Annotated in this window: 217 protein-coding genes, 3 tRNA genes and 1 pseudogene (2 of these 221 only partly in view); 102 read left to right on the forward strand and 119 right to left on the reverse strand. The window is 71.9% G+C overall.

Features of this window, described 5'->3' with window-relative positions; translation table 11 throughout:
• Positions 1-167 carry the 3' end of a 3-methyladenine DNA glycosylase gene (locus tag OG990_RS22830; protein ID WP_406077087.1) on the forward strand. The gene continues 700 nt to the left of window position 1, outside the view, so 167 of the gene's 867 nt are visible here — the last part of the coding sequence; its start codon lies beyond the left edge, outside the window; its stop codon occupies positions 165-167.
• Positions 168-182: 15 nt separating this feature from the next.
• On the opposite strand, the gene OG990_RS22835 is transcribed toward OG990_RS22830, so the two are convergent.
• From OG990_RS22835 to OG990_RS22875, 9 genes are all read right to left on the reverse strand, one after another.
• On the reverse strand, positions 183-779 hold the full coding sequence (locus OG990_RS22835) for a TetR family transcriptional regulator (protein WP_328424418.1): 597 nt from the start codon (positions 777-779) through the stop codon (positions 183-185).
• Between the two features lie 73 nt (positions 780-852).
• Complete coding sequence (locus OG990_RS22840) at positions 853-1,851, reverse strand: aldo/keto reductase (RefSeq protein ID WP_406077088.1); 999 nt, start codon at positions 1,849-1,851, stop codon at positions 853-855.
• Between the two features lie 120 nt (positions 1,852-1,971).
• Positions 1,972-2,397, reverse strand: coding sequence for an alternative ribosome rescue aminoacyl-tRNA hydrolase ArfB (arfB, locus tag OG990_RS22845; RefSeq protein WP_328424414.1), 426 nt, complete (start codon positions 2,395-2,397; stop codon positions 1,972-1,974).
• 34 nt (positions 2,398-2,431) lie between these two features.
• A complete protein-coding gene (locus tag OG990_RS22850; RefSeq protein ID WP_355606091.1) occupies positions 2,432-2,728 on the reverse strand; it encodes a hypothetical protein in 297 nt (98 codons plus the stop codon).
• Positions 2,729-2,838: 110 nt separating this feature from the next.
• Positions 2,839-3,696, reverse strand: a complete 858-nt coding sequence (locus tag OG990_RS22855) for a trypsin-like peptidase domain-containing protein (RefSeq protein WP_355606094.1) — start codon at positions 3,694-3,696, stop codon at positions 2,839-2,841.
• A gap of 38 nt (positions 3,697-3,734) precedes the next feature.
• Complete coding sequence (locus OG990_RS22860) at positions 3,735-4,694, reverse strand: VWA domain-containing protein (RefSeq protein ID WP_355606097.1); 960 nt, start codon at positions 4,692-4,694, stop codon at positions 3,735-3,737.
• Positions 4,691-5,704, reverse strand: coding sequence for a DUF58 domain-containing protein (locus OG990_RS22865; protein WP_328426341.1), 1,014 nt, complete (start codon positions 5,702-5,704; stop codon positions 4,691-4,693). The genes OG990_RS22860 and OG990_RS22865 overlap by 4 nt, the downstream gene beginning before the upstream one ends.
• Positions 5,705-5,730: 26 nt before the next feature.
• On the reverse strand, positions 5,731-6,780 hold the full coding sequence (locus OG990_RS22870) for an AAA family ATPase (protein WP_406077089.1): 1,050 nt from the start codon (positions 6,778-6,780) through the stop codon (positions 5,731-5,733).
• 319 nt (positions 6,781-7,099) lie between these two features.
• Positions 7,100-7,603: a hypothetical protein gene (locus OG990_RS22875; protein WP_406077090.1), complete on the reverse strand. Its 504-nt coding sequence runs from the start codon at positions 7,601-7,603 to the stop codon at positions 7,100-7,102.
• 394 nt (positions 7,604-7,997) lie between these two features.
• On the opposite strand from OG990_RS22875, the gene OG990_RS22880 reads away from it, so the two are divergent.
• Positions 7,998-8,936: an endonuclease/exonuclease/phosphatase family protein gene (locus OG990_RS22880; RefSeq protein WP_406081853.1), complete on the forward strand. Its 939-nt coding sequence runs from the start codon at positions 7,998-8,000 to the stop codon at positions 8,934-8,936.
• A gap of 32 nt (positions 8,937-8,968) precedes the next feature.
• Here OG990_RS22880 and cimA read toward each other — a convergent pair whose 3' ends face one another.
• Positions 8,969-10,552: a citramalate synthase gene (cimA, locus tag OG990_RS22885; RefSeq protein WP_406077091.1), complete on the reverse strand. Its 1,584-nt coding sequence runs from the start codon at positions 10,550-10,552 to the stop codon at positions 8,969-8,971.
• Positions 10,553-10,874: 322 nt separating this feature from the next.
• Here cimA and OG990_RS22890 point away from each other — a divergent pair, with 322 nt between their 5' ends.
• On the forward strand, positions 10,875-11,333 hold the full coding sequence (locus OG990_RS22890; RefSeq protein WP_406077092.1) for a PRC-barrel domain containing protein: 459 nt from the start codon (positions 10,875-10,877) through the stop codon (positions 11,331-11,333).
• A gap of 56 nt (positions 11,334-11,389) precedes the next feature.
• A complete protein-coding gene (locus OG990_RS22895) occupies positions 11,390-12,133 on the forward strand; it encodes a tyrosine-protein phosphatase (RefSeq protein ID WP_406077093.1) in 744 nt (247 codons plus the stop codon).
• A 126-nt stretch (positions 12,134-12,259) separates the two neighbouring features.
• Here the strand turns inward: OG990_RS22895 and OG990_RS22900 are convergent, their stop codons facing one another.
• Positions 12,260-13,357, reverse strand: a complete 1,098-nt coding sequence (locus OG990_RS22900; RefSeq protein WP_406077094.1) for a branched-chain amino acid aminotransferase — start codon at positions 13,355-13,357, stop codon at positions 12,260-12,262.
• Positions 13,358-13,529: 172 nt separating this feature from the next.
• On the reverse strand, positions 13,530-14,561 hold the full coding sequence (locus OG990_RS22905; protein WP_386989866.1) for a 3-isopropylmalate dehydrogenase: 1,032 nt from the start codon (positions 14,559-14,561) through the stop codon (positions 13,530-13,532).
• Between the two features lie 227 nt (positions 14,562-14,788).
• Between OG990_RS22905 and OG990_RS22910 the strand changes: the two genes are divergently transcribed.
• Complete coding sequence (locus OG990_RS22910; RefSeq protein ID WP_355606120.1) at positions 14,789-15,631, forward strand: FAD:protein FMN transferase; 843 nt, start codon at positions 14,789-14,791, stop codon at positions 15,629-15,631.
• Positions 15,632-16,000: 369 nt separating this feature from the next.
• On the forward strand, positions 16,001-16,357 hold the full coding sequence (locus OG990_RS22915; RefSeq protein ID WP_355606123.1) for a hypothetical protein: 357 nt from the start codon (positions 16,001-16,003) through the stop codon (positions 16,355-16,357).
• Between the two features lie 78 nt (positions 16,358-16,435).
• On the opposite strand, the gene serA is transcribed toward OG990_RS22915, so the two are convergent.
• A complete protein-coding gene (serA, locus tag OG990_RS22920) occupies positions 16,436-18,034 on the reverse strand; it encodes a phosphoglycerate dehydrogenase (RefSeq protein WP_328424388.1) in 1,599 nt (532 codons plus the stop codon).
• A gap of 265 nt (positions 18,035-18,299) precedes the next feature.
• Between serA and OG990_RS22925 the strand changes: the two genes are divergently transcribed.
• Positions 18,300-19,289, forward strand: coding sequence for a hypothetical protein (locus tag OG990_RS22925; protein ID WP_406077095.1), 990 nt, complete (start codon positions 18,300-18,302; stop codon positions 19,287-19,289).
• 56 nt (positions 19,290-19,345) lie between these two features.
• Here OG990_RS22925 and ilvC read toward each other — a convergent pair whose 3' ends face one another.
• The 4 genes from ilvC to OG990_RS22945 form a co-directional block, all read right to left on the reverse strand.
• Positions 19,346-20,359, reverse strand: a complete 1,014-nt coding sequence (gene ilvC, locus OG990_RS22930) for a ketol-acid reductoisomerase (RefSeq protein WP_328424384.1) — start codon at positions 20,357-20,359, stop codon at positions 19,346-19,348.
• 57 nt (positions 20,360-20,416) lie between these two features.
• The gene (ilvN, locus tag OG990_RS22935) at positions 20,417-20,932 is read right to left on the reverse strand and encodes an acetolactate synthase small subunit (RefSeq protein ID WP_089017348.1); all 516 of its coding nucleotides are present in this window, start codon (positions 20,930-20,932) and stop codon (positions 20,417-20,419) included.
• Between the two features lie 27 nt (positions 20,933-20,959).
• The gene (locus OG990_RS22940; protein WP_386989874.1) at positions 20,960-22,843 is read right to left on the reverse strand and encodes an acetolactate synthase large subunit; all 1,884 of its coding nucleotides are present in this window, start codon (positions 22,841-22,843) and stop codon (positions 20,960-20,962) included.
• A 187-nt stretch (positions 22,844-23,030) separates the two neighbouring features.
• Complete coding sequence (locus OG990_RS22945) at positions 23,031-25,385, reverse strand: putative bifunctional diguanylate cyclase/phosphodiesterase (RefSeq protein ID WP_406081854.1); 2,355 nt, start codon at positions 25,383-25,385, stop codon at positions 23,031-23,033.
• Between the two features lie 128 nt (positions 25,386-25,513).
• On the opposite strand from OG990_RS22945, the gene ilvD reads away from it, so the two are divergent.
• Together ilvD and OG990_RS22955 are read left to right on the forward strand one after the other, a co-directional pair.
• A complete protein-coding gene (gene ilvD, locus OG990_RS22950; protein ID WP_328424375.1) occupies positions 25,514-27,361 on the forward strand; it encodes a dihydroxy-acid dehydratase in 1,848 nt (615 codons plus the stop codon).
• Between the two features lie 140 nt (positions 27,362-27,501).
• On the forward strand, positions 27,502-28,338 hold the full coding sequence (locus OG990_RS22955; protein WP_386989877.1) for a hypothetical protein: 837 nt from the start codon (positions 27,502-27,504) through the stop codon (positions 28,336-28,338).
• A 176-nt stretch (positions 28,339-28,514) separates the two neighbouring features.
• On the opposite strand, the gene OG990_RS22960 is transcribed toward OG990_RS22955, so the two are convergent.
• Positions 28,515-29,705, reverse strand: coding sequence for an ROK family protein (locus tag OG990_RS22960; RefSeq protein ID WP_386989879.1), 1,191 nt, complete (start codon positions 29,703-29,705; stop codon positions 28,515-28,517).
• A gap of 196 nt (positions 29,706-29,901) precedes the next feature.
• Between OG990_RS22960 and OG990_RS22965 the strand changes: the two genes are divergently transcribed.
• Genes OG990_RS22965 through OG990_RS22990 form a run of 6 tightly spaced genes read left to right on the forward strand, consistent with a single transcriptional unit; the run spans position 29,902 to position 34,893 of the window.
• Positions 29,902-30,627, forward strand: coding sequence for an amino acid ABC transporter ATP-binding protein (locus OG990_RS22965; protein ID WP_406077096.1), 726 nt, complete (start codon positions 29,902-29,904; stop codon positions 30,625-30,627).
• Positions 30,628-30,647: 20 nt separating this feature from the next.
• Entirely contained in the window at positions 30,648-31,616 is a 969-nt protein-coding gene (locus tag OG990_RS22970) for a glutamate ABC transporter substrate-binding protein (protein ID WP_355606144.1), read from the forward strand.
• 16 nt (positions 31,617-31,632) lie between these two features.
• Positions 31,633-32,277: an amino acid ABC transporter permease gene (locus tag OG990_RS22975; protein WP_328424365.1), complete on the forward strand. Its 645-nt coding sequence runs from the start codon at positions 31,633-31,635 to the stop codon at positions 32,275-32,277.
• Positions 32,274-33,140: an amino acid ABC transporter permease gene (locus OG990_RS22980; protein WP_406077097.1), complete on the forward strand. Its 867-nt coding sequence runs from the start codon at positions 32,274-32,276 to the stop codon at positions 33,138-33,140. The genes OG990_RS22975 and OG990_RS22980 overlap by 4 nt, the downstream gene beginning before the upstream one ends.
• Complete coding sequence (locus tag OG990_RS22985) at positions 33,137-34,153, forward strand: asparaginase (protein WP_406077098.1); 1,017 nt, start codon at positions 33,137-33,139, stop codon at positions 34,151-34,153. Before OG990_RS22980 ends, OG990_RS22985 begins: the two co-directional genes overlap by 4 nt.
• Entirely contained in the window at positions 34,150-34,893 is a 744-nt protein-coding gene (locus OG990_RS22990; RefSeq protein WP_406077099.1) for a copper homeostasis protein CutC, read from the forward strand. The genes OG990_RS22985 and OG990_RS22990 overlap by 4 nt, the downstream gene beginning before the upstream one ends.
• Before the next feature lie 111 nt (positions 34,894-35,004).
• Here the strand turns inward: OG990_RS22990 and OG990_RS22995 are convergent, their stop codons facing one another.
• From OG990_RS22995 to OG990_RS23015, 5 genes are all read right to left on the reverse strand, one after another.
• On the reverse strand, positions 35,005-35,541 hold the full coding sequence (locus OG990_RS22995; protein WP_406077100.1) for a hypothetical protein: 537 nt from the start codon (positions 35,539-35,541) through the stop codon (positions 35,005-35,007).
• A gap of 254 nt (positions 35,542-35,795) precedes the next feature.
• A complete protein-coding gene (locus OG990_RS23000) occupies positions 35,796-38,246 on the reverse strand; it encodes a glycoside hydrolase family 2 protein (protein ID WP_406077101.1) in 2,451 nt (816 codons plus the stop codon).
• Positions 38,243-39,085 carry a carbohydrate ABC transporter permease gene (locus OG990_RS23005; protein WP_406081855.1) on the reverse strand — a complete coding sequence of 281 codons (843 nt, stop codon included), beginning with the start codon at positions 39,083-39,085 and terminating at the stop codon, positions 38,243-38,245. The genes OG990_RS23000 and OG990_RS23005 overlap by 4 nt, the downstream gene beginning before the upstream one ends.
• Positions 39,086-39,150: 65 nt before the next feature.
• Positions 39,151-40,170, reverse strand: coding sequence for a carbohydrate ABC transporter permease (locus OG990_RS23010; protein WP_386992777.1), 1,020 nt, complete (start codon positions 40,168-40,170; stop codon positions 39,151-39,153).
• Between the two features lie 84 nt (positions 40,171-40,254).
• On the reverse strand, positions 40,255-41,535 hold the full coding sequence (locus tag OG990_RS23015; RefSeq protein ID WP_328424351.1) for an extracellular solute-binding protein: 1,281 nt from the start codon (positions 41,533-41,535) through the stop codon (positions 40,255-40,257).
• A 384-nt stretch (positions 41,536-41,919) separates the two neighbouring features.
• Here OG990_RS23015 and OG990_RS23020 point away from each other — a divergent pair, with 384 nt between their 5' ends.
• Positions 41,920-42,939, forward strand: a complete 1,020-nt coding sequence (locus tag OG990_RS23020; RefSeq protein WP_328424349.1) for a LacI family DNA-binding transcriptional regulator — start codon at positions 41,920-41,922, stop codon at positions 42,937-42,939.
• A 20-nt stretch (positions 42,940-42,959) separates the two neighbouring features.
• Here OG990_RS23020 and OG990_RS23025 read toward each other — a convergent pair whose 3' ends face one another.
• Complete coding sequence (locus tag OG990_RS23025; protein ID WP_406077102.1) at positions 42,960-45,443, reverse strand: EAL domain-containing protein; 2,484 nt, start codon at positions 45,441-45,443, stop codon at positions 42,960-42,962.
• A 216-nt stretch (positions 45,444-45,659) separates the two neighbouring features.
• Here OG990_RS23025 and OG990_RS23030 point away from each other — a divergent pair, with 216 nt between their 5' ends.
• Entirely contained in the window at positions 45,660-46,037 is a 378-nt protein-coding gene (locus OG990_RS23030) for a PH domain-containing protein (protein WP_406077103.1), read from the forward strand.
• Positions 46,038-46,046: 9 nt separating this feature from the next.
• Here the strand turns inward: OG990_RS23030 and OG990_RS23035 are convergent, their stop codons facing one another.
• Positions 46,047-46,973, reverse strand: a complete 927-nt coding sequence (locus OG990_RS23035; RefSeq protein ID WP_328424343.1) for a 2-hydroxyacid dehydrogenase — start codon at positions 46,971-46,973, stop codon at positions 46,047-46,049.
• 185 nt (positions 46,974-47,158) lie between these two features.
• On the opposite strand from OG990_RS23035, the gene OG990_RS23040 reads away from it, so the two are divergent.
• The 3 genes from OG990_RS23040 to OG990_RS23050 all read left to right on the forward strand — a co-directional run bounded on the left by OG990_RS23040 (position 47,159) and on the right by OG990_RS23050 (position 51,879).
• Positions 47,159-48,976, forward strand: coding sequence for a SpoIIE family protein phosphatase (locus OG990_RS23040; protein WP_406077104.1), 1,818 nt, complete (start codon positions 47,159-47,161; stop codon positions 48,974-48,976).
• An 82-nt stretch (positions 48,977-49,058) separates the two neighbouring features.
• Positions 49,059-50,231, forward strand: coding sequence for a PQQ-dependent sugar dehydrogenase (locus OG990_RS23045; RefSeq protein ID WP_406077105.1), 1,173 nt, complete (start codon positions 49,059-49,061; stop codon positions 50,229-50,231).
• Positions 50,232-50,292: 61 nt separating this feature from the next.
• Positions 50,293-51,879, forward strand: coding sequence for a metallophosphoesterase (locus tag OG990_RS23050; protein WP_406077106.1), 1,587 nt, complete (start codon positions 50,293-50,295; stop codon positions 51,877-51,879).
• Between the two features lie 36 nt (positions 51,880-51,915).
• Here the strand turns inward: OG990_RS23050 and OG990_RS23055 are convergent, their stop codons facing one another.
• The 6 genes from OG990_RS23055 to ligA form a co-directional block, all read right to left on the reverse strand.
• The gene (locus OG990_RS23055) at positions 51,916-54,273 is read right to left on the reverse strand and encodes a transketolase-like TK C-terminal-containing protein (protein WP_406077107.1); all 2,358 of its coding nucleotides are present in this window, start codon (positions 54,271-54,273) and stop codon (positions 51,916-51,918) included.
• Positions 54,274-54,415: 142 nt separating this feature from the next.
• Positions 54,416-55,915 (reverse strand): Asp-tRNA(Asn)/Glu-tRNA(Gln) amidotransferase subunit GatB, encoded by a 1,500-nt coding sequence (gene gatB / locus OG990_RS23060; protein ID WP_406077108.1) that lies wholly within the window; start codon positions 55,913-55,915, stop codon positions 54,416-54,418.
• A 13-nt stretch (positions 55,916-55,928) separates the two neighbouring features.
• Positions 55,929-57,404: an Asp-tRNA(Asn)/Glu-tRNA(Gln) amidotransferase subunit GatA gene (gene gatA / locus OG990_RS23065; protein WP_355606200.1), complete on the reverse strand. Its 1,476-nt coding sequence runs from the start codon at positions 57,402-57,404 to the stop codon at positions 55,929-55,931.
• Entirely contained in the window at positions 57,401-57,706 is a 306-nt protein-coding gene (gene gatC / locus OG990_RS23070; RefSeq protein ID WP_328424332.1) for an Asp-tRNA(Asn)/Glu-tRNA(Gln) amidotransferase subunit GatC, read from the reverse strand. The genes gatA and gatC overlap by 4 nt, the downstream gene beginning before the upstream one ends.
• 156 nt (positions 57,707-57,862) lie before the next feature.
• Positions 57,863-60,520, reverse strand: a complete 2,658-nt coding sequence (locus OG990_RS23075; protein ID WP_406077109.1) for an EAL domain-containing protein — start codon at positions 60,518-60,520, stop codon at positions 57,863-57,865.
• Between the two features lie 158 nt (positions 60,521-60,678).
• On the reverse strand, positions 60,679-62,814 hold the full coding sequence (gene ligA / locus OG990_RS23080; RefSeq protein WP_386992799.1) for an NAD-dependent DNA ligase LigA: 2,136 nt from the start codon (positions 62,812-62,814) through the stop codon (positions 60,679-60,681).
• Between the two features lie 187 nt (positions 62,815-63,001).
• Between ligA and OG990_RS23085 the strand changes: the two genes are divergently transcribed.
• Positions 63,002-63,547, forward strand: coding sequence for a type II toxin-antitoxin system PemK/MazF family toxin (locus tag OG990_RS23085; RefSeq protein ID WP_406077110.1), 546 nt, complete (start codon positions 63,002-63,004; stop codon positions 63,545-63,547).
• Between the two features lie 57 nt (positions 63,548-63,604).
• On the opposite strand, the gene OG990_RS23090 is transcribed toward OG990_RS23085, so the two are convergent.
• From OG990_RS23090 to OG990_RS23110, 5 genes are all read right to left on the reverse strand, one after another.
• Entirely contained in the window at positions 63,605-64,615 is a 1,011-nt protein-coding gene (locus OG990_RS23090) for an ADP-ribosylglycohydrolase family protein (protein WP_406077111.1), read from the reverse strand.
• A 30-nt stretch (positions 64,616-64,645) separates the two neighbouring features.
• A complete protein-coding gene (locus OG990_RS23095) occupies positions 64,646-65,011 on the reverse strand; it encodes a VOC family protein (protein WP_406081856.1) in 366 nt (121 codons plus the stop codon).
• Between the two features lie 36 nt (positions 65,012-65,047).
• A complete protein-coding gene (locus tag OG990_RS23100; protein WP_406077112.1) occupies positions 65,048-66,052 on the reverse strand; it encodes a methionine synthase in 1,005 nt (334 codons plus the stop codon).
• A gap of 87 nt (positions 66,053-66,139) precedes the next feature.
• Positions 66,140-67,213 carry a tRNA 2-thiouridine(34) synthase MnmA gene (gene mnmA, locus OG990_RS23105; protein ID WP_406077113.1) on the reverse strand — a complete coding sequence of 358 codons (1,074 nt, stop codon included), beginning with the start codon at positions 67,211-67,213 and terminating at the stop codon, positions 66,140-66,142.
• A gap of 185 nt (positions 67,214-67,398) precedes the next feature.
• A complete protein-coding gene (locus OG990_RS23110) occupies positions 67,399-68,574 on the reverse strand; it encodes a cysteine desulfurase family protein (RefSeq protein ID WP_406077114.1) in 1,176 nt (391 codons plus the stop codon).
• A gap of 254 nt (positions 68,575-68,828) precedes the next feature.
• Between OG990_RS23110 and OG990_RS23115 the strand changes: the two genes are divergently transcribed.
• Entirely contained in the window at positions 68,829-69,041 is a 213-nt protein-coding gene (locus OG990_RS23115) for an anti-sigma factor (protein ID WP_406077115.1), read from the forward strand.
• A 133-nt stretch (positions 69,042-69,174) separates the two neighbouring features.
• Here OG990_RS23115 and OG990_RS23120 read toward each other — a convergent pair whose 3' ends face one another.
• From OG990_RS23120 to OG990_RS23135, 4 genes are all read right to left on the reverse strand, one after another.
• Entirely contained in the window at positions 69,175-70,134 is a 960-nt protein-coding gene (locus OG990_RS23120) for an electron transfer flavoprotein subunit alpha/FixB family protein (protein WP_328424314.1), read from the reverse strand.
• A gap of 14 nt (positions 70,135-70,148) precedes the next feature.
• The gene (locus tag OG990_RS23125) at positions 70,149-70,928 is read right to left on the reverse strand and encodes an electron transfer flavoprotein subunit beta/FixA family protein (RefSeq protein ID WP_328424312.1); all 780 of its coding nucleotides are present in this window, start codon (positions 70,926-70,928) and stop codon (positions 70,149-70,151) included.
• Positions 70,929-71,127: 199 nt separating this feature from the next.
• Entirely contained in the window at positions 71,128-71,535 is a 408-nt protein-coding gene (locus OG990_RS23130) for a hypothetical protein (RefSeq protein ID WP_328424310.1), read from the reverse strand.
• A 2-nt stretch (positions 71,536-71,537) separates the two neighbouring features.
• Complete coding sequence (locus OG990_RS23135) at positions 71,538-72,335, reverse strand: GNAT family N-acetyltransferase (protein WP_406077116.1); 798 nt, start codon at positions 72,333-72,335, stop codon at positions 71,538-71,540.
• 41 nt (positions 72,336-72,376) lie between these two features.
• On the opposite strand from OG990_RS23135, the gene OG990_RS23140 reads away from it, so the two are divergent.
• The 3 genes from OG990_RS23140 to OG990_RS23150 are packed head-to-tail and all read left to right on the forward strand — an operon-like array spanning position 72,377 to position 73,553.
• Complete coding sequence (locus OG990_RS23140) at positions 72,377-72,769, forward strand: YidH family protein (RefSeq protein WP_406077117.1); 393 nt, start codon at positions 72,377-72,379, stop codon at positions 72,767-72,769.
• Between the two features lie 34 nt (positions 72,770-72,803).
• Positions 72,804-73,109 (forward strand): DUF202 domain-containing protein, encoded by a 306-nt coding sequence (locus OG990_RS23145; protein WP_406077118.1) that lies wholly within the window; start codon positions 72,804-72,806, stop codon positions 73,107-73,109.
• A gap of 27 nt (positions 73,110-73,136) precedes the next feature.
• Positions 73,137-73,553 carry a PLD nuclease N-terminal domain-containing protein gene (locus OG990_RS23150; RefSeq protein WP_386992821.1) on the forward strand — a complete coding sequence of 139 codons (417 nt, stop codon included), beginning with the start codon at positions 73,137-73,139 and terminating at the stop codon, positions 73,551-73,553.
• Positions 73,554-73,598: 45 nt separating this feature from the next.
• Here OG990_RS23150 and OG990_RS23155 read toward each other — a convergent pair whose 3' ends face one another.
• The 4 genes from OG990_RS23155 to OG990_RS23170 all read right to left on the reverse strand — a co-directional run bounded on the left by OG990_RS23155 (position 73,599) and on the right by OG990_RS23170 (position 78,056).
• Entirely contained in the window at positions 73,599-74,408 is an 810-nt protein-coding gene (locus tag OG990_RS23155) for an ABC transporter permease (RefSeq protein WP_328424295.1), read from the reverse strand.
• Entirely contained in the window at positions 74,405-75,376 is a 972-nt protein-coding gene (locus tag OG990_RS23160) for an ATP-binding cassette domain-containing protein (RefSeq protein ID WP_406077119.1), read from the reverse strand. Before OG990_RS23160 ends, OG990_RS23155 begins: the two co-directional genes overlap by 4 nt.
• A gap of 167 nt (positions 75,377-75,543) precedes the next feature.
• Entirely contained in the window at positions 75,544-77,166 is a 1,623-nt protein-coding gene (locus OG990_RS23165) for an acetolactate synthase (RefSeq protein WP_355606247.1), read from the reverse strand.
• Positions 77,167-77,282: 116 nt separating this feature from the next.
• Positions 77,283-78,056, reverse strand: coding sequence for an enoyl-CoA hydratase/isomerase family protein (locus OG990_RS23170; RefSeq protein ID WP_406077120.1), 774 nt, complete (start codon positions 78,054-78,056; stop codon positions 77,283-77,285).
• A gap of 98 nt (positions 78,057-78,154) precedes the next feature.
• On the opposite strand from OG990_RS23170, the gene OG990_RS23175 reads away from it, so the two are divergent.
• Both OG990_RS23175 and OG990_RS23180 read left to right on the forward strand, forming a co-directional pair.
• The gene (locus OG990_RS23175) at positions 78,155-78,634 is read left to right on the forward strand and encodes a DUF6232 family protein (RefSeq protein ID WP_386992825.1); all 480 of its coding nucleotides are present in this window, start codon (positions 78,155-78,157) and stop codon (positions 78,632-78,634) included.
• 316 nt (positions 78,635-78,950) lie between these two features.
• Entirely contained in the window at positions 78,951-79,676 is a 726-nt protein-coding gene (locus OG990_RS23180; RefSeq protein ID WP_406077121.1) for a hypothetical protein, read from the forward strand.
• Positions 79,677-79,713: 37 nt separating this feature from the next.
• Here OG990_RS23180 and OG990_RS23185 read toward each other — a convergent pair whose 3' ends face one another.
• Positions 79,714-80,172 carry a rhodanese-like domain-containing protein gene (locus OG990_RS23185; RefSeq protein WP_406077122.1) on the reverse strand — a complete coding sequence of 153 codons (459 nt, stop codon included), beginning with the start codon at positions 80,170-80,172 and terminating at the stop codon, positions 79,714-79,716.
• A 70-nt stretch (positions 80,173-80,242) separates the two neighbouring features.
• Between OG990_RS23185 and ftrA the strand changes: the two genes are divergently transcribed.
• On the forward strand, positions 80,243-81,277 hold the full coding sequence (ftrA, locus tag OG990_RS23190; protein WP_386992838.1) for a transcriptional regulator FtrA: 1,035 nt from the start codon (positions 80,243-80,245) through the stop codon (positions 81,275-81,277).
• A gap of 10 nt (positions 81,278-81,287) precedes the next feature.
• On the opposite strand, the gene OG990_RS23195 is transcribed toward ftrA, so the two are convergent.
• Positions 81,288-82,181 carry a ribokinase gene (locus OG990_RS23195; RefSeq protein WP_406077123.1) on the reverse strand — a complete coding sequence of 298 codons (894 nt, stop codon included), beginning with the start codon at positions 82,179-82,181 and terminating at the stop codon, positions 81,288-81,290.
• A 25-nt stretch (positions 82,182-82,206) separates the two neighbouring features.
• Positions 82,207-83,049, reverse strand: a complete 843-nt coding sequence (locus tag OG990_RS23200; protein WP_328424271.1) for an ABC transporter ATP-binding protein — start codon at positions 83,047-83,049, stop codon at positions 82,207-82,209.
• Positions 83,050-83,180: 131 nt separating this feature from the next.
• Between OG990_RS23200 and OG990_RS23205 the strand changes: the two genes are divergently transcribed.
• Positions 83,181-84,188 (forward strand): ABC transporter ATP-binding protein, encoded by a 1,008-nt coding sequence (locus OG990_RS23205; RefSeq protein WP_328424269.1) that lies wholly within the window; start codon positions 83,181-83,183, stop codon positions 84,186-84,188.
• A complete protein-coding gene (locus OG990_RS23210; protein ID WP_406077124.1) occupies positions 84,185-85,204 on the forward strand; it encodes an ABC transporter permease subunit in 1,020 nt (339 codons plus the stop codon). The genes OG990_RS23205 and OG990_RS23210 overlap by 4 nt, the downstream gene beginning before the upstream one ends.
• A 157-nt stretch (positions 85,205-85,361) precedes the next feature.
• On the opposite strand, the gene OG990_RS23215 is transcribed toward OG990_RS23210, so the two are convergent.
• Positions 85,362-86,537 carry an ROK family transcriptional regulator gene (locus tag OG990_RS23215; protein WP_355606282.1) on the reverse strand — a complete coding sequence of 392 codons (1,176 nt, stop codon included), beginning with the start codon at positions 86,535-86,537 and terminating at the stop codon, positions 85,362-85,364.
• Positions 86,538-86,705: 168 nt separating this feature from the next.
• Here OG990_RS23215 and OG990_RS23220 point away from each other — a divergent pair, with 168 nt between their 5' ends.
• From OG990_RS23220 to OG990_RS23235, 4 genes are all read left to right on the forward strand, one after another.
• A complete protein-coding gene (locus OG990_RS23220) occupies positions 86,706-88,160 on the forward strand; it encodes a glycoside hydrolase family 3 N-terminal domain-containing protein (RefSeq protein ID WP_386992849.1) in 1,455 nt (484 codons plus the stop codon).
• A gap of 89 nt (positions 88,161-88,249) precedes the next feature.
• Positions 88,250-88,720, forward strand: coding sequence for a hypothetical protein (locus OG990_RS23225; RefSeq protein WP_406077125.1), 471 nt, complete (start codon positions 88,250-88,252; stop codon positions 88,718-88,720).
• Entirely contained in the window at positions 88,717-89,211 is a 495-nt protein-coding gene (locus tag OG990_RS23230; protein ID WP_406077126.1) for a thiol-disulfide oxidoreductase DCC family protein, read from the forward strand. The genes OG990_RS23225 and OG990_RS23230 overlap by 4 nt, the downstream gene beginning before the upstream one ends.
• The gene (locus OG990_RS23235) at positions 89,174-89,872 is read left to right on the forward strand and encodes a TetR family transcriptional regulator (RefSeq protein WP_355606288.1); all 699 of its coding nucleotides are present in this window, start codon (positions 89,174-89,176) and stop codon (positions 89,870-89,872) included. Before OG990_RS23230 ends, OG990_RS23235 begins: the two co-directional genes overlap by 38 nt.
• Positions 89,873-90,126: 254 nt before the next feature.
• Here the strand turns inward: OG990_RS23235 and OG990_RS23240 are convergent, their stop codons facing one another.
• Together OG990_RS23240 and OG990_RS23245 are read right to left on the reverse strand one after the other, a co-directional pair.
• On the reverse strand, positions 90,127-90,789 hold the full coding sequence (locus tag OG990_RS23240; protein ID WP_328424255.1) for a GNAT family N-acetyltransferase: 663 nt from the start codon (positions 90,787-90,789) through the stop codon (positions 90,127-90,129).
• Between the two features lie 91 nt (positions 90,790-90,880).
• Entirely contained in the window at positions 90,881-91,360 is a 480-nt protein-coding gene (locus tag OG990_RS23245) for a DUF4396 domain-containing protein (RefSeq protein WP_406077127.1), read from the reverse strand.
• A gap of 210 nt (positions 91,361-91,570) precedes the next feature.
• Between OG990_RS23245 and OG990_RS23250 the strand changes: the two genes are divergently transcribed.
• Together OG990_RS23250 and OG990_RS23255 are read left to right on the forward strand one after the other, a co-directional pair.
• A complete protein-coding gene (locus tag OG990_RS23250; protein ID WP_406077128.1) occupies positions 91,571-91,768 on the forward strand; it encodes a DNA repair protein in 198 nt (65 codons plus the stop codon).
• A 114-nt stretch (positions 91,769-91,882) separates the two neighbouring features.
• Positions 91,883-92,398, forward strand: a complete 516-nt coding sequence (locus tag OG990_RS23255) for a hypothetical protein (RefSeq protein WP_406077129.1) — start codon at positions 91,883-91,885, stop codon at positions 92,396-92,398.
• A gap of 10 nt (positions 92,399-92,408) precedes the next feature.
• Here the strand turns inward: OG990_RS23255 and OG990_RS23260 are convergent, their stop codons facing one another.
• Together OG990_RS23260 and OG990_RS23265 are read right to left on the reverse strand one after the other, a co-directional pair.
• Positions 92,409-93,140, reverse strand: a complete 732-nt coding sequence (locus OG990_RS23260) for a Clp protease N-terminal domain-containing protein (RefSeq protein ID WP_406077130.1) — start codon at positions 93,138-93,140, stop codon at positions 92,409-92,411.
• A 104-nt stretch (positions 93,141-93,244) separates the two neighbouring features.
• A complete protein-coding gene (locus tag OG990_RS23265; RefSeq protein ID WP_355606306.1) occupies positions 93,245-93,709 on the reverse strand; it encodes a carboxymuconolactone decarboxylase family protein in 465 nt (154 codons plus the stop codon).
• Between the two features lie 148 nt (positions 93,710-93,857).
• Here OG990_RS23265 and OG990_RS23270 point away from each other — a divergent pair, with 148 nt between their 5' ends.
• Positions 93,858-94,724 (forward strand): sigma-70 family RNA polymerase sigma factor, encoded by an 867-nt coding sequence (locus OG990_RS23270; protein WP_406077131.1) that lies wholly within the window; start codon positions 93,858-93,860, stop codon positions 94,722-94,724.
• A 2-nt stretch (positions 94,725-94,726) separates the two neighbouring features.
• Here the strand turns inward: OG990_RS23270 and OG990_RS23275 are convergent, their stop codons facing one another.
• Complete coding sequence (locus OG990_RS23275) at positions 94,727-95,743, reverse strand: glycosyltransferase (protein ID WP_406077132.1); 1,017 nt, start codon at positions 95,741-95,743, stop codon at positions 94,727-94,729.
• Between the two features lie 125 nt (positions 95,744-95,868).
• On the opposite strand from OG990_RS23275, the gene OG990_RS23280 reads away from it, so the two are divergent.
• Positions 95,869-96,696: a DUF72 domain-containing protein gene (locus tag OG990_RS23280; RefSeq protein WP_406077133.1), complete on the forward strand. Its 828-nt coding sequence runs from the start codon at positions 95,869-95,871 to the stop codon at positions 96,694-96,696.
• 22 nt (positions 96,697-96,718) lie between these two features.
• Here OG990_RS23280 and OG990_RS23285 read toward each other — a convergent pair whose 3' ends face one another.
• Complete coding sequence (locus tag OG990_RS23285; protein WP_406077134.1) at positions 96,719-98,560, reverse strand: glycoside hydrolase family 15 protein; 1,842 nt, start codon at positions 98,558-98,560, stop codon at positions 96,719-96,721.
• A 187-nt stretch (positions 98,561-98,747) separates the two neighbouring features.
• Here OG990_RS23285 and OG990_RS23290 point away from each other — a divergent pair, with 187 nt between their 5' ends.
• The 3 genes from OG990_RS23290 (at position 98,748) to OG990_RS23300 (ending at position 100,199) form a co-directional block, all read left to right on the forward strand.
• Entirely contained in the window at positions 98,748-99,170 is a 423-nt protein-coding gene (locus tag OG990_RS23290) for a VOC family protein (RefSeq protein WP_406077135.1), read from the forward strand.
• Position 99,171: 1 nt separating this feature from the next.
• Positions 99,172-99,723, forward strand: a complete 552-nt coding sequence (locus OG990_RS23295; RefSeq protein WP_406077136.1) for a YdeI family protein — start codon at positions 99,172-99,174, stop codon at positions 99,721-99,723.
• Between the two features lie 77 nt (positions 99,724-99,800).
• Complete coding sequence (locus OG990_RS23300) at positions 99,801-100,199, forward strand: nuclear transport factor 2 family protein (protein WP_406077137.1); 399 nt, start codon at positions 99,801-99,803, stop codon at positions 100,197-100,199.
• A 14-nt stretch (positions 100,200-100,213) separates the two neighbouring features.
• Here OG990_RS23300 and OG990_RS23305 read toward each other — a convergent pair whose 3' ends face one another.
• From OG990_RS23305 to OG990_RS23315, 3 genes are all read right to left on the reverse strand, one after another.
• Positions 100,214-101,428 (reverse strand): FUSC family protein, encoded by a 1,215-nt coding sequence (locus tag OG990_RS23305; protein WP_406077138.1) that lies wholly within the window; start codon positions 101,426-101,428, stop codon positions 100,214-100,216.
• A gap of 140 nt (positions 101,429-101,568) precedes the next feature.
• Positions 101,569-102,420: a hypothetical protein gene (locus tag OG990_RS23310; RefSeq protein ID WP_406077139.1), complete on the reverse strand. Its 852-nt coding sequence runs from the start codon at positions 102,418-102,420 to the stop codon at positions 101,569-101,571.
• Between the two features lie 65 nt (positions 102,421-102,485).
• Entirely contained in the window at positions 102,486-102,851 is a 366-nt protein-coding gene (locus OG990_RS23315; RefSeq protein WP_406077140.1) for a winged helix-turn-helix transcriptional regulator, read from the reverse strand.
• A 75-nt stretch (positions 102,852-102,926) separates the two neighbouring features.
• Between OG990_RS23315 and OG990_RS23320 the strand changes: the two genes are divergently transcribed.
• Positions 102,927-103,607, forward strand: coding sequence for an NAD(P)-binding domain-containing protein (locus OG990_RS23320; protein WP_328424223.1), 681 nt, complete (start codon positions 102,927-102,929; stop codon positions 103,605-103,607).
• A gap of 83 nt (positions 103,608-103,690) precedes the next feature.
• On the opposite strand, the gene OG990_RS23325 is transcribed toward OG990_RS23320, so the two are convergent.
• Complete coding sequence (locus OG990_RS23325) at positions 103,691-106,351, reverse strand: DUF4132 domain-containing protein (protein ID WP_406077141.1); 2,661 nt, start codon at positions 106,349-106,351, stop codon at positions 103,691-103,693.
• Positions 106,351-106,659, reverse strand: coding sequence for a hypothetical protein (locus tag OG990_RS23330; protein WP_406077142.1), 309 nt, complete (start codon positions 106,657-106,659; stop codon positions 106,351-106,353). The genes OG990_RS23325 and OG990_RS23330 overlap by 1 nt, the downstream gene beginning before the upstream one ends.
• A gap of 259 nt (positions 106,660-106,918) precedes the next feature.
• On the opposite strand from OG990_RS23330, the gene OG990_RS23335 reads away from it, so the two are divergent.
• A complete protein-coding gene (locus OG990_RS23335) occupies positions 106,919-107,521 on the forward strand; it encodes a hypothetical protein (protein WP_406077143.1) in 603 nt (200 codons plus the stop codon).
• Between the two features lie 1,114 nt (positions 107,522-108,635).
• Here OG990_RS23335 and OG990_RS23340 read toward each other — a convergent pair.
• Positions 108,636-109,832: a low temperature requirement protein A gene (locus tag OG990_RS23340; protein WP_406077144.1), complete on the reverse strand. Its 1,197-nt coding sequence runs from the start codon at positions 109,830-109,832 to the stop codon at positions 108,636-108,638.
• A 243-nt stretch (positions 109,833-110,075) separates the two neighbouring features.
• A pseudogene (locus OG990_RS23345) lies at positions 110,076-110,693 on the reverse strand (transposase family protein); the annotation flags it as partial.
• A 156-nt stretch (positions 110,694-110,849) separates the two neighbouring features.
• Between OG990_RS23345 and OG990_RS23350 the strand changes: the two are divergent.
• The 5 genes from OG990_RS23350 to OG990_RS23370 all read left to right on the forward strand — a co-directional run bounded on the left by OG990_RS23350 (position 110,850) and on the right by OG990_RS23370 (position 115,100).
• The gene (locus OG990_RS23350; RefSeq protein WP_406077145.1) at positions 110,850-111,035 is read left to right on the forward strand and encodes a hypothetical protein; all 186 of its coding nucleotides are present in this window, start codon (positions 110,850-110,852) and stop codon (positions 111,033-111,035) included.
• 298 nt (positions 111,036-111,333) lie between these two features.
• Positions 111,334-112,128: an HAD family hydrolase gene (locus tag OG990_RS23355; RefSeq protein WP_406077146.1), complete on the forward strand. Its 795-nt coding sequence runs from the start codon at positions 111,334-111,336 to the stop codon at positions 112,126-112,128.
• Positions 112,129-112,292: 164 nt separating this feature from the next.
• Positions 112,293-113,384 carry an IS630 family transposase gene (locus OG990_RS23360; protein WP_406077147.1) on the forward strand — a complete coding sequence of 364 codons (1,092 nt, stop codon included), beginning with the start codon at positions 112,293-112,295 and terminating at the stop codon, positions 113,382-113,384.
• A 484-nt stretch (positions 113,385-113,868) separates the two neighbouring features.
• A complete protein-coding gene (locus OG990_RS23365) occupies positions 113,869-114,255 on the forward strand; it encodes a VOC family protein (protein ID WP_328424207.1) in 387 nt (128 codons plus the stop codon).
• A gap of 98 nt (positions 114,256-114,353) precedes the next feature.
• On the forward strand, positions 114,354-115,100 hold the full coding sequence (locus tag OG990_RS23370) for a site-specific integrase (RefSeq protein ID WP_406077148.1): 747 nt from the start codon (positions 114,354-114,356) through the stop codon (positions 115,098-115,100).
• An 87-nt stretch (positions 115,101-115,187) separates the two neighbouring features.
• On the opposite strand, the gene OG990_RS23375 is transcribed toward OG990_RS23370, so the two are convergent.
• Positions 115,188-115,263, reverse strand: a tRNA-Lys gene (locus OG990_RS23375).
• Between the two features lie 187 nt (positions 115,264-115,450).
• Between OG990_RS23375 and OG990_RS23380 the strand changes: the two genes are divergently transcribed.
• Together OG990_RS23380 and OG990_RS23385 are read left to right on the forward strand one after the other, a co-directional pair.
• The gene (locus tag OG990_RS23380) at positions 115,451-116,713 is read left to right on the forward strand and encodes an Ig-like domain-containing protein (protein ID WP_406077149.1); all 1,263 of its coding nucleotides are present in this window, start codon (positions 115,451-115,453) and stop codon (positions 116,711-116,713) included.
• 252 nt (positions 116,714-116,965) lie between these two features.
• On the forward strand, positions 116,966-118,261 hold the full coding sequence (locus tag OG990_RS23385) for an Ig-like domain-containing protein (protein ID WP_406077150.1): 1,296 nt from the start codon (positions 116,966-116,968) through the stop codon (positions 118,259-118,261).
• 47 nt (positions 118,262-118,308) lie between these two features.
• On the opposite strand, the gene OG990_RS23390 is transcribed toward OG990_RS23385, so the two are convergent.
• Positions 118,309-118,384: transfer RNA gene (locus tag OG990_RS23390), tRNA-His, on the reverse strand.
• 147 nt (positions 118,385-118,531) lie between these two features.
• Positions 118,532-119,122: an oligoribonuclease gene (gene orn / locus OG990_RS23395; protein ID WP_406077151.1), complete on the reverse strand. Its 591-nt coding sequence runs from the start codon at positions 119,120-119,122 to the stop codon at positions 118,532-118,534.
• A 72-nt stretch (positions 119,123-119,194) separates the two neighbouring features.
• On the opposite strand from orn, the gene OG990_RS23400 reads away from it, so the two are divergent.
• Positions 119,195-120,463, forward strand: coding sequence for a glycosyltransferase 87 family protein (locus OG990_RS23400; RefSeq protein ID WP_406077152.1), 1,269 nt, complete (start codon positions 119,195-119,197; stop codon positions 120,461-120,463).
• 32 nt (positions 120,464-120,495) lie between these two features.
• Here the strand turns inward: OG990_RS23400 and OG990_RS23405 are convergent, their stop codons facing one another.
• The 4 genes from OG990_RS23405 to OG990_RS23420 form a co-directional block, all read right to left on the reverse strand.
• Complete coding sequence (locus tag OG990_RS23405; protein ID WP_406077153.1) at positions 120,496-121,557, reverse strand: hypothetical protein; 1,062 nt, start codon at positions 121,555-121,557, stop codon at positions 120,496-120,498.
• Between the two features lie 150 nt (positions 121,558-121,707).
• On the reverse strand, positions 121,708-122,442 hold the full coding sequence (locus OG990_RS23410) for a YcnI family protein (RefSeq protein ID WP_406077154.1): 735 nt from the start codon (positions 122,440-122,442) through the stop codon (positions 121,708-121,710).
• A 17-nt stretch (positions 122,443-122,459) separates the two neighbouring features.
• A complete protein-coding gene (locus tag OG990_RS23415; RefSeq protein ID WP_328424194.1) occupies positions 122,460-124,124 on the reverse strand; it encodes a copper resistance protein CopC in 1,665 nt (554 codons plus the stop codon).
• Between the two features lie 47 nt (positions 124,125-124,171).
• Positions 124,172-124,807, reverse strand: a complete 636-nt coding sequence (locus tag OG990_RS23420) for a zf-HC2 domain-containing protein (protein ID WP_406077155.1) — start codon at positions 124,805-124,807, stop codon at positions 124,172-124,174.
• Positions 124,808-124,913: 106 nt separating this feature from the next.
• On the opposite strand from OG990_RS23420, the gene OG990_RS23425 reads away from it, so the two are divergent.
• On the forward strand, positions 124,914-125,504 hold the full coding sequence (locus tag OG990_RS23425) for a sigma-70 family RNA polymerase sigma factor (protein WP_386992910.1): 591 nt from the start codon (positions 124,914-124,916) through the stop codon (positions 125,502-125,504).
• A 140-nt stretch (positions 125,505-125,644) separates the two neighbouring features.
• On the opposite strand, the gene OG990_RS23430 is transcribed toward OG990_RS23425, so the two are convergent.
• Positions 125,645-126,757, reverse strand: coding sequence for an RNA-guided endonuclease InsQ/TnpB family protein (locus OG990_RS23430; protein WP_406077156.1), 1,113 nt, complete (start codon positions 126,755-126,757; stop codon positions 125,645-125,647).
• A gap of 101 nt (positions 126,758-126,858) precedes the next feature.
• On the opposite strand from OG990_RS23430, the gene OG990_RS23435 reads away from it, so the two are divergent.
• From OG990_RS23435 to OG990_RS23445, 3 genes are read left to right on the forward strand one after another with little or no spacing between them, the layout of a single operon-like run.
• Complete coding sequence (locus OG990_RS23435) at positions 126,859-127,383, forward strand: MauE/DoxX family redox-associated membrane protein (RefSeq protein ID WP_328424187.1); 525 nt, start codon at positions 126,859-126,861, stop codon at positions 127,381-127,383.
• Positions 127,376-128,089: a DsbA family protein gene (locus OG990_RS23440; RefSeq protein ID WP_406077157.1), complete on the forward strand. Its 714-nt coding sequence runs from the start codon at positions 127,376-127,378 to the stop codon at positions 128,087-128,089. The genes OG990_RS23435 and OG990_RS23440 overlap by 8 nt, the downstream gene beginning before the upstream one ends.
• Positions 128,089-129,165, forward strand: a complete 1,077-nt coding sequence (locus tag OG990_RS23445; RefSeq protein WP_406077158.1) for a hypothetical protein — start codon at positions 128,089-128,091, stop codon at positions 129,163-129,165. Before OG990_RS23440 ends, OG990_RS23445 begins: the two co-directional genes overlap by 1 nt.
• A gap of 23 nt (positions 129,166-129,188) precedes the next feature.
• Here the strand turns inward: OG990_RS23445 and OG990_RS23450 are convergent, their stop codons facing one another.
• From OG990_RS23450 to OG990_RS23465, 4 genes are read right to left on the reverse strand one after another with little or no spacing between them, the layout of a single operon-like run.
• Entirely contained in the window at positions 129,189-129,947 is a 759-nt protein-coding gene (locus OG990_RS23450; protein WP_328424181.1) for an ABC transporter ATP-binding protein, read from the reverse strand.
• Positions 129,944-130,714: a cobalt ECF transporter T component CbiQ gene (cbiQ, locus tag OG990_RS23455; RefSeq protein ID WP_355614482.1), complete on the reverse strand. Its 771-nt coding sequence runs from the start codon at positions 130,712-130,714 to the stop codon at positions 129,944-129,946. The genes OG990_RS23450 and cbiQ overlap by 4 nt, the downstream gene beginning before the upstream one ends.
• A 15-nt stretch (positions 130,715-130,729) precedes the next feature.
• Positions 130,730-131,158, reverse strand: a complete 429-nt coding sequence (locus OG990_RS23460; protein WP_406077159.1) for a PDGLE domain-containing protein — start codon at positions 131,156-131,158, stop codon at positions 130,730-130,732.
• Positions 131,155-131,871: an energy-coupling factor ABC transporter permease gene (locus tag OG990_RS23465; RefSeq protein ID WP_328424175.1), complete on the reverse strand. Its 717-nt coding sequence runs from the start codon at positions 131,869-131,871 to the stop codon at positions 131,155-131,157. Before OG990_RS23465 ends, OG990_RS23460 begins: the two co-directional genes overlap by 4 nt.
• 194 nt (positions 131,872-132,065) lie before the next feature.
• Between OG990_RS23465 and bcp the strand changes: the two genes are divergently transcribed.
• From bcp to OG990_RS23480, 3 genes are all read left to right on the forward strand, one after another.
• Positions 132,066-132,542 (forward strand): thioredoxin-dependent thiol peroxidase, encoded by a 477-nt coding sequence (gene bcp / locus OG990_RS23470; RefSeq protein WP_328424173.1) that lies wholly within the window; start codon positions 132,066-132,068, stop codon positions 132,540-132,542.
• Positions 132,543-132,681: 139 nt separating this feature from the next.
• A tRNA-Leu gene (locus OG990_RS23475) sits at positions 132,682-132,765 on the forward strand.
• Between the two features lie 92 nt (positions 132,766-132,857).
• Positions 132,858-133,385: a GNAT family N-acetyltransferase gene (locus tag OG990_RS23480; protein WP_406077160.1), complete on the forward strand. Its 528-nt coding sequence runs from the start codon at positions 132,858-132,860 to the stop codon at positions 133,383-133,385.
• A gap of 4 nt (positions 133,386-133,389) precedes the next feature.
• On the opposite strand, the gene OG990_RS23485 is transcribed toward OG990_RS23480, so the two are convergent.
• From OG990_RS23485 to OG990_RS23495, 3 genes are all read right to left on the reverse strand, one after another.
• Positions 133,390-134,385: an expansin EXLX1 family cellulose-binding protein gene (locus OG990_RS23485; protein WP_406077161.1), complete on the reverse strand. Its 996-nt coding sequence runs from the start codon at positions 134,383-134,385 to the stop codon at positions 133,390-133,392.
• Positions 134,386-134,492: 107 nt separating this feature from the next.
• Complete coding sequence (locus tag OG990_RS23490; protein WP_406077162.1) at positions 134,493-135,311, reverse strand: MOSC domain-containing protein; 819 nt, start codon at positions 135,309-135,311, stop codon at positions 134,493-134,495.
• A 4-nt stretch (positions 135,312-135,315) separates the two neighbouring features.
• Positions 135,316-136,149, reverse strand: coding sequence for a class I SAM-dependent methyltransferase (locus OG990_RS23495; RefSeq protein ID WP_386992929.1), 834 nt, complete (start codon positions 136,147-136,149; stop codon positions 135,316-135,318).
• A 119-nt stretch (positions 136,150-136,268) separates the two neighbouring features.
• On the opposite strand from OG990_RS23495, the gene OG990_RS23500 reads away from it, so the two are divergent.
• From OG990_RS23500 to OG990_RS23540, 9 genes are all read left to right on the forward strand, one after another.
• A complete protein-coding gene (locus tag OG990_RS23500; RefSeq protein ID WP_386992931.1) occupies positions 136,269-137,336 on the forward strand; it encodes an LCP family protein in 1,068 nt (355 codons plus the stop codon).
• Positions 137,337-137,668: 332 nt separating this feature from the next.
• On the forward strand, positions 137,669-138,973 hold the full coding sequence (locus tag OG990_RS23505) for a sugar transferase (protein WP_406077163.1): 1,305 nt from the start codon (positions 137,669-137,671) through the stop codon (positions 138,971-138,973).
• Positions 138,974-139,198: 225 nt separating this feature from the next.
• Positions 139,199-140,389 (forward strand): hypothetical protein, encoded by a 1,191-nt coding sequence (locus OG990_RS23510; RefSeq protein WP_406077164.1) that lies wholly within the window; start codon positions 139,199-139,201, stop codon positions 140,387-140,389.
• Between the two features lies 1 nt (position 140,390).
• Entirely contained in the window at positions 140,391-141,242 is an 852-nt protein-coding gene (locus OG990_RS23515; protein ID WP_406077165.1) for a glycosyltransferase, read from the forward strand.
• Positions 141,239-142,333 carry a glycosyltransferase family 4 protein gene (locus OG990_RS23520; protein WP_406077166.1) on the forward strand — a complete coding sequence of 365 codons (1,095 nt, stop codon included), beginning with the start codon at positions 141,239-141,241 and terminating at the stop codon, positions 142,331-142,333. Before OG990_RS23515 ends, OG990_RS23520 begins: the two co-directional genes overlap by 4 nt.
• Positions 142,330-143,799, forward strand: a complete 1,470-nt coding sequence (locus OG990_RS23525; RefSeq protein ID WP_406077167.1) for a hypothetical protein — start codon at positions 142,330-142,332, stop codon at positions 143,797-143,799. Before OG990_RS23520 ends, OG990_RS23525 begins: the two co-directional genes overlap by 4 nt.
• Complete coding sequence (locus OG990_RS23530) at positions 143,787-144,698, forward strand: glycosyltransferase family 2 protein (RefSeq protein ID WP_406077168.1); 912 nt, start codon at positions 143,787-143,789, stop codon at positions 144,696-144,698. Before OG990_RS23525 ends, OG990_RS23530 begins: the two co-directional genes overlap by 13 nt.
• On the forward strand, positions 144,698-145,567 hold the full coding sequence (locus OG990_RS23535; RefSeq protein WP_386992946.1) for a glycosyltransferase family 2 protein: 870 nt from the start codon (positions 144,698-144,700) through the stop codon (positions 145,565-145,567). Before OG990_RS23530 ends, OG990_RS23535 begins: the two co-directional genes overlap by 1 nt.
• Before the next feature lie 109 nt (positions 145,568-145,676).
• Entirely contained in the window at positions 145,677-147,710 is a 2,034-nt protein-coding gene (locus OG990_RS23540) for a hypothetical protein (RefSeq protein ID WP_406077169.1), read from the forward strand.
• A 30-nt stretch (positions 147,711-147,740) separates the two neighbouring features.
• Here OG990_RS23540 and OG990_RS23545 read toward each other — a convergent pair whose 3' ends face one another.
• Positions 147,741-149,006, reverse strand: a complete 1,266-nt coding sequence (locus tag OG990_RS23545) for a hypothetical protein (RefSeq protein ID WP_406077170.1) — start codon at positions 149,004-149,006, stop codon at positions 147,741-147,743.
• 146 nt (positions 149,007-149,152) lie between these two features.
• Here OG990_RS23545 and OG990_RS23550 point away from each other — a divergent pair, with 146 nt between their 5' ends.
• The 6 genes from OG990_RS23550 to hutH are packed head-to-tail and all read left to right on the forward strand — an operon-like array spanning position 149,153 to position 156,926.
• Positions 149,153-150,004, forward strand: coding sequence for a MurR/RpiR family transcriptional regulator (locus tag OG990_RS23550; protein WP_406077171.1), 852 nt, complete (start codon positions 149,153-149,155; stop codon positions 150,002-150,004).
• A 17-nt stretch (positions 150,005-150,021) separates the two neighbouring features.
• Positions 150,022-151,677, forward strand: a complete 1,656-nt coding sequence (gene hutU / locus OG990_RS23555; RefSeq protein ID WP_406077172.1) for a urocanate hydratase — start codon at positions 150,022-150,024, stop codon at positions 151,675-151,677.
• Positions 151,674-152,876, forward strand: a complete 1,203-nt coding sequence (locus tag OG990_RS23560; protein WP_406077173.1) for an allantoate amidohydrolase — start codon at positions 151,674-151,676, stop codon at positions 152,874-152,876. Before hutU ends, OG990_RS23560 begins: the two co-directional genes overlap by 4 nt.
• Positions 152,867-154,234, forward strand: a complete 1,368-nt coding sequence (locus OG990_RS23565) for a formimidoylglutamate deiminase (protein WP_406077174.1) — start codon at positions 152,867-152,869, stop codon at positions 154,232-154,234. The genes OG990_RS23560 and OG990_RS23565 overlap by 10 nt, the downstream gene beginning before the upstream one ends.
• Entirely contained in the window at positions 154,231-155,391 is a 1,161-nt protein-coding gene (hutI, locus tag OG990_RS23570; protein WP_406077175.1) for an imidazolonepropionase, read from the forward strand. Before OG990_RS23565 ends, hutI begins: the two co-directional genes overlap by 4 nt.
• Positions 155,388-156,926 carry a histidine ammonia-lyase gene (gene hutH, locus OG990_RS23575; protein WP_406077176.1) on the forward strand — a complete coding sequence of 513 codons (1,539 nt, stop codon included), beginning with the start codon at positions 155,388-155,390 and terminating at the stop codon, positions 156,924-156,926. Before hutI ends, hutH begins: the two co-directional genes overlap by 4 nt.
• Before the next feature lie 31 nt (positions 156,927-156,957).
• On the opposite strand, the gene rdgB is transcribed toward hutH, so the two are convergent.
• From rdgB to OG990_RS23630, 11 genes are all read right to left on the reverse strand, one after another.
• Entirely contained in the window at positions 156,958-157,575 is a 618-nt protein-coding gene (rdgB, locus tag OG990_RS23580) for an RdgB/HAM1 family non-canonical purine NTP pyrophosphatase (RefSeq protein WP_406077177.1), read from the reverse strand.
• A 52-nt stretch (positions 157,576-157,627) separates the two neighbouring features.
• A complete protein-coding gene (gene rph, locus OG990_RS23585; protein WP_328424126.1) occupies positions 157,628-158,356 on the reverse strand; it encodes a ribonuclease PH in 729 nt (242 codons plus the stop codon).
• Positions 158,357-158,365: 9 nt separating this feature from the next.
• Positions 158,366-159,535, reverse strand: coding sequence for a glycosyltransferase (locus tag OG990_RS23590; RefSeq protein ID WP_406077178.1), 1,170 nt, complete (start codon positions 159,533-159,535; stop codon positions 158,366-158,368).
• On the reverse strand, positions 159,532-160,677 hold the full coding sequence (locus OG990_RS23595) for a glycosyltransferase family 4 protein (protein WP_406077179.1): 1,146 nt from the start codon (positions 160,675-160,677) through the stop codon (positions 159,532-159,534). Before OG990_RS23595 ends, OG990_RS23590 begins: the two co-directional genes overlap by 4 nt.
• 110 nt (positions 160,678-160,787) lie before the next feature.
• Positions 160,788-161,531, reverse strand: coding sequence for an MBL fold metallo-hydrolase (locus tag OG990_RS23600; protein WP_328424119.1), 744 nt, complete (start codon positions 161,529-161,531; stop codon positions 160,788-160,790).
• Between the two features lie 224 nt (positions 161,532-161,755).
• Positions 161,756-162,721: a cysteine synthase gene (locus OG990_RS23605; RefSeq protein ID WP_355610192.1), complete on the reverse strand. Its 966-nt coding sequence runs from the start codon at positions 162,719-162,721 to the stop codon at positions 161,756-161,758.
• A gap of 11 nt (positions 162,722-162,732) precedes the next feature.
• A complete protein-coding gene (locus tag OG990_RS23610; protein ID WP_328424115.1) occupies positions 162,733-163,119 on the reverse strand; it encodes a MoaD family protein in 387 nt (128 codons plus the stop codon).
• A gap of 66 nt (positions 163,120-163,185) precedes the next feature.
• Positions 163,186-163,674, reverse strand: a complete 489-nt coding sequence (locus OG990_RS23615; protein ID WP_406077180.1) for a Mov34/MPN/PAD-1 family protein — start codon at positions 163,672-163,674, stop codon at positions 163,186-163,188.
• Between the two features lie 52 nt (positions 163,675-163,726).
• Positions 163,727-164,221, reverse strand: coding sequence for a DUF2017 domain-containing protein (locus OG990_RS23620; RefSeq protein ID WP_172899170.1), 495 nt, complete (start codon positions 164,219-164,221; stop codon positions 163,727-163,729).
• 2 nt (positions 164,222-164,223) lie between these two features.
• A complete protein-coding gene (gene clpS / locus OG990_RS23625; RefSeq protein WP_088946433.1) occupies positions 164,224-164,514 on the reverse strand; it encodes an ATP-dependent Clp protease adapter ClpS in 291 nt (96 codons plus the stop codon).
• Positions 164,515-164,662: 148 nt separating this feature from the next.
• A complete protein-coding gene (locus tag OG990_RS23630) occupies positions 164,663-166,213 on the reverse strand; it encodes a hypothetical protein (RefSeq protein ID WP_406077181.1) in 1,551 nt (516 codons plus the stop codon).
• Between the two features lie 195 nt (positions 166,214-166,408).
• On the opposite strand from OG990_RS23630, the gene OG990_RS23635 reads away from it, so the two are divergent.
• The 4 genes from OG990_RS23635 to OG990_RS23650 are packed head-to-tail and all read left to right on the forward strand — an operon-like array spanning position 166,409 to position 172,313.
• Entirely contained in the window at positions 166,409-169,087 is a 2,679-nt protein-coding gene (locus OG990_RS23635) for a LuxR C-terminal-related transcriptional regulator (RefSeq protein WP_406077182.1), read from the forward strand.
• Positions 169,088-169,103: 16 nt separating this feature from the next.
• Positions 169,104-170,390: a nicotinate phosphoribosyltransferase gene (locus OG990_RS23640; RefSeq protein WP_328424107.1), complete on the forward strand. Its 1,287-nt coding sequence runs from the start codon at positions 169,104-169,106 to the stop codon at positions 170,388-170,390.
• A 50-nt stretch (positions 170,391-170,440) separates the two neighbouring features.
• On the forward strand, positions 170,441-171,022 hold the full coding sequence (locus tag OG990_RS23645) for an isochorismatase family protein (protein ID WP_406077183.1): 582 nt from the start codon (positions 170,441-170,443) through the stop codon (positions 171,020-171,022).
• Between the two features lie 40 nt (positions 171,023-171,062).
• The gene (locus OG990_RS23650; RefSeq protein WP_406077184.1) at positions 171,063-172,313 is read left to right on the forward strand and encodes an MFS transporter; all 1,251 of its coding nucleotides are present in this window, start codon (positions 171,063-171,065) and stop codon (positions 172,311-172,313) included.
• Positions 172,314-172,964: 651 nt separating this feature from the next.
• Here OG990_RS23650 and ctaD read toward each other — a convergent pair.
• Together ctaD and OG990_RS23660 are read right to left on the reverse strand one after the other, a co-directional pair.
• Positions 172,965-174,725 carry a cytochrome c oxidase subunit I gene (ctaD, locus tag OG990_RS23655; protein ID WP_386992983.1) on the reverse strand — a complete coding sequence of 587 codons (1,761 nt, stop codon included), beginning with the start codon at positions 174,723-174,725 and terminating at the stop codon, positions 172,965-172,967.
• A 119-nt stretch (positions 174,726-174,844) separates the two neighbouring features.
• Complete coding sequence (locus OG990_RS23660; RefSeq protein ID WP_406077185.1) at positions 174,845-175,951, reverse strand: FAD-dependent monooxygenase; 1,107 nt, start codon at positions 175,949-175,951, stop codon at positions 174,845-174,847.
• Positions 175,952-176,255: 304 nt separating this feature from the next.
• On the opposite strand from OG990_RS23660, the gene OG990_RS23665 reads away from it, so the two are divergent.
• Positions 176,256-177,398, forward strand: coding sequence for a GH12 family glycosyl hydrolase domain-containing protein (locus tag OG990_RS23665; protein WP_406077186.1), 1,143 nt, complete (start codon positions 176,256-176,258; stop codon positions 177,396-177,398).
• Between the two features lie 201 nt (positions 177,399-177,599).
• Here OG990_RS23665 and OG990_RS23670 read toward each other — a convergent pair whose 3' ends face one another.
• The 3 genes from OG990_RS23670 to OG990_RS23680 form a co-directional block, all read right to left on the reverse strand.
• Positions 177,600-178,568 (reverse strand): N-acetylmuramoyl-L-alanine amidase, encoded by a 969-nt coding sequence (locus OG990_RS23670; protein WP_406077187.1) that lies wholly within the window; start codon positions 178,566-178,568, stop codon positions 177,600-177,602.
• On the reverse strand, positions 178,568-178,720 hold the full coding sequence (locus tag OG990_RS23675; RefSeq protein WP_406077188.1) for a hypothetical protein: 153 nt from the start codon (positions 178,718-178,720) through the stop codon (positions 178,568-178,570). The genes OG990_RS23670 and OG990_RS23675 overlap by 1 nt, the downstream gene beginning before the upstream one ends.
• A 136-nt stretch (positions 178,721-178,856) precedes the next feature.
• Complete coding sequence (locus tag OG990_RS23680; RefSeq protein WP_328424091.1) at positions 178,857-179,642, reverse strand: aldo/keto reductase; 786 nt, start codon at positions 179,640-179,642, stop codon at positions 178,857-178,859.
• A 94-nt stretch (positions 179,643-179,736) separates the two neighbouring features.
• Here OG990_RS23680 and OG990_RS23685 point away from each other — a divergent pair, with 94 nt between their 5' ends.
• Positions 179,737-180,786 (forward strand): DNA polymerase ligase N-terminal domain-containing protein, encoded by a 1,050-nt coding sequence (locus OG990_RS23685; protein WP_406077189.1) that lies wholly within the window; start codon positions 179,737-179,739, stop codon positions 180,784-180,786.
• 14 nt (positions 180,787-180,800) lie between these two features.
• Positions 180,801-181,991, forward strand: a complete 1,191-nt coding sequence (locus tag OG990_RS23690; RefSeq protein ID WP_406077190.1) for a threonine synthase — start codon at positions 180,801-180,803, stop codon at positions 181,989-181,991.
• Positions 181,992-182,044: 53 nt separating this feature from the next.
• Here OG990_RS23690 and OG990_RS23695 read toward each other — a convergent pair whose 3' ends face one another.
• The 4 genes from OG990_RS23695 to OG990_RS23710 all read right to left on the reverse strand — a co-directional run bounded on the left by OG990_RS23695 (position 182,045) and on the right by OG990_RS23710 (position 187,079).
• Positions 182,045-183,406, reverse strand: a complete 1,362-nt coding sequence (locus tag OG990_RS23695; RefSeq protein ID WP_406077191.1) for a pectate lyase — start codon at positions 183,404-183,406, stop codon at positions 182,045-182,047.
• Positions 183,407-183,689: 283 nt separating this feature from the next.
• Complete coding sequence (locus tag OG990_RS23700; RefSeq protein ID WP_406077192.1) at positions 183,690-185,489, reverse strand: glycoside hydrolase family 15 protein; 1,800 nt, start codon at positions 185,487-185,489, stop codon at positions 183,690-183,692.
• Between the two features lie 51 nt (positions 185,490-185,540).
• Positions 185,541-185,933: a cupin domain-containing protein gene (locus tag OG990_RS23705; RefSeq protein WP_355610226.1), complete on the reverse strand. Its 393-nt coding sequence runs from the start codon at positions 185,931-185,933 to the stop codon at positions 185,541-185,543.
• A gap of 252 nt (positions 185,934-186,185) precedes the next feature.
• On the reverse strand, positions 186,186-187,079 hold the full coding sequence (locus OG990_RS23710; RefSeq protein ID WP_406077193.1) for a sulfotransferase domain-containing protein: 894 nt from the start codon (positions 187,077-187,079) through the stop codon (positions 186,186-186,188).
• A 92-nt stretch (positions 187,080-187,171) separates the two neighbouring features.
• Here OG990_RS23710 and OG990_RS23715 point away from each other — a divergent pair, with 92 nt between their 5' ends.
• A complete protein-coding gene (locus tag OG990_RS23715; protein ID WP_406077194.1) occupies positions 187,172-188,272 on the forward strand; it encodes a beta family protein in 1,101 nt (366 codons plus the stop codon).
• Positions 188,273-188,281: 9 nt separating this feature from the next.
• Here OG990_RS23715 and OG990_RS23720 read toward each other — a convergent pair whose 3' ends face one another.
• Positions 188,282-188,560 carry an adhesin gene (locus tag OG990_RS23720; RefSeq protein WP_328424075.1) on the reverse strand — a complete coding sequence of 93 codons (279 nt, stop codon included), beginning with the start codon at positions 188,558-188,560 and terminating at the stop codon, positions 188,282-188,284.
• Positions 188,561-188,755: 195 nt separating this feature from the next.
• Entirely contained in the window at positions 188,756-189,829 is a 1,074-nt protein-coding gene (locus OG990_RS23725) for an NAD(P)-binding domain-containing protein (protein ID WP_406077195.1), read from the reverse strand.
• 109 nt (positions 189,830-189,938) lie between these two features.
• On the opposite strand from OG990_RS23725, the gene OG990_RS23730 reads away from it, so the two are divergent.
• Positions 189,939-190,655 carry an aquaporin gene (locus OG990_RS23730; protein ID WP_328424071.1) on the forward strand — a complete coding sequence of 239 codons (717 nt, stop codon included), beginning with the start codon at positions 189,939-189,941 and terminating at the stop codon, positions 190,653-190,655.
• A 66-nt stretch (positions 190,656-190,721) separates the two neighbouring features.
• The gene (gene dacB, locus OG990_RS23735; protein WP_406077196.1) at positions 190,722-192,305 is read left to right on the forward strand and encodes a D-alanyl-D-alanine carboxypeptidase/D-alanyl-D-alanine-endopeptidase; all 1,584 of its coding nucleotides are present in this window, start codon (positions 190,722-190,724) and stop codon (positions 192,303-192,305) included.
• A gap of 28 nt (positions 192,306-192,333) precedes the next feature.
• On the opposite strand, the gene OG990_RS23740 is transcribed toward dacB, so the two are convergent.
• The 4 genes from OG990_RS23740 to OG990_RS23755 form a co-directional block, all read right to left on the reverse strand.
• A complete protein-coding gene (locus OG990_RS23740) occupies positions 192,334-192,663 on the reverse strand; it encodes a hypothetical protein (RefSeq protein WP_406077197.1) in 330 nt (109 codons plus the stop codon).
• A 114-nt stretch (positions 192,664-192,777) separates the two neighbouring features.
• Positions 192,778-193,215 (reverse strand): nitroreductase family deazaflavin-dependent oxidoreductase, encoded by a 438-nt coding sequence (locus OG990_RS23745; protein ID WP_386984745.1) that lies wholly within the window; start codon positions 193,213-193,215, stop codon positions 192,778-192,780.
• A 90-nt stretch (positions 193,216-193,305) separates the two neighbouring features.
• A complete protein-coding gene (locus tag OG990_RS23750; RefSeq protein ID WP_406077198.1) occupies positions 193,306-194,274 on the reverse strand; it encodes a hypothetical protein in 969 nt (322 codons plus the stop codon).
• 196 nt (positions 194,275-194,470) lie between these two features.
• On the reverse strand, positions 194,471-195,064 hold the full coding sequence (locus OG990_RS23755) for a pentapeptide repeat-containing protein (protein ID WP_406077199.1): 594 nt from the start codon (positions 195,062-195,064) through the stop codon (positions 194,471-194,473).
• Between the two features lie 92 nt (positions 195,065-195,156).
• Between OG990_RS23755 and OG990_RS23760 the strand changes: the two genes are divergently transcribed.
• Positions 195,157-196,389, forward strand: a complete 1,233-nt coding sequence (locus OG990_RS23760; protein WP_406077200.1) for a serine hydrolase domain-containing protein — start codon at positions 195,157-195,159, stop codon at positions 196,387-196,389.
• A gap of 99 nt (positions 196,390-196,488) precedes the next feature.
• On the opposite strand, the gene OG990_RS23765 is transcribed toward OG990_RS23760, so the two are convergent.
• Positions 196,489-197,541 (reverse strand): hypothetical protein, encoded by a 1,053-nt coding sequence (locus OG990_RS23765; RefSeq protein ID WP_406077201.1) that lies wholly within the window; start codon positions 197,539-197,541, stop codon positions 196,489-196,491.
• A 162-nt stretch (positions 197,542-197,703) separates the two neighbouring features.
• Between OG990_RS23765 and OG990_RS23770 the strand changes: the two genes are divergently transcribed.
• Positions 197,704-198,345, forward strand: a complete 642-nt coding sequence (locus OG990_RS23770; RefSeq protein ID WP_355610245.1) for an NAD(P)H-binding protein — start codon at positions 197,704-197,706, stop codon at positions 198,343-198,345.
• A 21-nt stretch (positions 198,346-198,366) separates the two neighbouring features.
• Here OG990_RS23770 and OG990_RS23775 read toward each other — a convergent pair whose 3' ends face one another.
• Positions 198,367-198,831: a PPOX class F420-dependent oxidoreductase gene (locus tag OG990_RS23775; RefSeq protein ID WP_406077202.1), complete on the reverse strand. Its 465-nt coding sequence runs from the start codon at positions 198,829-198,831 to the stop codon at positions 198,367-198,369.
• A 42-nt stretch (positions 198,832-198,873) separates the two neighbouring features.
• On the reverse strand, positions 198,874-199,512 hold the full coding sequence (locus OG990_RS23780; RefSeq protein WP_406077203.1) for a DUF6642 family protein: 639 nt from the start codon (positions 199,510-199,512) through the stop codon (positions 198,874-198,876).
• 305 nt (positions 199,513-199,817) lie between these two features.
• Here OG990_RS23780 and OG990_RS23785 point away from each other — a divergent pair, with 305 nt between their 5' ends.
• Positions 199,818-200,606, forward strand: a complete 789-nt coding sequence (locus tag OG990_RS23785) for a D-Ala-D-Ala carboxypeptidase family metallohydrolase (protein WP_406077204.1) — start codon at positions 199,818-199,820, stop codon at positions 200,604-200,606.
• Positions 200,607-200,708: 102 nt separating this feature from the next.
• Here OG990_RS23785 and OG990_RS23790 read toward each other — a convergent pair whose 3' ends face one another.
• The 3 genes from OG990_RS23790 to OG990_RS23800 form a co-directional block, all read right to left on the reverse strand.
• The gene (locus OG990_RS23790; protein ID WP_386984755.1) at positions 200,709-201,176 is read right to left on the reverse strand and encodes a hypothetical protein; all 468 of its coding nucleotides are present in this window, start codon (positions 201,174-201,176) and stop codon (positions 200,709-200,711) included.
• Positions 201,177-201,305: 129 nt separating this feature from the next.
• The gene (locus OG990_RS23795) at positions 201,306-202,034 is read right to left on the reverse strand and encodes a response regulator (protein ID WP_406081858.1); all 729 of its coding nucleotides are present in this window, start codon (positions 202,032-202,034) and stop codon (positions 201,306-201,308) included.
• Positions 202,013-203,266, reverse strand: coding sequence for a histidine kinase (locus OG990_RS23800; protein WP_328424043.1), 1,254 nt, complete (start codon positions 203,264-203,266; stop codon positions 202,013-202,015). Before OG990_RS23800 ends, OG990_RS23795 begins: the two co-directional genes overlap by 22 nt.
• Before the next feature lie 132 nt (positions 203,267-203,398).
• Between OG990_RS23800 and OG990_RS23805 the strand changes: the two genes are divergently transcribed.
• From OG990_RS23805 to OG990_RS23820, 4 genes are read left to right on the forward strand one after another with little or no spacing between them, the layout of a single operon-like run.
• Entirely contained in the window at positions 203,399-204,295 is an 897-nt protein-coding gene (locus OG990_RS23805; protein ID WP_406077205.1) for an ABC transporter ATP-binding protein, read from the forward strand.
• On the forward strand, positions 204,292-205,092 hold the full coding sequence (locus tag OG990_RS23810) for an ABC transporter permease (protein WP_406077206.1): 801 nt from the start codon (positions 204,292-204,294) through the stop codon (positions 205,090-205,092). Before OG990_RS23805 ends, OG990_RS23810 begins: the two co-directional genes overlap by 4 nt.
• 2 nt (positions 205,093-205,094) lie before the next feature.
• Complete coding sequence (locus OG990_RS23815; RefSeq protein ID WP_406077207.1) at positions 205,095-205,844, forward strand: hypothetical protein; 750 nt, start codon at positions 205,095-205,097, stop codon at positions 205,842-205,844.
• Positions 205,845-205,876: 32 nt separating this feature from the next.
• Positions 205,877-206,440 carry an SOUL family heme-binding protein gene (locus OG990_RS23820; protein WP_406077208.1) on the forward strand — a complete coding sequence of 188 codons (564 nt, stop codon included), beginning with the start codon at positions 205,877-205,879 and terminating at the stop codon, positions 206,438-206,440.
• 1 nt (position 206,441) lies between these two features.
• Here the strand turns inward: OG990_RS23820 and OG990_RS23825 are convergent, their stop codons facing one another.
• Positions 206,442-207,422 (reverse strand): hypothetical protein, encoded by a 981-nt coding sequence (locus OG990_RS23825; protein WP_406077209.1) that lies wholly within the window; start codon positions 207,420-207,422, stop codon positions 206,442-206,444.
• Positions 207,423-207,581: 159 nt separating this feature from the next.
• Here OG990_RS23825 and OG990_RS23830 point away from each other — a divergent pair, with 159 nt between their 5' ends.
• Positions 207,582-208,121: a DUF1697 domain-containing protein gene (locus OG990_RS23830; RefSeq protein ID WP_406077210.1), complete on the forward strand. Its 540-nt coding sequence runs from the start codon at positions 207,582-207,584 to the stop codon at positions 208,119-208,121.
• A 46-nt stretch (positions 208,122-208,167) separates the two neighbouring features.
• On the opposite strand, the gene OG990_RS23835 is transcribed toward OG990_RS23830, so the two are convergent.
• On the reverse strand, positions 208,168-209,145 hold the full coding sequence (locus OG990_RS23835) for an MBL fold metallo-hydrolase (protein WP_406077211.1): 978 nt from the start codon (positions 209,143-209,145) through the stop codon (positions 208,168-208,170).
• A gap of 154 nt (positions 209,146-209,299) precedes the next feature.
• Positions 209,300-210,223 carry a serine hydrolase gene (locus OG990_RS23840; protein WP_406077212.1) on the reverse strand — a complete coding sequence of 308 codons (924 nt, stop codon included), beginning with the start codon at positions 210,221-210,223 and terminating at the stop codon, positions 209,300-209,302.
• A gap of 51 nt (positions 210,224-210,274) precedes the next feature.
• Between OG990_RS23840 and OG990_RS23845 the strand changes: the two genes are divergently transcribed.
• From OG990_RS23845 to OG990_RS23855, 3 genes are all read left to right on the forward strand, one after another.
• Positions 210,275-211,240, forward strand: a complete 966-nt coding sequence (locus OG990_RS23845) for a LysR family transcriptional regulator (RefSeq protein ID WP_406077213.1) — start codon at positions 210,275-210,277, stop codon at positions 211,238-211,240.
• Between the two features lie 172 nt (positions 211,241-211,412).
• Positions 211,413-212,264: an aldo/keto reductase gene (locus OG990_RS23850; RefSeq protein WP_406077214.1), complete on the forward strand. Its 852-nt coding sequence runs from the start codon at positions 211,413-211,415 to the stop codon at positions 212,262-212,264.
• A 78-nt stretch (positions 212,265-212,342) separates the two neighbouring features.
• Positions 212,343-213,038, forward strand: coding sequence for a hypothetical protein (locus OG990_RS23855; RefSeq protein WP_406077215.1), 696 nt, complete (start codon positions 212,343-212,345; stop codon positions 213,036-213,038).
• Positions 213,039-213,105: 67 nt separating this feature from the next.
• Here the strand turns inward: OG990_RS23855 and OG990_RS23860 are convergent, their stop codons facing one another.
• The gene (locus OG990_RS23860; protein ID WP_406077216.1) at positions 213,106-213,636 is read right to left on the reverse strand and encodes a nuclear transport factor 2 family protein; all 531 of its coding nucleotides are present in this window, start codon (positions 213,634-213,636) and stop codon (positions 213,106-213,108) included.
• A gap of 130 nt (positions 213,637-213,766) precedes the next feature.
• Here OG990_RS23860 and OG990_RS23865 point away from each other — a divergent pair, with 130 nt between their 5' ends.
• A complete protein-coding gene (locus tag OG990_RS23865) occupies positions 213,767-214,801 on the forward strand; it encodes a winged helix-turn-helix domain-containing protein (protein ID WP_406081859.1) in 1,035 nt (344 codons plus the stop codon).
• Here the strand turns inward: OG990_RS23865 and OG990_RS23870 are convergent.
• Complete coding sequence (locus tag OG990_RS23870; RefSeq protein ID WP_406077217.1) at positions 214,732-215,574, reverse strand: helix-turn-helix transcriptional regulator; 843 nt, start codon at positions 215,572-215,574, stop codon at positions 214,732-214,734. The genes OG990_RS23865 and OG990_RS23870 overlap by 70 nt on opposite strands.
• A 103-nt stretch (positions 215,575-215,677) precedes the next feature.
• On the opposite strand from OG990_RS23870, the gene OG990_RS23875 reads away from it, so the two are divergent.
• Positions 215,678-216,433, forward strand: a complete 756-nt coding sequence (locus tag OG990_RS23875) for an SDR family oxidoreductase (RefSeq protein ID WP_406077218.1) — start codon at positions 215,678-215,680, stop codon at positions 216,431-216,433.
• 78 nt (positions 216,434-216,511) lie between these two features.
• Complete coding sequence (locus OG990_RS23880; RefSeq protein ID WP_328424004.1) at positions 216,512-217,498, forward strand: aldo/keto reductase; 987 nt, start codon at positions 216,512-216,514, stop codon at positions 217,496-217,498.
• 31 nt (positions 217,499-217,529) lie between these two features.
• On the opposite strand, the gene OG990_RS23885 is transcribed toward OG990_RS23880, so the two are convergent.
• From OG990_RS23885 to OG990_RS23895, 3 genes are read right to left on the reverse strand one after another with little or no spacing between them, the layout of a single operon-like run.
• Positions 217,530-218,045 (reverse strand): GNAT family N-acetyltransferase; N-acetyltransferase, encoded by a 516-nt coding sequence (locus OG990_RS23885; RefSeq protein ID WP_406077219.1) that lies wholly within the window; start codon positions 218,043-218,045, stop codon positions 217,530-217,532.
• Positions 218,046-218,048: 3 nt separating this feature from the next.
• Positions 218,049-218,465 carry a hypothetical protein gene (locus tag OG990_RS23890; RefSeq protein WP_355612002.1) on the reverse strand — a complete coding sequence of 139 codons (417 nt, stop codon included), beginning with the start codon at positions 218,463-218,465 and terminating at the stop codon, positions 218,049-218,051.
• Between the two features lie 20 nt (positions 218,466-218,485).
• Positions 218,486-220,351: a hypothetical protein gene (locus OG990_RS23895; RefSeq protein WP_406077220.1), complete on the reverse strand. Its 1,866-nt coding sequence runs from the start codon at positions 220,349-220,351 to the stop codon at positions 218,486-218,488.
• 496 nt (positions 220,352-220,847) lie between these two features.
• Between OG990_RS23895 and OG990_RS23900 the strand changes: the two genes are divergently transcribed.
• From OG990_RS23900 to OG990_RS23910, 3 genes are read left to right on the forward strand one after another with little or no spacing between them, the layout of a single operon-like run.
• Positions 220,848-221,402, forward strand: a complete 555-nt coding sequence (locus tag OG990_RS23900) for an NADPH-dependent FMN reductase (protein WP_406077221.1) — start codon at positions 220,848-220,850, stop codon at positions 221,400-221,402.
• Between the two features lie 25 nt (positions 221,403-221,427).
• The gene (locus OG990_RS23905) at positions 221,428-222,441 is read left to right on the forward strand and encodes an ATP-binding cassette domain-containing protein (RefSeq protein WP_328423994.1); all 1,014 of its coding nucleotides are present in this window, start codon (positions 221,428-221,430) and stop codon (positions 222,439-222,441) included.
• The gene (locus OG990_RS23910; protein ID WP_328423992.1) at positions 222,438-223,295 is read left to right on the forward strand and encodes an ABC transporter permease; all 858 of its coding nucleotides are present in this window, start codon (positions 222,438-222,440) and stop codon (positions 223,293-223,295) included. Before OG990_RS23905 ends, OG990_RS23910 begins: the two co-directional genes overlap by 4 nt.
• Before the next feature lie 83 nt (positions 223,296-223,378).
• Here the strand turns inward: OG990_RS23910 and OG990_RS23915 are convergent, their stop codons facing one another.
• The gene (locus tag OG990_RS23915) at positions 223,379-224,284 is read right to left on the reverse strand and encodes an AraC family transcriptional regulator N-terminal domain-containing protein (RefSeq protein ID WP_406077222.1); all 906 of its coding nucleotides are present in this window, start codon (positions 224,282-224,284) and stop codon (positions 223,379-223,381) included.
• 157 nt (positions 224,285-224,441) lie between these two features.
• Here OG990_RS23915 and OG990_RS23920 point away from each other — a divergent pair, with 157 nt between their 5' ends.
• Positions 224,442-224,747 (forward strand): putative quinol monooxygenase, encoded by a 306-nt coding sequence (locus OG990_RS23920; protein ID WP_406077223.1) that lies wholly within the window; start codon positions 224,442-224,444, stop codon positions 224,745-224,747.
• Between the two features lie 49 nt (positions 224,748-224,796).
• Positions 224,797-225,762 carry an alpha/beta hydrolase gene (locus OG990_RS23925; protein WP_406077224.1) on the forward strand — a complete coding sequence of 322 codons (966 nt, stop codon included), beginning with the start codon at positions 224,797-224,799 and terminating at the stop codon, positions 225,760-225,762.
• A gap of 105 nt (positions 225,763-225,867) precedes the next feature.
• Here the strand turns inward: OG990_RS23925 and OG990_RS23930 are convergent, their stop codons facing one another.
• On the reverse strand, positions 225,868-227,112 hold the 3' end of the coding sequence (locus OG990_RS23930) for an ATP-binding protein (RefSeq protein ID WP_406077225.1). It continues 2,088 nt past the right edge of the window; the window shows 1,245 of its 3,333 coding nt (coding positions 2,089-3,333); its start codon lies off the right edge, out of view — the gene reads right to left on this strand; the stop codon is at positions 225,868-225,870.

Below are 227,112 nucleotides of genomic sequence, written 5' to 3' on the forward strand. Positions count from 1 at the left end.
GCACGCTGGACATGCGGGCCAGCCCGTACGACCTGGCAGCGCTTGGTTGCCCCCCGGTACGGGTGGAGACGCCGGAGGGCCGGGCGGAGTACGCCGCCGCGCAGCGCGGGTTCGCCGACCGGGCCGCCGTGCTGCGCGACCGGCTGCTCGCGGCCGTTCCCGCCTGACCGGGGTCGGCCAGGTCAGCTCGCCGGGCGGGTACGCAGACCGTCGATGAGCAGCGCGACGACCGCGGCCAGGTCGTCGTCGAGGCCCGGCTCGCTCCACTCGGCGCGGTGGGCGGGATGGTGGAACCGGGCGGTGGCCTGCAACAGCGCCCGGCCGGCCACCGCCGGGTCGGGCACGCTGAACTCGCCGGCCGCCACCCCGTCCGCGACGATCAGGCTGAGCTGACCGGCGAGGACCTCCAAATGGTTGGCGACCACGCCCTCGGAGAGCGTGGCGAGCTGGTGGAAGTTGGTGAACAGCTCGGGGTCCTCCCGGGCGATCCGGCGCTTGGTGCCGCTCAGCTCGGCCAGCCAGCGGCGCAGCCGTTGCGGGGCCGGGCCGGGCCCGGTGGCAACCTCGATCAGCGGGGTGGAGACCCGGGCCAACCAGCGGTCGGCGACCGCCTCGCGCAGCGCGGCCTTGCTGGCGAAGTGCCGGTAGACGCTGCCGTGGCTCACGCCCAGCGCGCGGGCGACGTCCAGCACGGTGGCCTTGGCCGGCCCGTACCGGCGCAGCACCTCCTCGGCGGTGTCGAGGATGCGGTCGGCCGTCAGGGCGGTGGCGTCGCTCATCACCCCAGCCTCCCTGACCGCGCGGACGGCCGTGGCGCGGCCCCCGGCCGGCGGTCGCGCCACGGCCGGGCGGTCATGCCCGCTCGCTGTCCAGGAACGCCATCTGCGCCTCGTCGTAGCGCGTGCCGGCTGCCGCGCCGGCCGGGACGGCGGCCTCGATCGCGGCCAGGTCCGCCTCGGTCAGGGTGACCGCCGCAGCGCCCAGGGCCTCGGTGAGCCGGTCCCGGCTGCGGGCACCGATCAGGGGCACGATGCTCTCGCCCCGGGCGAGCACCCAGGCGATGGCGATCTGCGCCACGGTGACCCCCCGGGCCTCGGCGATGGCGCGCAGGGCGTCCACCAGGGCCAGGTTGCGGTCCAGGTTGGCGCCGGAGAACCGGGGCAGGTGGCTCCGGAAGTCGGTGCCTGCGGTCTCCCGCCGCGCCGTCCAGTGGCCGCTGATCAGCCCGCGGGACAGCACCCCGTAGGCGGTGATCCCGACGCCCAGCTCGCGGGCCGTCGGCAGGATCTCGGACTCCGGGTTGCGGGAGATCAGCGAGTACTCGATCTGGAGGTCGGTGATCGGGTGCACGGCGTGCGCCCGGCGCAGCGTCTCCGCGCTCACCTCGGACAGACCGATGTGCCGGATGTGGCCGGCCTTGACCAGCTCGGCCAGGGTGCCCACCACGTCCTCCACCGGCACGTCCGGGGAGAGCCGGGCCGGGCGGTAGATGTCGACGTGGTCGGTGCCGAGCCGGCGCAGGGTGTACGCCAGGAAGTTCTTGATCGCGGCGGGTCGGACGTCGATGCCGTTCCAGCCGCCGTCGGCGTCGCGCAGGGCGCCGAACTTGACGCTGATCACGGCGTTGTCGCGGTTGCGGCCGCGCAGCGCGTCGCGCAGCAGCAGCTCGTTGTGACCCATGCCGTAGAAGTCGCCGGTGTCGAGGAGGGTGATGCCGGCGTCCAGTGCGGCGTGGATGGTGGCGATGCTCTCGGCCTCGTCGGCGGCGCCGTAGAGGTCCGACATGCCCATCAGGCCGAGCCCGAGGGCCGAGACGGCCGGGCCGGTGGTGCCGAGGGTGCGGGTGTCCATGGGGTGTTCCTCTCACCTGGGTTGCCCGGCCAGCGTACATCCTTTGACTGACAGATTCCAGATTCTGTCAGCCGATAGCCCAAGAGGCTCCCGCTCGGACTGGAGATGCGTTGGTGGTCGTTACTCGCCGTCGGTCCGGCGGTCGCGCTTGCGCTGGGACTGACGCTTCTTCTCGGCCAGCCGGCGCTCCTTGGCGCCCCGGGACGGACGGGTCGGCCGGCGCGGCGGTGGCGGGGGCGACGCGGCCTCCCGCAACAACGCGAGCATCCGCTCGCGGGCGGCCTCCCGGTTGGCCAGCTGCGCCCGGTGTTCACTGGCGGCGATCGTCAGCACCCCGTCCACCAGGCGGTTGGCCAGCCGGGCCAGCGCCCGCGACCGGACCGACTCGGGCACGGCCGGAGAGTTGGCCAGGTCGTAGCTCAACTCCACCCGGGAGTCGGCGGTGTTCACGCCCTGCCCACCCGGCCCGGACGAACGGGAGAAGCGTTCCCGCAGCTCCCCGGCAGGGACGACCCACCGGTCGGTCACCCGCAGTCCGTCGTCCACGCCCCGAGGCTAACCCCCACCGGCGTTCCCGGGGTCAGCGGTGCGGCGGTTCACTCTGCGTCGCTGACGGGCTGGGCGCCGGGCCTGCGGTCTCCTCGTCCGAGCCGACCGCGGCGTACGCCACCGCGCCGAAGAGCAGCAGCCCGATCACCGCGGCCTTCACGGCGACCCCGCGGATCAGCAGCCAGGCGCCACGGCGGGCACCCGGCACCGATTTCTTGACGGTCTGGTAATCGCTCCACCCACGCCGCGCGCGGGTGTACGCCGACCCCACTGCACATCCGATGACCAGGCCCACCAGCAGGAGGACCGTGAGAAGAGGACGCTCCACCTCCGCCAGTATCCATACCGAGCGTAATATTTCCATGGCCCGATGCTCTCCGGCCGGATATCCGACACTGCCCGTGATCCCAGCGGCCACCTCCGGGCAGTCCGTGCAGCTCAGCCGCCCTTGCCGATGATCGTGTCGGCGGTCTGCTGCACCTGCTCGATCGGGATGGCGAAACCGATGCCGATTGATCCATTGCCGTCGATGGTGGCGATCGCGGTGTTCACCCCGACCACCTCACCGCGGGCGTTGACCAGCGGCCCGCCCGAGTTACCGGGATTGATGGAGGCGTCGGTCTGCACCGCGCTGTGCCGGTTGTTGCCCAACCGCACCTGACGGTCCAACGCACTGACGATGCCCGCGGTGACCGTCCCGGACAGACCGAGCGGCGAGCCCACCGCGAGCACCGGCTCACCGACCCGGGTCGCCCCCGGCTTGGCCAGCGGCAACGGGGCGAGCCCGGCCGACGGTGGCACCTTCAGCACCGCCAGGTCGCTGCGCGGTTCCCGGCCGACCACCTCGGCGGCGAACCGGCGGCCGTCGGGCAGCTCCACCGTCACCGGTCCGCCACCGCCCTTGGCCAGGATGTGGTCGTTGGTGATCAGGTGCTGCTCGTCGTCCACAGCGAAGCCGGAGCCGGTCGCGGAGCCGCCGTTCGCGCCAGCGAGCACCGACACCACTCCGGGCACGGTTCGCTGGGCGGCGGTGACCAACTCCGCCGGCACCGGGGCGGCGGACGCCGCGGCCTCGCCCGGGACGCCGTCCCGGCTGGCCACCACGCCACCGGCCACCGCCCCGGAGACGGCGGAGAGCGCCACCACCGCCAGCGCGGCGAGCAGGCGGCCCGGCCGCCGCCCGCCAGGCTCCCGGCCGGAACCGGGCGCGTCCCACCACCCGCGCCCGTCCGGGTCGAGCTCCGGCGAGATGAACCAGGGACCGCGCGGTTCGCCCAGTCCGGTCTGCACTGCCATGCGTACTCCTTCCGGTCGAAGTCCGTTGCGCGGCGGGGTCAGGGCAGCCGGGAGAACCAGCGCATCGAGCCGGCGGCGGCGCCCATCGCGAAGACCAGGCCGAGGCCGATGAACCGGGCCGAGACGTCCTGCCGCTCGGTGCGGTAGCCGACCGAGCTGCCGATGTCGTCGTAGACGGCGCGCAGCTCTTCGGTGGTGCTGGCCTCGTGGAACATGCCGCCGGTCTCGTCGGCGACCGCCTTGAGGGTCTGCCCGTCGACCGGCACCTGGATCGGCCGCCCGCCCCTGTCCACGAACCCGGACGGGGTGCCGAAGGAGATGGCGTGCACCGGCACCTCCGCCGCCACCGCGTCCGCCGCCGCCTCCATCGGATCCATCCCGGAGGTGTTCGCCCCGTCGGAGAGCAGGATGATCCGGGCCGGCGGCGGCTCCTTCGCGGCCTGGCTGTCCAAGCCCTTGACCGCACCGAGCGAGGTGTTGATGGCCTCGCCGATGGCGGTGCCCTGCACCCCGGTCACCCCCTCGGCGAGCCGGCCGATCCCGTCCTCCAGGGCGTCCCGGTCGGTGCCGGGTGGCACCAGCACGGCCGCGCTGCCGGCGAACGCGACCAGACCCACGTTGAACTCGTCGGGCAGACCCTCGACGAAGCGCCGGGCCGCCTGCTTGGCCGCGGCCAGCCGGTCCGGCTCCACGTCGGTGGCGAGCATGGAGGTGGACACGTCGACGGCCACCATCACCGTCGCCCGTTCCCGGGGCACCTGGACCTCGGCGGTGGGCCGGGCGAAGCCGACCACCAGCAGCGCCAGCATGGCCAGGAACAGCCCGGCCGGTACGTGCCGGCGCCAGGCCGGCCGCTCCGGCGCCACCCGGTCCAGCAGTCGCAGGTTGGTGAAGCGGACCGCGTACCGGCTGCGTCTGCGCTGCATCACCAGGTACGCGACGACCAGGGCGAGCACGCCGAGCAGCAGCCAGAGCCGCAGCGGCGACTGCCAGATCACGCGGCACCTCCCCGGGCGACACCGGCCGGCGCGGCGGCCAGCCGGCGCTGGGCGTGCACGTGCCGGACGATGTCCGCACTCCAGTCCCGGTCGGTGCGCAGCGCCAGGTGGGTGGCCGCACTGCGGCGCAGCGCCTGGTGGACCTGGTCACGCTGGGCGGCTGCGGCCTCGGCGTACCGCTCCCGCAGCCGACGGTCCGATGTGCACACCTCCCGGCGGCGGCCGGTCTCCGGGTCGACCAGGGTGATCAGGCCGACGTCCGGCAGCTCCAGCTCACGCGGGTCGGTCACCTCGATCGCCAGCACCTGGTGCCGGGCGGCCAGCCGGCGCAGGGTCCGTTCCCAGGGCGGCGGCTCACCGGGGTCGTCGGGCAGGCCGTCGAGGAAGTCGGAGACCACCACGACCAGACCGCGTCGGTTGGCGACCCGGTGCAGCGCGGCGAGCCCGTCGGTCAGCTCCGGCGGCCCGACCGGCACCGACACCCCCACCGACGGCATCCGCCCGGGCCGGTCGTCGGGCCCGGTGGCGCGCGGGGCGGCCAGTAGCGCGCGGAGCAGACCGAGCAGATGGGTACGCCCAGTCCGGGCCGGAAAGCGGCGTACCCCGTCGGCGCGCAGCACCTGAGCACCGAGCCGGTTGCCGACACCGGCGGTCAGGAAGCCGATCGCAGCGACCGCGGCGACCGCCAACTCCCGTTTGTCCAGGTCGGCGGTGCCGAACTCCATGCTGGCGCTGGCGTCGACCAACAGCCAGGTGGTCAGTTCACGGTCGGCGTCGACCTGCCGGACGTGCGGCACGGCGGTTCGGGCCGTCACCGCCCAGTCCATCCGGCGGACCTCGTCCTCGCCCGGCCGGTACTCCCGACTGCCGGCGGGTTCGCTGCCCGGCCCGGGCAGCAGGCCGCGGTACTGGCCGTGCAGCAGGCCGTTCAGCCGGCGGGTGACGGTCAGCTCCAGGCGGCGCAGCCGCTGGTCCGGAGCCAGTTCGGCCAGGCCGGGGTCCGCCGGCACAGCGACCGGCGTGGTGCTCGCGCGCCTCATGCCGCGGCCAGATCCTGGGTCTGCTGCGGATGCCCGGTGGCCATCCTGGGCGGTGGCACCGCCTCCACCAGCCGGCGGACCACGGTCTCGGCCGACACCCCGTCGGCCACGGCGTCGAAGGAGAGCACCAGCCGGTGGGCGAGGACGTCCACGGCCAGTTCGCGGACGTCCTCGGGCAGCACGTACTCCCGCCCACGCAGCAGTGCCTGTGCCCGGGCGGCCGCGACGAGGCCGAGGGTGGCGCGTGGACTGGCCCCGTACGCGAGCAGCGGCGCGAGCTCCTGCAACCCGAACCGGCCCGGATCACGGGTGGCGAGGATGAGCCGGACCACGTACTCGGCCAACGCGTGGTGGACGAAGACCCGCTCCGCCCGGGCCTGGAGGTCCAGCAGCCGTTGCGCGTCGAGCACCCGGCGCGGGCTCGGCCGGTCGGTGCTCATCCGGTAGAGGATGGCCAGTTCGTCGGCGTCGCTCGGGTAGTCCACCACCACCTTCATCAGGAACCGGTCCCGCTGCGCCTCCGGGAGCTGGTAGACCCCCTCGGATTCGATCGGGTTCTGGGTGGCCAGCACCAGGAACGGCGCCGGGACCGGCCAGCTCCGCCCGCCGATGGAGACCTGCCGCTCGGCCATCGCCTCCAGCAGCGCCGACTGGACCTTGGCCGGGGCTCGGTTGATCTCGTCGGCCAGCACCAGGTTGGCCATGATCGGGCCGAGCTCGATGTCGAAGGTCTCCTTGGAGGCCCGGTAGATCCGGGTGCCGACGATGTCCGAGGGAACCAGGTCCGGAGTGAACTGGATCCGGGAGAAGGTGCCGCCGACCACGGTGGCGAGGGTCTGCGCGGCCAGCGTCTTGGCCACGCCGGGGACTCCCTCCAGGAGGCAGTGGCCATTGGCGACCAGGGCGGTGAGCAGGCGCTCGACGAGCCGATCCTGCCCCACGATCACGCGTTTGACCTCGAAGAGGGTCTGTTCCAGCTCGACGCCGGTCGGCTCGGGATCGACCGAGCTGGGCATGCTGGCCAGGGTGTCCGAGATGTCCGTCACGGTGCTTGCTTCCCGGGCGGCGGCCCGGCAAACGTCGGATTATCGGCGCCGAAGCCTCCGAGGTGGGCGGGGTCGGGATGAACTGCCCGGTCGGGGGACAACATCCCGGGATGGCATGAGCCACGCGACGTGCCGCAGACCGGACGCCGTCAGCCCCGACCGGTGGCGGTCGCTGTTGATCGACTCGGTGTCGGCGATATCGCGGTGTCCCGGTGCGGGGATGCCCCGATGTCGGTGATCTGGAGTTGACCATCGCCATGAACCGGCGGCTGCAGGACGAACCGGGTGCCGGCCCCGCGTGGGGCCGGCACCCGTGCCGTCAGGCGGTGTGGATGACCAGGTGGAAGCCCAGGTCGACCGGGGTACCGGCCGAGTTGCGGGTCTGGATGAAGACCGCGTTCGGTGTGCTCAGCCGCGGTGCGACCGAGATCTCGCCGCCCGCCGGGACGCAGCAGGCGTCACCGCGGCCGAGGGTGGCCACGAAGACACCAGCGGTGACGGTGTAACCGACCTGGACCTCGTACTGGCCGGGGCCGTACTTGATCACGGTGCCGACGCCGCGCACCTTGGTGCCGTTGGCGTTGACGACGACGATGCTGGTGGTCGCGATGAGCGTCGAGTTGGCCTTCAGCGCGGCGCGGGCCTTGCGGGCGGATTCCGCCGTCACCGGCGGCTGGGCGTTCGTGCCGCGCGCAGCCGGCTGGACGGCCTCCTGCGTCGCCTTCGCCGACGGCTGTGCGACGGCGATGCCCCCACCGGCCAGGCTGAGCGCCAGAACGGCGAACGTAATCGCTGCCGCCTTGCGTCGGAAAGATGTTTTCATGACAGGTCCCCCTTGTGTGACCGTGCGGATTCGGCCGACCCGCGGGGCGGGACGGATGACTGCCTATAAATAGGTGGACGACGACAATGGGACCGGAAAAAGGTCTCTCACGCGCACCTGGTGAGGTTGATTTCTCAACGATCGAGATCCGGCCTGAGCTGGGCTTACTACTCAGAGTTGCGTCGTTTAGGCCAGGTGGAACGTAGCATCGCAAAAAGCTGAGCGTCAATAGTTGATCTGACCTTAGGGAGTTGTCGGCCAGCCGTCAGATAATTGTGAAATGTGAGCGGATAACAGTTCACGAAATGGCGCGACGAGTTCCGCTAGGCTGACCGCCGTGATCGTCGACGCTCCCCCCGGTCCGACCCGACGCCGCGCCGACCGGCTCGGCACGGTGCTCTGCTGGTTGGTGGTCGTCCCGACGACCGCCTGGGCCGCCGCCCGGCTGGCCGGCCTGGACCGGGGGCCGCTGGTGCAGGCGCTCGCCTTCACCCCGTACGTCGCGGGCTGGAGTGTGCTGGCCCTGGCCCTCACCCTCGCGCTGCGGCGCTGGTGGCCGGCGGCGATCGCGGCGCTGACCGCGGTGGCGCTGCTCGGCGTGGTCGCACCCCGGGCACTGGCCGCCCCGCAGCCGGCGGCGGGTGGGCCGACCGTGCGGCTGCTCACCGCCAACCTGCTCGCCGGCTCCGCCGACCCGCGGACGCTGGTCGAACTGGTCCGGCAGCATCGGGTGGACGTGCTCACCGTGCAGGAGTTCACCCCGGACGCGCAGGCCGCCCTGGACCGGCTCGGCCTCGACCAACTGCTGCCCCACCGCCAGCTCAACCCGCAGATCGGCACACCCGGGTCCGGGCTCTACTCGCGGTGGCCGATCACCGACGCCGGCATCCGGCACAACCTCGAAGGGTGGGGCTTCAGTCAGGCGTACGGCACGCTGGTCGTGCCCGGCGCGCCCCCGGTCCGCGTCGAGTCGGCCCACCCCTCGGCGCCGTACGCGCTGGACCAGGTCGACGCCTGGCGTACCGACCTGGCCGCGCAGCCACCGGCCACCCCGGACGGTGGCCTGCGGATCCTTGCCGGGGACTTCAACGCCACCCTCGACCACAGCCCGCTGCGAGCCCTGCTGCACACCGGCTACGTCGACGCCGCGGACGCCTCCGGGGAGGGGCTGACCGGCACCTGGGGCCCGTACGACGGCGACCTCATCCCGCCGGTCACCATCGACCACGTGCTGGTGGATCGCCGTATCGCGGTCCGCTCCGTCACGGTGCTCACCCTCCCCGCCACCGACCACCGACCCGTGCTGGCCACCCTCGCCCTCCCCACCCCCTGACCGCCCGCCCGCGATCCGGGGGCCGGCGTGGGTCAGACGGTGGTGGGGGCCAGGCCGTAGGTGAGGGCGTCCACGAGGGCGTGCCAGCTGGCCTCGACCACGTTGTGGTGCACGCCCACGGTGGTCCAGTCCCGGCCGTTGCCGTCGGCGGTCTCCAGCAGCACCCGGGTGACCGCGCCGGTGCCGTGGCTGCCCTCCAGGATGCGCACCTTGTAGTCGGCCAGCTCGAAGTCGCGCAGTTGCGGGTAGTGCCGCGTCAACCCCACTCGCAACGCCTCGTCCAGGGCGTTGACCGGGCCGTTGCCCTCGGCGGTCGCGATCACCCGCTCGCCGCGTACCCGGATCTTGACGGTCGCCTCGGAGACGACCGCGCCGTCCTCGCGGTGCTCGACCAACACCCGGTACGACTCCAGGGTGAACGGCCGGGCCGGCCGGCCCTCCGGCAGCTCGGAGCGGACCAGCAGCTCGAAGGAGGCGTCCGCGGCCTCGAAGGACCAGCCGCCCGCCTCCAACTCCTTGACCCGGTTGGTGACCCGGGTCAGGGCCTCCGGACGGCCGGCCAGATCCAGGCCCAGCTCACGGCTCTTGAGCTCGACGCTGGCCCGGCCGGCCATCTCGGTCACCAGGATCCGCATGTCGTTGCCCACCACCGACGGGTCCACGTGGTTGTAGAGCAACGGGTCGACCTTGATCGCGCTCGCGTGCAGCCCCGCCTTGTGAGCGAAAGCGGCGGCCCCGGCGTACGCCTGGTGGGTGTCGGGGGCGATGTTGGCGATCTCGGCGATGGCGTGCGAGACCCGCACCATCTGTTCCAGGCAGCCCTCCGGTAGGACCGGCATGCCCAGCTTGAGTTGGAGGTTGGCGACCACCGCGAAGAGGTCGGCGTTACCGGGGCGTTCGCCATACCCGTTGGCGGTGCCCTGGACGTGGCGGACGCCCGCCTCCACGGCGGCGATCGTGTTGGCGACCGCGCAGGCGGTGTCGTTCTGCGCGTGCATGCCGAGCAGCCCGGCGTCGACCCCGAGCCGTTGGGTCAGGTCGACGATCGCGGCGGTCACCTGGGAAGGCAGCATGCCTCCGTTGGTGTCGCAGAGCACCATCCGCTCGGCGCCAGCGGCCAGCGCGGTCTGCACCACGGCCGCGCCGTACGCCGGGTCGTGGCGGTAGCCGTCGAAGAAGTGTTCGCCGTCGACGAAGACCCGGCGGCCCTCGGCCACGAGGTGGGTGACCGTGTCGTGGATCATCGCCAGGTTCTCCGCGCCGGTGGTGCGCAACGCGCGCTCGACGTGCCGGATGTCGGCCTTGGCGACCAGCGCCACCGCCGGGGTCTGCGCGTCCAGCAGGCCGCGTACCTGGGGGTCGTCGGTGACCGCGACGCCGGCCTTGCGGGTGGCGCCGAACGCGACCAACACGGCGTGCCGCAGGTTGAGTTCGCTGCGCGCCCGGCGGAAGAACTCGGTGTCCTTGGGCACCGCGCCCGGCCAGCCGCCCTCGATGAAGCCGACGCCGAACTCGTCGAGCAACCGGGCCACCGCCAGCTTGTCGACCACCGAGTAGGTGAGCCCTTCGCGCTGGGCGCCGTCGCGCAACGTCGTGTCGAAGACCTGGAACGTCATCAGGATCCTTTCTGGGAGCAACAAAAAGACCTCCCGCGGGTGCGGGAGGTCTGCGCGCTCGGCGGAGGGGAGGGCCGGCGCGCTAGGTCGCAATAATCAGGGCGGTGCTGGTCACGATCACTACTGTGCCACCCCGCTCCTGTATTTGGGAGGAATAACCCACATGGCGGGACGCCGACGCAGGGTCGGTACGCCCCGACGGGCCGACGCCGCACCTGCGGTGTCGACCCCTCACCGTTTCCGGACCCCGGCGGCCGGGTAGCTCCTGCGGGGACGCACCCACCGACGCCGAGACGATCGGCGACAGTCAGGAGTGAACGGCATGGACAGGATCGATCCGCACGCCACCCACGCCGGGCCGGACCCGCTGCGCGGCGGCGACCAGGGCGCTGTGCCCGGCGGCGCGCCGGCCGGCACCTTCGACCCCTGGCGCTACCGGGATCAGGCCGGGGTGGCCGACGCCGACCTGGTCGGCTACAAGGTCGAGGCCATCGACGGCGGGATCGGCAAGATCGACAGCGCCAGCGACGAGGTGGACGGCAGCTACCTGGTGGTGGACACCGGCCCGTGGATCTTCGGCAAGAAGGTGATGCTGCCGGCCGGCACGGTCAACCAGGTCGACCACGACCAGCGCACCGTCTCCGTCGACCGGACCCGCGACCAGATCAAGGCCGCCCCGGAGTACGACGAGACCAGCCACAGCGACCCGAGCTACCGGGATCGGCTGGGCGGCTACTACGACGAGACGTACGGCGCACTCCCGCCCGGCACCGCACGGTAGCCGAACGGACCCGACGGCCGGTGGGGCACTGCCCCACCGGCCGTTACCGTGGCAGCGTGGACGCCATCGACGACAACCGACACATCTCGCTGCCCGCGACCTTCAACTTCCGCGACGTCGGTGGCTACGCCGGCCACGACGACCGGACCGTGTGCCGGGGCCGGCTCTACCGCTCCGACTCGCTGCACCGCCTCGACGAGCAGGACCGGGACGCGTTTGCCGCAATCGGCATCCGCACCGTCATCGACCTCCGTCGCCCGCAGGAGGTGGACCGGGACGGCCGGGTGCCGGCGTACCCGGGGCTGACCTACCGGCACATCCACCCGGAGCACGCGGACTGGGCCGGGCAGCCGCACGAGGAGGGTGCCAGCCTGGCCCGCTACCTCGCGGACCGGTACGCCGACCTGGCGCAGACCGGCACCGCCGGCCTGGCCGAGGCGGTGGGGCTGATCGCGGACTCCGCCAACGCCCCGGTGGTGGTGCACTGCGTGGCGGGCAAGGACCGCACCGGCATCGTCTGCGCGCTGACCCTTGCCGTGCTGGGCGTCGACGACGCCGACATCGTCTCGGACTACGCGCTGAGCGCGGAGGCGTCGGCCCGGTACAGCGCCTGGCTGGCCGCCACCACCACCAGCGGCAGGGTGGACGTGCCGGCACCGTTCCTGGCCTCGCCCGCCGAGGCGATGGAGATCTTCCTGGCCGAGCTGCGCGCGGGGCACGGCTCGGTCGAGGGGTACCTGCGCCACGCCGGGGTCACCGAGGCGCAGCTCACCGCCCTCCGCGACCACCTGCTCGACTAGCCCGCCGGTCGTCGGGGGCGATACCGCACGGTCATGGTGATGCCCGTGCGGTATCGCCCTCCGAACCGACCGTGTCGACCCGGCCGCGCCCACCCGTCCAGCCGGACCGGTGGGCGCGTGCGGGCGTCAGAGGACCCGGTGCACCCAGCCCTGCGGGTCGGCAGCCTTGCCCCGCTGGATGTCGACCAGCTGCTGGCGCAGCGCCATGGTGACCCGGCCGGGCTCACCGCCGCCGATCAGGAACTCGCCGTCCGGGAAGCGGACCCCGCCGATCGGGGTGATCACCGCGGCGGTGCCGCAGGCGAAGACCTCGCGGAGCCGGCCGCTGGCCGCGTCGGCCTGCCAGTCGGCGAACGTGACCGGCCGCTCCTCGACCCGGTGCCCGGCCGCGCCGGCCAGCGTGATGATCGCGTCCCGGGTGATACCCGGCAGGATCGTGCCGGTCAGCGGCGGGGTGACCACGGTGTCGTCGTCGTAGACGAAGAAGACGTTCATGCCGCCGAGCTCGTCGACGAACCGGCGCTCCACCGCGTCCAGGAAGACCACCTGGTCGCAGCCGGCCTCGATGGCCTCCGCCTGGGCCGCGAGTGACGCGGCGTAGTTGCCGCCGCACTTGGCCGCGCCGGTGCCGCCGGGCGCGGCCCGGGTGTAGTCCGGCGACACCCAGACGGTGACCGGCTTGATCCCGCCGGTGAAGTACGCGCCGACCGGCGAAGCGATCACCAGGTAGAGGTACTCGTTGGCCGGGCGGACGCCGAGGAAGACCTCGCTGGCATACATGAACGGCCGCAGGTAGAGGCTGCCGTCCTCGCCGGTCGGGATCCAGTCCCGGTCGACCTCGATGAGCTTGTGCAGCGAGTCGACGAAGACCTCGGGCGGTAGCGCCGGCATCGCCATCCGCTGCGCCGAGGTGGCGAACCGGGCGGCGTTGGCGTCCGGCCGGAACATCGTCACGCCACCGTCGGCGGTCCGGTACGCCTTCAACCCCTCGAAGATCTCCTGCGCGTAGTGCAGCACCGCGCTGGCCGGGTCCATCGGAATCGGCGCGCGCGCCTCCACCCGGGCGTCGTACCAGCCCTTGCCGTCGGCGTACCGGACGGTGACCATGTGGTCGGTGAAGACCCGGCCGAACCCGGGATTGACCAGCAGGGCGGCCCGGTCGGCGGCGGATACCGGCGCGGGATTCGGACGGATCTCGAAGTCGAGCTTGTCACCACCGCTCATCGCGCTGACCTCCCTGCGGGACAACGGCATGCGGGACCGCACACCGACATGGCTGTGCCAGAAACTTACCCCGAACGGTCGTTCAGCGGGTAGCGCCGCTCGGGGGCATAGGGAACCCCGGATGGCCCCTCGTCGGACCGACTGGCGGGTGGCGGGTCGGCCCCGGGGCGAGTCAGGCTACGGCGTGCGCGGCGAGCCGGTCGCCGACCTCGGCGGTACGCAGCGTCACGCCCGGGGTCCGGCCGGCAAGCTCGGCGGCAACCGCCGCGTTGACCCGGGTCGCGGCCTCGGCGTGCCCGAGCTGCTCCAGCAGCAGCGCGGCGGAGAGCACCGCGGCGACCGGGTCGGCGATGCCCTGCCCGGCGATGTCCGGCGCCGAGCCGTGCACCGGCTCGAACATGGAGGGGTACGCCCCCTCGGGGTTGATGCAGCCGCTGGCGGCCAACCCGATCCCGCCGGTGACCGCCGCGGCGATGTCGGTGAGGATGTCGCCGAACAGGTTGTCGGTGACCACCACGTCATAGCGCTGCGGCTGGGTGACCAGGAACATCGCGGCCGCGTCGACGTGCTGGTACTCGGTGGCGATGTCCGGGTGCTCGGCGGCGACCGCGTCGAAGGTACGCGCCCACAGCGACCCGGCGTGGGTGAGCACATTGGTCTTGTGCACCAGGGTGACCTTGCGCCGCTCCCGGCGACCGGCCCGGGCGAACGCGTCGCGGATCACCCGCTCCACGCCGTGCCGGGTGTTCAGGCTCTCCTCGGTGGCGACCTCGGCGGGGGTGTCCCGGTGCAGGGAACCGCCGGCCCCGGCGTAGAGACCCTCGGTGCCCTCGCGCACCACGACCAGGTCGACCTCGCCCGGCTTCACGTTGCCCAGCGGGCCGGCGACCCCGGGCCAGAGCCGCGACGGGCGCAGGTTGACGTACTGGTCGAAGGCGAACCGGAGCTTGAGCAGCAGGCCCCGCTCCAGCACTCCCGACGGAACGGTCGGGTCACCGACCGCGCCGAGCAGGATCGCGTCGTGCCCGGCCAGCTCGGCCAGGACCGAGTCGGGCAGCACCTCTCCGGTACGGTGCCAGCGGGCCGCTCCGAGGTCGTACTCGGTGGCCTGCACGCCGGGCAGCACGGCGTCGAGGACCTTGCGGGCCTGCGCGACCACCTCGGGCCCGATGCCGTCCCCGGCCACCACCGCGATCCGCGTCACGCCCGCACTCCTCTGTTCGACTGTCCCGTACCGGGCAACGGTACGTCGCCGTCCCGCCTCCCGGTACGGATCGTCCACAATCTGGGACACACCGATACACAGCACCCTCACAGGTGGGATCCATGGGCCAATCATCTCCGCTGCCTAACGTAGGGGTCAGCGGGTCAGGGGGGCCCGCGACACGGGGTCGCCGATGACGCGACGCCACACTGTGAGGGGCAGGTGCCATGCGCATCGACGAGCAGCCGCGGACCCGCTGGCCCGATCCGTCGGCCTTCCGGAACCGCCGGCCGGACCTGCGGCTGGGCCGCCGCCGCCAGCGGATCGATCCGGCCAGCGCCACCGAGGGCCGGATCGCCGTTCAGCACACCGTGCAGACCCCGACCGCCGAGTACACCCTGCTGCTCAACGCACCCGAGTGGCTCGGCCGCCGGGGCGTCGGCGAGGCACTGCGGGACAGCGTCGCCGAGCTGCGCGCCATCGACCTCACCTATGGCCCGAACCGGCCCGAGAGTCTGGTTTCCATGCTGCGCCGGGGCGAGATCAGTCCCGATTCGTACCCCCCACTGGCCGACCTGGTGGACCGCTGCACGGCGATGCGGGCCGCCACCGACGGGTGGTTCGACGCCTGGGCGGTGCCCGGCGGCTTCGACCCGGGCGGCCTGCTCGGGGGCTGGGCGGTGGAGCGCGCCGCCGCCCGGTTGCGCGCCGCGGGCATCCACGACTACGCCGTACTCACCGGTGCCGACCTGGTGGTCCGTGGCCACGCGCCACACGGCGGCCCGTGGCGGGTGGCGGTGCATCACCCGACCGCACCCGAACGCGCGCCGCTGGTGCTGGAGATGACCGCCGGAGCGGTCGGCACCTCCGGGGTGACCGGGCGCCAGGGACATGTGGTGGATCCGCACACCGGTGAGCCGGCCAGTCAGCTCGTCGCCGCCACCGTCGTCGGCCCCGACCTGACGGTCGCCGACGCCTACGCCACCGCGCTCTACGCCGCCGGCCCCACCGGCCTGTCCTGGTTCCGCGCCGGCTCCGACTACCGCGCACTCTTCGCCCACCGGCGCTGAACGGAACGTCGCCGCACCGGCCCGCCTCCCCGTGGCGCTGCGTCCGATTCGCACGTCGGCCGCCACTCGGGCCCGCGATCGGCCCCCACAGTCTCGGCAACGACCGTGGGGGCCGGTCAGCGACGAGTGCGCGTGGCTCGCACAATCGAGGGGTGCGGACCGGTCGGGCCGGACGTCGACCGCGCCACCCGAAGACGGGTCGGCGCCGCGAACTCGGCCAGTGACCGCAGTCGGTACGCTAGCGAATCGACGCAACTCGACGCAAGAGTCTCCACAGCGGACCGTCGAGACCGGAGTGTGGCGGATCGGCGATTGGCCTGCGGCGAGGCAGTTTCGACATGGTGAACGACGGATGGCACGCTGTCCGCCGTGAGTTTCGATCTGAGCGTGTGGGCCCTGGAGGACGGGGCGACGCCCGAGGACGTGCGGGCCGCGGTCGAGGGGTGCCGGCAAGGGCGGCACGTCGACCGATACCCGGACCCGCGAGTGGTCAGCTTCTATCGGGCGATCACCGCCTCCTACCCGGACCGGCACCCCGGCCCGGACAGCCCGTGGGCCGTGACGCCGCTGCACGCCGCCCACGACCACGTCGAGCTGAACCTGCACCCGACCTGTGCGGACCAGGTGCTGCTGGACATCGAGCGGCTGGCCGGCGAGCACGGGCTGATGCTCTTCGACCCGCAGGACGGCTCCGTCTACCCGCCCCCGGCCCGGCTGCCCGGCTGACCGGGCGGCAGGACACCCCACCACGGGTACGACGAGGGGCCCGGCGAATCGCCGGGCCCCCCGTAGTGCTGCCGTCGACTACTCGTCGCGCAGATCCGCGGCGCTGGCCGCCGTCGCGCCGATCGAGTCAGCCGCCGAGGTGAGCAGGTCGGCGCCGAGCGCCTGGTCGACGGTGAGCGTCATCAGCGTCTCGCCGCCCGCCTCGCGCCGGGCCACCTGCATGGCGGCGATGTTGATGCCCGACTCGCCGAGCAGGGTGCCGACGGTGCCGACGACACCGGGCCGGTCGGCGTAGCGCAGGAAGAGCAGGATGCCCTCCGCGCCGATCTCCACGTCGAAGCCGTCCACCTCGGTGAGCTTGAGGACGTCGCGAGCACCGGCGTGGGTGACCGTGCCGGAGACGCTGACCGTCCGGCCGTCCGGCAGCGCGCCGCGCACCGTGACCAGGGTGGGCTGCTCAGCCGTCTCGGCCAGGCTGGCCAGGGTGACCTCGACGCCACGCTCGGCGGCCAGGTGCGGGGCGTTGACGTAGGTGACCTGCTCCTCGACCACCGAGCTGAACAGGCCCTTGGTGGCGGCGAGCTTGAGCACCGACACGTCGTGGCTGACGATCTCGCCGCGAACCTCGACCGTGACGCTGGCGGCGACACCGCCGGCGACCGCGGTGAAGGCCCGGCCGAGCTTCTCGGCCAGCGGGAGCAGCGGCCGGACGTCCTCGGCGACCACGCCGCCGGCCTGCACGTTGACCGCGTCCGGGACGAACTCGCCCTGCAACGCCAGCTTCACGCTCCTGGCCACCGCCAGGCCGGCCTTGTCCTGCGCCTCGTGCGTGGAGGCGCCCAGGTGCGGGGTGGCCACCACGTTGTCGAAGGCGAACAGTGGCGAGGAGGTGCAGGGCTCCTTGCTGTACACGTCGACGCCGGCACCGGCGACCCGGCCCTCGGCGATGGCGTTCGCGAGCGCCTGCTCGTCGACCAGACCACCGCGGGCGGCGTTGACGATGCGGACGCCGGGCTTGACGATCGCCAGCTCCTTCTCACCGATCAGGCCCACCGTCTCCGGGGTCTTCGGCAGGTGGATGGAGATGAAGTCGCTCTCCCGCAGCAGCTCCTCCAGCCCGACCAGGCGTACGCCGAGCTGCGCCGCCCGCGCCGGCTGGATGTACGGGTCGTACGCGATCAGCCGGGTGCCGAACGCGGCGATGCGCTGCGCGAACAGCACACCGATGCGGCCGAGCCCGACCACGCCGACGGTCTTGCCCTGCACCTCGACGCCGGTGTACTTCGACCGCTTCCACTCCCCCGCCTTGAGCGCGGAACTGGCGCTCGCGGTGTTGCGGGCCACGGCGAGCAGCAGCGCGACGGCCTGCTCGGCGGCGGACACGATGTTCGAGGTGGGCGCGTTCACGACCATGACGCCGCGCGCGGTGGCGGCGGGCACCTCGACGTTGTCCAGCCCGATACCCGCCCGGGCGACCACCTTGAGTCGCGGCGCGGCGGCGATCGCCTCGGCGTCGATCTGGGTCGCGCTGCGCACGATGACGGCGTCGGCCTCGGAGAGCGCCGAGAGCAGGGCCGGACGGTCGGTGCCGTCGACGTGACGGACGTCGAAGTCGTAGGCGAGCACCTCGATGGCGGCGGGGGCGAGTTCTTCGGCGATCAGTACGACAGGATTCATCGGTCCTCGTAGAGGTCGTGTTTGCGATCGGCCCGGGCGGTAAGGCGCCGCACTGCGCCCTGCGCTGATCCGTGCCGTGGCCGTCAGGTGCCGGCTGCGCACCTACCCGCGATCGTAGGTGCCTCGCTGGTCGGCATGTTCCGGTCCGTGGGGTGAGGGCCCTCACACGCCGGGTCGGGCGACGGACATCGGGCGTTCACCTGACCGACATGGTTGCCCTGGCCAGCTACAACCGGAGGCACCAGCCCTCGGGGAGGAGCCGCCCGTGCCGCTCGTCATCCGCATCACGCTGCTCCGACAGCTGACCCGCGTCGATCTCGCGCGGTTCGGTCCGATGCTGGCCGAGGCGTTGGTCACCCGGTCCCAGCAGGTGAGCATCCGACGCGGTTTCGTGGTCCGGCGCACCGCCGCCGCGGACGAGGCGGTCGCGCTCTACCGGCGGCTGGTCCAGGGCCGGTCGGGCCGGCACGAGGTGGGGCTCGCGCGAGCGCTCGTCGCGCAGGGTTCGGTCCCCGACGACCGCACCGTGGCCTCCGCGCTCGACCAGGGCTGGGAGGCGATCGGGTACGTCGAGAACGCGACCGACCGAGACGGACTGGCCGTTCTGGCCGCAGCGCACCTGATGATGGCCAGCCTGCTCTCCCCCAGCGCCCCTCAGGACGCGCTGCCCCTTGCTGAGCAGGCCCGGGCGACATGGCTACGCTGCGCGCCGCTCGGCGTCCGAGAGCTGACGGGGCTGGCCCGGTCGCTCACCGTGCTCGGTAGCTGCCGGGCAGCGCTGGACGCGCCGGTCGAGGCGTTGGCCGCCCGGGAGGAGGCGGTCGAGACCTTCCGGCGGCTTCCCGCCTGGGCGCGGCTGCGGTACATGCCCGCCCGATTTGACGCGGTGACCGGGCTGGCCGAGTCCCTCGCCAGCGACGGCCGGTGGGCCGAGGCGCTGACGCTGACAGCGAACACCCGCGAGGATCTGACCTTCTGGGCCCGTTGGGAGCCGCTGCGGGCCCGGCCGGCGCTCGGCCGACTGCTGTTCGTGATCGCCACGTGCCGCTCAGAGCTCGGCGAACCGGAAGCGGCCGTGACGACGGCCGAGGAGGCGGTGGGGCACTTCCGTTGGCTGGCCGAGCACGATCCCGTCCGGTACGACCACTGGTTGGTCGCCGCGCTGCGCACGCTGGCCGGCATTCTCAAAGGCCTCGGCCGGTACGAGGAGGCAGCCTGGGCAGCCGGTGAGGCCAGGTCGATCGAGCGCGGCTGAGTAGCGCGCGCGGCCGCCCGGCCGTGTCTGGACGGCCGGGCGGTCGCGCCGCGACGTCAGGCGGTCTCGGTGATCGGCCGGTCGACCCAGCTCATCATGCCGCGCAGCTTCTTGCCGGTCTCCTCGATCGGGTGCGCCGCACCCTCGGCCTGCCACTTCTTGAAGTTGGGCCGGCCCGCCTCGTCCTCGGCAACCCACTCGCGGGCGAACTCGCCGGACTGGATCTCCCCGAGGATCTTGCGCATCTCGTCCTTGACGCGCGAGTCGATGACGCGCGGGCCACGGGAGAGGTCGCCGTACTCGGCGGTGTCGGAGATGCTGTAGCGCATCTTCGCGATGCCGCCCTCGTACATCAGGTCGACGATCAGCTTCAGCTCGTGCAGGCACTCGAAGTAGGCGACCTCCGGGGCGTAGCCCGCCTCGGTGAGCACCTCGAAACCGGTCTGCACCAGCGCCGCGGCACCACCGCAGAGCACCGCCTGCTCGCCGAAGAGGTCGGTCTCGGTCTCCTCGGTGAAGGTGGTCTTGATCGCGCCGGCGCGGGTGCCGCCGATCCCCTTGGCGTACGCGAGGGCGAGCGCGAGCGCGTTGCCGCTGGCGTCCTGCTCGACGGCGACCAGGCAGGGCACACCCTTGCCGTCGGCGTACTGCCGGCGGACCAGGTGGCCCGGGCCCTTCGGCGCGACCATCGCCACGTCCACCTCGGCCGGCGGCTTGATCAGCCCGTACCGGATGTTGAAGCCGTGACCGAAGAAGATCGCCTTGCCCGGGGCGAGGTGCGGCGCGATCGACTCGGTGTACAGGGCACGCTGGGCGGTGTCCGGCGCCAGCACCATGATCACGTCGGCCTCGGCCGCGGCCTGCGCCGGCGTGACCACCCGCAGGCCCTGCTCCTCGGCCTTGGGGCGGCTCTTCGAGCCCTCCGGCAGACCGATCACCACGTCAACGCCGGAGTCGCGCAGCGACAGCGCGTGGGCGTGGCCCTGGCTGCCGTAGCCGATGACCGCGACCTTCTTGGCCTGGATCAGGCCGAGGTCGGCGTCGTCGTCGTAGTACACCTCAACACTCATTGGGACTTCCCTTTCGTACGACGGCCGGGGCGGCCCGTCGTGGTCCGTGTGGATGGGTCAGGCGGCCCGCAGCGCGGGGCCAGCGGTGATCGAACGCGAGCCGCGCCCGATCGCCACGAGCCCGGACTGGACCATTTCCTTGATGCCGAAGGGCTCGAGGTCGCGCAGCAGCGCGTCGAGCTTGTCCGGGGTGCCGGTGGCCTCGATGGTCAGGGTGTCCGGCGCGACGTCGACCACCCGGGCGCGGAACAGGTTGACCGTCTCCAGTACCTGGGTCCGTGCGGACCGGTCGGCGCGGACCTTCACCAGCAGCAACTCCCGGGCGACCGAGACCTGCGGGTCCAGCTCGACGATCTTGAGCACGTTGACCAGCTTGTTGAGCTGCTTGGTGACCTGTTCCAGCGGGGACGACTCCGCGTTGACCACGATGGTGATCCGGGAGACGTCCGGGTTCTCGGTCTCGCCCACGGCGAGGCTGTCGATGTTGAACCCGCGCCGGGAGAACAGGCCGGAGACGCGGGCGAGCACGCCGGGCTTGTTCTCCACGAGCACGGACAGGGTGTGCATCGTCATGCCACGACCTCGCTTCGCTCACTCATGTCAGATGTCATCCTCGTCGAAGGCCGGGCGGACGCCGCGGGCGAACATGATCTCGTCGTTGCTGGTGCCGGCGGCGACCATCGGCCAGACCATGGCGTCCTTGCCGACCACAAAGTCGATCACCACCGGGCCGTCGTTGATCTCCATGGCGGCGGCGATGGTCTTGTCCACGTCAGCGGCGTTCTCGCAGCGCAGCCCGACGCAGCCCAGGGCCTCGGCGAGCTTGACGAAGTCGGGAATGCGGTGCTTGTGGGTGCCGAGCTCGGTGTTGGAGTACCGCTCGTTGTAGAACAGCGTCTGCCACTGCCGCACCATGCCGAGGTTGCCGTTGTTGATCACGGCGATCTTGACCGGGATGCCCTCCAGCGCGCAGGTGGCCAACTCCTGGTTGGTCATCTGGAAGCAGCCGTCGCCGTCCACCGCCCAGACCACCGTGTCCGGCTTGCCGACCTTGGCGCCCATCGCCGCCGGCACCGCGTAGCCCATCGTGCCGAGGCCACCGGAGTTCAACCAGGTGTGCGGCTTCTCGTAGGAGATGAACTGGGACGCCCACATCTGGTGCTGGCCCACCCCGGCCACGAAGATCGCGTCCGGGCCGACGATCTCGCCCAGCCGCTTGATCACGTACTGCGGGGAGAGCGTGCCGTCGGCCGGCTCGTCGTAGCCCAGCGGGTAGCGGTCGCGCAGGTCGTCCAGCTGAGTCCACCAGTCGGCCAGGTCGGTGCTGTGCCCGGCCGACCGTTCGATGGTCACCGCGGCGATCAGCTCGTCGATGACGTGCCGGGCGTCACCCACGATCGGCACGTCCGCGTGCCGGTTCTTGCCGATCTCGGCGGGGTCGATGTCGGCGTGCACCACTGCCGCGTCCGGGGCGAACGAGTCCAGCTTGCCGGTCACCCGGTCGTCGAACCGCGCACCCAGGGCGACGATCAGATCCGCCTTCTGCAGGCCGTAGACCGCCGCGACCGTGCCGTGCATGCCGGGCATCCCCAGGTGCTGCCGGTGCGAGTCGGGGAACGCGCCGAGCGCCATCAGCGTGGTGACCACCGGGATGCCGGTCTGCTCGGCCAGCTTGCGCAGCCCGTCGGTGGCACCGGCCTTGAGCACCCCGCCGCCCACGTAGAGCACCGGCCGGCGGGCGGCGGCCATCAGCCGGGCCGCCTCCCGGATCTGCTTGCCGTGCGGGTGCAGGGTGGGCCGGTAGCCGGGCAGATCCAGGGTGGGCGGCCAGGCGAAGGTGGTCGGCGCCTGGAGCACGTCCTTGGGGATGTCGACCAGCACCGGGCCGGGCCGGCCGCTGCTGGCCAGGTGGAAGGCCTCGGCCAGCACCTGCGGGATCTCCTCGGCGGTCTGCACGAGGAAGTTGTGCTTGGTGATCGGCAGGGTGATGCCCTGGATGTCCGCCTCCTGGAAGGCGTCGGTGCCGATCGACGGGCGGGCCACCTGACCGGTGATCGCCACCATCGCCACCGAGTCCATGTACGCGTCGGCGATCGGGGTGACCAGGTTGGTGGCGCCCGGGCCGGAGGTGGCCATGCAGACGCCGACCTTGCCGGTGGCCTGCGCGTACCCGGTCGCCGCGTGCCCGGCGCCCTGCTCGTGCCGGACCAGGATGTGCCGGACGGTGGAGTCGTAGAGCGGGTCGTAAGCCGGCAGGATCGCGCCGCCCGGGATGCCGAAGACGACGTCGACGCCGAGCGCCTCGAGGGACCGCACCAGCGAACCGGCGCCGGAGACCTGGGCCGGAGCGGATGGCCGTACCGCCGGGGTGGCCGGGCTGGCCGGGGTGCGCGCGGCGGCGGGGTCGACGTCGCCGGCCGGCTCGGTGGCCGCGCGGGCACGGCGGGCGGTATGGGCGAGGGTCTCGGGCGTGGGTCTCGTCATGGCGGTTCTGGCCTTCGGCTGGAGTGGCTGGGGCTTGTCAAGCGATGCGACGCGGGCGGGGCCCGCCCCGACAGGTTCCGATGGCAATAAAAACGGCCCTCGTGCAGATGCACGGGGCCAGCGCACTCTCAATGAGGGAGAGTGCGCTCAGGTAAGTACTCGCAGCGACCGGTACGACGACATGCGGCTAAGCCTGACGCATCTCACGCGATGAGTCAACTGATCCCACATGTTGGTTAACGGAACGCGGCGCGTCCGCCGGCGACACGCCCTCGGCAACCGGGATGACCTGCCCGGGCCCGCCCGAAACCCGGCGCGGCGCGGGCAGCGGCGCGGGTCGCGCACCCGGCGAGGTGGCCGCCTCCAGCATCGCCTCCAGGTGCTCGGCCGGCACACCCCAGCCGAAGAGCGCGCCCTGACCGAACCGGCAGCCGGCCGCCACCACCGCGGCCAACTCCGTCGGCGTGGTCACCCCCTCGGCGATCACCTCCAGCCCCAGCTGGTGGCCCAGTCGCATGACGATGTCGACCATCGGCGCGAACGCCGGGCCGTCCTTGCCGACCGGGCGGACCGGCTCGTGCTCGGCGACCAGGCTGTGGTCGATCTTCAGGATGTCGATCGGCAGTCGGCGGAGCTGCCCCAGCGAGGAGTAGCCGGCGCCGAAGTCGTCCAGCGCGATCCGTACGCCGGTCAGCCGCAGCGCGGTCAGCCGCCGGATCAACTCGTCCAGGTCGGTGGCGACCGCGTGCTCGGTGACCTCCAGCACCAGCCGCTGCGGCGGCACGTGGTGGGCGCGCAGCGCCTCGGCGACCTGGACCACGTACTCCGGGGCGTGCAGCTCGCGCGGCGAGACGTTCACCGAGACCCAGACGTCGTGCCCGTCGGCCAGCCAACGGGAGAGCTGGTAGCAGGCCTGGTGCAGCACCCAGGCCCCGAGCGTGGCGATCATCCCGCACTCCTCGGCCAGCGGGATGAACTCGTCCGGACGGACGTTGCCCAGCTCGGGGTGGTGCCAGCGGAGCAGCGCCTCGGCGCCGACCGGCCGCACCGACGGCAGCGAGGCCACCGGCTGGAAGGCCAGCCGCAGCTCGTCGCGCTCGATGGCGCCGCGCAGCTCGTGCTCCAGCGTGGTGCGCCGACGCAGCAGTTGGTCGTACGTGGCGTCGTAGCGCTCGATCCGGTTCTTGCCGCGCTGCTTGGCGTAGCGCAGCGCCAGGTCGGCGTGACGCAGCAGCAACTCCACGTCAGGCTCGCCGGCCCACCCGGCCACCCCGATGCTCACCGACAGGAAGACCGGCCCCTCCGGCTGGTCGTACGGGCGGTTGAGCACCCCGAGCAGCCGCTCGGCGACCCGGTCCGCCTCGGCCGGCCGCCCCGGCATGAGCACGGCGAACTCGTCGCCCCCGAGCCGGGCCGCCACATCGCCGGGGCGCAGGTTGCCGCGCAGCCGCCGGCCCACCTCGGCCAGCACCGCGTCGCCCACGTCGTGGCCGCGCATGTCGTTGACGTTCTTGAAGCCGTCCAGGTCAAGCCCGAGCAGCACGCACGGGGTGCCCGCCGCCGCGCTGTCGTGCAGCGCGCGCAGCAGCCCCCGCCGGTTGGCCAGCGCGGTCAGCGGATCGGTGTGTGCCAGCTCACGGAAGTGCGCCTCCCGCTCGGCCAACCGGCCGGCGTAGTCCCGGACGTCCTTGAGGGTGAGGTACTGCCGGGCCACCAGGGCGAAGCCCTCCACGCTGCCGGCCACGATGCCCGCCGCGGTGAACCGGCCGCCCTGCAGGAGGTGATGCATGGCCGAGGCGGCCATCGCCAGCATCGGGGCGATCGCGTACTCGCCGTCGCGACCGGTCAGGTCCAGCTCGACCTGCCCCGGCCGGTCGGCCCGGAGCACCGCGAGCGCAACGGTCAGCAGGCCGGCGGCGAGCACCACCGCGCCGGTCAGTGCCATGGTCGGCCCGGCCTGGCAGAGCCCGGCGGCGAGACCCAGCCCGCCGCAGGTCACCGCGCTGATGCCGACGCCGAGCGCGGCCAGCCGCTGGCGCGGGGCGGCAGCCCGGAAGACGACGATCACGGCGAGCCCGGCGCCGAGCGCGGCGGCCACCGTGGCCACCAGGATCGCCGGGCAGGCCATCGGGGTGGAGGCGCCGAGCAACCGGGTGGGCTCGGAGAAGAGCACCCAGCCGACGAACCACAGCGCGGCGGCCATGATCAAGCCGTCCAGGGCGAGCCGGGCGGTAGCCGCCGAGGTGGCGGCCACCCCGGGCAGCCGGAGCAATCCGGCCGCGAAGGCCAGCCCGCTCACCGCCGTGCCGATCGCCACCACGGTGGCCCAGCCGGTGCGCTGACCCTGCTCGTGCACCCAGTGGTCGTTCGCGGCGAGCGCGGCCACCACCCCGACCACGAGGCTGAGCAGAGCGACCCCGGCGGCCACCGCGAGCAGCAGATGCGCGGGCCGGCGCGACCCGGTGCGCCGCCGGGCGACCACGGTCAGCAGTACGACGGCCGCAGCGGCGACGAGCCCGCTCAGCACCGCGACGGCGACCATGCCCGGGGGGAGATGCACGCCCCCAAGAGTGCCGGATGCGCGCTCGTCGTGGGGGACCGGATGTGCATCTGTTGGGACACGCGCGCACTCTGGACAGCCACCGTGGCGGCGGTGTCAGACTGGTACGCATGCCTGAGCTGCGGTCGAAGACCTCCACGCACGGTCGGACGATGGCCGGTGCCCGGGCCCTCTGGCGGGCCACCGGGATGACCGACGACGATTTCGGTAAGCCGATCGTCGCCATCGCCAACAGTTTCACCCAGTTCGTGCCGGGTCACGTACACCTCAAGGACATGGGCGGCCTGGTCGCCGACGCGGTGGCCGAGGCCGGCGGTGTGGGGCGGGAGTTCAACACCATCGCGGTCGACGACGGCATCGCGATGGGCCACGGCGGCATGCTCTACTCCCTGCCCAGCCGGGAGTTGATCGCCGACGCGGTGGAGTACATGGTCAACGCGCACTGCGCGGACGCCCTGGTCTGCATCTCCAACTGCGACAAGATCACCCCCGGGATGCTGCTGGCCGCGCTGCGGCTCAACATCCCGACCGTCTTCGTCTCCGGCGGCCCGATGGAGGCCGGCAAGACGATGGCGATCGAAGGCGTCGTGCACAGCAAGATCGACCTGATCGACGCGATGATCGCCTCGTCGAACGAGGCGGTCACCGACGACCAGCTCGGCGAGATCGAGCGCTCCGCCTGCCCCACCTGCGGCTCCTGCTCCGGCATGTTCACCGCCAACTCGATGAACTGCCTCACCGAGGCCATCGGGCTGGCGCTGCCCGGCAACGGCTCGACGCTGGCCACCCACGCCGCGCGCCGGTCGCTGTTCGTCGAGGCCGGCCGCACCATCGTGGAGATCTCCAAGCGCTGGTACGACGGCGACGACGACTCGGTGCTGCCCCGCACGGTCGCCTCCAAGGCCGCCTTCGAGAACGCCGTCGCCCTGGACGTCGCGATGGGCGGCTCCACCAACACGGTGCTGCACCTGCTCGCCGCCGCCCGCGAGGCGGAGATGGACTTCGGCGTCGCCGACATCGACGCGATCTCCCGGCGGGTGCCCTGCCTGGCCAAGGTCGCGCCGAACTCGCCGCTCTTCCACATGGAGGACGTGCACCGCGCCGGTGGCATTCCGGCGATCCTCGGCGAGCTGGACCGGGGCGGGCAGCTCAACCGGGACGTGCACGCCGTGCACTCGCCCTCGCTGGCCCAGTGGCTGACCGACTGGGACGTGCGGGGCGGCTCGCCGACGCCGACGGCGGTCGAGCTGTTCCACGCCGCGCCGGGCGGGGTGCGCACCACCGAACCGTTCTCCACCACCAACCGCTGGTCGTCGCTGGACACCGACGCAGCCGAGGGCTGCATCCGGGACCGGGAGCACGCGTACTCCGCCGACGGTGGGCTGGCCATCCTGCACGGCAACCTGGCCCCGGAGGGCAGCGTGGTGAAGACCGCGGGTGTGCCGGACGACTGCCTGACCTTCCGCGGGCCGGCGAAGGTCTACGAGTCCCAGGACGACGCGGTGACGGCGATCCTGGCCAAGCAGGTGGTCGCCGGGGACGTGGTGGTGATCCGGTACGAGGGCCCCAAGGGCGGCCCCGGCATGCAGGAGATGCTCTACCCCACCTCGTTCCTCAAGGGTCGAGGGCTGGGCCGCTCCTGCGCGCTGCTCACCGACGGTCGCTTCTCCGGCGGCACCTCCGGGCTCTCCATCGGGCACGTCTCCCCCGAGGCGGCCTCCGGTGGGCTGATCGCCCTGGTCCGCGAGGGCGACGAGATCGTCATCGACATCCCGGGCCGGTCCATCGAGCTGAACGTGCCGGAGGACGTGCTCCAGGCCCGGCGGGTCGAAGAGGAGAAGCGCGACAAGCCGTACACCCCGACCGACCGGCAGCGGCCGGTGTCGGCGGCGCTGCGCGCGTACGCCTCGATGGCCACCTCGGCCAGCGACGGCGCCTACCGCCGCGTCCCGGAGTGAGTGGACGCGCCGGCCCCAACGCGGTCCTGGGCACCAACGATAGATCGACGGAAAGGTGTTGCCCCGGGGTCGACAGCGTGGGATAGCGTGTCGTCGGTCTATTGGGGAGACCCAAATCCTTCGGGGAAAGAAGCGCTCACGTGTCACTTTGGAAGAAGACCGCGGTGGTAGCGGTCTCGGCGCTCACTGCGCTCGCTGTCTCTGCCTGCGGCGCGAAGTCCGGCTCGTCCGAGGCGCCGAAGCAGCCCAGCGTCCTGGAGCTGCTCGCCAGTGATCTCAAGGGATCGTTGCAGAAGACGGTCGACGCCACCGACAAGACCGATTCGGTGACCGTGACGATGACGGGCACGGCGGGCGGCGAGAAGATCTCCATGCAGGGTGTCCTGGACCTGGGTGACCCGCTCAAGGCCGAGATGAAGACGTCCGACCCGGACGGCACCACGACCACCGTCCGGATGATCGGCGCTGTGGTCTACGTCGAGATCCCGGCAGAGGACCGCGCGAGCACGGGCGGAAAGCGCTGGATGAAGATGGACCTGAGCGCTGTGGGCGAGCAGGCGGGGATGGACTTCACCAAGCAGTTCGAGGACGTCGACCCGATCAAGCAGGTCAAGACGCTGCTCGCCACCGAGGGTGTGACTGTGGTCGGGCAGGAGACGGTAAACGGGGCGCCTACCGTCCACTACACCGTCACCACCCCCGTGACGACCTACCTCGGGCAGGTCGACGCCAAGCTGCGGGCGGACGTCGAGAAGGGGCTGGCCAAGCAGGGCGTCAAGGAGATCAAGATCGACCTGTGGGTCGACGAGCAGTACCGGCCGCGACGCGCGGGCATGGTCATGGGCAAGATGGGCGACATGGTGGTCGACTACACCGACTACGGCAAGGCAGCGACCATCGAGACGCCGCCGGCGGCGGAGACCGCCGACTTCGCCGAGATGCTCAAGGGCCTGGAGGGCCTGACCGCCGGCAACTGACCAGAATCGGAATACTGCCCGGTCGGCGAGGAGACTCACCGGCCGGGCAGTGCCGTTTCAGGAGCCGGGCAGGCCCCATCCCGGAGCCACGCCGTGCCCATTGACCCGACACCGCCGGTCTTCGCGGTGCCGCACGCGTACGCAGCCCTTTCGGCGAGGGCTGGTGTGCAGCGGGGTTAGTTGCTTGCCACGACGTGGTCGATCACCAGGTGAGCGGCGCCCGTGATGCCGACATCCTGGCCGGTGGCGACCCGCTCGATGAGCAGGGTCTGGGTGGCCAGCGGCAGGCACCGCTCGTAGAGGGTGCCCCGCATGCTGGCGAGCAGGGGTTCGCAGTCGGCGAGCCGGCCGCCGATGGCCACCACCTGCGGGTTGAAGAAGTTGACCACCACGGACAGGATCTCGCCGATGGCCCGGCCAGCCTGCCGGGCGAGCGCGGTGGCATGCCGGTCACCGTCGTCGATCAGGCGGATCACGCCGGTCAGGTCGGAGACCGGCACGCCCTGGTCACGTAGCGCGGTGACCAGGGCCGCGCCGCTGGCCACCGCCTCCAGGCAACCGGCGTTGCCACAGGTGCAGGGTGGTGCGGGATCGGCCACCACCCGGCAGTGGCTGATGTCCCCGGCCGATCCCTGTGCGCCCCGGTGCAGCCGTCCACTGGAGATCACTCCGGAGCCGATCCCGGTGCCGGCCTTGATGTAGACGGCATGGTCCAACTCGGAATGTGCCGTGCGGTGCGCACCGAGCGCCATCAGGTTGGCGTCGTTGTCCACGAGGACCGGTACCTCGACCCGGTCGGCACAGAAGGCGGCGACGTCGAAGCCGTTCCAGCCTGGCATCCGGGACGGGCTGACGATCCGCCCGGTCGCGTGCTGCACCGGGCCGGGGATGCCGATGCCGATGCCCCGCAGCGCGCCCGCCGCCACCGCACCGCCGGCCGCTTCCCGGCCCGGCCCGCTGGGCACGGCCACCAGCGCGGAGACCTCGGCCAACAACCCGCCGAGCACCTCCTCCGGACCGTCCTCGATGCGCACCGGCAGGGTACGGGCCTGGACCACCCGGCCGGAGAGATCCAGTGTGCCGACGCGTGCGTGATGCGCCCCCAGGTCGATGGCGCCGACCACGGCGCCGCCGGTGGGCACGGCGAGCTGGCGCGGCCGTCGGCCACCCCGGGACCGCCCGGCGCCGGTTTCCTCCAGCAACCCCTCGTTGATCAACGCCTCCACGCGCTGGGAGACCGTCGACGGGGACAGCCCGGAGAGCCGGGACAGGTCGGCGCGACTGACGGCCGCTCCAGTGGCAACCCAGCGCAGCAGCTCCCGGGGGCTGCTCCGGAGAGCGTCGCGCGGCGCGTCGTCAATCGTCACGTCAGCTTCTTAGCACCCGCAGTTTGTTCAAGCAACCGGTTGACTTAATTTCTCGTCTACCTTTAGATGGCGCTGTTGCTTCGATATGAAGCAAACTTAGTTCTGCAGTCGAAGAAAGTGAGGGCGTCTGGTGGCACCGACGACGGTCTCCGATCGCGCCGGCCGGTCCGGGACGACGGGTCCGGACCGACCGACGGTGTCGGTCCGCGGCCTGAACAAGTGGTTCGGTCCACTGCACGTGCTCAAGGACATCGACCTCACGGTGGCCGCTGGCGAGGTGGTCGTCGTGGTGGGGCCATCCGGCTCCGGAAAGTCGACCCTGTGCCGCTGCCTCAACCGGCTGGAAACGGCCGGTCAGGGCACCGTCGAGATCGACGGTGAGCCGCTGCCCGCCGAGGGCCGCGCGCTGGCCCGACTGCGCGCCGACGTCGGCATGGTCTTCCAGTCCTTCAATCTCTTCGGGCACAAGACGGTGCTGGACAACATCACCCTCGGCCCCACCCGGGTCCGCCGGATCGGCCGGCCCGAGGCGCGCCAGCAGGCGATGACGCTGCTGGAGCGGGTCGGCATCGCCGACAAGGCGAACCACCACCCCGCCCAGCTCTCCGGCGGGCAGCAGCAGCGGGCCGCCATCGCCCGGGCACTGGCCATGCGGCCGAAGGTGCTGCTCTTCGACGAACCGACCTCGGCCCTCGACCCGGAGATGGTCAACGAGGTGCTCGACGTGATGGTCTCTCTCGCCGCCGAGGGGATGACCATGATCGTGGTCACCCACGAGATGGGCTTCGCCCGCCGCGCCGCCGACCGGGTCGTCTTCATGGACGACGGCCGGATCGTCGAGTCCGGCGCCCCCGACGAATTCTTCGCAGCCCCACGCACCGAGCGGGCCCGCGACTTCCTGTCCAAGATCCTCCAGCACTAGCCCCCAAACGGGAGGGTGTCATGTCAATCCTCAAGATGAGCTTCACCGGGCGGCGCTCGCTCGCCCTCACCGCCACCGCGGTCGCGGTGGCCCTCGCCGCGACGGGCTGCGGCGGCGACAGCGACAGCGGCGCACCGGCCCTGCCCGGCAACCCCGGCCTGGGCGGCGACGGCGTGGTCGCCCAGTCGGTGTACGACGCCGCCCCGGTGGCCACCGACGCGGACATCCCGGCGGGCTCCACCATGGACGCGATCCGCAAGCGCGGCTACCTCAGCGTCGGCGGCTCGCTGGACGCACCGCTGCTGTCCCAGCAGAACCCGGTCAGCGGCACCATCGAGGGCTTCGACGCCGACATGGCCAAGCTGCTGGCGAAGTACATCACCGGCAAGACCGAGGTGAAGACCACGACCATCGGCACCCAGACCCGGGAGGCGATGCTCCAGGCCAAGTCGGTGGACGTCGTCTTCCAGACGTACACCATCACCCCGCAGCGGGCCACCCAGATCGCTTTCGCCGGGCCGTACCTCACCTCCGGTCTGGCGGTCGGGGTCCGCAAGGACGACACCTCGATCAAGAGCGTCAAGGACCTCGCCGGCAAGACCGTCATCGTCGGGGCGAACACCCCCGCGGTCACCGCGCTGCCCAGCGCCGCTCCCGGCTCGAAGCAGATCGCCTTCGGGACCGACCCTCAGGCGCTGCAGGCGCTGCTGCAGAAGCGCGGCGACGCGTACGTGCAGGACTTCACGCTGCTCGCCTCCGGCGCCAAGGCGAACCCGGGGATGAAGGTGGTCGGCGAGCCGTTCACCACCGAGGCGTACGGCATCGGCCTCAACCGGGAGGACGCGCAGTTCAAGGAGTTCGTCAACAAGTGGCTGACGAAGATCCAGGCCGACGGCACGTGGGCGAAGGTCTGGGAGGCCACCCTCGGCTCGGTGGTGGAGGGCGGGGCGCCCACTCCGCCGGCCCTCGGTTCCGCCGACGGCTCCTGAGTAGCCTCCCGCGCCGATGGACGCCCTCACCGCCCACCTGAGCGAACTCGGCCACGGCCTGGTCACGACGGTCGAACTGACCGTCGTGACCACCGTCGGCGCGATGCTGCTGGGCATCATCGTGGCCACCCTGCGGATCGCCCCCGTACCGCTGCTGCGCGCCATCGGCACGGCGTACGTCGAGGTGTTCCAGAACCTGCCTCTGCTGGCCCTGCTGGTCCTCTTCGTCTTCGCGCTGCCGACCATCGGCATCACGTTCCCGCTGTTCACCTCCGCCGCGATCGTCATCGCCGTCTACGAGGGGGCGTACCTGGCCGAGGCGATCCGGGCCGGGATCAACACGGTCGGCGTCGGCCAGGCCGAGGCGGCGCGGGCCATCGGGCTCACCTTCGGTCAGTCCCTGCGGCACGTGATCCTGCCGCAGGGACTGCGGGCGGTGATCCAGCCGATCGGCAACATCTGCATCGCGCTGCTGATGAACACCTCGCTGGCCGCCGCCGTCGGCGTGGTCGAGTTGACCCAGGCCGCCAACACCGTGAACCTCATCGAGGCCCAGCCACTCGCCGTCTTCACCGGCGCGGGCCTCGCCTACATGCTGCTGGCCTTGATCATCGGTCAGGTCACCGGCCTGCTCGAGCGAAGGCTGGCGATCGTCCGATGAACCAGACCCAACAGATCCTGTTCGACGAGCCCGGCCCCCGGGCCCGGCGACGGATCCGGATCGCCACCGTGCTGGGCGCCGTCGTCCTGGTCGGCGCCGTCGTCGCGGCCGTGTACCAGTTCGCCAGCCACGGCGAGCTGGCCGCCGCCCGCTGGGAACCGTTCACCACCTGGCCGATCTGGCGGTACCTGCTCAACGGCCTCTGGGCCACCGTGCGCGCCGCCGCCGCGACCGCCGTGCTCAGCGCCGCACTCGGGTTGCTGCTGGCGCTCGGCCGGCTGTCGGCGCACCGACCGCTGCGGTGGTTGGCCGGCGCGTACGTCGAGATCTTCCGGACCGTACCCACGCTGCTGCTGATCTACGTGACGCTGTTCGCCCTGCCGCAGTACGGGATGAACTTCCCGCTGTTCTGGAAGCTCGTGGTGCCACTGGTGGTCTCCAACTCGGCGGCGTTCGCGGAGATCTTCCGAGCCGGCATCCTGGCCCTGGACCGGGGGCAGACCGAGGCCGGCCTCGCGGTCGGGCTGCGCCGCGGCCAGGTGATGGCGCTGGTGGTCCTGCCACAGGCGCTGCTCCAGCTCACCCCGTCCCTGGTCAGCCAGCTGGTCGGGCTGCTCAAGGACACCTCGCTCGGCTTCGTGGTCAGCTACACCGAGTTGCTCTACAGCGGGCAGGTGCTCTCCTCGTACACCCACCTGCTGATCCAGACATTCCTGGTGGTGGCGCTGATCTACCTGGTGGTCAACGCGTCGCTGTCGAAGTTCGCCCGCGTACTCCAGGCCCGCAACGGTCGGTTCACCGGCCGGCGCGGACGACGATCCGCGGACCTGCCGCCGTCGCTCACCGAAGGGAACATCCGGTGACCATCCCCCGCTACGCCGAACTGGCCCGGGTCGTCCGCAACGGTTTCGTCGAGAGCCGGCACTACGGCAGCGTCGTGGTGCTCGACCCGGACGGCACGGTCGCCCGCACTGCCGGCGTACCCGACGAGCCGGTGCTCCCCCGCTCCACCCTCAAGCCGGTGCAGGCGCTGGCCTGTCGGATCGCGGCGACCGCCGGGCCGGGCGACACCGATCCACTGACCGGCCGGGCGCTGGCCCTCGCCGCCGGCAGCCACACCGGCGACGACCGGCACGTCGAGGTGGTCCGGGCGATGCTCGCCGGCGCGGGTCTGACCGAGGACGCGCTCGGCTGCCCAGTGGACTGGCCGGAGGACGAGCTGACCCGGGACCGGCTGATCCGCGCCGGCGGGCAGCGCGAGCGGATCCGGATGAACTGCTCCGGCAAGCACGCCGCGATGCTCGTCGCCTGCGTCGCGCGGTCCTGGAGCACGCACGACTACCTCGATCCCGACCACCCGCTCCAGCGGGAGACCGCCGCCACCGTCGCCCGACTGGCCGGCACGCCGATCACGCACCAGGCGGTCGACGGCTGCGGCGCACCGCTGTTCGGCCTGCCGCTGACCGGCCTGGCCCGCACGTTCCAGGCGCTGGTCACGGCACCCACCGGCAGCGACGAGGAGCGGGTCGCCCAGGCCATGCGCCAGTACCCCGAGTACGTGGGCGGCTGGCACGGGCACCCGAACACTGACCTGATGCGCGCGCTACCCGGAGTGCTCGCCAAGGGCGGGGCCGAGGGCGTACTCGCGGTGGCCGCCCCGGATGGCCACGCGGTGGCGGTGAAGGTGGTCGACGGCTCACCCCGAGCCACTACCGCCATCGCGCTCGCCGCCCTGGAGGCCGTGGGCGTACCGGTCGGCGGGGCCGACGCCCTGCGCCGGGTGCCGGTGCTCGGCGGCGGCGAACCCGTGGGCGCCGTGGGCGCCGTCATCGATTGGACCGCGGCATCGTCTCGCACCGAAAAGGAAGAGTCATGAGCACATTCGAGATCTGCATCGACAGCGTCGAGGGGGCGGTCTCCGCCGAGGAGGCCGGGGCCGACCGGGTGGAGCTGTGCTCCGCGCTCTTCGACGGCGGGTTGACCCCCAGCCTGGGCACCATCGAGACGACCCTGCGCACCGTCACCCGGATCCGGGTGCACGTGATCGTCCGGCCGCGGGCCGGCGACTTCATCTACTCGCCGCTGGAGATCGAGGCGATGGAGCGGGACGTGCAGGCCGCGGTGGCGGCCGGTGCGCACGGCATCGTGATCGGCGCGCTGACCGCCGAGGGTGATGTCGACGTACCGACCACGCGCCGGCTGATCGCCGCAGCCGGCGACGCCAGCATCACCTTCCACCGCGCGTTCGACATGGTCCGCGACCCGTACGCGGCCCTGGAGCAACTGGTCGAGCTGGGAGTGCACCGCGTGCTCACCTCCGGCCAGGAGGTCAGCGTGCTGGAGGGTGCTCCGCTCATCGCCGACCTGGTCCGCCGGGCCGCCGGACGGATCGTCATCATGCCGGGCGGCGGCATCACCCCGCGCAACATCGCCCGGATCGTCGAGGCGACCGGCGCCGACGAGTACCACTTCGCGGCCCTGGTCAGCTCGGACAGCCCGGCTGTGCACCGCAACCCGGCGCCGCTGATGGGCGGCACTCTGCACCGGCCCGAGTACGAGCGGTCCGGCACGTCCGGGGCGTTGGTCGGCCAGGTGCTGGCCGCCGCCCGGGCCTGACCCGCCACGCGCTCCGACGAGCGGTGGGCCTGAGGGACGTCCTACCCCTCAGGCCCACCGCTCGTCGCTGACGCCCGGTCGATCGCCCCGGGCTGGCCCACGGGCAGCCTCTCAATAGGCCACCAGCGCGATGAGCAATGAGGACACCGCGGCGACCAGGAGCACGACGCCGGTGCCGAGCCCGACCACCGCGCTCACCGCCACGGCGCGCGCCCGGGCCACCGGGATCGCCGCGACCGCGATCAGGGTGACCAGCGCGGCGACCACATGGATCAGCGGGTAGTCCATCAGCACCGCCACCGGGAAGAGGTGCACGCCCACGACAAGGGCGACCCAGGGGGCGGTCAGCTCACGGCGCCCCAGCAGGGCGAGCAGGCCAGCACCGACGGCGGCAGCCCCGAACTCGATCCCGACGACGATGCCGAAGGTGCGGCTGGTGTCGGCGTCGAACGCCGTACCGTCCGACCAGTGACTCCAGGCGAGGAGACCACCGGCGGCAGCCGTCAGCAGCGAGAGAACCGAACCGGCGATGAGCACCGGCCGCCACGGCTTCGGCGGCGCCTCCTGAGCCCAGCCGAACCAACTGGAGGCGAAGAACCCGAAGACGAACGCCGTCGCCGCCGCGTCTCGGACATGTTCGGTGACCATTGCGCTCCCCCGGGGTACCGCGTGGCTCGACGACCGTTTTCGCCTCTGTCGGCCGCGCTGTCACCAGCGTCCACGACGCGGTAATACTGCCCTGACGGTGCGCTCGCCGACAGCGCGGGTTGCGGTCGCTAAGGCCATGGCCCCCTGTCCCGTGACGAGGTTGCTGGCGACGCCGATCGGGATGAACGCCGCCAGCCCCGCGACCTGCCATGGACTGTCTGGAGAGAATCGGCCGAGGCGACCGGTGACGCTGCTTAGCTTCGTCCGATGTCGTTGACGCAGCGCAGCACCGGCCGGGAGGTGAGGGCTGCGGCGTCCAGCGGGGTGTCGGCGTGGACGGTGAAGGTCGTCGACTCCCCTGGCAGCAGGGTGACCAGCACATCGTCCACCTCGGCGGACGGCTCCAGCCGGTCCGGGAAGAGGATCAGGTCGCGCAACACCGTGCGGGCGGTGACCCGGACCCGCTGTCCACCGTCGACCGGCTCGACCGTCGCGTCCCAGGCCGCCGCCGGCCACTCGACGTCCCGGTCCTCGGCGAAGAACCAGAGCGCACGCCGTGCGCTCTCCCCCGCCTCGGCCACCAGCAGCTCCCGCCGGGCCTCCTCCGGCTGCGACAGCTCCGCCGGCAGCGCCAGCGTCACCGCCGAGTACGCGGGGACGTCCAGCTCCATCGTCGTCTTCGCCCGGGGCTCGCCGGTGAGGGTCAACCGGGTCACCGAGGCCGACGCCCGCCAGGGCGTGCCACCGTCGTTCACCGCGACCAGGGCCAGGCCGCCTTCGCGGGGCTGCACGGTGAGCAGCCGGTCGGCGTACGCGTGGCGCAGCGCGTACCACAGTGGTTTGCGCCGGCCGTCTCCGTCGACGGCCGACCAGGAGGTGACCGGCCAGCAGTCGTTGAGCTGCCAGACGATGGTGCCCGCGCAGACGCTCCGATGCGAGCGGAAGTGCTCCACCCCGAGCTGGATCGCCCGAGCCTGGTTGAGTTGCGTCAGGTAGTGCCAGTCGTCGAAATCTGCCGGGACGGGCAGGTGCGCGTCCAGGCCGCGCTGGAGCTTGGCGTCCCCGCCGGCCGCCTTCTGGTGGTGCGCCATCCCCGGCGAGTCGTGGGCGAGGGGTTCGTCGCTCAGCGCCCGACGCAGGGTGGCGTACGCCGGTGGACCCTGGTAGCCGAACTCGGCGACGAAGCGCGGCACGTACTCCCGGTACTTGCGGTAGTCGTCGGTGTTCCACACGTCCCAGATGTGCGTGGTGCCGTGCGCGGGGTCGTTGGGGTGGATCTCCTCCGTGCCTGACCAGGGGCTGCCCGGCCAGTACGGGCGGGTCGGGTCCAGTTCGCCGACGATGCGGGGCAGCACGTCCAGGTAGTAGCCGCGACCCCAGGTGCGCCCGGCCAGCACCTCCTGCCAGTCCCAGTCGTGCCAGCCCCAGATGTTCTCGTTGTTGCCGGTCCAGAGCACCAGCGACGGGTACGGCGCCAGCCGGGTCACCTGCTCAGCGGCCTCGGCGGCCACCTCGCTGCCGAACGGCTCCTCCTCCGGGTACGCGGCGCAGGCGAACAGGAAGTCCTGCTGGACCAGCAGTCCGCGCTCGTCGGCGAGATCGTAGAAGTCCGCCGACTCGTACCGGCCACCGCCCCAGACCCGCAGCAGGTTGATGTTGGCGGCCGTGGCCTGGTCGAACCGCTCGGCCAGTCGCTCCCGGGTGACCCGGTTGGGAAACACGTCGTCCGGGATCCAGTTGACCCCGCGCACGAAGACCGGGACGTCGTTGACCGACAGCGCGAACGGGGTGCCGTGCTCGTCGGGGGTGGTGTCCAGTCGGACCGAGCGGAAGCCGATCCGCCGGGACCAGCTGTCCAGGATGTCGCCGTCCGGCGCGTGCAGGGTCACCTCCATCAGGTGGCGCGCCTGCTCGCCGTACCCCCGGGGCCACCACAGCGCGGGCTCGCGGGCGGTGAGGGTCAGCACGGCCGTGCGCTGCCCGGCCGGGACGACCACCTCGGCGTGGGCGCCGGCGACGGTGGCCCGGACGGTCAGCGGGACGTCCGCGACCCGCTCGACCTCGACGTGCAGCTCGACCCGCCCGTCCCGGCCGGCCAGGGTGACCAGCGGGCGGACGGTGGCCAGCCGGGCCGTGGACCAGGCGTGCAGGCCGATCTCCTGCCAGATGCCGGCGGTGACCAGAGTGGGGCCCCAGTCCCAGCCGAAGTTGCAGGCCATCTTGCGGATGAAGTGGAACGGCTCCGGATAGGCGTTGGGCCGGTCGCCGAGTCGCTCCTGCTGCGCCTCGGCGTAGCGGTAGGCGGAGTCGAACGCGACGACCAGGTCGTTGTCGCCGTCGCGCAGCAGCGCTCGGACGTCGAACCGGTAGCCGCGGTGCATGTTCTCGGTGCGGCCGACCTCGACACCGTTGACGGTGACCGTGGCGACGGTGTCCAGGCCGGCGCAGACCAGGTCGACCCGATCGTGGTCGCCCGCCGGGCGCCGGAAGCTCGTCCGGTAGCTCCAGTCGGTGCGCCCGATCCAGGCCAGTGCCAGTTCGTTGTCGTCGAGGTAGGGATCGGGGATCAGCCCGGCGTCGAGCAGGTCGGTGTGCACGCAACCGGGCACGGTGGCCTGGACGGTCAGCCCGGCGATCTCGGCCGGCACCTGCGCTCCGGGCGTCGCCTGCAGGGTCCAACCGTCGTGGAGTGCCTGTCGGCTCAAGACTTCACCGCACCTTCCATGATTCCGCGGACGATCTGCCGTCCACCGATGAACAACATGATCAGCAAGGGGATGGTAGCCACGAACGCACCGGCGAGCACCCGACGGTAGATGACGTAGTTGCCGCTGGCCAGGTCGGAGATGGCGACCATCGAGGTCGGGTAGTCGGTGCCGCCCAGGGTGATCAACGGCCACTGGAAGTCGTTCCAGGTCGCCACGAAGGTGAGTAGGCCGAGCACCGCGAGGGCCGGCCGGATCGCCGGCAGGACGATGGACCGGTAGACCCGCATGGTGGTCGCGCCGTCCATCCGGGCCGACTCGATCAGCTCGTCGGGGACGGTGTTGAGGATGAACTGCCGCATGTAGAAGACGCCGAACGCGGTGACCAGGCCGGGCACGATGACCGCCAGCAGGGTGCCGTTCCAGCCCAGCTTGCCCATCACGATGTACAGCGCGACGACGCCGAGCTGGTTCGGCACGGTGAGGGTGAGCACCACGAACAGCATCAGCCACCGGCTGCCGGCGAAGCGCAGTTTGGCGAAGGCGAACCCGGCCAGGGAGCAGAAGAACAGCATCGAGACGGTCACCACGGTCGAGACGATGACGCTGTTGATCAGCGAGGCGGCGAAGTAGACGTTCTGGAGGGAGAAGACCTCGTCCAGGTTGACCAGGAACCGGTCCCCGGGGATCACCGCCGGTGGGATCTGGGCCAGGGCCTCGTCGTTGCTGGTGGCGATGACGAACATCCAGTACAGCGGGAACGCCGCGAACAGCATGGTGGTGGCCAGCAGGAGGTACGTCCCGACGCCGGCCGGGGTGTCCTGCGGGGCGCGGCCCATCAGGGCGGCCCGTCGCCGACGGCTCTTGGTGACCGCCGACCGGGGCGGTGTGGTGTCGACGGCGCTCACCTGGATCGCCCTCCGGAGAGTCGGTTGGTCAGCAGCGTGTTGATCCCGGCGACGACCAGGATGATCAGGAAGAGCGCCCAGCTCATCGCGGCCGCGTAGCCGAGGTTGAGGTCCTTCCAGCCGACCTTGTAGATCAGCTGCGCGATGGTCTGCCACTCACCGTTGGGTCCGCCGGTGGCGGCCTGGGCGTTGAGGTCGAAGAGCATCGGCTCGATGAAGAGCTGGAACCCACCGATGGTGGAGAGGATGACGGTGAACACGATCACCGGCTGGATCATCGGCACGGTGATCCGCCAGAGCTGACGCCACGGGCCGGCCCCGTCGACCGCGGCGGCCTCGTAGACGTCGCGCGGGATGGACTGCATGGCGGCCAGGTAGAGCAGCGCGTTGTAGCCGATCCACTTCCAGTTGACCATCGTGGCGATGGCGATCCAGGCGTGCAGCTTGTCGGCCCGCCAGTTGATCGGGTCACCGTCGCCGATGCCGAACAGGCCGAGCACCCAGTTGGCCATCCCGAAGTCGCGGGAGAAGAAGACGCTGAACACCATGGTCGAGGCGACGATCGGGGTGACGTACGGCAGTAGCACGCCCACCCGCCACCAGGTCTGCGCCCGGAGCCGGCGGTTGAGCAACGACGCCACGATCAGCGCGAGCAGCAGCTGTGGCACCGAGGAGAGCAGGAAGATGCCGAATGTGTTGTAGAGCGCGTTCCAGAAGTCGTCGTCGCCGAAGAGCTGGCGGAAGTTGGCCAGACCGGCCCACCCGGTGAGCGTCGGATCGTCCAGCCGGTAGTTCCGCAGGGCGATGACGCCGTTGAAGATCAGCGGGAACAGGCCGAAGACCAGGAAGATCAGGAAGAACGGCGCGATCAACACGTACGGCATGTAGCGCATGTCGAACCGGTACAGCCGGTCGCGCCAGCTGGGCCGGCGGTGGTCCGGGTCGGTGCCGTGACCGTGCCGCCCGGCGGCGGCACGGCGGCCCGACGACGCGGGCGCGGCGCGGGTGGTGGACATCGGGACACTCCAGGGCCGAAGAGACGGGGTACGCGCGGATGGCGCGGGGGCGGCCCGGGTCCGGCCCGCCCCCGCCCAGCGGGCTCAGGAGGTGCTGGCCTTCTCGGCTTCCTTGACCGCCTCGGCCCAGGCGGCCTCGGGCTTGAGGGTCTTGTTCTGCACCCGGATCAGCACGTTCTCCACGGCCACCCGGGTCGGGCCGTTCTTCTTGCCCAGGTACTGCGGGGTCAGGCCCTGCGCCATCTTCGGGAAGATCTGGCCGACCGGTGCGTCGGTGAAGAACGGGTTCTTGAAGTCGGCGATGGCCGGGTCGCTGTAGAGGGCGGGCTGCGACGGCAGGTTGCCGACCTTCTTGAAGATCTCGATCTGCTGCTCCGGTTGGACCAGCCACTCCAGCAGCTTGTACGCCTCGTCGACGTGCTTGCTCTGCTTGGGGATGGTCAGGAAGGAACCGCCCCAGTTGCCGCCGCCACCGGGCACGGCGGCGATGTCCCACTTGCCCTGGGTGCCGGGGGCGGTGTCCTTGATGTGCCCGAGCATCCAGGCCGGGCAGGCGAGCACGGCGAAGGAGCCGCTGGTGAAGCCCTTGTCCCAGTCGGCCTGGAAGCTGGCCAGGTTGGCGGAGAGACCGGCCTGGATCGCCTTGATGGTGTAGTCGAAGGCCACCTTCGGGCCCTGCTCCATCTGGAGCTGGTCCTGCTCGTTGTAGAAGCCGACCTGCTGCTGGCCGAGGATCGGGTTGAACAGGTTGCTGCCGGCGTCGATGAACTTCTTGTTGGTCTTGCCGGTGTACTGCTGGCCGACCTCGATGAACCTGTCCCAGGTGGGCCAGAGGGCCGAGACCTGGTCGCGCTCGGTGGGCAGCCCGGCGGCCTTGAACAGATCGGTGCGGTAGCACATGGCCAGGCCGCCGGTGTCGGTGCCGAGGCCGATCTGGGTCTTGCCGTCGGCGGAGAGCGACTGCTTCCACTTCCAGGCCAGGTACTTGCTCTCGTACGAGCCGGCGCCCTTGTCGAGCAGGTTGACGAACTTGTCCGACTGGCTGCGGAACTGCACCATGAAGCCCTCGTCGATGGCGGCGATGTCCGCCGCGCCGGAGCCGGCGACCAGCTTCTTCTGCAGGTCCTCGTGCTGGGCGTTGTACTCCCCCGAGTTCAGCTGGATCTTGACGTTCGGGTTGGCCGCCTCGTACTTCGTCTTGAGGTCCTGGAGGCCGAAGTCACCCCAGAAGTTGATTTTCAGGGTGACCTGCCCGTCCGTCGCGCCGGAATCCTGCCCGCTCTTGCCGCTGCACGCGGCGACCAGGGCGAGACCGACCGTGCCCACGGTGACCGCGCGGGCCCACCGGGTCCAGGAGCGTTTCATGGCATCCTCCGAACAAGTGGGAACGCTCCCGACATCGAGAGACGTTGACTGAACCGGATAAGTTAGGCCACCGTACGGGCCGGTTCCAGGAGTGTCAACGGCTCGTTAACGTGGTGCACGAGCGGTCCAGGTAAAAGCCCATGGGAGCGCGAACAGGCGTGGTGTAGCGCTTGCTGCCGCAGCTCCACGTACCGGCCGGCACGCCCGAACCGAGGACGCACCGGTACGCTGAACCGGGCAAGTACGCCGCGCCCGGTGGCCGAGGTCTACCGTGGACGGTCGGTTGGCAGCCACCGACACCGGTTGCGCTAGGTTGAGGCCGCCGGCTTGCCGCGGCAGTCAGAAGATCCGGCCCCCGTGGCCGGAGAGTGGAGGAGCACGCCGGTGAAGCGGCCGACCATCGCCGACGTCGCCCGACGCGCCGGGGTGTCCAAGGGCGCCGTGTCGTACGCGCTGAACGGGCAGCCCGGCGTCTCCGAGGCCACCCGGCAGCGCATCCTGGCCATCGCCGCCGAGATCGGGTTCAGCCCGAGCAGCGCCGCCCGGGCCCTCTCCGCCGCCACCGCCGAGGCCGTCGGCCTGGCCCTGTGCCGGCCCGCCCGGATACTGGGCATCGAGCCGTTCTTCATGGAGCTGATCAGCGGCGTCGAGGCCGAACTCTCCGCCCGCTCGTACGCCCTGACCCTCCAGGTGGTGGCCGACCACGATGCCGAGATCGCGGTCTACCGACGCTGGTGGGGCGAGCGGCGGGTCGACGGCGTGCTCGTCTGCGACCTGCGCACCGACGACCGCCGCATCCCCGCACTGGAGCAGCTCCAACTGCCGGCGGTGGTGATCGGCGGGCCGGGCGGCACCGGCGACCTGGCCAGCCTCTGGTCCGACGACGCGGCCGCCCTGACCGAGGCGGTGGAGTACCTGGTCGCGCTCGGGCACCGGCGGATCGCCCGGGTCGGCGGCCTGCCCGACCTGCGGCACACCGAGATCCGCACCGAGGCCTTCGCGGCGGTGTGCCAGCGGCTCGGCCTGGTCGACGCGGTCACCGTCTGGTCCGACTACACCGGCGAGGAGGGCGGACGGGCCACCCGCCGGCTGCTCAGCTCCGCCCAGCGGCCCACCGCGGTCATCTACGACAACGACGTGATGGCCATCGCCGGGCTCTCCGTCGCCCAGGAGATGGGGCTCACCGTGCCGGGTGACCTGTCCATCGTGGCCTGGGACGACTCGCCGCTCTGCCGGCTGGTGCACCCGCCGCTGACCGCGCTGGGCCGGGACATCCCGGCGTACGGCGCGCACGCCGCCCGGCAACTGCTCGCCGTCATCGCCGGACAGCCGGCGACCCGGGTGCAGGACGAGACCCCGCACCTCACCCCGCGCGGCAGCACCGCACCGCCCCGGGACAGGTGAACCGGTTCACCCAGGGGCGGTCAGCGGGACGTCGAGGGAAACTCCTCGAAGTACGCCTCGACCCGCTCGGCGGTCGCCGGGCGGGCCAGCGCGAAGCCCTGCCCGTACCGGCAGCCGGCCCGGTGCGCCCCCTCGACCTGGGCCGGTGACTCCAGCTCCTCGGCGACGATCTCCACCCCCAGCCGCTCGCCGACGTTGACCACCACGTCGATCAGCGGCGGCTGCCCGTCCGGCCGCGCGCCCACCAGCTCCGGGCCCACCTTGAGCAGGTCGATCGGCAGCCGGCGGAGCTGGGCCAGCGAGGCGTGCTCGGCCCGGAAGTCGTCCAGGGCGGTGCGGACTCCCAGCGACCGCAGGCCGGCCAATCGGGCCACCACGGTCGACAGGTCGGCGGCGACCCTCGGCTCGGCCACCTCCACCACCAGCCGCTCCGGCGACACCCCGTACGCGGCCAGCACGGCGGCGGCGCGCTGCACGAAGTCGGGGGTGGTCAGCTCCCGGGTGGTGACGTTGACCGCCATCCACAGCTCCCGACTGCCCGCCGACCAGTCGGCCAACTGCCGGCAGGCCCGGTCCAGGACCCACCACTCCAGCTCGCCGACCAGGTCCAGGTCCTCGGCGACCGGCAGCAACTCGGTCGGGAGCACCGTGCCGAGCACCGGGCTGCGCCAGCGCAACAACGCCTCGGCGCCCACCGGCTGCCGGCTCGCCAGGTCGAGCACCGGCTGGTAGACCAGGTCCAGCTCGCCACGCGCCACCGCACCGGGCAGCTCACGTTCCAGATCGAGCCGGCGGACCAGCTGCTCCTCCAGGAACGCGTCGTACCACTCGACCCGGTCCCGGCCCAGCTGCACGGCCCGCCGCCGGGCCAGCTCGGCCTGGCGGAGCACGTCCGCCGGCCCGGCGCCACTCACCTCGGCCAGCCCGATGCTCGCCTGCACCCGCAGCACCGACCCGGCCAGCTGGTAGGGCGGGGTGAGCACGGTCAGCAGCCGGGTGCCCAGCGCGTACGCCACCACCGGGCCGGCGGAGGTGACCACGGCGAAGCCGGCGCCCGTGCACCCGACGACCAGGTCACCGGGCGCGATGATCGCGCGGGCCCGGCGGACCGCCTCGACAACCACGTCCTCGCGGCCCGTCGGCCCGATCGCGTCAGCGCTGTGCAGGTCCACCAGCAGCAGCGCGCCGACCGGCACCGGCACGTCGCCGATCGCGGCGAGGGCGTCCAGCAGGGCCGCGCGGTCCCCCGGACCGCCCCCACCGGACAGAACGGACCGACGGCCGAACGCCGACCAGGTCGCGCCGTCGTCGGGCGGCCAGGTCGAGCCGACACCGTACGAGATGGCCGACCCGACAGCAGTCGTACCTGGGTGCTCCGACGTGCCGAGCCAGCGCTGCTGAGCCGCACGGCGGTGCCGGACCGCCCGACCGCTACGCCGGCGGTGTGCGGCACGCCGCTCAGGGGAGGCCGCGTCACCGGCGCGCAGCAGCTCGCGCAGCACCAGTGGCGGCACCGCCGCCAGGGCCAGCAGCACGCTCGTCCGATCCGGCGCCCGGCCCGCGCCCAGGTGCAGGCTCCCCGCCAGCAGCAGCACCGCCGCCGGAAGCACTGCCCGGGGCCAGGCCGGGGCGACCCGACCCACCGCCGCCGCGTCGCCCGTGGCCACCGCGTGGCCCGCCGCCACCGCGTCGCCCGAAGTCACCGCTTCGCCCTGCGCCACCGCGTCGCCCGCACCGAGCGCGGTGAGCAGCATCCCGAGCACCAGCGGTGGCACGGCCAGCAGGGCCGCCCGACCGGCCGTCACGGGCGGCAGGGCCGTCAACAGCACCAATCCGACCAGGGTGAGCAGGACCCCACCCCGGCAGATCGCGCCGGCCGCGCGTCGGTACGGGCCGTTGAACGCACTGAGCGCCGCCATGCCAAGCCCGCCGAGCACCAGCGCGGCGGCCATCCGGGCCGGCACCGGCAGCGTGTCGCGGGGCAGCAGCAACCAGCCGGCGAGGGCCAGCCCGATGGCCGGGCCGGTCGCCTCGATCAGCAACCGCAACCGGGCCTGGTTCGGTGACCGCGTCCGGCCGACGAGTCGGCGCAGCCCGGCCGCGGACAGGGCCGCCACGACCAGCGACCCGACCAGCGCGGCGGCCCGATGCCCGCTGTCGGCCAGCGGCAACACGGCGGCGCTGACACCGGCTGCCACCACCGCCGCGTCGAGCAGCACCGCCGCCGCACGCGGCGAAGAATCGGGGTGCGACAGATCGGGGTGCGACGAGGCGGGGTGCGACAGATCGGCGGGCGACGGATCGGCGGAGCGCCGGGTGGCCAGCCGGGAGAGCCGCACCCCGGCGAGCGTTGCGCCCGCACCGCCGGCCAGTGCGATCACCACCGACGTCGGGGCCAGGCCAGCGGCGCCGGCGAGGACGAGCAGCGTCACCGCCGTGGACACGGCGGCCTCCGGCGCCGCCCGGCGGGGGACGAGGACGCGGAACGGGTACGCGAGGAGCACGGCGGTCGCCTTCGTGAGGGGGCACGGGGCGGTGCGGCGGTGCGGGACATCGGACGTTGCGGGTCCGCTGCCCACCAGTCGAGAACGACCGGCGGTCAAATCGGTTACGCGCCGGCCACCGAAAGGAGGCAGTGACCCGTGTCACTGTACGGCGTGCCGGGCGGCCCGGCACCGCCCGCCGCGAGCCGGACCAGCCGGGGGTGGGATCATCGGAGGGTGAGTACGCCCAACACGATCCGCTTCCGGTACAACCAAGGCATCCTGGCCGCCGCGATCATCGCTTTCATCGGCGCCCTGCCGCTGGCCAACGCCCGGGCGTACCTGCTGCCGGTGCTGCTCGTCCCGCTCGCCGTCGGCGTGTGGGCCTGGCGGGCCGGCACCGACGCCGACGACCGGGAGCTGCGCCTGCGCGCACTGGCGGGGCAGCGCCGGATCGGCTGGGACCGGGTCGTCGAGCTGGCCACCGACCCGCGCGGGCGGGCGGTCGCCCGGCTCGACGACGGCCAGCAGGTCGTCCTACCGGCGGTACGCGGCTCGGACCTGCCCCGGCTGGTCTCGGCAACCGGCCAGACGCTGCCCGGCGCGGCCGGCTGAGCCACGCGGTCAGTAGCCGTCGACCACCGTGTTGATCAGCGGCTGGCCGGCGGCGAAGCGCCGCACCTGATCGCCGACCAGCCGGTAGGCGCGCGGCAGCAGCCCTCGCACCGACCCGGCCACGTGCGGAGTGAGCAGCACGTTCGGCATCGTCCACAGCGGAGAATCGGCGGGCAGTGGCTCCGGGTCGGTGACGTCGAGCGCCGCCGAGATCCGGCCGGTGCCCAGCTCGGCGACGAGCGCCTCGGTACGGGCCACCGGCCCCCGGGCCGCGTTGACCAGCAACGCACCGTCCGGCATCGCGGTCAGGAACTCCTTGTCGATCAGGCCGCGCGTCTGGTCCGTGAGCGGCACCAGCACCACCACGACGTCGGCCTCCGGCAGCAGCCTGGGCAGCTCCTCGACGCCGTGCACCCCCTGCTCGGGCCGGGCGGTCCGGGCCACCAGGGTGAAGCTCACCTCGAACGGGGCGAGCCGGTCCCGTACCGCGGTGCCGATCGAACCGGCCCCGACGATGAGCACCCTCTTGCCGGTGAGCTCGTCGGTCGGGGCGACGTCGCCAAATGCCCACCGCCGGTCGGCCTGCGCCCGGACGAAGGCCGGGAACGCCCGTAGCTGGGTCAGGATCGCCGTGACGACCCACTCGGCCGTGGACGGATCGTGCACTCCCCGGGCGTCGCAGAGCGTGACACCCGTCGGCGTCCGACCCGCCCAGGCGTCCGCACCGGCGGAGAGCAGTTGCACCACCGCCAGATCGGGCAGCTCGTGCAGCAGCGCGGTCGCGTCCGAGCCGGCCAGGAACGGCGGTACCCAGAACCGCACGCCGGCCACCGCTGAGGGCAGCCGCTCGGCGTGCTCGACGACTTCCACCGTCACGTTCGGGGGCAGCTCGCCGACGAGGTTCAGGCCGGCCTGGTGCGGAATCCATACCTTCACGTCCGCCGACGATAGCCCCCGCACCGGCGGCCGGTGCGGGCACGGCGGCGAACCGGCGTCCCGGGGGATGGCGCGCCGAGTCGGCCCGGGCGAGACTCGGCACACCGACGTTCGGCCGCGGCGCGAACCAGGTATAACGGATGGTCGGAGCGCCGGTCGGCCTCCGCCCCGGCAGACAGGTGCTCATGACCGACGGCTCCCCCGCCCGCCCCCGGCGTTCGATCGCACCACCCCTGGCGCTCGGCGACCCGGCACGGCTGCGGGCGCTCGCCGACACCGGGCTGGACGCCGCCCCGGACGAGGCGTTCGACCGGTTCGCCCGCCTGGTCAGCGACCTGCTGGACGTACCCGTCGCGCTGGTCTCCCTGGTCTCCGCCGAGCGGCAGTTCTTCCCCGGCGCGGTCGGGCTGCCGGAGCCCTGGGCGGAGCGCCGGCAGACCCCGCTGAGCCACTCGTTCTGCCAGCACGTGGTGGACATCGAGGTGCCGATGGTGCTGCCGGACGCCCGGCTCTACCCCCGCGTGCGGGACAACCTGGCCATCGAAGACCTCGGCGTGGTCGCGTACGCCGGGATGCCGCTGACCGACCTCTCCGGCCGGGTGCTCGGCTCGCTCTGCGCCATCGACAGCAAGCCGCGGGCCTGGACCGCCGGGCAGCTGCGGACGCTGGCCGACCTGGCCGCCGCCTGCTCGTCGGAGCTGCGACTGCGGATCGCACTGGACGGGGCGCAGGAGGCACGTCGGCGGGTCGTGCGGGCGCACGAGCGACTGGAACTGCTCGCCGGCCTGAGCGAGACGCTGGCCGGCACGCTGGACGTGGGCACCGCGCTGCGCCGGCTCGCCGACACCATGGTGCCGCTGCTCGCCGACTGGTGCCTGCTCACCCTGGTCGGGCCGACCGGCCTGCCCCGCGAGGTGGTCGCGGTACACCGGGACCCCGCCCGGACTGCGGACGTCGACCGCTTCGCCGAGCTGCTGCGCACCGGGCTGAGCGCGGATTCGGCCATCCGGGCGGTGCTGCGGACCGGCCGGCCCCGGCTCGGCGGCGTGGCGTCGCTGGCCGACGTGGCACGTGGCACGACGGATCCGGAAATGGCGTCGATCGCCGGCCGCCTGGGCATCGCCTCCTACCTCTGCGTGCCGGTCCGTGCCGCCGGCGGCACGGTGCTCGGCGCGATCACCCTGGTCAATGACGCCCAGCGCCAGCAGTTCGACGACCGCGACCTGCTCACCGCGGTGGACATCGGCCGCCGCGCCGGGCAGGCAATCGGCAACAGCTCGATGTACGGCGAGCAGCGGCACGTCGCCGAGGTGCTGCAACACAGCATGCTGCCGCAGCTGCCGGTCGTACCCGAGCTGGAGCTGGCGGCCCGCTACCAGCCGGCGGCCGACCGGGTGGAGGTGGGCGGTGACTGGTACGACGCCTTCGTCCAGCCCGATGGGGACCTGATCGCGGCGATCGGGGACGTGGCCGGGCACGACATCGAGGCGGCGGCGACCATGGGCCAGCTGCGCAACCTGGTGCGCGGCAACGCGTTCGGCCGGCAGGACGCGGTCGGGGAGCTGATGACCCACCTGGACGGCGCGATCCGCGGCCTGCGGCTGCCGATCGCGGCCACCGCGACGCTGGTCCGGATCTGTCCCCAACGGTCCGGTGGCTGGGAGATGACCTGGTCCAACGCCGGGCACCCGCCGGCCCTGCTGGTCCGTGCCGGCGGCGCGGTGGAGGTCCTCGAAGCGCCGCCGGAAGCGCTGCTCGGCCTGGCCCGGCCGGTGCGGCGGACCAGCCAGTCGACCAGCCTGGCCACCGGCGACACCCTGCTGCTCTACACCGACGGGCTGATCGAGCGGCGGGACCGGTCCATCGACGAGGGGCTCGCCGAGCTGCTGGACCGGCTGACCGGCACCGACACGTTGCCCCTCGACGAGCTGTGCGACCTGCTGCTCGCCTCGACCCGGCACCGCGAGGACGACACCGCGCTGCTGGCCGTGCGGGCACGCTGAACGGTCCACCCCGGAGCACCGCCGGCATCCGCCGTGTCCTGTCGGGCCCGGCCGGGCCGTCCGGCGGGATACCCTGGGCCGGGTGAGCGCCCGTCCCTCGTACTCTCGCACCCGCCGCCTCCGGGCGGCCCTCGCGGCGTCCTGCGCGGCGCTGCTGTTCGCCGCCGGTTGCAGCTTCGGCGAGCCGGAGCCGGACCCGGCCGGTGAGCCGCCCAACCTGCCGACCCCGTCGGCGCCGGCGAGCCCCGGCGGCGCCGGCCAGCAGGCGGTGGCGACGGTGCTCGCCAAGGGGCTGCGGGTGCCCTGGGCGATCGCCTTCCTGCCGGACGGCGGCGCGCTGGTCACCGAGCGGGACAGCGGCCGGATTCTCCAGGTCGGTCCCGAGTCCGGGCCGGACGGGCTGCGGGTCCGGGTGGTGCAGACGATCACCGACGTGGCGGCGGCGGGCGAGGGCGGCCTGCTCGGCATCACCGTCTCCCCCGGCTACGACAAGGACCGCACGGTCTTCGTCTACTACACGACCGAGCAGGACAACCGGGTCGTCCGGCTGCAGCTCGGTGGGCAGCCCACCCCGATCCTCACCGGCATCCCCAAGGCCAACGTGCACAACGGCGGTGGGCTGGGCTTCGGCCCGGACGGGCAGCTCTACGCCAGCACGGGTGACGCCGGTGAGCGCCCCGCCGCCCAGGACGTGAAGAGCCTCGGCGGCAAGATCCTGCGGATCACCCCGGACGGGAAGCCCGCCGCGGGCAATCCGTACCCCGGCTCCCCGGTCTGGTCGCTGGGGCACCGCAACGTGCAGGGCTTCACCTGGGACGCCGCCAAGCGGATGTACGCCGTGGAGTTCGGCCAGAACACCTGGGACGAGATCAACCAGATCACCAAGGGCGGCAACTACGGCTGGCCGCAGGTCGAGGGGCGGGCCGGCGACAAGCGGTACAGCGACCCGATCACCCAGTGGGCGACCTCGGACGCGTCCTGCTCCGGGCTGGCCGCCGCGGATCGGCTGCTGGTCACCGGCTGCCTGCGCGGCAAGCGGCTCTGGGTGATGGAGCTGACCGACATGGGCACGCTGCTCGGTCAGCCCAGTGAGCTGCTCACCAACCGGTACGGCCGGCTGCGCGCGGTGGCCGCCGCGCCGGACGGGTCGCTCTGGGTGAGCACCTCCAACCACGACGGGCGGGGTAACCCGGCGGCCGACGACGACCGGCTCCTGCGGGTGGTCTTCGCTGGCGGCGACGGCGGTCGCAGCTGACCTTCGTCACCATCCGTGCAGGTTTGCCAAGATCCTCAGACGGGCAGGTCAGAATCTCAGCATGGACGGGCAGCGCGACGAGCAGCACGACGACGCCGGAGACCGGGACGACCCGGTGACCGGTGGCGAGTCGGTGACTGATGGCGAGCCGCAGCGGTCGGCCGGCCTGCGGGCTGGCCGGCTCGGTGCACTGCGCCGCACCGGGGTGATCCTCGCCGTGCTCGCCGTGGCCCTGGCCGGGGCGGTGCTCGGGGTGCTGGCCGGCGGCCGGGTGGACACCGACATCGGGCCGTTCCGGGCCAGCCTCACCCTCACCCCTGCCAGCGACGGCGGCACCACAGTCGACGTGCCTCCGCTCGGTGCGCTGCTGCTGAACAGCCACGACGGGCCGACACATCTCACCGTGCGGCTGGGCGCGCTGGACCAGGGACGCACCGAGGCGCTGCTCGACGACCCGGCCAGCATCAGCCGGGCCAGCCAGAGCGCCGTCGAGGACGTCCGGTCCGGGGTGATGCGGCTCGGCCTGCGGACCCTCGCCTCGGTGGTGCTGGTCACCCTGATCCTCGCCGGGCTGATCTTCCGCGATGTGCGGCGGACCGCCTGGGCGGGCGGGCTGGCGCTGCTCGTCACCGCCGGCAGCCTCGGCACGGCGGCGGCCACCCTGCGCCCACAGGCGATCGAGGAGCCGCGCTACGAGGGGCTGCTGGTCAACGCCCCGGCCATCGTGGGCGACGCCCGCCGCATCGCCAACGACTACACCAAGTACGCCGAGCAGTTGCAACGCATCGTCGGCAACGTCAGCCAGCTCTACACGACCGTGTCGGCGCTGCCGGTGTACGAGCCGGCGCCCGGCACCACCCGGGTGCTGCACGTGTCCGACATGCACCTCAACCCGACCGGCTGGCAGCTGATCCGGACGGTGGTGGAGCAGTTCGGCATCGACGCGGTGATCGACACCGGTGACATCACCGACTGGGGCAGCGAGCCGGAGGCGTCCTTCGTCGGCTCGATCGGCCTGCTGAAGAAGCCGTACGTGTTCATCCGGGGCAACCACGACTCGGGCCGCACCGGCGCCGCGGTGGCCCGCCAACCGAACGCGATCGTGCTGAACAACTCGACGACCACGGTCGCCGGGCTGACCATCGCCGGCATCGGCGACCCGCGCTTCACCCCGGACAAGAACACCTCCCCGGCCGGCAGCGGGCTGACCCAGCAGGTGGCCGACCAGGTGATCGGGGCCGGCGAGCAGCTCGCCAGCACGGTGCGCAACTCACCGCAGCCGGTGAACATCGCGCTGGTGCACGATCCGGCGTCCGCCGGGCCGCTCGCCGGCACCTGCCCGCTGGTGCTGGCCGGGCACACCCACTCCCGGCAGGTCTCCAAGCTGCCCCAGGCACCCGGGCAGCAGCCCACCACGCTGATGGTGGAGGGCTCCACCGGCGGTGCCGGGCTGCGCGGCCTGGAGGGTGAGAAGCCGACCCCGCTGTCGATGTCCGTGCTCTACTTCGACCAGCAGAAGATGCTCCAGGCGTACGACGACATCACCGTCGGCGGCACCGGGCAGGCCCAGGTCAACCTGGAACGGCACGTGGTGGAGAACCCGTCCGCCGGGGCACCCGCCTCGGTCACCCCCACCCCGACCCGCTGAGCGCGGGCCGGGGCGGCAGCGTCGGGAACGTGAGCGTCAGCGCAGCGCGAGGGCGGCCAGGGCGGCGTTGACGATGCTGCCGGGCAGCAGGTCGTGCAGCTCGTACAGCTCGGCAACGCTGCCGGACTGGCCAAACTCGTCCACCCCGAGCGGCACCGCCGGCGCGCCGAGCGCCGAACCGAGCCAGGCCATGGCGTGCGACGCGGCGTCGTGCACGGTCACCACCGGCACCCGGTCGTCGAACGCGGACCGCAGCGCGCCCGGCACGCTGGGCACCGTGGCGGTCCGTACGCCCTGGCGCAGGGTGCGCTGCCAGGCCCGGTAGAGCCGATCCAGCGAGGTCACGTCCACCACGTGCGCGGCGACGCCCTCGTCGGCCAGCTCCGCCGCGGCGGCCAGTACCTCGGGCAGCACCGCACCGGAGGCGGCCAGCTGCACCACCGGGGCGTCGGCCAGGTGCGGGTACGCCTGATGCGCGTCCACCAGCCGGTACGCCCCGGCGACCACCTGCCGGCGCAGCACCGCGTCACCAATCCGGGCCCGGGCCGCCTCGAACGGCGCCTGGTCCAGCGGTCGGGTGCTGAGCCGGAAGTAGTACGCGCCGTCCTCGGTGGGCGCGGCGGTCGCGGTCGGGGCCGACCCTCCGGCGATCTGCCCGAGCGCGTCGCAGAGCAGCCAGTCCAGGCTGGCTGCGTACGCCGGTTCGAGGAAGGTCACCCCGGGCAGCTCCAGGCCGACCGAAGCGGTGATCGTGGACTGGTGGGCGCCGCCCTCCGGGGCCAGCGTGATGCCCGACGGGGTGCCGGCGACCACGAACCGGGAGCCGGAGTAGGTGCCGTACAGGAACGCGTCCAGGCCGCGCAGCACGAACGGGTCGTAGACCGTACCCACCGGCAGCAGAGGCTGCCCGGACAGGTCCCACGACAGGCCGAGCTGCCCGAGCAGCAGGAACAGGTTCATCTCCGAGATGCCCAGCTCGATGTGCTGCCCCGCCGGGCTCTCGGTCCAGCGCAGCATCCGGTCCTCGGTCCAGGAACGCTGCTCGGTGGGGGCGAACACCCCGGTCTTGTTGATGAACCCGGCCAGGTTGGTGGAGGTGGCCACGTCCGGCGCCGTGGTGACCAGGTAGCGGCCGACCTCCCGGTCCCGGGCCAGGTCCACCAGCACCCGGCCGAAGACCTCCTGCGTGGAGATCGGCTTGGCCGCGCGTACTCCGGTGCTCTCCGGGACGGTGACGCCGAGCGCCCGCTCGCGGGGCGCGCGGAACAGCGCCTCCCGACGGGCACCGGCCCGGATGCCGGCGGGTGACGCCGGGTCGAGGCGGTCCCACTCGGTCTCCCGGGTCAGCCCCTGCGCGGCACGCAACACGTCGACCTGCTCGGTGCTGAGCAGCGCCGAGTGGTTACGCGGATTGCCGGCGATGGGCAACCCCCACCCCTTCACGGTGTACGCGAAGACGACGCTGGGCCGGTCGGTGACCGCGTCGCACTGGGCGTACGCGTCGAGCATCGCGGACAGGTCGTGGCCGCCCAGGTCGGTGACGAGCGGGCCCAGCTCCTCGTCTGCGATGCCTCCCACGAAGGCACCCACCTCAGCCGGCGCACCGTCCAGGAACTGCTTGCGCAGCGCCGGGCCGGCCAGTCCGAACAGCGACTGGTACTGCTCGTTGGGCATCGCGTCGATCCAGTCGCGCAGCACCTCGCCGCCCGGCCGGGCGTACGCCTCGGCGAGCCGACGGCCGTACTTGACCTCCACGACGTGCCAGCCGGCCGCCTCGAACTGACCCCGCCACTGGTTGATCCGGATGCCCGGCACCACCCGGTCCAGCGACTGCCGGTTGAAGTCCACCAGCCACATGACGTTGCCCAGACCGGTGGTGGCCGGGTCGGCGACCGCCTCCCAGATGTTGCCCTCGTCCAGCTCGGCGTCGCCGATCAGCGCCACGAACCGGGAGTGCGGCCGGGCGCCGAAGTGCGCGTCGACGTAGCGCCGGGTGGCGGCGGCGAAGAGCGGAGCCGCCGCGCCGAGACCCACCGAGCCGGTGGAGAAGTCCACCTCGTCGGGGTCCTTGGTGCGCGACGGGTACGACTGGAGGCCGCCGCGGGCCCGCAGCCGGGGCAGGTACGAGCGGTCCAGGTTGCCGAGCAGGTACTGGATGGCGTGGAACACCGGAGAGGCGTGCGGCTTGACCGCAACCCGGTCCTCGGCGTCCAGGTGGGCGAACCAGAGCGCGGTCATCGCGGTGACCAGGGAGGCGCTGGACGCCTGGTGCCCGCCGACCTTCACCCCGTCGCCGGTGGCCCGGTCGTGGTTGGCGGCGTCCACGATCCGGGTGGCGAGCCAGAGCACCCGCCGCTGGATCTCGTCGAGCACATCGAGGTCGTGGTGGTTCACGGTGGCTCCATCCGGGCGTCGCCGTTGACGCCCTCGCGAGGGGTACGGATCACGCCGCCCGAGTGGGCGACCCAGCGGGGTGGGACGTCAGGAAGGGCCCCTTCCTGTGCACGAGGCGTTGAGAAGGGGCCCTTTCGGACGGTCAGCCCTGGACGCCGAGGCGCTCCAGGACCAGCTCACGGACGGTCTTCGCGTCGGCCTGACCGCGGGTGGTCTTCATGACCGCGCCGACCAGCGCGCCGGCCGCGGCGACCTTGCCACTACGGATCTTGTCGGCGATGCCGGGGTTGGCGGCGATCGCCTCGTCCACCGCGGCGGTGAGCGCGCCGGTGTCCGACACGACCTCCAGGCCCCGGTTGGTCATGATCTCGGTGGGCGAGCCCTCGCCGTCGACCACGCCCTCCAGCACCGCGCGGGCCATCTTGTCGTTGAGCTTGCCGGCGTCCACCAGGCCCTGCAACTCGGCGACCTGGGTCGGGGTGGCGCCGATGTCGGCCAGCTCCACGCCGCTCTCGTTGGCCCGGCGGGACAGCTCGCCCAGCCACCACTTGCGGGCGGCGGCCGGGGTGGTGCCGGCGGCGACGGTGGCCTCGATCAGCTCGACCGCGCCGGCGTTCAGCACCGACTGCATGTCCAGGTCGGACAGCCCCCACTGCTGCTGGAGCCGACGCCGGTGCACCCGGGGCAGCTCCGGCAGGGCGGCCTTCAGCTCGGCGACCCAGGCGGGGTCCGGGGCGATCGGCACCAGATCCGGCTCCGGGAAGTACCGGTAGTCGGTGGCGGTCTCCTTCGAGCGGCCCGGGGTGGTGTCGCCGGTGTCCTCGTGGAAGTGCCGGGTCTCCTGGGTGATCCGGCCGCCGGCGTCCAGCACCGAGGCCTGCCGGAGCATCTCCGAACGGACCGCCCGCTCCACCGAACGCAGCGAGTTGACGTTCTTGGTCTCGGTGCGGGTGCCCCACTCCTGTCCCGGCAGGTTGAGCGAGGTGTTCACGTCGCAGCGCAGCGAACCCTCCTCCATCCGCACGTCGGAGACACCGAGGGTGCGGATCACGTCCCGCAGCTCGGCGACGTACGCCCGGGCCACGTCGGGGGCGAGCACGCCGGTGCCCGGGATGGGCTTGGTGACGATCTCGACCAGCGGAATGCCCGCCCGGTTGTAGTCGACCAGCGACTCGGTCGCGCCGTGGATGCGGCCGGTGGCACCACCGACGTGCAGCGTCTTGCCGGTGTCCTCCTCCAGGTGCACCCGCTCGATCTCGATCCGCACCGTCTCGCCGTTGACCTCGACGTCCAGGTAGCCGTCGACGCAGATCGGCTCGTCGTACTGGCTGATCTGGAAGTTCTTCGGCATGTCCGGGTAGAAGTAGTTCTTCCGGGCGAACCGGCACCACTCGGCGATGGAGCAGTTCAACGCCAGGCCGATCCGGATGATCGCCTCGATGGCCGCCTTGTTGGCCACCGGCAGCGAGCCGGGCAGGCCGAGGCAGACCGGGCAGACCCGGGTGTTCGGCTCGCCACCGAAGTCGGTCGGGCAGCCGCAGAACATCTTGGTGTTCGTGCCCAGCTCGACGTGGGTCTCCAGGCCGATCACCGGTTCGTAGCGCGCGACGACCTCGTCGTACGCGGGCAGCGTCGTCGTCATCTGGGCTCCTGCCTCACAGTGCCGGTGGGGTGAACGTGCCGACCGCGGACTCCAACGCGGCGGCGACCCGGTACATCCGGTCGTCGGCCATCGTCGGGGCCATCACCTGCAGGCCGACGGGCAGCCCCTCGGAGAGGCCGCAGGGCACCGAGATGCCCGGCCCGCCGTACAGGTTGGTCGGGATGGTGAACAGGTCGGCCAGGTACATCTGGTACGGGTCGGCGGTGCGCGCGCCCAACGGGAACGCCACCGACGGGGTGGTCGGCGAGATCAGCGCGTCCACCCGCTCGAACGCGGCGGTGAAGTCCCGGGTGATCAGCGTCCGGACCTTCTGCGCCTGCCCGTAGTACGCGTCGTAGTAACCCGACGACAGGGCGTACGTGCCGATCATGATGCGGCGCTTGACCTCCGGGCCGAAGCCGGCCTCCCGGGTCAGCGACATGACCTCCTCCAGCGACCGGTTGCCGTCGTCGCCGACCCGCAGACCGAACCGGACACCATCGAACCGGGCCAGGTTGGAGGAGCACTCGCTCGGCGCGATCAGGTAGTACGCCGGCAGCGCGTAGGCGAACGTCGGGCAGGACACCTCGACGATCTCCGCACCCAGCTTCGCCAGCGCGTCCACCGACTCGCGGAACGCGGCCATCACACCCGGCTCGGCGCCCTCGCCGACGAACTCGCTGACGATGCCGAGCCGTACGCCGGTCAGGTCGCCGGTCGCGCCGAGCTTCGCCGCCGCCACCACGTCCGGCACGGGCTGCGGGATCGAGGTGGAGTCGCGCGGGTCGTGCCCGCCGATCACCTGGTGCAGCAGGGCCGCGTCGAGCACCGTACGGGCGCAGGGGCCGGGGGTGTCCAGCGACGAGGAGAAGGCGACCAGTCCGTAGCGGGAGGTGCCGCCGTAGGTGGGCTTCACACCGACGGTGCCGGTGACCGCGCCGGGCTGGCGGATCGAGCCGCCGGTGTCCGAGCCGATCGCCAGCGGCGCCTCGTACGCGGCCAGCGCGGCGGCGCTGCCGCCACCCGAGCCACCCGGGATCCGGCTCAGGTCCCACGGGTTGTGCGTGGGGCCGTACGCCGAGTACTCGGTGGAGGAGCCCATGGCGAACTCATCCATGTTGGTCTTGCCGAGCATCACCGTGCCGGCGGCGCGCAGCCGCTGCACGATCGTGGCGTCGTACGGTGGGCGCCAACCCTCCAGGATCTTCGACCCCACGGTGGTCGGTACGCCCCGGGTGGCGAGCACGTCCTTCACCGCGACCGGCACCCCGGCCAGCGGGCCCAACTCCTCGCCGGCGGCCCGGCGCTCGTCGACCGCGCGGGCCGCGGCGAGCGCGCCGTCGGTGTCGACGTGCAGGAAGGCGTGCACCCGGTCGTCGACCGCGGCGATCCGGTCCAGGTGTGCCCGGGTCACCTCGACGGCGGAGGTCTCGCCGCCGGCGACCAGGGCGGCGATCTCCGTCGCGGTCATTCTGGTGAGGTCACTCATGAGGCCACATCCTCGGTCAGAATCCGCGGAACGCGGAACCGCTGGTCCTCAGCGTCCGGCGCACCCGACAGTGCCTCCTGCGGGGTCAGGCACGGCGTGACCACGTCCTCCCGCAGGATGTTGGTCAGCGGCACCGAGTGCGAGGTCGGCGGGATGTCCGCCGCGGCGACCTCGCCGACCTGGGCGACCGCCTGGAGGATCACGTCGAGCTGGCCGGCGAAGGTGTCCAGCTCCTCCTCGGTGACGGCGAGCCGCGACAGGCGCGCCAGGTGCGCGACCTCCTCGCGGGAGATGGCGGCCATCCGTGCCCCCTTCTGATGTCCTGCTGGTCGGGCGGTGTGCCGGCCGCGCGACGGGTGAGCGTGACACGCGGTGACCGGAGCGAGTCTATTGTTCCGCTCCGGTGCCGCGTCCCCGACTCCCCCTCCGCCGACCCGTGCGCGGCGTCGACGGGCGGGTCAGCGGGGGGTACGAAGGCCGTTGTCCGGCTCCGGGCCGCCGGTCGGGCGGACCGGGCGGTACCGGGCCAGCCACGTGACCAGCTCCTCGGCGGGCATCGGTCGGGCGTAGAACCAGCCCTGCGCGGCGTCGCAGCCGGCGGCGTGCAGCATCCGCCAGGTCCGCTCGTCCTCCACACCCTCGGCGACCACCCGCAGCCCCAGCGCGCCGGCCAGCTCGATCATCGACCGGACGATCGCCGCGTCGTCGGCGTCGCCGGCCATGCCGAGCACGAACGAGCGGTCCACCTTCACCTCGGACAGCGGCAACCGGCGCAGGTGTTGCAGGGAGGAATACCCGGTGCCGAAGTCGTCCAGCGCGATGGCCACCCCGATCCGGTGCAGCCGGGAGATGGTGGCCAGCACCCGACGCGGGTCGGCCATCAGGGCACCCTCGGTGATCTCCAGTTGCAGACGCTCGGCCGGCACCTCGTAGCGGGCCAGCCGGTCGGCGATCTGATCGGCGATCTCGCCGGTGTGCAGGTCGCGCACGCTCACGTTCAACGCGGCGCGCAGCCCGATGCCAGCCGCCGACCACTTGGCGAGCTGCTCCACCACGTCGTCGACCACCCGCCGGGTGAGCAGCCGCATCACCGCGCTCTGCTCGGCGACCCGGATCAGCTCCTCCGGGTCGACCATGCCCCGGCGCGGGTGCCGCCAGCGCAGCAGCGCCTCGACGCCGACCACCTCGCCCGTCGCGATGGCGATCTGCGGCTGGTAGTACATGGTGATCTCGCCGGCGTCGTCGGCCGGCTCACCACCGGAGCGCGCCCACTCGGTCGGGGCGAGCGGTTGCTCCGGGGCGCCCCGCCCGATGTCGCGCCGCGGACCGGGACCGCCGTCGGTCAGCGCGGGGGCGGGCACCGCACCGCCGTTTGGCGATCGCCGCCCGCGCCCGCCGCCGGAGTGCCGGTCCCGGGCCGGCCCGGGGCGGGTACCGGCGACCGTGGCGCGGGCGTTCCGGCCACGGATCGGGTCGGCTCCGGTGGCGATCCGGTTGATCAGCTCGTCGGCGTGCACCAGCTCGGCGTCGGGCCGCCGCCGGCGAACCCACCACCGGCCGCCGACCCGCCGCGCCGCGGCCATCACCGGTGCCACGCCCGCGTGCGGCGCGGCCTCGGCGGGCAGGTCACCGGCGGGCAGCGCCGCACCATCCCCGCCGCGCACCTCCGCCGCCGCCCCGAGGGGTACGTCGACAGCCCGCTCCGGGCCCACTGGCTCGACCGGCCCGGAATCCCGACGGTTCCCGTCGGCCTGTCCCGTCAGCTCGCCGTGTCGCGCTGGTTCGGCGTCGAATCGCTCGTCGGCCGACGGGCCGGACTCCAGCACGCGGCGCAGGTCGGCGAGGAGGCCGAGCCGCTCGGCGGAGTTGTGGTCGGACTCCGGGGCGTAGAGCGCCACCGTGTCGTTGCGGTGCTTGGCGTCGTACATCGCCACGTCGGCGTGGCGCATCAGGGTGGCGAAGTCCTCGCCGTGCTCGGGGAAGAGGGCGATCCCGATCGAACCACCCACGTCCAGCGGCAGCCCGTCCAACGGCACCGGCTCGGCCAGCGCCCCGACCACCCGGTCGGCCAGGTCACGCGCCTGGCTCGCGTCGGTCAGCCCGGTCATCACGATGGCGAACTCGTCCCCGCCGAGCCGGGCGATCATCTGCGGCCGAGGCTCCACGTCGGTGAGCCGGGCACTGACCTCGACCAGCAACCGGTCGCCCACGGCGTGCCCGAGCGCGTCGTTGACGTTCTTGAAGCGGTCCAGGTCGATCAGCAGCAGCGCCAGGTGCCCGTCCGGTTCCCCCCGGGCGGTCCGCTCGGCGTGCAGGTGCACCTGCTCCGCCACCTCGGTCAGCAGGGCCTTGCGGTTGGGCAGCCCGGTGAGCGGGTCGGCGGCGGCGAGGTGCTGCTGCTCGACGGTCAGCCGGGCCATCCGGTACACGGCGAAAAGCGGCACCAGCACCAGCGGGATCAGCGCCGCGCTGACGCGCGCGGCGGCGACCAGCACCGGGGCGAGCAGCAGCAGCGAGCCGGTGGAGAGCAGTTCGAAGCCGAGGCCCTGCCGGACGGTGGGCCACCACCGGTCGCCGAAGCGCAGCCGCACCGCCCAGCTGACCAGCCCGTAGTTGACCACGAACCACGCCACCGTGGCGCCGCCGACGGCGGCCACGTCGGTCCAGTGCAACCGGCCGCCGGAGAAGATGGTGCCCGGCCCGAGCTGGATGACCCCGTACGCGGCGGCGAGAGCGCAGGCGTACTGGCCGACGTTGAACGCGGTCCGCCACGCGGCGTGCCGCATCCGCCAGCCCGAGACGACCACCCCCACCGCCTGCACGGCGACCGCCGGGCCGAGCCCCCAGCCGAGCAGGATCGCGAAGGTGAAGCAGGTGGAGGGGAAGACCGCGGAGGACTGCCGACGCCCCGGGGGGACGAACGGGCGGGCATCGCAGACCACGGCGAGCGCGGCCATCGTCCAGAACGCCACCGGCAGCCGGGAGAGCTCGCCGGGGAGTGTCGCGAGTGGACCGGCGGCGGTCAACGCGGCGACCGCCAGGATGCCGAGGACGAAGCCGGCGAACGGCGCCACCCGTCCGGGAGGGACGAAGTTGCGCGGGTCGGCGACCTCCATCACACCTCCCGACCGACGGTCGGCGTGCCGGTGAGCACGCCGTGACCCAATGAAACGCCCTCAGCCCCGAGTTTCCCGGTATGACAGTCACGAATCGGTCGTAGTCGTAATTAAGTTGGTATGCGCGACCAGCCGGTGCGGCGAGACGCCGGCGGCGGTCAGCCCTCCAGCCGGGCAGCCCCCCGCGCGGCGTCCGGACCCGCGTCCAGCAGCAGCCGGAACCCGTCCTCGTCGAGCACCGGCACCTTGAGGCTGGCCGCCTTGTCGGCCTTGGACCCCGGGTTGTCTCCCACCACGACGAAGCTCGTCTTCTTGGAGACCGACCCGCTCACCTTGCCGCCCCGGCTCTGCACGGCCTCGGCGGCCTGGTCCCGGGAGAAGCCCGCGAGCGTGCCGGTCACCACCACGGTCAGCCCCTCCAACGGGCGCGGCCCCTCGTCGACAGCCTCCTCGGCCATCCGTACGCCCGCCTCGGCCCACTTGCGGACCACCTCGCGGTGCCAGTCCACGGCGAACCACTCTCGAATGCTGGCCGCGATGGTGGGCCCGACCCCGTCGACCGAGGAGAGCTCCTCCTCGCTGGCCGCGTCGATGGCCTCCATCGAGCGGAAGTGCCGGGCGAGCGCCTGGGCCGCGGTGGGGCCGACGTGCCGGATGGAGAGCGCCACCAGCACCCGCCACAGGTCGCGCTCGCGGGCGACCGCCAGATTGTCGAGCAGTTTGACCGCGTTGGTGCCGAGGCTGCCGTCCTTGTTGACGAAGAACGGGGACCGGGACAGCTGCTCGGCGTCGAGCTGGAAGAGGTCGCCCTCGTCGGTGATGATCTCCGCGTCCAGGAGCGCCCCGGCACCCTTGTAGCCGAGCACCTCGATGTCGAACGCGCCGCGGCCGGCGAGGTGGAACACCCGCTCGCGTAGCTGGGACGGGCAGCTGCGCGTGTTGGGGCAACGGATGTCGACGTCGCCCTCCTTGGACGGCGCGAGCGGGGTGCCGCAGGCCGGGCAGTTGGTCGGCATGACGAACGGCCGGGCGTCGGGCGGGCGCAGCTCGACCACCGGGCCGAGCACCTCGGGAATCACGTCACCGGCCTTGCGCAGCACCACCGTGTCGCCGATCAGCACACCCTTGCGCTCCACCTCCCGGGCGTTGTGCAGGGTGGCCAGTGCGACGGTGGAGCCGGCCACCCGCACCGGTTCGAGGACGGCGAACGGGGTGACCCGCCCGGTGCGGCCCACGTTGACGTCGATGTCGAGCAGCTTGGTGGTGACCTCCTCCGGTGGGTACTTGAAGGCGATCGCCCACCGCGGGGCGCGGCTGGTCGAGCCGAGCCGACCCTGGATGGAGACCGGGTCGACCTTGACCACCACGCCGTCGATCTCGTGCTCGACGTCGTGCCGGTGCTCCGCGTAGTAGGCGATGTATTCCGCCACACCGGCCAGATCCGGCACCACCCGCCACCGGTCGCTGGTCGGCAGCCCCCACGCCTTCAGCGCGGTGTACGACTCGGACTGCGCCGTCGGCTGGAACCCGCGACGGGCGCCGATGCCGTGCACCACCAGGCGCAGCGGCCGGGAGGCGGTGACCCGTGGGTCCTTCTGCCGCAGGCTGCCGGCGGCGGCGTTGCGCGGGTTGGCGAAGGGTGCCTTGCCCTGCTCGACCAGACCCGCGTTGAGGTCGGCGAACGCGGCGATCGGGAAGTAGATCTCGCCCCGGACCTCCAGCAGCTCGGGCACGTCCGGGAATTCGGCGGACGGGGTGAGCTGGCTGGGCACGTCGCGGATGCTGCGCACGTTGGCGGTGACGTCCTCGCCGGTGCGGCCGTCACCACGGGTGGCCGCCCGAACGAGCCGGCCGGCCTCGTAGGTCAGGTTGATCGCCAGCCCGTCGACCTTCAGCTCGCAGAGGTAGGGCACCGGGCCGCCGGCATCCCGCTCGACCCGCTCGGCCCAGGCGGACAGCTCCTCGTCGGCGAAGGCATTGTCCAGCGAGAGCATGCGCTCGGCGTGGGTGACCGGGGTGAAGTCGGTGGAGAAGGTGCCGCCCACCCGTTGGGTCGGCGAATCCGGCGTGCGCAGCGCTGGGAACTCCTCCTCCAGCGCCTCCAGCTCGCGCAGCTGCTGGTCGAACTGGGCGTCGGCGATGGTCGGCGCGTCCAGCACGTAGTAGCGGTACTGGTGCTCGGTCAACTCGCCGCTGAGCGTGGCGTGCCGCTCCCGCGCCTGCGGCGTCGGCTCGGCGCCGGCCGCCGCCTCCTGCGCCGGGCTGACCTGTTGGCCGATCTGCTCCTCGGACACACCGCCACCTTCGGACACGCCTGCGACCTCCCTGATCACGCTACTCCCGCACGGTATCGGGCCGGTCAGACAATCCGTCGGCCACCCGCGCCCACCGGCCGCGCGGTTGACGGGCGGCAAGATTGACGGCGTGCGAGGATCGCCGGACGACGGTGGCCGGTGGGGCCACCGGAAGGCGGAGGTACCGATGCCCGAGGCCCTGCTCTGGGCGGTGGCGATCCTGCTGGCGTTGACCGCCGGCTGGGCGTGGAACAGCTGGCGGCACCGGGTGGCGAACCGGCGGTCGGGCACCCGGCCGGGCCGGGGCGCCACGGCGCGTACCGGTGGCCGCCGCACCACACCGCCCCGGCCGCGCGGCGGCGACCGGCCCGCCACCAAGCCCCGGTCGCGCGACACCGACCGGGTGACCGGCAAGCCGGCCCCGGGCGAGATCTGGTGGGCCGACGTGCCGTACGCCGACGGCAGCGGGTCGAAGGTCCGGCCGTGCCTGGTGCTGCGCGCCGACTCCCGGGGCGCCGACGTCCTGAAGATCACCAGCCAGGACAAGAGCGACCGGGACGACCACGTGCGTGTCCCCACCCGGGACTGGGACCCGGGCGCCGAGCACGACAGCTACCTGAGCCTCACCGAGCCGGCCCGGATCAGCTCGGCCGCCTTCGCCGATCGTGCCGGCAACTGCGACGGCGACCTGTGGCGACGGGTCCGCAGCCTGCACCACCTGCCCACCCGCTGACCGTCCCCCGCCCCGGCGATCCCCCGGGGCGGGGCACGCCCCCGCCGCCGAACGGGATCAGTCCCAGGCCGCGCCGAGCGTGGCGAGCTGGTCGGCGTACTCGATGCGGTCGCCCCAGGCGGGTGGCCAGGCGGCCATCCCGGCGGCCGCACCCACGAAGGCGCCGGCCAGGGCGGCGATCGAGTCGGAGTCACCGGCGGTGGTCGCACCCCGGGCCAGTGCCGAGACCGGGTCATCGGCGTGCCGTACCGCGCAGAGCAGAGCGGTGGCCAGCGCCTCCTCGGCCACCCAGCCATCCCCGGTGACCCGGCACGGGTCAGCGCCATCATCCGGTTGTCCCAGCGCGGTCGTCAGTCGCCCCAGCACCGCCAGGCACTCGTCCCAGCCCTGGGCGATGAACTCCTCCGGGCTACGGACCCCGGGGCGCTGCCAGAGGTCACCCAACCACTGCTCCCGGTACACCCGGCGCTGGGTGCGCGCCCGGTCGATGAGAATCGCGGGAAGCTCGGCGAGCGTGGCGCCCCCGCGCAGTGCGAAGACCGCGTACGCGGTGAGCTCGCTGGCAGCCAGCCCGGTCGGGTGGCCGTGCGTCAACCCGGCCTGTAGCTGGGCCAACCCGGCCAGCGTGTCCAGGTCCACGTCGAGCAACCCGACCGGCGTCACCCTCATGTTGGCCCCGCACCCCTTCGACCCGGCGACCGTCGCCTCCTGCCAGCGGAGCCCACGGCCCAGCTCGGCGCAGGCGCGCAGGCAGGTCATCCCCGGGGCGCGGTTGTTGTCCGGGCTGATCGCCCAGGCCAGGAAACGCCGCCGCAGCAGCGGCTCCACGACCTCCGGGGTGAGCGACGGCGCCTCGTGCAGCGCCCAGCCCACCGCCAGCGCCATCTGGGTGTCGTCGGTGACCAGCGCCGGCTCGCCGGACAGCTCCCGCGGACCGGTCGGGCCGTACCGTCGCTCGATCTCGGCGACGGTCAGGAATTCGGTCGGCTTGCCCAGCGCATCGCCGTAGGCGAGACCGAAGAGCGACCCCGAGGCGCGCAGCGGAGAGTTGTGGATCACGGCGGCCATGATGCCCGGCCGCCGTGATCCACGCCAGGCTCAGTTCCAGCAGAGGCAGAACGGGTGGCCGGCCGGATCGGCGTAGACCCGCCAGCCGTCGCCCTCACCCGGCAGCCGTCGCGCGCCGAGCGCCAGCGCCGCCTTCTCGGCGGCCTCGACGTCGGTCACTGTCACGTCGATGTGGAACTGCTGCGGGCGCTCCGGATCAGGCCAGGCCGGCGGACGCAGGTTGAGCGCCCGCTGGAACGCCAGCCGGGGCTGCTGCCCGGGCGGGCCGCCCAGCACCACCCATTCGTCGTCGGAGTCGCCCTCGGCCAAAGGCATGCCGAGCAGCTCCGCGTAGAACGCGGCCAGCGCCCGCGGATCCGGGCAGTCGATCACCACTGAACGTAGCTGTCCAACCATGACGCTCATCCTGCCCACCAGGTACGACAGGAAACCTCAGTCCTCGACGAGGCGCCGGCCGGCGTCCCGGCAGGCGGCCAGCACCGTCCGGGCGTACTCCGGGGTGGCGCCGGCGAGGCCACAGGCCGGGGTGACCACCACCTGCTCGGCGAGCTGTCGACGGGAGAAGCCGAGGCGGTCCCAGAGCTGGCGTACCCGATCGGCGATCTGGGCGGAGGTCGGCGCCGGACCGGTCGACGGCGGCCGCGTCGGCGCGGCCCCGGCCAGCAGCCCGAGGCCGGTGTCTATCGCCTCGCCCAGCGGGTCCAGCTCGGTGAGCAGGCTCAGGTCGAGGGCGACCGCGGCAGCGCCGGTCGACCGGATCAGCTCCAGCGGCACGTCCGGGGCGCAGCAGTGCACCACGGTCGGCACGCCGACCGCTTCGACGACCGTGCGCAGCAGCGCCGCCGCGTCCGCCGACTCCACCGCCCGGTACGCGCCCAGCCCGCTCTCGGTGGGCACCCGCCCGGCCAGCACGGTCGGCAGCGACGGCTCGTCCAGTTGGAGCAGCACCGAGGCGTGCGGCAGTTGCCGGGCGACCGCCGCGACGTGCACGCGTAGCCCTTCGGCGAGGGAGTCGGTGAGATCACGGACCGCGCCGGGGTCACGCAGCAACCGGCCGCCGATCGGCAACTCCAGCGCGGCGGCCAGGGTGAGCGGGCCGCCGGCCTGCACCTTGATCGGGCCGGCGTACTCCTCGGCCTGCTCGGCGAGCTGGTCCAGATCGCGTTCCAGCAGGTCGCGCGCACGGCGCAGGTCACGGCCTGGGCGCGGGGCGACCCGCCAACGGCCCGCGTACAGCTCGACGGGCAGCTCGACCAGCATTCCGGCGGTACGACCGATCAGGTCGGCGCCGGGGCCGCGAGCCGGCAGCTCGGGCAGGTGGGGCAGCGCCGGAAGCTCGCCGAGGACCACCCGCTGGGCCTCGGCGATGTCGGTGCCGGGCAGCGAACCGATACCGGTTGCCGCGCCGGCCGGCCAGGGCCACGCCTGATCTGTCACGGCCGAAGGGTATCCGGTGCGCGAGATGCCCCGGGCTGCGACGGCCACCTCGCCGGCCCTGGCTCGCGGCGGCCGCTCAGCGCCGGGTCAGCCGGCGATGGTGGCGGAGCCGAGAACCACGTCGCCGGCCGGGTCCGGCCGGTACGCCACCACGGCCTGACCGGCGGCGACGCCGCGGACCGGCCGACGCAGCTCGGCGTGGAGCCGGTCGCCGTCGAGGGCCACGGTGGCCGGCACCACCTCGCCGTGCGCGCGCAGCTGCACCTCGCACTCGACCGGCGCGTCCGGACGCGAGCCACCGGTCCAGACCGGCCGCTCGGCGTGCACCTGGAACACCTCCAGCGCCTCGGCCGGGCCGACCGTCACCGTGTTGGTCTTCGGTGTGATGGAGAGCACGTAGCGCGGCCGGCCGTCCGGGGCGGGTCGGTCCAGGTGCAGCCCGCGACGCTGGCCCACGGTGTACGCGTACGCGCCGGTGTGGCTGCCGACCACCGCGCCGGTGCTCGCGTCCACCACGTCGCCGGGCGCCGCACCGAGCCGGCCAGCCAGGAAGCCGCGGGTGTCGCCGTCGGCGATGAAGCAGATGTCGTGCGAGTCCGGCTTGTCGGCCACCGCCAGGCCACGCTCGGCGGCCTCCACGCGGACCTGCGCCTTGGTCGAGTCGCCGAGCGGGAAGATCGACCGGTCCAGCTGCTCGCGGGTGAGCACGGCCAGCACGTACGACTGGTCCTTGGCCACGTCGACGCTGCGCCGCAGCAGCCCGTCCGGGCCGAGCCGGGCGTGGTGGCCGGTCACCACCGCGTCGAAGCCCAGGGCCACCGCCCGGTCCAGCACCGCCGTGAACTTGATCTTCTCGTTGCAGCGCAGGCAGGGATTCGGCGTACGGCCGGCCGCGTACTCGGCCACGAAGTCGTCCACCACGTCGGCGTGGAACCGGTCGGCCATGTCCCAGACGTAGAACGGGATGCCGATCACGTCGGCCGCCCGCCGGGCGTCCCGGGAGTCCTCCAGGGTGCAGCAGCCACGCGCCCCGGTCCGGTAGGTCTGTGGATTGCGAGCCAGCGCCAGGTGCACGCCGGTCACGTCGTGCCCGGCCGCCACCGCCCGCGCCGCCGCCACGGCCGAGTCAACCCCGCCCGACATAGCCGCCAACACCCTCACCAGCCCACTCCCTTCCCTCCCCCAGCCTATCCACCCACCCAACCCACCCCCATCCCCGCCACAACACCCCGCCCCCCGCTCCGTCGATCATGGAGTTGTGGTGGGGGACAAAAGCCGCCTGCCATCGCACTCCGGGCACCACGACCCCATGATCGACCGGGTGAGGGGTGGCCGCGGAGGGGGGGTTAGCGCTGGGTGCGGTGGGCGGCGGCTCGGCGGGCGCGGTCGACGGCCGCCGGGAGGGCGGCGATGAGGGCGTCGATCTCGGTCTGGGTGCTGGTGTGGCCGAGGGTGAAGCGCAGCGAGGAGCGGGCGCGGTCGTCGTCGGCGCCCATCGCCAGCAGCACGTGCGAGGGCTGGGCCACCCCGGCCGAGCAGGCCGAGCCCGTCGAGCAGGCGATGCCCTGGGCGTCGAGCAGGAGCAGCAGGGCGTCGCCCTCGCAGCCGGGGAAGGAGAAGTGCGCGTTACCGGGCAGCCGGTCGACCGGGTCACCGTTGTAGATCACCTCGGGCACCGCCTGGCGGACCCGCTCGATCAGGTCGTCACGGAGCGCGGCGACCCGGGCCGCGTACTCCTGCTGGCCCTTCACCGCCGCTTCGACGGCGACAGCGAAGGCGACGATGCCAGCGGTGTCCAGGGTGCCGGAGCGTATGTCGCGTTCCTGGCCGCCACCGTGCAGCAGCGGCGTGGCCGCCACGTCCCGGGCGAGCAGCAGCGCCCCCACCCCGGTCGGACCGCCCAGTTTGTGCCCGGTGACGGTCAGCGCGGCGACCCCGCTGGCGGCGAAGTCGACCGGCACCTGACCGACGGCCTGGATGGCGTCCGTGTGGAACGGCACACCGTGCTCGGCGGCAACGGCGGCCAGCTCGGCTATTGGCTGGACGGTGCCCACCTCGTTGTTCGCCCACATCGCGGTGACCACGGCCACCCGGTCGGTGTGCGCTGCCAACTCGGCGCGCAGGTCCTCCGGGTCGAGTCGACCGGCGGCGTCCACCGGCAGCCAGCCGACCTCGGCCCCCTCGTGTTGGGCCAGCCAGTCCACCGCGTCCAGCACCGCGTGATGCTCGACGGCGCTGGAGACCACCCGTCGGCGGTCGGGGCCGGCTCCCCGGCGGGCCCAGAAGATGCCCTTGACCGCAAGGTTGTCGCTCTCCGTGCCACCACCGGTGAAGATCACCTCGGAGGGCCGGGCGCCCAGGACGGCGGCCACCCGCTCGCGCGACTCTTCGACCCGGCGGCGGGCACGGCGACCCGCCGCGTGCAGGGAGGACGCGTTGCCGACCTCGCGGGCGGTGGCGACGTACGCCTCCAGTGCCTCATCGAGCATCGGAGTGGTCGCCGCATGATCCAGGTAAGCCATCACCGTTCAGCCTACGGCCGACAGGTCGGAGACCGGATGGCGGAGGGGACTCCGGTGAGCGGCCGACCCCGGAGGCCCCCGCTCGACGCGGTACGGCCGGGGCGGGAAGGGGTTCCTCTCCCCCGTCCCCGCCCGCATCCGGACCGGGTCCGGGAGACCGGCGCGGTGGCTGGTCACGCTGGGCGGCTGCCAACGGTGACGCCCGGGTCTTCCAGGGCGGCGAACTACATCTGCACGTGGCGAATCTCCCGCGCGTGCCGGGGTACTACGAGGTCTGGCTCATCAACCCGACGACGATGCAGATGTTCTCGGTCGGCACCCTCGGTGACGGCCCGGACGCGCTGCTGCCCCTGCCCTCGAACGTCGACCTGCGCTCCTACTCGGTGGTCGACGTCTCCGCCGAGCAGTACGACAACAAGCCCGCCCATTCCGGCGACAGCCTGCTGAGGGGCACCCTGACGGGCTGATCGGCGGGCCGGCTCAGCTCCCCGGCCCGCCGATCAGCTCCCTTTCCGCCAGCACGAAAGTGGCCGCCCACTCGGGCGGCCACTGTTCGTCGTGCGGTGCCGGGGTGTGCCGTTGGCGGCAGCCCCGGGTCGGTCACTTGCGCTTGCGGATCTCCTCGGCGGCCTGCGGGACGATCTTGAACAGGTCGCCCACCACGCCGAAGTCGGCCAGCTCGAAGATCGGCGCCTCGCCGTCCTTGTTGACCGCGACGATGGTCTTCGAGGTCTGCATGCCGGCCCGGTGCTGGATGGCACCGGAGATGCCGAGCGCGACGTAGAGCTGCGGGGAGACCGTCTTGCCGGTCTGGCCCACCTGGAACTGGTGGGGGTAGAAGCCGGAGTCGACCGCCGCGCGGGACGCGCCGACGGCGCCGCCGAGCAGGTCGGCCAGCTCCTCGACCAGCTTGAAGTTGTCCGCGTTGCCGACACCGCGACCGCCGGAGACGACCACCCCGGCCTCGGTCAGCTCGGGGCGGGAGCCCTTCTGCTCGGCGACCCGCTCGACGACCTTGGCCAGCTTGTCGCTGTCGGTGACCGACACCGTGAGCTGCTCGATCGTCGGGGTGGCCGCCGCCGCGGTCGGGGTGACCGAGTTGGGCCGGACGGTGACCAGCGGCAGGCCCTTGGTGACCTTGGACTTGACGATGGTGGAGCCGGCGAAGGCGATCTGGGTGGCGGTGCCGTCGGCGGCCAGGCCGACCACGTCGGTCAGGATGCCGTTCTCCAGCTTGACGGCGAGCCGGGCAGCGATCTCCTTGCCCTCCTGCGCCGAGGCCAGCAGCACGGCGGCGGGCTGCACCCGCTTGACCAGCTCGGCCAGCACGGTGGCCTTGGGGGCCACCAGGTAGCCGTCGATCTCGTCACCCTCGGCCGCGTAGATCTTCTCCGCGCCGTACTCGCCCAGCTTGCCGCTCAGCGCCTCGGCCGCACCAGCGCCGCCGAGCACGACCGCGCTGGGCGTGCCCAGCTCGCGGGCGAGGGTGAGCATCTCCAGGGTGACCTTCTTGACGCCGAATTCCTTGGTGGCTTCGACGACGACGAGAACCTCAGACATGTCCAGACCCGCTCTCACACGAACTTCTCGGTAGCGAGGAACTCGACCAGCTTGACGCCGCCCTCGCCCTCGTCGGTGATCTTGGCGCCGCCGGAGCGCGGCGGGCGCTTGGTGTGCTCGACCACGGCGCTGGTGGCGCCGTCGAAGCCCACCTCGGTCGGTGCGACGCCGAGGTCGGCCAGGGAGAACGTCTGCACCGGCTTCTTCTTGGCGGCCATGATGCCCTTGAAGGAGGGGTAGCGCGGCTCGTTGATGGTGTCCCAGACGGAGACCACGGCCGGGGTGGAGGCGGTGACGACCTCGTAGCCCTCCTCGGTCTGCCGCTCGACGGTCAGCGTGCCGCCGTCGACGGTGAGCTTGCGGGCGCCGGTGAGCGCCGCGACGCCGAGCCGCTCGGCGAGCATGTGCGGCATGACCTGGACCCGACCGTCGGTGGACTCCGCGCCGCAGATCACCAGGTCGGCGTTGAGCTGACCGAGCGCGGCGGCGAGCACCTTCGAGGTGGAAACCGCGCAGGAACCGTGCAGGGCGTCGTCCACCACGTGCACGGCCTTGTCCGGGCCCATGGAGAGCGCCTTGCGGATCGACTCGGTCGCCCGGTCCGGACCCATGGTCAGGATGGTGACCTCGCCACCGTGCGCCTCCTTGATCTTCAGCGCCTCCTCGATGGCGTACTCGTCCATCTCGTTGATCACGTTGTTCGCCGAACCGCGGTCGACGGTGTTGTCGTCATTGCGCAGGTTGCGGTCCGCGCCCGAATCAGGCACCTGCTTGACGAGTACGACGATATTCATCGCGTTCGACGACCCTCCTGTGTGGTGATGCGATTCGCTCGCCCGGTCTCGGGCGCAGCCTCGCGCGTCGGTCGACGCCCGGTCAACCGCGGGCTGCTGTGCAGTTGCCCACGGCGCAATGTTACCTGCCAGTAGGTTGCGGGCCCCGGGGCACTCAGAGTGACACAGCTCACCGATGTCGCCCGGGGCCGCCGCCTGCTCAGGCCGGTCCGGCCAGCGCACCCCGGATCCGGTCGATGGCCGCGGCCTCCGCCGGGGCCACCCCGTCGTGCGCCCGGGCCACCCGGTCCGCCGCGGTCAGCACCACCTCTCGGTACGCCTCCACGTCCGCCGGCGACTTCTCCCGCAGGATCCGCACCGCCCGACCGAGCGCCGGCAGCACCACCGACTCGATCTCCAGCTGGGAGTCCCGGGGCAGCCGGGGCAGCGGACCGCTGGTCAGCGCATCCTTGACGACCCCGCTGGCGTCGGCCAGCGCGCCGGAGGCGGCGAAGCTCTCCCGGATCACCCCCAACACGCCCGGGGCGGCGTTGGAGACCAGGAACACGGCGCCAAAGACACCGGTCTTGAGGGTCAGCCGCTCATCTTCCGTCAACCGCTGCTCCATGATCACGGAGTGTAGACGTACGGGGTGGTGGTGGTGACCGGGACGAGGCCGAGCCGCTGGAGGATCGGCCGGCTGTCCTCGGATGCGTCGACCTGCAGCAGCGTCCGGTCCCGCTGGTCGGCCAGCCGGGCCCGATAGGTGACCAGCGCCCGGTAGATGCCCTTGCGACGCCACTGCGGCAGGGTGGATCCGCCCCAGAGGGTGGCGAAGCCGGTGTTCGCCGGGAAACGCACCCAGCCGGCGCTCACCACCGTCTCGCCCGCCTCGGCCACCACCACAGTGATCGAGTGCGGGTCGGCGTCGATCTCCTTGGCCAGCCCCGTGACGAGGTGCGAGCGGTCCTCCTGCCAGACCTCCTCCTCCATGGCGGCGATCCGCTCCAGGTCGGCCTGGCTGGTCACCTCACGCAGACGTACTCCCTCGGGGGCGACCGGCAGCGCGGCCGCCAGCGGCGCGACCGGGCCGACCACCACGGTCTCCCGGTCCTCCGCCACGAACCCGGCGGCGCGCAGGCGGTCCGCCAGGTCCGCTGGCTCGTCGTGCTCGTTGAGCTTCCACTCCACCGACTGGCCGCGCTGGCGGAACAGCTCCACCTGCCGGGCGATGAGCGCGTCCAGCTCGTCCCGGGTCAACCCGCCGAGGTCGCGGTAGGTGAGGAACCCGCCGGCGTCGAGCCCGATGATCCGGACCAGCGGCCCGTCCCGCTCCACTGTCACCCCGGCTGGCACCGGGTCGGGGATCTCCGGGCGGAGTTGGTTGTCATAGGCGGTACGCAGCGTCATCACGTCGAGATCGGTCACCGCCCCAGGCTAAGCCGGAGGGGAAGCGGATAATCGGCGTCGTGTGGGAGGCGATCAGGCGGTGGTTCGACCCGGCGGACCTACGCTCGGTCGGCGAGCCACCGGACTACCGGTTCTCCCTGGCCAACGAGCGCACCTTCCTGGCCTGGCTGCGTACCGGCCTGGCGCTGGTCGGCGGCGGGCTGGCCGCCGCGCAGTTCCTGCCGCCGCTGCCGCTGACCCACCTGCGGGAGGTGATCGCGGTCGCGCTGCTGCTGCTCGGCGGCGCCGTCGCGGTCCGCGCCGTGGACCACTGGGCGCGTACCGAACGGGCCATCCGGCTCGGCCAGGAGCTGCCCGCCTCCCGCTTCCCCGCCATCCTCGCCCTCGCCGTCGGAGCCGGCGCCGTGCTGCTGGTGGTCGCGGTGCTGGTCCGGGCAGTCGGCGAATCGTGACCGGCGACCCGCGCCCGAGGCCGGGGTTCGGCCGGTGACCGCCGGCCGCGACCCGGGGCTGCAACCGGAGCGGACCCGGCTGGCCTGGCGGCGCACCGCGCTGACCCTGACCGCGGTGACCGCGCTGGCCGTCCGGCTGGGGTCGACCGGCGACCCGACCGGGGCGCTGATCGCCGGCGCAACCGTGCTGGTCTGGGGGGCCGTGCTCGTGCTCTGCTGGCCCCGGGCCACCGGCACCGGGCCGGCGCGCACCGGCGGCCGCACGCTGCCCCTGGTCGCGCTGGCCACCGTCGGGCTCGCACTGCTGGGTGTGCTGCTGGTGGTTCGCCGACTGTGGTGACGGGACGGGGTGCGCCATGATAGGTGCATGGCCCGGCTTGGCGTACTCCTCTTCCTGGTGCAGATCGTCCTCGCGGTCTGCGCGCTGATCAGCTGTCTCTCCGCCGAGGAGGGCCAGATCCGTGCCCTGCCCCGGATCGCCTGGGTGCTGATCATCCTGTTCTTCCCGCTGATCGGTTCGATCGCCTGGTTCCTCGCCGGCCGGGTGCCCAGCGCCGGGACCCGCAAGGCCGGGCCGGCCGGCAACGGCCGCACCGGGCGGCAGCGCCCGCGCCCGCTCGCCCCGGACGACGACCCGGAGTTCCTCCGCTCGGTGCAGGACCGCGCCCAACAGCAGGACCAGGAGCTCTTCCGCCGCTGGGAGGAAGACCTGCGCCGACGCGAGGACGACCTGCGCCGCCAGGACGGTGATCCGCCGCGGGAGGGTGACCGGCCGGAGGTGTGAGCACCGGCCCGGCCGCGCCGGTGCCGGCGACCGGGCCGCTGCGGGTCAGACCCGACGCTTGAGCCCACGCACCGCCAGCGGCGCGAAGATCACCGCGATGCCGAAGCCCCAGAGCAGCGTCTGGAGCACCGGGCCGGCCACCGGCCCGCCGACCAGGAGCCCTCGCAGCGCGTCGGCCACCACGGTCACCGGGTTGACCTCCACCCAGTTCTGCAACCAGCCCGGCATCCGGTCGGTGGGCACGAAGATGTTGCTGGTGAAGGTCAACGGGAAGATCACCATGAAGCCGAAGATCTGCACCTTGTCCGGTTCGCTCACCAGCACCCCGACCAGCACCGAGATCCAGGACGCGGCCAGCGTGAACGTCAGCAGCAGCGCGAACGCCCCGACCACCCCGAGCAGCCCGTTGCCGACCCGGAAGCCCAGGATCGCCCCGACGCCGAGCAGCAGCGCGATCGACCAGGCCTGCTTGACGGTGTCGGCGAGGATCCGACCGGCCAGCGGCGCCCACCGGGCGATGGGCAGCGCCCGGAGCCGGTCGAAGACGCCCTTGGTGAGGTCGTTGTTCAGCCCGAACCCGGTCGTCATGGTGGCGAAGAGCGCGTTCTGCACCATGATGCCGGGCAGCATGAAGGTGAGGTACTCGCCGGACGAGCCGGCGATGGCGGTGCCGAAGACGTAGGTGAACAGCAGCACGAACATCACCGGCTGGATGCTCAGGTCGAGCAGCTCCATCGGGTTGTGCTTGATCTGCACCAGGCTGCGCCAGGCCAGCGTGAACGTGTGCCGCAGCCCGGCAGCGGGACCGAGCCGGCGGGCCGGCGTCCGCGCAGGGGTGAGAGTGGCGGCGGTCATGCCGAGGTCCTTTCCAGGTCGGTGTCGGCCGGGGCGTCCTCGGCCCGGTGGCCGGTGAGGGAGAGGAAGACCTCGTCCAGGCTGGCGCCGCGCAGCGCCAGCTCGGCGACCGGAATGTCGGCGGCGTCGAGGCGACTCACCACCGCGGGCAGCACGCTGGGGTCGTTCACCGCGACGGTGACGGCGTTCTGGGCCACCTCGGGGGTCACGCCGGACACCTCGCCAGCGATGGCGACCACGGTGCCCAGGTCGGTGAGCTCGGCCGGTCGCACGGTCAGGGTCTGCCCGCCGGTCTTGGCCTTCAGCTCCTCGGGCGTGCCCTGGGCGATCACCCGACCGTGGTCGACCACCGCGATCTCCCCGGCGAGCTGATCGGCCTCCTCCAGGTACTGCGTGGTGAGCAGCACCGTCACCCCGTCGGAGACCAGGGTGCGGACGATGTCCCACAGGTCGTTGCGACTGCGCGGGTCCAGGCCGGTGGTCGGCTCGTCGAGGAAGAGCACCTGCGGCCGGCCGACCAGGCTGGCGGCGAGGTCCAGCCGACGCCGCATGCCACCGGAGTAGGTCTTGGCGGCCCGGTCGGCGGCGTCGCTGAGCTGGAAGTCGGCGAGCAGTTGGCGGGCGCGCGACCTGGCGTCGGCCCGGCTCAGCCCGAGCAGCCGGCCGATCAGCAGCAGATTCTCCGCGCCGGTCAGAGTCTCATCGACCGAGGCGTACTGGCCGGTCAGGCCGACCAACTGGCGCACCTGGTGGGCCTCGCGGACCACGTCGAAACCACCGACGGTGGCGTGCCCCTCGTCGGGGCGCAACAGGGTGGCGAGCACCCGTACGGCCGTGGTCTTGCCGGCGCCGTTCGGCCCGAGCAGGCCGAAGACGGTCCCGGTCGGGACCGCCAGATCAACACCGGCGAGAGCGGTGGTGGCGCCGAAGCGACGCACCAGACCCTCGGCGCGGACTGCGTAGTCCATCGCAACTCCTGTCGTCTCCGGTGGTGGCACCACCATGGGCGACAGGGCTGACAGCCCGCCGATCCCGGGCTGACGTTACGACGATCGGCGCTGACATTCCGCTGATTTAGCTGCGGAAAGACCGCGCCGCCGCCCGCTGGGCGGGCAACGGCGGCGGCAGGTGCGACTCAGGCCAGGTTCGACGACCGGGGGTACGCGTCGGTCGGGTCGGTGAGCACGTTGACCAGGTACGGCACTCCAGCGTCGAACGCCCGCTGCAACGCCGGACCCAGGTCGGCGGCCTTGGCGACCGTCTCCCCCGCACCGCCGAGGGCGCTGACCACCGTGTCGTAGCGCAGCTCCGGCTGGAGGTCGGCGGCCACGTCGTAGCCGTACATGGCCTGCATCGGGTGCTTCTCCAACCCCCAGATGCCGTTGTTGCCGACCACGATCACCACCGGCAGCTTCTGGCGGACCAGCGACTCGACGTCCATCAGCGAGAAGCCGGCGGCGCCGTCGCCCATCAGCACGCAGATCTGCCGGTCCGGGTGGCTGACCCGGGCGCCCATCGCGTAGCCCATGCCGGTGCCCAGGCAGCCGTACGGACCCGGGTCCAGCCAGGTGCCGGGCTGGGCCGGCTCCAGGTACCGCCCGGCGTACGAGACGAAGTCGCCGCCGTCGCCGATGGTGATCGCGTCACGGGCCAGCACCCGGCGCAGCTCGCCATAGATCCGGGCCGGCCGGATCGGGTCGGTCTCGGCGGCCATCTCCGCCGCGTCGCGGGCCCGGGCCGCGTCCTCGGCGGCGCGCAGATCGGCGATCCAGCCGCTGTGGTCGGCCCGGTCACCCGCGTGGTCGGCCAGCGCGGAAAGGATCAGGCGCAGGTCGCCGGCCGGGGCGGCGGCTGGCTGCACGTGCCCGGCCCGCTGGCTGGGCGCGTCGACGATGTGCACCACCTTGGCATCGCCGAAGTCACCGAAGCTGAGCCGGAAGTCGAGCGGGGTGCCGACCACCACGACCACGTCGGCGCCGGAGAGCGCGGCCCGGCGCGCCTTGGCGAAGGCGAGCGGGTGCTCCGGCGGGAGCGAGCCGCGGCCCATGCCGTTGGTGAAGACCGGCACCTGCAACGCCTCGGCCGCCTCACGCAGCGCGGCCACCGCGTCGCCGGCGTACACGTCGGAGCCGGCGATGATGACCGGCCGCTGCGCGCTGGCGATCAGCGACGCGGCCCGGGCAACCTCGTCCGGGTCCGGCGCGACGGGGTCGATGCCGGTCGGGGCGGGCACCTCGGCCTCGGCGACGGAGAAGACCGTCTCCAGTGGGAAGTCGAGGAAGGCCGGCCCGCGGTGCGGGGTGAGCGCGGCGGTGAGGGCGGCGCCCACCGCGCGCGGGATGTCGTCGGTGCTGAACACCGTCTCGGCGTGCTTGGTGACCGGGGCGACCAGCGGCAGGTGGTCCATCTCCTGGAGGCTGCCCGAGCCCCAGCGGAACGCCGGCGCCCGGCCCCCGAGCACCAGCACCGGGGAGGCGTTGAAGTAGGCGCTGGTCATGCCGGAGATGCCGTTGGTGACACCGGGACCGGCCGTGAGCACGGCGAGGCCGGGACGGCGCTGGAGCTTGGCCACCGCCTCGGCGGCGAAGACCGCGGACTGCTCGTGCCGGACGTCGTAGATCGGGAAGTCGTTCCGGTGCGCGGCGTCGTAGAGCGGGAAGACGTGGCCACCGGAGAGGGTGAACATCTCGCGCACCCCGTACGCCCGCAGCGCCGCGAGCGCCAGCTCCCCGCCGTGACCTTCGACCCGCTCCGTCATCGCCGCTCCCCTTCGTCGCTCATGACCGAAGCCACACGCTACTGGCCGGTAAGCAGAATGTGAACCGTCCTCGGCTGACCGTCGGGCCGGCGACACGTGCCGCCGGCCCCGTCCGCTCAGCGGCCGGTGAAGCCCGGCTTGCGCTTCTCGACGAAGGCCGCCATGCCCTCACGCCGGTCGTCCGTGGCGAACAGCGCCGCGAAGAGCTGGCTCTCCCAGGCCAGGCCCGAGTTCAGGTCCATGTCCAGGCCGCCGTCGACCGCCAGCTTCGCCGCGCGCAGGGCCTGCATCGGCCCGGTCAGGTACGGCGTGACCAGCGCGACCGCCGCGTCGTAGACCTCGGCGGCCGGGACGACCCGGTCGGCCAGGCCGATCCGCAGCGCCTCCTGTGCGTCCACCATCCGCCCGGACATGATCAGATCCTTGGCCCGGGCCGGGCCGACCAGCCGGGCCAGCCGCTGGGTGCCGCCCGCCCCGGGGATGATGCCCAGCTTGATCTCCGGCTGGCCGAGCTTGGCATCCTCGGCCACCACCCGCCAGTCGCAGGCCAGCGCCAACTCGCAGCCCCCGCCGAGGGCGTAGCCGGTGATCGCGGCGACGACCGGCTTGGGGATCCGGGCGATCGCGCCGAGCGCGCTGGACAGGTTCGCGGCTCGCTCAGCCATGTCCACGTAGGACATCTCGGCCATCTGCTTGATGTCCGCACCGGCGGCGAAGACCTTCTCCCCGCCGTACACGATGACGGCGCGGACCTCGGGGTCGTCGGTGGCCGCCGTGGCGGCGGCGCGCAACTCCTCCTGCACCTGGGTGTTGAGCGCGTTCATCGGCGGCCGCTCCAGCCGGATGGTGCCGATGCCGTCCTTGGTCTCCAGCCGAACGAACTCGCCCACGCTGCCCTCACTTCCTCGTCGAAGTCGCGTGCCAACCTTACGACCCGGCTCGTTGGGGTAAGTAGTCTGGTGTCAGCCCCGCGGGCGGGAGTCCAGCGATGATCACTTATTACGACGACAAGTCGGTCCAGGTCACCTCCACCGCAGTCCGGGTGGAGGGCCGCAGCTACGCGCTGGCCGACATCAGCATGATCTGGCACCGCCGGGGCAGCCGCTCCTGGCGGGTGCTCGTCGGGCGAGGCGCGATCGGCGCCGCGCTGGCCGGTCCGCTGATCGCGGCCGTGCTCGGCATCGGCGTGGCCGTCTGGCTGCACCGCTCACCCACCGTGACGATCGCGATTGTCGGCGCCTCGGTGCTGGTCGGGCTGGCCGTCGGGCCGGTCGCCGACTTCCTCTTCGAACACCTGGACCGCTCGTACGCCCGGGGCAGCCGGCAACTGGAGATCTGGGCGCGCTGGCGCGGCCAGCCGGTGCGGTTGCTGTGCACCGGCGACGCGCTGCGCTTCGGGCAGATCTACCGGGCGGTGCAGCGCGCGGTCGAGCACAACCACCCGGTCCGCCCGACCAGCCGCCGATAGCGGCCCACACCCAGAACCGGATCGGCTCGGCCGAGCACCGAGCACCGCCGGTGGGCCCGGCACGACCCGGGCCACCTCGCGGCCCGGCACCGGGCGGCAGGCATCCCCAGCGCCGCCTCGCTCCCCTCGTCACGGTCCGCGTGAGGGGGCGGGGTTGCCGGCGGGCAGGACGGCGGTGCGGGTGCTCGGCGGGCGGTGCGGCGTGGGTGCCGACATGCCGGCACCCTACCGTCGGACGACCCGCCCGACGCTCCACCGAGCGCGCCGGCCGAGCGCCGCCGGGCGGTTGTGGTGCGGCCGACGCACACTTGATCCCATGGCGATTCCCCTCCCCACACCGGCCGCCGTGGTCGGCCTGACCCGATCCGCTCTCGACCAGGCGCTCGGCTCGGCCGCCTCGTTCGCCGCCGTGCCCGCCCGCGCGTTCGCGGTGCTGGACGGGGTTGAGGCGCTGCTGGCCCGCATCAACGGGGTGGTGGACCGGATCGAGACGACCCTGGACCGGACCGACCAGGTGCTCACCGACGCCGAGACGGCGGTCCGCGAGGTGGCCGTGATCAGCGCCGCCGCGACCACCGCCATCGACACCGCCACCGAGGTGGCGACGGCCGCCGCCGTACTGGTCCAGGAGGCCGACAAGGTCGCGCGGGTGGCCGGCACGGTGGTCGCCGAGGCCGACGCGGTGGCTGGCCGGGCCGCCGTCACCGTGGGCACCGCGGCGGAGGCGGCCGCCACGGCGGCCGAGCTGCTGGCGGCGTACGAGCCGACGCTACGGCGGGCCGCACCGATGACCGAGCGGTTCGTCGAGCAGCTCAGCCACGAGGAGATCACCGCGGCGATCCACCTGATCGACGAGCTGCCCAAGCTCAAGGAGCACCTGACGGCGGACATCCTGCCGATCCTCGCCACCCTCGACCGGGTCGGGCCCGACCTGCACGACCTGCTGGACGTCACCCGCGACCTCAAGCTCGCCGTGGCCGGCATCCCGGGGCTGGGCATGCTGCGCCGGCGCGGCGAGAAGCTCAGCGACGACGCTGTCTGAGCCCTCGCCGGCCAGCGACGACCTGTCCGCCGCCGCCTCAGCAGTCGCAGGTGATCGTTGACCGTGGCGCGGTCAGGTCGTCGACCGGGCGACGGGTCACCCCGGTCCCGGTCACCACCGGCAGCCCCTCCCGCACCCAGTACTCGAACCCGCCGAGCATCTCCTTGACCGGGTGGCCGAGCCGGGCGAACTCCAACGCGGCCCGGGTCGCACCGTTGCAGCCCGGCCCCCAGCAGTAGGTGACCACCGCCGACCCGGCTGGGATCAGCCCGGCAGCCCGGGTGGCGATCTCGGCGGTGGGGAGGTGCACCGCCCCCGGCAGGTGTCCCTGTGCCCAGGCGGCCTCCCCCCGGGAGTCGACGACCACCAACCCGGGAGTACGGGCGGACAGGTCGGCGTGCACGTCGCTGACGTCGGTCTCGACGCTGAGCCGGGCGAGGAGGTGGGCGGCGGCGGTGGCCGGGTCAGCCGCCGGGACGGCGAAGGTGTAGGTCATGCACCGATCCTGGCCGCCGTCCCCGCTCCGGACGAGTGGCGGAAACGACGCCCTGCGCTAACATCCCGCCATGCCGACCCGCGCCGTGGCCGCCAACCCACTCCCGTTGCCAACGGCCCGTCGGCCGGCCGCCGGGCACCGCGTCGCCGTGCTCGCGTACCCGGGGATGTCGGTGTTCGAGACCGGCATCGTCACCGAGGTGTTCGGACTGCCCCGGCCCGAGTTCGACGTCGACTGGTACGACCTGGTGGTCTGCGCTGAGCGGCCCGGGCCGGTGCCGGTCGTCGGTGGGGCCAGCCTGCACACCCCGTACGGCCTGGCGGAGCTGGCGGCGGCACAGACGGTCATCGTTCCCGGCGTGCCCGACGTGACCGCCGACCCGTCATCCGAGTTGGTGAGCGCCCTGCTTCGAGCGCACCGGCGGGGTGCCCGGATCATGTCGATCTGCTCTGGCGCGTTCGCGCTGGCCGGCGCCGGGCTGCTGGACGGGCGGCGGGCCACCACCCACTGGCAGTACGCGGAGCTGCTGGCGCGGCGGTACCCGCGGGTCGAGGTGGACCCGGACGTGCTCTACCTCGACGACGGCGACCTGCTCACCAGCGCCGGCAGCGCCGCCGGGCTCGACCTCTGCGTGCACGTGGTTCGGCGGGACCACGGCTCGGCGATCGCCAACGCGGTCGCGCGTCGGTTGGTGATCCCCCCGCACCGCGACGGTGGGCAGGCCCAGTTCGTGGAGGCGCCGGTGACCACCGACCCGGACGACGACCGGATCGCCGCCAGCATCGACTGGGCGCTCGCGCACCTCACCGAGCCGCTGACCGTGGCCCAGCTCGCCGGGCGGGCGCACATGTCGCCCCGCACCTACCTGCGGCACTTCGCCCGGGCCACCGGGACCAGCCCGATCCGGTGGCTGATCGACCAGCGGGTCCGGGCCAGTCTGGCGCTGCTGGAGGAGACCGACGCCCCGGTCGAGCAGATCGCCGGCGCGGTGGGCTTCGACACCCCGGTCACCTACCGCCACCATTTCGGTCGGGTCATGCTGACCTCGCCGTCGGCGTACCGCCGGGCTTTCCGCACCGGAGCGGCGACGGGCCGGCCGGCGTAGCGCGGGCGGGTCAGCCCCGGGCGTACAGCTCGTCGATCTCGGCGCGGCGGGGCAGAGCCACCGAGGCGCCGAGCCGGCGCACGCAGGCCGCGCCGGCCGCCGCCGCCCAGCGCACCGCGTCGACCAGGTCCCGTCCCTCGCCCCAACCGACGGCCAAGGCGGCGGTGAACGCGTCGCCCGCCGCCGTGGAGTCGACCACATCGACCCGGACGGCGGGCACGTGCACCTCGGCGCCCTCGCGGTCGACGTACCAGGCGCCCTCGCCGCCGAGGGTGAGCACGGCCCGGGGCACCAGGTCGAGCAGCGCCCGTGGCTCCCGACCTCGGCCGGTGAACGCCTGCGCCTCACCCTCGTTGACGACCAACAGGTCCACCGCCGCGAACAGCTCCGGCGGGACATCCCGGGCCGGTGCGGCGTTCAGGATGACCCTGGTGCCGGCGGCGCGGGCGGCCACCGCGGCGTCGGCCACCGTCTGCACCGGGATCTCCAGCTGGGCGACGAGGACGTCCGCCGCACGGACCGTGGACAACTCCTCCTCGGTGAGGCCGAGCAGCGCGTCGTTCGCGCCGGGGGTCACCACGATGGCGTTCTCCCCCTCCGCGTTGACCATCACCAGCGCCACCCCGGACGTGCCGTAGACCACCCGCAGCTGGCCGGTGTCCACCCCGGCCGCCGCGATTCGGGCCGTTAGGGTCACGCCGAACGCGTCGGAGCCGATCGCACCGAGGAAGGCGCAGGAGGCGCCGGCCCGGACGGCGGCGACGGCCTGGTTGGCGCCCTTGCCGCCGGGCACCATCACGAAGTCGGTGCCGAGCAGGGTCTCGCCCGGTCGGGGCAGCGCGGGCGCCATCGCGACCAGGTCCATATTGGCGCTGCCCACCACGACCACCCGGGTCTGCGGCACGGTGACCTCCCGCCCTGTCCCGGGCTCAGGCGGCGCGGGCGGTGAAGCGGTCGCCCGAGCGCTCGACCACCAGCGGCAGGCCGAAGGTCTTGGAGAGGTTGTCGCCGGTCAGCGTCTCGGCGAGCAGGCCCTGCGCGACGGCTACGCCCTCCCGCAGCAGCAGTGCGTGGGTGAATCCCGGCGGGATCTCCTCCACGTGGTGGGTGACCAGCACCAGAGCCGGGGCGTCCGGGTCGTACGCCAGCTCGGCCAGGCGGGCCACCAGGTCCTCGCGCCCACCCAGGTCGAGCCCGGCGGCGGGCTCGTCGAGCAGCAGCAGCTCCGGGTCGGTCATCAGCGCGCGGGCGATCTGCACCCGCTTGCGCTCACCCTCGGAGAGGGTGCCGTAGCGGCGCTCGGCGAGGCCGCCGATGCCGAGCTGGCTCAGCAGCGCCCGCGCCCGCGCCTCGTCGCCGCGCTCGTAGCTCTCCCGCCAGCGGCCGACCACCGACCAGGCGGCGGTCACCACCACGTCGCTGACCCGCTCGTCGGCGGGCAGTCGCTCGGCGAGCGCGGCGGTGGAGAGCCCGATCCGGGTGCGCAGCTCGTTGACGTCGGTGCGGCCGATCCGCTCACCGAGCACGTGGGCGACACCGGTGGTGGGGTGCAGTCGGCCGGCGGCGAGGTTGAGCAGGGTGGTCTTGCCGGCCCCGTTGGGACCGAGCACCACCCAGCGCTCGTCCAGCTCGACCCGCCAGGTCAGGTCCTGCAGTAGAGCGGTGCCGGACCGGCGTACACCGACGCTGTCGAGGCTGACCACCAGATCCGGGTCCACGGGTGCGGAGGCGGAGGCGGCGCCGGCAGCGCCGCGGATCAGGTCACCAGTCACCGGACCATCCAACCACGCAGCGCGGCGATGCCCCCCGCGGGCGGCGCCGCGGCCATAGGGTGAGGCACCGTGTCGTTGATCACCACACCCGGAGGACCGACCATGCCCGGTCGAGGTACGGAGTCGCGCGAATGAGCGCGGTCATCGAGATCGAGGGTCTGCGCAAGACCTTTCAGAGCCTACGGAGCGGCCGACGGGTCGCGGTCGACGGGTTCGACCTACTGGTCGAGGCGGGCCAGATCCACGGTTTCCTAGGCCCCAACGGTTCCGGCAAGACCACCACGCTGCGTGCCCTGCTCGGGCTGGTCCGGGCCGACAGCGGGCAGATGAGGGTGCTCGGCGAGCCGTCGCCGCAGCAACTGCCCCGGGTGGCCGGCAGGGTCGGCGCCATCGTGGAGAGCCCGCAGTTCTTCGGCAACTTCACCGGGCACCGCACGCTGCGGCTGCTGGCCCGGGCCGGTGGGGTGCCGACCTCGCGGGTGGACGAGGTGCTGGAGCTGGTCGGCCTGCACGACCGGGGCGACGAGCGGGTGAAGGGTTACTCGCTGGGCATGAAGCAGCGCCTCGCGGTGGCGTCCGCGCTGCTGAAGGATCCGCAGCTGCTCATCCTGGACGAGCCGGCGAACGGGCTGGACCCGGCCGGCATCCGGGAGATGCGGGACCTGATGCGGTCGCTGGCGGCGGCCGGCGTGACGGTGCTGGTGTCCAGTCACATCCTGGCCGAGATCCAGCTGATCTGCGACCACGTCACGATCATCTCGCAGGGGCGACGGGTGGCGGCCGGCCGGGTGGACGAGGTGCTGGCCGGCCACGACCGGCACGAGTTCCTGGTCCGGGTGGCCGAGCCGGAGCGCGCCGCCGAGTTGCTGCGCGCGGCCGAAATGGCGGCGACCGTCGATGGCGGGGCACTGGTGGTGGGCGGGGTGACCGACCCGGCGGCGATCAGCCAGGTGCTCGGCGAGCAGGGGCTGTGGGTGGGCGAGCTGACCCCGCTGCGGCCCGATCTGGAGAGCGTCTTCCTCGAGCTGACCGGCGCCGGCGGGCACCCGTCGGTGCCCCGCCAGGTGGACGACTCGGCGCTGCCGCCCGACGTTGAGGGTGACGCTGTGATCAATCTCGATCGGGGAGTGGACGCGTGAACCTGGTTCGTGCCGAGCTGGAGCGGCTGTCCGCGCGTCGCTTCGTGCAGCTCATGGTCGTCCTGCTGGCACTGGCGTTCGCCGTCACCGCGGCGACCACCCTGGCCGGCTCCCACAAGCCCACCGCGAGCGAACTCAGCACAGCGCGGGCGCAGGCCGCCGAGGCGCGGCAGAGCATGGAGAACCACTTCCAGCAGTGCCTGGCCCGAAAGAACGGCACGTTCCCGTCGAGCGACTCGGAGCTGTACTACCCCTCCGACTGCTCGGAGATCGACCCGATCCGGCAGGACCGGCTGCCGATCGCCGCCGACTTCCTCCCCGGGGTGTTCAGCTTCGCCCAGCAGGCCCGCCCGCTGCTCTACTTCCTCATCGCGTTCCTGGTGCTGTTCGGGTTCCTGGTTGGCGCCTCCTACATCGGCGCGGACCTGAACTCGGGCGGCGTGGTGAACCTGTTGCTCTGGCGACCGCGCCGGATGACGGTGCTCGGTGTCAAGCTGGGCACCCTGCTCGGCACGGTGCTGGCGCTGGCGGTGACGGCCTCGTTGGTCTACCTCGCCACGTTCTGGGTGATCGGGCAGACGGCCGGTCTGGCCGGCCGGCTGGGCGGGGACTTCTGGCGCTCGCTGGGGGCGGTGCACGGTCGTGGCCTGGTGCTGGTGCTGCTGGCCAGCGCGCTGGGCTTCGCCATCGCCACGCTGGGCCGACACACCTCGGCGGCGCTCGGCGCGGTCGCCGCGTACGCGGTGGTCTGGGAGTTGGGCGCCCGGCTGGTGCTGCAGATCGTCGACGCCCCGCGCCCGGACCAGCTGATGCTCTCCAGCTACATCGGGGCGTGGCTCAGCGGTGAGGCGCGGTTCTACGACGGCCGGCTCTGCAGGGGCGACAGCGTGGGCGGCGGCTTCTGCGACGGGTTCTATTCGCTGACCTGGGCGCCGGCCCTGGCGGTACTGCTCGTGCTCACCGGCGGGTTGACGGCGGCGGCGTTCGCCGTGTTCCGCCGCCGCGACCTGATGTGAGCCTCCGCCGGGCCGCCCGCCTGGGCCGGGCGGCCCCACCTGCTGCGGGCCGCCCGCCCTGGTCCGGGCGGCCCGGCGGACCGGAACGGATGCGGCAAGAGCTTGCAGCACGATGGCCGGCGGTGAAATATTCCTTCACATGACCCCGCCAGCGGGCTCAGCCGACGGTGGAGCCGAACACCTCGTCGCGGACGGCGTCCAGCGCGGTACGCAGCGCACCGCGCAGGATCGGCTCCTCGGTCAGCCCGGTGGGCACCACCCGAGGCCGGACCAGGGTGATCGCCGCGACCTCCTGCTGCACCCGGTCGGCGAGCGCCGCGCCGCCGGCCTGACCGACCTCACCGGCGAGCACCACCAGCGGTGGGTCGAGCACCACGCACGTGCTGGCCACGCCGAGCGCGAGCCGGCGGGCCAACTCGTCGAGCATCGGGCCGCCACCGGCACCGTCGGCGACGGCCGCGCGAACCGCGTCGGCGGCGTCGGCGTCCGGGTAGCCGTACTCGCGGGCGATCGCGCGCACCGAGTCCGCCCCGACCAACTGCTGGAAGGCCGGCTTGGCGCGGCGGGAGACGTCGCGTGGGATGGGCGCGCCGGGCACCGGCAGGTAACCGATCTCACCGGCCGCGCCGCTGCTCCCGTGGTGCAGCCGCCCACCCAGCATGATCGCCAGGCCGACGCCAGCGCCCACCCAGACCAGCACGAAGTCGGTCAGCCCCTGCGCGGCGCCGGACTGCGCCTCGGCCACCGCGGCCAGGTTCACGTCGTTCTCGAAGACCACCGGCGTGTGCAGGTCGTCGCGCAGGGCGGCGAGCACCCCGCTGTGCCAGCGCGGCAGGTTGAAGGCGAAGGTGATGTCACCGGTGCCGGGGTCGACCAGACCCGGCGTGCCGAGCACGATCCGCCGTACGCTGCTCAGCTGCGCCTGGGCGCTGCTCGCGGCCTGCACGACGGCGTTGTGCACCACGCCCACCGGGTCGTCGGTGTCCCGGGTGGACTGCTCCACCCGGCCGATGACCGCGCCGGTGATGTCGGCGCAGGCAGCCACCACCCGATCCGCCCCGACGTCCACCCCGACCACGTGGGCACTGCTCGGGCGTACGGCGTAGAGCTGGGCGTTCGGCCCTCGTCCACCGGCCTGCTCGCCGACACGGCTGACCAGACCGCGCTCCTCCAGCCGCTCGACCAACTGGGAGGCGGTGACCTTGGACAGCCCGGTCAGCTCACCGAGCCGGGCCCGGGTCAACGGGCCGCGTTCGAGGAGCAGTTCCAGCGCCGCACGGTCATTCAGCGCCCGCAACAGGCGGGGGGTGCCGGGCAGCCGGGTCGCACTCATGCCACGTCCTTTAGTTTTAGTAAACTTTGCTAACTGTAAACCGACCTGCGAACGGGTAGCCGTAGCGTAACGGCCACGCGGAGGTGGAACGCTCGGCCGACCCGGCAGGGCGATGACCACCGCCGTACGACGTTTCGTGCCCGCCGGGCACCGAGAGGGGAAGATCACGTGGGGCTGGATCCAGGACTACGCCGGCTCGCGCTCGGCACGTTGCTTGCCGCGTACCCGGGACCGATCCCGCCGGACTGGGCCGTTGACCTGGTGGCCGACGGGCTGGCCGGGCACACCCTCTTCGGCACCAACGTGCACGACCCGGCCCAGGTCGCGGCGAGCACCGCCGCCCTGCGCGTCGGCCGCGCGGACGTGCTGATCGCCATCGACGAGGAGGGTGGCGACGTGACCCGGCTGGCGCACGCCACCGGCAGCCCGTACCCCGGCAATGCCGCCCTCGGCGCGATCGGCGACGTGGCGCTCACCCGACGGGTCTACCAGGCGATCGGCGCCGAGCTGGCCGCACTCGGCATCACCGTCAACCTCGCCCCGACGGTGGACGTGAACACCGCCGACGACAACCCGGTGATCGGCACCCGGTCGTTCGGCGCGGACCCGGTGCGGGTGGCCGCCCACTCGGCCGCCGCCGTGAGCGGGCTACAGGCCGCCGGCGTCGCCGCCTGCGCCAAACACTTCCCCGGCCACGGCGCCACCATCACCGACTCGCACCACGAGTTGCCCACCGTGGACGTCCCGCTGAGCCTGCTGCGCCAACGCGACCTGCCGCCGTTCGCCGCGGTCGTCGCCGCCGGGGCGCGCGCGGTGATGACCGCACACATCCGGGTGCCGGAGCTGACCGGCACCGGTCCGGCCACCTTCAGCCGGGCCGTCCTGGTCGACCTGCTCCGCACCGAGTACGGCTTCACCGGCGCCGTCATCACCGACGCACTGGAGATGAAGGGCGCCGCGGTGGCCGCTGGCGGTGTCGGGCCGGCCGCGGTCCGCGCTCTGGCCGCCGGGGCCGACCTGCTCTGCATCGGCGCGAAGGTCGACGCCGGGCTGGTCGAGCGGGTGGCCGCCGAGATCGTCGACGCGCTCGCCGACGGGCGGTTGGCGACCTCCCGGGTCGAGGAGGCGGCCGGCCGCGCCGCCGCGCTCGCCGCCTGGACCCGGGCCGCCGGCGCATCGGCGACCGCCACCGAAACCGACCTGGGGTACGCGGCGGCGCGCCGGGCGGTCCGGGTGGACGGAGTGCTCACCGGCCTGGACCGTCCGCTGGTGGTGCAGTTGCACACCGAGTCCACCATCGCCGAGGGGCGGGTGCCGTGGGGCCTCGGTCCGCACCTGGACGGAGTGCAGGAGGTCCGGGTGATCGCCGCCGAGACCGATCAGGCGACGCTGCGCGGGCTGGCCGGTGACCGACCGATCGTGCTGGTCGGGCGGCACCTGCACCGGCTGCCCGGCGGCCCGGAGCTGATCGCCGGCCTGGCCGCGGACCACCCGGTGACCGTGGTGGAGATGGGCTGGCCGGCGCAGTGGCGCCCGGCGGGCGTACGCGCCTTCGTCACCACGTACGGCGCGAGCCACGCCAACGGCCGGGCGGCCGCCGAGGCGCTCGGGCTGTCCGGCTGAGGCAGAGCGGCAACCGGTCGGGGCGGGAACGGCCCACCATTCTCTCTTGAACACGTTCAAGAACTGCCCTACGCTGACACCGTCGGTAGTTGAACACGTTCAAGAAGGGCCCTGTGCGCATGGACATCAAGGTCTGGATGTACCTGATCTACCTCGCAGTCAGCATCGGCCTGACCATCTGGGTGGCCCGGGCGTTGTCCCGCAACGGACAGGTATTCCTGGAGGAGGTGTTCGCCGACGAGCGGCTGGCGCGAGCGGTGAACAGCCTCCTGGTGGTCGGCTTCTACCTGCTCAACCTCGGCTACGTGACGGTGGCGATGAAGCACCCCGACCCAGTGGATTCGACCAGCCAGGCGATGGAAGAGCTATCCCTCAAGATCGGCTTGGTACTGCTGGTGCTCGGCGCGCTGCACTTCTTCAACGTCTTCGCGCTCGGCCGCTACCGCCGGACTCGGCTCCGCCAGCTCGCCACCCACCCGCCCATCGCACCGATCGGCCGGCTGCCCATGCCGTCCTCACCGGTCGGCGCGGGGCCGGTGACCAACCCTCCGGCCCGATGACCGTCACACCGGCTGGCGGCCCCGAGGGGCTGCCGGATCCCACCGCACACGGGGGCGGTGGGATCCGGGGGTTCACCGTCCTGTTCGACGCGAACTGCCCGCTCTGCCGTACCGCCCGCCGATGGCTGGCATCCCACGCCCAGCTCGTACCCCTGGAGTTCGTGCCCGCCGGGTCAGCCGAGGCCCGGCGGCGCTTTCCCGGCCTGGACCACGACGCGACGCTGCGCGACCTCACCGTGGTGGCCGACACCGGCGAGGTGTACGCGGGCGACGGCGCCTGGTTCGCCTGCCTCTGGGCGTTGGCCGACCACCGGTCCACGGCGGAACGGCTGGCCCGACCGAGCCTGTTGCCGCTCGCCCGGCAGGTGGTGGCCACCGCCTCAGCGATACGGGAGCGGGTTCGCGATCCGTGGGCCGAGCCGACGGACGAACCAGCGGGATACGGTGACCCCGATGACCGAGCAGCCTGCGCCGACGACCACTGCGGGTGAACCTGCGACCGCCCGGGGCGAGCAGACCCGGCAGCTGATCCGGGACACCGCGATGCGGCTGTTCCGCGAGCGTGGTTACGCCCAGACCACGATGCGCGCGATCGCGCAGGAAGCCGGCGTGGCGGTGGGCAACGCCTACTACTACTTCGGCTCCAAGGACCACCTGATCCAGGAGTTCTACGCCCAGTCCCAGGTCGAGCACCGGGCCGCCGCCCAGCCGGTGCTCGACCGGGAGGACGCGTTCGCCGCCCGGCTCGCCGGAGTGCTGCACGCCGGCATTGACGTGCTGACCCCGTCGCACGAGTTCGCGGCGACCTTCTTCAAGACGGCGGCGGAGCCCACCTCCCCGCTCAGCCCCTTCTCCGCAGAGTCGTCCGGCCCCCGACAGGCGGCGATCGACCTCTTCGCCGAGGTGCTGACGGGCTCGACCGCCAAGGTCGACGCCGAGCTGCGCCCCGAGTTGCCCGAGCTGCTCTGGCTGGCGTACATGGGCGTGGTCCTCTACTGGGTACACGACCGATCTCCCGGGCAGGCCAAGACCCGGCAGCTGATCGACGGCGTCGTGCCGCTGATCGACCGGCTGGTGGCGCTGTCCCGGCTGCGGGTACTTCGCCCGGTGACCCGACAGGTCCTCGACCTCATCCGCACGCTACGTCACTGACCCGGCCAGCAGCTTCGCTCGACTCCACCGCAGGTCAAGTCCGCTATTCGACACTCCGAACCGACAGCTCACACCTTGCACCGAGTGTGTTCGATACGTAGCGTGATCGACACGAACGGCCCTGCCCAGCGGGCGGCCGGGCGCCCGAAACCGGGACCTGGGGGGAGGTTGCGGACCGTGGATCCGGCCCGGGATCCACGGTCCGCGCCCTACGACGACAGCGTTGCGCGGGCACTCGCGGTGCCGACGGCCGCTCAGCGCGGATAGACCCCGTACGCCCGCCAGCCCCGGTCCGGGAAGCCTGCCGCGTCCGCGACCCGGGCCGAGGCGGCGTTGTCCCGCTCGTGCAGGTAGGTCGGGATCGCCCCCTCGTCGAGCACCCGCCGGGCCGCCTGCGCCACCAGCCGCCGGGCGAGGCCGCGACCCCGGGCGGCGGGCACGGTGCCGATGGCCAACTCCTGCCCGTACGCGTCGTGCCGTTTCATCCCGGCCCCAGCCAGGTAGTTGCCGTCCGCGTCGCGGACCACCAGCACCGGACGGTCGAACAGCCGAAGCCAGGGCGGCAGCCCGGGGGCCGTCGACTCGGTCCACTCCCCCACGTCGGGCAGCGGCGCGGGGGCCAGGCTCCACCGGAAGGGACCGTCGTGCACGCACCAGTCGGGCAACCCGACGGCCTCCGGCAGCGCCGGCAGCAGCCGGTCCGGCGTACGCCGGGCCAGCGCGCGGATCGCCGCCACCCGGTCCGGCGGGACGGAGAGCACGGCGCTCTCACCGCTGTCCACCGCGAGCGCCGGGCGCAGCCGGCCATCCCAGGCCGGCCTGGCCCGCCGGTGCGAGGCAACCACGTGCAGCCCCTTCCCGGCCGGCCACTGGCCGAGCCAGGTGGCCAGGTGCAGCTGAAGCCGCCGGTCGAGCATGCGCACCTCCCCGTCACCCGGCCCGTCGTGGATCACCGTACGCCGGGCGACGCTACCGGGCGGGGCGATCCGTCGGGGCCGGGGCCGGAGTCTACGACGCCGCCGGAGTGGTGGGGTGGTGCTCCCCGTGGTGGTGCTGGTGCACGACCGCGTGCCCCCTCCCGCGGACGATCAGGGCCCGGTTCACCGGCACGGTGACCACAAAGGCCACCGCCAACGCGCCGGCCAGGCTGCCCCAGAACAGTGGGTCGGCGAGGCCGGCCCGCATGGCGCCCGGCACGGCGAGCATGACGCCGTTGTCCACCACCTCCATGACCGCGATGCTGAGCGTGTCGGCGACCAGGGCCACCCGGATCGCCCGGCCCAGCGGCAGTCCGGAGCGGAGCACCGGGCGGACCGTCAACGCGTAGCCGAAGACGAACGCCAGCGCGACGGCGAGGGCGATGGTGGCCAGGTCGGACCAGCCGAGTGCGGTGCCGATGACCATGCCGAGCACCTCGCCGATGGCGCAGCCGGTCAGGCAGTGCAGGGTGGCGGCGACGGCCAGTCGAGTGGGATTCGCGTTCTCCATGACCCGCAGCCTATACCCCCGGGGGTATCTGGCCGAGCGACGAGGATCACTCTTTCGTCGAGTCCACCGATCCGGTCGATTACCGACGCGGCGCGCGGGGTACGGCTCGAGTCACCGTCAATCCCCGTGCCGGCAAACGGAACCACGCGCACCGATCGACCGTCATATCTATTTCCATACATGGACACCTTTCTTTGGGACGGTATGGTCATGCCGATTCAGCCGAACGACCGCTACCAGCAGGACCCCGAGCGACTCTGGCGGTCAACGGAGCCCGCCGAAGGCTTTCCGGCCCAGCCGCGATACCGCGGGACCCGTACGACGAAAGGCGCGGCCGCCCTGTCCTGGGCGGAGCTGAACAAGCTGCCGGCCGGCAGTTCCACCCGGCCCGGCCTCAACACCCGCTGACTCCGGCAGTACCGACCACGACACACCCGAGCCGTCCAACGCGGGCTTTCGCACACCTGTCGGGTAATTTCTTCTGGTCCGGAATCCCGGCCTACGACAGGAGTAGCTCCGCGCATGGGCAAGAAGACGATCCACGTCTCCGACTTCAGTGGCACGGTTCTGCAGAGCGACGACGAGGTGGTCCGCATCGTCGTCCTGGAGCACCCAGACCTGATCGCCGGGCCCGTGCAACTGGACGCCACCCCGACCGAGGTGGAGAACGTCGATGACGCCGCGCTGGACGTGGCGGTGGTCGAGATCCATGACCGGCACGGCGGCGGCGAGCCGCGCCGGGTGGTGCTGACCGCCAGCGAGTTCGACGCGATGGCCACCGACGTGCCGATGGCGCAGCTACTCAAGACGGCCGAGCGGGTCCGTCCGCCCAAGGCCCGCAAGAGCGCCGAGAAGATCGACTACGGGACGCTGGAACACGCTGGCAAGCCACATCGGGGACGGGTCACCGAGGAGGAGGCCCGACTGGTACGCGAGCAACTCGACGAGGTCAACAAGCGGCTCGCCGACGCGGGCGTACGCCAGATCGACCCAGCCGATGCGGAGCACGCCCTGCGTTACGGCTTTCCGACGCCCTGACCCCGCGAGGTCACTTCTGCCCGGCGACCGCGGCGACGGCAGCGAGCAGGTCGGCCTCGACGGCGGCCTTCTCCAGCCCGAGGTCGGTGAGCACTCCCTTGCCGTCCTCCTGCTCCAGCAGGGCGAGCAGGATGTGCTCGGTGCCGATGTAGTTGTGCCCGAGCCGCAGCGCCTCCCGGAAGGTCAACTCCAACGCCTTCTTGCCGCGCGCGTCGTACGGGATGAGGTCCGGCACCTGGTCGGCCGGCGCCGGGAGGGCGGCGCTGACCGTCTCCCGCACGGTCTCCAGCGGTACGCCCCGGGCGACGATCACCTTGGCTGCCAGCGCTTCCGGCTCGGCCAGCAGGCCCAGCACCAGGTGCTCCGGGCCGATTTCGGCATGCCGGCTGGCGCGGGCCTCCTCCTGTGAGGCCATCACCACGTTGCGGGCGCGGGGGGTGAACCGGCCGAAGCCCGCGTTCGGGTCGAGCGCCGCCGCCTCGGTCGACGCCTTCGCCACGAAGCGCTTCTGCGCGGCCTGCTTGCTGACCCCCATGCTGCGGCCGATGTCGGTCCAGGAGGCGCCCGAGCGCCGCGCCTGGTCGACGAAGTGCCCGATCAGGTGGTCGGCGACGTCACCCAGGTGGTCGGCGGCGATCACGGCGTCGGTGAGCTGGTCGAGCGCGTCGGTGTGCGCCTTCTTGATCGCCTGGATCAGGTCGTCGAGGCGAACGGGATTGGTCATCTGAATAGGATCCGTCATGCGTCAACCATAGGTTGACGCTCTCTCGCCGTCAACCTCAAGTTGACGGTCGCCGGCAGCCCGGAGTGCGGCGCGGCACCCCGGGCTGCCTCGTCACGGCGCGGTCAGCCCCATGCCTGCGGGGCGGGCTGCCGGGTGGTGACGTTGAGCCGGTTGAAGAAATTGCTGGTCGCCACCCAGAGCACGATCGCGGCCAGCTCCTTCTCGCCGAAGTGCCGAGCCGCCTCCGCCCAGACGTCGTCGGGCACCGCGTCGGCCCGGTCGGCGAGCCGGGTGGCGGCCTCCGCGAGCGCGAGCGCGGCCCGTTCCGCCTCGGTGAAGTACGGGGTCTCCCGCCAGGCGGCCACCGAGAACAGACGCTCCTCGGTCTCACCAGCCTTTCGGGCGCCCCGGGCCCCGGAGTCGACGCAGGCACCGCATCCGTTGATCTGACTGACCCGCAGGTGCACCAGCTCCAGCGTGCTGCCCGGCACCCCGACCGAGTGCGCGGCCTTGTAGAGCAGGTTGATCGCCTTCACGGCGTCCGGCAGCAGGCCGGCGGGGTTCTGGATGCGCGGTTCGATGATCATTTCTGTCGTCCCGTCTTGTTAGGCTGCCCGGCACGTCTCGCCTTACGACGTCCCGGTTGTCACTGGGATGTCGGCCCGCGAGCCGACGGCGTGACAGATGTGTCAGCGGTCACAGGACCGCTCGGGTGCACCCGGGGGCGGAGCGGTCGTGAGCGAGGCGGACCTGCTGGCCCGGCGCTTCGAGGAGAACCGGTCGCGGCTACGGGCGGTCGCCCACCGAATGCTGGGCTCCGGCACCGAGGCCGAGGATGCCGTCCAGGACACCTGGTTACGGCTCAGCCGAGCGGATATCGCGGGCATCGACAACCTGCCCGGATGGCTGACGACCACCGTCGGCCGGGTCTGCCTGGACCGGCTGCGAACGCGTACCACCCGTCCCGAGCAGCCGTGGGACACCGCCACATCGGAGCCCGACCCGTCGGACGGCGGGCCGGTCGACCCGGAGCGGGAGGCCATGCTGACCGAGTCGGTCGGCCGAGCGCTCCTGGTCGTGCTGGACACCCTCGCGCCGACCGACCGGTTCGTGTTCGTCCTGCACGACATGTTCGCGGTCTCGTTCGAGGAGATCGCCGCCGTGGTCGATCGCAGTCCCGCCGCGGTCCGCCAGATCGCCAGCCGGGCCCGCCGCAGGGTGCACCAGGACGGGACCGTCCGGGAGACGGACCCGGCCCGTCAGCGGCAGGTGGTCGAGGCCTTCCTCGCCGCCTCGCGGGAGGGCCGGTTCGACGACCTGGTCAGCCTGCTCGACCCGCACGTCGTCATGCGCGCCGATCCGGTGGCCGCGGGCCTGGGGTCGGCCGCCGAGACGCACGGCTCGGCCGCGATCGCCGGCTTCTTCAACGGCCGCGCCCAGGCGGCGTCTCCGGCGTACGTCGACGGGGTGCCCGGCGCGGTCGTGAACCTCGGCGGGGATCTCCGGCTCGCGATCAGCTTCATCGTCACCGACCGGATCATCGGCATCGAGGTGGTGGCCGACCCGACGCAGCTCGCGACGCTCGACCTGACCGTCGGGTAGGTCTATCCCGCCCTGGCGTACTCGGGTAGGCGGCGGGCGACGGCGGCCGGGGAGGGCATGCGGGCGATCTCCTCGGCGATCGTCCGGGCCGCGTCGCGATGTTCGGCGCTCCCCTGGCGTGGCAGCAGCCTCCGGGTGTGTTCGGCGATGGCGTCCGCGTTCACCTCGTCGGGGAGCAGGCACAGGGCGGCACCGGCGGCGCTGACCGCGTCGGCGTTGGCGAACTGGTCGGCACCCTGCGGCAGGATCAGTTGCGGGACACCGACTGCGAGCGCCCCGAGGGTGGTGCCGCTGCCGCCGTGGTGCACCACCACGTCGACGTACGGCAGCAGCTCCGCCTGAGGCACCCAGGGGTGCACGGTCACCTGGTCGGGCACCTCGCCAAGCTGCTCCGGGGGCACCCGACCGGCGGCCACCACCACCCGCGCGTCCAGCGTCGCCAATCCCGCGACGGCGGTGGCCAGCAGCTCCGGCGTGCCGAACGCCGTACCGAGGGTCAGGTAGACCAGTGGCCGGGACGCGTGACGGCTGACCCACGCGGGCAGCGCCGCCGGTGTCGAGAACGGGACCGGTCGCAGCTCGATCCGGCGTTCCGTGGCGAGGAAATCCTTGTCCTGCAAGGAGGGCGGGCAGATGTCGAGGTGCGGGCGGCCGGCGACCTCGCCGGTCTTCGTGGGCAGTTCGAGACCGATGCCGTCGGGGAACATCCGACCGAACCCGTGCCAGAGACCGGGAATGCCGGCACGCTGGGCGGCGATCGCCGCGCCCGGCAGTCCCCATTCGTGCACCACCAGGTCGGGGCGCAACCGGGCCAGTTCCGGTTCGAGATCCTCGGCGTACACCTCGTAGAACGCGTCGCCGGGGCGGAACGGCCGCAGGCCGTTCGCGGCCAGCGGCGCGTGCACCTCCGCACCGGCGGCGAAGTACACCTCGTGGCCAGCCTCCCGCGCGGCAACCGCCAGCGGGATCAGCGGGTAGGTGTGACCGACGGACGCCAAACTGGCGAACAGCACGCGCATGGCGTCGGACCCTACCCGCCGCACCGTCGGTCCCGTTCCCGCCGGCGGCGCGTATACCGTGGGCTCCGGTCAGGCGCGGTTCACCCGGAGGAAGGGCGGTCATGCGGCTTCACGTGGGATGCGCGATGTGGACCCACAAGTCGTGGCAGGGACGACTGCTGGCGCATCCGCTTCCACCACAGGAGCGCCTACGGCACTACGCCAGCTGGTGCGACGCCGTCGAGGGAAACACGACCTTCTACGCGACGCCGGCCAGGGACACCGTCACGTCGTGGACCCGGCAGACCGATCCCGATTTCCGGTTCGTCCTCAAACTTCCCAAGGTCATCACGCACGAACGTCGGCTCACCGACTTCGAGGAACCGCTGCGCGCCTTCCTGGACGCGATCGAGCCGCTCGGCCCACGCACCCACGCCCTCTGGATCCAACTGCCAGGGTCGTTCTCCCCCGCCGACGTCCCGACACTGAGCCGGTTTCTGGGCCAGCTCCCCAGGTCGCACCGGTACGCCGTGGAGGTCCGCCATCCCGCGTTCTTCGACGACCCCCGTGCGGCCCAGCTCCTCGCGGAGGCACTCACCACCGTGGCCGCCGAGTGGATCCCCTTCGACACGACCGCGTTCTTCGCGAGCCCGCCGACCAGCGACGCGGAACGAGATGCCTGGACCAAGAAGCCGCGCGTACCGCTCCGGTCGCTCGCGCTGACCAATCGGCCGATCGTCCGCTACCTCGGTCGCGACGACACCACGCGGACGGTCGAGGGGTGGCAGCGCTGGGTCGACGTCACCGCCGACTGGCTGCGCGAGGGGCGCTCGCCCACGGTATTCATCCACACCCCGGACAACGCCGACGCGCCCGTGCTCGCCCGCCGCTTCCACGACGAGGTACGGGCCCGCGTACCCGAGCTGGAAGCACTGCCCGAACCGATACCGGTCGATCCCCTGACCCTCTTCTGACGGGTGCGGCCGCTGATCAGCGCTAGTCGTCGAGGAGTTCGTTGAGGTTGACCGCCGTGCTGATCAGCGAGAGATGGCTGAACGCCTGCGGAAAGTTGCCGACCTGCTCGCCGTTGGGGGCGATCTCCTCCGAGTAGAGACCGAGCGGGCTGCTGTAGGTGAGCATCTTGTCGAAGGTCAACCGGGCGTCCTCAAGCCGGCCGGACTGGGCGAGTGCCTGGACGTACCAGAAGCTGCACATGCTGAAGGTGCCCTCGGTGCCAGCCAGGCCGTCCGGGGAGGCGGACGGGTCGTAGCGGTAGACGAGGCTGTCGGAGACCAACTCGGCGTCCATCGCCCGCAGCGTCGACTCCCACATCGGGTCGGTCGGCGAGATGAAGCCGAGCGCGGGCATCGCAAGCAGCGACGCGTCCAGGATGTGGGTGCGGTAATGCTGCACGAAGGCGCGACGCTCGGGATGGAAGCCACGAGCCACGATCTGCTGGTAGATGGCGTTGCGTTCGATGGTCCAGCGGGCGATGTCGCCGGGGATCCCGTGACGCTGCGCGAGGCGGATGGCACGGTCGAGCGCCACCCAGGACATCAGCCGCCCGTACGTGAAGTCCTGCGGGCCGGACCGCGTCTCCCAGATGCCGGCCTCGGGCTGATCCCAGTGCTCGCAGAGCCAGTCCATCAGCCGTGTCGTGTTCTGCCAGCCCTCGTGAGTGGCGCGCAACCCGGCCCGGTCGGCAAGGTCCAACGAGTTGAGCGCCTCGCCGTAGATGTCGAGCTGCAGCTGACCCGCAGCGTTGTTGCCCACGCGCACCGGCGCCGAGCCGCGGTACCCCTCCAGGTGACCCAGCACCTCCTCGGGGAGGTCCCGTGAGCCGTCGACCCGGTACATGATCTGCAGGGGAAGGTCGGCGTCCTTGGCGTCCTGGATCCGCGCGTCGAGCCACCGCAGGTACTGCTGGGCCTCGTCGGCAAAGCCCAGGCGGAGCAGGGCGCCCACCGAGAAGGACGCGTCCCGGACCCAGGTGTAGCGGTAGTCCCAGTTCCGCTCCCCGCCAACCTGCTCGGGCAGCCCCGCCGTGGGCGCAGCGACCAGCGCGCCGGTCGGCGCGTACGTCATGAGTTTGATGGTCATTGCCGACCGCTCGACCATCTCGCGCCAGCGGCCGGTGTAGCGGGAACGTCCCAGCCACCTGCGCCAGTAGTCGCGGGTCTGATTGAGCAGGTCGTGCGCCTCGTCATCGGTCAGCGCTCGGGGCGCATGCGGGCACGCCGTCTCGACGACCACCCCGCCGGCGTCTCCCTCGTGCAGGGTGTACACCACGCTCACCCCGCCCGCGTCGCGCCGGACGTTCCGCTGGTCGATCAGACGCTTCGAATCCTTGAAGGGGGTCAGGGTGAGCGTGAGCGTCGCACTGCGGAAGACGTCGCCGTCCGGATGCGTCTCAAGCGTGAACGAATCCCGCCCGTAATTGAACCGGGGCCGGCAGTCGAAGCGGAATCGCATGTTCCCCCGCACCACCCGGAGCATCCGTACCAGCCGGTGCCGGTCGGTGGCGTGTTCACCGGTGACGGGCATGAAATCCACCACCTCCCCCACACCGTCGTCACTGAGGAAGCGGGTGATCAGGATCGGCGTACCGGGCAGGTAGAGCTGCTTACTCGTGTACTCGACGCCGTCCGGGGAGAGCTGGAAGTGGCCACCCTTGCGACGGTCGAGCAGAGCGCCGAAGACGCTCGGCGAGTCGAAGCGGGGTGCGCAGAACCAGTCGACCGTGCCGTCCTTGCTGATCAGCGCGGCGGTCTGCAGATCACCGACCAGCCCGTGCTCATCCACCAGGTCGTTTCCACGCTGACTCCCGCCCCTCGGCATACCGACGGCGGCGACTACCCGAGAAGGGGCGTGGTACACGGCCTACCGGAGCCCTGTCATCGCTGCCGTGGGTACACCGATCTGATCGGGCGCGCGACTTTCTCCGACCGTGCCACCTCATTGCGGAAGCTCACCTTCCGCAATCGTCGATACCGTGACCCGGAAGACATCGACGAGAGGACGCGTAATGAGCCTGCGAGGATTCGCCACACTCAACATCTGGGCGGACGACGTGGCAGCGGCAACGGCCTGGTACGCGGAGTTCCTGGGCCAGGAGGCGTACTTCCTGCGGTCGGGGCCCGACGGACGCCCGGCCTACACCGAGTTCCGGATCGGCGACTACCAGGGAGAGCTGGGCATCATCGACCGCAGGTACGCGCCACCCGGCGCGACCGGGCCCGGCGGCGCGGTCATGCACTGGCACGTCGACGACCTCGACGCCACCGTGCAGCGACTGCTGGCGATGGACGCCACGGAGTACCAGCCGATCACCCCGCACGGGGACGAGGGGTTCGTCACGGCCGCGGTGGTCGACCCGTTCGGCAACGTGCTGGGCGTCATGAACAACCCGCACTACCTCGACGTCCTCTCCTCCATGAAGCCGGCATGACGTGGACGTCCTCGACTTTCCCGATGCCGAGGCATGGGAGTCCTGGCTCGCCGCGCGGCACGAGGTGCGGGGCGAGGCGTGGCTGCGGATCGCCAAGCGACACTCCGGGCTCGCCTCGATCGCGATCGCGGACGCGCTCGACGTGGCTCTCTGCTACGGCTGGATCGACGGCCACCGTAAGGGCCTCGACGACGTCTCGTTCCTCCAGCGGTACTCGCGCCGACGCCCGCAGAGTTCGTGGTCGCAGGTCAACGTGGCGAAGGTCGAAGCGCTGACGGCGGCCGGGCGGATGCGGGCCGCCGGGCTCGCGGAAGTCGCGGCCGCCAAGGCCGACGGCCGATGGGAGGCGGCGTACGAGTCGCAGCGCACCGCCGAGGTGCCGCCCGATCTCACGGCCGCGTTGACCGGTGACCCCCGCGCATCCGCCGCGTTCGAACGGCTCGGCCGATCCGCCCGGTACGCCGTGATCCTTCCGCTGCTCAAGGCCCGTACCCCGGAAACGCGGGCGAAGCTCCTCGCCCAGACGGTCGCACGGCTGGTGGCTCAGGAGTAGGCAGTGTCCCTTGGGATGTCAGGGGTCAGTGGTACGACTGGCGATGACAGAGGTGCCGGTTGACCGAGGAGGCGTACGTGGACACGCGAGAGGCGGCCCAACGGTGGGCCAGGACCTGGACCGATGCCTGGCCGGTCAGGGACGTTGAGGCGCTCACCGCCCTGCAGAGCGAGAGCGGCGACCACTGGGCCTCGATGTTTCGTCCGTACCGTGGGCGGTCCGGCCTTCGGGTCTATCTGGAGGAGTGCTTCGCCGATGAGACCCGCCCCGCGCAGGTGTGGTTCGCCGAGCCGCAGGTCGACGGCGATGCGGCAGCGGTGGAGTATTGGGCGGTGATCCACGTCAAGGACAAACCCGTGACCGTCTCCGGCTGCACGCTGCTGCGCTTCGACGAGGCGGGCCTCGTGGCCGAGGCTCGCGACTACTCGGACGTCAAGGAGGGGAACCACGCACCGCCGGCCGGCCTGTTCGAGTGACGCGCGGAGCTGGCTCAGTCCTCCTCCTCCCAACCCACCGCCCGCCGCACCATGCTGGCCGCGGTGCGGGCATCCAGCCCGCTGGCGATGAGCAGATCGTGCGCGGCTGTCCGGATCTCCCCCACGGCGACCAGCCCCGAGTAGTGCAATCGGTGGGGGTGCGGGCCGCCGCTGTCCCGTGACGACCCCCCCTGCGCCTGCCCGGCCAGCTCGACGGCCGTCAGGATCTGCTCACGCGCCTCCCGCGGCTCCTCATTGGCCTGGATCGTCCACCTCAGGGTCAGCAAAGCGGCGGCCAGCAGGTCGATGGCCGCGGGGAACTCCTCCGGTATCGGTTCACCGTCCTTGAGGGCTGTCGTGAGTCGTCTCGCCATGGACCGGCAGCTGTGCAGGCTGCGCTCAAGATGCTGGATGGACTCCGTGTGGAAGGCCAGGGATTGTCGCTCACGCCAGCGCAAGGGCGCCAAGCGCACCACCTCCTGGGCGGCGCTGAGCCCCTCGTTCAGCGCGTTGACCTGCGGGCCGAGATTCCGCAACTCGCGCAGGCTCTGCTCGGCCTCGCCAAGGTCGCGGGCACGCAGCGCCGCAGCCAGCTTATGCATGGCGGCGGCCCCCGGGCCGACGACGGGTTCGGCAAGCCGCAGCACCGTCTTCTGCGGGTGGATGGGCACCAACAGCAGACCGACCGCCAGCCCGACCAGCCCGCCGACTGCGGCGTCGACGAAGCGGGGGATGGACAGTTCGCGTACGGGCGGCTCCAGGGTGGCGATGAGCACCGCGGTACCACCGGCCTGGGTGAGCAGGGAACCACCACCCTTGAGCAGTACGGCGACGATGATCGCCAGCACGACGACCACGCCGGTCTGCCAGGGACCGATGCCGAACAGCGGCATGAGCGTGTCACCGACGGCGAGCCCGAGGACGACCCCGATCAGCAACTCGACGGTGCGCCGCAGGCGTGACCCCATCGCGGCGGCCACGATGCCGACCGCGGTGGTGGGTGCGACGACCGGGGAGGCATTGTCCAGGAACTCGTACGCCACGAACCAGGCGATCGTCGCCGCGACGCCGGCCTGCAGGGCGAGCAGACCGTACAGGCGTAACCGCCAGGCACGGGAGCGTAACGCGCGCTGCCCACGCTCCCGCAGGCCAGCAAACGTCAGGGCAGCGCGAAACCGCCCGTGTGGGGCCGGGTCGAATTCGGCTGCCGGCTCCTCGCTCCCGGGCACGCGCGCCGCTTACCCACCGAACGCGAACCTATCCGGCGAGACCACGCCCGCGTGAAGAAACAGTGCGGAGCACCCACCGTCAGACTCGACGGCGAATGCCCAGCACACGGTGGAGATCAGCTCAGTGAGCTGGCCCGGCCTCAGGGATTCCAGTACACGAAGACGCGGGCACGGTCGAAGCGCTGGACGATCAGGTCGTCACGTTGGATCGTCCAGTAGATGGTCGCTCCTCCTTGCCTGCCGCCGTGGAACTCGGCCAGCAGAACCCAGTCACCAGGGCTGGGTGGCCCCGGCCGGACGGAGTCGGGTCGCTCCTCCTTCATCGCGTGGTCGGCGGCCAACCAGGCCGGATTGAAGCCGTTGCATCCCGTGCCGTGTCCGCCTATCAGCAGCGGCGTTGTGTGCCCCCCGTACGAGAACATGCCGTCCGGCACATCGGCCAGGACGTCCCGCCACACCCGGGTCAGTGCCTCGAACTGGGGATTTCCAGGCTGCGGCGCGGACCACGGGGGTCCTGGGACCGTCGGGACGGAGGGCAGGGAGATATCGACTGTCAGGTGCAGATCGCCCTGCGGGAGCTCCGCGTAAACCTCGGCATTCTCCGGCTCGTCCGGAGGGAAGCCAGGCGGGTACTGCTCTCGCTCCTCGACGGCCACGCCTGCCGGCACGTACCTCACCTCGCCCCAGCCGTGCTCTTCGGGCCAGCCGAACAGCAGCAACTGACCGTCGGACGGCAGCGGAAGATCCGTTACGCCTGCCGGAACGGCCGCACAGTCGATGGTGGCGATGAGGGGGTACTCGGGGTCCTCGGCGTCGGCGGGAAGCATCACGGGACCCCGGACCACGCCCACGACCGGCCCATCCCCCTCCTGGGTCAGGAGCGCACACGGACGGGCGAGCTCCAACCACTGCTCCACGTCGTCCGCTGGGACGTCCCGGCTCAGCGCCTCGGCGTGTACCTGATCGAGGATCTTCAAATTTCGGGGAATCACGGGCGAACCTTAGGGCGAGGGTGCGACGAAGCCCGAATCCGCACGTCATCGATAGGCGTTGCGGGTCATGACGTTGTTGACGGCTCGATGAGGTCTGCCTGGTTCGCTGCGGCCCATTGGGCCAGTTGTGCGAGTGGGCCGTTGGCGAACGACCCGCCCAGAGGCGACAGCTGATAGACGGCGCCGTGGCTTCCCGGCGGCCGCTCGTCGTTGCCCTGCCGGACGACCAGTCCCCGCGCTCGCAGGCGGTGCAATGCCTGCGTCAGGACCTTGTCGCTCATGCCTGTGATGCGTACTAGCAGGTCGTTGCGTCTCGTTGGGCCGGCGCGTAGCGCTGACAGGACTACCGGATCCCACGTGTGGTTGATGAGTTCAACTGCCGCGCGGACATGACAGTCCGAGACAAACGTCTGGCAGGTGCCGTCGATCATCGTTCCAGTTTCGCAGGATCTCTCCCACCAAACGGTAGGAAGCTGCCTCCTAACGTTCCCCAGGTCGTCCCACAGATGAAGGAGATCGCGGTGAACGTAGGAATCCTGGGAACGGGCAACCTCGCTATAGCGCTTGGCCGAGTGTGGGCGGGAGCTGGCCATCTGGTCGTGGTAACAGGGCGCAACCCGGAAAACGCCAGTCGGGCTGCTGGCCAGATCGGCGGCGCAGCCCAGGCTGTCGGTCCCGCCGACTTCGCAGCACAGGTCGAGGTGGTCGTGGTCGCGGTCGCATGGGAGGGCCTGGAGGAGGCGCTCTCCCTCGTCGGTGGTGCTGACGGCTCACTGAGCGGGGTTACGGTGATCGACTGCACCAACGCTGTCGACTACGCCACCGGGCAGCTGAAGCCGACGTCGGGCTCGGCAGGAGAGCTTGTCGCTCGCGTTGCGCCGGGCGCTCACGTGGTCAAAGCATTCCACTTGTTCGCTGGAGCGTCTTGGCCCTACGCAGGACCGCGCGACTCGGCGCCGGTCGTGGCGATCTGCGGCGATCAGCCCGAGGCGCTTGAACGCGCCGGCAGGCTGACTGAGGATCTTGGTGCGCGGACTGCCGTGGTTGGTGGGCTCGCTAGTGCACGTCAGTTGGAGGAGGCCGCAGGATTCGTCATGCGTGTCGTGGCGGCAGGGTGGAACCCCAGGCTCGCCGTCCCCGATGTGGATCCGGCGTTGCTGAACGCAGGATCGGCCACGGCCAACTGACCGACCAGACCAGTGGAGGAGGTCGCGACCCGACGTCGCGGCCTCCTCGACTCGACATGGCGACGTACGCGAGGCCGAGCGCCTCACAGCTGGTGCAAAATCACCGGGTCCTTGATCTTCTTGTCGGCCGCCAATAGCAGCGCCTTACTGATGATCTCGGCGAGCCGGCTGTCGCCTTCGAAGGGCAGGAACATCTCCGGCTCCTTCGCCTTCGCCGAGTCCGGGATAATGCACAGGTAGCGGCCGTCCGGGGCGATCAGGATGTTGCCCGTGCCGCAGTGGATGCGATACGTGTGCAGATCGCCGCGCACCTCAAGGAACTTGTCGGTGACGGTGCAGCGGTCGGCGATCGCCAGCCGGGGGATCAGCTCGGCCAGCACCTCCCGGCGCGTCTCGCCGCGCGGGGTGAGGTCACCGAAGCTGTTCCGCGCCCAGTAGTCGCGATACCGGCCCAGCGGGCCACCGTCGTACCAGTTCGGGTCGTTGCCCACCCCGGCGGCGGCCACGAACAGGTCGACGTCGCGCATCACCTCGCTCAGCACGACCGCCGGGACCTGCTCCAACGGCATTGGCGTGCCGTCCTCCCGGATGATCCGCAGCTGATCGGTCGCCATCGTGTCGAACATCAGGTCGTCGCCCCGATCCTCGATCCCGGCGATGCCCAGCTCGGCGCGCAGCTCCCAGTCGGGCAGGGCCAACCAGGGCATGTCGTAGGAGGCGCCGTCGTTGCGGTGTCGCACGTGCGACCAGCCGCGCCGGGACAGGAGCGCGTTGAGGCGGTGCTGGCGCACGATGTGCGCGGCGAACCGGTTGGAATACGTACCGGTGGTCCGCTCCGCGTCGGTCAGCAGGTACTGCTCCCGGTGTGCCTGCTTGAACGGCTGGGTGATCGCGTGCCGGGCCAGGAAGTCCCGCCAGGAACCGACCGCGGCCGAGTCGTCGACCGGGTGCCAGAGCCGGACCGTGGCGCCGTCGGCGGGCTCGAGCACCGCGTCCTCCACGGTCCGCAGGGCATCACCGCCCCAGCAGCAGGCGACGCCGTCGACGGTCCAGATCAGCCGCCGGGCCAGGGTCCCGGCCAATGGGTGATCCAGGAACCGCTCGCGCCACTGCTCGGCGGTCCACGTGCGGTCGCGCCGCAGCAGCCCTTCCAGGCGGTCACGGGTGCCGATCAGCGTGGCGCCGATGTCCGTGACGGTCGCCTTCAGCTCCTTCACCTCCTCGCCGTGGTCCTTGCGCACCTGCGCCGGAGGGGCCTTGACCACCTTGCCGTCCGCATTGCGCCACACCACTGCGGCGTCGGTGCCGCGAACCTCAACCTCGTACGAGCAGTCACCCAGCTTGTCAGCGAGCGGCAGCCCGAAGCCGGGCAGCGCCATCTCCTCGACGTCCTCACGGCCGATGCCGAGCGCCTCGGCGTGCTTGGTCAGGCCCTTTTCGACGATGCGCAGCGTGCTCTTGTAGGTCAGCCGCGACGCCAGCCGAGCCAGTTGCGCGAGGGCTGCGGGATGATCGGCGTCGATGAGCGCACCGACCGCGACGTTCGCCAGTTTCGGGCTCGCCGGACCATGCCCGGGTATCTTGCGGGCGGCCCGTTCCGCGATCTGGCCGAGGCTGCGCAGGGTGTCCTCCGACGGCGGGCAGATCGCCCGCATCCAGATCAGGCCCCACAGCAGCCCGACGTTGTGACGGTCGAGCATCCGCGGCGGTACGTCGGCGAAGTGACCCCTACAACACGTGGTCATGCGCAGTGGCAGGCTACGCGCCAGACCCACCAGCGGGAGCCAGTCATCGAGCCGGGCGGTGAACTCGTCGCCGCCGACCGCGTCGAGCAGGAGCCGGGCGCTCTTTTGCCAGGCGGCCGTCGGCCTCGCCTTCTCCGCGCCGAGCAGGCAGTGGGCGAGCAACGCGCGCCACGCGGACCGGCGTTCCTCGGGCATCGCCTCGATGTCCACGATGGCGCGGTCGGCCCACGGTTCACCGACGTTGGGAATGGGCCACAGCGTCTCGTCCGCGTCGCCCACGTCGCGAACGAAGTGCTCGATTCGCGTCCGACGCCAGGTTGCCAGCGCCGCCGGGTGCGTACGTCCGGCGAGGTACTCCGTCGCGATCGATTCCCAGGTCCACTTGAGGAGCCTGTAGCTCCAGTCGTTGAATCCCAGTCGGGCGTGACCGCCCAGCCGATCCAGCCATCCGGAACCGTCCAGCCCACCGGCCGAGAGCAGACAGCGGATCAGCGTGGTCCGCCCGTCACTGTCCTGCTCGGGCACCGTCAATGCGTCGAACAGTGTCTGCCGCACGTCCGCCGGCTGCGCGGCCAGGAGTTGCTCCGTCCGGGCCCACACCTCGCGGCAGGCGGCCCCCCACGGGTCGTCCTTCGTGATGTTGTGGCGGCGCGGCAGGCTTCCGATCACCGTCATCGCCGCGGCGACCCGCCGATCGTGATCCGCCTCGGCGTCCTCCAGCGCCGCCACGGCCGAGCCGAGCAGCTCGGCCTGTCGCGTGGCCTCCGGAAGGAGTTCGAGCTGCGCGGGAAGAAGACCGTACGGCCCGTCCGGGTCGTTCAGCGCGGCGAGCAGCACCCAACCCGCGTCGGCCGGCGCCCAGCCACACACCGTGGCCACCTGATTGACGAACTCCCGCTGATCACTTCGGTTGAGGGTGAAGCCGTCAAGCCGCTCGTACCACTCCTTGACGCGGTTGACCACCAGGCGCAGCGCCTGCTCCGGGTCATACGTGCCCATCAGCCACCCACCAGCGGGACGAGCTTGAGGAACGTGACCCGGGACCCCGCGTGCAGGTGGACCTTGTCGTCCAGGCTCGTCACCTGACGGTCGTCGACCAGCACCACGAAACCGTTGCGGCCGAACGCCTCGAGCGTCGCCCGGGTCCGCTTCTCCGGATCAACGCGTGCGCCGGACTCGGCGACCTCCAGAAACACCCGCCGGCGAATCAGCTCGTCGAGTCTTACCTCTTCCTCGAAGATCTCCATAGTCCACTCGGGCCCGCTCGGCGCTCCGGTCGCTTCATCGGCGATTGTGATCAGCGGCATGGCGGCGACGGTAGCGCAGACCCCAGACATGGCGTCTGGCGTGGAAGCGACCCGCACCGCGACCTGGAACGCCTGTCATTCGCGCGATCGCCAAAGCCCTCGACGGCCAGCGCGCACGCATGACCGCCTATGCAGCTCGCCGCGCTCCTAGCTCCCTCTCAGGGTGGAGTCGACTCGCGCCACCAGGGGAGGCGGCGGGTGTCGCGTGCCGGCAGCGTGGATCTCGACGGCGACGACCGGTCGCCACGAGGGAGGACCCATGAAGAAGACGTTTCGGGGACTGGGCGCGGCGGCGGTCGTGGTCGCCGTGGCGCTGGTCGCCGTGCCGGGCGCCAGCGCCACAGCGCACAAACCGAAGACGGCCGGCGCGGGAGGGGCAGGCGAGGTTCGCTTGACGTTCGCGCCCGACCGCGACGTACGCAGCTTCACCTTCGACGCGCACGCCACCCCGTACACCCGACCGATGCCCGGCGCCCCCCACGGCCTGCCCACCGACGCGACCGGCACGGTCCGCGTCGCCCACCGGCTCGCGGCGGACGGCGTCACCGTCCGCTTCGCGGCCCGCGTCGACTGCCTGGTCACTGCCGCACGGACCGCGACGCTCACCGCCGTGGTCACCGAGGCCGACCCGCTGGCGGCTGACCTGGTCGGTCGCCGGCTGGGATTCAGCGTGTACGACGGTCCGGGCGGTGACCGGGTCGGCTTCTCGTGGGCGGTGGTCAACGCCGACCAGGGGCCCGACGGCCAGTGGCGCGAGGGCACGGTCGGCACCTGCATGGCGCCGGCGCCCTTCGCCCCGGTCACCGCCGGCGACTACGTCGTGCGGCACGCCGAACTGGCACCACCCCCGACCGACGACTGAACCGCCAGCGGCCGCCGTGGGAGCCGGTGGAGCGGACGTTCTCGGATGAGGATCGCCGCCAGGTCTTGCGGGGGTTGGCCACAACGAGCCTGCGCGTCCTTACCAGGGGTAGGGACGCGCAGCTCTGTTCTGGGCCGTGCGGCCGTCCGCGGCGGGAAGTGTCGCCTTGAGGCGTACTCGGCGCCAGTCCGGCCGCGCCCGGAGGCCGCTGGCCTAGCTGCAGCGGTACCGGCCGCCCCGACGCCGTCAGGTCGCGGCGGAGCACCTCCGTCCCCTCGGCCGTGACCCGCCAAACCATGCTGCGCCAGGAACGACAGGACCCGCCACCGCCGCGGCGACAACCGCCGCACGGCCAGCTGGTCATCCATCTCCCGATGATCCCTCCGGACACCGGCAATTCGACACCCGGTTTTCCGAGCTGTCACGGAGCGTGGTCACTGGGCCGACCTGAAGACTGTGGCGTCGGGACGACCGCGACCGGAGACAACACCTTCGGCGGGTCGCTGGGCGAAGCGCCGGCAGGCCGTGCGAGCACTCGCGTGCTCAAATCGGGGTTTCGGGGCCAATTATGGAGATCACTGTTCAGTGAATCAGCCGAAGAGCTGAGGACATAAGAGGCGATGCAACCAAACCTGACCACCATTAGTTGATCTTCAGGAACCGGCTCGCGGCCCGGAACCGATCACCCAAAGGCGACTGACACGTGCCTCACCGGCTCGGCGAAACGCACCGCCGCGTTGGAGCGACCGTCACTGACAGCAACACTTCCGACCCCGAATCGTCGCAAGCCGGAGCTCCACCCGGGCCAGCACCGCTCGCCGCCGCCGTCAGGCCCGAGCGCGTGTCCATGACGCCACGTCCACCGACCGCCGGAACGGTCTCACTGCTCCCGACCACCCACTGAGCACCCTGCCTTCGCCACGGACACGAAAAGGGTCTGGCCAGGTGGAGAACCACCAGGCCAGAGCCTTGATTGCTGGTGCGCCGCCAGGGACTCGAACCCCGAACCCGCGGATTAAGAGGCAAATCCATAGTCACGGTCCGACGAGCGTGACCTCGGCCGTGGTGGGAGCCAGTGTCGGATGCGATCCGAGATCGCCTGCCTCGGTTGTTGTCAGCGTTGCTGTCGGGTTGACCCGGGCGGCGAGGGTTCCTCACCTGGGTGTTCCCGCTCGCGTATCGTGTCCCACGCCGCGACACCGGCCAGCACGGTGGCTGCGGTGCTGGTGGCGATCAGCGGCGGCAGGAGGACCATCACCGGCGCCAAAGCGGCAAGCGCGAGAAGTCCGATGGGCCGGGACGGGGACACCCGGGCGAACACCTCGTACTCGAGGCCGGACCGCCCGGCCAGGAACAGCGCGGGCCCACCCAGGATGACCGCTAGCCACAGCGGATCCTCGTTTCCGACCGGATGGTGGATGACCAGTGCGTGGCCGACGCCGGTGGCAAGGATGCCGGTCACGATGACCAGGTGGGTGTGGAACGCAGACCGACCGAGGCGGGCTGGGCGGGGGATGGCCTCGATGGCGGCGGGCAACACCGCCCCAGCGCGGTGAAAGTAGATTCGCCACATCAGCATCGTGGTGGCGAACGCCACGACGCTCGGCACCACCCGATCAGGGGTGAACTCGTCGGCGAACGTCAGTCCCGTGAGCAGGATCGTCTCGCCGAGCGCGATGACGATGAACTGCTGATAACGCTCGGCGATGTGCTCGCCGGCGAGCCTCCAGTCTTCGATACGGGTGCGGCCAAGTCGCGGAACGGGCCAGCCGAGGACGAGTCCCGTGTAGTCCAGCGCCAACGCCAGCGTCCACAGGACCCCGCGCGCGGGACTCTGCGCGAAGAGAACCGCCCCGGCGATCCAGGGTACGGCGGATACCGCCGCCCAGCAAAGTATCCGCGCGCAGCTGTGCCGTTCAAGGTCGTACCGGCCGAGCAGGAGGACGAGGGGCTTGCCGAGTTGGATGGCGACGTAGGTGACCGCGAAGACCACGCCTCGATCGCCGAACGCAAAGGGCAGCGTAACCGCCATGATCATGCTGCCGAACATGACCAAGACGAGTGCGAGCCGGATCGCCCGTTTTCGCGGATCGTAGGCACTGGTCAGGACCGCCGCGCGGACCCAGGTATACCAGAGGGCCAGCAGCAACAACGCCGTCTGACCGAGTTCTGGCAGAACGACCCGCCGCTGTGTGGTGAAGTCCAGGATCAGCCGCTCCGAGATCCCGGTGAGCGCGAAGACATAAACCAGGTCGAGTAGGAGTTCCCCCTCGCGGCCACGGAACAGACCGCGCAAGCCACCGACCGTCATCTTCCGCCCGTTTCCGTCCGCCTCGCGCCACTATTGACGCAGTCGTACCACGCCGGTCAGGGCCTCCGACACGGATAGCGGAACCCCAGGCGGCTGACTAATCCGCTGCTACACCCTCTCGGCGGGCCTCCGCCCGGCGCGCATGTCGCGCACAGCCAACGATCGACGACCCAGGTCACGCGAGTGAGGACTAGGCCTCAACCCAGTGAGCCTTTCCGCGTAACCGGTCGTGGCGTTGGGTGATCAGGTTGTGCGGTTGTGGTCGAAGCGCAGGAGTACGAAGGCTGCCGCGGTGATTCTGCCGATGCTCCAAGGGCACAAGCTGACGTTGCGCAATGCTTTGAAGGTGGTCTTGAGCGGGGCGTTTCCGCGTTCGCCGATGGCGCGGACACCGTTGTGGGCTCTGTTGAACTGCTGCTGCACGTCGGTGCAAGGCGCCGTTCTTCGGCTTCTTGAACGCGATCGTGATCGTGTCGGCTTCGCCTTCGTAGCCGAGGTCGCCGAGCACCCGCTGGTCGTCGTTGGTCCAGGTGGCCAGCAGCGGCAGGATGTCGTGTTCACGCAGGGCGGTCGTGTCGTTTCTCCGGCCGGGCCGTACCGGCGAGGTCCACAGCAGCCACCCGTCCGGAGCGGTCACGACCTGCACGTTGCCACCATGGTTGTCGTGCTTGCCGGACCACCACAGGTCCACCCCCGGTGTCGGCCCAGGTGTGTGCGGCACCGGTCAGTCTCGACCAGGGTCCCGTCGATGTTCACGTTGGCGTAGCCGGCCACTTTCGCCGCCAGCAGCACCGATTCCAGCCGCGGCGCGTGGGCGGCGAGGACCCGGATGCCCTCGTGCGGGTAGTCGTAGCCGATCGACGAGCTACCCGACGTACTCACACCGTTGCGCGGACAGGCTCACTGGCTACCTCCGGTCGATTAAGCGGTACCGGGCAGGCGGAGGAACGAACAAGCGACCAAGCAGTGGCGGCAATAGCGGCATGGTTTCTGGGTGGACCGGTCGACGGAAGACTGATGCCGGTGGAAGTCGCCGCCGACGTCAGCCTGCCAGCGGTGGTCAGAATGCCACAGACGGGCTGCTACGTCGGAGCGAGCGATGTCACGGCGCCCGCGGTTGAACACGTCTACGTCCTCGCTCACAGGATCGATGACACCCAGGTCTACCAGCATCTGCCGCCCACGCCGGAGGCGACGGACTAACAGCCACGGCCGCGAGCACGTGACGCCCAACGATGCAGCGTCGTCGCGCCAGGCCTCGCCCTGGCCCGCGCAATACGAGTTGGTCGCGGCCTAGCGGTGGTCGTGGTCCTGGTCTTCGCCGACCTGGCGATGTGGTCCGCCGACGTCCCTCGCCGTTCGTAGCTTTGGCTGCTCGGTTGGCTGCTTGGTCTTGCGCCCACTGGTGGCTGCAGTCCGTTCCGGTACGGCCTTTTGCAGGTCCTCCCAGCTACGTTTGCCGTAGCCATGCCGTGCTTTGCAACTGTGGTGAGATGGCTCCATGGTCACTCCTCGCGTCATCGCCACGGATCTCGACGGCACCCTCCTCCGCAGCGACTCGACGCTGTCTGACCGCACCCGCAAGGCACTGCGAATCACGCGAGCGGCTGGCGCGCGTGTGGTGGCGGCAACTGCCCGCCCGGCCCGCGTCATCGAGGATCTCTTCGGGTCCGAGAGTCTCATCGACATGGCAATCTGTGGTAACGGGGCGGTGCGGTACGAGGTCGGCAGCCACAAGGTTCTGATCACTCACCCGCTGCGTCAGGACGTGACGCAGCGGGTGGTGGCGGATGTCTCGCGTCTGGTGCCGGAGGCGGGATTTGCCGTGGAGACCGGTTACCAGGTGCTCTTCGAACCCGGCTACCGCTACCGCCCGACGCTGGACAACGAACGGGTGCCCGTAGCGGCGCTCTCGGAACTCGTTGCCGACCAGTTGGTCAAGATCATGGTCTGGCTACCCGATCAGGATCCCGATGCTGCCTGGACGCGGCTGCGTCCCAGTCTCGGTCAGTTCGTTGAATGCACATGGTCTGCCGAACGCGCGCCGCTGGAGATCGCCGCGCCAGGCGTATCCAAGGCCGCGGCCCTGGCCACGCTCTGCCAGGACTGGGAGGTCGATCCAGCTGAGGTGATCGCCTTCGGCGACGCTCCCAACGACCTACCCATGCTCGGATGGGCGGGCACCTCATATGCCGTCGCAAACGCACACGGCTCGGTGCTCGCGGCGACAGCCAACCACACAGCCGGCAATGACGAGGACGGCGTTGCCCAGGTCCTGGAGGATCTCTTTGCCTAGTGGCGGCTGTTCCCTCGGACACCGACACAAACGATCCGCCGCGTCGATGCCCGAGGGATCCTAGATCCTAGTGCCTCGTCTTTGAACGTTGATCGTGTAATCCGTCGGTTCTGAGGACGTGTCGGGCAGGCTGTCTCCCAACGATTCTTGGGAGGTGGTGGCCAGTGGGTAGACGCCCGGAGGTGTTCGTCCGGCAGGTTTCGATGGCCGAGGGGCAGCGGTTGCAGCGCATCGGTCGGACGGCGAAGGATCCGGTGAAGCTGCGACGGGCGATCGTGGTGCTGATGTCCGCCCAGGGGCAGCCGGCGCCGGACATCGCCCACCTGCTCAAGGTGACCGAGGACTACGTGCGGGACGTGATCCACGCGTTCAACGAGCGGGGGTTCGACGCGCTGGACCCAAAATGGAGCGGGGGCGCACCGAGACGGATCGATGAGCAGACCCGGGACTGGATCTGCGTCATCGCCCGGTGCGACCCCCGCTTCCTCGGCCGGCCGTTCTCCTGCTGGTCACTTGCCAAGCTGCGCGACTACCTGATCGACACCGGCCGCGTGAGCACGATCAGCGTGGAGACCGTCCGGCGGATCCTGCACGAGCGCGGGGTGTCCTGGCAGGCCACGAAGACGTGGAAGGCCAGCACCGACCCCGACTTCACTACGAAGATGCGCCGCGTGTTGGACCTCTACGACCATCCACCTGCCGACGGGCGCGTGATCTGCGTCGACGAGTTCGGGCCGTTGAACCTGCAACCCCGCCCCGGCCGGGCCTGGCGACCGCAGGGCGAGCCGGTGCGGCTGCGGGCCACCTACACCCGCGACCAAGGGGTCCGGCACATGATCGCCGCCCTGGACCTGGCCACCGGCCGGCTGCATTACCGCATCCGCGACCGCAAACGGTGGCGCGAGTTCCTCAGCTTCCTCAAGACCCTGCGCCGCCGCTGGCCCGACCAGACGCTGCACGTCATCCTGGACAACTTCTCCCCGCACAAGCACCCCGAGGTCCGCGCCTGGTGCGAAGCCAACCAGGTCGAGCTGGTGTTCCTGCCGACCTACGCGTCCTGGCTGAACTGGATCGAAGCCGAGTTCGCCGCCGTGCGGTACTTCGCGCTCAACGGCACCGACCACCGGACCCACGCCGAGCAGGACGCCGCCATCGGCGACTACATCCGATGGCGCAACCAGCACGCCCGACCAAAAACCGGATATGCCACCAACTCCAAGATCCGCCACCCGGATTACCCGTTCAAGGCTGCATGACGAGGCACTAGATCCTAGATCCTAGATCCTAGATCCTAGATCCTAAAGGGACGAAAGTCGGTGGGATAACCTTTCGCAATCTCACGGGCGCAGACCGTCCAAGCAATCAAACCCACCACGTGCTGTTGCCATCCCAATGCTCCTATGGATGTCAAGCTCCGTCGGCCGCCGTCTCGGTCTACCTTCACCCATGGCAAGCGGGCTCGCCTCACCGGTTCACCAACTACAGGTAAGCCTCGGTAATTTCGGCCGGCCAGTAGCCCATCCACCCATTGTGACCTGGGCAGACGTCGTCGCCCATGGTCGTCGTTCGTCACCGTTGGTTGACGGCCGACGGCTAGGCGGCGGCCTGGCGACGGCCTGGCTTCCCCGCCGGCTGCACCTCTCTCACAGGTCCCCGGGAACTCGGGGAGACCAAGTCGGCTTCGGCGCGCTCCGCCTTGCAGGACAGCGCAGACCACCGCGAACTCCTATGGTGGCACGTATGTTCGAGACAGCATTCGTCAATCTCTACACGCACGACATCGAAGCGGGGATCCGCTTCTACCGCGATCTGCTCGGGTTCACGGAGACGTTCCGGACTCCCACCGAGGGAGTCCCGGAGCACATCGAGCTTCGGCTCGGCGGATTCACCGTCGGACTCGGCACGGTCGAGGCTGCCAAGAGGGTCCACGGGGTGGAGGCGGAACCGGGCAGACCTGCCATGGTCCTGGTGGTGTGGACACGAGACGTCAACGCGGCCTTCGAGAAGCTGGTTGCCGCTGGCGTCCCTGCGATCCAACCGCCACATGATGCCGGCAACAACAACCGCAACGCCCTGCTGCGCGACCCGGACGGCAACCTTGTAGAGATCGTCTCCAAGGTCGGGTAACGCAGCCTCAGGCACCAGATGACGCCCGCGCCATCCCGATGCTCCTACGGAGGTCAAGTGGTCAGGTGTCGCCACGAACCGTTCAGCAGGTTCATGCGGTGCTGCGAGCGATGCTCAGTCAGGCCGTACGCGAGGAGTTGCTTGCCCGCAACGTCGCCCGGTTGGTGCAGGCGCCCACTCCTGATCGGGAGGAAATCCACCCCTGGACCGAGACCGAAGCCCGCGCCTTCCTGACGGCAGCAAGGGCACACCGGCTGCATGCCCTGTTCGTCGTCGCGTTGGCTCTTGGTCTGCGACGTGGTGAACTGCTCGGACTGCGGTGGTCGGATGTCGACCTGGACGCCGGACAGTTACGGGTGTGGCAGACATTGCAGCGGGTTCGCGGTGACGGTGTGGTGTTCGGCCCGCCCAAGTCGCGCCGCTCCCGGCGGGTGCTGACGATGCCGGCCGTCGTGCACCAGGCGCTCAAGCGACACCGCAACGCGCAGGAGCATGAGCGCAGACTCGCCAACGGGCAGTGGCAAGAGTCGGGGCTTGTCTTCACCACCGCCACCGGTCGCCACGTCGAACCACGCAACCTGAACACTGCCTTCGGCCGCTTGATCGCGCGAGCCGGTGTTCGGCCGATCCGGTTCCACGACATGCGGCACAACTGCGCGACCCTGCTGCTGGCCGCAGGCGTGTCGCCACGGGTGGTCATGGACATCCTCGGCCACTCGCAGATCGCGGTGACCATGAACATCTACGGACACGTCATGCCGGCGATGCAGCAGGAGGCCGCAAGCCACATGGATGCGGCGCTCAGCGAGCCGGAACCAGAGGCAGGTGATGACGCTGACGAGTGACACGGCTGCTGTCGCCGTTGCTAATGACTCACCCGGAAACGACATCTGGGCACCCACCCATGAGGGGGTGAATGCCCAGATGATTGCTGGTGCGCCGCCAGGGACTCGAACCCCGAACCCGCGGATTAAGAGTCCGCTGCTCTGCCAGTTGAGCTAGCGGCGCTCGTCGGCAACGGAGAGAAGATTAGCACCCCGCCGAACCGGGCTCCAATCCGGTTGCCCATGTCCCCCCTTCGGTCGAGCTTAGCCGGCAAAAGGCCCCAAACCGACCCGCGCGGCAGAGACGGGACCGTCGGCCAAGGCGGTGATACGGCACGATGTCCGCCAGGTACGCGAGAACAGAGGTGGGGATGGCACGGTTCACGCGAGCCGGGGCGGTGGTGGGCGCTCTGACCCTGGCGGCGTCGCTGGCACTGACCGGGTGCGGCGACGAGCAGAAGAAGCCGGAATTCGTGGGTGGGGTCGAGTCGAGCGCGAGCGCCGACCCCGGCACGGCCCAGCCAGCGGCGCCGGCTGCGCCGAGCGGCCCCCCGCTGGCGCTGAATCCGGCCGACGGCACGAAGAACAAGCCGGTGAGCACGGAGATCAGCGCGAAGCTCCCGGACGGCGGGAAGGTCTCCGCGGTCACCCTGACCGCTGCGGGTGGCGGCGCGGTGGAGGGCAAGTTGCGGACCGACGGCTCCTCCTGGGTGCCGTCCGCCCCACTGAAGTACAACACCCGCTACACGGCCACGGTCACCGCGTCCGCGCCCGACGGCACGAGCAGTCAGGGCACCAGCAACTTCACCACGATGGCCAAGCCGAAGTCGACCGTCGGGTCCGGCCTGTACCTCTTCGACGACAAGAGCTACGGGGTGGCCATGCCGGTGGTCACCGAGTTCCACCCGGGCATCCCGAAGAAGGACCGGGCGGCGGTGCAGAAGCGGATGTTCGTCCGCACCGACCCGCCGCAGCCGGGGGCCTGGCACTGGGTCGACAACGGCACGCAGGCCTACTACCGGGCGCCGGAGTACTGGCAGCCGGGCACCACCATCACCGTACGGATCGCGCTGGCCGGGGTGCCGCTCAGCAACGGCAGGTACGGCGACGTCGACCGCAAGGCCACCGCCAAGATCGGCCGGTCGTTCGTCATGAAGGTCGACAACGCCACCAAGAAGATGACGGTGTACGAGAACGGCGCGCTGATCCGCACCGTTCCGGTGAGTCTGGGCAAGAAGAGCACCCCGTCCTCCAGCGGCACCATGGTGGTGATGGAGAAGAAGGAGTCCACGGTCTTCGACACCCGCGACGATCCGGACCCGACCAACCGCTACGTCACCGAAATCGATTTCGCCCAGCGGCTCACCTGGGGTGGCGAGTACATCCACGCCGCGCCCTGGTCGGAGCACGTGCAGGGGCGGCAGAACGTGTCGCACGGCTGCGTGAACGTGTCGATGGCGAACGCCCGGTGGTTGTTCGAGAAGACGCGGATCGGTGACCCGATCACGGTGAAGGGCACCGAGCGCAAGCTCGCCGCCGGCAACGGTTGGACGGCATGGAGCCTGAGCTGGTCGCAGTTCGTCAAGGGCAGCGCGTTGCCGGTGCCCTCGGGCGGGTCCGGCCCGGCACTCTGAGCCATCCGGCGTCCCGCGCCGGCCCGTGCGATGAGGCGGGCCGGCGCGTACCCTTGCACTGCCCGCGACGCGACGGCGCCAGCGGCGACCCCTCAGTCCCGGTACGGAGACGAGTCAGGCTCACGAATCGCCGGATTTTAGCAAGATTCCGGCATCATCGTCGGCGTGTTCCGGTTCACCCTCGGCAACCGGAGCCGGTACTGGCGCGTCTGTAGGAGACGATGGGTCCGGGACCACGACTGTGAGGGAATCATGCGAGCTAGCCAGCACCAGCTGATCCGGCCCGGTGGGCGACGCCGCGTGTTCGCGGCAGGGCTTCTCGCCGTGGCGCTGGCCTTGACCTCCGCCTGCACCGATGGCAGCGGCGACAAGCCGTCCTCGTGGCAGGGTGGCGGCGAGAACCCAGCCCCGAAGGCGGCGGCGACCATCAGCGAACCGGCGACCGACGCCAAGGACGTTCCGGCCTCCACCGGCATCACCTTCAGCACGAAGGACGCCGTGGAGACCGCCGTCGAGCTCAAGGACGCGGCCGGCAAGGCGGTCGAGGGCACCCTCGCCGCGGACGGTAAGACCTGGCTTCCGGCCGGAGCGCTGGCGTACGGCACGAGCTACACGGCCACGGTGACCGCCACCGGCGACGACGGCCGTCCGGCGACCGCCACCAGCACCTTCACCACGATGGCCAAGCCGTCCAACCAGGTGCGGGTGAGCAGCTTCCTCGGCGACAACCAGGTGGTCGGGGTCGGGATGCCGCTGATCGTGAAGTTCAGTCGGGGCATCCCGGAGGACTACCGCGACGACGTGCAGCGCCGGATGACGGTGACCTCGACGCCGGCCCAGGAGGGCATCTGGCACTGGGTCAGCCCCACCGAGATCCGGTACCGGCCGAAGGAGTTCTGGAAGGCCGACAGCAAGGTCTCCTACCGGGTGCAGGCCGGCGGCCTGCCGCTGGGTGACAACTGGTACGGCCGGGCCGACCTCAGCGTGGACATCAAGATCGGCGCATCGGTGGTCATGACGGTCGACAACAAGACCAAGCGCATGACGGTGACCCGGAACGGCTCCGTGATCAAGACCATTCCGGTCAGCCTCGGCAAGAAGGCCACCCCGTCGTCCAGCGGGACCATGGTCGTGATCGAGAAGCTGCGCAAGACCGTCTTCGACACCATGGAGGAGTTGGGCCCCGAGGAGGGCTACCGCACCAAGATCGACTTTGCCCAGCGGCTCACCTGGGGCGGGGAGTTCATCCACGCGGCCCCCTGGTCCGAGGGACAGCAGGGCAGGGTGAACGTGTCGCACGGCTGCGTGAACGTGTCGATGGCCAACGGTGACTGGCTGTTCAAGAACACCCAGATCGGTGACCCGATCACGGTCAAGGGCACCGAGCGCAAGCTCCAGAACGGCAACGGCTGGACCGACTGGAACATGAGCTGGGACGAGTACGTCAAGGGCAGCGCCCTGCCGTACGAGCCGCAGGCCGATCCGGACACCTCGGCCACCCCGGGCGCCACGGACGGGAGCGCCCCCACCCCGACGCCGACCGCCTGAGCAGCCGAAACGACGAAAGCCCCCCTCGCAGGAGGGGGGCTTTCGTATGGGGTGACTGATGGGAATTGAACCCACGACAACCGGGACCACAACCCGGTGCTCTGCCAACTGAGCTACAGCCACCACGCCGCCGTCGCCCGGTAGATCGCCCCGGGCGGGGTGCGGACCAATAATAGCCACACCACGGCGGACCGCGTCCAGCGGGTTCCCGGCTCCCCCGACGGCACCGGCGACCACCGTGCCGGCCATGCACGGGGCCGAGCGCGCGGGTCAGAGCTCCGCGGCGATCCCCTTGGCGGTCTCCACGTCCGGGCCGGGCAGTGGCACGAAGATCGTCCGGCGGTAGTACTCCAACTCCCGGATGCTCTCCCGGATGTCGGCCAGCGCCCGGTGCGCCAGGCCCTTCTGCGGCTGGCCGAAGTACACCCGGGGGTACCAGCGGCGGCACAGCTCCTTGATCGACGAGACGTCGATCATGCGGTAGTGCAGGTGCGCGTCGAGGCGGGGCATGTCCCGGGCGATGAAGCCCCGGTCGGTGGCGATCGAGTTGCCGCACAGCGGCGCGGTACGCGGATCCTTGACGAAGCTGCTGACGTACTCCAGCACCTGGTCCTCGGCCTCGGCCAGGGTCACCGGCGAGCGGCGCACCTCCTCGGTGAGGCCGGACTTGGCGTGCATGGTCCGGACGATCTCCGGCATCGCGTCCAGCGCGGCCTCATCGGCGTGGATCACCACGTCGACGCCGTCACCCAGCACGTTGAGGTCGGGATCGGTGACCAGTGCCGCGACCTCGATCAGCTTGTCGCTGCCAAGGTCCAACCCGGTCATTTCACAGTCGATCCAGACGAGGAGATCAGCCACCGGGACAGCCTACGCGCAGCCCACGACCCGCAGCTGCGCGCTCTCGGCGGAGCAGCCCGCTAGGGTTTCGGAGTGCCAGCCGAACCCGTCGCACCGCCAGCCGTCACCGACGACGATCCCGGCGGCCGTACGGTCCGTCGGTTGGTCACGGTGGTGGCCCTGATCGCCGTGCTGCCGGCGCTCTACCTGCCCGGCCTGGTGCACAACTTCTTCGACCTGAAGATCTACATGTCCGCGATGGACTGGTGGACGGCGGGCAACCCGCTCTACGACTACGTCCAGCCGGATCGGGTGCAGGGTGAGCTGTACTTCACCTACCCGCCGTTCAGTGCGTTGCTGCTCTGGCCGTTCGGCCTGATCCGGCTCGGCGCCACCGTGGCGATCTTCACGGTCCTCACCGTGCTGGCCGTGGTGGTGACCACCCGGTGGCTGGTGCTGCCGGTGATCGCCCGGCACAACCTGCCGCGGGCGTTCACCCTGACCGTCGCGGTGCTGCTGGTGCTGGCGGTGGAGAGCACCCGCGAGACGATCACCTTCGGGCAGATCAACATGCTGCTGGTCGTGCTGATCCTGGCCGACCTGCTGTTCGCCGTGCCGCAGGCGCGGCGCTGGGCCGGGGTCGGCGTCGGTCTGGCGACGGCACTCAAGCTCTTCCCCGGCATCTTCATCGTGTACCTGCTGGCCACCCGCAGGTGGCGGGCCGCGGCGGTGGCGAGCGCGACCGCTGCGGCGGCGACCCTGTTCGCGGCGGCCATCGCGCCCCGCGACTCGTGGCGGTTCTGGACCCACGAGTTGTGGGCCACCGAGCGGGTGGGCCGCACCGACTACACCGGCAACCAGTCCCTGTTCGGCCTGCTCAGCCGGTTCAGCGCACCGGAGAAGCCGAACCAGCTGCTGTGGCTGGCGGTGGTCGCCGTGGTGGCCGTCTACGGGCTGTGGCGGGCCGTCCGCGCCGCCCGGGCCGGCGACGCGTTGACCGGCCTGACCCTGACCGGCTTGGTCGGCGCCATGGTCAGCCCGATCACCTGGACCCACCACATCTACTGGTTCGTCCCGGCGGTGGTGCTGCTCGCGGACGCGGCCCTGAGCGCCGACCGTCCGGACGAGGTGCGCCGGCGACGGTGGCTGGCCGGGCTCGCGGTGGGCATCACCGCCCTGATCATCTACGGCGTGGTGTCGTTCCACGACTGGGGTGTGGCCCCGGTCCGCACCGACGACCCGGTGGATTTCGTGCTGCGCAACGGCTATGTGCTGCTCAGCCTGCTGCTGCTGGTGACCCTGCCGGTCCGGTCGGGCCGCGCGGTGGAAAAGTCGCACCAAATGGACAGAACTCCCCAGTAGCCGCTATCGGCGCTAATCTGGTCTCACCTACCTCAAGCGTCGCTCGGGTAGCACCGATCCCCCGGTGAAGGTGGCCCTCCGCGTCGGCAGCGCGGAGGGCCACTCGCCGTTCCGTCCACCGCCACCGGCCGAGCCGTCGCCGCCTCCGGAGCGGTTGGCGGCCAGGCCAGGCTCAAGGTCACCTCCGGCGGTCGGGCCGGCGTGTCCAGGTCGGCGAGGGTGGCCGGTCGGGCCGGTGCGGTGCCGATCGCCGACCGGGGCCGCTCACCCGCGCCGGAGCCGACCGGGGTGAGCTGCCGCCCGGCCGGCAGCGGCCGCGCCGCCGGGGTGTCCCCGGCGGGTGGGGCGCCCAGGCCGCTTAACGAGCTGACCCCGAGCCGGCCGGCGAGCACCGGCACCTGGTCCGGCTCGACCACGAAGACCACCTCACGTGGGCGCAGCGGTCGCAGCAGGAGCAGCACCGCGCACACCACCAGCAGCACCCCCGCGGCCAGCAGCCCCCAGGTGGCCGGAGAGGTCCAGCCCGCCTGCAACTCGGCGCGCAGATCCAGGGCCAGGTCGCCACCGCCGTCCGGGCGCATCACCACCAGGCTCATCGGCTCGCCGGCCAGATCGTCCGCGCTCCACTCCAGCGAGCCGATTCCCTCGCGTACCCAGAACGGGCGACCCAGTGGGGTGAGCGATCCGGCGGCGGCCGGAGCACCGACGGCCGGGCCGGCCGGGTCCGTGCGTACCGGCAACGGACCCCGGGCCAGCGCCACCCGGCGGACCGAGGCGTGCGGGACCGGCTCCAGCCAGCGGCGTACCTCGGCGGTGGGCGCCAGGCCGACGAAGGCCGGGCCGTCCGGTGTGCGGGCGTCCAACCGCAGCCGGGCCTGCGCGGTACGGGCGAACGGCACCTCCTGCCGCAGCAGTCGGTCGAGGTCGGTGACCACGACCGCGTGGCCGGGTGTGCGGACCGTCTCGAACCGGGCGGCGAAGGTCCCCCCGGGGTCGGCGTGCCGGGTCACCAGCCAGAGCGCGCCACCGGCGAGCAGCGCCGGAATCCCGATGACCAACAGCAACACTCCGGCGATCGCCCGCACGAACCGCATCCGCTCCGTCTCCCTCCGTAGCCAGGTACCCGGCAGACCTTACCGACGTACGCCGGCTGATCAGGGGATATCCACGGCACGGCCGGTTCCGGTCCCGGAAAGCACGCTGGCCCGCCGGATCGCTCCGGCGGGCCAGCGGGTGCGGCGGGGTCAGGACTTGGCGACCGGCTCCCGGCGCGTCCGGGCGAACGCCAGCCCGCCCAGCACCAGACCGGCCAGGCCGGCGACGAGACCGGCGGCGCCGAGGCCCACCGCGGCCCCCTCGCCCTCGTCGTCATCGTCGTCGTCGGTCGCGGCGACGCCCGCTGCGGCGGGCGCGGCCGCCGCCGACGGCGACGCGGCGGTGAGGGTGAGCACCGGGGCGGGGTGCTCCGGCTCCTCCGCCCCCGGCGTCGGCTCCTCGATCCAGCGCGAGACATTGCCGTCCGAGTAGGTCTGCACGGTCTTGAAGACCATCGTGTTGACCTGCGGCAGCGGCCCCATCGAGACCGGGAACTCCTGGAACTGGCCCGGCTTCACACCCGCGTCGCCGGTGGCCGTCCAGGTCAGCTTGGCCACCGCCTCGGTGATCGGGCTGCCGTGCACCTCGATCGGCGGGTCCACCTTGCGCTTCTCCACGGCGACCGTCCACCCGGGCACCGGCATGGTCGACACCGAGCCGACCGGGGCGTTCTCCGGCAGCACCACCTCCACCTTGGTGGTCGACGCGGTGTCGCTCTCGTTGGGCACCCGGAACGCCACCCGCGCGTAGCCGCCCTGGGTCGCCTCCTTCGGGTTCACCGTGACGTGGGCGGACGCCGGGCCGGCGAAGCCGAGGACGGCGGTGGCGACGGCGGTGAACGCCAGGGCGGTGGCGGCGGTTGCGGTACGCCGGAGACGGGTCATGGGATTCGAGAGCCTCTCTAACGGATGGGCACGGTGGCGGTCACCGTGGCCTGGTCGATGTCGGACGTACGCACGGTGACCCGCAGTTGCCAGTCACCAGCGGCCGGCAGGCTGACGTCGCCGTAGGCGTGGTTGTCCGTCAGCGGCAGCAACGGGATCTCGATCGGCTCGATCCCGGCCGAGGGCAGCGCGGCGGTCGCCCGCCACTCCGCCACTGGCTGTGGCCGGTTGTCCTTGGTGTACGCGTACAGGTGCAGCGAGTTGTTGCCCCGCTCGGCCGGGTCCAGCTCGACCTGCAGGGAGAAGAGCGGGCTGGACAGGGTGGTGGAGAAGAGACCGGCCTGGGTACCGGACGGCTCGGACACGGCGGTCCGGGCCGGCGTGGTCTGCACCAACGTCGCGGACAGCCCCAGCACCACCACAGTGACGGCCAGTTCCACCCAGACCGCCCGGCGTACCGGCACCGGCCGCTGCGCCGCGGTGCGTCGGCGCACCAACTGCCGGGAGTACGCGGCCACGGCGATCACCAGCGCGAACAGCCCGACCTTCGCCAGCAGCAGCCGCCCGTAGGTGGTGCCGAACAGGGCGTCGAGGGTGGCCACCTCGATCAACGCCTGGACGATGCCGGCCAACAGCAGCGCCGAGACGGCGAGCGCCGCCCAGCGCGACCAGATCGGCAGGATCGCGCCCAACTCGCGCTCGTCGGCCTGGCGCAGCAGGAAGCCGCCGAGCATCAGCAGGCCGCCCAGCCAGACCGCCATGCTGCCCAGGTGGACCGCGTCGACCACCACGGAGACCGCCGGCGCGGGGGACGCCGCCGGGTGCCCGGCCAGCGGCCAGGTCAGCAGGGCGGCCCCGCCGAGCACCGCCAGGATGATCGCGTCAGTGCGGCCGGACGGCCGGGCCAGCAGCGGCCGGAGCAGGAACGCCGAGGCCGCCAGCAGGCCGAGCCGGACCAGGTGGGCGGCACCGAAGGCGCTGCCGAACACGCTGCCGAACCCCTCGCTGGTCACGTCGAAGAGGCCGCCTCCGGCGGTGTAGGGCACCTGGAGCCACAGGTCGGCGAGGGTGGCGACGGCCACCAGGCCGAGGCCGGTCCAGGCCAGCCGGGCCGGGCCCCGCCGGGACAGCCGTCGTGGCCACAGCGCGGCGAGCACCAGCGCCGGCCCGACCAGCAGCACCAGGCCGGCATAGCCGAGGAAACGGGCCACCTTCACCCCGGCGCCCACCACCGGGTCGGCCCGGCTGTCGTCGCCGGAGTCGACCGGAGGCGTCGAGGGCGCGCCCACCGAGTACGTGAACGCGCCGGAGACCGGGTGGCTGTCGGCGGAGATCACCCGGAAGCTCACCAGGTAGGTGCCGCGCTCACCGGCCGGGTCCACCGGGATGGTCACCGTGGCGCCGTCGAAGCTCGGCTCACCCCGATCGGCCCGGGAGCCGTCCGGCGCGATGACGCGGATCTTGCCGGGAACCTTGCGCACCGACTCGCTGAACGTGAGGACCACCTCGGCCGGCCCGCTCGGCACCACGGCCGAGGCGGCCGGGCTGGTGCTCTGCAGCACCGCGTGGGCGCTGGCGGGGGTGGCCGGGGTGATCAGGAGGACGACGACAGTGACCAGAAGGCCGGCGGTGGCGGCCAACCGGGCGAGCCAGCGGCGGGGGGCGACAGTCATGTTGGCCATGCTCGCCGACCGGAGTGGATCTCGGCGACCCGAGTCGGGTGAGTCATTCACCCGCGCCCTGCCGCCAACGCCGGCGCGAGCGGCCGGTCCGCCCCGCTGGTGCGGCCCAGCGCCCACAGCAACCCCGCCTGCACCACGGCGGCCAGGTGGCCGGCCTCGTGCACCAGCGCGGTAGTCGAGTTGGCGATGTCCACCACGCTGGTGCCGGCCAGGCAGACCGCCAGCACCAGGGCCACCGGCAGGAACGCCCGGGCCCGCTCGGGCCGCCAGGCGGCCAGCGCGAAGCCCACCGCCAGCGCCACGTCGAACGAGGCCATCTCCCGGCTGGCGTGCGGGTCCACCGACACGCCCAGCCCCGCGAGCAGGATCGGCAGCGCGATCGCCAACTGGGCCACCGCGGCCACCGCCACCGCGATCCGCAGCACCTGCCGGCGGGCCCGCCGGACCGCGGCCGGGCTGCGGTGCGCGGAATCGGCGGCAACCGCCGCCAGCACCGCGGCGGTGAGGTCGGGCACCTCCACCGGCTGCACCCGGACCAGCCGGGTCACCTGCTCGGCGCGAGCCAGCCAGTCGCGGCAGCCGACGCAGGTGGCGGTGTGCGCGTCCAGCACCGCCGACGACGTCTGCGGGTCCTCCCCGTCCAGCCGCGCCGACAGCGCCGCGCGTACGTGGTCGCAAGTCATGACGGGGTAGTCGGCCCACGGTGAGGAAAAGTTCCCGACGTGGCGCAGACCATCCAGGGTCGAAGGGCCCTGTCGCCACGCCGCGCGCCGCGTAACCTGGGTTGTCGTGATCCCCGTCCCGCGTGACACCGGTGCCGCCGGTCCGGCTGACCCGGCCGGTGGCGTCGCCCGGGACCCGGCCACCGAGTGGGCGTTGACCGCGCGCGACGGCGACCCGACCGCCCAGGCCGCGTTCGTCCGGCTGACCCAGGTCGAGGTCTGGCGCTTCGCCGCCGCCCTGGTGGACCCGGACAGCGCCGACGATCTGACCCAGGAGACGTACCTGCGGGCGTTCCGGGCACTGCCCGCGTTCGAGGGTCGCTCCAGCGTCCGCACCTGGCTGCTCGGCATCGCCCGGCGGGCCTGCGCCGACCACCTGCGCACCGTGGTCCGCCGTCGGCGACTCGACGAACGGCTGGCGGCCAACGCGTACACCGACCGACCGCACCCGGACCCGGCCGGTCAGCTCGGCGCCAGCGACCTGGTCCGCCGGTTGAGCCCTGAGCGGCGCGCCGCGTTCGTGCTCACCCAACTGCTCGGCCTGTCGTACGCCGAGGCCGCCGCCGTCGAAGGGGTGCCGGTGGGCACCATCCGCTCCCGGGTCGCCCGGGCCCGCGACGAGCTGGTCGAGGCGGTCGGCGACGCCCTGACCGGCTGAGGAAGACGGGACGACAATTGACATCCTCCACCGCTTTGAAGGGCGGGGATTCCCTCGGTCGCCCGAGGGGGTTCCTGTTTCACCGGGCCGCGCCTTCGCCGCTTTCGCGGGTCGGGTCTCACCGTCCCTCCACAGGCGTTTTACCTCTCCGCCAGCCCGGCGGCGAGAATGTTCTTCGCGGCGTTGACGTCCCGGTCGTGCACAGCGCCACAGCCGGGGCACGTCCAGGCGCGAACGCCGAGAGCCATGGCCGTGTTGATCCGCCCGCACGCCGAACAGGTCTTCGTGCTCGGATACCAGCGGTCAACGGCGATAACGGTCCGCCCGTACCAGGCGGCCTTGTACTCGATCATGCTGCGCAGTTGTGTCCACGCCGCGTCGGAGATGGCGCGGGCCAGGCTGTGGTTGCGCAGCATGGTGCGCACACTGAGATCTTCGATCACGACCGTTTGGTTCTCGCGGACGAGTCGAGTCGACAGCTTGTGCAGGTGGTCCCGCCGCCGATCGGCGATGCGGGCGTAAATCCGGGCCACCGCGAGGCGGGCTTTCGCCCGGTTGGCGGAGTCCTTGGCCTTGCGAGACAGGTTGCGTTGCGCCTTCGCGAGCTTGCGGCGGTCAGCGCGCTCGTGGCGCGGGTTGGTGACCTTCTCCCCGGTGGAGAGGGTGACCAGGCTGGTGATGCCCGCATCAACGCCCACCGCCGTGCTGAGCGGGGGAAGCGGCTTAACGGTGGAGTCCTCGACCAGCAGGGACACGAACCACCGGCCGGACGCGTCGCGGGACACTGTGACCGTGGACGGCTCGGCGCCGTCGGGCAGGGGCCGGGACCACACGATGGTCAGCGGGGCGTCCATCTTGGCGAGGGTGAGCTGTCCGTCGCGCCAGCGGAATGCCGAGCGGGTGTACTCCGCCGACGCCCGAGACTTGCGCTTGGACTTGAAACGCGGGTAGCGCGACCGCTTGCCCCAGAACGCGGCGAAGCCGGCTTGCAGGTGCCGCAGCGCCTGCTGCAAGGGCACGGAACTGACCTCATTGAGGAACGCCAACTCCTCGCAGCGCTTCCACTGCGTCAGCCACGCCGACGACTGCACGTAGGTGCTGCGCTGCCGGTCAACCGCCCACGCGCGCGTGCGCGCATCCAGCGCGAGGTTGTAGACCTTTCGCACACACCCGAAGGTGCGATTCAACTGCTCAGCCTGCAGCGGGGTCGGATAGAAGCGGTACTTGTACGCCCGCTTCACCACCTCACCCATACCTCACATCCTAGCAGTGGATCATGTAAGACGACTATCGAGGGGAGGGAGCGACGTTTCCTCCTCCGCCTGAAGGCGGAGGTATCCACGCCGCGATCCTGATGACCGTGACAGCACCTCCCACCCGGGCCGCCCGCTGGTCCACCATCCGGCCCTGGCTCGGCACCGCCGCCCGACTTGGCCTCGCCGCCGTCTGGCTGGTCGCCGGCGCGTCGAAGGTCGGCGACCTGGCCGCCTCCGGCCGGGCCGTCAACGCCTACCAGGTGATGCCGTACGACGTGGCGACCGTGGTCGGTGCCGCGCTGCCCTTCGTCGAGCTGGCGCTGGGCGTGCTCCTGCTGCTCGGGCTGGCCACCCGGCTCAGCGCGGTGGTCTCCGCCGTACTGCTGGTGGTCTTCATCGCCGGGATCGCGTCGGCCTGGGCGCGTGGCCTGGCCATCGACTGCGGTTGCTTCGGCAGCGGCGGGCAGCTCGCCGAGGGGCAGGCACCGAGTTACCTCCCGGAGATCCTGCGCGACCTGGGATTCTTGGTGCTGGCCGGTTTTCTCCTGATCTGGCCGCGTACGCCCGTCTCGGTGGACGGGTGGCTGTCCGGTGAACCCGCCTTGGAGGACGAGGATGAGTAGTCGCAAGGGGCAGCGTGACGCGGCCCGGGTGGTCCGCCAGCAACTGGCCCGCGAACGGCGCCGCCGGCGCACGCTCTGGGTCTCCGCCGCCGCCGTCGCCGTGCTGGTCATCGCCGGCGTGATCGGCTGGAGCGTCTGGTCCAGCCAGCGCTCGGACGACTTCACCACCCCGCCCGGCGCCAACGCGGACGGCACCGGCATCGTCACCGGCGGCGGGCCGGTCACCGTCGACATCTTCGAGGACTTCCTCTGCCCGGCCTGCAAGCAGTTCGAGCAGACCAGCGGGGCGACCCTGGAGCAGTTGGTGGCCGAGAACAAGGCGACGGTGGTCTACCACCCGGTGGCGTACCTCAACCGCTTCTCCACCACCGAGTACTCCACCCGCTCCTCGGCCGCCTCCGGCTGCGCCGCGGCCGGGGGCAAGTTCCGCGAGTACGCCAAGGCGCTCTTCGACAAGCAGCCGCCGGAGGGCAGCGCCGGGCTCAGCGACGACGAGTTGATCGACATCGGCACCGGCGTGGGGCTCGACCGGGGCTCGTTCGCCGGCTGCGTCAAGGACAACACGTACCGGACGTGGACCGAGCACGTCACCGACGAGGCCAGCCGGGACGACGTCACCGGCACGCCGACCATCCTGGTCAACGGTCAGCCGCTCGCCGACCGCAGCCCGCAGGGCCTCACCGCAGCCGTGGCGGCGGCCGGCTAGTGATCCGTACCCTGCTGGCCCGTGCCGGCCTGGTCGCCACCGCCGCCTGCGCGGCCACCCTGCTCACCGCGGCACCGGCCGCCGCGCACGGCGCGGACGCCCCGGACGGCACCGACTACCGGACCCGGACCACCGGCGTCGCCCCCGCCCGACCCGGGCTGGAGGTACGGGTGATCGAGGCGGGCGCCCGAGTGGAGCTGACCAACCGCACCGGCCGCCCGATCGAGGTGATCGGCTATTCCGGCGAGCCGTACCTGCGGATCGGCCCGGACGGGGTGTTCGAGAACAGCCGGTCCCCCGCCACGTACCTGAACCGCACGATCGGCGGGGACACCACGCTGCCCGCCGAGGCGGACCCGGCGGCAGCGCCGTCCTGGCAGCGGATCGCCGACGGGACCACGGCCCGCTGGCACGACCAGCGCGCGCTGTGGCAGGAGTCGGCACCGCCGGACGCCGTCCGCGCCGCGCCGGATCGTGAGCACCGGGTCCGGGACTGGACGATCCCGCTGCGCGACGGAGGCGACCCGGCGCAGATCCGCGGCACGCTGGACTGGGTGCCGCCGCCGGACGCGTACACCTGGTGGGCGGTGACCATCGTCGGGGTGCTCGCGGTGGGTGCGCTCGGCCTGCTCGCCGCCGCCGCGCCGGCCGGCGCACGGGCGCTGTCCGCGCTGGGCGCGCTGCTCATCGCTGGCGGCGCGGTCGCCGTGCTGTACCCGGTGGGCCGGGAACTGGACGCCGGCGCCCAGGGCGTGGGCGGGGTCCTGGTCGGGTTGCTGTCCGGGCAGGTCTGGTCGCTGCTCACCGGCCTCGGCGCGATCGCCGCCGGTTGCTACGCGCTGGCCCGGCGCCCCGCCGCCGACTTCGCGGTGGCGCTGGCCGGGGCCTGTCTGGCGCTCTTCGCCGGGGTGGCCAACGCCGCGGTGTTCGCCCGTTCCATCGCCCCGGTCCCCTGGCCGGCCGAGTACGCCCGGATCATGGTCACGCTGGTGCTGATCACCGGCGCCGGCGCGACCGCCGCAGGCATCCTCCGCCTACGCGCCGCCTCCCGAACCCCCGCCCCCGCCCAGACCTGACCCGCACCCTCCAGGCCCGCGGGTCAGGGGCGAGGCGCGAAGCCGTAGGGAAGTTCCAGGCGGTGGCGCGCGAGCAGCGTGGGGTTGGACAGCAGGTCGAGGGTGGGGGCGTCGGCGACTATTCGGCCGGCGTCCAGGATCACTGCGCGTTCGCACAGCTCGGCCGCGTAGGGCAGATCGTGCGTCACCATCAGCAGGGTCACCGGCAGCTCCCGCAGGATCTCGGCCAGCTCACGGCGGGCCGCCGGGTCCAGGTTCGATGACGGCTCGTCCAGCACCAGGATCTCCGGGTGCATGGCGAGCACGGTGGCCACCGCCACCCGGCGGCGCTGCCCGAAGGAGAGGTGCTGCGGCGCCCGGTCCCGGTGCTCGCTCATCCCCACCGCGGCGAGCGCCTCGTCCACCCGGGCGGCGAGCTCCGCCCCGCGCAGGCCCAGGTTGGCCGGCCCGAACGCGACGTCCTCCGCCACCGTGGGCAGGAAGAGCTGGTCGTCCGGGTCCTGAAAGACGATGCCCACCCGGCGGCGCACCTCGGCGAGGGTGGCCCGGTCCGTCGTGACGGTCAGCCCGCCGACGCTCACGCTGCCCTCGGTCGGGGTGAGGATGCCGTTGAGGTGCAGCACCAGCGTGGTCTTACCGGCACCGTTGGGCCCGAGCAGCGCCACCCGGTCGCCGCGCGGCACCGTCAGGTCCACCCCGTGCAGGGCCACATGCCCGTCCGGGTACGCGTACCTAACGCCACGAACGTCCAGCGAGACAGCGGTCTGCACGGCACCGATCATGTCAGCACGACGGCGGTGGCGGCGATGGAGGCCGCCAACACCGGCACGGTCGCCGCGACCAGCCACTGACCGGCGGTCGCCGCGCCATCGCCCTGCCACACCGCGGGCATCCGCCCGGTGTAGCCCCGGGACAGCATCGCCAGGTAGACCCGCTCACCGCGTTCGAAGGCCCGCAGGAACAGCGCCCCGATCCCGGCGGCGAAGCCGCGCAACTGCCACAGGAAGCGCGGGTCGTCACCCCGCGAGATCCGCGCCACCCGCATCCGCCGCGCCTCGCCGACCAGCACGTCGAGGTAGCGCAACATGAACGTGGCGATCTGGGTGAGCACCTGCGGGCAGTGCAGCCGGTCCAGCCCCACGATCAGGTCCCGGGTGGTGGTGGTCGCGGCGAGCAGCAGCGAGGCGAGGACGCCCAGGGTGCCCTTGGCCACGATGTTCCACGCGCCGTGCAACCCGTCCTCGGACAGTCGCAGGCCCAGCACGTCGACCCGTTCACCGGCGCCGAGAAACGGCAGCGCCACGGCGAACAGCACGAACGGCACCTCGATCAGTGCCCGGCTGAGCAGCCACCGGGGCCCCACCCTGGCCAGCGCCGCCACCGCCGCCACCAGCAGGGCGTACGCGCCGAAGGCCCAGAACGCCGCGCGCGGGGTGGCCACCACGGCGATGGTGAAGACCACCATCGCCACGATCTTGACCTCGGGCGGAAGCCGGTGCACGGGAGAGTCCGACTCCCGGTACAGCACGTGCCCGTGACCGGCACCCATCCGTGTACTCCTCGCTCAGCCGGCCGCGCCGGCGCGGGACGTCGCCGCATCACCCTCGGCCGGCGCCGCGCCCTCGGCGGACGTCGCCGTGTCACCCGGGGTCGACGTGGTGCCTCGGCGGCGCAGCAGCCAGAAGCCGCCGGCGCCGATCGCGAAGGTCAGGAGCACCCCGAGCACCCCGGAGAGGCCGGTGGAGAGGAAGTCGTTGCCCACTCCCCGCACGCCGTAGTCGGCGAGCGGGCTGTCCCCCAACTCGTGGTCCCGAGTCTGCTGGGCCGGGCAGCTTCCGCCGACGATGTTGTCATCGGCGTCGACGGTGCAGCCCTTCAGCAGCGACGAGTCCAACCCGTCGGGGTGGGACGAGGCGTAGTTGCTCACGACCCCGGCCAGCAGCAGGGCGACCAGCAGCCCGCCGACCAGGAAACCCCAGGAACGGTTCTTCACCGGACACCTCCGACGACCGGGACGGCGGGCGCGGACGTCGACCGCAGCCCGCGCAAGGCGTAGACGAGATCGGGGCGCACCTTCGCGACGGTGAGCACGGTCGTCGCGGTGATCAGCCCTTCACCGATGCCGATCAGCAGGTGAACCCCGGCCATGGTTCCGGCCAGGCCGGCCAGGTTGCCGCCCAGGTCGGTGGTGCCGCCCAGCCAGTACTGCAGGACGAAGCCCTGCGACGCGACCACCACGCTGAGCATCGCGGAGACGAACGCGGTCACGGCCAGGCCGGCCCGGGTACGGGGCAGCACCCGCAGCAGCACCGCGATCAGCAGGTACGCCGCGGCGGTGCCGAGCAGCGCCATGTTGGTGATGTTGAGGCCGAGCATCGCGACGCCGCCGTCACCGAAGATCAGCGCCTGCACGACCAGCACCACGGCCACGCAGAGCGCGCCGACCCACGGGCCGACGAGCATCGCGGCGAGCGCGCCACCGAGCAGGTGGCCGCTCACCCCGGCCGTGAAGATCGGAAAGTTGAGCATCTGGACGGCGAAGATGAACGCGGCCACCAGGCCGGCCATCGGGGCAAGCCGGTCGTCCAGGTCGCGCCGGCCGCGCAGGACGCAGCCGGTGAGCGCGGCGAGGGCCAGTGCCGCGAAGACCGCTGCGACGGGACCATCGATGATCCCGTTCGAGATGTGCATCGCCAGGGTTTCCACGCGACCTCCCACGCGTCAGCGGGCCCGTACGGGCCGGCGAGGTCAGCCTATTTCCCATACCTCGTTGTTGCCAGACTCTGGCAACAACGCATGTTCTTGATCACCTTCGGAGGTACGGCGCAGGGGTCAGGATCGTCGCCGCGCTGGCGCGTCGGCAGCGGCGGCATCGGCCGGCCCGGCGGTAGGGTCGGGCCATGACCGCGCCTGACCGTCTCACTCCCGGTGACCCCGCCCCCGAGTTCACCCTCCCCACCGACACCGGTGACCAGCTCACCCTGTCCGACCTGCGAGGCCGCAAGGTGGTCCTCTACGCCTACCCGGCGGCGATGACCCCGGGCTGCACCAAGCAGGCCTGCGACTTCCGCGACTCGCTCGCCTCCCTCCAGGCCGCCGGCTACGAGGTGGTCGGCATCTCCCCCGACAAGCCGGAGAAGCTGGCGAAGTTCCGCGATCGAGACGCGATCACCTTCCCGCTGGTCTCGGACGTGGACAAGGCGGTGCTCAACGCGTACGGCGCGTACGGCGAGAAGCAGCTGTACGGCAAGACCGTGACCGGCGTGATCCGCTCGACCTTCGTCATCGACGCCGACGGCAAGATCGAGCACGCGTTCTACAACGTCAAGGCCACCGGGCACGTCGCCAAACTCCGCCGCGACCTCGGCCTGGACTGACTGTCGTACCGGGCCGTCACCATGCGTGAATGGTCCGATACAAGTACACGCCCGAGGCGCTGGCCACGGCGGCCGCCGCCGCGCGCAACATCACCGAGGTGACACCGCCGTAGCCAGACGCTCTAGAATCAGCAAGTTGGCGGGAGTGGCGTAACGGCAGCCGCGGTAGGTTTAGGTCCTATTGTCCTATTTGGACGTGGGGGTTCGAGTCCCCCCTCCCGCACGATTGAGCCACACGTGAGTGCTCGGGGCCCGCGCTGTTGATCGGAGCACACCTCGGGCCGATCGGGTGCTCGCGCGGTCAGGATGGGTGCCGTGAGCCTGCACTTCGTCCTCGATCCCGACCTGACACCGCAGCTGCGCGCCGAGATCGTCGCCCTCTGGGTGGACGTCACCAACGCTGGCGGCGCGGTCGGCTTCGTGCCCCCGGTCACCGCCACCGACGTCCATGCCACCGCCGACCCGACCTTCGCCGGGATCGCCGACGGGCCGGACCGGCTGCTGGTCGGGTACGCCGGTGACCGCATGGTGGCCGTGCTGATCTTCAGTGACAACCGGTTCCCGCTCAAGGCGCACTGGTGCGTGCTGAAGCGGGTGATGGTCCACCCGGACACCCAGGGCACCGGGTACGGCTCGGCGCTGATGCGCGAGGCCGCGCGGCTGGGCCGGAAGTTGGGCCACGAGGCACTGCACGTGACGGTGCGGGACGGGCTGGGATTGGACGGGTTCTACCGCCGCCTGGGATACCGCGAGATCGGCAGGCTGCCGGGCGCTCTGCGGCTGGCACCCGGTGACGACCGGGACGAGATCCTGATGTGGCTCGACCTGACGACGACCAACTGACCGGTCAGCCGCACCAGCGGGCCGTGGCCCCGGCCGGGCGGGTCGACGGCGTTTCGGCGGCCGGCGCGCTCGCCCTCGCGACCTCGACCGGGCGGCGGGCCGGTGTCGGCGTACCCCCTGCTCGGGTGGCGGACGGCCGCGCCGAGGCGGGCGGGCGCGGGGTGGCCGCCGCGGCGCCGGTCGCGTACATCCGGACCACGCTGGTCTGCACCTGGCCGGGTGCCATTTTGATGCCGGCGACGGTGGCGCGGTGCCCGTACACGTCGCTCACCCGGATGCTGAACGGCCCGGCGCCCGCGCCGGAGGCGATCAGCCAGTAGTTGTAGTCCTGGCGCACGGCCGTCTGCCACGGACCGCTGTCACCCTGCCGGACCTCGACGGCGCGCAGCGGGTTGCCGTGGTTGCCCACCCGGACGGCGAACCACCACTGCGACGCGCCCTCCTTGATGCGGAAGGTGAGCGGGCCGGGCAGCGCCGGGTTGACGACCGCGCGGTAGGTGACCGGGACGAGGCCCTTGACCGGGTCGGCGATCCGGGCGAACGCCTCCCGGGACAGGTCGAGATGTCCGGGCGCGCACTCCGGGCACTGATCCATGATCAGGACGCGGATTGTGCCCTTCGGGCCGGTCACGTCGAGGAATCCGCCGCAGGCGGCGCCGGCGGCGTACTCCGTGGGACCGAGCGCGACGTAGAGCCGGTTGGCCGGCGCGGCCGGGTTCGAGCAGTTGCCGCCGGCACCGTTCGAGTCGTAGAAGGTCGCCTTGCCGTTGTGCGTGGCGGTGCCGGTGGGCGGCGCGGCGGCGAGCGTGCGGCCGGCGGCACAGGCCGGGGCGGAGCCGGATCGCAGCGTCAGGGTGAGCCCGAGCGCCGCCGCGAGGATGGTGACGCCGGTGGCGACCAGCCAGGGCACCGGGCCGGACGAGGGCGCGGGCCGGTCGTCCGGAGCCCGATCCAGGTCAAGCTCGATGTCGACGCCGCCGGGAGCGCTTCCGTCCGTCACGACGGCGATGCTGCCGGACCCGTGAGGTGCCGGACAAGCCGGCTAAGCCAAAGCTAAGACAGCATCGACGGACGGTGACCGGTGCGCTCCCGGAGCAGCGCTGCCGGTCAGGGCTCGATGACGAGTGGGGCGCCGACGGCCAACGGTCCACTGTCGACCGGTACCAGATTCAGGCCGAAGAGGAGCTTCTGCTGGACGTTGCGATACCGCCCGAGTGTGCGCAGCGGTTCTTTCGTGCGTACCCCGGTCTCCTGGTCGGTGGTGGTCACCACGCAGCGGTCGCACGGCCCGGCGGCGCGGAACCGCAGGTCGCCGATGCGCATCGACCGGCCGGCCCAATCGTCCTCGGCCCAGGCCGTTGCCCCCTCGACCACCAGGTTGGGCCGGAACCGGGCCATCGGCACCGGCTCCTCCCCGGCCTCGGCCAGCCAGCCGTTGAGCGCGTCGAGGGAGGCGGCGTTCGCCAGCAGCAGCGGGTAGGCGTCGGCGAAGCTGACCTGGTCACCGGTGTCGTGCTCGCGGTCAGCGGCGGCCAGGTGGCGGGTCGGCCGGGCCAGCCAGACCAGCCGGACCGGCCGGCCGAGCAGCGCGCCGAGCCAGGCGTCGGCCGCCGGGCCGGCCGGCAGCGCGGGAACGGGGAGCTTCCGGTTGCGGAAGGTGCGCACCGCGATCGGATCACCGCCGGCCGGCTCGGGCACGTCGAGGTCTGGCTGCCCGTCGGCGCGCAGCGAGAGACCTCCCGGGCGCACGGTGGCACGCAGGCCGACCAGCCGGGTGGTCTCGCGCTGCGTGATGCCGACACCGTTGGCGTCCACCACCATCCAGCGCCGGTCACCGGCCAGCCCCCACGGCTGCACGAACGCGCCGTCGTGGTCGAGCCGGTGACAACCCTTGACGGGGTACGTGTGAATCGATGTCAGCCGCACCCGGCTACCATGCCACGCCGATGCCGTCGCCCGGGTACCAGTGGTTGGCGGGGCTCTCCCGGTAGGCGAGGAACCGCCGCCCGGTGCGCTCGGCGTGCTCGGCGAGCACGTTGGTGCTGGTGACGTTGTCGGTGAGCAGGATCGCGCCGGGGGCGAGCTTCGGCTCCACCGCGTCGAACTCGCGCTTCTCGTGGGCCCGGCTGTGGTCGCTGTCGTGCAGGAACAGGTCGACCGGGCGGTCCAGCGCCCCGATCGAGGCGATCGAATCGCCGATCACCAGGTCGACCACGTCGGACCAGGGCGGGCTGGCGGCCAGGTAGCCAGCCTCCGGGTTGATGTCCAGCGAGGTGACCCGGCCCGGATGACCCTCCTGCGCGTTACGCAGCAGGGCGGCAGCCAGGACGCAACTGCCCAACCCCTTGTCGACGCCGGTCTCCACCACGTGTGCGGGGCGGGTGGCCCGCACGATCGCGTACCAGCCGATCCGCCGGGCGTAGTGGACCTGCTTGTCCGCCAGGCCACGGCGGGAGGCAGCGGCGGTGGCCTGCTCGATGTGCTGGCGCAGCGCGTGGTCTGACTCGATCTCGTCGAGCCACCCGCGGACCTCCTTGACGGGCCGGTCGCAGACCACGCTGACGAACCAGGACAGGTGGTGGCGGCTGAGCTTGGTCAGCTCGTACGTGTAGTTGTGGTGCTCCCGAGAGGTGACCAGCCACCGGGCCGAGATGCGGAGCACCTTGGCGTCGTGGCGGGCGACCCGGGCAAGCCGCTTGGGGAAGGCAGCGACGGGTGCGAGGGGAGTGCGGGCGATGGCTCGGCGCAACTGAGTGGCGTCCACGGCAGCTTCATACCAGGTTCACGTGACCGATGGTCGAAGAAATTTTCGGTCCGGAAATAGACCCGTATGGCACGGACGGGGGGTACGGCGCTGGAGCAGCAATTAGTAGCATCGCGACCATGCAGTATCGCCAGGAGTTCGCGGAGCCCGAGACTCAGCTCATTGAGGCGCAGTCGCCACCGGAGCCGACCGAGGAGGCGCCTCCGCGGCGTCGCCGGTGGCGCAAGGTCGTACTGATCACCTTCGTGGTCCTGGCATTGCTCGGCGGTGCCGGCATGGTCGCCGGAGGGCTCTACTTCCGCTCGATCAACTCCGGGATCGAGCGAGTCGACGCCTTCGGGGAGGTGCCGGAGGCCGAGCGCCCGCAGGTGGTCGAGACCGCCAAGGGCGCCATGAACATCATGATTCTCGGCAGTGACTCGCGTGACCCGGAGAACGACTCCGGCTCCCGCACCGACACGATCATCCTGGCCCACCTCCCGAAGGACCGGTCGAGCGCGCAGCTCATCTCGATCCCCCGGGACACCTGGGTGAACGTGCCAAAGTCCCCGCAGGGGCGGGGTGGCCGGGACGCGAAGATCAACGCATCGTTCGCGTGGGGTGGCGTTCCGTTGATGGTGCAGACCGTCGAGAAGTTCACCGGCGTCCGCGTCGACCACGTGACGATGGTCGACTTCGGAGGATTCAAGGAGATCGTCGACGCGCTCGGTGGCATCAACGTGGACGTGGAGAAGGGCTTCACCACGCTGTACGCGCTCAACGGCAGCCGGACGTTCAACGCCGGCCCGCAGAAGATGGACGGGGCAGCGGCGCTCGACTACGCACGCGAACGCCACGCCTTCGCCGATGGCGACTTCGCCCGGATCCGCCACCAGCAGCAGGTGATCAAGGCGATCCTGGACAAGGCGGCGTCGGGCGGGACGCTCGCCAACCCGGCCAAGCTGAACTCCTTCGTCAAGGCGACGGCGGACGCGGTGGCGGTGGACAAGTCCCTGAACCTGCTGGACCTCGCGGCCGAGCTTCGCGAACTGCGCAGCGGCAACCTGACGTTCCTCACCTGCCCCACGAAGGGCACGGGTCAGATCGGCAGCGAGAGCGTCGTCCTCGCCGACAAGGAGAAGGCCACGCGGGTGTTCAACGCGGTGCGCAACGACAACGTGCCGGAGATTCTGTCCGCCGCAAAGTAGGACAAGGAACTGGCTTGCCGGCCATGGCGCGGCGCCCCTACCGATCGTAAAGTTCGGTCGCCCTTCTGGTCGTGGTATGTGACCGAGGGCGTTCACGGGGAGGTCCACACGTGTCAGGCCAATCGGCGACGAGCCATTCGCCCACGCCTCAGATAGGCGAAGGGCACTTCGACCTTCCGGGCGACGGGCCGCCCCGTCACTACGATGCTCCACCCGTCCCTCAAGCCCGGGAGTCGGAGGCCCAGACAGAGGCGGCCGGTCTCAGCACCACCGCCGTCCTGCCGTACGCCAGGTCCAGCACCTCGTCGCGGACCCGATGGCTGCGGGCGTGGATGATGGTCGCGCCCGTCGACGCCGTCGCGCTGATCGCTCCGCTGCTGCTGACGCAGAACTACTGGCGCGGGACCCTGGCCAACGCCGTCCTGACGGTGGCCTTCTTCGCGGTCGGCGGTCTCTACCGACCCCGCCGTCACGTGAGCATTCTGGACGAACTGCCGAGCCTCGGTGGGCGACTGCTCGCCTCCGCCGCAGTGGTGGCCATCATCGCAGCGGAGCGCCACTCCTCGGTGACGTACGTGGGCGGGTTCATGCGGGGTGTCGCGCTGTCGGCGGCGCTCGTGATCCTCGGGCGCGCGGCCAGCAGGGCGTTCACCGTCCTGTCCCGCAAGCGTCGGTGGGCGGAGCACAACGCGATCATCGTCGGCGGTGGGCCGATCGGTGTCGAACTCGCCCGGTTGCTGCGCCGCTACCCGCAGTACGGTCTGCGGTTCGTCGGCTGCGTCGACGCTCCGTCCCGCGAGGGCACCGGGGTGCTTCCGTTGAGCGGCACGCTGTCCGACCTCGACCACCTTGTGCGGTTGCTGGAGTGCGAGGTCCTGGTCATCGCCGACCCGGACTGCGACGAGTCCACGCTCATGGAGACCCTGCTACGTCCCCGCAGCTCCCACTGTGACCTCTGGGCGGTGTCGCGCCTGTGGGGTTCCCGTTCGCACAGTGGTTACCCGGACCACATCGGCGCGTTCCCGATCGTCAAGATCGGCGACATCTCGCTGACCGGTCCGCGGTGGGCCATCAAGCGGGCGTCCGACATGCTGTTCGCCGCTGTCGCACTGATCCTGCTGAGCCCCGTGCTGCTGCTCTGCACCATCGCCACGTTCATCGACGGGGGCCGGGGCATCTTCTTCTATCAGGAGCGGATCGGCCGGTACGGCAAGCCGTTCAAGGTCATCAAGTTCCGGTCGATGCGTCCGGTGAACGAGCAGGAGTCGCAGACCAACTGGTCCATCGCGCACGACCGGCGGGTCGGGCCGATCGGCCGGTTCATGCGCCGGACCTCGCTGGACGAGCTGCCCCAGCTGTGGAACATCCTGCGCGGCGACATGAGCGTGGTCGGGCCGCGGCCGGAGCGGCCCTACTTCGTGGAGAAGTTCTCCGCCGAGTACCCGAACTACGCGGCGCGCCACCGCGTACCCGTCGGGCTCACCGGTCTCGCCCAGGTCAGCGGCCTGCGCGGCGACACCCCGATCTCCGACCGGGCGCGGTTCGACAACTACTACATCGAGAACTGGTCGCTGTGGTTGGACGTCAAGGTCGTGCTCCGTACGGTCGCGGAAGTCTTCCGCGCCGGGGGCCGCTGACCACGCCTCAGGCCATTCGGTTGCCACGGACGAGATTCGGTGCCTGCGGGTAGAACCGCTCGGGCGATTGCAGGTGAAGCGGCCATCCGGTAGAAATCACCAGCGGCGTACGACTCGTCGTACTGCACGTGTCGCAAATGTGGGGGGCGAAACGGCGTGTCGCTGGTCAATGCTGCTCGGCCGTCGCCGGGCTCTGACGCGACACCACCCCCCGGCCGTCGCGCGGTGCATCTGCTCCGGCGGCTCCTCGCACCCGAACGTCTCTTCATCGGCGCCCTGGGCCTCACCGGCCTGGCGGCGGTCCTGTCGGTGGCGCTGCCCCCGGCGGAGCGTGGCGAACTCTCCGCGAACATGGTGGGCGCCACGCTGGGCGCCGCCATCGGTGGTCTGTCGCTGGACACGTTCCTGCTGTCCCGCCCGGCCGGCTGGGTCTTCTCCCGGGGCCGTCCGTGGGTCCTCGCCCTGTTGGGGGCCTCGGTCGCCCTCTCCGCTGTCGCCGCCGCGTTGCTCATCGCGGTTGCCGGCCTCGGTAGCTACGTGATCGCTGTGGGGTCCGCGGCGGGTCTGACCATCTTCAACACGGTCTCGTCGATCGCGCTGCGGCAGAAGAGCTTCATGGTCGTCTACGCGATGCGTGCGGTGAGTGGGGCGATCCTGGTCGGTGGTTACCTCGCTCTCTACGCCGCCGGGCACCTCGACGGCGGTCTGTGGAGCGTGGTCTGGCTCGCCGTCCAGTGGGTCAGCGCTCTCGCCGTGTGCGTCCTGGTGCTGGGGATGGTCCGGCGCGTCGGGCCCGCGCCGGCGCCCACGGCCCGGGCTCTGGACTACCGCTCCGACCTGCTCGCGGCCGGAAATCTGCACACCGGGATCTTCGCGCAGATGATGACATTGCGGTTCAACCAGATTCTGGTGGCCAGGTTCGTCGGGGCCGGACCGCTCGGCGTCTACACCCTCGCGGTCGCGGCGTTGGAGTTCGCGCAGGCCGGTGCCGTGGTTCGCGCTCAACGGATCCTCGCCGAGCGGGACGTCGACGCAACGTCACACCGGGCCGCACCTGTTGTCAGGGCGGCGCTTCCGGTGGCCCTGGCCGCCGTGGCCGCACTGGCCGTGTTGGGCTTCCTGCAGCCGGAGTACCGGGATGCCTGGATCGTGGGGCTCTGCCTCCTGCCGGGGACGCTGGCCGCCGCGGCCGGCAAGACCTGGAGCTCCCTGCTGTTGAAGATGCGCGGCGAGAAGGCGACGACGGTCGCAGCGGTCATCACACTGGCCGTCGCGATAACCGCCTACTTCGGGGTCATTCCCTGGGCTGGCGTGATCGGAGCGGCGCTCGCCTCATCGCTCGCCTACGGCGTACACGCCTTCATCTCTCGTACGAGCTTGCGAAAGTCGCAGCCGCGAAGTCCTGGGACGGTATGAGTTGGATGTCTCGATTGTGGTCCTCGCCTGGGAGGACTACGACCGCACGCGTGCCTGCGTACTGTCGTTGCCCCGCGAGGCGGAAATCGTCGTCGTCGACAACGGAAGCTCGGAGGACATCCGGCAGGCGCTGAGCGAGTTCTGCGCTCAGCAGGGCGTCCGCTACGTCCAGTCCGGCTCCAACCTGGGTTACGCCAGGGGGATGAACCTGGGCGTCCGACACACCACCAGGACGAACGTCATCCTGTCGAACAACGACATCATCGTGCACGAGGGCGCCGTTGAGCGCCTGCTGCAGGCACTCGACGATCCTGCGGTGGGGGCAGCTTTCCCGGGTGTCGTCACCCCGTCGGGCGTTGCCCAGACGGAGGGTGGTCGCTTCCTGAGCGTGCCTGTCGGGCTTGCCCACGCCACCGGTCTGAGCATGGTCCTGCCGAACCTGCGGATCATCGCCGAGCCGGCGAAGGCGGACTGGCTGACCGGGCCGTTCGTAGCGCTGCGGCGAAGCACCCTCGATGCGATCGGTGGCGTCGACGAGACATCCTTCTTCTACGGCGAGGACATGCGCCTGTGCTGGGCGGTGCAGCAGCGGGGCCTGCGCCTGGCATACCTGCCCGACGCGGTGATCATGCACGAGGACGACGTCACCGCCAAGCGGCGCTGGACCGAGGAAGAGATCTCCCAGCGTCGGACGCGTGAGTTCATCCGGGCCACCCGGCAGATGGCCGGCAGGCGGGGCCAGATCGCCAGCGCCGCATTTGTGGTGGGGGTGCTGCTGCGGGCGGCCGTCGGGCCGAATCCGGTGCGGCGGGCGATCGCACGGGGCGCTGTCGAAGGACTACGTGCCCGATGAAGGTGTTGTTCGTCTGCACCACGGGCGGGTCCGGCCGGCGCCAGTTCGGTGGCGCGGAGCGGATCTTGACGGAGATCATCCCCGCGCATGCGCGGACCAACGTCGACGTCATCGCCGCCACCTCCGACGACGAGGTGGGTGCCTCCCTCCGGGACTCCGGAGTTCCGTGGGTCAATCTCAGCGCGACAAGTCGGGTCGACCTGGGGTACGCCCGTTCGCTTCGGCGTCTCGTCAACGAGGTCAAGCCGGACGTGGTGTGTGCTCACCTGCTGTCCGCGGCGATGCACTCTCGGGCCGCCCTGGCCACCGAACGCCGTGGTACACCCCTGGTGGTCACCATGCACACCAGCCTGTGGCAGTTCCGCGACACGGCGCCATCGTTGAAGCGGAAGGCCAGCATCCAGTCCAACATCACGCTCGACCTCGTCATGCGTCGCCTGCGTCCGCACGCGAGCGTGGCCGTGTCACAGTTCGAGGCCGACGAGCTGCGCAACCGTGGCCATGTCGAGAACGTCCATCTGATCCCCAATCCCCTCCCGGCGGCCTGGCCCGTTTCGGCACCGCCGCGGATGCCGGACCCGTCCCGTCGGATCGTGGTGGGATATCTGGGCCGGGTGGAGCCCGAGAAGGGCGTCGACCTGATACCCGACGTCGCGTCGCTCATGGCGGACACCGATTTCAAGATCGCCGGTAGCGGGGCGCTGGCCCTGGATCCCCGACCGAACCTGGAACTCGTCGGCCGGGTCAACGCCGCCGATTTCCTACGCCAGATCGATTGCCTCGTCGTGCCGTCCCGGGTCGAGGCCTTCGGCCTGAGCGCCCTCGAGGCGATGTCCCTGGGCGTACCGGTGGTCCACTCGGGTGCGGGAGGCTTGGCCGAGGTCACCCAGCACGCAGCCGGAACGCTGGCATTCCAGAGCGACCTCACACCTGCGTCGATCGCCTCCGCCATCCGCCAGGCCGTCGGAGCGACGACCTCGGAGCAGCGACGCACCATTGCGGACTGGTACGCGAAGGAGTACGCCTTCGATCGGTGCGTGGAGCGGTGGCAGAGCCTCTACCGGTCACTCCTGACGAGGAACGCAGAATGATCTTCCAGAAGTACCTGACCATCGGGCTCTGGGTCGCCGCGGTCGCCGTCGTCGTACCGATCTTCCTGGTCAACCCGGCAGCAGGGGTGGTGGCGGCGTTCGCCGCCGTCGCGCTCATCGCGGCGCGGTCCGCCATGTGGCTCGCGGTCTGTTCCGCCGCGTGGTCGCTCGTGTTCCTCGCGGTGATCACGGTTCCGGGGCCATACGACTCCCCGGCGGGCCGCAACGCCATCCCGGTGCTCGGGGTCTTCGTTGCCTGCTTCCTCGCCGCCTGGTATGTCGGTCGACGGCTGGCCGGCCGCGGCCGGCCGAACGCCGCGGCGGAGCCACCGAAGGCTCCGCCACTGTGGTGGATTCAGCCAGCGGGCCATGACCGGCTCTCCGGCTCCTCCTTCGGCGGCGCGACCCGGTCGACCCGACCCACGTTGCAGTGGCCGTCGGACCGCCGCCTGACGGCTTTCCTGCTGGTCGTGCTGCTCATCGCGATCGTCGGAGCCGCACTGAAGTTCCGGGGTGAGTTGCCTCCGCTCTTCGCCGACAACCCGGACGTCGCCCGGGCAGAGCTGGGCCTCAGGTCGAACATCGTCGTAGGTCTGCTCGCCGAGGCGTGGACGCTCGGCATGGCGATCTCTCTCCTTCGGGTGCTGAACGGCAAGGCCGAGACCCGCTGGCGGTACCTGCTCCTGGTCCTGGTCTTCACGTTCGGGGCAGCGCTCGGAGCCAGCAAGAACTCGGTGCTGGTCGGGATCGTCCCGGCGCTTGTCGCCGCACTCTCCACGCGGCGCGAGTCGGGCGGCATGAGTGCCAAACAGCGCCAGGTCGCGGCGCTGGTCGTGGTCCTGGTCGGCCTCGGCGTGGTGGGCGGTGCGGTCTACCTCGGCGGGCAGCGCACCCTGGCCGGCACCGGCACGTTCGAGGACCAGTTTCGGGCTCAGTACGGTGGCAATCCGATCTATACGAGCGTGGGGTCCCTTGACCTTTCGCTCAGTTCGTCGGTAGAGACGTTCGGTCGGCTCTGGGAGCACCGGGAGGAGTACGACCCGGCTTGGGGTCGCTACTCGTTGACCTTCACCGGTTCTGTCGGAGAGCGGCTCCTCGGGCCGGTCGACCTTTACAAGATCACCGGCGGGCTCAGTCAGCCGTTCTACATGAACACCGCGACTTTCGTGGCGGTGCCGCTGATGGACTTCGGGCCGGTCGGCGCGGGATTGATCCTGGCCCTGACCGGGCTCATCGTCGGCTTCGCCGAACGTCGACTGAGCGACACCCACAGCCCAGCACACCATCTCGGGCGCGCCTTCCTCATCTACTACGCCACCTTCGGGGTCTACGAGTACTACCCGGTCATCCAGCCGTTCTGGCTGTCTCTGGTGCCCGGAATCGTCGTGTTCTACCTGGTGAGCAATCGTTCCAAGCTGGCGATGCCGGCCTGGCCCAAGCTGGTGATGCCGACATGGAAACGCTAACGATCGTCACGGTGCTCTACCGGTCCGCCAGCATGCTCGCCGAAACGCTGCCGACCTGGGTACGAAGTGCCGACGGTCTTCCGGTGCGATTCCTCTTCGCCGACAACTCGCCGGAGGATGGCTGCCAGAAGGTCATCGCCGACTGCCTGGACGATGACCGCTACGAGTACCTGCCCGACCCGTCGAATCCCGGTTTCGCGACGGGTTGCAACCGGGCGGTGGCGAACACGACGACGAGCCACGTCCTCCTGCTGAATCCGGATGTGTGGCTGCCCGAGGACGCGCTGGCGAAGATCTGTGCCGCCGTGGCCGAGGCTCCCGGAACGCCGATCGCGGTCGGTCTGGCGATGCACGGCGGCGAGTACGTCGGCATCGACCTGAACCCGATCTCGCTGTTCATCGATCGGCCGGCCACGGCGGCACGCGGACCGCTGGGTCCGTCGGGCGGCGCCGCCGTGTTCCCGACCGACCTGTTCCGTCGGTTCGGCGGGTTCTACGAGCACCTGTTCGCCTGGGGTGAGGACGCCGACCTGGCCTTCCGCCTCTACGCGTCTGGCGTACACACACGCCGGTCGGAGCTGGTGCTGCCGCATGCGGGCGGCCACAGCGTCGAGGGTGATCACAAACTTCAGGCGTTCCGCGCCTTCCTGCTGGCCCGCAACCGACTCCTGGTCGCGGCCCGCACCTTCACCTGGCCACTGATGCTCGTCGCGATTCCGGTGCTGGCCCTGGCGCACCTCGGGCTGGCTGTCCGCCGTGTGCGTCAGGGCCTGCTGCGGCCGTTCCTCCGTGGCGTGGGCGAGGGCCTGCGTGGAGGGCCGAGCGCCCGCCGCCAATGGCAGGGCAAGCGGTTCGGCTTTGCCACCTTGTTCAGCTACCTGACAGTTCGGAGAACGTGATGACAGGACGTCGCTGGAGTGTCGTGACGGTCACCTACAACTCGGCGGAGACGCTGCGCAAGTGCTGGCGTGGCGAGGCCAAGCCGTACGAGTGGATCGTCGTGGACAACTGTTCCTCCGACGATTCGGTCGCGGTCGCGGAGGAGTTGGGCGCGCAGGTCATCCGGCTGCCGGAGAATGTCGGCTTCTCCAGAGCCAACAACGTCGGGCTACGCCAGGCGGCGGGCGAGTACGTCCTGTTCGCCAACCCGGACCTCGAGATCAGCCCCACCGACGGGTTCGACGTGCTGCAGCGCCACCTCGACGCGCACGGCGGCCTGGCAGCGCCGCAACTGCTCGCCTCGGACGGGATTCCCCAGCCCAACGGCCGCGGCTTTCCCTACGCCACCGCCAAGCTGGGCAACCGAAAGCTCTGGCCGTTGTCCCGGTTGCACGCCTCGTACCGGTTGACGGCCGATCCTGGCACAGCGGTCTGGGTGGCCTGGGTCATGGGCGCCGCAGTCGCCGCACGGACCACGGACTTCATCGAGCTGGGCGGCTGGAACGAGCAGTTCTTCCTCTATTACGAGGACCACGAACTCGGTCTGCGCGCCTGGCGCAACGGGTTCCCGGTCGCCCTGCTCGGTGATGTCCGATGGACACACCACTGGGGCCGCGCGACGAACTCGTTCCGGTGGTCACGAGCGCACACACTGGAGCTGCGCAGCGCCCGGACGTTCTTCGGCATGTTTCCGGAGTTCCTGACCGGGCTGCCGCCGGCGCCGCGCCGGCACCGGCAGGCGGCGCGCCTGGTCGGCTCGCCGGTGCCCGCCGTGGACGACAGCACGGGCGGGCCCGTGGCCGCGCCAGGGCAGCGGGCGACGACGTAGCCGCCCGATTCCTCGCTCGGGCGCTGTGGACGGCTTCGCGCTGGGCGAGGTCGGCGAATGCCGCTGGCCGCGGCCAGGACTCTGACGGGCGATGACGAGAGGGGCTCGCGTGGCAGTGATCACCGCCGACGGTCAGGCCATGTCCGCGGGCCCGTCGGACGCCCGCTCCCGGCTCGCGCGGTTCGGCTGGACCTTCGCCCGCGGCATCTGGTTCTTTCCGGCCCTGCTCGCCGTCCTCCTGACGCTGCTGACCGTCCTGCAGATAAGCGGCTCGTCGATGGGCGTCTACCAGTCCATGCTGTACGGTTCGCAGCCGGACGCGAACCTGCTGCTCAACGAGCCGCAGCTGATCCGGTCGGATGAGTGGATCGTCAACACTCAGCTGACCATCGCGCAGGACGCCGCCGGCTACCCCCGGATCAACCCGAACATCGGGCAGGGCGCGGACGTCTCCGTGGTCGTGGATGTGCCATACAAGGAATGGTCGACGGCCTTCAAGCCGCACAACCTCGCATTCCTGGTGCTCCCGCTCGACTACGCCTTCGCACTCAAGTGGTGGCTGATTGCGCTGCTGCTCATCCTGAGTGGCTACTGCTTCGTGCTGGTCCTGACACCGGGCCAGTACTGGCTTGCCGCCGGGCTCTCGTTGACACTCTTCTTCAGCCCGTTCGTGCAGTGGTGGTACCAGTACAACACGCTCGCGCCGCTGTACTACGCGCTGTTCATCGCCACGGTCTTCGTTCTGCTGCTGCGTTCGAAACGGCTGCTCACCACCATTGCCTGGGCAGTACTTCTGGCGTACCTGCTCACCTGTTTCGCGCTGATCCTCTATCCGCCTTTCCAGATTCCCTGCGCCCTGGCGCTGGCCATATTCTGTGTGGGTCACCTTGTCGAGCGGTACGGCGCGCCGCGCACTGCCCGGCTACGCCAGTTGGTCTTCGCCGCAGCGTCGCTCGTGGTCGCAGGCATCCTGATCGGCTTATTCGTCGCCACCCGTCTGGATGTCATCAACACGGTCCTGCAGACCGCCTACCCGGGCCAACGCCTCACCCGAAGCGGCGGCTTCGACCTGGCCCACCTGTTTTCCGGGCACACCAGCCTGGGCCTGGAGTCGAGCAGCTCAGCAGCGAAATACAGCCTTCCGGAAAAGGGGCTGACCAATCAGAGCGAGAACTCCAATTTCCTGCTCATGCTCCCATACCTGATCGCACCGTCCCTCTACCTGCTGTACCAGACGCACCGAACCAGACGCATCGTCGACTGGCCGCTACTGCTCGTCAACCTTGCATTCCTGGGAGCACTCGCCTGGCTGTTCGTGCCCCATCTGAGCGCCTTCGGCAGGCTTCTGTTTCTGGATCGGGTGCCGCATACGAGGCTGCTCATCGGCATCGGCCTGCTCAATTTCATCGGGCTGGTGCTGTTCGTCCGGCGGCTTCACGACCAACGGTCGGCTCTGCCAGGCCGCACCGCCATCATCGGCTACACGCTCGCACTGCTGCTCGTCCAGACCTTGCTCAGCCTGCACGTGGTGCGGACCTTTCCCGGCTACCTGCACCTCGGCGGCTTCGTCCTGTCGCTCGTTCCCGTGCCGTTGGTCGCCTATCTGGCACTGCGACGCCGCTTCGCCTGGGCCACATCGGTCCTACTGGCCGTCTCGGTCGCCATGACGGCCTTCATCCATCCGCTCTACCGTGGCACGACGACCTTGACCCAGACGCCGCTGTCCCGGTCCATCCGAGCCATGACCGCTGAAGATCCGGATGCCGTCTGGGCCGCCGAGGTGGGCATCATCCAGAACTTCGCCTACATGAACGGTGCTCCGTCACTGTCCGGCGTCTACGCGTACCCGCAGTCCCAACTGTGGCGGACCGCCGACGAGCAGGGCCAGCAGGATTTCGTCTACAACCGCTACGCGCACGTCTGGTTCACGTTCGACCGGAATCCCGCCGTCATGTCAACGACCACCTTCACCCTCACAGGGGCGGATCACTTCCGGGTCAACACCGAGCCTTGCGGCCCCTTTCTCCGGCAGCATCGCGTCAAGTACCTCGTGACGGGCACCGAGATCAACGAGTCGTGCCTGAAACTGCGCGACACGATCCGCTATCCGGAAGCCACGTTCCTCATCTACGAGTTCTGGTAGGCCTGCCCGAACTCCGGCGCCCACCGACGTTCAGCTGTTCCGATGCCACAGGTCCCGTAGCGCGTCCCAGTTGCCGCCGATCCCGGCATCACACGGGGTCTCGAAATACACCGAGCCCAGCCGGTCGTCACGGTCCCACCAGATGCCGCACATGACGGGCCGCCCGTCGCCGGGATCGCCGGCGTACTCCACGTAGCTGCCCGTGGCCCCGCTGGCTCCACCAGTGGTTCGCGCCCCCTGCCTGATACCCGGCGACAGGGTGCCGGCGACGAAGGCGAGCTGCTCACGGTAGGCGCGCGCGGCGTCCTTCGTCGTCGTGGACTCGAAGAGCGCGAAGTGGACGGACACGTTGCCGTACCGGCAGAAGACGTGCCGTTTTTCGTCCTTCGGCAGCTTCGGACCGGCGGCCTCCCGGTCGGACGCGCAATCACCCATCCGGCCGAGCCAAGGCTCGGCGAGCGGCACCAGATCGGGGTCGAACTTCGCCTTGTTTAAGGCGTACTGGGTCTTCTCGAACAGCGGCGCGGGTGGGCTGGCCGACGCCTGACTCGCGGGCTTCGCGTCGCCGCTGAGGGCACCGCCCCCGAGGAGTCCGGCACCGCCGGCCAACACGGCGGTCAGGATGATGGCGCCGACCCACAGCCCCGTTCGACTGCGCTGCGGTCGCGCCACCGGGGCGATCCGCCGCCCACCAGAGGACGAGAGCGGATCGAACGACGGGACCGGTGCGACACTGGGGGTGTACGCCGGGGACTGCGGTGCGGCGGAGACCGGCGGCGGTGCGGGCGAGGCCGGCGCCGCAGAGACCGGCTGCGGGGACGCCGACACTGGCTGCCCGGAGACGGGGCTCATGTGCACCGCCCACGGAAGCTGCGGCATCTCCGACACCAGCTCGGGCGCCTGCGACTGCGGGGGGCCGCTGGCCTGCTGCGGCACGCCGGACACCGGAGGCGCCGACGAGGGCGGAGCCGAGACCGGCACGTCGGGCACCGGCTGGTAGTCCATGCCGAGGCTCTGGAAGAGCCGCTGCGGCGCGTGCCCCTGCTCGGCCCGGTAGGCCACCCAGGGGTGGGCGGCCGACAGGTCCGCGGCGGCATACTGGTGACCGCCGGCGGCCTGCGCCAGCGCGTTGGCCGCGGTGCCGAAGGCTTCGCGCCAGCGCTGGTCGGACGCGGCGACCCCGTCCAACACGGCCACGGTGGCGAACTGCCCCTGCCCGTCCACTGCCGCCCAGGCCTTACCAACCTGGCACGCGCCCAACAAATGGGTGTACCTGTACGGGCTCTCCGGCTGCATGCCACTCCTCCGCTCAACCGCCGTGCGGATCCTACAGAGCCTGTGCCAACTCAGCGTCCCGCCGGTCGGCCGAACGACAGGTCGGTAGAACGAGTGGTTCATGCGAACCCTTGCCGTCTGAAAGTTTTGATGCATAGAGTCCTGGCGTGAATGAAGGAGCTGTCGGGGCGCCGGTCGAGCAGGTGCTCGATCTGTTCGATGGGGTGCGACTCACCCCGACCCAGCGCCGGATCGCGCACTGCCTCGTCCAGCACGCCCCGGCCGTGGCGTACCTCTCAGCGGCCGAGGTCGCCGAGTTGGCCGGGGTCAGCCAGCCGTCGGTCACCCGCTTCGCCGTCGCACTCGGCCACGACGGCTACCCGGCCCTGCGCCGCCGGCTGCGCGACCTGACCACCGCCGCGCCCGGTGGGCCGGCGGACGCCGGCAACGAACTCCAGCAGGCGGTACGCGCCGAGATGGGCAACCTGGACCGGCTCGCCGGTCAGCTCGCCGACCGGGACCGGATCGCCGAGACCGGCCGGCTGCTCGCCGCCAGCCGCCCGCTGCCGGTGCTCGGCCTGCGGGCCGCCGCGCCCCTGGCCGCCTACTTCGCCTACTTCGCGGCCAAGGTGCACCCGGACGTGCGGGTGCTCGACGACGGCGGCAGCCTGCTCACCGACCGCCTGGAGCAGGCAGCCGAGGCCGGGGCCGGCGCGCTGCTCGCCTTCGTGCTGCCCCGCTACCCCCGGGAGACCCTGGACGCGCTGCGCGAGGCACGCGCCGCCGGGTTGACCGTGGTGGCGATCACCGACTCGCCGGTCAGCCCGGCCACCGAGCACGCCGACGTGGTGCTGCCCGCCGCGGTCGGCGCCCAGCTCGTCTTCGACCTGCACACCGCCCCGATGACCCTGGCCATGGTGCTGTTGCAGGCGATCTGCGACGCCGCGCCGGCCGACACCCAGCGCCGACTGGAGGCGTTCGAAGCCTCCGCCACCCGCCGACAGTTGTTCCTCGGTTGACCGGAGGAGAACCAGAGATGACCCAGCCCATCCGTGCCGCACGGGGCAGCCAGCTCACCGCCCGTGGGTGGCCACAGGAGGCCGCCCTGCGGATGCTCATGAACAACCTCGACCCGGAGGTGGCCGAACGCCCCGACGACCTGGTGGTCTACGGCGGCACCGGCAAGGCCGCGCGGGACTGGCCGTCGTACCACGCGCTGGTCCGCACGCTGACCGACCTGCGCGAGGACGAGACGATGCTGGTGCAGTCGGGCCGTCCGGTCGGGGTGATGCGCACCCACGAGTGGGCACCCCGGGTGCTGCTGGCCAACTCCAACCTGGTCGGCGACTGGGCTACCTGGCCGGAGTTCCGCCGGTTGGAGCAGCTGGGCCTGACCATGTACGGGCAGATGACCGCCGGCTCGTGGATCTACATCGGCACCCAGGGCATCCTCCAGGGCACCTACGAGACGTTCGCCGCGGTGGCCGCCAAGCGGTTCAAGGACACCCTCGCGGGCACGCTGACGCTCACCGCCGGGTGTGGCGGGATGGGCGGCGCGCAGCCGCTCGCGGTCACCATGAACGGCGGCGTCTGCCTGATCGTCGATGTGGACCGGACCCGCCTCGACCGCCGGGTGCACGACCGCTACCTGGACGAGGTGGCCGACTCGCTGGACGACGCGGTGCGGCGGGTGCTGGCCGCGAAGCGGGACCGGCGCGCGCTCTCCGTCGGCGTGGTCGGCAACGCCGCGGAGGTCTTTCCCGAGCTGCTGAACCGGGGCGTCGAGATCGACATCGTGACCGACCAGACCAGCGCGCACGACCCGCTGGCGTACCTGCCGGTGGGGGTGGAGCTGGCCGACGCCCGGGATTACGCGGCGGCGAAGCCGGTCGAGTTCACCGACCGGGCCCGGGCGTCGATGGCGAAGCACGTCGAGGCGATGGTCGGCTTCCTCGACGCCGGCGCCGAGGTCTTCGACTACGGCAACTCGATCCGGGGTGAGGCGCAGCTCGGCGGCTACCAGCGCGCGTTCGACTTCCCCGGCTTCGTGCCGGCGTACATCCGGCCGTTGTTCTGCGAGGGCAGGGGCCCGTTCCGGTGGGCGGCGCTCTCCGGCGACCCGGCCGACATCGCCGCCACCGACCGGGCGATCCTGGAGCTGTTCCCGGAGAACGAGTCCCTGGCCCGCTGGATCAAGCTGGCCGGTGAGCGGGTCGCCTTCCAGGGCCTGCCGGCCCGGATCTGCTGGCTCGGCCAGGGCGAGCGGGACAAGGCAGGTGTGCGATTCAACGACATGGTCGCCTCCGGCGAACTCTCCGCCCCCGTGGTGATCGGCCGGGACCACCTGGACACCGGCAGCGTGGCAAGCCCGTACCGGGAGACCGAGGGGATGGCCGACGGCTCCGACGCGATCGCTGACTGGCCGCTGCTCAACGCACTGGTCAACACGGCCAGCGGTGCCTCCTGGGTGTCGATCCACCACGGCGGTGGGGTGGGCATCGGCCGCTCCATCCACGCCGGGCAGGTCTGTGTAGCCGACGGCACCGCCCTCGCCGGGCAGAAGATCGAGCGGGTACTCACCAACGACCCGGCCATGGGTGTGATCCGTCACGTCGACGCCGGCTACGACTCCGCCCGCGAGGTCGCGGAACGCACTGGCGTCCGCGTCCCGATGACGGAAGGGCCGGCGTGACCGACGACCTTCCCGGCCGGTTCCGGACGCTGTGGGACGAGATCGCGCCGATCGGGCGGGACGCCGGCAGCGGCGGCTACCTGCGCTACGCGTTGACCGAGCCAGAGCTGGAGCTACGCAACTGGTTCCGGTCGCAGGCCGACCGCCGAGCCATGCCGGTCACCGAGGACGGCAACGGCAACCTCTTCGCGCACTGGGGTGACCCGGAGGCCGGGGACGCGGTGCTGACCGGCAGCCACTTCGACTCGGTGCCGCACGGCGGGGCGTACGACGGGCCGCTCGGCATCGTGAGCGCGTTCCTCGCCGTCGACGAGTTGCGCGCCGCCGGCGTCGCGCCGGGCCGACCGCTGGTGCTGGGCGCGTTCGTCGAGGAGGAAGGGGCACGCTTCGGCGTACCGTGCCTGGGGTCGCGGCTGCTCACCGGGGCGCTTCCGGTCGACCGCGCGGCCGGGCTGCGCGACGCGGCCGGGGTGAGCTTCGCCGAGGCGCTCGGCGACCAGCCGGCGGGCGCCCGCCCGGAGCTGCTGGGCCGGTTCGGCGCCTTCGTGGAGCTGCACGTCGAGCAGGGCCGTGCGCTGGTCGAGACGGACGCGCCGGTCGCGGTGGCCAGCGCGATCTGGCCGCACGGCCGGTGGCGCTTCGACGTCGTCGGCGAGGGCAACCACGCGGGTACCACCCGGATGGCCGACCGCCGCGACCCGATGCTCACTTACGCGTTCACCGTGCTGGCGGCCAACAAGGAGGCCCGGCTGCGCGGCGCGCACGCCACCGTGGGCCGGGTCGCCGTCGAGCCGAACGCCACCAACGCCATCCCGTCGAAGGTCACCGGCTGGCTGGACGCCCGGGCCGCCGACCCGGAGACCCTCTCCGGGTTGGTTGACGCGGTGCGGGGCAAGGTCGCCGAGCGGGCCCGTCGCGACGGTACGGCGGTGACGCTGACCGAGGAGTCCGCGACGCCGCTGGTCGCCTTCGACGGCGGGCTGGCCGGCCGGCTGGCCACACTGCTCGACGCGCCGGTGCTGCCCACCGGCGCGGGACACGACGCCGGAGTGCTCGCCGCGCACCTGCCCACGGCCATGCTCTTCGTGCGCAATCCGAGCGGGGTGTCGCACTCCCCCGCCGAGGCGGCCACCGACGCCGACTGCGCCGCCGGGGTACGGGCGCTGGCCCGCGTCCTTGAGGAGCTGACATGCCGGTGACCCCGACCCGCTGGCTCGCCGAGTACGCCTGGCTGCCCAACTACGCCGAGCCCACGCCCGACGTGCTGATCGAGACCGACGGGGAGCGGATCACCGGCGTGACGCCGTTGACCGCCGGAAGCCGGCCGCCGGCCGGGGTCGAGGTGTACGCCGATGCCGTGCCCCTGCCCGGGCTGACCCTGCCAGGGTTGTCCAATGTGCACTCGCACGCGTTCCACCGGGCGCTGCGCGGGCGCACCCACGGCGGCCGGGGCGACTTCTGGAGCTGGCGGGACCGGATGTACGCCGTCGCGGATCGCCTGGACCCGGACACCTACCTCGCCCTGGCCCGGGCGGTCTACGCCGAGATGGCGCTGGCCGGGATCACCTGCGTCGGCGAGTTCCACTACCTGCACCATCGCCCCGACGGCGGCGCCTACGACGACCCGAACGCGATGGGCGCGGCCCTGGTCGAGGCCGCCGCGCACGCCGGGATCCGGCTCACCCTGCTGGACACCTGCTACCTGACGGCCGGCGTGGACGGCCGGGCACTGGCCGGGCCGCAGCGGCGTTTCGGTGACGGCGACGCGACCCGGTGGGCCGAGCGGGTGACGGCGTTCCAGCCGACGGACGGGCACGCGCGGGTCGGCGCTGCCGTGCACTCGGTGCGGGCGGTCCCCGCCGACCAACTCGGCACGGTGGCCGCCTGGGCACGGGACCGGTCGGCGCCGCTGCACGTGCACCTCTCCGAGCAGCCCGCCGAGAACGACGAGTGCCGGGCCGTGCACGGCCGCACGCCGACCGCGCTGCTCGCCGAGCACGGCGTGCTCGGATCGAACACCACGGCCGTGCACGTCACCCACCCGACCAGCGGCGACCTGACGCTGCTCGGGGAGAGCCGGACCGGGGCGTGCCTCTGCCCGACCACCGAGCGGGACCTGGCCGACGGGATCGGCCCGGCCCGCCGGATGGCCGACGTGGGGATCCAGCTGAGCCTGGGCAGCGACAGCCACGCCGTGATCGACCTCTTCGAGGAGGCCCGGGCGGTGGAGCTGGACGAGCGGCTGCGCACCCGGCGGCGCGGCCACTTCACCCCGGTCGAGCTGCTCAGCACCGCCAGCGCCGCCGGGCACGCCGCGCTGGGCTGGGCCAACGCTGGGCGGATCGCCGTGGGAGCCCGCGCCGACCTGGTCACGGTACGGCTGGACAGCGCCCGCACCGCCGGGGTGCCGCCGGTTGGCGCGTTCTTCGCGGCCGGGGCGGCGGACGTCGAGCAGGTCGTGGTGGACGGCCGTGTGGTGGTGGCCGAGGGCAGGCACCTGAGCGTGGACGTGCCGGCCGAGTTGGCGGCCTCGATCCAGGCGGTGACACCGGCATGAGCAGTCTGCTGGTCGACAACATCGGGGAGCTGGTCACCAACGGCGCTGGCGAGGGCCCGCTGGGCATCCGCCGCGACGCGGCCGTGCTGGTCGAGGACGGCCGGGTGGCCTGGGTCGGGCCGGCGTCGTACGCGCCGGCCGCCGACCGGCGGGTCGACGCCGGCGGGGCCGCCGTGCTGCCCGGCTTCGTGGACAGCCACGCACATCTGGTCTTCGCCGGCGACCGGGCCGCCGAGTTCGCCGCCCGGATGGCCGGCCAGCCGTACACCGGCGGCGGCATCCGGACCACGGTCGGCGCGACCCGGGCCGCCAGTGACGACGAGCTGCGGGCCACCGTACGCCGGTTGCGCGGGGAGGCCCTGCTCCAGGGCACCACCACCATGGAGATCAAGAGTGGGTACGGGCTGACCGTCGCCGACGAGGCCCGCTCGCTGCGGATCGCCGCGGAGACCAGCACCGAGACCACCTTCCTCGGCGCGCACGTGGTGCCCGCCGAGTACGCCGGCCGTCCCGACGACTACGTCGGGCTGGTCTGCGGGCCGATGCTGGCCGCCGCCGCGCCGCACGCCAAGTGGATCGACGTGTTCTGCGAGCGGGGTGCCTTCGACGTCGACCACGCCCGGGCCATCCTCGCCTGCGGGCAGGCTGCCGGGCTGGGCGTGCGGGTGCACGCCAACCAGCTCGGCCCCGGCCCCGGTGTCCAGCTCGGCGTGGAGCTGGACGCCGCCAGCGTCGACCACTGCACCCACCTGAGCGACGCCGACGTGGACGCGCTGGCCTCGGCGACCACGGTGGCGACCCTGCTGCCCGGTGCCGAGTTCTCCACCCGCTCGCCCTACCCGGACGCCCGTCGGCTGCTCGACGCCGGCGTCACCGTCGCGCTGGCCACCGACTGCAACCCCGGCTCGTCGTACACCTCGTCCATGCCGTTCTGTGTGGCCCTCGCCGTCCGCGAGATGCGGATGACCCCGGCGGAGGCGGTCCGGGCCGCGACGCTGGGCGGCGCGCGGGCGCTGCGCCGCGACGACATCGGCGTGCTCACCCCCGGCGCCCGGGCCGACCTTGTCGTCCTGGACGCCCCCTCGTACCTGCACCTGGCCTACCGGCCCGGTGTTCCACTGATCCGCCAGGTCCTGCTCAACGGAGTACTGCAATGACGACCGTGACCATCCAACCCACCGGAATCTTCGCCGACGACGTGCTCGCGGTGGCCCGCGGCACCGCCACGGTGGTGCTCGACCCGGCCACCCGGGAGGCGATGGCGACCAGCCGCGCGATCGTGGACGGCATCGAGGCCGCCGGGCGGCCCGTGTACGGCGTCTCGACCGGGTTCGGGGCGCTGGCCAACACCTTCGTCGCCCCGGAGCGGCGGGCCGAGCTGCAACACGCGCTGATCCGCTCGCACGCGGCCGGGGTGGGCGCCCCGATGCCGCGCGAGGTGGTCCGGGCGATGATGCTGCTGCGGGTCCGGTCGCTCGCCCTGGGCCGCTCCGGGGTCCGCCCGCTGATCGCCGAGGCGCTGGTCGACCTGCTCAACCACGACATCACCCCGTGGGTGCCGGAGCACGGCTCGCTGGGCGCCTCCGGCGACCTGGCGCCGCTGGCGCACTGCGCGCTGGTGCTGCTCGGTGAGGGCTGGGTGCTCGGCCCGGCCGGCGATCGGCAGGACGCGGCGGACGCGCTGGCCGCGGCGGGGCTCAAGCCGATCGAGCTGGCCGCCAAGGAGGGGCTGGCGCTGATCAACGGCACCGACGGAATGCTCGGCATGCTGCTGCTGGCCATCCACGACGCGGCGCACCTGTTCGCCATGGCCGACGTGACCGCCGCGCTGGCGATCGAGGCGATGCTCGGCTCGGAGCGGCCGTTCCTTCCCGAGCTGCACGCGATCCGGCCGCACCCCGGCCAGGCGACGTCGGCGGCGAACATCCACCGGCTGCTGCAGGACTCCCGGGTGATGGACTCGCACCGCGACGACCTGGCGCACGCCGTGCAGGACGCGTACTCGATGCGCTGTGCGCCGCAGGTGGCCGGCGCGGCCCGGGACACCCTGGACTTCGTCCGCACGGTCGCGGGTCGGGAGCTGGTGTCGGTGGTGGACAACCCGGTGGTGCTGCCGGACGGCCGGGTCGAGTCGACCGGTAACTTCCACGGCGCGCCGCTCGGCTTCGCCGCGGACTTCCTCGCCATCGCTGCCGCCGAGGTGGGCGCGATCGCCGAGCGGCGGGTGGACCGGCTGCTGGATGTCACCCGCTCCCGGGAGCTACCGGCGTTCCTCTCCCCCGACGCCGGGGTGAACTCCGGGCTGATGATCGCTCAGTACACGGCGGCCGGGATCGTCGCGGAGAACCGGCGACTGGCCGCCCCGGCCTCGGTGGATTCACTGCCCACCAGCGGTATGCAGGAGGACCACGTCTCGATGGGCTGGGCGGCGGCCAAGAAGCTGCGCACGGTGCTGGACAACCTGACCAGCCTGCTCGCGGTGGAGTTGCTGGCCGGCGTACGCGGCCTTCAGCTGCGTGCCCCGCTGGAGCCGTCGCCGGCCGGCCGGGCCGCGGTCGCCGCACTGGGCGGAGCGGCCGGTGAGCCGGGCCCGGACGTGTTCCTCGCCCCGGTGATGGAGGCGGCCCGCGCGGTGCTGGCCGGCCCGGAGCTGCGCGCCGCCATCGAACGGGAGGTCGGCCCGCTGGGCTGACCTCTGCGGGGTCGCTGTCGTCCGCCGCGGGTCAGGCGGCGGGCGGCAGCACCTTGGCGACCAGTTTGGCCAGCTCGCGCAGCGCCTTGCCGCGGTGGCTGATCGCGTCCTTCTGCTCCGGGGTCAGCTCGGCGTTGGTCCGGTTCTGCCCGTCGCCCAGGAAGATCGGGTCGTAGCCGAACCCACCGTCGCCACGCGGGGCGCGCAGCACCCGCCCGGACTGCCGGCCGTCGACCAGGTGCTCCTTGCCACCGGGCAGCACCAGCGCCACCGTGCAGACGAAAGAGGCGGCTCGCTCCTCGTCGGGCACGTCGGCGATCTGATCCAGCACCAACTGGAGGTTGGCATGGTCGTCGCCGTGCTGGCCGGACCACCGGGCGCTGAACACACCCGGCATCCCGTTGAGCGCGTCCACCGCCAGCCCGGAATCGTCGGCGATGGTCGGCAGCCCGGTACGCCGGCAGCCCTCCCGCGCCTTGATCAGCGCGTTCTCGCCGAAGGTCAGGCCGGTCTCCGGCAGCTCCGGGTACTGCTCGACGTCATCCAGCCCGAGCAGGGCGATCCGGTGCGCGCCGAGCGCGCCGTCCAGGATCCGCTGGAGTTCCACCAGCTTCTTGCGGTTGCGCGTGGCGAGCAGGACCTTGTTCATGAGAGATCACCTTTGTTCGCGGCTGCGGGGCTCGCAAGCGCACTCCTCGCGCTCACGAGCCGAGGGCCTTCCGCTGGGCTTCGGCCAGGTCCGCGCAGCCGGCGACGGCCAGGTCGAGCAGGGCGTCGAGCTGCTCCCGGGCGAACACGCCCGCCTCGCCGGTGCCCTGCACCTCGACGAAGTCGCCCGCACCGGTGCAGACCACGTTCATGTCCACCTCGGCGGCCACGTCCTCCTCGTAGCAGAGGTCGAGCCGCGCCTCGCCGGCGATGATCCCCACGCTGACCGCGGCCACCGAGCGGTGCATCACCTTCTCCGGCTTCCCGGCCAACGCCTTGCGGGCGGCCAGCCAGTCCACCGCGTCGTGCAGCGCCACGTACGCGCCGGTGATCGCGGCGGTCCGGGTGCCGCCGTCGGCCTGGAGCACGTCGCAGTCGAGCACCACCGAGTTCTCGCCGAGCGCCTTGAGGTCGATGCAGGCGCGCAGGCTGCGGCCGATCAGCCGGGAGATCTCGTGGGTCCGGCCACCGACCCGACCCTTGACGCTCTCCCGGTCGGAGCGGGTGTTGGTGGCCCGGGGCAGCATCGCGTACTCGGCGGTCACCCAGCCGAGCCCGGAGCCCTTGCGCCAGCGGGGCACCCCCTCGGTGACGCTCGCCGTGCAGAGCACCCGGGTGCCGCCGAACTCGACGAGCACCGAGCCCTCCGGATGGGTGCTCCAGCCTCGGGTCAGGGTTACCGGTCGAAGTTGATCGGGCCCTCGCCCGTCAGGTCGCGCCATGCCTGCACCCTATGTGGTGCGGTGATCTCCCTGCCCCGGGGTGCCCCGACCGGACTCCGCGCCGTGCACCCGGAGGAATCCGGCGACGGCCGCCGGCCAGCCGAACTCCTCGGCCCGGGCCCGGGCGGCCCGCCGCCGCTCCGCCTCCGGCCGGGCCGCCAGCCGGGTCACCGCCGCGGCCACCGACGCCCCCGAGCCGTACGCGGCCAGCCCCGCCGTCCCGACCACCTCGGGCAGCGCGCTGGCCGCGTTGACCACCACCGGGGTGCCACAGGCCAGTGCCTCCAGCCCGGCCAGGCCGAAGGTCTCCACCGGGCCGGGTGCCAGCACCACGTCCGCGCTGGCGAGCAGCGCGGCCACGGTGGCGCGGTCGGGCAGGAAGCCGGTGAACGTGACCGGCAGGTCGGCGGCGCGGCGGGCCAGCGCGGTGCGCAGCGGGCCGTCCCCGGCCATCACCAGCACCGCCGGCACGCCGGCCCGGCGCAGCTCGGCCAGCGCCCGCACGGCCAGCTCGGGGCGCTTCTCCGGGGACAGCCGGGCGCAGTGCACCAGCAACAGCTCGGTCGGGTCGGCGTAGCGCTCACGCAGCCGCGGGTCGGCCCGGTCCGGACGAAAGGTGCCCAGGTCCACCCCGAGCGGCACCAGGTCCACGTTGTCCGCGCCAATCCGGTCGAACTCCTCGGCCGCCCAGCGGGTGGTGCACACGATCCGGTCGTACGCCCGGCTGGTCGCCCGGTTGAGCCGGTCGGCGGTCGGTCGGCGCAGCGCGTCCGGCACGCCCCACTGGCCGAGCAGCCCGGTCAGCGACTCGTGCGAGACCATCACCGACGGCACCCCGTGCGCCTTCGCCCAACTCCCCGTCCAGCGCAGCGACGACCGGTCGGAGACCTCCAACCGGTCCGGCGCCAACTCCGCGAGCACCCGGGCCAACCGGCGCCGACCGGCGAGCAGCCGGTAGCCGCCGCTGCCGGGCAGCTCCGGCCCGGGCAGAGTGACGACCCGACCCCACGGGTGCCTCTCGTCGGTGGCCCGTCGGCCGGGTATCACCAGCACCGGATCGTGCCCGGCCGCCCGGTAGCCCTCGCCGAGATGCCGCAGCGCGGTGCGCAGGCCGCCGGAGCGCGCGGTCACGAAGTTGGCGAGCCGCACGATCCGCAGCCCACCGGCCGTCCCGGTCACGACGCGGCTGGCAGGCCGACGGTGGCGGCCCCGGCCCGTACGGCGTGATAGTGGCCGATCAGCTCGTCGCCGACCGCGGCCCAGCTACGCCGGCCCACGGCGGCCCGGGCGGCCAGCCCGTACGCCCGCCGCCGGTCGGCGTCGCCGGCCAACTCGGCCACCGCGTCCGCGAGCGCGTCCCCGTCGTTCGGCGGCACCAGCAGCCCGGTCACCCCCGGGTCGACCAGGTCGACCGGCCCGCCGCTGGCCGGCGCCACCACCGGCACGCCGGAGGCCAACGCCTCCTGGAGGGTCTGGCCGAAGGTCTCGTGCGGACCCGTGTGCACGAACAGGTCAAGGCTGGCGTAGAGCCGAGCCAGGTCCTCGCCGTGCTGCACACCCAGGAAGTTCACCCCGGGCAGCGCCCGCGCCAGTTGGCGGCGGGCCGGGCCGTCGCCGGCCACCACCACCCGTACGCCCGGCAACCGGGAGGTCGCCGCCAGCAGCTCCACCCGCTTCTCCGGGGCCAGCCGGCCGACGTAGCCGACCAGCAGTTCCCCGCCGGGGGCCAACTGGTTACGCAGCGCCGCGCAGCGCTTGGCCGGGTCGAACCGGACGGCGTCGACGCCCCGCCGCCACAGCCAGATCCGCTGTACCCCGTTGGCGATCAGGTCGGCCGCGGCCCGGGTGGACGGGGCGAGGGTGCGCTGCGCCGAGTTGTGAATCTCCCGAAGCCGACGCCAGGCTGCCGCCTCACCCCAGCCCACCCGGTACGCCCGGGCATAGGCCGCGACGTCGGTCTGGTAGACCGCCACCGTGGGCAGCCGGTGCCGGCTGGCCAGCGTGGCCGCCCGAGCGCCGAGGATGAACGGACTCGCCAGGTGGACCACGTCCGGCTCGGCCGACAGCAGCGCCCCAGCCAGCCGGGTGGTGGTCGGCACTCCCAGCCGGAACCCCTGGTATCGGGGCAACGGCACGCTGGGAATGCGCACCACCGGGTACGGCAACCCGTCGGTGTCCTGCCGGCCGGCCCCGGACGGGGCGGGCGCGATGACGACCGGCTCGTGGCCCCGGGCGAGCAGGTGTTCCGCCGTCCGCACCACGGAGTGCGCGACGCCGTTCACGTCCGGCGGGAACGACTCGGTCACGATGGCGATCCGCATGCCCACACCGTGCGGGTGCCACGGGTGCGCCAGACGACCGTCCGCTGACCGGCTGGCGAACAGTACGGCACAAGACCGCTGGCCGACCCGGAAGACCGGGACGCGATGGGTCAGACGTCGTAGCTGGCGCCGGCCCGGACCACCTCGAGCGGCCCGGTGTACGCACCGGCGGCCGACTCCAGCGTGTGCGCCTCGCTGCCCCAGGCGGCCACCAGGTGGGTAAGCAGCAGCCGGCCCACCACGGCCTTGGTCGCCGTCTCACCAGCCTCCCGGCCGGTGAGGTGCAGATCCGGCGGATTGTCCGCGCCGTCGAGGTAGCTGGCCTCGCACAGGAAGACGTCGGCGTTCTGGGCCAGCCGCAGCAGCGCGTCGCAGGGCGCGGTGTCCGAGGAGTAGCAGAGCGATCGGCCGCCGTGCTCCAGCCGCACGCCGTACGTCTCGACGGGGTGGTTGACCCGGTCGACGGTGACCGTGAACGGCCCGATCGGGAAGGTGCCCGGTTGGAGGGCGTAGAACTGGTAGACGTCCTCCACGGTGCCGTCGTCGCCGTACGCGGCACTGAGCCGGTCCGGTGCGCCGGAGGGCGCGTACACCGGCAGCGCCGGGCGGGGGCCGTCCGGGGCGTATCGGCGGACCACCACGTACGACACGGCGTCGAGGATGTGGTCGCAGTGCAGGTGGGTCAGCAGGATCGCGTCCGGGGCGTGCAGCCCCGCGTACCGCTGGAGGCTGGACAGCGAACCCGAGCCGAAGTCGACCAGGAGCCGGAAGCCGTCCGCCTCGACGAGGTAGGCCGAACACGGCGACTCGGGGCCGGGGAAGCTCCCGGCGCAACCCAGAACGGTCAGTCGCATCGAGTCGTCTCGCTGTCACTGTCAGTAGCATCCGTGTCGGCCATCGTCCAGGCCGTGATCTCTACCGACGCGTGCGCCACGCTGCGCAGCCTACGCCGGGGTGCCCGGCAGCAAGAATCATCCTTTGGAAGTTGTCACGAACGTGACACCCGTTCACGAGGCTGTGGACAGCGTGCGGGCCGCCGACGCGAACGTCGACGGCCCGCACAAACCGACCGGATTGGTCAGGCCCAGAGCTGGCCCTCCAGGGCGTCCTCGGCGTCGGCCAGCGTCCCGCCGTACGCGCCGGTGGACAGGTACTTCCAGCCGCCGTCGCAGACCACGAAGGCCACGTCGGCACGGCGACCGTCGCGGACCGCCTCATGCGCCACCGCGAGCGCGGCGTGCAGGATGGCGCCAGTGGAGAAGCCGGCGAAGATGCCCTCCACGTCGACGAGCTGCCGGGTGCGCAGCACCGCGTCCCGGGTGCCCACCGAGAAGCGCCGGGAGAGCACCGAGGCGTCGTAGAGCTCCGGCACGTACCCCTCGTCGATGTTGCGCAGGCCGTAGACCACCTCGCCGTAGCGCGGCTCGGCGGCCACGACCTGGATGCCGTCGACCTTCTCCCGCAGGTAGCGCCCGGTGCCCATCAGGGTGCCGGTGGTGCCCAGCCCGGCCACGAAGTGCGTGATGGTGGGCAGGTCGTGCAGCAGTTCCGGGCCGGTCGTCTCGTAGTGCGCCCGGGCGTTCGCCTCGTTGCCGTACTGGTAGAGCATCACCCAGTCCGGGTGCTCGGCGGCGATCTGCTTGGCCGTGGCGACGGCCTGGTTGGAGCCACCCGCCGCCGGCGAGAAAATGATCTCAGCCCCGTACATCCGGAGCAGCTGGACCCGCTCGGTGGAGACGTTCTCCGGCATCACGCAGACCAGCCGGTAGCCGCGCAGCTTGGCCACCATGGCCAGCGAGATGCCGGTGTTGCCACTGGTCGGCTCCAGGATGGTGTCACCCGTCCGGAGCCGGCCGGACTCCTCCGCGGCGCGGACCATGAACAGCGCCGCGCGGTCCTTGATGCTGCCGGTCGGGTTCCGGTCCTCCAGCTTGGCCCAGAGCCGCACCGGAGGCGCCCCGTCGGGCACCGTCGGGGAGAGCCGGGGCAGGCCGACCAGCGGCGTGCCCCCGCAGGCGTCAAGCAGGCTGTCGTACCGCGCCATGGCGACCGCCCTCAGCGGGCAGCGACGGCGCCGCGAGCCACCGCAGCCGCGGCGCTGTGCTGACTGATCGCCGCCGCCGCGGCGCTGTGCTGGCTGATCGCCGCTGCCGCTGCGAAGCCGAACGCGCCGCCGGCCACAGCCGGCAGGATGGTGACGCTGTCGCCATCGGCGAGCTTGGCGTCCAGCGCGCCGAGGAAGCGGACGTCCTCGTCGTTGACGTAGACGTTGACGAAGCGGTGCAGCGTGCCGGCCTCGGTGACCAGCCGGCCCCGCAGCCCGCCGTGCCGGGAGTCCAGATCGGCGAGCAGGTCGCTCAGGGTGTCGCCGGCGCCTTCGACGACCTTGGCGCCGCCGGTGTAGCTGCGCAGGATGGTGGGGATGCGAACCTCAATGGCCATGATGTCGTGCTCCTCGTTCAGGTGTGCCTACGGTGACGGGACGAAACGGGTGCGGATGCTGACGGGTCAGCGGCCGGAACACTCGTAGTCGACCGTCGCCGGGCTCTGCCCGAACATGTAGGACTGGACGGCATGCGGGTCGACCCCGGCCTCCACGATCCGGACCGGCTCCTCGGCGACCACACCGTCGACGATCCGGAACGACCGGATCTCCTCCGAGTCGGGCTCGCGGGTCGAGACGAGCAGGTAGTGCGCGCCCGGCTCACCGGCGAAGGAGACGTCCGTCCGCGAGGGGTACGCCTCGGTGGCGGTGTGCGAGTGGTAGATGACCATGGGCTCCTCGTCCCGGTCGTCCATCTCCCGCCACACCCGCAGGTGCTCCATCGAGTCGAACTCGTAGAAGGTCATCGACCGCGCGGCATTGTCCATCGGGATGTGCCGGGTCGGGGTGTCGCTGCCGACGGGACCGGCGACCACGCCGCACGCCTCGTCGGGGTGGTCCCGGCGCGCGTGGGCGACGATCGCGTCGATGATCGACCGGTCGATGCTCAGCACGTGTTCCAGCCTAACGCCTGGCGGGCACGGGCCGAAGTGGTGCCGGTCACCGCTAGTCGATCAAGGCGTTGAGCAGCGACTCCTGCAGATATCCCAGGTACGCGTAGACCGACAGCTGGAACACCCGGCTGGAGGCCGGGTCCTCGGCCACCGCGTCGTCCAACTCCTCGCCCAGGTCCGTGCCGTCCTTGATCTCCAGCCGGACACCCATCGCCAGCCGGGCGTCGTTCAGCGCCCGCAGCCACGCCTCGGCCGCCTCAGCGTCCAGCCGCACCTCGCCGCCGGCCTCATCGGGCAGCGCGGCCAGGATCGCCCCGGCCTGGTCGATCTTCGCGGTCTTCAGGTCGCCCTCGGTGTAACGGCGGAACTCGGCGGAGCCGGCCGCGTCCTCCGGGTAGACCGCCGGGAAGAGCCGGCCGACAACCGGGTCGGTGTGGTCGAAGCCGTCGGTGAGCAGGCCGACCACCTCGGAGGCGACCTTGCGCAGCACCCGCACCTCGTCGACGGCGAAGGTGGCGACGTAGCGGCCGGCCTGGCGACGGAACATGCTCACGAGCGGTCCACCGTCGCCCACAGCCCATACGCGTGCAGTTGCGACGCGTCGTGCTCCATGCGTTCCCGGGCGCCGGTGGAGACCACGGCCCGGCCCTTGTGGTGCACGTCCAGCATGAGCTGCTCGGCCCTCTCCCGGCTGTAGCCGAAAAGCTTCTGGAAGACCCAGGTCACGTACGTCATCAGGTTGACCGGGTCGTCCCACACGATCGTCACCCATTGCCGGTCAGACGCCGGCACCTCGTCAGTGTCCGGCGTCTCGACCGGTGCAACCTGCGGAGCCGCCATGCCCCCCATCGTGCCACCGGTTTCCCGGAACCGAGGAACCGGAACGCCGGCCCGGCGAGGATCGCCCTCTCCGGCCGCCCCGGACCCGCCCTGGACGTCGTCGAACGCGAGGTGTGGTACCGACCCGGGTCGGGGGGCAGCCACGGCGTCAGGCGAGCAGGATGCCGTGGTCGACTGCATCGGAGAGCACCGCGCCCAGCGAGAGGCGGATCACCTCGAACCGTCGGGAGATCTCCCGGGACAACCCCAGCTCGACCTCCCGCAGCGCCCGCTGGGACCACGCCCGCGCGGCGTTGTGATCGTCGTTGCCGGGAGTGCGCCACGTCTGCCAGCACCCGCCGGAGAGCGCCACCGCGACCGGCGGGAGCACCTCGTCGCGGGACACCGCCGGATAGCCGGACAGCGCGTCGATCGCCTCCGGGCCGGTCAGATTGGCCACCCCGGCCGTGCTGGTGATCAGCAACACCCGGTCCAGGTCGCGACCGTGCCGATGGTCAGCCAGGCCGTACTGCACGGCGGTGGCGATCCGGCGGCGCACGCCCTCGGCCAGCGGAGCGCCGAGCACCCGGGTCGCGGCATCGGCCACGATGCCCCGCACCGCGTGGTCGCACTGGGCGGTGGCCAACAGCGACAACGCGGCCATCTCCCGGTCCAGCAGCTCGGGCAGGCCGGCGCAGCCGACCCCGAAGACGATCTCCTGAACCACCCGCAGGTGGGTGTTCGCCAACTCCAGCGCGAGGTGCTGGCGGATCCGCTGGGCGCAGGAGCGGGCCTGCCGGTCAAGCTGCTCGGACCAGTCCCCCGGGTCAGCGACCACGGCCACCCGGTCGTGCTGGCCCGGCAGCACCGGCGGATCCACGCTGGCCCGGTGCAACCCCTCGTCGGCCGACCAACCCACCAGCGCCCGGCGCAGGTCGGCAGCGGTGTCGGCGTCGGCGACCGGGAACCACCGCGCGCCGGCCAGTGCGGGCACCGCGGCCAGCAGCACCGCCCGGTGCGCTTCCACGGTCACCGCGACCGGGTCGACCTCGCCGGGCAGACCGCCGGCCGGCGGGACGGACGCCCCCGCGTCCTCCGTCGTCGCCGCGCCGTCGGGCACCGGCGCCCAGCCCGCCGCGCCGGGGGTGACCGCGAAGACGACCTTCACCGGGGCGGGGGCTACCTCGGCGAGCAGGTTCAACTCCGCGGCGGTGAACGCCTGGTCGGCCGCGATCACGAAGAGCAGCGCGCCGGCCCGGCCGACCGCGTCGAGCAGCACCCGACCCCCGGCCACGCCGAGCGTGCCGCTGTCCGGCGTGTCGATCAGGGTGAAGTGCCGCAGCAGCGGCTCGGGCACGCTCAGCTCGACACGCCGGGGCGGGCGGGCCAGCGCCGGGCCGGCCGCGTCCCGGTCCGCGCCGTACGAGTGCGGCTGGCGGTAGCCCGGCACGTACGCCGCGCGGGTGGGCTCCTTGGCATGCCGCACCACCAGCCAACTGCCCGCCGGCACGGTGAGCATGACCGGGTCGAGCCCGAGCAGGGTGGCGAGCACCGCGCGCCGCTCGGCGCCGGCCGGGCCGACGGCGACCACGCCGAGCGGCTCCTCCGGAGCGGGGCCGGTCACCCCGACCTGGGTGGGCAGCGGGCCGCAGCGGGGCAGCTCGACTGGGCCGGCCATGTCGTCCGACGAGTCGACCGAGGGGAGAGGGCCCTGCTTCATCAGGTGGCCTCCCAGGGCAGGCGACCGGCGCGCCGGTCGCGTTGAATCCGGTGACAGTACCCGGATATCGGAACAGTACGGGCGGCCCGATGACCGGACGGAACACATCGCATACTCACCGGTAATCACGAGATTACTCAACTTCGGTGCGTGACGGTCCGCGCGCAGACAGGTTTCGATGGATATGCTGCCCGGATGAGTCGATGGAAGTTCGTCGGCCGAACCGACGAGCTCAACCGCCTGCTGGCTGCGGTGACCGGCGAGGCCGGCCGGGGGCTCTTCTTCAGCGGCAGCGCGGGCATCGGCAAGAGCCGGCTGCTGCGCGAGGGCGTGAGCACCCTGCCCACCGACCGGTACGCGATCTGGTCCATCGCGGCCAGCGCTACCACCGCCGCACTGCCGTTCGGCGGGCTGGTGCAGGTCCTCCCCGCCGAGCAACCCCAGGGGCTCTCCCCCGCCGGCATCCTGCGCTGGGCCCTGGGCGTGCTGCACCAGCAGGCGGCCGGCCGCCGGATCGTGCTCGCCATCGACGACGCGCATCTGCTCGACCCGCCCTCGGCCGCGCTCGTGCATCTCGTCGCCCGGGACGAGAACGCCACCGTGGTCGGCACCCTGCGCGACGGCGAGCAGATCCCGCTGCCGATCCGGGCACTCTGGACCGACGACCTGGTCGAGCACATCGAGCTGACCCCGATGCCACAGGCGGAGACCGCCGGCCTGCTGGCGGCGATCCTGGATGGCCCGGTCGACGCCGGCTCCGCCGACCGGCTCGGCCGCCTGTCGTCCGGCAACCCACTGCTGCTGCGCGAGCTGGTGCACGCCGCCAACGGCAGCGCGGAGCTGAAGCGCACCTACGGCATCTGGAAGTGGACCGGGCGCCTGGAGCTGGCACCCAACCTGACCGACCTGATCGACACCCGGGTCGGGCAGCTCACCGACGGTGTCCGCACGGTCGTCGAGTTGGTCGCCTTCGGCGAACCGCTGGGCCTGCACCTCCTCAACCTGGCCGCCGACCCGGTCGACGTGGAGATCGCCGAGGAACGCGGGCTGATCAGCGTCGTACAGAGCGACCGGCGGACCGACGTCCGGCTGGCCCACCCGCTCTACGGCGAGGTGATGCGCCGCCGCTGCCCGGTCAGCCGCACCCGACGACTCCAGGCGCACCTCGCCGAGCTGTTGGAGCGGGTCGGAAAGCGCCGCCGCGACGACCTTCTGCGGGTGGCGGTGTGGCGGCTCGACTCGGGCACCGCGCAGGACGCCGCCCTGCTGGTGGACGCCGCGGTGCAGGCGTTCACCCGCTACGACGTGCCACTGGCGACCCGGCTGGCCCGCGCCGCGCTCAACGCCGACGGCGGCTCGGACGCGGCGGAGCTGCTGGCGACCATCCTGATGTTCGCCGACCGGCCGGACGAGGCGATCGACGTCCTCGACGCGGTGACTCCCGAGCCCGGCGACGAGCGGCGGCTCTGCCGGTGGCTGACCGTGCGGGGGATGGTCAGCTACTGGGGGCTGAGCCAGGAGTCCACGGTGGAGGAGATGGCGAGCCGGGTCGAGCAGCTCAGCGACTCCGCCGACCGGTCCCGGGTGCACGCCTTCGAGGCGATCATGCGACTGCACCGGCTGGACACGACCACCGCCGTGCGGCTCAGCCAGCGGGTGCTGGACCGACCGGCAGCGAGCGTCGCCGCCCGCGAGCTGGCCCGCAGCACCATCGCGTACGTCCAGGCCGCGCAGGGCCAGCTCGCCCGCAGCGGTACGGCGATCGCCCAGGTGCACTCCGCGGCGGCCAGCTGGCGTACCGACATGCCGTACCTGCAACTGGCCCTGGAGCTGGCCCGGGGCACCCGGCTCATGCTCACCGGCGACCTGGCCGGGATCGACGCGATCGTGGCCGACGAGTTCGCCGACCTCGCGGGCGCCGGCGACTTCCGGCTCGGCACCGGGTACCTGGCCATCCTCCAGGCGTACGCGGCCCGCCTGCGCGGGCAGAGCGACGCGGCGATGCGGACCTCGCTGGGCGCCTGCGCGGTGCTGGCCACGAGCCGGGTCTACGCCGGTCTGGCCCAGGCCGAGCGGGCCCAGGCGGCGGCCCTGCGCGGCGACGCGGCGCAGGCAGCGGAGGCGATGGCCGAGGCGGACCGCACCCACTCGCCGAGCATGTCGGTGCTCTATCCGTGGCTGGAGCAGGCCCGAGGCGCCGTGCTCGCCGCGTCGGGCGACCTGCCCGGCGCGGCCAAGCAGCTCACCGATCTGGTGGACCGGCTGCGCGCGGACGGCTTCGCCGGGCACGAGGTGCACGTCCTGCACGACCTGGTCCGGCTGGACCAGGCCGGCGCACCGGTCGGGCCGACCTGCTCCGACGGCGGCCGGCGCACCGTCGCGCAGCGCCTCGCGGAGCTCTCCGAGCGGGTCGACGGGGTGCTCCCGCCACTGCTGGCCCGGCATGCCCGGGCCGCGGTGACCGACTCCGCCCCGGATCTGCTCGCGGTCGCCGACGACTACGCCGCGCTGGAGCTGCACGTGTACGCCGCCGAGGCCACCGCCCAAGCGCTGCACCGGCTGCGGCAGCAGCACTCGCCGGCGGCCGGTGAGGCCCGGGAGCGCCTGGCCGGGCTGCTCAGCCGCTGCGAGCTGATCCGCACGCCGGCGCTGCACGCCGGGGCGCCGGTGCTGACCGAACGGGAGTGGCAGGTGGCCCGCCTCGCCGCCCACGGTGCGACCAGCAAGGCCATCGCCGAGCGGCTCTATCTCTCCGCCCGCACCGTGGAGAACCACCTCCAGCGGATCTACACCAAGCTCGGCGTGACCGCCCGGGCTGAGCTGTGGGCTGCGCTGCGATCGATCCCGGGGCACGAAAGCGGCGACTCAGGCTGAACCTTAGGCTTGGGCGGTGAGCACCCTCCGCCCCGCGCTTCTGACCGACCACTACGAGCTGACGATGGTCAGTGCGGCTCTGAAGGACGGCACCGCCGACCGCCGCTGCGTCTTCGAGGTGTTCAGCCGTCGGCTGCCGACCGGCCGCCGGTACGGCGTGGTCGCCGGGACGGCCCGGCTGATCGACCTGATCCGTGACTTCCGGTTCGACCCGACGGAGATCGACTTCCTGAGCCGGACCGGTGTGGTCGACGAGGCGGGCGCGGCCTGGCTCGCCGACTACCGCTTCACGGGCGACATCGACGGGTACGCCGAGGGTGAGCTGTTCTTCCCCAATTCGCCGATCCTCACCGTCTCGGGCGGCTTCGCCGAGTGCGTGGTGCTGGAGACCCTGGTGCTCTCCGTGCTCAACCACGACAGCGCGGTGGCGGCCGCGGCGGCCCGCATGGTGACCGCCGCGCGGGGTCGCGCGCTGATCGAGATGGGTTCGCGGCGGGCGCACGAGGAGGCCGCGGTGGCCGCGGCGCGCGCGGCGTACCTGGCCGGGTTCCGGTTCACGTCCAACCTCGCCGCCGGTGCGCGCTACGGCATCCCCACCGCGGGCACGGCGGCGCACGCGTTCACGCTTCTGCACCACGACGAGCGGGCGGCGTTCGCCTCGCAGGTTGCCACGCTGGGCAAGGACACCACGCTGCTGGTTGACACGTACGACATCAGCCAAGGCATTCGCAACGCGATCGCGGTGGCCGGGCCGGAGCTGCGGGCGGTACGGATCGACTCGGGTGACCTGGCGGTGATCGCTCAGCAGTCCCGGGAGCTGCTGGACTCGCTGGGCGCCACCGAGACCAAGATCATCGTCTCCGGCGACCTGGACGAGCACGCCATCGCTTCGCTGGCCGCCGAGCCGGTCGACATGTACGGCGCGGGCACGGCCGTGGTCACCGGCTCTGGGGCGCCGACCGCCGGGCTGGTCTACAAGCTCGTCGAGGTCGAGGGGCGGCCGGTGGTGAAGCGCTCCGAGCACAAGGCGACCATCGGTGGCCGGAAGGTGGCAGTCCGCCGGCACAAGCCGACCGGCACCGCCACCGAGGAGATCATCGTCCCGCAGGGCGTACCGGACCGGCAGCCCAACGACCGGATGCTCCAGCGCTCGTACGTGGTCGACGGCGAGCCGGTGGCCCTACCGTCGCTGGACGAGTCGCGGGAGCACCTGCGCGAATGCCTGATCTCCATCCCGTGGGAGGGGCTGAAGCTCTCCGGCGGCGACCCGGCCGTACCGGTCAGCGTCGTACCCGCCGACTGAGCTCATCCAGGACCGGCACCGCAGACCCGATCGTGAGGAGGGAGACCTCGATGGCCAACGCACTGATCATCGTGGACGTGCAGAACGACTTCTGCGAGGGCGGCTCGCTGGCCGTCGGGGGCGGCGCGGATGTGGCCGCCGGCATCTCCCGGCTGCTCGCCGCCGAGCCGGACCGCTGGGCACACGTGGTCGCCACCAAGGACTACCACATCGACCCGGGCGCGCACTTCGGCGACCCGCCGGACTTCGTGGAGTCCTGGCCCCGGCACTGCGTGGTCGGCACCAGCGGCTCGGAGTTCCACCCCGATCTGGACACCGGGCGGGTCGAGGCGATCTTCCACAAGGGCGAGCACGCGGCGGCGTACTCCGGGTTCGACGGGCACGCCGAGGACGGCGAGTGCCTGGCCGACTGGCTGCGCCGGCACGACGTGGACCAGGTCGACGTGGTCGGCATCGCCACCGACCACTGCATCCGGGCGACCGCGCTGGACGCCGCCCGGGAGGGCTTCGCCACCACCGTGCTGCTCGAACTGACCGCCGCGGTCGCTCCGGAGACCACCGACGTGGCGCTGCGGGCGCTGGACGGCGCCGGGGTGACCATGCGCGGTCAGCCTGTGATCAGGGCCGCATGAGGCGGTAATTGGTTGGTCATCCGCCCGCCGCCGGTCGAGGATGTCGCCGGAGGTACGGACCCACGTGAACATGAAGCCTTACCGGGAAGCGCTCGCCGTGCCCGGCCTGCGGTCGCTGCTGCTGCTCGCCGTCCTCGCCCGCATCCCGCTCACCGCGACCGGTGTGACGCTGACCTTCTACGTGGTGCTCGACCTCGACCGGGGCTACGGGGCGGCAGGCCTGGTCGGCGCGGCCGTCACGGTCGGTGCGGCGATCGGCGGCCCGCTGCTCGGCCGGCTGGTGGACCGGCGTGGCCTGCGCCCGGTCCTGGTGCTCACCGCGATCGCCGAGGCGGTGTTCTGGACCACCGCGCCCTCGCTGTCGTACCCGCTGCTGCTGCCGGCCGCCTTCGTGGCCGGCTCGCTGGCCCTGCCCATCTTCTCGGTGGTCCGCCAGTCGATCGCCGCGATGGTCCCGGAGGACCGGCGCCGCCCGGCGTACGCGCTGGACTCGATGTCGGTGGAGCTGTCCTTCATGATCGGCCCGGCGCTGGCGGTGGCCCTGGTCACGGCGATCTCCGCGCGCACGACCCTGTACCTGGTCGGTACCGGCATCGTCGCCGCCGGGATCGGACTGTGGCTGCTCAACCCGCCCATCCGGGGTGCCAGCGAGCCGACCGGCCCGCGGCGCCGGGTGCCCCGCCGCGAGTGGCTGACCCCCCGACTGCTCGCCGTGCTGGCCGTCAGTACCGCCGCCACGCTGGTGCTCGGCGGCACCGACGTGGCGGTGGTGGCCGTGCTGCGGGCGAGCGGCGAGGTCGGCTGGACCGGCGCGGTTCTGTCCATCTGGGCGGTCGCCTCGCTGGCCGGCGGCTTCGCCTACGGTGCCGTACACCGTCCAATCTCCCCGCTGGCCCTGACCGCTGCGCTCGGCCTCTGCACCATCCCGATCGGGCTGGGCGGCGCGCACTGGTGGCTGCTCTGCCTGGCACTGATCCCCGCCGGCGCGCTCTGCGCGCCGACCATCGCGGCCGCCTCGGACGCGGTCAGCCGGCTGGCCCCGCCCGAGGTACGCGGAGAGGCGATGGGCCTCCACGGGTCGGCGGTCACCGTCGGCATCGCGATCGGCGCTCCGCTCGCCGGCGCGGTGATCGACGCCAGCGAGCCGCTCTGGGGCTTCGTGGTGACCGGCGCGCTGGGCGCGCTGGTCACCCTGGTGGTGCTCCCGATCGAACTGCGCCGCCGCCGCAACGCCATCACGGCCACCCTGGCGCCGCCCGTCGAAGCCGACGTCACCCCCGCCACCCGCTGACGTCCCGGGTCACCACCCCGGTGGGCGGCAACGCGCCCGTCCCGCCTGGTTGGCGCTGCGATCGCCAGCCTTGAGAGCTGGCCGGCGCCGAGCCAGCAGGCAGCCGGCACCGGGCCAGCGGGCACCGGGGCGGCCGGCGCTGTTCTCAGGGGCCACGTCGAGATGGCGACGATCGTCCGGGCAGCATGCACAAAAGAGCTTGATACCTGTGAGGCAAATTTATGCCTCACAGGTATCAAGCTCATGTGGAACAGTGGCCGGACAGCCGGGACGGGCGACCCCGGGGTCGGCCGGAAGCGCAGACCGAACCGAAGCAAGCCGAGCGCGCCGGGCCGGACGGAAGCACGGGCCGAGCTGAGCCGCCCGCCGGCTGCGCTAGGTGTACTGACTCGGAACCGAGCCGAACCGAGCCGCGCCACGCCAGCCGGCCAGCCAAGCCGAACGAACCGAACCGCGCCAGCCACGCCAGGCCGAGCCGAGCCACGCGGCCGGGCAGCCGCGCCAAGCCAGTCGGGCCGGGCCGGGCCGGGCCGGGCCGGGCCGGGCCGGGCATGAGGCGACCGCGGGTCCGACGGTGGCCGGACATGGCGACGGGCGCCGCTCCCGGTGGTCCCGGGGGCGGCGCCCGTCGTACGGCTGCTGAGCTGAGCGTCAGTTCCGGTCAATGTCGCTGGCGATGTCCTCGCGGTAGCTGGCCCCGCCGTCCGACTCGCTGGTGAGCGGCTTGGCGCCACCCTCCGGCGGACCGGCCAGGCTCTGGCCGCCGGCGGCCAGCTCCGGGAACTTCATGTCGAACGCCGGCCGCTCGGAGCGGATCCGGGGCATCCGGTCGAAGTTGCGCAGCGGCGGCGGGCTGCTGGTCGCCCACTCCAGCGAGTTGCCGTAACCCCACGGGTCGTTCACCTCGACCACCGGGCCGGTCTTGTACGACTTCCAGCAGTTGTAGATGAACGGCAGCGTGGAGATACCGGTGATGAACGCGCCGATCGTGGAGACCATGTTCAGCGTGGTGAAGCCATCGCTGGGCAGGTAGTCGGCGTACCGACGGGGCATGCCCTCGTTGCCGAGCCAGTGCTGCACCAGGAAGGTGGTGTGGAAGCCGATCATGGTGAGCCAGAAGTGCACCTTGCCCAGGCGCTCGTCGAGCATCCGGCCGAACATCTTCGGGAACCAGAAGTAGATGCCGGCGAAGACCGCGAACACGATGGTGCCGAAGAGCACGTAGTGGAAGTGCGCCACCACGAAGTACGAGTCGTGCACGTGGAAGTCGAGCGGCGGGCTGGCCAGCAGCACGCCGGTGAGACCACCGAAGAGGAAGGTGACCAGGAAGCCGATCGCGAACAGCATCGGCGTCTCGAAGCTGATCTGCCCCCGCCACAAGGTGCCGATCCAGTTGAAGAACTTCATACCGGTGGGCACGGCGATCAGGTAGCTCAGGAAGCTGAAGAACGGCAGCAGCACCTGGCCGGTGGCGAACATGTGGTGCGCCCAGACGCTCATCGAGAGCGCGGCGATCGCGATGGTCGCGGCGACCAGCCCCTTGTAGCCGAAGATCGGCTTGCGGGAGAAGACCGGGATGACCTCGCTGATGATGCCGAAGAACGGCAGCGCGATGATGTACACCTCGGGGTGCCCGAAGAACCAGAACAGGTGCTGCCAGAGCATCGGCCCGCCGGTCGCCGGGTCGTACACGTGGGCGCCGAGGAGGCGGTCCGCGGCGAGCGCGAACAGCGCGGCGGCCAGCAGCGGGAAGACCAGGATCACCAGGAGGCTGGTGACCAGCATGTTCCAGGTGAAGATCGGCATCCGGAACATGGTCATGCCCGGCGCGCGCAGGGTCAGGATCGTCGTGATCAGGTTGACCGCACCGAGGATCGAGCCGAGGCCGGAGATGGCCAGCCCCATCACCCACATGTTGGCGCCGACGCCAGGCGAGTGCTCGACGCTGCTCAGCGGCGTGTAGGCGGTCCAACCGAAGTCGGCGGCACCGCCCGGGGTGAGGAAGCCGGCGGTCGCCATCGTCCCGCCGAACAGGAACAGCCAGTAGGCGAAGCTGTTCAGCCGCGGGAAGGAGACGTCGGGTGCACCGATCTGCAGCGGCACGACGTAGTTGGCGAACGCGAACACGACCGGCGTCGCGAAGAACAGCAACATGATCGTGCCGTGCATGGTGAAGAGCTGGTTGTACTGCTCGGGCGACAGGAACTGCATCCCGGGTCGAGCCAGCTCAGCCCGCATGACCAGGGCCATCAGGCCACCGATCATGAAGAACACGAACGCGGTGACCATGTACATGATCCCGATTTGCTTCGCGTCCGTGGTACGAAGCAGCCGCGCGATGGCCGACCCCTTGACCGGCTCCCGGACCGGCCAGGGCCGGGTCACGACCGGCTTGGGTGCGACGGTGGTCACGAGTGGCCTCCGGTTCTCGGTTGTCCCGCTCGGCACACGCTGGTTATTGGCGGGCCGTTATCCGCAGGAAGAATAGTCCCCGGCAGGTCGGAGCGCCGCGTGGGGTGGCGGGACACGATCTACAGCGGCCCGACCAGCAAGCGGTAGTGCTCTCCGAAGATCCGACCGCCCCGTCCGCGCAATAGCGGGTCGCGCAGCGCTGGCGGTACGTCCCTGGTCCGGTTGCGGTCCCGGGTCCGGTCCCGCACCCAGCGGGTACGCGGACGGCGGCGACTCTCGTACGCGACCAGGGCCGCCTCCACGCTGCCGGCAGCGCGCAGCGAGTCGGCCAGCACCACCGCGTCCTCCAGCGCCATGGCCGCACCCTGGGACAGTGTCGGCGCGGTAGCGTGCGCGGCGTCGCCAACCAGCAGCACCCTCCCCTGGTGCCAGCGCCCCAGCTCCACCTCGTCGGTGATCCCGACGTGCACCCCGTCGAGCGCCGCGAGCACCTCGGGCACCGGGCCGCGGTAGTCGGCGAAGAGTTCGCGCAGCCGGGCCAGCGGGTCGGCCGGCGCTTCGGTGCCGGCCTCATCGGCGTAGCAGTGCAGCCGTCCGGCACCGATCGGCACCATCAGGAACCCGGAGCGCTGGCCGAGCAGGGCGGTCCACTCGCTGACCGGCGGACCGTCGCGCAGCACGGCCCGGTAGACCACCTGCCCGACGGGTCGGGGCGGCCCGCCGAGCGAGGCCAGCGCGCGGACCGAGGAGCGCGGCCCGTCGGCACCGATGACCAGGTCGTACTCGGTGCTGGTGCCGTCGGTGAAGGTGACCCCGACCCCGCCCGGGAGCAGATCCAGGGTGCGGACCTCGGCGCCGTGCCGGACGGCGCCGCCGGCTCCGCTGAGCAGCACCCGGTGCAGGTCCGCCCGGGGCAGCGCCCGGCACTCGCCGACGCCGGCCCAGAGGGTGTCGAGGTCGACTTCGCAGAGCGGCGCGCCAGCGGCGTCGAAGAAGCGCTGCCGGCGGATCACCTGCCCGAGTGGGCGTACCGGGTCGTGCAGGTCCAGCCGGTGCAGCGCGCGGGCCGCGTTGCCCGGCAGGTAGAGGCCGGTCTCGGTGGACTCCCCCGGCGGCAGCTTGTCGGTGACGTCGGGCCGGAAGCCCGCCAGGCGTAACGCCCGGGCCACGGCCAGGCCGGCAATGCCCGCGCCGACGACGAGGATGCGCAGGGGGGAGCCACCCATGGTGGTGTACGCCTCCGGAGGGGATGCGGCACGCGTTGGAGGCAACACGCTACTCGGCGCTATCGGCGCACACCAGGGCCCATTTGGCCCGCCGGAGTCGCTCGTCGGCGGCTCCCGCCGCTTAGCTGGACGTCCGCTGCCGACTGTCCGGCGCGCGCGTGGCAATCCTCACATTTCACCAGTTTGACGCGTACGGTTGCGCACTACTTTCAGACATGTAAATGTGTCATCGAGCGTGGGAGCGCTCCCGTACCTGCCCCGACCTCATTTCGGCGCCCGGCACGCGCCGCAGTCAAGGAGCGTCATGAAACGTCCACTTCGGGCCCTGGTCGCCGCTGGCCTGCTGCTCGGCGGCTCGATCGTCGCTGTGGCCCTCGGCGGCAACGCCTCCGCCGACACCCAGATCTGTGAGCAGTACGGCTCGACCGTCATCCAGAGCCGGTACGTGGTGCAGAACAACCGGTGGGGCACCACCGCCCAACAGTGCATCAACGTCACCGACACCGGCTTCGAGATCACCACGCAGAACGGCAGCAACCCCACCAACGGCGCGCCCACCGCGTACCCCTCGGTGTTCTTCGGTTGTCACTACACCAACTGCTCTCCCGGCACGAACCTGCCGATCCAGGTGAGCCAGATCAGCAGCGCCACGAGCAGCATCAACTACCGGTACGTCAGCGGCGCGACCTACAACGCCTCGTACGACATCTGGTTGGACCCGACGCCCAAGCGGGACGGGGTGAACCAGATGGAGATCATGATCTGGCTCAACCGGCAGGGCTCGATCCAGCCCATCGGCTCACCGGTCGGCACGGCCACCCTGGTCGGCCGGACCTGGGAGGTCTGGCGGGGCAGCAACGGCGGCAACAACGTCATCTCGTACGTCGCGCCGTCGCCGATCACCAGCCTGAACTTCAGCGTGCTCGACTTCATCACCGACGTCCGCAACCGGGGTGCGATCACCAACAGCTGGTACCTGACCAGCATCCAGGCCGGCTTCGAGCCCTGGCAGGGCGGTGCCGGTCTGGCGGTGACCTCGTTCTCTGCCGCCGTCAACGGCGGCGGCCCACCGCCCACCACGCCGCCCCCGACGACTCCGCCGCCCCCGACCACCCCGCCGCCGGGCGGCGCCGGGTGCGCGGTGAAGTACACGCCGAACTCGTGGAACAGCGGCTTCACCGCCGACGTCCAGATCACCAACACCGGGTCCAGCACGGTCAACGGCTGGACGCTGAGTTACGCGCTGCCCAGCGGGCAGCAGGTGACCAGCGCGTGGAACGCCACGGTAAGCCAGAGCGGGTCCACGGTGACCGCCCGAAACCTGAACTGGAACGGCACGCTCGCCCCGGGCGGCACGGCCAGCTTCGGGTACCAGGGGACGCTGAGCGGGGCGTACTCGTCGCCGACGAGCTTCACCCTCAATGGCATGGCCTGCTCCCGCTCCTGAGCGGTAGGCAACTGGCAGTGGGGGCGTGACCATCCGGTCACACCCCCACTGATCACCCGCACTCCCTTGCCCTACCCGCCCGGGACTTCACCAGCTTTGGAGAACTCCTCGATCAGAGCCAGCATGCGATCAATCAGCCGTAGCTGCGTCTCGGGACCGAGGTCGTTCAGGTTCACCGCACATCGTCGCACCACGACAGGGTCAGACCCGGGTGAGCCGGACGGCGTCGGCGATGACCAGGCCGGTGGCGCTGCTCCACCGGCTCACGGCCACCCGGTTGGCGTCCCCGGCCGGAAGCGTGAACGTGCCGAGGGACCGCCACTGCCCGCCGGTGGCCCGTTGGTCGACGATGATCGTCCGGTTGCCGGTGCTGGTGGCGACGATGTACGGGGTGGCGCTGTTGTAGCCGGAGGTCGCCGGCCACCAGGCGTCGACCCGGTAGTTGGCGGTGGCCGGGACGTTGAACTTGTACCACGCGGCGTCGCTGGACGCGACGGGTTCCGCGTACCGGTAGTCGGCGCCGTACCGCTGCGCGGAGTACGTCGACGCGCCCCAGTTGGCGCTGGCGGTGAACCGGCCAGCGGTGGTGTTGTCCACGATGGAGGACCACGCCGGGGGGTTGCCGCCGGACATCTTCGCCGCCACGTCGGCGCGCATCACGTTCAGGTCGATGAAGGACGGGTCGATCTTGCCGCTGGTGCTGGTCTCCCGGTGCCCCCGGGCGTAGCTGCTGTCCCTGCCCAGCCGGGTGAGCACGGCGGCGGTGGCGGCGATCGACGCGTTGTACTGCGCGGCGGTCATCTCCTGGTTGACGCCGTTGTAGTCGATCTCCCACCCGATCATCAGGGTGTTGCCGTCTCCGGCCGGAATCGGCCCACTGCCTCCGCTGGCCCCGGCGTGGTTGCACCGGCCGGCCGAGATGACGTGGAAGACCCCGTTGTAGTCGACGAGCGCCTGGCAGAGCGGGCCGGCCAGATCCGACCGGCCGTTGATGCAGATGTTGAGCGCCGGGTGCGGGTTGCTGGCGCTGGAGGTAGCGGCGGTGTGGTGCCAGAGCACCCCGATCGGGTCGAACGATCCCGGCCGCATCCGGTTGAGCCAGTCACCCTCGACGACGACCTGGACCCCGGCGGCGCGCAGCACGTCCACGAGCCAGGGAATCGTGGCCATCAGGACGGCCCGAGAAGGTCGGCCAGGCACTCGACCTTCGGCGCGGCGCTCGCCGGGGTGGGCCGAGCAACGGTGGTCAGCGCGACGGCCACCAGGGCGGGGATGCCGAGCATCCCGCGGCGGCGCAGACGAATGGATGGTGACCGGGCCATGAAGATCCTCCAGCGACGACGGGTTCGAACGCATCGACGAATGTGATGACGGGCACGCTATACCGTCACGAGCGTCGATGTCGATACCCTTCATCAACGAGCCGGTCACTGAAGGAATTTGGCAGCGGGAGCGCTGTCAGGCGCCGCCGAGCGCGTCGATGTCGCGCATCTCCTCCGCGGTCAACGAGAAGTGGAAGACGTCGAAGTTGGCGGTGATCCGTTCCGGGGTCACCGACTTCGGGATCACCGGGATCTCGTGGTCGATGTGCCAGCGCAGCACCACCTGCGCGGGCGAGACGCCGTGCGCACCGGCGATCCTGGTCAGCACCGGGTGGCTGAGGTCGCTGGTCTTGAACGGGCTGTACCCCTCCAGCACCACGCCCCGGTCCCGGTGCTCGGCGTGCCGCTGCCGGTCGTACAGCGCCGGGCTCCACCGGATCTGGTTGACCGCCGGGTTCTCCTCGGTCGCCTGGATCAGCTCGTCGATCTCCGGGGTGCTGTAGTTGCTGACCCCGACCGACCGGGTCAGGTTCTCGTCCCGGGCGGCCAACAGCTCCCGCCACATCGGGATGCTGTCGGTGGGCGACGGCGGCCAGTGGATCAACCAGAGGTCCACCTGGTCGAGACCGAGCGCCTCCAGGCTGGCCTCCAGCGTCTCCCGCTCCCGGCCCACCCGGTTCGGCGGAACCTTGGTGGTGATGAAGACGTCCTCCCGGCGCAGCCCGCTCTCCTTCACCGCCCGGCCGACCTCCCGCTCGTTGCCGTACATGGTGGCGGTGTCGAGGTGCCGGTAGCCGGTGTCGAGCGCGGCCAGCACCGCGTCGTAGCCGGCCTGGCCGGTGGCCTTCCAGGTGCCGAACCCGAGCAAGGGCATCCGCACGTCACCGGGGAGCAGGACGGTGGGCTGGTCGGTGAGGTCCATGAGGACCGTTCTACCCCGCCGCGGACCCGGCCGGCGAGTGAACCGGACACTCCGGTGTCCAGCGCAACCGTCCGGTTTGCCGGAGAATGCGGGTGTGACGGACCGGCTGGAGGAGTACCGGCGCCGCCGGGACGCGGCCCGCACGCCCGAGCCGGTGCCGGAGCGGAGCCCGACCGCGGCCGGCCCCGACGACGGCAACGCCCGCTTCGTCATCCAGCAGCACCACGCCCGCAGCCTGCACTGGGACCTGCGGCTGGAGCACGACGGAGTGCTGGCCTCCTGGGCGGTGCCGCGTGGCCTGCCCCGCGACCCGGGCCGCAACCACCTCGCCGTGCACACCGAGGACCACCCGATGGAGTACCTCGACTTCTCCGGTGAGATCCCCGCCGGCGAGTACGGCGGTGGCCGGATGGTCATCCACGACCGGGGCACCTACCACTGCGAGAAGTGGCGCGACGACGAGGTGATCGTGACGCTCTCCGGTGAGCGGACCGCCGGCCGCTACGCGCTCTTCGCGACCGGCGGGCGGGACTGGATGGTCCGGCGCACCGACCCGGCTCCGCCCGGCTGGATGCCGATGCCCGAATTGGTCCGCCCGATGCACCCCACGCCCGCCGCCGGGCTCCCCCGGGACGGCGCCGCGTGGGGGTACGAGCTGCGCTGGGATGGGGTCCGGGCGATGGCGTACGTCTCCGGCGGCCGGCTCCGGCTGCTCTCCGAGACCGACGAGGAGATCACCGCCGGGTACCCGTGGTTGCGCGCGCTGGCCGAGGCGCTGGCGCCGACGGAGGCGGTGTTGGACGGGGTACTGGTCCGCATCGACGGCGCCGGCCGGGTCCGCCCGGCCCGTCCGGCCAGCGGCGGTCGGGTTCCGGCGGGCGCCCAGTACCTGCTCGTCGACCTGCTGTGGTTGGAGGGCGTGAGCAGCGTCGACGTGCCGTACGCGCAACGCCGGGAGCTGCTCGATGGGCTGGCATTGACCGGTACGCACTGGCAGACTCCGCCGTGGTTTCCGGGCGCCGGCGACGAGGCGCTGCGCACCGGGCGGGAGCAGGGCCTGCCCGGCGTGATCGCCAAGCGGCTGGACTCGGTCTACGAGCCGGGCCGGGGCAGCCGACGCTGGCTGAGCATCGACGCGGTCTGACGGCGAGGAGCGACGTGTACCTGACCCACCTGGACTGCCCGCGCTGCGGCCGGGAGTACGACGCCGACCGGTTGCAGAACCTCTGCGAGTGCGGCTCCCCGCTGCTGGCCCGCTACGACCTGCCGGCGGTGGCGAAGGCGGTCACGCCGGAGCGCTTCCCGCTGCGCCCGGCCGACCTGTGGCGTTACCGGGAGCTGCTGCCGGTCGCCGACCCGCGACACATCACCACGCTCGGCGAGGGCTGGACGCCGCTGCTGCGCGCGCCCGCGTACGGCGCCGAGATCGGCATCACGGACCTGATGGTCAAGGACGAGGGGTTGATCCCGACCGGCTCGTTCAAGGCGCGGGGCGCGGCGGTCGGCGTGAGCCGGGCCCGCGAGCTGGGCGTCGAGCGCATCGCGATGCCCACCAACGGCAACGCCGGCTCGGCCTGGGCGACGTACGCGGCGCGGGCCGGGATGGGTGCCACCATCGTCATGCCGCTGGCGGCGCCGACCATCTGCCGGAACGAGTGCGTTGCCGCCGGGGCCGACCTGCGCCTCGTCGACGGGCTGATCAGCGACGCCGGCCGGCGGGTGGCCGAGCTGATCGCCGAGTCCGCTGGCGCGATCTTCGACGCCGGCACGCTGCGCGAGCCCTACCGGCTGGAGGGCAAGAAGACGATGGGGTACGAGATCGTCGAGCAGCTCGGCTGGCAGGTGCCCGACGTGATCATCTACCCGACGGGCGGCGGGGTCGGTCTGATCGGCATCCACAAGGCGCTGCACGAGATGCGCGAGCTGGGTTGGATCGGCGACAAGCTGCCCCGGCTGGTGGCCGTGCAGTCGAGCGGTTGCGCGCCGATCGTGCGGGCCTTCGCCGCCGGCGACGAGCGGGCCGAGCCGTGGGCCGACGCGCACACCGTGGCGTTCGGCATCACCGTGCCGGCGCCCCTGGGCGACGAGCTGATCCTGGGCGCGCTGCGGGCGTCCGCCGGCACCGCGGTCGCCGTCGACGACGCGGACATCCTGGCCGACCTGCGGGACTTCGCCACCCGGGAGGGGCTGCTGCTCTGCCCGGAGGGCGCGGCCTGCCTGACCGCGGCGCGGCAACTGCGCGCCGGCGGGTGGATCCGGGCCGGTGAGCGGGTCGTGGTGCTCAACACCGGCGCCGGGCTGAAGTATTCGGAGACCGTCGACGTCTCCGGCGTACCCGTGCTGGCCTGAGACGGGCGGGTGCCCCGCGGACCGTGCGGTCCGCGGGGTGCCCTCCGGCCGGCCTACTGGTAGGTGATGTCGGACGGTGCGTAGAGGCAGTTGACACCGTCGGCGCCCTCGCCGATCTCGGTCGGCTCGTCGCCCTTCGGCACGCCGCGGTACTTGACGCAGATCGAGGTGTCCCGGTCCGGGTCGTCGACGATCGTGATCCGGCTGAACCGGGCGGTGTCGCCCCAGTTGGTGTTGATGCCGGCGATCGCGTCGGTGTCCCGGACGACCACGTTGTCGATCACTACGTGCCGCTGATACGAGGTGGAGCAGTTGCCGCAGGCCCGGTAGAGCTTCCCGGCGTTCTCCACCCGGAAGTTCTTGATGTAGACGGTGCCCGAGCCGTTGTGCTGGAAGACCTTGTCGCTGGCGGACCGGGCGCCGCCTCCGTCGACGGTGTACGTGGTGCCGCCGCGGAAGGTGGCGGCGTCCTCGCCCACGTCCTCCCACCAGACGTTGATCAGGGTGCAGTTGCCCTCGCAGTGCACGCCGTCACCGGCCGGCGCACCGATGACCACGTTGCGCAGGGTGGCACCGGCGGCCAGCTCGAACATCGGGTCCTGGCTCTCGCTCTGCCCGCCGTCGCCGATGCCGTAGTAGCGCTTGAGCCCGCCGTCGAAGGTGCCGGAGACCGGGATCGTCGCGTCCACCTTCTGGCTGCCGGTGGGCGTCGGCCAGCCTGCCGGCGGTGGGGTGGTCGGGCCCGGCGTGGTGGGTGGCGGGGTGCTCGGCGGCGGGGTGGTCGGAGTGCCGCCACCGGCCGAGTCGACAGCCACGTCGTCGAAGCTGCCACTGGCGTACGCGGTGACCAGGCCGATCCGGCCGGCGCCGGCCAGACTGTTGCTGCCGGCGGCGATCTGGGTGCCGTTGACGAAGCCCCGGATGGTGCTGCCGCTGGTCTCGATGCGCAGGGTGTACCAGGTGCCGGTGCCGATGCCGAGTGACGCGGAGCCGATCGCGGTGATGGCACTGCCGTTGACGGCCTGGAGCTCGGCCCGACCGGAGCCGAGCAGGGCCAGCCGGTACATCTTGGTGCTGCTGGTGGACCGTGCGGCCAGCCCGACCAGGGCGCTGGACGAGCCGAAGCTCACCGGCTTGACCCGGGCCTGCACGGCGTAGTCGGTCCAGCTGGTCTGGCCGGCGAACTGCCGGGCCAGTTCGCTGCCGGCGTTGGACTGGTTGAACACGCCCGAGCCGTCGACGGCCCAGGTGCCGCCGGACTTGGACCAGCCGGAGGCGTTGCCGTCGTTGAAGTCGTCGGTGAAGACGGTGGCCGCGAAGGCCGAGGTCATGCCGGCCGCGAGGGCTGCCGCGGTCGCGCCGGCGCCCACCGCGAGCAGCAGTGGTCGTCGGCCGGGGAGTCGTCTCTTCTGCACAGTTGTCCTCCTTGACGCATGTGGTGGCGATCCCCCGGCCGTCCGTGCGAGGACGTGTTGGCACCGCGTGATGCCACGACCTGGGATCGGTGCGCCCCGTCGGATGCCCGGTTTCCAGAGCGGGGTGAAGCGGGATCAAAGCCTGGGGAAAGGGCTTTCCCGTCTTTTTGAGGCTAGGACCGCGTACGCATCAGCGTCAATGCCTGGCGCTTGCAGGTCTGTTGCAGGATTCACCGCACGGCAACGCGGCACGTCGCGGTCAGTTCCCGGCGGCGTACCCCGGTCAGTAGCTGTCCGGCTCGGTCAGCCGCCAGGCCGCGTTGATCAGGCCGATGTGCGACAGCGCCTGCGGGGTGTTGCCGAGCTGTGCACCGGTGACCAGGTCGATCTGCTCGCTGAACAGACCCACATCGTTCGCGTGCCCCACCACCTGCTCGAACAACTCCTCGGCCCGTCGGCGCTCGCCGGTCATCACCAGGCACTCCACCAGCCAGAACGAGCAGAGCAGGAAGCCCGCGGGGTCGTCCGTCCAGCGCCGGACCAGCCCGTTCTCGGTGCCGAGTTCCCGCTCCACCGCAGCGATGGTGGAGCGCATCCGGGGGTCGGTGGCCGGCAGGAAGTGCGCCACCGGCATGAAGAGTGCCGAGGCGTCCATCTCGGCCGAGCCGAACGCGCCGGTGAACGCACCCAACCGGTCGTTCCAGCCCTGGCGGAGCACCTCACCGCGGATCTCGTCGCGGATTGCGGCCCAGCGATGTGGATCGGCCCGCTCGCCGAGCCGGTCGGCGAGCCGCACCGCCCGGTCCATCGTCAGCCAGCAGAGCACCTTCGAGGAGAGGTAGTGCCGTTCCCTGTCCCGGGTCTCCCACATGCCCCGGTCGGGCAGGTGCCAGGTGCTCGCCACCTGCTCGGTCAGGCCGAGCACCATCTCCCGCAACTCCCCGTCGAACGTCGTGCCCAGGTAGTCGCGCAGCCGCCAGACCGCCGACATCACCTCGCCCGGCACGTCGAGCTGCCGCTGCCGCCAGGCGTCGTTGCCGATCCGGACCGGCGCGCTGCCTGCGTGGCCACGCAGGTGCGTGCACTCGTGCTCGCTGAGGTCCCGCTCCCCCCGCAGCCCGAACAGCACCGGCACCGGATCGTCGCCGATCCGGCCGATCGAGCGCGACACCCAGGCGAACAGCCGGGCCGCCTCGGTGGGGCAGGCCGCCACCCAGAGGGCGCGCAAGGTCATCGAGAAGTCGCGCAGCCAGGAGTACCGGTAGTCGTAGTTGCGGTCGCCGCCGAGCCGCTCCGGCAGCGACGTGGTCAACGCCGCGGCGACCGCGCCACTGCGGGCGTACGTGAGGCCGGTCAGCACGGTCGCGCTGTGCCGGACCAGATCCCGGTACCGGCCGTCGTACCCGTGCGCATCCCGGTACGCCTCCCACGCCTGCGTCGTCTCGGCGAGCGCGGCCACCGGGTCCAGCCGAGCTGGCGGGGTGCCGTACGTCTCGCCGAACGCCACGTCCAACCCGACCACCTGGCCGGCGGAGACCTCGAACTCGTGGGTCACCCGGTCCCGGCTGGCGCGCAGCGGCAGGTCACCCGCGTGCAGCACCAGCACCACCGGACCGGCACCGGCCAGCACCCCGCCATCCGGCTGGTCATGCAGGTACGGGGTGAGCAGCCCGTACTCGGGCCGGGGCGCGAAGTCCAACTCCATCCGGACCCGACCGGACAGCCCTTCGACCACCCGGATCAGCACGGCCGGCGAGTTCTTGCCCAGTTCGTGCGCGCGGGCACCCATCTCGGCGGCGAGCGCGTCGGTGACGGCCACGCTGCCGTGCGGTGTGTGGTGCACCGTGCGCAGCACCAGCGAGTCCGGCCGGTACGCGCGCTCCACCCGGTACCCGGGCCGGCCGGCGCCAACCGGCGCCAACCGGAAGTGCCCGGCGCGCGGGTCGAGCAGCCGCCCGAACACGGACGGGCCGTCGAACCGGTCCGGACACCACCAGTCGATCGAACCGTCCCTGCCGACCAGCGCGCCGGAGCGGGAGTCCGAGAGGAACCCGTAGTCGGAGATCGCCGGCTGCTGCTCCACCCGCAGCGGGTACCCGGATCGGCCCGGATCAGACCGCCGCCAGCGGCTCCGTCAGCCGGTCGGCGGCTCGTCCTCGCCGGCCTCCTCGGCCTTGTCGGCCTCCTCCTTGGTCCGGTGCACGGCCTGGTCGGCGTGCTCCGGCGGGCCGTAGACGGTGTACAGCACCAGCGGGTTGGGGCCGGTATTGACGAAGTTGTGCTTCGTGCCCGACGGCACCACGACGAGGTCGCCCGCGACGACCTCCCGCTTCTCGCCGGCCACCCGCGCCTCGCCGGCGCCGCTGACGAAGGTCAGGATCTGGTCGATGCCCTCGTGCACCTCCTCGCCGATCTCTCCACCCGGCGGAATGGTCATGACGACCAACTGGGTGTGCTCCCCGGTCCACAGCACTCGGCGGAAGTCCGGACTCTTCTCGGCGACGGTTGCGATCGTGAAATGCTCCATGTCGCGCTCATACCCGGTTCGGGGGCGCGCCACGCCGGGACGCGCAGATGGTGGAATTCCCCACGCTGGGCAGGTTTGGATCTGCCCCGGCCGGGGATCGACAGGTTGACCGGTGCACGCGGCCGGTCGAGCCAGGTCCCCGCCGGCGTACCGCCGAACGGCTGCGGTGGTGGGAGACGGCCAGAGCGCGGCGACGTTCCGACCTCGGTCGAAGCGGCGCCGTGCGCTCGTTTGTGCGCCCCGGCCGGCTGGTCAGCCGTCGCGGTGCAGCCAGGCGAGCAGGTCCGGCGGCGCGAGGGCGGCCGTTCGCGCCCGGTAGCGCGCCTGCCCGGCCGGGTCCAGCAGATCCCGCCCCTGCCCCGAGCCACCTTGGCGAAAGAAGGCCCGGCGGTCGCGCAGCACGCCGAGCGTGTCCGGGGCGAGCTGGTCGGCGCGCTCCTGCATCCGGCCGAAGGTGGCCGCCTCGACCAGCTCGGGCCAGCGCTCGGCAGGCACCGTGAGGCCCCACCGGTCGGCGAGGCGACGCATCTGGCCGCCCAGGTCGGCCCGCAGGTCGTCGTAGTGCACCAGCTCGACGTTCGGCTCGTGCCGACGGGCCCAGGCGTCGCTCAGGTGCCACAGCACCCCGGCCAGTGAGTCCAGCTCGGTGCGCGGGTCGGCCTCCCGGTCGACCCAGCTCGGCAGCCACTGGCGTACCGGCAGACGCGCCCGGGGCGGTCCGGCCGGCGCAGGTTGACCGGTCAGCTCGGCGAGCCGCACCCGATCCAGGTTGCCGGCCTGGTGGTAGAGGGACACCGCCATGTCCAGCGGGTGCCGGGCCACCACCACGTAATGCACCCGGGGATCGAGCGGCACACCGTCCAGCGGGGTGTGCGTCTTGATGAACCGTCGGTGCGGCTGGGCGGCCAACCGGCGGTACACCTCGTCCTTCGGCTCGACCAGCCAGTCCAGCCACGGTGACAGCTGGGTCAACGGCGCCGGCAGCTCCGGGGTGCCCAGCACCAGCAGGGCACAGATCATCTGCATCCAGGTGGTGCCGCTCTTGGACCGGGTGCTGATCACGATATCGCCGTCCCGGAACGGGAAACCCGTCCAGCGCCCGCTGTCCTCGTCGTCGGATCGGTAGCGGTGGGCCGGCGTGAGCATCCGGCGAGCGTAGTCGCCGAGCCGACAGCCGAGCAGCCGATTTTGGATTGGACGGCCTGTGACATATGCGCATGCCTGGCTAGATTTGACGTATGGTGCCCGCCCACGAAGGCCGGGCGGCGGAACCTGTCTACCGCCCCATCCTCGCCAGCCGGCGCGGCGAGCTGGAAGCGTTGAGCCACCTCGACCCCGCGGCCGCCCCACTGCTCGCCCCGATCCTGGAGGTCGGCGCTGTCGATCGGTCCACGATGGACGTTCTCCGCCGGATGCCGGCCGGACTGCTGACGGCCGTCGACGTCACCGGCCTCCCGGACACTCCCGACACGGAACTGGCCCGCTGGGGCGTACCGCTGGTGCCGGTGGTCGGGCTCGCCGAGAGCGACCGGCGGCTGGTCGCGCACGGCGCGGCGGCGCGGACGTACGCCCGGCGGGCGCTGGTCCGGCTGCGTGCCGGTCAGGACCGGGCTGGGCCGGCCGCGAGCACCACCGCCGTCGAGCGGATCTGGCGGCTCACCGGGCTGGTGCCAGAGGAGTGCGACCTGCTGGTGGACGCCGGGGACGTGTGCTGCCCGGCGGACGTGCGGCTGGCCGAGCCGCGGGTACGCCGGCTGCTGGACTGGGCCCGCCGGCACTCCTGGCGGTCGGTGACGGTGGCGGCGGGCGGAATGCCGCCGACGCTGTCCCGGCTGCCCACCGACGAGCCGGTCCGGCTCGACCGCTGGGACTGGCAGCTCTGGCAGCGGCTGACCGACGCCGGGGTCGACTACGGCGACTACGGCGTCGGCCCGGCCCTGCCGGGATCGGGTGACCCCGGAGACCGGCTGCCCACCGTGCGCTACACCGCCGACGGGAGCTGGTGGGTCTACCGCTGGTCCCGCCGGGGCGGGCGGGGCGACGACCGGTTCGCCGACCTGTGCCGCACGCTCGTGTCGGCGCCGCACTGGCCGAGCACCGGCGCGGCCTTCTCCTGGGGCGACCACGAGCTGCTGCGCCGGGCTCGACGGGGTGCCGGTGCCGGCTCGGCCGCCAACTGGGCGGCATGGAGCACGTCGCACCACCTGGCGCACGTGCTGACCGCGCTGTTGCGCCCGGCCGGCGGCAGCGCCCCGGGTTCGCAGCCCAGGCCGGACCCGCCGCAGCGCGGGCGATCGCTGCGACAGCCGCGCGGCGGCGAGACCCGCCGCGCCGGTTGAGCCGGGCTGCTACTTCTCGGTGAAGCCGAACTGGATGATGCCCTCGTCGTCGACGGTGGCGTCCACCGAGGCGTCGCCGAGCAGTTCGGCGGCGTCCTCGTCGAGGAAGATCCGGGCGCCCTGGTTGTCGACCACGCGGTCGCCCTGCGCCGGCTCGGGCACCAGTTCCACGGTGAGCGATCCGGCCTCGGTGTCGGCGGCGATCCGCACCCCACCGTCCTCGGCCACGTCCTGTTGGTTGGCGAGGTCACGGATGACGAGCACGGCGTTGTCGGTCATGGTGAGCATTGGCGGAACTCCTCGTGGATTCTCGGCTCGCGGTCGGTTACCGCGCAGACCGGACAGTCGGTCCGCGTACGAGCACACGTGGGAGGCGACAGAAGGGGCGAACGGTCGTCGCCGTCGCATCGCGTCGGGGCAGCTGACGGGCCCCGTCATCACCTACGTTGCCCGCTGCCGGGCGATCCGTCAAATAGAGCTGGATCAGTCGAGAGCGGCGACCGGGGCGAGCCACGCACGAATCTCGTTGACTGCCGCGCGGCCGGCGCGGTTGGCCCCGATCGTGCTCGCAGACGGGCCGTAACCGACCAGGTGGATCCGCTCGTCGGCGGCCACCCGGGTGCCGTCCATGGTGATACCGCCGCCCGGCCCGCGCAGCCCCAGTGGGGCGAGGTGGTCGAGCGCGGCCCGGAAGCCGGTGCACCAGAGGATCACGTCGGCGGGCACGAACCGCCCGTCGGCCCAGGCCACCCCGTCGGGCGTGATCCGGTCGAAGACGGGTAGCCGGTCGAGCACACCGCGCTCGCGAAGCCGGCGTATCTCCGGGGTGACCGGCAGCCCGGTCACGCCCACCACGCTGCCCGGCGGGCGCCCGGCGCGCACCGCCACGTCCACCCGGGCCACCGCGGCCCGGCCCAGCTCGGTGCCGAACTCCTCGTCCCGGAACTCCGGCGGCCGACGGGTCACCCAGGTGGTGGCGGCCGCGACGGTGGAGACCTCAGCGAGCAGTTGCACCGCCGAGGTGCCGCCGCCGACCACCACCACCCGGCGGCCCGCGAACTCAGCCGGCCCCTGGTAGTCGGCGGTGTGCAGCTGCCGGCCCCGGAACGACGACCGGCCCGGGTAGTGCGGCCAGAACGGCCGGGTCCACGTACCGGTCGCGTTGATGAGTGCCCTCGCGGTCCACTGGTCGCCGTCGGTGTGTACGTCCAGCCGGCCGTCCGGGCGCGAGTGCACCGCGCGGACCCGCACCGGCCGCTGGACCGGCAGGTCGAAGGCCTTCTCGTACTCGGCGAAGTAGGCGCTGACCTGCTCGGCCGCCGGCCCTTGCGGGTCGGCGGGCGGGAAGGGCAGCCCGGGCAGGTCGTGGATGCCGTGCACCCGGTCCATCCGCAGGGTCGGCCAGCGATGCTGCCAGGCTCCGCCAGGGCCGTCGTCGCCGTCGAGGATGACAAAGCCGCTGCCCGGGGCGAAGCCCGTGCGGCGCAGGTGGTAGCCAGCGCTCAGGCCGGCCTGGCCAGCACCGATCACCACGACGTCGACGGAGTGGGTGTCCACGTGGGGTGCAACACCGCGGGTACCGCCGCTGTGCCCGCCGCCGCCGTCGCGCCGATCACAGACCGCCGATCCGACACGAAACCGCCTAAATTATCCCTAGGCTGGACGAATGGAAGATGCCCGCCGCGCCGCCGCCGAGTTCCTCGGCACCCTGCTGCTGGTCTTCTTCGGGGTGGGCAGCGCCGTCGCGGCGCGGGTCCAGGGCGGCGTGGTGGTGGTCGCGCTGGCCTTCGGGTTCGTCATGCTCGCCCTGGTTTACACCATCGGCCCGCTCTCCGGCAGTCACGTCAACCCAGCGGTGACGCTCGGCGTGCTGCTCTCCGGAAAGATCTCGGCGATCGGCGCGGTGGCCTACTGGATCGCGCAGTTCGCCGGCGCGACCGTGGCCGCCTTCGTGCTGTGGGCACTGACCCGCTGGGGTGACGTGGCGGACCAGTCCGGGGCGCTGGGCTCGAACGGGTACGGCGCGCACATCAACCGGGGCGGCGCGGCCGTGCTGGAGGTCGTACTGACCTTCCTCTTCGTGCTGGTCGTCCTGGTCGTGACCAGTCGTAGCGAGAATCCGGGCACCGCCGGGGCCGCCATCGGACTGGCCCTGGCCGCGACCCAGCTGGTCGGCTTGACACTGACCGGCGCCGCGGTCAACCCGGCCCGCGCCTTCGGCCCGGCGGTCTTCGAGGGCGGCGTGGCCCTGCGGCAACTCTGGGTGTTCATCGTCTTCCCCCTGCTCGGCGGGGCACTTGCCGCGCTGGTGGCACCGCTGATCATGGGGGCGCAGCGGCACTACTGGGGCGGCCACGACAAGTCGGTCGGCCGGCCGACCTAGCACGACTGGCAATAACCTTCGTCTGAGACTCTTCTCCGGCGAATACCTTCGTGGCAGCATCAGCGCATGCATCGTCGTCACTTTCCCAGGGCCCTCGCGCTGCTCGCGCTGGTCGCCACCGCGGCCACCGCCGGCGCGCCCGGCGCCACCGCCGAGTCGCCCACCCCCGCGACGACCCGACTGAACGCCACCATCGACACGATCCTCGCCGACACCCGGCTCGCCGGCGCGCAGGCCTCGGTGGTCGTGGTCGACACCAGCACGGGACAGACCCTCTACGACCGCAACGGGGACCGTCGGCTGATCCCGGCCTCCAACACCAAGCTGCTGACCTCGACCGCCGCCCTGGAACTGCTCGGCCCGGGGCACCGCTTCACCACCGACGTACGGACCACCGGCAAGCGTCGCGGCGGGCTGCTCTCCGGCAACCTGTACCTGCGCGGCGGGGGCGACCCGACCATGCTCGCGGCCGACTACGACGCGCTCGCCGCGCAGGTCGCGGCCGACGGCGTCCGGGTGGTGACCGGCACCCTGATCGCCGACGACTCCCGCTACGACCGCACCCGACTCGGCCCCGACTGGACCTGGGACGACGAGCCCTACTACTACGCCGCCCAGGTTTCCGCGCTGACGGTCGCGCCCGACACCGACTACGACGCGGGCACCGTGATCGTGCACGCCGCCCCGGCCGGCCGGGCCGGCGCCCCGCCCGTGGTCAGCACCACCCCACCCACCGATTACGTCCGGATCGACAACCGGGCCGAGACGGTCGCGGACGGCGAGACCTCGATCTCGATCGAGCGCGAGCACGGCGGCAACACCATCGTGGTGAGCGGACAGATCGCGGTCGGCGATGCGCCGGCCAGCGACTGGGTGACCGTCTGGGAGCCCAGCGGCTACGCGGCCGACGTGTTCCGGGCGGCGCTGCACCGGCACGGCGTCCGGGTGCTCGGCCGGACCGTTCTCGGCCAGCCCACCCCCGAGGCGGCCCACCCGGTGGCCCGGCACGACTCGATGACCCTGGGCGAGCTGATGACGCCGTTCCTCAAGCTCTCCAACAACGGGCACGCCGAGGTGTTGACCAAGGAGATCGGCAGGGTGCTCTCCGGTTCGGGCACCTGGTCGGCGGGGCTCACCGCGATCAGCGAGTACGTCGCCGACACCGGGATGGACACCGGCAAGCTGCGCCAGCGCGACGGATCGGGCCTGTCCCGGCGCAACCTGGTGCCGGCGACGGAGTTCGTCGACCTGTTGGCCGCTGTCCGGGCCGAACCCTGGTTCGCCACCTGGTACGCGGCGCTGCCGATCGCCGGGCAACCCGAACGGTTCGTCGGCGGCACCCTGCGCAGCCGGATGGCCGGCACCCCGGCCGCGGGCAACGTGCACGCCAAGACCGGCAGCCTGACCGGAGTCTCCGGCCTGTCCGGCTACGTCACCAGCGCGGACGGCCGGCTGTTGGCGTTCTCGATCCTGCTGAACAACTACCTGACGGCGTCGGTCAAAGCGCTGGAGGATCAGATCGCCGTGGCGCTGGCCGGGTACCGCGAGGACGGCTCGACCGCGGCGCGGACGGCAGTGCCGTCGGTGCCGGAGACGCCCCGGACCCCGGAGGGTGTGGAGTGCTCCTGGGTCAAGCCGATCACCTGCTGAACGGCGCGGCGCGTACCCCAGCCGCCGGTCAGGCCGGACGGTCCGGCACGGGGACCACCGCCGTCGGATCGCCGCGCTCGATGAGCGCGGCGATCTCGGCGGCCCGCAGGCCGCGCAGCGCCAGCACCCGGGTGCCCCAGCGGTGCAGCCGGCATGGGTGCGGGCTGGCGTCGTTGCGGCAGACCATCCCGCCGGACCACCGCCGGGGCGCGTGCACCACCACCGCTCGCACCGCGAACTGGGCGTCCTCGCCCGTCACGTACGGCGGCAGGGGGATGTCGCGGAGCACCTCTCCGGACGCTTCACCGGCGCCGGACGAGGCGGCGGGACGGACGCGGTGGGCGGTACGGGCGCTCATCTGCGCTGCCTCCACACTGGATGGTCGGACGAGGACAGCAGAAAGTTACGTCCCCCTCGACCCCGCCCGACGGACAAACTGTCCCGCAGTTTGAGCGCGACAACAGACGCCAGGTCAGACCCGTTCCAGCACCACCACCGGGATCTCCCGGTCGGTCTTGGCCTGGTAGTCGTCGTACGCCGGCCAGATGGCCGCCATCGTGGACCACATCCGCGGCTTCTCCTCCGGCGTCGCGGTGCGGGCCCGCGCGGTGAACGTCTCCCCACCGACCTGCACCTCGACCTGCGGCTCCGCCAGCAGGTTGAGGAACCAGGCCGGGTGCTTCGGGGCACCGCCCTGCGACCCGACCACCAGGTAGCCGTCACCGTCCCGGCCGTAGATCAACGCGGTGCGCCGCAGCTTGCCGCTGTGCCGACCTCGGGTGGTCAGCAGCAGCGTGTAGACGCCTGGCCGCCACTCGTGCCCCTCGGCGCCGCCGGTCTCGACGTACCGCTGAATGTGCTCGGCGACCCAGCCCTGAGGGCTGTCCACCACCTGCTCGCTGGCCGTCATCGGCGCTCCCTACGGATCGGTGGCACTCGCGCCCAGGCTACTGCCGCCAGCCGCTCCCGGCAGGGCGAACGCCGTGCTGACGGCGGCCGGTCAGCGCACCGCCACGGCCTGGAGGCCGACGTTGCCGCAGTGCTCCGTGAAGACCTTCTCGACGGTCCAGGTCAGCACCAGACGGGCGCCCTTCGGCAGCCGGAACCGGATCGTGAACTGGGCGCTTCGGCTGGTGTACGGGTCCTCCAGCCGCACGGTGCTGGTCGGCCCACCGGTGGACAACCGCGCGTCCAACCGGCCGCGGGCCATCCAGGTCCCGGCATAGAGCTGGACCGTGCGTGGCTCGCCACTGCCGGCGACGGCGAGGCTGAACCCGTTGCCGGCCCCGCAGGTGTAGACGCCATTCGCGCTGCCGCTCACCGACCGCTCCGGCGTGCCGTCGGACCAGCGGACGGTTTCCTGGTTGCCGTCCCAGCCGACCCGGGTGCCGACGCCACCCCCGTCGATGATCTCCCCGGAACCGGCGCGCTTGCGGACCGTCGATTTGCCGCCGCTCAGCCCCCAGTGCATCCAGTCCCTGGTGCCCACGGCGGTGAGGTTGACCTCGGCGGGTATCTCACCCTGGCTCACCGACAGCGTCGATCCCGCTGCCGGTGGTGGCGCCGGCGGGACCGACGCACTGACCGACGGCGTCGGGTCGGGCGACGGTGGACGCTGCCGGGGACGCAGGCCAGGCGTCGCCGGCCCGGTCTCGGTGGTGCGCCCCTCGGCACCCGGGAAGCCGGTGGAACGGGCGACGGCTCCGGCGTGTACGCCGTCCGGGCGACCTGCCTGCTCGTCGCCGGCCTCCGGCTCGGATCGCGTGCCGAGGTACGTGACCAGGACCACCAGGCAGACGAGCACGGCGAGCCCTTCCACCGCCCAGAACCGACGTCGCCGGGCACGGGCGAGGCGGCGCAGCGCGCTGCGGGTCTGCCTGATGGTGACGACGCGCGGTCGATGCGCCGGTAGGTCGGAGGACTCGTCCCCGGCCCGCGAATTCGCCCGCGTGCGGTCTTCGTCCGCCACCGACCCCTCCAACTCCGCCGCCCGGCCGTCATCGACCCGTGCGGATCGCACCGTCCACTGTGGGCCTTCTCACGTCTGCGCCGATGTGATCGACACGCTAGATCCGGACGGGCGGGCGTGTCCAGCCGTTACCGGAAGTATCGGACGCACGGGCACGCTCGGACGGGGACGTCGGTCGCCGCGAGCACCCCTCGCGTCAGCCGATTTGGAAGCCGAGCGCCTGCGCGATGATCACGGCCTGCTCGCCGTCGATGATGGCACCGGCCCGCTCGACCACCGTCGGGTCGAGCCCGGTCAGGTCGCTGCCGCGCAGGTCGGCGCCGCCCAGCCGGGAGCTGTGCAGCTGCGCGCCGGAGAGGTCCACGCTGCTCAGCGTGGCGCCGGTCAGGTTGGCGCCGGTCAGGTCGGCCTCGCGCATCCGCACATCGGTGAGCCGGACGCCGCGCAGGTCCGCGCCGGGCAGCGCGACGAAGGACCAGTCGCCGCCGGAGACCGTCAGCGGACGCAGGTCGCACTGGGTGAAGGTGCTGCCGACCATCTTGCAACCGGTGAACTCGGCCTCGAAGAAGTTGCACCGCTTGAAGGTGCAGCGAGTGAAGGCGGAGTCGACGTGCCGGGAGGCGTTGAACAACACGTTGCCGAACGTGCAGCCGGTGAAGACCGCGCCGCGGCTCACCGCCTCGGTGAGGTCCACGTGGAAGAACTCGCAGCCCACGAAGTGCCGGTCGGTCAACTCCTCGCCGTACCAGTCCTCGTGGCGGAAGGTCACGTCCTCGGTCAGCTCCGGCATCCGACCAGGCTAGTGCCGGCCACCGACCACCGGACGACGGGTCCAGGGCAGCCCCTTCCGGTACCGGCGAACCGACTAGTAGTTTCGGCGACGTGAGTGTGGCGCGGAGCAAGGACCCCGATCAGATCGGCTTCGACCCGGCGCGGCTGGCGCGGATCGACGAACACTTCGGCGGGTACGTCGACGCCGGCCGGCTGGCCGGCTGGCAGGTGGTGGTCACCCGCCGCGGCGAGGTGGCGCACTCCTCGACGTACGGGCTGCGGGACCGGGAGTCGGGTGCTCCGGTCGAGGCCGACACTCTCTGGCGGATCTATTCGATGACCAAGCCGGTCACCTCGGTCGCGGCGATGATGCTGTGGGAAGAGGGCCGGTTCGAGCTGACCGACGAGATCAGCCGCTGGCTGCCGGAGTTCGCCGACCTGCGGGTCTACTCGAAGGGGTCGACGCTCAAGCCGTACACCGTGCCGGCGATCGAGCCGATTCGGGTCTGGCACCTGCTCACCCACACCGCCGGCCTGACGTACGGCTTCATGCAGACCTCGGTGGTCGACGGGCTCTACCGGGCCGCCGGCTACGACCTGTACCCGCCAGCGGACGTCGACCTGGCCGGTGCCTGCGCGGCGTTCGGCGAGCTGCCGCTGCTGTTCCAGCCCGGCACCGCCTGGGGCTACTCGGTCGCCACCGACGTGCTCGGCCGGCTGGTCGAGGTGGTCTCGGGGCAGAGCCTCGACGCGTTCTTCGCCGACCGGATCTTCGGCCCGCTGGGCATGACCGACACCCGGTGGTGGGTCGAGGGCGACGAGGCCGAGCGGCTGGCGGCGCTCTACGCACCGGACCCGCGCAGCGGCCAGGCGGTCCGCTACGACAGGCTCGGCTCGCTCGCGTACCGCAAGCCGGTGTTGCACTCCGGCGGCGGCGGCCTGATCTCCAGCGCCGCCGACTACCACCGCTTCGCACAGATGCTGCTGCGCGGCGGCGAGCTGGACGGGGTCCGCCTGCTCGGGCCGCGCACGGTGCGCTTCATGACCCGCAACCACCTGCCCGAGGGTCAGGACCTGGGCACCCTGTCCACCGGCGGCTTCGCCGAGACGACCCTGGACGGGGTCGGCTTCGGCCTCGGCTTCGCGGTGATCGACGACCCGATCCCCAGCCGGGTGCCGAGCAGTGTCGGCGAGTACTACTGGGGCGGGGTGGCCAGCACCGCGTTCTGGGTGGACCCATCCGAGGAGATCACCGCGCTCCTCTTCACCCAGCTGATGCCGTCGAGCACGTACCCGTTGCGCTCCCAACTGCGCCAGCTCGTCTACTCCGCCCTGGTCGCCTGACCCGACGCGGCCGGCGCTGCGGGCCGCAGCCGTGCAACCAGGGAGGGCAGTGCTCGCTGCGGCCCGCCGCCCGCACGGGCGACGGACCGCAGCGTTGACTCAGCCCAGCTGCTGTGGCTGGATCGCCCGCACCTTCGCCGCACGGGTCGCCGACAGGTTCGAGATCAGGTACGCCCGCACGGTCCCGTCGGGGAACACCGCCCACAGGTCGGCCACGCCGTCGGCGTTCAGGTCGGCGGCGGTGAGGCTGCTGATCGCGACGCCGGTGTTCCAGCCGGAGGCGAGCCGGTACGGCGTGTAGGCCAACACGCCGGTCCCGTCGCCGTTGTCGGTCATGGTGACGCCCTGCCAGAGAAAGAGGTCACCGGTGGAGGCGTTGCGCAGCACCAGCGCCGCACCCGAGGTCAGTTCGGTGCTGGCCAGGGTCCAGTTCTCCCAGTCGCTGCCGCCGGTGGGAGTGGCGTTGGTCAGCGCCAACCGGGGGAAGTAGGCGCCGGGCGCCCAGAGGTTCGGGTAGTAGGCCGGCCGGTAGCCGTTCGTCGCGTCGCCCCCGATGCCGAGCAGGTCCGGAATGCCGGTGTCGACGCCGTCCGCCGCGTACCCGTTGACGATCTGGATCGGGGCGTTGCCGTACTCGTCGATGAGACTGTTGGCGTCGATGCTGGCGTTGTTACCGCTGATGTAGGGGTTGGGCATGGTGCCGTCACCGGCACCCGCCATGACGCTGGCGTGGCCGGCGTTGATGCCCGGGTAGTAGGCCAGGAAGTCCTGGTTCGCCGTGCCGAAGAAGCGGCCGGTGATCACCTGGGCGCCGTCGAAGTCGGCCGGCGAGTTCGTGCCGGTGACTCCGTTGCCGTAGACCCCGATGTTCACCGCCGGAACCCTCACCCGGCCGGTGCCCACGCCGGTGGTCGCGTTGACCCGACCGAGCGCCGCCCACACGCCCACGTCGAGCCCGGCGGTGCCGCCGATGGTCACCAGGTCCGGTACGCCGTCGCCGTTGAGGTCCTTGTCGACCGGGCCGACGACGGCCGGAGTCGGGGCGCTGGTCGGCGCGGCCTGGGCTGGGAGCGCCGGCGCCACGACGGTGAGGGCCAGCGTGACCGGCGCCGCCCAGGCGAGCAGCCGGCGACGGGTGGAGAGGTGGTTCATGAATCTCCCGGGGGGGGTCGGTGGATCTTGTACGGCTCACCGTATTCGATAGATGCCAGCCCTTTGGTCCGCCGAACATGGCGGCCGGGTTCGTCGTTACGGCATCTCCCGGGCGGCGTGCTCCCTAGCCTGGAGGCGGACAGCCGGAGGCGGGAGGCGATCGTGAGCACCATCGTCGTGTTTGGCGCGGGCGGCACCGCTGGTTCGCGGGTCACCGCCGAGGCGATCGGCCGGGGGCACCGGGTGATCGCGGCGGTCCGTCGCCCGGAGGCCACCTCGTACCTGCCCGCCGGGGTACGGGTCGTGACCGGGGACGCCACCAGTGAGCGGAGCGTCCGGGAGGTCGCGCCGGACGCGGACGCGCTGGTGGTGGCGATCGGCGGCGGCGGACCCGAGCTGTGGCGGAACGCGGCGGAGAACCTGGTGACCACGCTGCGGGGGATGCCGGCCGCGCCGCGGATCATCCACCTGGGCGGCGGGTCGACCCTGCTCACCCCGCGCGGCACCCGCATCGTGGACGAGCCGGACTTTCCGGCGCAGTACCGGGACTCGGCGCTGGGCCAGGCCGACGCCCTGGACTACTACCGAACCGCCGCCGATGGGGTGACGTGGACCTACGTCTCCCCGCCACCGCTGGAGTTCCACCCCGGCGAGCGCACCGGGCACTACCGCACCGGCACCGACCAGCCGGTCACCGACGATCAGGGCCGCTCGGTGCTGACCTACGAGGACCTGGCGGTGGCGATCGTCGACGAGATCGAGCAGCCTCGGCACCAGAACGCGCGCTTCACCGCCGCGTACTGACCCGGGGCCGGCCGGTCATGGTCAGCCGGCGAGCCGCGCCGGGAAGCCGCCGGTGGCGATCGGACCCCACGCGTCGATGGTGACCCGGATCAGCGACTTGCCCTGGCGCACCATCGCCGCCCGGTAGTCGTCCCAGTCCGGGTGCTCGCCGGAGATGCACCGGAAGTACTCGACCAGCGGCTCCAGCGCTCCGGGCAGGTCCAGCACCTCGGCAGTGCCGTCGAGCTGCACCCAGGGCCCGTTCCAGTCGTCGGAGAGCACGCAGGCCGAGACCCGGGGGTCGCGGCGGATGTTGGTCGCCTTGGCCCGCTCGGGGTAGGTGGAGACGACCAGCCGGCCCTGGCCGTCGATGCCGGCGGAGACCGGGGAGGACTGCGGGCGGCCGTCGGCCCGGGTGGTCATCAGTACGACGCGGTGTCGCGGCCGAAGGAAGTCGAGCAGGGTGTCCCGGTCGACCCGGGTGTTCTTCGCGATGCTGGGCGCCATCACTTGTTCCTACCAGGGCGGCGGCCGATCGGTGGCGGCGGGTCAGCTGGGCCGGGTGACGGCGCGGTGCACCACCTGGGCGGGCACCCGGGGCCGGCCGGACGGGCGCCAGGCCCGGCCGTTGGCGTAGATAACCCGGAAACCGAGGTACGAGGCGAGCGGCGCCCAGTGCGCCGAGCCCATTCGCAGCTCGGCGGCATTGTGTCGCTGGCCGTTGGCCAGCACGTCGAGCAGTACGGTTTCGAAGGCCGCTGATTCGACCCAGTCGACTTCCCGGGTAAAACCGCAGATCAGCGCGGCGCCGGTGACCTCCAGAAACTCGCGCAGCACCGCGTCGGAGGCGCGCAGCACCGAACAACTGCCGAAATAGAGTCGGCGCCCTTCGGCGCGGCCGGCCATCAGCTCGGCCACCTCGTTCAACTCCACCGACTGCCAGTCGGTGAGGCAGAGCCGGCTCGGCTCGCCGTGCATGGCGAAGAAGCCGACCCGGTGGTCGGCGTACTGCTTGAGCAGCCAGCGGTCCAGAAAATAGAACAGCTCGTCGCGGGTCGCCGCGTCCTTGTGGATGAAACGGATCTTGCCCAGCCGTTCCAGCAGCTCAAGGGTGGGCAGCACGGAACCCCGCTCGTTGAGGTCGCGGTGCCACTGCCCCTCGACACAGAAGACGCCACCGCGTGCCACGTGCACCTCCGCCAGTCCGCCGCCCGGGGCTGACGTTACCGCCCGAGTACGACAGGGGAACATCACCCTCGGTGTGGCCAATCGCGACGTTCGGTGTGGTTAGCCCGTGCGCGGGGCAATCGGGGTGAATGGCTGTTTCACAAATCAGCCCAATTCCCAGCCGGGACCCAGGTAACGCGAATCGTGAGGACATTTCTCGTTAATTGCCGCCAACGGCACTGATCAGTGCGAGGGTGGAAATCACGGGACGTCCCGGTCGATGTCCCGAAGCCCACCCCATTCGCTCTCCTATCGGGAGGACTTCTGTGCGTGTAAACACCTTGAAGCGGGCTGCCGTCGCATTCGCCCTGGCGCTGCCCGGGGCAGCGATCGCCGCGGTGATCGCCGCGCCAGCGGCGCACGCGGACGGCTGCTACACCTGGAACCGCACCCTGACCCAGGGACGCTCCGGCGACGATGTCCGCCAGTTGCAGATCCGGGTCGCCGGCTGGGCCGGGAACCGGGACATCGTGGAGCTCGACGGCCGCTACGGACCGAAGACCGCCGCCGCGATCAAGCGGTTCCAGCAGGCGTACGGGCTGCGCGCCGACGGGATCGCCGGCCCGCAGACCTACGCCAAGCTGTACCAGCTCCAGGACAACGACTGCACGCCCGCGCACTTCACCTACAGCGAACTGGACGACGGGTGCGGCCGCGGCGGGTACAGCGGCGGCCCGCTGTCGGAGGCCCAGACCCGGCAGAACGCGCTGGAGACCATGTGGAAGCTGGAGGCGCTGCGCAGGAGCCTTGGCGACAAGCCGCTCAACGTGACGAGCGGGTTCCGCAGCCGGACCTGCAACAACCAGGTCGGCGGCGCGTCGGACAGCCAGCACCTGTACGGCAACGCGGCCGACGTCACCTCGCGGACGTCGTCGCTGTGCGAGGTGGCCCGTGGTGCCCGCAACAACGGCTTCAGCGGGATCTACGGGCCGGGCTACCCCGACCACGACGACCACGTGCACGTCGACTCGCGGCGGGAGAACAACAGCGACCGCAGCTCGAACACGACGAGCTGGTCCGCACCGGACTGCGGGATCGGGGCGGGCAACGACTGACCCGTACGGACAGCACGACGTCGGCCCGGCGTGGGTGGGGAAACACCCGCGTCGGGCCGACGTCCTGTCGCCCCGGGCCGGGCGGCGGAGGGGTAGTGCCGCTCAGCTCGCCCGGGGCCAGCGCGGCGCGGTGACGGGGGGAGTCACCGGCCGGCCGGGAGCGGTGGGCCGTACCCCGGGTGGGACGACCCGCGCGGCCTGGTGCCGCGCCGGCAGGCCGCCGGTACGCGGCGCCTGGGCCGGGTAGCCAGCGGGACGCGCGGGCGCCGACCCGTTCGCGGTGAACGGGAAGGGCACGTGCACGAACGGGTTGCCGTGCCGGATCAACGCTTCGATCTGGCGTTCGTTGAGCCCGTGCGTCTCCAGCACCCGTCGCCCCCAACGGTGCAGGCGACACGGGTAGGAGGCGCCGTCGTTGCGGCACAGCGGCCCGGTCGGCCACTCCTCGGCGGTGTGCACCACCACCGCCCGGACCGCGAGCCGGACATCCTCGGGGGTCAGCGGCGCCGGCATGGGCACCTCACCCAGTACCTGATCGATGGGATCCGTCGACTGCTCACCAACTCGCACGGCAGGCCTCCCGCAGTTCGGCAGCGGTACGGCGGACCCACCGCACCGACATCCTCGGGCAGTGGTACGGCCGGCATCGGACAAAGGTTCAATTCCGGTACCCCTAACCGGTGCCCCCAACCGGGAGGCTCAGACCAGGCCGGCGTCGTGCACCAGCAGGGCCACCTGGACCCGGTTGTTGAGGTCGAGGCGGGTCAGCAGCCGGGAGACGTACGCCTTCACCGTCGCCACGCTCATGAACAGCTCCCCCGCGATCTCCGCGTTGGTGCGGCCCCGGCCCAGCGCGACGGCCACCTGCCGCTCCCGCTCACTGAGCCCGGTGAGCAACCGCAGTGCCCGCTCCCGGCGCGGGTCGGGGCCGGCCGGGCCCGGGGCGGCGGCGGTCACATGGGCGATCAGCGTCCGGGTCACCGTCGGGGAGAGCGTCGCCTCGCCGGCCGCCACCCGGCGTACCGCGTGCACGATCTCCGCCGGCGGGGTGTCCTTGAGCAGGAAGCCGGCCGCCCCGGCGCGCAGCGCCCGCAGCACCTGCTCGTCGGCGTCGAAGGTGGTCAGCACCAGCACCTCCGGCGGTTGCGGCTGGGCGCGCAGCGCCTCGGTGGCGGTCAGCCCGTCCACCCGGGGCATCCGGATGTCCATCAGCACCACGTCCGGGGCGTACGCGGCCACCGCCGCCGGCACCTCGCCTCCGTCGGCCGCCTCGCCCACCACGATCAGGTCCGGCAGGCCGCCGAGGATCATCGAGAGCCCGGCCCGGACCAGCGCGTCGTCGTCCACGATCAACACCCGTACTGGCGAGGTGCCGGTAGCTGCCCCGGCCTGGCCGGGCGGCCCGGTCACGCCGGCCACGGCAGCCAGGCCGCCAGCCGGAAGTCGCCCGCGTCGTCCCGCCCGTACGCCAGCCGGCCGCCGGCCAGCGTGACCCGCTCGGTGATGCCGACCAGGCCGGTGCCAGCGCCCGGCACCTCTCCCCCCGCCGGGGCGCCCACCGGCCACCGGTTGCCGATCGCCACGGTCAGGCCGGTGCCCGGCCCGCCGGCCAGGTCCACGGTGACCGCCGCGCCGGCCGCGTGCTTGCGGGCGTTGGTCAGCCCCTCCTGCACGATCCGGTACGCGGCCCGGCCCAGCGCCGCCGGCACGTCCCCCGGCGCGACGACGCTGTCACTGACGTTGACCCGCACACCGGCCGTGCGCGACTCGTCGATCAGCGCCGGCAAATCGGCGAGGGTGGGCTGCGGAGGCTCCGGGGCGTCGCCGTCGCCCTCCGCCCGCAGCACCCCGATGACCTCCCGCAGGTCCTGCAGGGCGGCGTGCGCGCTGCCCCGGATCACCCCGGCCGCCCGGGCCACCTCGTCGGGCGGCGCGTCCGGGCGGAACTCCAGAGCGCCGGCGTGCAGGCTGAGCAGCGAGATCCGGTGAGCCAGCACGTCGTGCATCTCCCGGGCGATCCGGGTGCGTTCGAGATGGCGGGCCTGGGCCACCCGGAGCTGCTGCTCGGCCTCGGCCCGCTCGGCCCGGTCCCGCAGCGACACGATCAACTGCCGCCGGGCCCGCACGAACATCCCCCAGGACAGCACGACGAAACTGAGCACCACGCCCCACGACGCGGTGGCCCAGTACGGCATGTTCGGGTCCGGGCGCAGCAAACTGAAGACCATGTTGGTGACCAGTCCGGCGCCGGTCACCGCCACCGCGACGGCAGTCCGCCGGTGCACCACCACGGTGAAGTAGAGGATCAACAGCGGGATGGCCGCGGCCATCGAGAACAGCGTCAGCGGTGTGGTGGCCACCACCAGCCCGAGCGGCCACCGCCGACGCAGCCAGAGCAGCCCGCAGCAGGTCAGCCCGAGCAGCGCGTCCACGCCGGCCATCCAGTCGTGCGGAAGCGCGGTCGTCATCGCCGGGTCGGGCGACAGGGCGTCCGCGGTGGCGAAGAGCACCCAGACCAGGGAGAGCAGGAACGCCAGGGTGTCCACCGCCCAGTCCCGGGTGGTGCGGCGCGGTCGCCGGGTGGCCGCGTCCGGGCTGGCCGCGCCGGCCAGCGCCCCGGGCAGCAGCCAGGGGTGTTCCGGCACGGCGAGGCTGGTCACGAGGCCATGCTAGGCAGCCGACCGGCACGACGACCAGCTACCAAAGTCGAGACCGGTCGGTCGACCAAGGTAGGTGCGGCGCCGACCGGTGGCCGCAGCGGATGGCCGGGCGGCGCGGGCAGGCTCGACGACATGATCACTGTGGAGAACCTCACCAAGCGATACGGGCCGCACCCGGCCGTGGACGACGTGTCGTTCCAGTGCGAGCCGGGCACAGTCACCGGCTTCCTCGGCCCGAACGGCGCCGGCAAGTCCACCACCATGCGGATGATCTGCGGGCTCACCGCACCGACGGCCGGCCGAGCCACCGTCTCCGGTCGGTCCTACCGGGAGCTGCCCAACCCGGGGCGGGAGGTCGGGGTGCTGCTGGACGCCTCCGCCCAGCACGCCGGTCGCACCGGCCGCGAGGCGTTGACGCTGTCCGCGTACACCATGGGGTTGGACCGGCGCGAGGTCGCCGCGAAGCTCGACCTGGTCGGGTTGAACGCGGTGGCCGCCAAGCGGCGGGTACGGGCGTACTCGCTGGGCATGCGCCAGCGGCTCGGGCTGGCGCACGCGCTGCTCGGTGACCCCCGGGTGCTCATCCTCGACGAGCCGGCGAACGGCCTGGACCCGGAGGGGATCTTCTGGATGCGCGGCCTGCTGCGCGACTTCGCCGACCGGGGCGGCACCGTGCTGCTCTCCTCCCACCTGCTGCGCGAGGTGGAGGCGATCGCGGACCGGCTGGTGGTTATCGGGGGCGGCCGGATCGTGGCCCAGGGCGACAAGAACGAGCTGCTCGCTGGTGGCGGCACGCTGGTCCGGGCCCGCGACGGCGCGGCACTGCGCCGGGCGCTGGACGCGGCCGGCCTCACCGCCGCGGACGGCTCCGACGGGCTGCTCGTGCAGGCCGACGCCGAGGTGGTCGGCCAGGCCGCCGCGGACGCCGGTGTCGCGCTGGCCGAGCTGCGCCCCGCCAGCGGCGGTGGCCTGGAACAGCTCTTCCTCACCCTGACCGCCGGCGAATCCACCAAGGAGGCCGTCCGATGACCACCACCACCACCGCGCCCACCGCCGGCGCCGTCGCACCCCGGCAGCACAATCCGGTACACCGACCGTCGCTGCTCCGGCTCACCGCCGTGGAGCTGCGCAAGCTCGCCGACACCCGGGCCGGCCGCTGGCTGCTGATCACCATCGGCCTGGTCGCCGCCGCGATCGTCACCCTCCAGCTGATCTACGCCAGGGAAGCCGCACAGACCTTCGTCAACTTCTTCACGCCCTCGCTGCTGCCGATCGGGGTGCTGCTGCCGGTGCTCGGCATCCTGTCGATCACCAGCGAGTGGTCCCAGCGCACCGCCCTCACCACGTACGCGCTGGTACCCCGCCGGGAGCGGGTGGTGGCCGCGAAGCTGATCGCGGTGGTGCTGGCCGCACTCGCCTCGGTGCTGGCCAGCCTGGCCATCGCCGCCGTCGGGACGCTGGTGGCGTCGGCCACCGGCGGCGCGGGCAGCTGGCGCATCGACGGGACGCTGATCCTGAACGCGGTGATCCTCCAGGTCACCGGCGTACTGATGGGTGCCGCCTTCGGTCTGCTGCTGCTCAACCCGCCGCTGGCCATCGTCGGCTACCTGCTGCTGCCCACCCTCTGGGGAGTGCTCGGCGAGGTGGTCCGGCCCCTGCGCGGCCCGGCCAGTTGGCTGGACACCAGCCGGACCATGGAACCGTTGTTCAGCAGCGACACCATCACCGGCGAACAGTGGGGGCGGATGGCGGTGTCCCTGCTGGTCTGGATGGTCCTTCCGCTGGCCGCCGGCCTGGTCCGGACGCTCCGCCGGGAGGTGTCCTGACCATGGATGTCGCCGGCAACCGTCCGCGCACCGTGGTCAGCGGCGGCCCACTGGAGCTGGTGGTCATGTGGGGTGGCTTCCCGCTGCTCGGTGCCGCCGCTGGCGGCCTGCTCGCGCTGGCGGCGGGCTGGGTCGCCGGGCTGCCCTGGGCACCCGTGCAGTGGCTCTTCGGGCTGCTGGACCGGCTGCCCGACGCACAGGCCATCGCCGGCACGGCCGCGGTGGGTGCGCTGGCCGGTCTGGTCGTCGCCGGGAACGGCACCGCCGAACGGCTCATCGTCACCGTCGACGCGGCGCAGGTCCGGCTGCGCCGCGCCGGCAAGGACCGGACCGTCGGGCGGGCCGAGACCCGGGTGGTCTTCGTCGACGACGGGCGCCTGGTACTGCTCGACTCCGACGGCGCCGAGCTGGCCCGGGAGTCGACGGACCTGCCGGCCGACCGGCTGGCGGCGGCGTTCCGGACGCACGGATGGGGGTGGGCCGACGGCGATCCGCACCGGTCGGCGTACCGGCTGTGGGTGCCCGAGCTGCCCGGTCTGCCCACCGGAGCGGACGCCCTGCTGCGGGCACGCGACCGAGCGGTCCGGAAGGATCGCCGCGACGACGCCCGGGAACTGCGCCGGGAGTTGGGCCGGCTCGGGGTGGTCCTGCGCGACGAGGAGAAGCGGCAGTACTGGCGGCTGAACGGGCGCGCCGTCACGCCCGGGCAGCAGGAGACGACTTCTGCCGAGCGCGGGCCGGAAGGGCGGTAGCGTCTGTCCCAGGAGATCACTGGGAGCGCGCGATGACCGAGCGGCAGCCGTACCGGGTGGTGGCCCGACACCCGGGCTTCGAGCTGCGCCGGTACCCGGCCCACCTGGTGGCCGAGATGCAGGTCGAGGCGTCGTTCACCCGGGCACCGCTGGAGGCGTTCCGGCCGCTGGCCGCGTACCTCGGGGGCGCCAACCGGGCGCGGCACCCGGCCGGGCTGACGACACCGGTGATGCCGGAGGCCACCGGCACGGAGAAGATCCCGATGACCGTGCCGGTGGTCCAGGAGGAGGGCGAGCGGCCGGGCGCGTACCTGGTTCAGTTCGTCATGCCGGCCAACTCCACCGCCGCCACCCTGCCCGAGCCGGTGGACCCCCGAGTGCGGATCCGCGAGATCCCGGCGCAGCTCGCGGCGGCGATGCGTTTCTCCGGGCGGTGGACGGAGCAGGCGTTCGGGCAGCGGGCCACCGCGCTCGGCCGGGCGGTCACCGCGGCCCGGCTGCAACCCACCGGCGCCATCCGGTACGCCCGCTTCGACTCGCCGTGGAAGCCGTGGTTCCTGCGCCGCAACGAGGTCGTGCTGCCGGTGGTGGAGTGAGTCAGCGACGGTCGACCAGGGTCGGTAGGGCCAGCAGCAGCGCCATCCCCAGCCCGGAGAGCAGCCCGGCCAGCGAGAGCAGCACGTCGGAGTCGGCGGCGTTGATCGGGCTGTTGCCCGCCAGCGCCGTGAACGTCGCACCGATCGGCAGCAGCACCATCATGGCGATAGCCGCGACCACCAGCATCGGCACCGGGCCCACCAGCGCGGCGAGGCCAGCCAGCGCGTGACGTCGCCAGGCCGGTCGACCGCCCGGCCAGTCCCAGGCCAGCAGGGTGACGCCGGTGAGCAGCACCGCCCCGAGGGCGAGCTCCAGCAGGAGCCGCGGGCCGGGCGGGACGGCACGGATCAGCCCGACACCGAACGCCGCCGCGACGCCGAGAGCCGCCGCCAGCCAGAACCGGGCGCGGGCCGGAGCCGGAGCCGCCGCCAGGGCGGCGCCGATGGTCAGGGCGACCAGCAGCGCCGCCGTGGCCACCGCCGCCTGGTTCAGCTCCGGCTCGCGGTCAGTCGGCGACTCCATGCCGGCGGCCACCAGCGTCAGCACCCCGGCCACGCAGGCCGCAGCGATCAGCGCCGGCCGATCCGGACCGGCCGGCGGCGCGCCTCGCTCCCGCCACAGCAGGACCGCCGCCAACGCGCCGACGACCGCGCAACCACCCGCGGCGAGCAGTACGGTCGCCCCGTCGCCGCCCGGGTCGACCCGGTCGATCGCCACGTCGGCGGCGACCCAGAGACCGCCGAGCAGCACCGCCGGGCCGCTCCAGCTCAGACGCCCCCGGCCAGCCAGCACCAGCCCCAGTGCCACCGCGACGATCGCCGCGAACCGCAGGTCCCGCGCCCAGTAGGCGTTGTTACCCGGCAACCGCTCCGACCACGGGCCGAATGGTTCGGTCAGCGGTTGCAGCACCGTCATGCCGATCGCCCAGAGCACGACGGCGGCGGCGGACAGGAGCAGCCCGACCGGGCGCGCGGATCGCATCCGTGGACCGTAGCGGCCCGACCGCCCCCCTTGGGGCCCTCGAGAGGCGGCCGGGCCGGAACGCGGGTCATCCGGCGATGATGCCAACCGGCGATCGGGCGGGTCGGGGCCGGTCGACCTACGCTGAGCGGGTCCGCTCAGTATCCGAGGAGGAGCCCCATGACCCGCTACGTCGCCCTGCTGCGCGGGGTCAACGTCGGCACCACCCGGCTCGCGATGGCCGACCTGCGCCGGCTGGTCACCGACCTCGGGCACGACGATGTCAAGACGTACCTGCAGAGCGGCAACGTGGTGTTCGGCAGCAGCGTGCGCGACGCCGAAAAACTGGCCGGTGGGATCGAGCGGGCACTCGCCGACGAGCTGGGGCTGACCGTGCCGGTGCTGGTGCGCAGCGCCCGGGAGCTGGCGGCGGTGGCCGGCGGCAACCCGTACGCCGAGCGGGAGGACGACCCGACGAGGCTGCTGGTGGCCTTCCTGCGCAGCGGGCCGACGAAGTCGGCGGTGGGCGGGCTGACCGTCCCCGGCAGCGAGAACGTGGCGTTCACGGTCAGCGGTCGTGAGGTTTTCCTGCACTACCCCGACGGTGGCTACGGGCGGTCGAAGTTCACCAACGCGTACCTGGAGAAGAAGCTCGGCGTGGTGGGCACCACGCGGAACTGGAAGTCGGTGCGCGCCCTCGCGGACCTGGCCGCTGGCTGACCCGGCGGGGGTCGCGACGGCCACCCGCGACCGCCCCCGGGGTCGGTCAGAAGTGGTACGCGGTCTCGTACTCGGGTACCAGCACCCGGCTGCGCGGCGAGATCCGACGCACCGCGGCGATCATGTCGTCCAACCGCTGGCGGTCGGCCGGGGCGACGACCGGCGGATTCTGCAACCCGGTCTCGAAGTTGTCCCAGTGCACCGGCACCACGACCTTCGGGTAGTCCAGACCGGCCAGCAGCCGGGGCAGGTAGTCGCCCGTGGTGGTGGCGTTCTGCAGTGCCACCATGGCCACGTCCGGCGCCAGGCCGGTGAGGTTGCGCTCCGCGACGTCGCTGGCCCCGGTGAAGTAGACCGACGGGCCGCCATCGACCCGCAGCAGGTAGCCCAGCGTGTCCCCCTCCGGCAGGTCGGCGATGGTCGCCGGCTGCGCCGGCTGGCTCACCCGCACCCCCGGAAAGGCCAGCGAGTACGAGGGGTTACGGCTGTGCAGCGAGCCGACCACCTCGACGGTGTGATCGCCGAAGTCCAGCACCTCCCCGCCCTTCACCGGGCTGAGCTGCGTCGACGGCACCCCGTAGGCCAACCCCAGGTGGTACGCGGTCAGCGTGCCGAACACCCGCGCGCCGGTGCGGCCGGCGATGTACGGCACGTCCATGAAGTGGTCCCAGTGGGTGTGCGTGACCAGCACCGTCGTGGCCCGGTCGACCCGCGGGTCGATCACGTCGGTGCGCACGGTCAACGCGGTGGCCGGCTTGAACGCGCCGGTGAACAGCCCGGTGTCGATCCGGCTGAGGAACGGGTCGACCAGCACCGTCCGGTCCCTGATGTCGATGCGCCAGCCGGCCGTACCCCACCAGCGGAAGCTGACCGCGCCGCTGCGGCGGTTGGTCGGCGCGGGGTCGGCGACCGGCGGCGCGGCCTGGGCCGGGGCGGCGGAGGTGGCGGCGAGGCCGCCGGCGGAGACGAGGGCGGTGGTGGCGGCGGCGTCGCGGAGGAAGCGACGGCGGTCGAGACTGGGCATGAAGGATCTACTCCCCGTGGTCGGGCGGTTGGTCGCCACGAGCCAATCAGCGCCACTCGACGCAGGTCCAAGATCCAACACCACCCGCACCGATACGCACCCGCATATCGGGCCGGCTCAGGGACGGTGCGGCGAGGCTCGGACGAGCGAGAAATCAATCGCCGCGCAGCGCCTCGACGGCTGTCCGAGCGGCGTGCCCCATCGCCAGGTCCACGTCGATCCGGCGCGGGGTCAGCCGGTCGGCACGGGCGAAGACGGCGATGGCGTACCGGCCGCCGTCCGGATACTCGGCGACGCCGGCCTCCAGGTGCAGGCCGGGCAGGGTGCCGGTCTTGCCGGACACCCGCACGCCGGGCGGGAACCCGGCGGCCAGCCGGGTCCAGAAGATCTGCCGGGCCATCCAGGTGCGGACCATCGCGCAGGCCTCCGCCGGGCCGGCCTCGTCGCGCCAGATCAGGGTGAGCAGCCGGGTGATCTCCCGGGCGGTGCTGGACGTGGTGCGCGCCGGGTCGAAGACCCGCATGGCCCAGACCCGGTCGTCCGGCAGGGTGGGGAAGATCCGGGCGAACTCCGCCTCGGTCCGCGCGCCCACGTCGGCGAGCATCCCCTCGACCAGGTCCCGGGGGCCGCCTCGGACGCGGGTGCGCGTCAGCCCCAGCTCGGCGGCGAGCATCGGCAGCAGGTCCGGGCCGACCCGGCGCAGCAGCAGGTCGGCGGCGGTGTTGTCGGTGACCGACATGGCGAAGTACGCCAGGTCACGCAGTGACACCTCGGCGTCGTCGGTGCAGCCGGCCAGCCCCCACCCGCCGAGCCGGTCGGCGGCGGTGACCAGGACCCGTTCGGTCGGGTCCAGTTGACCGGCGACGACCTGCCGGGCGAACTCCAGCACCAGCAGGATCTTGAAGATCGAGGCGATCACCACCTGCTCGTCGGCGCGCACCCCGACCTCTCCACGGCTGCCGGCCGCACCGCTGGTGGACCCGGCGGTCAGGTCCACGGCGTCCAGGTCGACGGCGTGCAGGCTGGCGGTCACGCCCGCACTGGCGAAGATGACCTCGATGCGCTCCCCCACGTCCACCCCGGAACGGTATCCAGCAGCACGATGCCGGCGCTGGCGTAGGGTCCGGCCGTGGACCTGCTCCGGCATTTGCGGCACTTCGTGGTGGTAGCCCACGAGCTGCACTTCGGGCGTGCCGCGGAGCAACTCGGGATGGCCCAGCCGCCACTGAGCCAGTCGATCCAGCGACTGGAACGGGAGCTGACCGTCGAGCTGTTCGACCGGTCCCGCCGCCAGGTGCGGCTCACCACCGCCGGTGAGCTGCTGCTCGGCGAGGCCGAGGAGCTGCTCGCCGGTGAGGGTCGGCTGCGCAACCTGATGGGGCAGGTCCGCGCGGGTGAGCTGGGTGTCCTGCGGGCCGGGGTGCCACCGGAGACGCCCGCCGTGACGCTGCGCGCGCTGCTGGACGAACTCACCGCCCGGGCACCCGGGCTGGACGTGGAGCTGCACGAGCTGACCACCGGCGAGCAGGTGCGGATGCTCACCGAACGGAACCTGGACGTGGGGCTGGTGCATCACCCGGTGGCGGCGGACGGGCTGCGCTTCGGCACCCCGGTCGACGTACCGCTGGGGGTGCTGTTGCCGCGCACCTCGCCGCTGGCCCGCGACCGGGAGGTGACGCTCGCCGCGCTGGCCGGCCTCGACCTGGTGGCCGCGCCCCGGGCCACCGCACCCGGCTGGCACGACCACCTGCTGGCGGTGTGCCGACGGCACGGCTACCGGCCGGCCCGGGTCCGGCCGGCGCGTAACCCGGAGTTCCTCTTCGGGCTGGTGCTGGCCGGTGGCGCGGTGGCGGTGGAGCCAGCGACGGTGGCCCGTCGGGAGCCCCGGATCGCCTGGCGGCCGATCGCCGGCGCACCGCTGCCGAAACGCACCTCGGCGGCCTGGCCGGACCGCTCGGCGCACCCGGCGGCGCCGATGTTCGGGCAGCTCGCCGCCGAGGTGCTGGCCGGCGAGCCCACGCCGCCCACGCCGCCCGGCCCACCGTCGGTGCCGGCGGCGCGACCCTGGCCGGTGCTGTTCGACACGACCGGGTGAGCGGCCGGCACACGGCGTTGCGCTCGTCACCACGGGAGAAACGGTGAATCGACCTCCCGCTCGGGTATGGATGACAAGATCGACCTCCCGCTCGGGTATGGATGACAAGGTGGCGGACGTGGACGCGACTGCGCGCCCCGGATGCCTCGGACGAAGACGCGAAGGAGCCGCAGTGGCCAGCACGATTCCCGACATCAGCCTGAACGACGGCACCACCATTCCGCAGCTCGGCTTCGGGGTGTTCCAGATCGAGCCGAAGGACACCGTCGCCGCCGTGACCACGGCGCTGGAGGTGGGCTACCGGCACATCGACACCGCCGAGATGTACGGCAACGAGGCCGAGGTGGGCGAGGCCGTGCGCAGGTCCGGCCTCGACCGGGGCGCGGTCTACATCACCAGCAAGCTGAACAACGGCTTCCACCGCCCGGACGACGCCCGCAGGGCGTTCGACTCGACGTTGGCGGCGCTGAAGATGGACTACATCGACCTGTTCCTGATCCACTGGCCGCTGCCGACCCTGTACGACGGCGACTTCGTCTCCACCTGGAAGGTGCTGGAGGAGTTCCAGCGCGACGGCCGGGCCCGCTCGATCGGCGTGTCGAACTTCCAGGTGCCGCACCTGCAGCGGCTGGCCGCTGAGGCGGACGTGGTGCCGGCGGTGAACCAGATCGAGGCGCACCCGTACTTCGGCAACGAGGAGGTTCGCGCTTACGGCCGCGAGCACAACATCCTCACCGAGGCGTGGTCGCCGATCGCGCAGGGCATGGTGCTGGGCGACCCGACGGTGGTCGACATCGCCGAGCAGCTCGGCCGGACCCCGGCGCAGGTGGTGCTCCGCTGGCACGTGCAGCGCGGCGACATCATCTTCCCGAAGTCGGTCACCCCGAAGCGGATCGAGGAGAACATCCGGATCTTCGACTTCGAGCTGGACGACGCAGCGATGGAGCGGATCACCACGCTGAACAAGGGCGAGGCCGGCCGGCAGGGCGCGCACCCGGACACGTTCGCCTACCTGCCGGCGTAACACGCCGGCCGGCGACGGCGCACATAGAAAGGGGGCCCGGCCGGGCCCCCTTTCCGCGTGAAAGGACCGCGCCCGGCGATGTCGCTCCGCCGTACCATCCTGGCCCTGTTGTCGTTGCTGCTGCTCGTGCCGGCTGCCTGCTCCGCGAGCCGGGCCGCCGAGGCCCCCCGCTGGTCCGTGCCGGCGGTGTCGGCGTCACCGACCCCGCCGAAGCCGCGCCCGGCGCCGACCTCCGCCGCCGAGGTACGCAGCCGGGTGACGGGGGCGATGCTGGACCTGGACGCGGAGTTCCACCCGGAGACGGCGCAGTACACCGACGAGAACACCGACGCGTGGAAGCTGATCTCGTTGTGTAAGGCCAGCCTGCCGTCGGACCGTCAGCGCACCGCCTACCGCGAGCGGAGCTGGGACGGCGAGACCGTGTGGGTCCGGCAGTACGTGGTTGGCTACCTGAAGGTCCCCGGCCGCAAGCTCGCCGACGAGCTGCGGTCCGTCCTCGCGACGTGCAAGCAGTACGAGGTGCCCAACGACGGGCGTACCTCGACGATCGTGCGGCCCTCGCCCCCGCCGGTCCCGAACGGCCCGGACGTGATCACCTTCTGCGAGCGGCTGAAGGGGGAGGCGACCCGGCACCAGTGCACGCTCATCCTGGTACGCGGCAACTTCGTCATGGAGGTGGACGCCTCGGCGAGCGACGGCGACCTGGCGGCCGGCACCGCCCTGATCGCGAAGATCGCCCCGCTCGCGACGGCCGCCCTGGAGAAGATCGCCTGAACGCCGCCGTGGGGCGGGCGCCGCTGCTGCCGCGCCCGCCCCTCCCCCCGGATGGCGACCCCCCTGGTCAGATCCGGCCGACGGAATCCTGGTTCTGCAGCACCAGCCATCGGCCGTGCTGGTAGGTGTAGCTCACCCCGATCAGCAGCGGCACCCGGGTGCCGCTGGCCGGCACCGCGTAGACGGAGTCGAACAGCACGAAGCCGGTGCGGCAGCCCGCCACGGTCTGCTTCGCGACGCTGAACGACTGGGTCCAGGAGTCGTCGGCGAAGAACCCGCGCAGCCAGTCGACGGTGGCCCGCTTGCCGTCGAGCACCTCCCCGTCGGAGGCGAAGACGGAGGTGACGTCGGGGTGCAGCAGCGCGGCGAAGCCGTCCAGGTCGCGCCGGGCGGTGGTGTCCACGTACGCCCGGACGGCCCGGTCGAAGGAGCGCTCGCAGCCCCGGGCGGCCGCGTCGCCGGTAGTGGTGTCGCCTGGGCCGGGGGTGGCGGCCGACACCGCGGCGGGAGCCGCGGCGAGCAGGCCGGCGGTGAGCCCGACCAGGGCGATCGTGCGGCCGAGCCGGCCGGCGGGACGGGCGGAGGCAGGTGGGAGCATCGGGTTCTCCTCAGGACGAGTGGCTCTGCCGTCGCAGCCAACCCGGCCCGCCGCTCCGCCGGGTAGTGATTCGAACCAGCTCGAATGCGGACCGCGCATCGACGCCACCGCTTGTACGATCCGCGCTGTGATGGTCGCGCATCTGGACGGCCCGAGCCTCGCCCGGCTCCGGTTGGCGATCTCGCCGGCCTCGGAGGTGACGTCCTGGATGCGGGCCGCGCTCTCCCGGTTCGGGCATCCGGTGCACGGCGATCCCGGGCCGGCCGCCCGCGCCGCGCTGCGGCACCCCGACGTGGCCCTGGTCGCGGCGCTGGTGACGCCACCCGGCCGGCTCGGCTACACGCCTGACCTGCTCACGCCGAAGCCGCCGCTGGGCCCGCTCGACGCGGTCTTCGACCGGCAGTTGGCGGCCATGGCGGCGACCCCGGACGACGAGGTGACAATCCAGGTGAACGCCCGGTTCCCGGCGGACGGGATGCCGGCGCGGGTCCGCGCGGCGGTCGAGGACGGCACCCTGGCCCGGCGGGTCACCGACGGGCTGCGGCACTTCTGGCTTGCCGCGCTCGCCGAGCAGTGGCCGGCGGTGCGGGCCATGCTGGAGGCCGAACTGGCCGTCCGAGCCACCGCGATGGCGACCGCCGGGGTGGGCAGCATGCTGAACAATCTGCACCCGAAGGTCGGCTGGACCGGCAGGTCGCTGACCATCGACAGCTCGTACCGGATCACCACCGCGCTGACCGGCGCGGAGCTGGTGCTCGCGCCGTCGGCGCTGGCCTGGCCGCAGGTGTCGACCCAGCTGTGCGACGAGGGCAACGCGGTGCTGGTCTACCCGCTCGGCGTGGGGCGGGCGGAGCAGCGCCGGGCGGGCCGGCTCGATGACCTGGTCGGTGCGAGCCGAGCGGCGATCCTGGCGGACCTGGACGTGCCCCGCTCCACCGGGCAGCTCAGCGAGCGGCACCGGCTGGCCCCGGCCACCGTCTCCTACCACCTGGGGGTGCTGCTGCGCTCCGGCCTGGTGGTGCGCAGCCGCGAGCGGCACAGCGTGCTCTACCGGCGATCCGCCCACGGGGACGGGCTGGTCGGCTGCCGGTCGGGTCAGGAACCGACGCGCTCAGCGAGCCGGCGGAACACCGCCTGGGTGGGCGAGCCGGGCTCGGGGACGTAGACGATCATCCGCTGGTCGGTCTCCTGCACGTGCAGTACCCGGCACTCGAACTCCAACGGCCCCAGCTCGGGGTGCGGCACCCGCTTGACGACGGGCCGGCGTTCGGCCACGTCGTGCTCGGCCCAGAGCTGGGCGAACCGGGGCGAGGTGCCGAGCAGCTCGGTGACCAACTGCTGGACCGCCCGGTCGCCGGGGTAGCGGCCATAGGCGGCGCGCAGGTCGGCGACCGAGGCGCGGACGAACCGAATCAGGTCGGGGTCGGTCCAGTACCTGTCCTCGGCGGGCCGGCGGAACATCCAGCGGATCATGTTGCGGTCCGTGGTGGGCACGGTCGCAAGATCCCCAACGAAGTACGTGGCCAGCCGGTTCCAGGCCAGCACGTGGTACGCCGCGTCGACCAGGTACGCCGGGGTCTCGGTCATCGCGTCGAGCAGGTGCCGCAGCCCAGGGGTCACCTCCCGGCTCGGCCCGGCCGTCAGTGGTGGGCTCTCCCCCGCCACCCGGAACAGGTACTCACGCTCGTCCCGGCTGAGCAGCAGCGCCCGGGCCAGCGCGGACAGCACCTGCCGGGACGGGTGCGGGCCACGGCCCTGCTCGATGCGGATGTAGTAGTCGACCGACATGCCGGCGAGCTGGGCAACCTCCTGCCGGCGCAGGCCGGGCGTGCGACGCCGGACCCCGTCGGGGAGGCCAACCTCGGCAGGACGCAGTCGGGCCCGGCGGCTGCGCAGGAACGCCGCCAGTTCGTCACGTCGCAGGCAGTTGCGGTCCATGTCCCCAAGCTTGCCTCAGCCACCGGCGGTGAGGGTGGTACCCCTGGTCCCAGCCTCAGCCGGTCTCTCCCGCCGGCCCGGCCCGGCGGGCAGTGTCCAGGGCATGACAACGAACATGATCGCCCTGATCACCGGGGCCAACAAGGGCATCGGCCTGGCCACCGCCCGACAGCTCGGCAACCTCGGGATGACCGTGCTGGTCGGCGCGCGGGACGCCGAGCGGGGTCGGGCAGCCGAGCGGGAGCTGCGCGACGGCGGTGCGGACGCCCGGTTCGTGCCCGTGGACGTCACCGACGCCGAATCGGTGTCGGCCGCAGCGAAGCTGGTCGAGGCCGAGTACGGCCGGCTGGACGTGCTGGTCAACAACGCCGGCATCGTGCTCGGCGACGGGCAGCGGGCGCTGCCCAGCGACACCACCGTGGCGACACTGCGTCGGGTGTACGAGACGAACGTCTTCGGGGTGGTGGCGATGACCAACGCGCTGCTGCCGCTGCTGCGCCGGGCACCGGCGGCCCGGATCGTCAACGTCTCCAGCGAGGTCGGCTCCATCGCGGTGATGACCGATCCGGCGGGCGCGCTGTTCGCCTTGACCTCGGTGCCGTATCCGTCGTCGAAGGCGGCGCTGAACATGATCACCGCGATGTACGCCAAGGAGCTGCGGGACACCCCGATCAAGGTGAACGCGGCGAACCCCGGTTACTGCGCCACCGACCTCAACGGAAACAGCGGCTTCCGGACGCCGGAGCAGGGCGCCGAGGTCAGCGTGCACCTGGCGACGCTGCCGGCGGACGGGCCCAGCGGGCTGCTGTGGGGCTTCCAGATGGACGCCGGCGGCGGGTACGGGGAGCTGCCCTGGTGACGGGTTGACCTCGAGTGCGCTCCAACCGGCAGGGTGGCGGGCGGGCGCCCACCGGTAGGGCGCACGAGAGGAGATCCCATGCGGTACCGCACGATCGGCACCGACCCGGCGACCCGGCGCGAGGTCAGCGTGCTCAGCCTCGGCGCGATGCTCTTCGGCAGCGCCACCGACGAGGCCACCTCGTACGCGATCCTCGACCGGTACGTCGAGGCCGGCGGCACCTTCATCGACACGTCGGACAACTACGCGTTCTGGGTGGACGGCGGCCAGGGCGGGCAGAGCGAGGAGCTGCTCGGCCGGTGGCGGCGCAGCCGGGGCGTCGGCGCCGAGATCGTCATCGCCACCAAGGTCGGCGGCCGTCCGCTGGCTCCGGGGACCAGCTACCTGGACAACGCCGAGGGCCTGTCGGCCAAGGTGATCCGCGAGTCGGCGGAGCGCAGTCGGGACCGGCTCGGCGTGGAGCGGCTGGACCTGCTCTACGCGCACATCGAGGACCGCGTGGTGCCGCTGACGGAGACCGTGGAGGGCTTCGCCGAGCTGGTCGCCGAAGGGACGGTGGGCCTGCTGGGGGCGAGCAACCACCGGGCCTGGCGGGTCGAGCGGGCCCGTGCGCTGGCCGCCGCCGCCGGCCTGCCGGGGTACGAGGTGCTCCAGTACCACCGCAGCTACCTGCCGAACCGGACCGACCTGGCCAGCGACCTGGACCCGGACGGCGAGCCCGGCGGCGTCAGCGGCGACCTGCTGAGCTACCTGCGCGCCGAGCCCGAGCTGACCCTGGTGGCGTACTCGCCGCTGCTCAAGGGGGCGTTCACCCGGGCGGACAAGCCGCTGAGCGCGGCGTACGACCTGCCGAGCGCGCCGCGCCGGCTGGCCGCGCTGCGGGAGGTGGCCGGGCAGACCGGTGCGACGGTCAACCAGGTGGTGCTCGCCTGGTTGCTGGGCGGCGACCTGCCGTCGATCCCGCTGGTGGGCGCCTCCTCGGTGGCTCAGCTCGACGAGAGCCTGGCGGCGGTGGACCTGGAGCTGACCGCTGAGCAGCGGCACCGCCTCGACACCACCTGGTGACCGTGCCCTCGCGGTGACCGCCCCGCCGGCGTCAGCCCTCGGCCGGTGGGGCGGTCAGGTCGAGCTGCCAGTCGTTGGCGCGCATCATGTGCCCCGGCGGGTACTCGAAACCGGTCTCGCCCAGCAGGGTGAAGCCGGCCTTGCGGCAGACCGCGTTCGAGGCGGGGTTGTCGACCGAGGGGTAGGCGTGCGCGTAGCGGCGGGTCCGCCGGGCGCGGGCCACGTCGACGACCGCGCGCACCGCGGCGGTGGCCAGCCCCTGCCCCCGGTACGCGGGCAGCACCGCCCAGCCCATCTCGTACACCGGCTGCTCACGCCACTCGCGGGCCCAGTAGCCGACGCTGCCCGCCCGCGCGCCGTCGGGCAGCACCAGGGTGAACATGCAGCCCTGCCCGCCCTCGGCGAAGTGCACGTAGCGGTCGTGCCGGGCGAGCACCTGCTCGTCGGTCTCCGGACCGCCGGTGTGTTTCCGCGTCTCCGGTGAGTTGAGCTGCCGCAGCAGGTCGAGGTCGGCCTCGTGCCACGGCTCGATGCGTACCTTTGCCATTCCTCAACTGTGTCGCAGCCGAGCGACCCGCAGGGTCGCCTGGGCAAGTCGGTCGACCCGGTCGGCAAAACCCGTGCGCGGCCCGTCCTTGGGCTCAGCGATGGGGGCCGGCGCTTCGACGGAGCTCCCGGCGTCGCGGTCGCCTGAGGGTGTGACCGACAGGTTCGCCTCGTCGATCAACGCACGGGCGCGATCCTCGACCTGCCGACGCTGCTGAGGCGACTCCCGGGCCTCCGCCCGGAGGGTCGACATGGTGAGTGACCAGGCCCGGTTGAGGCGCTGAGGATCGTCGAAGAGGCTTGTCTCCAACGGCGGCCCCGGGTCCACGTAACTGCTGGACGGCAGCACCCAGACGGCGTCGTCGACGAGATACCGATCCTCGGGCTGCCCCTCGGATTGTGGTGTGTCGGGTGTCGCCACAGGTCCTCCAGTCTCTCTCATCATCGCCATGCGAAGTCGCCAGCACCAAGGTCTTCGCGCCTTATCAGGTCATTGAAGTGCACGAGCTTGAGCGCGAACCGGTAGCTGATATAGGTCAGGTTCAACGCCGAGACGATACAGAGCGTGATCCAACGCCAGTCAGTGATTCCAACGAAGGTCAGCGGGTCGGCGATGCTCCCCCCGGCGATCGGTGCCGGTGCGTTCGGTGGCGGGGAGCTGAGATACAGCACAACCGCGATCACCGAGACCACCCCGCTGACGACGAGTGACAGACGCGCAAGCAGTGAACCACCGACCAGCGCGTCCTTGTCCGACGAGAGGCCGAACCACGAGGCGGCCACTGCCGGCAACGCGAGCATCAGGGCCGGCAGACCTCCCACTTGGGTGCCCTGCGGGCTGTTCAGGAGGTTGCCGGCAACCGCGAGCAGGAGGGTGGTGGCCAGGGCGGTGATCGCCGCGCGGCCACGGGCGCCGGGTGGGGTTTCTTTGAAGGTGGTGATCAGTTGCAGGTCTCGCAGTTTCGGCGCGGCCCGGGAATATCCCCGCATATAGACATGCACGAAGTTTTGCCCGCGCTTGCGACGAACTCGGAAATGGTGGTCGGTGACCCGGTCGTCGTCGGTCGCACTTCTCGTCTGGTCGAGCTCGTGCGCGCAGAGGTGCCTTTTGTTGTCGGGCTTCTTACCGGCCCGGTCCTCGTCGGCGGGGATCCCGACCGGTGCCCTGCCGCGCCACTGGCGAGTCAGCAGGACCCGGCAGTGCCGGCACTGCAGGTACTGCTTGATGACGTACTTGTTCGCCGGAGCGTTGACCCGCAGGTGGTAGCTCTCGGCGGTGAGCGCCAGCTCCACCGGTATCGCCACCTTGTCCGGCTTGAGACCGAGCCCGAGCCGGAGCAGCCCCCGCCAGCTCGTGGTCAGGGACGCCGGTACGAAGGTCCGCTCGTACTTGATCAGGAATCGCCCGCTGGACGCGTCAGCCGTGGAGACAACCGCGACGATCGGGTACGACCAGCTAAGGGCCGCGACGTATTTGCGGACGCGTTCCCGGCTGTCGTCGTCGGGAAATTTGATCTCCTCGAGAATGACGTCCAACCGTCGGTGCACCTGCCCGGTGTGCAGTGGCCCACGGGTCGCCACGATCTGAAGCATGGCCAGCTCGGCCGCGCGCACGGGCTCGTCCAGTGTCTTGGGCGGGGAAGGCGCATCCTTGGCGGCGAAGATCTCCATCAGGATGAGCCGAAGCCCCGCCGCAGCCAGCTTGGTGGTCTCCTCGTAGGAGAGCGTCGGCAACGAACTGCCGCCGGCCGACTGGAGCTGGAAGTTGTCCACCAGCTCGCCCTTTATCGGCTGCAGGATCGGGATGTAGAGAGCCCTTCCGCCGTCCTCGGCGTCGGGCAGCGCGAACGAGATCGACACCTGCTGCCTTACCGCCCGCTCGTCGAGGTCGACGGTTTCCGCCAGCCGAGAGCGGGAGCGGGCCGGGTCGACGATGAGCTCCACGAACATCGTGATCGCCTTGCGGTCCTGCTCGCTGAGGCGCTCGGCCGCCGACGCCTGTAGGCGCTGCAACCACGGGACGTCGGGTTGTCCCGGGCGCTGCGCCACGGTCTTCTCCTCGCCCAGACGCTGCCGCAACCTCGAGAAGATCACCCCGCCGAGGATGAGCGCCGCCGCCAGGCAGAGGGTTCGTGCGAGGCCCTCCAGCAGGTTGCCGTTGCGGACGAACCATTCGCCGTACGCATCGAGGCGGTGACGGAGCCAACCTGTGCCGCCTGCGGCGGTGACAAGAACGGCGGCCGCCCCGGCGAAGGCAATGTTCATCATCATCTTTCGTACGGAGTGCGGCTCGTCCATGACCATCACGCTCCCCGCCTTGCGACAGCGATGAGTACCCGAGGGGGTACACGCTGCTACAGCACCACGAACCATGTCGAAGTCCCGACCAAATAGGACAGCTCGCAATGTTTAGGAAGAGACTCGTGTGACGGAGAACACTGTGACCTGCCGTTGTGGGTACGCGCGCTAAATGCCGACAGATCTACACCGCTAATACTTGTTACCACACCGTGATGCGGCCTCACCGGAACGGTCACCCCTGCCTGCCCGCGCCGCCAGGAAACGTACAAACATCGGGCGTCGTAACTCAATGGAATGGCCGCAACACTGCCATCTGGCCGACTGGATGCACTGGTCAGAGGGCTGATACAGCCGGACGGCCAGCATCGGTCGTCGACTTCGGTTGGGGCATCAGGGCACCATTGGCGACAAGCAGTCCGCGCCCGCTAGATCGGATCTAGCGGGCCGCCGGACGTCCCCTCGCGCCTGACTGGTGAGAGTCCGGGAGCCGGGAGGGGAAACGATGACACCGCTCAGGATCGCCGTGATCGTCGGCAGCACCCGCGAGGGGCGGGCGGGAGACAGAGTCGCCCGCTGGTTCGTCGATCAGGCCGAGCGGCACGACGACCTCACGGTGACAGTCGTTGACCTCAGCGAGTACGACTTCCCGGCCAGCTATCCGGCCGAGCCGACCCCGTCCATCCGGGCGTTCGTCCGCGAGGTCGGCCGGGCGGACGCGTTCGTCGTGGTCACCCCCGAGTACAACCACAGCTTCCCGGCACCCTTGAAACAGGCGATCGACTACGCGTACGACGAGTGGCAGGCCAAACCGGTCGGCTTCGTGTCGTACGGCTGCCGGTCCACCGGCCTGCACGCGGTCGACCAACTGCGCACCGTCTTCACGGCGCTGCACGCGATGACGGTGCGCGACGTCGTCGGGATCGACCTGCTCGCCGGTGAACCGACGCCGCAGTGCACCGACGAGCTACGCCGGGACACCCGCGTCCTGCTCGACCAGCTCCGCTGGTGGGGTCTGGCGTTGCGCGACGGCCGCGCCGCCCGGCCGTACGCCTCCTGAAAACGTCTGACGAAAGGTAAGGATCATGAGTAGACGCACCACCGGCCTGGCCATCGAGGCCGAGGGGCTCACCCGCTCGTTCGGGGACACCCGGGCGCTGGCCGGCATCGACCTCCAGGTGCCCGCCGGCACCGTCTACGGGCTGCTCGGCCCCAACGGGGCGGGTAAGACCACCGCGGTCCGGGTGCTCGCGACGCTGCTGCGACCCGATGGCGGCAAGGCGCGGGTCTTCGGGCACGACGTGGTCACCGAGGCCGACGCCGTCCGCAGCCGGGTCAGCCTCACCGGCCAGTACGCCTCCGTCGACGAGGACCTGACCGGTACGGAGAACCTGGTGCTCCTCGCCCGCCTGCTCGGCCTGCGCAAGCCGGCAGCCCGCGACCGCGCGGCGGCCCTGCTCGCCGCGTTCGGCCTGACCGAGGCGAGCGACCGCCAGGTGAAGAAGTACTCGGGTGGGATGCGGCGGCGCATCGACATCGCCGCCAGCATCCTCAACACCCCCGACCTGCTCTTCCTCGACGAGCCGACGACCGGTCTCGACCCGCGCAGCCGCAACCAGGTGTGGGAGATCGTGCGGGCGGTGGTGGCACACGGCACCACGGTGCTGTTGACCACCCAGTACCTGGACGAGGCCGATCAGCTCGCCGGGCGGATCGCGGTCGTCGACCACGGCCGGGTGATCGCGGAGGGCACCCCGGGCGAGCTGAAGTCGTCGGTCGGCTCCGGCACCGTCCACCTGCGACTGCGGGACCCGGGGCAGCGGCCTGAGGCGGAGAAGGTGCTCCAGGCGGCACTCGGCGTACCGGTGCAGCTCGAAGCCGATCCGGTCGCGTTGGTTGCTCGGGTCGGCGAGGCCGGCAGCGACCTCGACGCCAGCGCGCAGGCCGCCCGCGCGCTTGGCGACCTGGCCCGCGCCGGCATCGTCGTCGACGACTTCTCCCTCGGCCAGCCCAGCCTGGACGAGGTCTTCCTGGCCCTGACCGACCACCCCGCCGTGCCCGCCGACGAGCGGGACGACCAGCTGGAGGCAGCCCGATGAGCGAGGCCACCACCACCACGACCGAACGGGCGCCGTCCGTCTACGTCCCGTCCGCCGAGGCGCTGGCGACCGTGCTCGCGCCCGGTGCACGACCCCCCCGGCCGAGCGCGCTGGGCGCGTCGCTGATCTTCGGCTGGCGGGCCATGCTGAAGATCAAGCACGTGCCGGAGCAGCTCTTCGACGTGACCGCGTTCCCGATCATCATGGTGCTGATGTTCACGTACCTGTTCGGCGGCGCCCTCGCCGACAGCCCGCGCGACTACCTGCAGTTCTTCCTGCCCGGCATCATGGTCACCAGCGTCGTGATGATCACCATGTACACCGGCGTCGGCCTCAACACCGACATCGAGAAGGGCATCTTCGACCGGTTCCGGACGCTGCCGGTCTGGCGGCCGGCCGCCCTGGTCGGCATGATCTTCGGCGACGTGCTGCGGTACATCCTCGCCTCCCTGGTGATCCTCGGCGTCGGGCTGGCGCTCGGGTTCCGTCCCGACGGTGGGGTGGGCGGCGTCGCCGCCGGGATCGGGCTGTTGGTGGTCTTCTCGTTCGCGTTCTCCTGGGTGTGGACGTTCTTCGGGCTGGTCCTGCGCAGCGAGAAGTCGGTGATGGGCGTCAGCATGATGGTGCTGTTCCCGTTGACGTTCCTGAGCAACGTCTTCGTCGAGCCGAGCACCATGCCCGGCTGGCTCCAGGCGTTCGTGAACGTCAACCCGGTGACGCAGCTGGTGGCCGCGGTGCGCGCGGCCATGTCCGGCTCGTCGGATGCGTCGGCCACGATGTGGTTGCTGGTGTGGAGCGTCGGGTTCGTGGTCGTCTTCGGCACGCTCACCATGTACCGCTACAACCGCCGCTGACCCTGCTCTGATCGACGGGCGCCGCCACCGACGTGGCGGCGCCCGTCGCCGGTCGTCTGACCACCGAGGTGTGTCCGCCGGCGTCAGACGACCGCCGGCACATCGGCGCGGGTAATGCCGTGCAGGCGGGCGGCGTCCTGGCTGGGAGGCGCGCCGAACTGGCGACGATATTCGCGGCTGAACTGCGACGGGCTCTCGTAACCGACGCGGATGCCCACCCCGGTGACGTCGTTGGGGTGTGTGGCGAGAAGGAGCCGCGCCTCCTGCAACCGAATCTGCTTCTGGAACTGGATCGGGCTCATGGCGGTCACGGCCTGGAAGTTGCGGTAGAACGCCGACACGCTCATCCCCGACAGCCGCGCCAGATCCTCCACCCGGAACGGCTGCGCATAGTGATCGCGGATCCACCGGACCGCCCGGGCGACGTGACTGAGGCTGCTGTCGGCCAGACCGAGTTGCCGGACGGCGGCACCCTGCTCGCCGGCGAGCAGCAGCCACAGGATCTCCCGTTTGATCAGGGGCGCGAGCACCCTGACGTCCCGCGGCCGGTCCAGCAGCCGAAGCAGTCGGATCACCGCGTCGCCGAGTTCGTCGGGAGCGTCGCTGACCACCATCCCCGACGGCGTCCCGCCGGTCAGGGGCGGGAGATCGCCCGGTGCCGCCTGCAACAGCAACTCCGCGACCGTGGCCGGGTGCAGCACCAGCCCGAACCCGAGAGCCGGCGAGTCGGCACTGGCTTGGGTGAAGTGGCCGGTGACCGGCAGATCGACCGACGCGACAAGGTACTGACCGGCGCGGTACTCGTACACGCGGTCGCCCAGCGCCATCTGTTTGGCGCCCTGGGCGATGAGTGCCAGCACGGTGCCCGACATCGACGTGGTCGGCGCGGTCTGGTGCTCGACCTTCGAAATCAGCACCCCGTCGATGGCGGTGCTCATGTCCGGCCGGGCGTGGCGGGCCAGCAACGCCCGCAGCTCTTCGAGGTCCACAGCCCGATTGAAGCACAAGGCCAATACTCGCCACAACAGGAGGATCAGGCAAGAAGCAGAGAGCATCTGTCTAACGTTTTCCCTGGTGGCGATGCTTCCATAGGAGTGTCAATTTCCCACGAGCTGATCGCAGCTCGATGATTCAGGAGACACTTCAATGACTGCCCAGCACGGGTTCCAGGCCACCATGACCGCCCAGCCGGGAAAGGCTGACGAGCTGATCACGCTGTTGCTCGACGCGCCGTCCCTGCCCCACGACGACTGCCTCGTCTTCCTGGTGTCCCGCTCGGCTTCCAACCCTGACGTCGTCCACGTCATCGAAGGCTGGACCAGCGCCGAGGCGCACAGCGCGTTCTTCGGCGGCGAGCAGGCGCAGGCCCTGGTCGCGAAGCTTCAGCCGCTGCTGGCCGGCGAGTCGACGTACACCGACGCGGTGCCGGTTGGCGGCAAGGCGACCTTCTGAACCGGCGACCATACCCATCACCCCGACCCTGATCAGCGAGAGGACCCTGATGAACACCCCCCGACCGGGCATCGACCCCGAGTTGCTCGTGCCCCTGGCCGAGCTGCCGCCCATGCCGCCCCTAGGCCCCGAGACGATCGAGCAGCTGCGCCACTTCCCCCAACCGCCGATCGAGACCCACCTGGAAGGCCGCGCGGTGAAGCGGCGCGAGGTCACCGTCCCGGCCGGTGACGGGGTTCAGATCCCGCTGTCCATCTTCAGCCCCACCGATCGTGCTGCTGGAGCGCCCTGCGTCTACTGGATCCACGGCGGCGGGATGATGTGGGGCGACCGCTTCTCGAACATCGACGTCCCGCTGGAATGGCTCGACCTGTTCGGCGCCGTCGTGGTCTCCGTGGATTACCGGCTGGCCCCGGAAGCAACTGGCGAGACGCTGGTCGACGACTGCTACCAGGGCCTGCTCTGGGTGGCCGAGAACGCCGCGGACCTCGACATCGACCCCGCCCGCATCGTCGTAGCCGGTGCCAGCGCCGGAGGTGGCCTCGCGGCAGGGGTGACGCTCATGGCTCGCGACCTCGGCACCCCGGTCATCGCCGCCCAGTTGCTGTCGTGCCCCATGCTCGACCACCGCAACACCACCACCTCCAGCCGTCAGTACAGCGGGCTGGACGGCGTGTGGACCCGGGAGATGAACGAATTCGGCTGGCGCAGCGTCCTTGGTGAGCACCCCGGCGAGAACGTCTCCGCGTACGTCTCACCCGCACTGGCGGACGACCTGTCCGCCCTGCCGACCACCTACATCGACGCCGGGACCGCCGAGGTCTTCCGCGACGAGGACGTCACCTACGCGACCCGGATCTGGGCCGCCGGCGGCCAGGCGGAGTTGCACCTGTGGGCCGGTGGCTTCCACGGATTCTCGGCGCTGTTCCCGCATGTCCGCGTCTCGGCCGCGGCCCGGCGCACCCAGACCGACTGGCTCGCCCGGGTCCTGGACCCCAGCCCTGACAAGGACTGAGCCGGACCCACGGCCGGCGCCGATCGGGCATCGCGCCGGCCGTGGATACCCGCGTCAGTCGCGGCATCCCGGCCCTCGGATGGCCGGGTCCATGCCGCACGGTCTTCAGAGCCGCCAGCGCAGCGGCTGGGTCGGCAGGTAGCGGCAGGTGCTGCCGGTCGAGACGGCCTCGCGCAGGTGGCTGGCGAGCGCCGGGTGCCGCTCGTCGAGCTTGCGCAGCGCGTCCCGGATCCGCGCGGTGACCGTCTTGCGCGCCCGCTCGGCCTCGTCGCCCAGCCGCCGACTCCGGCCGGCCAGCCCGGCAGCCGCACGCAGCTCGTCGAGCAGCGCGCCGCGCTCGGCGTCCAACTCGGCCACCTTCCGGTCGTCGTCGCGCACGGCAGCCCGGTCGATCTCCTCGTCGAGGCGCGCCAGGTGCCGTCGGTAGCGGGCCTTCGCCTCGTCGTCGAGGACCGGGTCGCCACCCATCCGGCGGGCGGCGACCAACTCCGGCCCGGCCGCCGGGTCGAGCAGTTCGACCGCCGGTACGTCACTGCCGGGCCGGCTCAGCAGCAGGTGCAGGTCGTGCAGCCCCTTGGCGTCGGGCAGGTGTACGACGGCACCGGCGTAGGCGAGTTGCCAGACCGGCCCGTCGCGGCGGAACTCGTACTCCTCTACCGGCGCTCCGGCCGGCGGGACCTGGCGCGACCCGATGGCCTGGCCTGACCCGGCGGCCTGGTCCGGCTTGACGACCTGGCGCGGCGCGACGGCCTGGCCCGACGCGATGACCTGGCCCGACGCGATGACCTGGCCTGGCTTGGCAGCGCCGGTGGGTGCCGGGCCGCCGAGCCGGTCGAGCACCTGCGCCATGTCGAGGGCGGTGGCGTCCCGGGCGGTGGCCGCGCGCAGTGCGGCCACCGTCGCGGCGTCGCCCGGCTGGTCGCGGCTGGCCAGTGCGGTCGCCAGCTCGGCGCTGGCAATGAGCGACCAGGGCCGGGAGCCCATCCGGTTGGCCGCGTCGCGGGCTGCCATGAAACCGGCGATGGCGTCGTCCCAGCGCTCCTGTGCGGCGTCGACCACCGCCAGCCAGTGGTCGACGGGGCCGCTGATGTCGCAGCCGAAGAGCCCCACCGTCCACTGTCCACGGTGGGGGGTCAGCGCCGCTCGTGCGTCGTCGCAGCGCTGCGGGTCGCGCGACGCCGCGGCGGCCTGCGCGCGCAGCCGCAGCCACAGCGGCGACACCGGACGCGGGTACCGGATGCCGGCGGCCTCGATGCCGGCGGTCAGTCGGACCGCCGCCTCGTCGTCACCACGCTCCGCCGCGGTGATCGCCAGCAGCAGATCCCGATAGGGGTAGTCGGTGGGACCCAA

The sequence above is a fragment of the Micromonospora sp. NBC_00858 genome, assembly GCF_045207365.1.
Lineage (GTDB): Bacteria > Actinomycetota > Actinomycetes > Mycobacteriales > Micromonosporaceae > Micromonospora.

Coding starts and splice junctions, on each gene's coding strand:
- OG990_RS22835 (WP_328424418.1), bottom strand. CDS start 779: ATGAGCGACGCCACCGCCCTGACGGCCGACCGCATCCTCGACACCGCC.
- OG990_RS22840 (WP_406077088.1), bottom strand. CDS start 1,851: ATGGACACCCGCACCCTCGGCACCACCGGCCCGGCCGTCTCGGCCCTC.
- OG990_RS22855 (WP_355606094.1), bottom strand. CDS start 3,696: ATGGCAGTGCAGACCGGACTGGGCGAACCGCGCGGTCCCTGGTTCATC.
- OG990_RS22875 (WP_406077090.1), bottom strand. CDS start 7,603: ATGAAAACATCTTTCCGACGCAAGGCGGCAGCGATTACGTTCGCCGTT.
- cimA (WP_406077091.1), bottom strand. CDS start 10,552: ATGACGTTCCAGGTCTTCGACACGACGTTGCGCGACGGCGCCCAGCGC.
- OG990_RS22890 (WP_406077092.1), top strand. CDS start 10,875: ATGGACAGGATCGATCCGCACGCCACCCACGCCGGGCCGGACCCGCTG.
- OG990_RS22900 (WP_406077094.1), bottom strand. CDS start 13,357: ATGAGCGGTGGTGACAAGCTCGACTTCGAGATCCGTCCGAATCCCGCG.
- OG990_RS22910 (WP_355606120.1), top strand. CDS start 14,789: ATGCGCATCGACGAGCAGCCGCGGACCCGCTGGCCCGATCCGTCGGCC.
- serA (WP_328424388.1), bottom strand. CDS start 18,034: ATGAATCCTGTCGTACTGATCGCCGAAGAACTCGCCCCCGCCGCCATC.
- ilvC (WP_328424384.1), bottom strand. CDS start 20,359: ATGAGTGTTGAGGTGTACTACGACGACGACGCCGACCTCGGCCTGATC.
- ilvN (WP_089017348.1), bottom strand. CDS start 20,932: ATGACGATGCACACCCTGTCCGTGCTCGTGGAGAACAAGCCCGGCGTG.
- OG990_RS22940 (WP_386989874.1), bottom strand. CDS start 22,843: ATGACGAGACCCACGCCCGAGACCCTCGCCCATACCGCCCGCCGTGCC.
- OG990_RS22945 (WP_406081854.1), bottom strand. CDS start 25,385: ATGGTCGCCGTCGCGGTGCTGAGCGGGCTCGTCGCCGCTGCGGCCGTC.
- ilvD (WP_328424375.1), top strand. CDS start 25,514: ATGCCTGAGCTGCGGTCGAAGACCTCCACGCACGGTCGGACGATGGCC.
- OG990_RS22970 (WP_355606144.1), top strand. CDS start 30,648: ATGTCAATCCTCAAGATGAGCTTCACCGGGCGGCGCTCGCTCGCCCTC.
- OG990_RS22975 (WP_328424365.1), top strand. CDS start 31,633: ATGGACGCCCTCACCGCCCACCTGAGCGAACTCGGCCACGGCCTGGTC.
- OG990_RS22980 (WP_406077097.1), top strand. CDS start 32,274: ATGAACCAGACCCAACAGATCCTGTTCGACGAGCCCGGCCCCCGGGCC.
- OG990_RS22990 (WP_406077099.1), top strand. CDS start 34,150: ATGAGCACATTCGAGATCTGCATCGACAGCGTCGAGGGGGCGGTCTCC.
- OG990_RS22995 (WP_406077100.1), bottom strand. CDS start 35,541: ATGGTCACCGAACATGTCCGAGACGCGGCGGCGACGGCGTTCGTCTTC.
- OG990_RS23005 (WP_406081855.1), bottom strand. CDS start 39,085: ATGGGCCGCGCCCCGCAGGACACCCCGGCCGGCGTCGGGACGTACCTC.
- OG990_RS23010 (WP_386992777.1), bottom strand. CDS start 40,170: ATGTCCACCACCCGCGCCGCGCCCGCGTCGTCGGGCCGCCGTGCCGCC.
- OG990_RS23015 (WP_328424351.1), bottom strand. CDS start 41,535: ATGAAACGCTCCTGGACCCGGTGGGCCCGCGCGGTCACCGTGGGCACG.
- OG990_RS23040 (WP_406077104.1), top strand. CDS start 47,159: ATGACCGACGGCTCCCCCGCCCGCCCCCGGCGTTCGATCGCACCACCC.
- OG990_RS23050 (WP_406077106.1), top strand. CDS start 50,293: ATGGACGGGCAGCGCGACGAGCAGCACGACGACGCCGGAGACCGGGAC.
- gatB (WP_406077108.1), bottom strand. CDS start 55,915: ATGACGACGACGCTGCCCGCGTACGACGAGGTCGTCGCGCGCTACGAA.
- gatA (WP_355606200.1), bottom strand. CDS start 57,404: ATGAGTGACCTCACCAGAATGACCGCGACGGAGATCGCCGCCCTGGTC.
- gatC (WP_328424332.1), bottom strand. CDS start 57,706: ATGGCCGCCATCTCCCGCGAGGAGGTCGCGCACCTGGCGCGCCTGTCG.
- OG990_RS23075 (WP_406077109.1), bottom strand. CDS start 60,520: ATGGAGGTCGCCGACCCGCGCAACTTCGTCCCTCCCGGACGGGTGGCG.
- OG990_RS23085 (WP_406077110.1), top strand. CDS start 63,002: ATGCCCGAGGCCCTGCTCTGGGCGGTGGCGATCCTGCTGGCGTTGACC.
- OG990_RS23090 (WP_406077111.1), bottom strand. CDS start 64,615: ATGGCCGCCGTGATCCACAACTCTCCGCTGCGCGCCTCGGGGTCGCTC.
- OG990_RS23095 (WP_406081856.1), bottom strand. CDS start 65,011: ATGGTTGGACAGCTACGTTCAGTGGTGATCGACTGCCCGGATCCGCGG.
- OG990_RS23110 (WP_406077114.1), bottom strand. CDS start 68,574: ATGGCTTACCTGGATCATGCGGCGACCACTCCGATGCTCGATGAGGCA.
- OG990_RS23120 (WP_328424314.1), bottom strand. CDS start 70,134: ATGTCTGAGGTTCTCGTCGTCGTCGAAGCCACCAAGGAATTCGGCGTC.
- OG990_RS23125 (WP_328424312.1), bottom strand. CDS start 70,928: ATGAATATCGTCGTACTCGTCAAGCAGGTGCCTGATTCGGGCGCGGAC.
- OG990_RS23130 (WP_328424310.1), bottom strand. CDS start 71,535: ATGGAGCAGCGGTTGACGGAAGATGAGCGGCTGACCCTCAAGACCGGT.
- OG990_RS23150 (WP_386992821.1), top strand. CDS start 73,137: ATGGCCCGGCTTGGCGTACTCCTCTTCCTGGTGCAGATCGTCCTCGCG.
- OG990_RS23155 (WP_328424295.1), bottom strand. CDS start 74,408: ATGACCGCCGCCACTCTCACCCCTGCGCGGACGCCGGCCCGCCGGCTC.
- OG990_RS23160 (WP_406077119.1), bottom strand. CDS start 75,376: ATGGACTACGCAGTCCGCGCCGAGGGTCTGGTGCGTCGCTTCGGCGCC.
- OG990_RS23165 (WP_355606247.1), bottom strand. CDS start 77,166: ATGACGGAGCGGGTCGAAGGTCACGGCGGGGAGCTGGCGCTCGCGGCG.
- OG990_RS23175 (WP_386992825.1), top strand. CDS start 78,155: ATGATCACTTATTACGACGACAAGTCGGTCCAGGTCACCTCCACCGCA.
- OG990_RS23180 (WP_406077121.1), top strand. CDS start 78,951: ATGGCGATTCCCCTCCCCACACCGGCCGCCGTGGTCGGCCTGACCCGA.
- OG990_RS23185 (WP_406077122.1), bottom strand. CDS start 80,172: ATGACCTACACCTTCGCCGTCCCGGCGGCTGACCCGGCCACCGCCGCC.
- ftrA (WP_386992838.1), top strand. CDS start 80,243: ATGCCGACCCGCGCCGTGGCCGCCAACCCACTCCCGTTGCCAACGGCC.
- OG990_RS23205 (WP_328424269.1), top strand. CDS start 83,181: ATGAGCGCGGTCATCGAGATCGAGGGTCTGCGCAAGACCTTTCAGAGC.
- OG990_RS23215 (WP_355606282.1), bottom strand. CDS start 86,537: ATGAGTGCGACCCGGCTGCCCGGCACCCCCCGCCTGTTGCGGGCGCTG.
- OG990_RS23230 (WP_406077126.1), top strand. CDS start 88,717: ATGACCGTCACACCGGCTGGCGGCCCCGAGGGGCTGCCGGATCCCACC.
- OG990_RS23235 (WP_355606288.1), top strand. CDS start 89,174: ATGACCGAGCAGCCTGCGCCGACGACCACTGCGGGTGAACCTGCGACC.
- OG990_RS23240 (WP_328424255.1), bottom strand. CDS start 90,789: ATGCTCGACCGGCGGCTTCAGCTGCACCTGGCCACCTGGCTCGGCCAG.
- OG990_RS23245 (WP_406077127.1), bottom strand. CDS start 91,360: ATGGAGAACGCGAATCCCACTCGACTGGCCGTCGCCGCCACCCTGCAC.
- OG990_RS23250 (WP_406077128.1), top strand. CDS start 91,571: ATGCCGATTCAGCCGAACGACCGCTACCAGCAGGACCCCGAGCGACTC.
- OG990_RS23255 (WP_406077129.1), top strand. CDS start 91,883: ATGGGCAAGAAGACGATCCACGTCTCCGACTTCAGTGGCACGGTTCTG.
- OG990_RS23260 (WP_406077130.1), bottom strand. CDS start 93,140: ATGACGGATCCTATTCAGATGACCAATCCCGTTCGCCTCGACGACCTG.
- OG990_RS23265 (WP_355606306.1), bottom strand. CDS start 93,709: ATGATCATCGAACCGCGCATCCAGAACCCCGCCGGCCTGCTGCCGGAC.
- OG990_RS23275 (WP_406077132.1), bottom strand. CDS start 95,743: ATGCGCGTGCTGTTCGCCAGTTTGGCGTCCGTCGGTCACACCTACCCG.
- OG990_RS23280 (WP_406077133.1), top strand. CDS start 95,869: ATGTGGACCCACAAGTCGTGGCAGGGACGACTGCTGGCGCATCCGCTT.
- OG990_RS23285 (WP_406077134.1), bottom strand. CDS start 98,560: ATGCCGAGGGGCGGGAGTCAGCGTGGAAACGACCTGGTGGATGAGCAC.
- OG990_RS23290 (WP_406077135.1), top strand. CDS start 98,748: ATGAGCCTGCGAGGATTCGCCACACTCAACATCTGGGCGGACGACGTG.
- OG990_RS23315 (WP_406077140.1), bottom strand. CDS start 102,851: ATGATCGACGGCACCTGCCAGACGTTTGTCTCGGACTGTCATGTCCGC.
- OG990_RS23320 (WP_328424223.1), top strand. CDS start 102,927: ATGAAGGAGATCGCGGTGAACGTAGGAATCCTGGGAACGGGCAACCTC.
- OG990_RS23325 (WP_406077141.1), bottom strand. CDS start 106,351: ATGGGCACGTATGACCCGGAGCAGGCGCTGCGCCTGGTGGTCAACCGC.
- OG990_RS23330 (WP_406077142.1), bottom strand. CDS start 106,659: ATGCCGCTGATCACAATCGCCGATGAAGCGACCGGAGCGCCGAGCGGG.
- OG990_RS23335 (WP_406077143.1), top strand. CDS start 106,919: ATGAAGAAGACGTTTCGGGGACTGGGCGCGGCGGCGGTCGTGGTCGCC.
- OG990_RS23340 (WP_406077144.1), bottom strand. CDS start 109,832: ATGACGGTCGGTGGCTTGCGCGGTCTGTTCCGTGGCCGCGAGGGGGAA.
- OG990_RS23350 (WP_406077145.1), top strand. CDS start 110,850: ATGCCGGTGGAAGTCGCCGCCGACGTCAGCCTGCCAGCGGTGGTCAGA.
- OG990_RS23355 (WP_406077146.1), top strand. CDS start 111,334: ATGGTCACTCCTCGCGTCATCGCCACGGATCTCGACGGCACCCTCCTC.
- OG990_RS23365 (WP_328424207.1), top strand. CDS start 113,869: ATGTTCGAGACAGCATTCGTCAATCTCTACACGCACGACATCGAAGCG.
- OG990_RS23380 (WP_406077149.1), top strand. CDS start 115,451: ATGGCACGGTTCACGCGAGCCGGGGCGGTGGTGGGCGCTCTGACCCTG.
- OG990_RS23385 (WP_406077150.1), top strand. CDS start 116,966: ATGCGAGCTAGCCAGCACCAGCTGATCCGGCCCGGTGGGCGACGCCGC.
- OG990_RS23405 (WP_406077153.1), bottom strand. CDS start 121,557: ATGCGGTTCGTGCGGGCGATCGCCGGAGTGTTGCTGTTGGTCATCGGG.
- OG990_RS23410 (WP_406077154.1), bottom strand. CDS start 122,442: ATGACCCGTCTCCGGCGTACCGCAACCGCCGCCACCGCCCTGGCGTTC.
- OG990_RS23415 (WP_328424194.1), bottom strand. CDS start 124,124: ATGGCCAACATGACTGTCGCCCCCCGCCGCTGGCTCGCCCGGTTGGCC.
- OG990_RS23420 (WP_406077155.1), bottom strand. CDS start 124,807: ATGACTTGCGACCACGTACGCGCGGCGCTGTCGGCGCGGCTGGACGGG.
- OG990_RS23430 (WP_406077156.1), bottom strand. CDS start 126,757: ATGGGTGAGGTGGTGAAGCGGGCGTACAAGTACCGCTTCTATCCGACC.
- OG990_RS23435 (WP_328424187.1), top strand. CDS start 126,859: ATGACCGTGACAGCACCTCCCACCCGGGCCGCCCGCTGGTCCACCATC.
- OG990_RS23440 (WP_406077157.1), top strand. CDS start 127,376: ATGAGTAGTCGCAAGGGGCAGCGTGACGCGGCCCGGGTGGTCCGCCAG.
- OG990_RS23450 (WP_328424181.1), bottom strand. CDS start 129,947: ATGATCGGTGCCGTGCAGACCGCTGTCTCGCTGGACGTTCGTGGCGTT.
- cbiQ (WP_355614482.1), bottom strand. CDS start 130,714: ATGGGTGCCGGTCACGGGCACGTGCTGTACCGGGAGTCGGACTCTCCC.
- bcp (WP_328424173.1), top strand. CDS start 132,066: ATGACCGCGCCTGACCGTCTCACTCCCGGTGACCCCGCCCCCGAGTTC.
- OG990_RS23500 (WP_386992931.1), top strand. CDS start 136,269: ATGCAGTATCGCCAGGAGTTCGCGGAGCCCGAGACTCAGCTCATTGAG.
- OG990_RS23505 (WP_406077163.1), top strand. CDS start 137,669: ATGATGGTCGCGCCCGTCGACGCCGTCGCGCTGATCGCTCCGCTGCTG.
- OG990_RS23520 (WP_406077166.1), top strand. CDS start 141,239: ATGAAGGTGTTGTTCGTCTGCACCACGGGCGGGTCCGGCCGGCGCCAG.
- OG990_RS23525 (WP_406077167.1), top strand. CDS start 142,330: ATGATCTTCCAGAAGTACCTGACCATCGGGCTCTGGGTCGCCGCGGTC.
- OG990_RS23530 (WP_406077168.1), top strand. CDS start 143,787: ATGGAAACGCTAACGATCGTCACGGTGCTCTACCGGTCCGCCAGCATG.
- OG990_RS23535 (WP_386992946.1), top strand. CDS start 144,698: ATGACAGGACGTCGCTGGAGTGTCGTGACGGTCACCTACAACTCGGCG.
- OG990_RS23545 (WP_406077170.1), bottom strand. CDS start 149,006: ATGCAGCCGGAGAGCCCGTACAGGTACACCCATTTGTTGGGCGCGTGC.
- hutU (WP_406077172.1), top strand. CDS start 150,022: ATGACCCAGCCCATCCGTGCCGCACGGGGCAGCCAGCTCACCGCCCGT.
- OG990_RS23565 (WP_406077174.1), top strand. CDS start 152,867: ATGCCGGTGACCCCGACCCGCTGGCTCGCCGAGTACGCCTGGCTGCCC.
- hutI (WP_406077175.1), top strand. CDS start 154,231: ATGAGCAGTCTGCTGGTCGACAACATCGGGGAGCTGGTCACCAACGGC.
- hutH (WP_406077176.1), top strand. CDS start 155,388: ATGACGACCGTGACCATCCAACCCACCGGAATCTTCGCCGACGACGTG.
- rdgB (WP_406077177.1), bottom strand. CDS start 157,575: ATGAACAAGGTCCTGCTCGCCACGCGCAACCGCAAGAAGCTGGTGGAA.
- rph (WP_328424126.1), bottom strand. CDS start 158,356: ATGGCGCGACCTGACGGGCGAGGGCCCGATCAACTTCGACCGGTAACC.
- OG990_RS23595 (WP_406077179.1), bottom strand. CDS start 160,677: ATGCGGATCGCCATCGTGACCGAGTCGTTCCCGCCGGACGTGAACGGC.
- OG990_RS23600 (WP_328424119.1), bottom strand. CDS start 161,531: ATGCGACTGACCGTTCTGGGTTGCGCCGGGAGCTTCCCCGGCCCCGAG.
- OG990_RS23605 (WP_355610192.1), bottom strand. CDS start 162,721: ATGGCGCGGTACGACAGCCTGCTTGACGCCTGCGGGGGCACGCCGCTG.
- OG990_RS23610 (WP_328424115.1), bottom strand. CDS start 163,119: ATGGCCATTGAGGTTCGCATCCCCACCATCCTGCGCAGCTACACCGGC.
- OG990_RS23620 (WP_172899170.1), bottom strand. CDS start 164,221: ATGTTCCGTCGCCAGGCCGGCCGCTACGTCGCCACCTTCGCCGTCGAC.
- clpS (WP_088946433.1), bottom strand. CDS start 164,514: ATGGCGGCTCCGCAGGTTGCACCGGTCGAGACGCCGGACACTGACGAG.
- OG990_RS23630 (WP_406077181.1), bottom strand. CDS start 166,213: ATGAAGCAGGGCCCTCTCCCCTCGGTCGACTCGTCGGACGACATGGCC.
- OG990_RS23635 (WP_406077182.1), top strand. CDS start 166,409: ATGAGTCGATGGAAGTTCGTCGGCCGAACCGACGAGCTCAACCGCCTG.
- OG990_RS23645 (WP_406077183.1), top strand. CDS start 170,441: ATGGCCAACGCACTGATCATCGTGGACGTGCAGAACGACTTCTGCGAG.
- OG990_RS23650 (WP_406077184.1), top strand. CDS start 171,063: ATGTCGCCGGAGGTACGGACCCACGTGAACATGAAGCCTTACCGGGAA.
- OG990_RS23660 (WP_406077185.1), bottom strand. CDS start 175,951: ATGGGTGGCTCCCCCCTGCGCATCCTCGTCGTCGGCGCGGGCATTGCC.
- OG990_RS23665 (WP_406077186.1), top strand. CDS start 176,256: ATGAAACGTCCACTTCGGGCCCTGGTCGCCGCTGGCCTGCTGCTCGGC.
- OG990_RS23670 (WP_406077187.1), bottom strand. CDS start 178,568: ATGGCCACGATTCCCTGGCTCGTGGACGTGCTGCGCGCCGCCGGGGTC.
- OG990_RS23675 (WP_406077188.1), bottom strand. CDS start 178,720: ATGGCCCGGTCACCATCCATTCGTCTGCGCCGCCGCGGGATGCTCGGC.
- OG990_RS23680 (WP_328424091.1), bottom strand. CDS start 179,642: ATGGACCTCACCGACCAGCCCACCGTCCTGCTCCCCGGTGACGTGCGG.
- OG990_RS23705 (WP_355610226.1), bottom strand. CDS start 185,933: ATGGAGCATTTCACGATCGCAACCGTCGCCGAGAAGAGTCCGGACTTC.
- OG990_RS23710 (WP_406077193.1), bottom strand. CDS start 187,079: ATGCTCACGCCGGCCCACCGCTACCGATCCGACGACGAGGACAGCGGG.
- OG990_RS23715 (WP_406077194.1), top strand. CDS start 187,172: ATGGTGCCCGCCCACGAAGGCCGGGCGGCGGAACCTGTCTACCGCCCC.
- OG990_RS23720 (WP_328424075.1), bottom strand. CDS start 188,560: ATGCTCACCATGACCGACAACGCCGTGCTCGTCATCCGTGACCTCGCC.
- OG990_RS23730 (WP_328424071.1), top strand. CDS start 189,939: ATGGAAGATGCCCGCCGCGCCGCCGCCGAGTTCCTCGGCACCCTGCTG.
- dacB (WP_406077196.1), top strand. CDS start 190,722: ATGCATCGTCGTCACTTTCCCAGGGCCCTCGCGCTGCTCGCGCTGGTC.
- OG990_RS23740 (WP_406077197.1), bottom strand. CDS start 192,663: ATGAGCGCCCGTACCGCCCACCGCGTCCGTCCCGCCGCCTCGTCCGGC.
- OG990_RS23745 (WP_386984745.1), bottom strand. CDS start 193,215: ATGACGGCCAGCGAGCAGGTGGTGGACAGCCCTCAGGGCTGGGTCGCC.
- OG990_RS23755 (WP_406077199.1), bottom strand. CDS start 195,064: ATGCCGGAGCTGACCGAGGACGTGACCTTCCGCCACGAGGACTGGTAC.
- OG990_RS23765 (WP_406077201.1), bottom strand. CDS start 197,541: ATGAACCACCTCTCCACCCGTCGCCGGCTGCTCGCCTGGGCGGCGCCG.
- OG990_RS23775 (WP_406077202.1), bottom strand. CDS start 198,831: ATGGCGCCCAGCATCGCGAAGAACACCCGGGTCGACCGGGACACCCTG.
- OG990_RS23805 (WP_406077205.1), top strand. CDS start 203,399: ATGATCACTGTGGAGAACCTCACCAAGCGATACGGGCCGCACCCGGCC.
- OG990_RS23810 (WP_406077206.1), top strand. CDS start 204,292: ATGACCACCACCACCACCGCGCCCACCGCCGGCGCCGTCGCACCCCGG.
- OG990_RS23815 (WP_406077207.1), top strand. CDS start 205,095: ATGGATGTCGCCGGCAACCGTCCGCGCACCGTGGTCAGCGGCGGCCCA.
- OG990_RS23820 (WP_406077208.1), top strand. CDS start 205,877: ATGACCGAGCGGCAGCCGTACCGGGTGGTGGCCCGACACCCGGGCTTC.
- OG990_RS23825 (WP_406077209.1), bottom strand. CDS start 207,422: ATGCGATCCGCGCGCCCGGTCGGGCTGCTCCTGTCCGCCGCCGCCGTC.
- OG990_RS23830 (WP_406077210.1), top strand. CDS start 207,582: ATGACCCGCTACGTCGCCCTGCTGCGCGGGGTCAACGTCGGCACCACC.
- OG990_RS23835 (WP_406077211.1), bottom strand. CDS start 209,145: ATGCCCAGTCTCGACCGCCGTCGCTTCCTCCGCGACGCCGCCGCCACC.
- OG990_RS23855 (WP_406077215.1), top strand. CDS start 212,343: ATGTCGCTCCGCCGTACCATCCTGGCCCTGTTGTCGTTGCTGCTGCTC.
- OG990_RS23860 (WP_406077216.1), bottom strand. CDS start 213,636: ATGCTCCCACCTGCCTCCGCCCGTCCCGCCGGCCGGCTCGGCCGCACG.
- OG990_RS23865 (WP_406081859.1), top strand. CDS start 213,767: ATGGTCGCGCATCTGGACGGCCCGAGCCTCGCCCGGCTCCGGTTGGCG.
- OG990_RS23870 (WP_406077217.1), bottom strand. CDS start 215,574: ATGGACCGCAACTGCCTGCGACGTGACGAACTGGCGGCGTTCCTGCGC.
- OG990_RS23875 (WP_406077218.1), top strand. CDS start 215,678: ATGACAACGAACATGATCGCCCTGATCACCGGGGCCAACAAGGGCATC.
- OG990_RS23880 (WP_328424004.1), top strand. CDS start 216,512: ATGCGGTACCGCACGATCGGCACCGACCCGGCGACCCGGCGCGAGGTC.
- OG990_RS23885 (WP_406077219.1), bottom strand. CDS start 218,045: ATGGCAAAGGTACGCATCGAGCCGTGGCACGAGGCCGACCTCGACCTG.
- OG990_RS23900 (WP_406077221.1), top strand. CDS start 220,848: ATGACACCGCTCAGGATCGCCGTGATCGTCGGCAGCACCCGCGAGGGG.
- OG990_RS23905 (WP_328423994.1), top strand. CDS start 221,428: ATGAGTAGACGCACCACCGGCCTGGCCATCGAGGCCGAGGGGCTCACC.
- OG990_RS23910 (WP_328423992.1), top strand. CDS start 222,438: ATGAGCGAGGCCACCACCACCACGACCGAACGGGCGCCGTCCGTCTAC.
- OG990_RS23920 (WP_406077223.1), top strand. CDS start 224,442: ATGACTGCCCAGCACGGGTTCCAGGCCACCATGACCGCCCAGCCGGGA.
- OG990_RS23925 (WP_406077224.1), top strand. CDS start 224,797: ATGAACACCCCCCGACCGGGCATCGACCCCGAGTTGCTCGTGCCCCTG.